Origin of the sequence: Hyphobacterium marinum (assembly GCF_036330325.1) — a bacterium.
Classification (GTDB): domain Bacteria; phylum Pseudomonadota; class Alphaproteobacteria; order Caulobacterales; family Maricaulaceae; genus Hyphobacterium; species Hyphobacterium marinum.
The window spans coordinates 109,914-333,210 of record NZ_JAZDRO010000004.1 but is presented as its reverse complement, the minus strand read 5'-3'; the positions used below and the strand labels follow the sequence as shown (position 1 = coordinate 333,210).

Here is a 223,297-nt window from a genome sequence, read left to right as displayed (position 1 = left end):
CCCTCCGCCGGCTACGCCGGCACCTCCCCCGCAAGCAGGGGAGGAAAATGGGCTTACGTCCGTCATCCCCCGGCCCCGCACAGCGGGAGTTCGGGGGATCTCATTAAGTCCGGGATGCCCCGGACAAGCCGGGGCATGACGCATGCTCTGTAAGGCTTTCACCCCACCCTGAGGGCTTGCGCCCTCCTCCCTCCCCTCAAGGGGAGGGTTGGGGTGGGGTGCTAATGTTTGCGCGACAGCGTTCATCACAAACATCCGGACTCTCCTTTCCAACCGTCCGCACGAACCAGACGATTCTCATCGTCAAATTCGGCAACGACCAGAAATGTGATCCCGCACACGCCATCGGAAACCAGTGGCCCTTGAAACGCCTGTTCTGTGGCATCCAGCGGTTCAGGGAACCATTGCGTGATACGCAAGGTGTTTGAGCCTTCCGGGATCGGATCAAAATCCCACCCTTCCATCAGGGCGATCACATCAGTTCGCGTTGTTCCGGCCGGTAGAAGCGATTGAGATATCTCGACCGGAACTGCCCAAGCCTCACTGCGCGCGTCGATATCAGCCATCAAGGGATTGGTTTGGACGGTCGTTTGATAATTGGCCGATCCGCTTACGACCGCAGTCGACAGCACAGCGTCTTCGCAGGCGGCGATCAAACCCGCAGCACCCACCAGGATGAGGAGTCTAACCAGCGGCCCCATCACCCCACACTCCCTTCCAGAGAGACTTTGAGGAGGGTCTGGGCCTCGACGGCGAATTCCATCGGCAGTTTCTGGATAACGTCGCGCACAAAGCCATTGACGAGGAGTGCGGTCGCCGCTTCCTCGTCGAGGCCACGCTGGCGCGCATAGAAGAGCTGGTCTTCTGAGAGTTTTGTCGTCGTCGCCTCGTGTTCCAGAACGGCTTTCGGCGTCTTGCACTCGACGTAGGGCACGGTGTGCGCGCCGCACTGATCGCCGATCAGCAGGCTGTCACACTGGGTGAAGTTGCGCGCGCCTTCCGCCTTGGCGTGGATCGAGACGAGACCGCGATAGGTGTTGTCGGACCTGCCCGCCGAAATGCCCTTGGAAATGATGCGCGAGCGCGTGTTCTTGCCCAGATGGATCATCTTGGTGCCGGTGTCGGCCTGCTGCGCGCCATTGGTCACGGCGATGGAGTAGAATTCGCCGACCGAATTGTCGCCGCGCAGGATGCAGGACGGGTATTTCCAGGTGATCGCCGAACCGGTCTCGACCTGGGTCCATGAAATTTTCGAATTCCGGCCCCGGCAGTCGCCGCGCTTGGTGACGAAGTTGTAGACCCCGCCCACGCCATTCTCGTCGCCCGGCCACCAGTTCTGGACGGTGGAATACTTGATCTCGGCATCGTCAAGCGCGACCAGTTCCACGACGGCCGCGTGCAGCTGGTTCTCGTCGCGCATAGGCGCTGTGCAGCCTTCGAGATATGAGACGTAGGAGCCTTCTTCCGCGATGATCAGCGTGCGCTCGAACTGGCCGGTGCCTTCGGCATTCATGCGGAAATAGGTCGACAACTCCATCGGGCAGCGCACGCCCTTGGGGACATAGACGAACGTCCCGTCGGAGAAGACCGCGCAGTTGAGCGTGGCGAAGAAATTGTCGCTCGGCGGCACGACGCTGCCGAGATATTTCTTCACCAGTTCCGGGTGCTCGCGGATGGCTTCGGAGATCGACATGAAGATCACGCCGGCCCTGGCGAGCTCGGCCTTGAAGGTCGTCGCCACCGAGACGCTGTCAAACACCGCATCGACCGCGACGCGCGGCGTCTCGCGCGCTTCGGCAGCGGTTTCGGCCGCACCCTTCACCCCGAGCAGGACTTCCTGCTCTTTGAGCGGAATGCCCAGGCGCTCGAAATCGGCGAGGATTTCAGGCGGAACGTCGTCGATGGATTCGTATTTCGCACCGGATTTCGGCTCGGCGTAATAATAGGCGTCCTGATAATCGATCTTGGGGTAGTTCACCTTCGCCCAGACCGGTTCTTTCATCTCCTGCCAGCGGCGGAAGGCAGCAAGACGCCAGTCGAGCATCCACTCCGGCTCGTTCTTCTTCGCCGAAATGTAGCGCACCGTGTCCTCGGAGAGGCCCTTGGGCGCGCGCTCCTGCTCGATATCGGTGGTGAAGCCGTATTTGTACTTGTCGGACCGCAGCGCCTCGACGCCCGCGACGGTGTCGCGGTCGATGCTGTCCTTGGCGACGGATGTTTTCACGTCATCCATCAGGCAAGCTCCTTCAAGCGCGGCGCGACACGGGCGTATTCGTCCGTCCAGGTCTTGATGAAGGCGTCGACCTCGGCCTCGGTCGTCGTCCAGCCGAGCGACACGCGGATGGCGCAGCGGGCGAGATCCTCACCCACGATGGCGCTCCAGGCGCGGCTGACGCCCGCCTTGCCCGACGTGCAGGCCGACCCGGCACTGACGCAGACGCCGGAGAGATCGAGCGCGATGACCTGCATGCCGCCATCCCAGCCCGGCGTGGCGATCGCCGTCGTGTTGGCGGTACGCGGGGCCTCAGAACCGATGACGCAGGCGCACGGCACGGCGGCGAGGACTTCGGCCTCGATCCGATCACGCAGCGCGGCAAGGCGCTCACAGCCATCGCCGGAGTCTGTCATCGCTTTCAGCGCCGCAGCGAAGCCATAGGCCCCGGCGACATTTTCGGTGCCGGAGCGCCGGCCCTTTTCCTGGCCGCCGCCCTTACGCGGCACGTCGAAGGGCGCATCGCAGGCGAGGATCAGTGCGCCGCATCCTTGCGGTCCGCCGATCTTGTGCGCGCTGATCGCGGCGTAGTGGGCACCCGACGCGGCAAAGTCGAACCCGGTCTTGCCGAGCGCCTGGACCGCGTCGATGTGATAAATCCCGCCCGCCTCGCGGATCATCGCTCCGGCCTCACTGACCGGCTGGATGACGCCGGTTTCGCTGGTTACCGCCTGCAGGCAGACGAAGGGCCGCCCGTCGGTCGCCGTATTCCAGTTCGCAAGCCGGTCTTTCAGCCAATCCAGATCAGCCAACCCTTGCGGCGTGACCGGGATCAGGTCGACCGGCAGGCCGGTGCTTTCCGCGCAGCGCGAGACCGCGTCATGCTCGGTCGCGGAAGTGACGATGCGCCTGATTTCACCAGTCGAGACCGCGCCCTCAATGGCAAGATTGTTGGCCTCGGTCCCGCCGGAGGTGAAGACCACGTCCTGCGCGCGGGCCTTTACGCCGCGCGCAATGTCGGCGCGGGCGTTTTCCAGCATGGTGCGCGCGGCGCGGCCCGAACAATGGACCGCGGACGGATTGCCACCGACCGCCATGGCTTTCAGCATCGCGTCGCGCGCTTCGGGCCGGATCGGCGTAGTGGCGTTATGGTCGAGATAGATCGGCATAGGACTATTCGGCCGGGACGGCTTCACGGGCAGACCGGACAGGCTCGACGCGCGGAGCCAGAGCGCCGCCGCAAGCCGCACCCATCACGCGCCCCTCGACGACGTCGGCGAGCGAAATCGAATTGAAGAAGAGATAGACGTGGCGGCCGAGCTCGTCCCAGAGGTCGTGCGTGGCGCAGCGCTTGCCGGTTTTCAGACACCCCATCGTCCCGCCGCCGCAGCGCGTTGCGCCAAGCGGCTCGTCGACCGCCATGATCACATCGGATACCCGGATCTCGGCCGCGGCCTTTGAAAGGCGGTAGCCGCCGCCCGGCCCGCGCGTCGACTTGACGACACCGCCGCGGCGCAGCTTGGCGAAGAGTTGTTCGAGATAAGAGAGGGAAATCGACTGACGCGAGGCAATGTCGGCGAGCGTCACCGGCGCGCCGTCTTCGCGCGCGGCGAGATCGGCGACGGCCATCACCGCGTAGCGGCCTTTGGTGCTTAACTTCATCGCTCGCCTCCGTTAAACGCTCGCATCGCGAGCCGGGCCTGTGCTATAGCGCGCGCTTCTGGATAGGCGGCCACCCGCCTGCGCCCGGTCAGGACGTAAATATCTGAGCGTGGCAGTCAAGTTTAAAGGCGACCAAATAGCACAGGTTCTGCAGGATTTCTCAGCAATACCCGAGCAATTTGGTCGGAATACGACAAAGAGGCCCACCCCAACATGCCCGACGTAATCATCCCCGGCCCGGAAGGCCGCCTGGAAGGCAAGTACACCCCCGGCAAGGAAGAGTTCGCGCCGATCGCGCTGATTCTCCATGCCCACCCGCTGGGCGGGGGGAATATGGAAAACCTCTCCTCGGTGATGATGTATGACGTCTTCCGCCGGCGCGGCTTTGCCACGCTGCGCTTCAACTTCCGCGGCGTCGGCCGCAGCCAGGGCAGCTATGACCAGGGCCTTGGCGAGCTGTCCGATGCCGCCACGGCGCTCGACTGGATCCAGGCCTATAACGGCAATGCGCCGTTTTCCTGGGTCGCCGGACATTCCTTCGGGGCCTGGGTCGGCATGCAGCTCCTGATGCGCCGCCCGGAAGTGGCCGGCTTCATCTCGGTCGCGCCGCCGACCAACATGTACGACTTCACCTTCCTCGCGCCCTGCCCCGCCTCGGGCATCATCATCCAGGGGTCGGAAGACAAGATCGTGCCGACCGATGATGTCGACCGGGTGATGAGCAAGATCCGCGTCCAGAAGGGGATCGAGATCACACGCGAGATCGAGCCGGGTGCGGGCCACATGTTCGCCAATCACATGCCCCAGCTCGAACAGCGTATCGAGGACTATCTCGACCGCCGTCTGCCCATCGTCTTCAACGAGCGCAAGCCGAAGGATTAGGCACGGGCCTTTCCCATATAGGGGAAGGAGAATGCTCCATGCTGCGTCATGCCCCGATTTATTCGGGGCATCTCGAATGCAAGATCTCCCGGACAAGCCGGGAGATGACGCGCTTGATCCGTTTTCTCGGCAGACGCCGGGACCTCTTTCGCCACCAAATCTGAGGCCCCGGTTCGGCTACGCCGCCCGGGGTTTCAACTCATCGCAGGCAACAACTCTGAATTCCCGGACGGCGAAGCCGATCCGGGACCTCCCGCGACTACGCCCGCGCCAGCTCTCCGCCCGTCATGGGTTCGGGTACGCCGGTCGTTGTCGGCAGTGACAGCGGCACGGCGCGGACCGAACGCGCGGCGAGCCAGGCGAAGGCTTCCGCCTCCATCAGATCGCCATTCCAGCCGGCGGCTTCCACAGGCTCGACCGGGCAGTCGAGCAGCGCGGCTATACGCGCCATCATCGCCGGGTTCTTGCGCCCCCCGCCGGTGACGAGGACGCGCAGTGGTTCGCCCATGGCCGTAATGGCGCCTGCGACCGTGCGGGCCGTGAACTCGGTTAGAGTCGCGGCCCCGTCCTCGGGTGCCAGATCGGCAACCGCATCCAGCGAGAAATCCCACCGGTCGAGGGATTTGGGCGGCTCCAGCGCAAAAAAGCTGTGGCTCATCAGCTCTTTCAGTGCGGCGGCGTCGACCTTGCCCCGCCCCGCCAACAGGCCGTCCGTATCGTATGGAATGCCGGCGACGCGCTGACACCAGGCGTCGATCAGCCCGCTGGCCGGGCCGGTATCGAAGGCGACCGGATCGTCACCTCCGAGCCAGGTGACATTCGCCACGCCGCCGAGATTGAGGACGACGAGCGGGGTTTCGAGCCCGTCGCGCGCCGCCAACGCAGCGTGATAGAGCGGTGCCAATGGCGCGCCCTGCCCGCCCGCCTCCACATCGGCGGAGCGGAAATCATAGACCACATCGATCCCCAGCCGCTTGGCCAATGCCTCGCCGTCGCCGAGTTGGCGCGTGGCGCCGGGCTTACCGTTTGCCGGTGCACGATGAAGAACCGTCTGGCCGTGAAACCCGATCAGATCGATGTCGTCACTGTGCAGGTCAGCCTTGGTTAGCAGGCGCTGGACGGCATGGGCGTGGGCGTCTGTCAGGACATGTTCGGCCTGTTCGAACGCCTCGGGGTCGGCCCCGCCGAATTGCCATAGGAGTGCCGCGTCCACGGCCGCTTGCAGGGCGGCACGTTCGCGTGGCGCGTAGGCGAGTTCGAACCCGGCGATAGGACGGATCTCGGTCTCGCCATCGGTCTCGATCAGCGCCGCATCGACGCCATCGAGCGAGGTTCCGCTCATCAATCCGATTATGCGATACATACGGCCTCTTCCCGTTTCCCGCTTCCCGCCGTTAAAAGGCGGAGACAGAAACACAACAGGCCGAACCTATGAGCCAGCATCAATCCGACCTCGTGCGCATTCTCGTCGAGCGCGGCTATCATTATCAGGCTACCGATATCGGGGCGATAGATGAAGCCGCCGCCAAAGGCGGAATGGTTGGCTATATTGGCTTTGATGCCACAGCGACCAGCCTCCATGTCGGCTCGCTGGTGCAGATCATGATGCTGCGCCGGATGCAGCAGGCCGGGGCCAAGCCGATCATCCTGATGGGTGGTGGCACGTCGAAAATCGGCGACCCGTCCGGCAAGGACAAGTCGCGCTCCATGATGGACGAGGCGCGGATCGCCGAAAACAAGGCCGGCATCCTGACCGCCTTCGACAAGCTGTTGACCATTGGCGACGGACCGACCGATGCCCTTGTCGTGGACAATGACGAGTGGCTGTCGGAATTCGGCTACCTCGAATTCCTGCGCAAATACGGCCCGCATTTCACCATCAACCGGATGCTGACATTCGACAGCGTAAAGCTGCGGCTCGACCGGGAGCAGCCGCTCACCTTCCTGGAATTCAATTACATGCTGCTCCAGGCCGTCGATTTCCTGGAACTGAACCGGCGCTATGGCTGCACGCTCCAGCTTGGTGGTGCCGACCAGTGGGGCAATATCATCAATGGCGTGGAGCTGTGCCGGCGTGTCGACCAGAAAGAAGTCTACGGCTTTACCACCGAACTCATCCAGACGGCCTCGGGCGTTAAGATGGGCAAGACAGCCGAAGGCGCAGTCTGGCTCAATGCCGACATGCTCAGCCCCTATGGCTACTGGCAATTCTGGCGCAATACCGAAGACGCCGATGTCGGCCGTTTCCTGAAGCTGTTCACCGACCTCCCGCTCGACGAAATCGCGCGGCTGGAAGCCCTGGAAGGTGCCGAAATCAACGCGGCCAAGATCACGCTGGCCAATGAAGCCACCACGATGCTGCACGGGTCCGAGGCAGCGCGCGAGGCCGAAGCCACAGCAAAGGCGACCTTTGCTGCCGGTGGTGCGGGCGAAAGCCTGCCCAGCTTCACCGTTGACGCGGCCCGGCTCGCTACCGGCGATGTGGGCGTTCTGGAACTGCTCACCGGTTCGGGCTTTGCCGAGTCGAATGGCGAGGCCAAGCGGCTGATCAAGGGCGGCGGCGTGAAGGTGAACGGCCAGACCGTCACCGACCCCCAGGCCACGGTATCGACGGCCCATGTCGAGGACGGGGCAATCAAGATATCCGCCGGCAAGAAGCGGCACGCGCTCGCGCGCCCGGAGTAGGATCAGTCGATAGGATCCGGCGTTTCGTCCTCAGTCGCCGCGGTCTCGCCGCCCTCATCCTGAAGCTCCGGCTCAAGATCGGGATCGACGGTTTCAACCGGCGTATTGGCGATGTCTTGTGCCCGGTCGCGCGCCGCGCGCTCCGCGGCCGTGCCCTCGAAGATGCGGCGCAGCACGCCCGGCGCAAGCGCGGACAGCGGGTTGGCAAAGACAGTCGGGCCTTCAAACGGTCCTTCGACCGAGAAGGTGACCCCGATGACGCCTTCGCCGGGACGCGACACAAGCATTTCCCCGATCACCGGTAGCCCGCCGAACAACGAGTTGAGCCCGTAGGACGGCGCGAGCACACCGTCGAGCGCAATCGTGTCTCCCTCAAGGTCAACCGAGCCTTCGGTTGTCACCCCCAGGGAGGGACCGGCCGCGCGGGCTTCGTCAATGATCAGGAGGCCGTCCTCGAAGGCTATGTCAGCGCGAAGTGATTCGAAGCCGATCCCCTCTCCGTTCAGGAGTGCACCCAGCCCCTCAAACGAGCCCGCGGCGAGAATGCGCGCGAGGACCGGCATGCGGTTCAAGGTGAAATCATCGCTTTCGATGCGCAGGACGGTGCGTCCCGCCTCACCTGACGGCGGCAGCGTGCCATTGATGCGCAATTCGCCTCCCGTGACATTCTCGTACAGGCCAAACAGGCGAAGGGCGTGGCCGAAATCCGGGGACCGGATCGAGAGCTCACGTGGCGCGCCAGTTTCCGCCCCCGTCATGCGCAACGCCAGCGCGCCGCCCGGCCCGGTGCCGGTGACGTCAAGATACTCCGACCCGCCCGCACTCGACCGCCAATCAATCACGACGTCGGTGTATTCGCTGTCATCCGTGGCCCGGACCCGGTCGAGATCGACCCCGAGCAGCAAGGGCGGCGGCGGAGCCCCGGTTCCCCCGAGGTCACCCAACCCGGGCAGGAAGCCCCGCGCATCCAGATAATCCCCTGACACGGCGATGGCGAGGCGGCCATCGGGTCCGCCTTCCCGCGCCACCCCCATCGAACCGCTGACGAAATTTCCAATATGGATCCGGTCGAAATTTGCCTCGAGCAGGCGGCCGTCCTCGGCCAGTGCGGCGCTTCCGGTGATTTCCAGCCCGTCGGCCCGCGCCTCTATCGACTCAAACCGGCGCTCACCGTCCGCGCCGCCCGCATAGGCCATGCTGGCCGTCGCAGGTTCACCGAGGGGTTTCTCCCAGACCCCGCCCGGGGCCTCGATTATCGCCTCGCTCAGGTCCGCTGAAACCGTGACACTTTCAAAATCGAGCGCTTCGCCGAGCGTCTCGGCAATAACCCGGACATCGCCGTCGACATAGCGCCGGAGTGGCACGCCAAATTCGTCAAGGGCGGCGGAATCGAGCAGGGCCTCAAGGCGGAAGCGGGTCGAGGAAATCCCCTCCTCCAGCGTGAAATCCTCTTCCCACCGGAGATTGGCCGGAGCTGGCCCGAACCGGACCGGGCCTGACGCGGTCAACAGGTTTTCATCCGCCGTGAGGGTCACCTCGCCTTCGGAAATCCGGATGTCGCCAAATCCGGTCGGCGCGCTGACGTCAGCGAAATTCGCCTCGATACTGAAACGGATATCCTCGACCGGAACATCGCTGAGCATGGGTCTGAAAATTTCGACCTGTATTTCGCCCGTCCCGGTGATACTTGCGGGGTCGAGGCCATAGTCACTGGGGATGGTCAGCGGCTCCTGGTCGATGAGCTGAAGCACGTCCTCGGCACGCGCCCGGGCCACGGCACCAAACCGGGCAACCGCGCCTTTCGGATTGAGTCGGGGAATATCGACAAATCCACTGACAATCTCGATATCGCCGACCTGACCGCTCGTCAGGGCAATCTCCATCGAATTGCCATTGAGGATGGCCCGACCGCGTCCGTTCACAACCGGCGTCATGGTCGTCAGATAGTTGAAATCCGCGTTGTCGAAATTCCAGCTGAGCCGCATGGCGTCATCGGGCAACACGCCCGCGACGATGGCTTCGGCCGGCATATCGATTTCGAACACGGCCCCATAGCCGCGGCCACCATTGACGTGTTCATCGACCCAGACACGCGCGCCATCGGCCAGTTCCACGGGCCAGTAGGCCAGCACATCGCGTACGCCGATATCACCCGAGATCGGTCCCGCGAGACGGAGATCGGGCAGCCAGCGCCCCGCTTCGACCTCGCGCAGGGCGAGATCCCCGACAAGGCGTGCCTCCAGCGCTCCGATATCGGCGTCGAGTTGATCGAAATCGATGGAGAAGACGGCCAGGTCCATCTGACCGGCCGCATGAAAGCGCGACCAGTCTATCGGCGCTTCGAAAACACCGGGCGGCGCGAAAATGCCGTCCGTCAAAGTCAGTTCGTATCGCAAGCGGCGCGGATAGGCGCTCGCAAAGTCGCGCATCTCGAAAATGCGGCCGCCGAATTCGAATGAAACCAGGTCGGACCGGATCATGCCGTCCCGCATCACGATTTCGCCGGTCTCGGGCAGGTATTCAACTGTCAGCCGGGCGGCCTGAAAGTCCTGTCCGTCCTCGCCGAGACGGAGCATCCCCTCGCCGACCTCAAGCGCAATGTCGGCCGCCCTGATGCCGTCTTCGCGGTCGGCACTGAGCGTCAGGTCGAGGCTGACCGGGGCATCAAGCGCGCCAAGACCGGCAAACGGTCCGCTGACCGGTGCCAGGGCAGGCAGGCGGACGTTCGACGCATCGGCCTCAAGCAGGAAGGAGCCCAGGTCCGCGCCGGCTTCCAGGCGCATGTCGAGCGGCGACAGGCCGGAAGTCGTCACGAAATCCCCGGTCAGGTCGATGATGAAACGATTGGCCGTCCGTTCGATCTCCAGTCCGGCATCATCGATCAACCAGGCCAGGCCATAGAGATCGTCCTGAACGCGAACCCTTGTGTTCTCCACCCGTACACGCCGCAGGCGGCCGAGCGCATCCGACCGCGCCGGATCCCGCAGCAGTTCCAGAAGTGCATCGGTATCGCGTTGCCCGCCGGGCTGACGGGCGGTTCGGGCGACGCGCTCGGGGACACCCAGCCCCGCGCCGACGGCACCGTCTGCCCGCCGGACCAACGACACCGAGCCGCCGATAATGGTGACTTCCACCGGGGTGGCCCGCGCCAGCAGCAGAGCATCGAGCGCCAAGCCAGCCTCGATCAGCGGCGCGCGGGTCACCACCGCGCCGCCGACTTCTGCGACGGACACATCGCGGGCTGTCACGAAGATCAGGGCACTGTCAGGATCGAACCGCATGGTCAGATCGCCAAGCGAGACCAGGTCCCCGTCAAACGCCTGGGCCAGACGCTCCTGGGCATAACCGCGGGCGAAATCGAGGGACATCGGCCCCTCGGCCAGCCGCCACAGCAAGAGCGCACCGGCGAAAATGGCCAGCGTGAAAACAACCGCCACGGCCTCGAGCGCGTAGATCAGGGTCAGGCGGATCGTGCGCTTCACCATGACCGCGCCCCCGTCACGGATTCGGGACTGGACGGGCGGGGCGGGAATCGCGAGGGTTCGCGCACATCGGACCTGACGGCCAGCACAGAGAGGCATGCCCCCATGACGACGCTTACCGAAGAGATGAAAGCTCCGGACTTCACCGCCCAAACCGATGGCGGAGGACAGGTCTCACTGGGCGATCTCAAAGGCAAAATCGTCGTTCTCTATTTCTATCCGAAGGACGATACGCCCGGGTGCACCACGGAAGCGATCGCATTCAGCCAGCTCGGGGAAAAATTTGCCGCCGCTGGCGCGACTGTCATCGGCGTTTCGAAAGATAGCGTGAAAAAGCACGACAATTTCAAGGCGAAGCACGACCTGACGGTGACATTGGCCGCCGACCCCGACGGTGACCTCGTCGAATCCTACGGTGTCTGGGTCGAAAAGAACATGTACGGGCGCACCTATATGGGTATCGAGCGCGCCACATTCGTCATCAACAGGCAAGGTCAGATTGCCCGCATCTGGCGTAAGGTGAAGGTCAAGGGACACGCTGAAGAGGTACTGGAATTCGTGCAGACCCTCGGCGACTGAGATCGCCTTCGCCGGCGCGGCCGCACAACGGCCCGCCGATTGCATAACGGATTGTTGATAACTTTCTTCTTTTCGTGTCACATGTATCGAACGGGGCGAGAAGAGACAGACGGCGGACGCAACGCATGATCTCTGGTGTGTTTCAATCGGCGTGGGGAGCCGCGCAGCGATGGTTTCCGAACAGGCAAATCTACCATCGCAGTGATGGTCAGGTTCGCTATTTCGAAATCACCACTGAATTACAGCTCGGCGCGATTCTCAGCGCCGCCATTCTGACCGGCTGGCTTTGTTTTGCGACGGTCTCCGTGGCCTTCCACGGCCAGCAGATCGCGGCCCGGACCGCGGAAATGAACCGGATCAGCCAGGATTCCCGGCGCATGATCGCCGAGGCCCGTGCTGCTGAAGCGGCCGCCAACGCCGCCAACGAGTTCCGCATGCAGGAGTTTGATCGCACGGCGACCGAGTTCCAGGCGCGTCATGACATGCTGCGCCGGCTCGTGGCACTGGCCGAACAGATCGGCGGCGAAGATCTCACCTCCTCCCCCAGCCTCGACGACGGCCAGATCCTGATGGCAGCAATTCCTGCCGACCCGACGCCCCGCAATGCGCGCGATCTGCTGCAATCGGCCGTTTACGACATGGAAACGCCGGAAGGCCGCGTGGCCGCCCTCGTTGACCAGCAAGACCTGGTGCTTGCCCAGACCGAGGATGCCGCCGAAGCCCGGCTGGAAAACCTCCGCGCCGTGTTGCGCCTCACCGGCCTGCGGCCGGATGACGTGCTCGAGGAAGGCCGCGGCGGGGAAACCGGCGGCCCGTTCCTGGGCATCGCGGAAGGCAATGCCTTCGGCACCGAATTTGACGCCACTGATCCTTTTTCTGCGCGGATTGCGCGGATCGCGGCCCGCATGGTCGAAGCCCAGGAAGTCGAAATGGCGGCGCTGTCACTGCCGCTCGGCGAGCCCCTGCAGGTTCCCTATCGCGAGACCAGCGATTTCGGTTTCCGGATCGACCCGTTCACGGGCCGGCCGGCCTTCCATTCCGGTCAGGACTTTGTGGCCTATCGCCGTGCGCCGATCGTGGCGACCGGACCGGGACGGGTCATTTACGCCGGTTGGCGCTCCGGCTATGGTCGGACCGTCGAAATTGACCACGGCTATGGTTTCGTAACCCGCTATGCCCACCTCAACTCAATCGAGGTCCGGCGGGGCGACGAGGTGACGGCTGGTCAGCAGATTGCCACAATGGGTTCAACCGGCCGCAGTACCGCCACACATCTGCACTACGAAATCATGTTCCGCCGTGAACACCATGATCCCGATCGCTTCCTGAGAGCAGGCCGATATGTTCAGCAAGGCTAAAGACAATTCCGTTCCCGACATTCCCGCAAACGCCAGTTCGGCTCCGCCCAAAAGGTCTCACATGAAATCGAAAGCCCCCTCAATCCTCAGCGGCGATCTGGTCATGACCGGATCGATTTCTTCCGAAGGCGAAGTCCAGCTGGATGGATCCGTCGATGGTGATGTGCGCGCCGGCTCGCTGACGATAGGCGAAGAAGCGTCCGTCAAGGGCGAGATCGTTGCCGAAACCATCGTCGTGCGCGGCAAGGTGACCGGCAGCATCCGCGCCCGCCAGGTGCAGCTGGCGTCGACCGCCCGCATCGAAGGCGACATTGTCCATTCGGCGCTGTCTGTCGAGAGCGGCGCCTTTTTTGACGGGAATTGCCGCCATTCGTCCGATCCGCTGGCTGACAAGTCCGGCAGCACCGCGAAATCGTCCTCCTCGTCTTCGGCGTCTGCCAGCAGTGCGCCGTCCGCGCGGTCGACGACTTCGACGAGCGGGTCGTCATCGTCCTCGTCGAGCAGCAGCGCGTCTGGACTGGAAATGCCGAGCAAGAGCTCGGCCTGACCTGACCGACAACCGGAATATCGGACTATGAAAGCGCCGGCGGTTATCCGCCGGCGTTTTTCGTTTGGCGGTCAGTCCTGATCGTCTGACGCGTTCTCGTTGTCGATGCGGGCCGCGAGAGCCGCAGCCATGAAGTCGTCGAGGTCGCCATCGAGCACCCCTTGGGTGTCCGATGTCTCCACGTTGGTCCGCAGATCCTTGACCATCTGGTAAGGCTGAAGGACGTAGGAGCGGATCTGACGGCCCCAGCCAATTTCGGTCTTCGAGTCCGCTTCGGCCTGGGCCGCTGCTTCCCGCTTCTGGAGCTCCAGTTCGTAGACGCGGGCCCGCAACATATTCCACGCCGTTGCCCGGTTCTTGTGCTGTGAGCGATCTGCCTGACAGGCCACCACGATCGGCTTTTCCTCGCCCGGCGGCGTATAGGTCAGCCGCACCGCGCTGTCGGTCTTGTTGATGTGCTGACCGCCCGCGCCAGACGCCCGATAGGTATCGGTGCGAACCTCGCTGGCCGGGATTTCAACCTCGATCGTGTCGTCGATCAGCGGATAGGCCCAGACGCTGGCGAAACTGGTGTGCCGCCTCGCGCTGGAATCGTACGGCGAAATGCGGACCAGACGATGCACACCGGCTTCGGTTTTCAGCCAGCCATAGGCATTCTCGCCCTTGACCAGCAGGGTCGCAGATTTCAGGCCCGCCTCGTCACCGGCCTGTTCCTCGATCACCTCGACCTTGTAGCCATGGTCCCCGGCCCACCGCGAATACATCCGGGTCAGCATCGCGGCCCAGTCCTGAGCCTCGGTGCCGCCAGCGCCGGGGTGGATTTCGACATAGCTGTCATTGCTGTCCGCTTCGCCGGACAAGAGGGCTTCCAGCTCGGCACGGGACGCGCGGGCATGCAGCTTTTTCAGTGTGGCGACTGCATCGTCGAACAGCTCCTCGTCGCCATCAGCATCGGCAAGCTCGGCCAGTTCGACCGTATCGGACAATTCGGTCTCGATCTCGCGAATGGCGGTCATTGCGCTATCGAGCCGGTTGCGTTCGCGCATCAGGCCTTGCGCCTTCTGGGGGTCATCCCAGAAGTCAGGCGCTTCACTGCGTGCATTCAGTTCGTCGAGGCGTTTTTCGGCTGTACGCCAGTCAAAGACGCCTCCTCAGCAGTCCTACGGACTGCTGGATTTCGTCAGACAGGGACTGAATGTCGGCACGCATGAAGGAATTCTCGTTGGACTGTCAGCGGGTAAGGTTTGACTATCTGCGGGGATAGCGAGGCGGGGTCCGCTTCGCAAGGACCTTCCGTCAGTAGAGACCGCCGAGGTCCTCTTCCTCCTCGTCTTCACCCTCGCCCTCGCCGTCCTCGTCGGGTTCGGAACCGCTGACCGACGTGTTGCCGAAGGACAGGCTGCTTTCCGAACCGCCCGCCGTACGGCTTGGCTCGGTCCCCGGATGGAAAGCCTCCAGGATCACGCCCGGACGGCCCAGGACTGACGGCTCGCCCGTGCGCGAATCGACGGGAACGAGGCGCACGCCCTCGGGTACGCGGAACGGCGCGACGGGATAATTTTCGAGCGCCACTTCCAGGAAATCACGGACGATCGGCGCAGCGACGCGGCCACCGGCCTCTCCGGCCCCCATGGGCTGGGGCGAGTCAAAGCCGACATAGGCTCCGACGACGATGTCCGGACCGAACCCGACGAACCAGGCGTCGTGGAAGTCATTCGTCGTTCCGGTCTTGCCGGCCAGCGGACGTCCGAGCGGACGCAGTGCCGTTCCTGTACCGCTCTGCACGGCCTCTTCCAGGATATGAACGATCTGGTAGGCCGTCACCGGGCTGACCACTTCCTCGCCGAGCTCGGGAAGCTCCGGCTCGTTCATCCCCGGGGTCCATTCCGGAACGTCACACACGGCACACAGGCGCTGATCGTGGACGTAGATGGTAGCACCGTTGCGGTCCTGGACCCGGTCGAGAATGGTCGGATCGACCCGGACGCCACCATTGACCAGCGCGCCATAGGCCGCCACCAGCCGCCAGAGCGTTGTCTCGCCCGCACCGAGCGCCATGGCGAGAACGGGATCAAGATCGTCGTAGATGCCGAAGCGTTCGCCGTATTCCACGATCGGGTCCATGCCCATTTCCTGGGCAAGCCGCACCGTCATGACATTCCGCGACAGCACGAGACCGAGCCGCAGGGTCGACATGCCGTAAAAGCGTTCTGAATAGTTTTGCGGACGGTAGAAACCGTCCTCCTCATTGCCGGAATCGGCCACGAAGGGCGCATCCAGCACCATGGAAACCGGCGTATAACCATTATCCATCGCAGCCGCATACACAAACGGCTTGAACGACGAGCCGGGCTGGCGGCGGGCCTGGGTGGCTCGGTTGAACTGGCTTTGCTGGAAGGAATAGCCGCCCACCATGGCAAGAACCCGCCCGGTATGCGGATCCATCGCCAGGATACCGCCGTTTACCGCCGGAACCTGCCGAAGGCCGAATGTGTTGGGGGAAGCATCCTCGCCCGCGAGCGCTTCGACGAGAATGACATCGCCGGCAGAGAGAACCTGTGATGCGCGGTCAATGCGCGGCCCCATCTCGCCTTCGCGCAAGGCTTCACGCGCCCAGGCCAGCTCGCTGAGCGGGATAATGCCCTCACCGGGCACCATCTCGGCTTCGATCACTTCGCCGCTTTCGGCGTCGATCTCGTCTTCGAGGACTTCCGGCGCGAGATACCCGATCCGCGCATTCTCGGCACCCGCGGCCAAGACAACAGCCACCAGCCAGCCCTCGTCGAGATCCCGGGGCGGCTCAAAGGCGTCCAGCCGTTCCTGCCAGCCGTCCCCCGTCTCGATCTGGCCAAGCGGTCCGCGATAGCCGTGACGCCGGTCATACTCTTCCAGGCCGCTGCGCAGGGCTGAACGGGCCGCCAGCTGCAGGCGCGTGTCCAGCGTCGTACGGATGGACAGCCCGCCCTCGTAAAGCTGGTCCTCGCCATAGACGTCAAAGACCTGGCGGCGGACTTCCTCGACGAAATACTCGGCTGCGAGATATTGCTCGCCGGACAGGCGTTCATTGACTTCCAGCGGCTCTTCCATCGCCGCACGGCCGTCTTCTTCAGAGACAAATCCGTTCGCGATCATGCGCCCGAGCACCCAGTTGCGCCGGTTCACCGCCGCTTCGGGATGACGTTCGGGATGGAACAGCGCCGGTCCATTGACCACGGCGGCGAGGTAGGCCGTTTCGGCGAGGGTCAGCTCGTCGACCGATTTGCCGAAATAGTTCAGCGCCGCGGCGGCAATGCCGTAGGACCGGCGGCCGAAATAGATCTCGTTGAGATAAAGCTCGAGAATCTCGTCCTTGGTGAAGGCACGCTCGATCCGGCGGGCCAGCACCATTTCCTGGACCTTGCGGTCAAACCGTTGTTCCGACGTCAGCAGGAAATTCTTGGCGACCTGCTGGGTAATGGTCGACGCGCCCTCGAGATTCTCGTCGCGCAACACATGTCCGATATTGGCAAAGGCGGCCCGCACGATGCCACGGAAATCGAGACCGCCATGCTCGTAGAAATCCTTGTCCTCGGCGGCAAGGAAGGCGTTGATCACGGTCGGGGGAATGTTCTCGATAGCAACAAACACACGGTGTTCGCGCGCGTACTCCGCAATCAACCGGCCGTCGCCAGCATGAACCCGGCTCATGATCGAGGGTTCGTAATTGGCAAGTTGCTCATAGTCAGGCAGGTCTTCGGTGACCCGCACGACATAAACGGCTGCGGCGATCAGAACGCCGATGCCAAGAACGATGGCTACCGCGCCGCCCCACAGGACGACACGGAAAAAATTGCGCCAACTCAGTAACTTCATGACGTCCTCACGGCGGGGGCTGCCCCCTCGTGCCCGCCGCTTCAGGCAGCATTATGGCGGCAAACGGTCAGCGGTGAAAGGCGCGAACCCCGCCTTAAGGTGCCGGTGACAGCGAGGCGTGACGCTCCGGACCCGAGGAGGGTTCTTCCATCCGGGCGAAATAGGCGTCCACGGTCGCGGCGACCTGGCTCATCAGGCGGTTGCGGAAGCTCGCCGAGTTCAGATTGCGCTCATCATCGCCATTGGTCAGGAAGCCCATCTCGACCAGGACCGCCGGTGTCTGCGAGTCGAGCAGCACGTAAAAGCCGCGCTGGCGATGCGGGTTGGAGACCACCGGCCCGACCTGTTCCAGCGCCGGCAACAGCATTTCGGCGAAGACGGCAGACTGGTTGCGCTTTTCGCGCAGAGCGAGCGAGACAAGGATATTGTTCACTTCGGCCCGGCGCGGCGGCGCATTTTCCAGAATCCAGTCGGTCGACTGCAGCGCACGCTGGCGGGCGCGGCCCGCCCCGTGATCGGAGAGGGTGTAGACCGATGCGCCGCGCGCGGTGGAATTCGGCCCGGCCGAGTCCGCGTGCAGCGAGATGAACAGGTCTGCACGGGCCGCAGAGGCAATGCGAACGCGTTGTTCCAGTGTCAGATAGGTGTCGTCCGAGCGTGTCAGGATGACCTCGTAGCGCCCGGTTGCTTCGAGTTGGCGGCGCAGTTCCAGCGCGGCCTCCAGATTGACCGTGGCTTCGCGCGTGCCTGACCGGCCCGATGCGCCCGGATCATGACCGCCATGGCCGGCATCCAGCACCACGACGCGGCGCTCGCGTTCCGGCTCGGCATAGGTCGCGTCGGCACGCGTGGAAATCAGCGCCGTCAGCCCCTGCGGCTCGGGAAACCCGGCCTGGTCGCTGATCTCGCTTCGGTCGGCCCGGCGCACGTCGACCACGAAACGGTGATTGCCGCCGTCGGTTTCGGGCGGCAGTGGAAATTGTTCGACGACCCGCGCCGTGTCAGACAGTTCAAACACCATGCGGGACGCGTCAGCCGAACTGTCGAAAAAGCGAAACGTCTCAACGAGGCCATGCCCCCTTCCCTCACCGGTCGCGAGCGCCGCAACGGCCCAGACCGATTGCGGCAATTCCAGCACGAGGCGGGCAGACGGATCGGCGAGTGTGAAAGCGTTGAATTCGGTCGCGGTGGCCGTCTCGATCACAATACGGGTGGTATCGCCATCGACCCCAAACCGCACATTGCGAACCTCGGGAGCCGATTGCGCCCCCGCCGTTCCGGCAAGAGCAGCCAAGGCCAGCACCGTTGTCAGAATACGTCCACCCATCACATCGCCACCATCGCAGACACCGCGATTCGTTTCACGGCTTTTCGTCACTTATAGACCCATCGTGTTGACGTTCGGTTGACGCGAATTGAGCCGGGCTGAGAGTGCCAGCTGGCCCCATGGCAATGGGATCCCTTATGGCACTGTATTCGCGTTCCGGCGAAATATCTCCTGCCCGCCGCCATTGAGGGGAAATCCGGGTCCACCTCCCGCGCACTGACCCGGATTTTTTCAGTGCTGAACTAGGACTTCCCAACGCACCATTCATCGGGCATGTTGCAAATGTTCCGTATTGGCGAAGCGCTTGCGCCGCCGCAGTTTTACGGAACGCGATGGAGGCCGGAGCGTCCGGCCGAAACGCCATATGCCCCGCCGCTGGTGCCCAGCTTCCAGATGGCGGCCCGATCGCCGCGCCGTCCTGATTCCCAGGCCGGGCGCTCAAGGAAACACCATGCGCGACGCGCCGCTGACAATCGAGACCCGTCTCACGACGCAGCGTTTGCGCACCACGCCGCCGCTCCCGACCGGGATGCGCGCAGGAGCCCTATTACATGTCAAAGACAATGTTGATCGACGCCGGTCATCCCGAGGAGACCCGTGTCGTCGTCGTCGAAGGTTCAAAAGTCGAGGAATTTGATTTCGAGGCCGCGGCCAAGAAACCCATCCGCGGCAATATCTATCTGGCCAAGGTGACGCGGGTTGAACCCTCGCTTCAGGCCGCCTTTGTCGAATACGGCGGAAACCGTCACGGTTTCCTCGCCTTCAACGAAATCCATCCCGACTACTACCAGATCCCGCACGAGGATCGCGTCGCCCTGCAGGAAGAAGAGGCCAAGGCCGCCGAAAAGGCGAGCGAGGAAGCCGAATCCGATGGCGAGTCCGACGATGACGAGGACGAGGCCTTCACCGCCGCGGCCCGCCGCCAGCGTCAGCAATTCCGCCGCTACAAGATCCAGGAAGTCATCAAGCGCCGCCAGATCCTTCTCGTCCAGGTGGCCAAGGAAGAGCGCGGCTCCAAGGGCGCGGCGCTGACGACCTATCTCTCGCTGGCCGGGCGCTATTGCGTGCTGATGCCCAACACGCCGCGCGGCGGCGGCATCTCCCGCAAGATTTCCAGCGCCAAGGACCGCAATCGCCTCAAAGACATTGTCGCCGATCTCGATACGCCGCGGGGCATGGGCCTGATCATCCGGACAGCCGGCGCGGCCCGCACCAAGGCGGAAATCCGCCGCGATTACGATTATCTGCGCCGGGTCTGGGATCTGATCCGCGAAACGACGATGGCCTCGGTCGCCCCCTCGCTGATCTATGAGGAAGGCGACCTGGTCAAACGGGCCATCCGCGATCTCTACGACAAGGATGTCGAACAGGTCCTGGTCCAGGGTGAAGCCGCCTACAAGGACGCAAAATCCTTCATCAAGATGCTGATGCCGAGCCATGCGGCCAAGGTCCAGCCCTACAAGGAGGATGTCCCTCTCTTTCAGCGCTACAAGGTCGAAGGCCAGCTTGAGGCGATCTATGACGCCCAGGTCCAGCTGAAGTCGGGCGGTTATCTGGTCATCAACCCGACCGAGGCGCTTGTCGCTATCGACGTGAACTCGGGCCGGGCCACGCGCGAGCGGAATATCGAGGCAACCGCGCTGAAAACCAATCTGGAAGCCGCTGATGAAGCGGCCCGCCAGATGCGCCTGCGCGATCTTGCCGGCCTTGTCGTGATCGATTTCATCGACATGGAAGAGAACAAGAATGTCCGCGCCGTCGAAAAGCGGATGAAGGACGCGCTGCGCAAGGACCGTGCCCGCCTGCAGATGGGACGGATCTCGCAATTCGGCCTCATGGAGATTTCCCGCCAGCGCAAGCGGACGTCGATCCTGGAAGGCTCCACCATCATCTGCCCGCACTGCAACGGGCTGGGCTATGTGCGCTCGGTGGAATCTTCGGCTCTTGTCGCGCTCCGCGCGCTGGAAGAGGAAGGTGCCCGCCGCCGCGCGGGCCGCGTCCGCCTGTCGGTGCCGACCGAAGTCGCGCTCTACCTCCTCAATGAGAAACGCGACCATGTCCTGAATATCGAGAGCGGTTTCGGCATGCGGATCCTGATCTCGGCTGATCCGGATCTGACCCCGCCTGACTGCAAGATCGACATTCTCGACAAGCGCGGCGAAGGCGAGGAACCGGACACGGATCCGGTTGTCACAACCGACGCGGTCGCCGACCTGGTCGAGGCCGCCGACGAGGAAGCCGCCAGCGAAGATAGCGAAGAGTCCGGCGGTCAGCGCGAAGGCCGGGGACGCGGACGCCGCCGCCGCGGTCGTGGCCGTGGCCGTCGTGGCGACAATAGCGAACGCGACTCCCGTCAGGACGAGGCGTCCGCTGCAGACGGTGAAAACGACGCTGACGACGCCGATGGCGAGGCGTCCGGTGACAAGCCGGCACAGGCCGACAAGTCCGATGATGACGGCCAGCCGCGCAAGCGCCGCCGGCGCGGGCGCCGGGGTGGACGCGGTCGCCGCCGCCGGTCGGGTGAGGACGGAAACGCCGCTGCCGACAATGAGAATACGCAGGGCAATGACGACAACCCGGAAGGCGCAGACGATGCGCCCGATGCCCTCGCCGTAATCCAGCCCGACGGCGGCGACCTGCCGACCGCCGAGACACCGCCGAAACGCGAACGTCCGGCGCGGAAAGCCAAGACAGACAATGCGGAAGATGCTCCGGCCGAAGCTGTGGCTGAGGACGCACAAGCTGAGGACACGGCTGAGGAAAAACCCAAACCGCGCCGCCGCCGCAAGAAGGCGGATGCCGACGCGCCTGCCGAAGACGCAGCTGTAGACGCAACTGCTGACGAGGCGGCGGCCGAAGAAAAGCCCAAGCTGAAATCGCGGACGCGCCGTAAAAAAGCCGAACCGAAAGCCGAGGACGCAAAGGCCGACACGGATGAGGCCGAGGCCAAGGACGCCGGGGAGGCCCCGAAGCCGAAGCGCAGGCGCGCGCCAGCCAAGGCGAAAGCCGAGGCGAAGCCTGAATCCGAAACCCCGGCCAAGACCGGTCCGGCGAACGAGGCCGACGCCAAGGCAGACCCGGTCGAAACCGGTGACGGGGACAGCCCCAAATCGGACGCGCCGAAGAAGAAGGGCTGGTGGCAGCGCGGGGCAAAACTGCTCGGCGGGTGACGCTGGACGCACGCGAATGAATTGATATGGTTGCGTCAAGCGGGGGCTGACTGGACGGAGACTTCATGCGCGCCCTCATTGCCGCCATCACCGGTTTTGTACTGGCCAGCGCCCTACCCGCGCTGGCCAGTGCGCAAACCGTCATTCGCGACACCGAAATCGAACAGATGCTGCGGGACTACACCGACCCGCTGCTGGTCGCAGCCAATCTGCAGCCGGGTGATGTCGATCTCTATCTGATCGCCGATCCGGAAATAAACGCCTTCGTGACCGGCGGGCAGAACATCTTCATGCATACCGGGACGATCCTGGAATCCGAATCCCCGAACATGCTCAAGGGCGTGATCGCGCACGAAATCGGGCATATCTCCGGTGCCCATCTGGCGCGGATGGGCGACAGTCAGCGTTCGGCGATGGTCCCGGCCTATGTCTCGATTGGTCTGGGTGTTTTGGCGGCGCTCGCCGGGGAAGGCGGCGCGGCGGGCGCGCTGATTGCCTCCAGCCAGCAATTCGCGATGCTGAGCTTCCTCAGCTACAACCGCACGCAGGAATCCGCCGCCGACCAGGCCGGGCTGCAATTCCTGGAAGCGACGGGACAGTCGGGCATGGGGCTCGTCGAATTCTTCGAACGCTTCGCCTACCAGGAGGCCTTTTCGCCGGCGGGCCGCTTCCCCTATTTCCGCTCTCACCCGCTCTCGGGTGAGCGCGTCGCCGCCCTGCGCCGCCGTGTCGAAGCCTCGCCCTATGTCGATATCACCGATCCGCCCGAGGAGGTCGAGCGCCTGCGCCGCATGCAGGGCAAGATCTATGGCTTCCTGGCCCGGCCCCAGGCGGTCTTCCTGCGCTATCCGGAAAGCGATACCAGCCTTGAAGCGCGCTATGCCCGCTCTGTCGCCTATTACCAGAACGCGCAACTGGCCCAGGCGCGGATCGAGCTGGAAACGCTGATCGACGAAGAGCCGGACAATCCCTTCTTCCACGAACTCTACGGGCAGATGCTGTTTGAAAGCGGGCATGCGGACGAAGCGGTGCCCTATCACCAGCAATCAGTGGACCTTCTGCCGACCGCGCCGCTCTTACGGATCAACCTTGCCATGGCGATGATCGCGACCGAGGAGGACCAGTACCTCAATGTCGCGCGCGATCACTTGCAGGTCGCCCTTGATATCGAGCCGGACAATGCGTTTGCCTGGTACCAGCTCTCCATCGTGCACGAACGCAAGGGCGAAACCGCGCTGGCCCAGCTCGCCGTCGCCGAACAGGCCTATGCCATCGGAAACCGGCCGCGCGCCTTCCAGTTCGCACAGCGGGCCCAGCCGCAATTGCAGGCCGGCACACCATCCTGGTATCGCGCGTCGGAACTGATCGCCGTCTCCCAGCCCACCGAGGCGGAAATGCGCGAGATGCGCCGCCAGCGTCGCCAGCAGGACCGCTAAGCCGACATCCCGGCTCGCCATTCCCGGCCAGATGGCCTAAATCCGTCAGACAGAGATTATTGCCGGGTTCCGACAAGGGGTTGTCCATGAAACGCATGTTTGCCGCGCTCGCCAGCGCGCTCGTCCTGATTGGCTGCAATGGCAGCGACGCCACCGCGCAGGACGACACGCGGCCGATTTCGGATTCCGAGCGCGCGCGCGTCGAACAGATCGTCCGCGATTACATCCTCGAACATCCCGAACTGATCGAGGAAGCCCTGATCGAGCTTCAGCGCCGGGCGCAACAGCGTGAAATCCAGGCCTATATCGCCGCCATCGAAGCCAATGCCGAAGCGGTCTATGCCGACCCGCGAGACCCCAGCATCGGTGACCCCGATGCGCCGATCGTGATCGTGGAATTCATGGACTACAAATGCGGCTATTGCCGTGTCGCCTCGCGCTGGCTGGAAACCGTGATGGCCGAGAATGGCGACCAGGTCCGCCTGATCTTCAAGGAATACCCGATCTTGGGCGAGGAGTCGCGTGAGTCCGCCCGCGCGGCGCTCGCCGCCCTGCGCCAGGGCACGGACGAATATTTCGCCTTCCACAACGCCATGATCCAGTCGAGCGGCCCCCTGCCTTCCGGCCGGATCGACAATTTCGCCTCGCTCGCCGGTCTCGATGTCGACCAGATGCGCGCCGACATGGAAGACCCGGCCATCGACGCGCAGCTTGAGGATATCTACCGCCTCGGGCGCATGCTCGGCGCGGACGGCACGCCCTTCTTCATCATCGACGGCATGCCGGTTCCCGGCGCGAATACACAGGCGCTGGAAGCGGCGCTGGCGGCCGCGCTGCGGCGGGTTGAGGGGTAGACCCAAGCGCGTCATCATCTGGCACTCGCGCGTCATCACCCGGCTTGTCCGGGTGATCCCTTCCTGCCGCCGAGATGCCCCGGACACGCCAGGGCATGACGCAGAGGGGTCTTGTTCTTGAAGTCAGACGCGCCCCGGTTTTGCGAGAGCAAAGACCGGGGTCCAGGCTCGTGAATCTGGATCCCGGACACCGGCAGACGCCGGTTCCGGGAGGCGTCCTAATTACATCCTGAACACGCCGAACTTCGTGTCCGGGAAGGGTGCGTTGAGTGAGGCGGAAAGCGCCAGTGCCAGGACCTTGCGCGTATCGGCGGGGGCGATGACGCCGTCGTCCCAGAGCCGGGCCGTCGAGTAATAGGGTGAACCTTCACGCTCATACATCTCGCGGATCGGTGTCTTGAACTTGTCCTCGTCTTCCTTGGGCCAGTCTTCGCCTCGCGCTTCCATGCCGTCGCGTTTCACCGTGGCGAGCACGCTCGCGGCCTGTTCCCCGCCCATCACAGAGATGCGGGCATTGGGCCACATGAAGAGGAAGCGGGGCGAATAGGCGCGCCCGCACATGCCGTAATTGCCCGCCCCGTAGGAGCCGCCGATGATGATCGTCACTTTCGGCCCGGCAAAGCAGGACACGGCTGTGACGAGCTTGGCCCCGTCCTTGGCGATGCCGCCCGCCTCATACTTTGAGCCGACCATGAAGCCGGTGATGTTCTGCAGGAAGACGAGCGGAATCTTGCGCTGCGCGCACAGCTCGATGAAATGCGCGCCTTTCTGGGCGCTTTCGGAGAAAAGAATGCCATTGTTGGCAATGATGCCGACCGGCATGCCGTGGAGGCGCGCAAAGCCCGTCACGAGTGTTTCGCCATAGAGTTTCTTGAACTCGTCGAATTCCGAGCCGTCGACGATCCGCGCGATCACCTCGCGCACGTCGTAAGGCGTTCTGAGGTCTGCCGGGACGACGCCATGCAGCTCGGCCGGATCGTGCAGAGGCTCGCGCAGTTCGGCGATCTCGATGCCGGGGTCTTTCACTGTGTTGAGATTGCCGACAATGCGCCGGGCGATGAAGAGCGCGTGCTCGTCATTGGTCGCGTAATGGTCCGCAACGCCGGACTGGCGGGCGTGCACATCCGCGCCGCCGAGGTCTTCAGCCGAGATAACTTCGCCCGTCGCGGCCTTCACCAGCGGCGGACCGCCAAGGAAAATCGTGCCCTGCTTGCGGACGATGATGGTCTCGTCGGACATGGCCGGGACATAGGCCCCGCCCGCGGTACAGCTGCCCAGTACGGCGGCGATCTGCGGGATGCCTTGCGCAGACAGATTGGCCTGATTGTAGAAAATGCGGCCAAAATGTTCGCGGTCGGGGAAGACTTCGGCCTGGTGGGGCAGGTTCGCGCCACCGGAGTCCACCAGGTAGACGCACGGCAGGCGGTTCTCCCGCGCAATCTCCTGGGCCCGCAAATGCTTCTTGACCGTCATCGGGTAGTAGGTGCCGCCCTTCACCGTGGCGTCATTGCAGACGATCATAACCTCGCGGCCTGACACCCGGCCAATACCGGCGATCATGCCCGCGCCGTGAATGTCGTCGTCATACATGCCGTTGGCAGCCAGCGCGCCAATTTCCAGGAAGGGCGAGCCGGGATCGAGCAGACGCTCCACCCGGTCACGGGGTAGCAGCTTGCCCCGGGAAACATGTTTCTCCCGTGCCCGGTCCGATCCGCCCTTTGCGGCGACGGCGGTGCGCTCGCGCAATTCGGCGACCAGCGCCTCCATAGCCTCGCGATTGGCCTTGAAGCCATCAGAAGCGGTGTCGAGCGCGCTGGAAAGCTGGGTCATGCGTGAGAGGTCCCGTTTCAGGAAAGGAGCAAGCGTTTTCTTACCCGTAGAGGACCGGCGCGCGCAATGGAACCGCGCGGCTCAACGATCGTACGCCTTCGCCATGCGCGGCATTTTGCATCCGGAAAGGGCCTCCTTCGCATCCTTTCGGAGGACACACAGGCGAAGGAGGCTTTTTCACATGCGCGCAATTTTGGCATCACTACTCGGGTCATTCCTGCTGACCGCAGAGGCCGTGGCACAGGATGACCGCCCGGACGTGATGGTGCTCGGCACTTTCCACTTCACTGGTGGTGGTCAGGATTACATAAACCCGGCGGTCGATGATTATCTCGCACCGGCGCGCCAGATCGAGATCGAAGCTCTCGTCGAGCGGCTTGCGGCTTTCAATCCAACCAAGATCGTCGTGGAACTCAACCCCGACGCCGAGGACCGGTTCAACGAACTCTACGACGCCTATCGCCAAGGCGAACACGACCTGACGGTCAATGAACGCCAGCAGATCGGCATGCGCCTGGCCGCACGGCTCGGGCATGACCGTCTTTACGCTGCCGACTACAGTTCCGGGATGGATTTCGACACGATGATGGGTGCCGCGGAGGACCACGGGCAAACACACCTTCTGGGCCGTCTGCCGGGATTGCGCGAAGAGATCGAAGCGCTGGACGCCCGGCTTAACCAGCCGCATATCATCGTGAGCGAGCGCCTGCGCGCCTATAACACGCCCGAATTCCTGGCCAGTCACAATGTCTATCTGACGCTGGCGCAGATGGGTTCGGTCGATAATCCGTCCGGCGCGAACGAGATGACCAACTGGTGGGGCCGCAATCTGCACATCTTCGCGCAGGTCGCACAGATCGCCGAACCCGGTGATCGGATCCTCGTCATCTACGGCTCGGGCCACAAATTCCTGCTCGACCAGTTCTTCAGCGATGCGGTGGAATTCAACTGGGTGGATTCACTGGATTATCTGGGGGATTAAACGCTTGCTCCTCACCCCGCCCGCTCCGTGGCGAGCGCCAGATGCCAGTCGCGGACCCGTTCCACGATTTCCGGGTTGGGCAGGTTCTCCGCGCCGGTCATCCAGAGCGTGAAATTGTCCGCCAGTGTTTCTTCGGGGTGGATAACGTATTGGGTGTTGCGCCCAATGAGATCGAGGAAACCCGGAGCCGTGCCCGGATTAAGCATCACCGGTGCGCCGTCCTCGCCCGTCACCGGGGTGCAGACGCCGTCATCAACCGAGACTGCGACCAGTGCGAAGCCGAAATAGTTCGGAAAACTGCCGCCGCGCTCGGCGGAATAGCCGCCTTCCGGGACGTTGAGATAGGGCACGACGCCGTCAGCGTTCTCCAGCTCAAGCGGCGCATAATGGTCATTGCCGGGCGCGTCAGGGTTGGTGAGCCGGCGGGCGTGCAGCTCCTCGCCGGGCTGGAAGTCGCAAGGACGGTAGCCGAGCAGCGCATACATCTCATCGCGTTCGTCCGCGATATGGCGTGACAGGACGTGGTAGAGCTCGTGCCAGAAAAGCGCCGTCAGCGCGGCGTCATCGAGATGGGCGACGCCGCCGGGAAAGACTATGGCATTGGCCCGCGTATGCGGGAAACCGCCATCGATCCGCCGGTCCGTCGCGATGAACAGGATCTCTTCCGGCAGGAGCGCGGCAATCGAGGCAATGCGCTCCGCCTGCGCCACCACAACAGCATCGAGTTGCGCGCGTTCGGCGTCGGTGAACTCCGTCACCACGTCGGCATAAAGCGCCTGCAGGGACTGAAGGGATTGGTCCGTCTCGCTTTCCAGACGTACCCCGATTTCCAGCGGCTGGAACCGCGACAGCACCTCGTCCTCGGCGGTGAGGATGGCGACAGCCTCCTGTTGTGTTGCAATCCGGAAATCGGCCGCCATGGCGGGTGCCGTGGCCAGGCTTGCGGCAATCAGCATTGCGACAGGGAAGTGTCGGAACATGTGGGGCACTCCTTCGGTTATTGCCGCGAGCACACTGACCATTATCGACCCGGACGCAAGACTGCCTTGATTGAAGGGGCGGGCGGGCGTTTTATCAATCCGCCCCGATGCCGAAGGCTGAGTCCCGACCCGCCCATGCGCCTGAACCTGTCTTTCCTGAATTTCTTCGATCATGTCGGCAAGGCCGCGCTTGCCGCCGTCGAGGACGAGGTCGAATGGTTCTGCCTGCCGGCAGGATCGCTGCTCTTTGCCGAGAATGATCCGGCTGACGCCTTCTACCTCGTGCGGTCCGGCGCACTGGCGGCTTTTCGTGATGGCGCAATGGGGCGGCCCAATCTGATCGGCTATATCCGCGCCGGAGAGCCGGTTGGCGAGATGTCACTGCTCGAAGAACGACCCCACTCGGCCAGTGTCTATGCCATGCGCGATTCGGAAATCGTGCGCCTGCCCAAGGCGTCGTTCGAGCGCCTGACCGACAAACACCCGTCCCTGATGCGCGAGCTCTCGAAGATGATGCTGCGCCGTCTGCGCACCGGACCGTTGCGCGGCGGATCGGAACCGCGCGTCTTCGCGCTGGTCTCGACCTCGCCGACCGTCGATCTCGACTATCGCGCCCACGCGCTGAAAGACGCGATGGCGGAGCTGGGCGTGACCTGCGCCGTCGCGGGTGATGAATGCGCCGACTGGCCGGGAACAAAACTCGACGAGTTCGAGGCTTCACACGACCTGGTCTTTCTGACCGCGCGGCTGGGCGATCCGCAATGGGCGCGCCGAGCGATGGGGCGGGCCGACCGGGTCTGGCTGCTGGCCCGGGCCGATGCGCGGCCCTCCCTGCCCCTCCTGCCCGACGATCCGACACCCGCGGCCAAGCTGAAACTGCTCGATGTGGTCCTCATTCACCACCAGGGTGTGGCGCGGGCCGTCCAGCCGCGCGAGTGGGCCGACGCCGCCGGCGCAACCCGGCTCTTCCACTGGCGTCAGGGGTCGACGGCTGATATCAGCCGGCTGGCCCGGACGCTGGCCGGGCGGTCGGTGGGGCTGGTTCTCTCCGGTGGCGGCGCGCGCGCCTATGCCCATATCGGCGCGGTGCGGGCCTTTGCCGAGGCCGGCATCCCGTTTGATTTCATCGGCGGCGCGTCCATGGGCGCGATCATCGGTGCGGGCGTCGGGCTGGAGTGGAGCCAGGAGGAGCTGGTCGACCGGGTCCACGAAGCGTTTGTTGCGTCCAATCCGCTCTCGGACTGGCGCTTGCCCGTTGTCTCCCTGGCTGCCGGAAACAAGGTCGATGCGCGGCTCGAACGCCATTTCGGCGATGTCGATATCGCCGACATGTCCCGGCCCTTCTTCTGTGTCTCGTCCAACCTGTCGAATGGTCTGCCGAGGGTACACCGGTCCGGCCTGTTACGCGCGGCGCTGCGCGCGTCGATCGCCCTGCCCGGCATCCTGCCGCCCGTCGTCGATGGCGACGATTTGCTTGTCGATGGGGCGGTGTTCACCAACTTCCCGTCCGAGCAGATGCGGGCCTTTCACCGCGGCGCGAATATCGGCTCGGACGTGACACGGGCGCGCGGCGTCGATCCGGCCGACTTCGTGGACCCTCCCAGCTTCTTCGGCTGGGTCCGCCGTCACGGCTTTGGTGATCCGCCGCCCATCGCCTCCCTGCTGATGCGTGCCGCGACCGCCGGGACGATGGTGTCCAAACACGCCGAGTTTCTCGATGCGGCCGACCTCGTCGCCCTGCCGGAAACCGATACCGATTTGCGGGAGTGGAAACGTTTCCACGACACCATTGAGTCCGGCTACGACGCGGCCATGCGGGCGGTCGAAGCGATGGACGATGAATTGCGGGCCCGGCTGGGGCTCTAGGCGTTAGCGATACTCCGGATTGGGGTGGCCAAACCGGTGGCCCTTGTCCCAGGCCTCGCGTGAATTGCCTTCGGCAGGAATGCCACCGGCCTGTTTCATCATCGCCGCCAGGTGCATCAGATTCCAGGCCATGAAGGCGGTGTTGCGCCGGGTGAATTCATTGTCAAAGCCGACGCGGGCCTTTCCGTCATCGGTCTCGTCACCATAGCTGGGACCGGGGCCGGCCTCGCCGATCCATCCGCAATCGGCCTGTGGCGGAATGGTGTAGCCGATGTGCTGGAGCGCGTAGAGCACACTCATCGAGACGTGCTTGATCCCGTCCTCATTGCCGGTGACCACACAGCCCCCCGCCTTGCCGTAATAGATGTACTGGCCCTTGTCATTGGTATCGCCGGACTGGGCATAGAGCCGTTCGATCAGCATCCGGCAGAGGGATGACTCCTCGCCCAGCCAGATCGGTGTGCCGACAACCAGGATGTCAGCGGCCTTCACCTGTTCCCAGATGTCCGGCCAGGCATCGCTGTCCCAGCCGTGCTCGGTCATGTCGGGATAGACGCCGAAGGCGATGTCGTGATCGACGAGGCGGATCATCTCGGTCGAAACGCCTGCGCCCTCCATGATCGCGCGCGCATTCGCCATCAGGGTCTCGGTATGGGAGACCTCGGGCGATTTCTTCAGGCTGCAACCGATGAAGAGGGCTTTCAGACCGGAATAATCCGCCATGCCGGGTCAGCCTTCACAGCGGACGTATTCTTCCATCCGGCCGTTATTGTTCCAGATCAGCGTGCCGTCGCCGGTCGTCCTGAATTCGTAGGCGGCGGTGAAGCTGTCACCCTCGCCGCCCTCGCAGTCAGCCGTGAAACGGGTGAAGCCGTCCGCAGTCTGGTCAGCTCCCGTTATAGAGCATTGATCAAGCCCCACCATGATATCGTAGCGCGAGATCAGAATGACGCCGTCGCGCATGTCGTTGTCTTCCGAACAGGCCATCTGGGTGATGCCCCAGGTCCCGTCGACATCGCGGACGGTCATGGCGTCGCCCATCTCGTCCATCGCCTCTCCGGCGTTGTCCATGGCGTCATCAACCATGTCGCCAGTGGCGTCGGCCACCTCATTGGCCGTCTCGGCCATTTCGCTGCCGGCATTGTCCATTGCCTCTTCGGCATCGGACATTGTGTCTTCGGAACAGGCAACGAGCGCCAGTCCTGCTATCGACGTCATGAAAATGGTACGCATGGAAAGCTCCCCGGTTCCGTTTAGCTGGCAGGTTAACAGATAAATCGCCTGGGTCGTTCCCTGGAGCGCAAAATTTGAGGTGATCAGGACGCGGGCGGTGGGTCGACCTGCTGCCAGAGTTCGATCTTCACCCCGTCGGGATCCATGATCCAGGCGAACTTGCCATAGCCCTCGTCGTCATGGCCAAGGATTTCGATCCCCTTCCCCTTGAGAACCTCGACAAAGGCATCGAGATCATCAACGCGCAGATTGATCATGAAGTCCTTGCCGCTCGGCTTGAAATAGTCGGTCGAGGAGAATGGTCCCAGGAGGCTGTAGGGCTGGTCGCCGGTCTCTACCGACCACCGGAGCATCGGGCCGTACTCGCCATCAAGTCCCAGCACATCGCGATACCAAGCCCGTGTCGCGGCCGGGTCCTTCACCGCATAGAATATCCCGCCGAGTCCGGTGATTTTGGGCATGGCTGTTCCTCCGCTGTGTTCAAGCGCCCCACCACTTCACCACCCTTGATTGCAAACAGCAGGTCGCAGTAGGCTATCTGCCGGGAGGGTCTATCATGAATTTGAATGCAATGCTGGCCACAGGTCTGCTCGCCGCGCAAACGGCAGGCGGTCCGGTCCTTGACGGCGACAATGAGCTGACAGCCGGACAAACAGACATTGATGCCATGATCGAATTGATTGAAAGCATCCGCGGAAGTTCGAGACAGAGCCGGTCAGCAGACTTCGACCGGGATTTCCTCAATCGTTTTTGCCGGATTATCCGGCAAGAGGCAGGAGGCCGGTCGCATGGCCGCAGTAGCCTTGAATACGGCTATTGGTGTGTCAGCGGAACGGGAGGAATGCCGACCCACCAAGTCTATGAAATGATGGGTGATCTCGCGCCATCGATTAACTACGGAGCAATCCGCTTCTGCTTCGCTGCGACATTCGACAGCAATATGGTCAACATCGGAGACGGATGGGGCAACTACCCGATCTCGTTCAACTCGGGCCCAAATTCTTCGATCCTCAATGGCGTCGCGGAAGGATGCCATGACCTCGACTTCGTCAGTGGCGAAAGCCCCTACGTTCGGTTTGAAAACACCAATGCAAATCTGTGGTCGATTGGGACCTGGGAAGTCATCCGGAACGACTGACAGGTTCTCAACCGATCACGCGCTTTCGTTGAACAGCTCGCGGCCAATCAGCCAGCGGCGGATCTCGCTCGTGCCCGCGCCGATCTCGTAGAGCTTGGCATCGCGCAGGAGGCGCCCGGTCGGATACTCATTGATATAGCCGTTGCCACCGAGGAGCTGGATCGCATCGAGCGCAACCTGGGTCGCGGTTTCGGCAGCAAAGAGGATCGCCCCAGCGGCGTCCTTGCGGGCCGTCTCGCCCCGGTCACAGGCCTTGGCGACCGAATAGACATAGGCGCGCGCGGCATTCATGCGTACATACATGTCGGCGAGCTTGCCCTGCACCAGCTGGAAGGAGCCGATCGGCTGATCGAACTGCTTGCGCTCGTGCACATAGGGCAGGACTACATCCATGCAGGTCTGCATGATGCCGATGGGACCGGCCGACAGCACGGCGCGCTCATAGTCGAGCCCGGACATCAGGATTTTCACCCCGCCGCCGACCTCGCCCATGACGTTCTCTTCGGGCACTTCGCAGTCTTCGAAGACGAGTTCACCGGTTTCCGAACCGCGCATCCCCAGCTTGGACAGCTTCTGCGCGATGGAGAAGCCGGGCATGCCTTTCTCGATCAGGAAGGCCGTGATGCCTTTGGAACCGCCTTTCGGGTCGGTCTTGGCATAGACGACGATCACGTCGGCGGACGGGCCGTTGGTGATCCACATCTTCGAGCCGTTGAGGATGTAGCGGTCGCCCTTCTTTTCCGCCTTCAGGCGCATCGAGACGACATCGGACCCTGCGCCGGGTTCGGACATGGCGAGCGCGCCGACATGCTCGCCGGTGACGAGTTTTTCGAGATAGCGCTTTTTCTGGTCGTCGGTCGCCCAACGGCGGATCTGGTTGACGCAGAGATTGGAGTGCGCGCCGTAGGACAGGCCCACAGAAGCCGACCCGCGCGAAATCTCTTCCATGGCGATGACGTGTTCGAGATACCCCAGGCCCGTGCCGCCCCACTCCTCCTCGACCGTGATGCCGAGCAGGCCAAGATCGCCCATCTTGCGCCAGAGATCGGCCGGGAACTCGTCGCTCTCGTCAATCTGCGCGGCGCGCGGCGCGAGCTCGTCGGACGCAAAGCTGCGCACGGTGTCGCGGATCATCTCGGCGGTGTCGCCGAGGTCGAAATTCATGGAGGGGTACTGGTTCGGGATCATGACGCGGGACATGGCGCAAAGCCATCACCCGGTCAAGGCAGCGGACCGGATTTCCGCTCGACTTCCTTGGGCGCAAACACCCGGCCCAGCAGCGTGATGGCTGCACCGGAGAACAGGATAAAGCCCGCGACAGCGGCCGCCGGTCCGAACAACAGCGTGCGGGTTTCGAGATAGTGATCCAGGCGTGTGATCGTCTCGACCACACCGGCCACCATGGTCAGAAGCCCCACGGCAAAGACCGCAATCGTGCCCCACCGGCCTGAAGACGGTGCAGGAGCCGCGCTGGAATCGCCATTGCGCCATCCGCCCGCCGCCGGCGCGGCCGGCTCGTCCTCGGGCACGAGGCTCGGATCGATCTCCGCCGGTTCGGGCAGGTCATCGGCCAGTGTGGCGTGTTCGTCCTCGGCATCACGCAGCTCTTCGGCCAGGTCATTGGCCGCGTCCAGCCCGCCAGCTTCGCCGGTCGCGCCCCGGGCGCGGGCCGGAGTATCACCGGTCAGCATGGGTGGCGCGTCGACGTCATTGGCCGCAGCATCAAGGCTGTCGCTGGCCTCAACCTCTTCGGCCGCCACTTCCCCGGTGTCATCAACATTGTCTTCGGGCGCCTCGTCGTCGCCAAGGTCGGGCTCGACAGGCATTGCGGTGTCTTCCGCGCTTTCGGAATCCCGTCCCGAGAACACAAACCCCAGTGCCGGTGCCGCGGGCGTCTCGTCGCTTCCGCCCTGATCGTCTTCAACTTCGGCCGCGTTGGCGGCAGGGAGTTCCACGTCCGACTCGGCCACGGCCTCGTCGTCGACCGTCTCCGCTGCGTCCTCGTCCGCATCCTCTGGGGCGGCGTCTGCGAGCGCGGTTTCCAGCGGGCGGCGCGGGGCGATCTGCTCGCGCATCCGGGCAATAACCCGCGCCGTAATCTCGTCGCGGCCCGCCATCGCTGCGACCGGCGCAGCCAAGACGGTTTCGGGTTCGGAGTCGGGCTCGGTTTCCGGTTCGGTTTGCGCTTCCGGGGCTGTGTCAGTCTCGGTACCGGGCTCGGACTCGATTTCAGGTTCGTCTGCCGTTTCCTCGTCCGACGCCGCCAAGTCTGCCCCGCTTTCGTCCGCAGTATCGTTTTCAACGGCCTCGCCGGCGTCCGGCGCAACCGGCGGGACAAGGACAGCATCATCGTCGCGGTCGGGATGTTCGAATTCGATCACCAGCTCGACCGGGCGCTCGTCTGCGTCCTCGGGCAGATTAGTGAGGAAGAGTTCCTTCTCCGCAGCCCGGCGTGGTGACATGCCCCCGCCCCAGGCGGCAATGGCCTCGGCGGCATCGCGCCAGCGATTGCGGTTGATCAGGCGTGCCGTCGCGCTCTGACGGAAAGCCCCCAGACCGACACCGAGCGCAAAGCTGACCAGCGCGTCGCGTTGCGGGGCCCCCAGGGGTTCGGTGATGGTCTCGTCGATGGCCTTCTCGGCCTGCAGCACGTCATAGATCAGGAGGAGGTCCGCGCTCTCTTCATTGACACTGACATCCTCGCGCGCGCTGGCCCGGTGGCCATAACCCACGACGAAGCGACCGTCCGCGCCGCGTTCCGCCACGGCGAGGAAAGGTTCAAAGCGCTTGATCAGATCACGCGCGGCGCTTGTCGATTTCAGACGCGGCTTCATCTTTGTCCCAATCCGGCACGGCCCCTTGTATAGCGGGACCGGCATTGCAAGCGGGACGCCGTTCAGTGACCGTCGGGCACGAAGATGTCGGTGACGTCGATCGCCGTGAAGGGCGCGAAGAAGCCGCCTCCGGCCCCGCCACCGACGAGATAGACCATCCCATTGAGGGTTGCGGCAGCCGCATCGGTCCGCGGCGAGCGCAGTTCGCTTTCCGCTCTCCAGCTGTCCGTTACCGGGTCATAGGAGATGTGATCAGACAGCGTCCGGCTGAGGTCTTCACCGCGTCCGCCGAACACGTGAATGCGTCCCCCGGAGAGGACGGCGGCGTGACCCGCGCGCGGTGTCGGCATGTCGGCGGCCTGCGACCAGGTTCCGCTGGCGATGTCGTAAACGTCCACGCGCTCGGTCGCGATGCCGCTGTGGGCGCCGCCGATAAACAGGATGCGCCCGTCGACCACGACGGCCGCCCCGCCACGGCGGGATACATCGTCCGGTGTATCGTCGCGTGCCGTCCATTCCCGCGCTTCAATGTCGAAGACGAACATGCCGGACGTGCCGGTCTCGCCGCCAAGGGCGTAGAGATGCCCGTCATGACCCACCAGCTGGAACGAGGCCATCGGCCCCGGCATCGCCGTCTCGCGCTGCCACACGCCGGTCTCGGGCGCGTAGGACCACATGTCAGCGATGGGGCGCACGCCTTCGCGCGCCGCATAGCCGCCTGCGGCATAGAGACGGCCATTCGCCGCCGTCATGCCGAAACGTTCCAGGCCGGAGGGCAATGCCGTCACGTCGCGCCATTCACCGAGGTCGGGATCGAAGACCTCGACCTCGTTGCGCGGCTGGGTCAGGCCCGCCCCGCCGGCTGCGTAGATTTTACCCTCCAGCTCTGCCGCCGCCAGTCCGGATCGCGGAGACAGCAAGGCCGGACCATCGCGCCATTCGCCCTGGGCAGATGCGAGCGCTGGCCAGAGGCAGACAAGGGCAAGAGCAGTGAGAAATTTGCGCAACACGAGATCGAACTCCGAATTACCGATACCGGCACACTATAGCAGGACCAGCGCCGCCAGGCCGAGAAAGGCGAAGAAGCCCACGACATCCGTCACCGTGGTGACAAAGACCGAGGACGCCACCGCCGGGTCGGCCCCGAACCGCTTCAGTCCGAGTGGCACCACAATACCTGCCAGGCCGGCACAGGCCAGATTGATGATCATCGCGATGGCGATCACACCGGCCAGGGCGAGGTTCTGGAACCACACCCCCGCCACGATCCCCATCACTACGGCAAATATGAGACCGTTGAACGTGCCGGTCATGACCTCGCGCCAGATGACGCGGCGGGCGTTTGCCGAGGTGAGGTCGCGCGAGGCAATCGCGCGCACCGCAACGGCCAGCGACTGCGTGCCCGCATTGCCGCCCATCGAGGCCACGATGGGCATCAAAACGGCGAGCGCGACGAGCTGGCTGATCGCGCCTTCAAAGAGCGCAATGACGCCTGATGCCAGTATGGCCGTTGCCAGATTGACCAGCAGCCAGGGCGCGCGCGAGCGGACCGACTGCATCACCGTATCGGCGAGGCCCGCATCGTTCACGCCGGCCAGCGCGAGCAGGTCTTCCTTGTTCTCTTCCTGGATGACGTCGACCATGTCGTCGACCGTCAGCATGCCGGTGAGCCGCCCGCCTTCGTCGACCACGGGCGCGGAGATGAGGTGGTATTTCTCGAAGAAGTAGGCGACCTCTTCCTGGTCGGTCTCGGGCGTCACCTTGACCTTCGGTGCCAGCATGATATCGGCGAGCTGTACGTCGCGATGCGCGCGCATCAGATGGCTGACCGGAACCTCGCCGATGGGCCGGAAAGCAGTATCAACGACATAGACTTCGAAAAAGAGCTCGGGCAGGTCGTCTCCATGGGCCCGCATGTGGTCGATGGTATGCCCGACCGTCCAGAATTCGGGGGCCGCAACGAATTCGCGCTGCATCAACCGGCCGGCGGTTTCCTCGTCGAAGGCGAGACCGGATTCCAGCGCCGCGCGATCCTCGTTCGAGACTTCAGACAGCACTTGCTGACGCACATCGTCGTCGAGTTCCTCGACCACCTCGATGGCGTCATCGGTGTCGAGGTCCTGGATGGCGGCAGCGAGCTGGGACGGATGCAACTCGTCAGTGACGACTTCGCGCGTGTCGGCGTCGAGCTCGGCGAGCACGTCACCCGTCAGGACTTCCGGGGCCAGTTCGACCAGCGTGCGCAGCTGTTCACCGGACAGCTGTTCAAGCAGGTCGGCGATGTCCGCAGGGTGCAGCGGTGCCAGTATCCGCGCCACTGAAGCCGCATCGCCATCGTCGACCGCGCCGGCGAGCGCGGCGATCAGGGTCAGATCGACATCAGCGGACGGGCCGGTGTCTTCAGGGGGCATTTCGGACGCGGGATCGGCCATGGCGGCACCCTCTCGGCGGGAGTCGGCCCAATGCTAGGGCGTTCGGATGACGCGCGTAAGATGGCGCGCCCGCTTATCGCTGGATTTTCTTGCGCGATACGGGGAGTGTGGTGGGATGGAGTTTGCTTCGATCATACCCTGGTACTGGATCGGCTTCGCCTTGGCGGCCTTCATCATTCTGGTCTTCAACGCCAAGTATCCGTGGAAGGCCGACGGGAAGACCGTCCACACAGGTCATCTGATCGCCGGGTCGCTACGCCATTTCGCCGATCACTGGAGAGCCGGCCTAATTCTCGTCCTATTTCTCGCTGCGCTCGATTTCGGACTCGGTCGGTCAATTGCGCTCTGGAGCGTACACTTCGCGTCTCGTGACGGCTTGCTGGGCAATGCCGGCTTTCTCTACGGTATGTCGTTTGTCATATCGATGTGGCTGCTCGCCGCGTCCGTGTTTGCCGTTGGCGTTTGGGCCGGAAAACCGCGATCAACATCACCCAATTCCGAGCCTCGTTGGATCGTGCTGGGCCTCTGGTATCTGGCGCTGAAACTATCCGTTTTTGTTCCATTCGTCTTGTTTGACGTGTTGCGTGCTAACCACGTACCGTTTGTCTACCAACTCGGTGCCGCTGGCTGGATCAGTGATTCCGGATTGCGGTGGGATTTATCTCGTATCGCCCTCGGCATTTATCATGTCACGCTTGCCCTGATCCTCGCCCCTTTCCTTTTGAAACTGGTATCATCGGCCCGAAACGACCGACGCGTCCCCTTGAGATATTTCAGCCGTCGCACGCTCACATTGGCTCTGACGGTCTGCCTCAGCCTCGCGGTGGTCAGTTCAGGAAACACTCTGATTCTTTGGCTCGGCAGGTTGGCTGCAACCCCGTTTCTGGACATTCAGGGGAGTGGCTATTTTCTCGGCGGCGCATCGACGAGTTGGCCAAGCCTCCTATTCATTTCATTGCCGCAAAATCTCTGGATCGCCTTCATGTTCCTGATCGGCATCGGGATGCTGGTCGCGGCGTATGAGGCTAGCTCTGCAGAGAAAACAAAAACGCCGCCCGGCTGAGCGGACGGCGTTTTCAAAAATGGTGCGGCCGAGAAGACTCGAACTTCCACGGGTTTTACCCCACAGCGACCTCAACGCTGCGCGTCTACCAGTTCCGCCACGGCCGCGTATCTGGAAGGAGGCGGGAGATAGCAGGCGATGCCCGGCTTGTGAAGCCTTCACATGCCGTCTTTGTCAGGCCGCCGCGTTGAACGCGTTGACGTCTGCCGGCCCGAGGATTTCCACCGTCACCCGGTCGCCCTGGATGACGATCTCGCCGCGCGCAATCGGGTGGTTGTTGGCAAGAATCCAGATCGGCGCGTCTTCCTCGGTGTCGAGCGGGATGACCGCACCGCGGCCCATGCGCAGAAACTGCTGAATCGGCATGGATGACCGGCCCAGAACGACCGACAATTCCACCTTCACCGCACCCAACTGACTCACTGGCCAAACCCCTTCGCACTTGCGTCCTTGCCCTCGGACGCCAATGTTGACCGGCCCGTGTTTCCGACAGGTTAAGACTCTCAAAGGCCGATGGACGATCTACACACCGAATGGGCGGTTTCGACCGGCCTCGTGCCCTACCCCGAAGCCGTCGCCTTCATGGAGGCGCGCGCGGCCGCCATTGCCGACGGAACAGCGCCGGAACTGGTCTGGCTTCTGGAACACCCCCCGCTCTATTCGGCAGGCACGAGCGCAAAGATTACCGATCTGCGCGACCCGGACCGGTTTCCGGTCTATCCGACCGGACGAGGCGGCGAATACACCTATCACGGGCCGGGCCAGCGGGTTGGCTATGTCATGCTGGACCTGACGAAGCGCGGCCGTGATGCGCGCAAATTCGTGCGCAACCTGGAGCGCTGGCTGACCGCCAGCGTCGCGCCGTTCGGTATCACGGCAGACCGTCGCGAGGGCCGCGTCGGTGTGTGGGTGGATCGTCCGGACAAAGGCGAAGGCTTTGAAGACAAGATCGCCGCTATTGGCGTACGTCTTCGGCGCTGGGTGTCGTTTCACGGTGTGGCGCTGAATGTCGCGCCGGACCTGTCGCACTTCACCGGGATAACGCCGTGCGGCATTTCAGAATACCGCTATGGCGTGACCAGTCTGTCGGACCTCGCCAAGACATCCGACATGGGTTCGGTGGATACGGCCATGAAAGCGGCCTTCGAGGACATTTTCGGGCCGGTCACGACGACGGAGCCGCCGAAATTCGATTAGGAAAGCCCGTGCTATTTGGCCTTGTCGCGCAATTGGCCAAGGCGGTCATTGATACTGAAAATGACGAGATATAGCTCGGTGAGGAACCGCCAGATAAGCTGGGCGATAATGAAATAGAGAATTCCTATGATAAATCCGGATCCAAGCGTAAACGGCATTAACCGATAAATTTCGTACGACCAACTTCCCAAAAATGGGCCGAATATCATTACCAGAGATACTAGAGTGATTAGCGTAAACCCAATCCAGTAAAAAACCTGTATGATTACCGGCGCGATAAAAGTTTCGAATGATATAAGCCTCTCAAACATGATCGTCACCCTCTGCCAATGGTTCATGGTATGATTTTGCAATAGCTCATTTCAATCTGCAATAAGTACTGGAGCATTCTTGTTAACAACTGAGATTTATCTGCTTTAACAAATATATAATGCTAACTGAAACGGCCGATCATAGTCCAGGTGCCATTTTTGCTGGAGCCTTGCTCAGCCCGCCAACAATTGCTTCAAGGTCACGCCACGACGAAAAACCCCGGCGGATCGCTCCGCCGGGGCCTTCATTCATTCAGGCGTGACGCCCTCGCCCGTCAGGACGAGATCGTCGGATTGTTGTCGTCCTGCGGCGGAGCCGGCTGGGACGGTTGTGCCGGAGCGGCCGGAGCCGGCTCGGCAGCGCCCGGTGGCGGACCAAAGCGGTTTGCGCCCGCCTCACCGACCGAAACACCCAGCCAGATCGTGTAGACAATCCAGATCAGGAATCCGAGCCCGCCGATGAGGAAGAGGCTGCCAGACGCGGCGATCGCCGCGGCCACACCGGCTTCCTCGGTCCCGCCGGCTGACAGGGCAGCCATAACTGCGCCACCGGCCATCACGAAGGCGACAATGCCGAGGCCGAACTGAATCAACCAGACAATGCCGTGGATCCAGGCCGTCTTGCCGATGTCGTGCAGGCGTTTGCCGTACACGCAAACCCCGACATAGATCAGGCCCAGCGTGATGATCAGCCCAAGGAAGGGGATCATCCCGCCCACGATATTGCCGACGATGATGATCAGGATGCCGACCCAATAGTCCTGCTGGCCGATGCGTCCGTTCGGGCTGAACAGGACATTTCCGATATTCATGTAGCTCTCCCTCCAGAGATCAGAATGGCTGTCCGGTCAGGACAGCGGGTTGGGTGAAGCGGCATCCGCGGGCGGCTCGCCATAGGCGTTGGCAGCCGGATCGCCCTTGACGAACTGGTTGACAATGAAGGCGACCCCCAAGTGGGTCACGACCGTGCCGATCGCCGCAATGATGAAGCTCTTGAGTCGGAACTCCATTCCAAGCGCGGCTGCCGAGTCCCCGCGCATGGCCGCTGCTACCATGTCGCCGGCGATCAACGGCGTCAGGATCACCGACAAAACCATTCCAACAACGATATAGGCACCGAGCACAGCGAGCGTCCACACGGCGGGCTTGCCGCCATCGTGCAGGCGCTTCGCATAGATGCAGAACATCGGGTAGAGCAGCGCCCAGCCCAGAATGCCAATAAAGGGTATGATGATGGTGAGGGCATTCAGGATCAGCCCGATCACCATGATGACAATTGCACCCTGCATCAGCGAGTTCGGGCCGATTCGGCCTTCGAACTTCAGCAGGAGTTCCTGAAACTTGGCGGTATCCATGGTGGCGACCTCCCCTGTTCGAACCACGTGACGCTAGCGTGTGGCGCGAACAGGGGTTGAGTCAATCGCCCACCAAGGGATTTGCGATTATTCGGTTTCCGGCTTCATGCCGCCGAACCACAGGCCGAACAGAAAGGCCGGGACCCAGAAGGCCACGAAGGAGATGATGGCCGAGGTGGTGTCGATACCGCCCGCATTCTCCGGATTGGCTTCGAGCCAGGCTTCAAACTGGTCCTGGAAAGCCGGATCCTGGGCGGCCGTCATCCAGTCCTGGCCCTGGCTGGACGCAAAGTCCTGCATCAGACCCATCCCGGCGACCGTCACGAAGATGCCGCCGGCAATGATCCGAATCAGCAGGCTGAGGCCGACCGGAAGGAAGGCCAGGCCCGGGCCGCGCTGGGCATCGGCCCGGCGGTTCATGAACAGAAAGAGCACGAAAAGCATCATCACGATCAGCGAGCCGATCGGAAGGATCACCGCCACCGGGCCGGTGTCCGGCAACATGCCGGCCTGGAGCACGTAGAGCCGCGCCGCATCAAGCACGGCGAGAACGACAAGACCTATGAAGAAGGTGGAAGACGAGGCGCGCTGCCCCGGCAAAAAGAATGCAAGCGGATTCATGGTGTGGATTCCCCAATCTCGATTGTCCTGACCGCTTGATAGCCCGGCTTGCCCCGGCTTGCACAGGGAATGTCGGGCAGCCAGTCCCCTACTCGAATTCCGCCAGGACCTCATCGGCGGCGACGGACTGGCCCGGCTTGGCCGAGACGGTCTTGATGGTTCCGTCGATCTCGGCGCGGATGACATTCTCCATCTTCATCGCCTCGACCACCATCAGGGCTTCACCCGCCTTGACCTCCTGGCCTTCTTCGACATCGACCGAGACGACCAGACCCGGCATCGGGCTGGCGACGATCTTCGCCGAAGCTCCGGCCTCTTTCTCGGGCAGGCGGGCGTGCATTTCCGCTGCGCGGTGTGTGCAGACAATGGCCGTGCAGTCAAAGCCGCGATGGCGCAGCACATAGCCTTCCGTCCGGTAGGCGAACTGGATGGCGAAGCTCTCGCCGTCCAGCGTGCCTTCAAACAGGTGAGTGCCGGGCGTCCAGGATGTTTTCAGCTCCATCGGGTCACCGGCGAGGTCGGGCGTCCAGACGGTGGCCGTGCCCTCGCCGCTCTTCGGAACGTCCGGCAGCGTGATCTCGACCGGGAACCAGCGCCCGTCGAGCTTCACATCCCATTCTTCCGGGTGCCAGGCCGGGGCCGGCGTCAGGCGGCCGCTCGTCTGCTCAGCGCGGCGGGTCAGCAGGGTGTGGATATAGGCCGCTGCCGCCGTCATGATTTTCAGCTGGAATTCGGTCGGGACCGTGCCGTGGAACCCGTCCGGGAAATGCTCCGGGATATAGCCGGTGTGGATCGCGCCCTTGCGGAAATCGCTCTCGCCCAGACAGGCGGCGAGGAAGGGCGCGTTCGATTGCAGGCCTTCAACGAGATAGCGGTCGAGCCCTTCGAGGAGCGTATCAATCGCCGCTTCCCGGGTTTTGGCGTAACCGATCACCTTGGCAATCATCGGATCGTAGAAGAGCGAGATTTCGTCGCCTTCGCGCACACCGGAATCGATGCGCAGCGTACCGTCCCCCAGCGAGCCTTCCGCCGGTTCATGATAGCGCTTCAGACGCCCGATCGACGGCAGGAAACCGCGATAGGGATCTTCGGCGTAGAGCCGAGCCTCGACCGCCCAGCCATTCAGCTTCACGTCCTTCTGCCGGAGCTTGATTTCCTCGCCCGCGGCGATGCGGATCATCTGCTCGACCAGGTCCAGCCCGGTGACGAGTTCGGTGACCGGGTGCTCGACCTGCAGGCGGGTATTCATTTCCAGGAAGTAGAAATTCTGGTCCTTGTCGACGATGAATTCGACCGTGCCGGCGCTGTCGTAATTGACCGCCCTGGCCAATGCGACCGCCTCATTGCCCATCGCCTCGCGCGTCGCCTTGTCGATGAAGGGGGACGGGGCTTCTTCCAGGACTTTCTGGTTGCGGCGCTGGACCGAGCATTCGCGTTCACCGAGATAGATGATGTTGCCGTGCTTGTCGCCGAGCACCTGGATCTCGATATGGCGCGGCGTCTCGATGAATTTCTCGATGAAGATGCGTTCGTCGCCGAAGCTGGTCTTGGCTTCGCCGCGCGCGGACTTGAAGCCTTCCTTCGCCTCGGTGTCGTTCCAGGCGATGCGCATGCCCTTGCCGCCACCGCCAGCGGACGCCTTGATCATCACCGGATAGCCGATCTCGGTGGCGATCTTCACCGCCTCGTCGGCATCCTCGATGAGGCCCATATGGCCCGGTACCGTGCTGACGCCCGCTTCAACCGCGAATTTCTTCGAGGTGATCTTGTCGCCCATGGCCTCGATGGCTTCGGGATTGGGCCCGATCCACGTGATACCGGCCTCTTCAAGCGCCTTGGGAAATTTCGGGTTCTCGGACAGAAAACCAAAGCCGGGATGGATCGCTTCCGCCCCGGTTTCCTTCGCCGCGGCGATGATCTTGTCCATGACGAGATAGCTCTCGCCCGGGGGCGAACCGCCAATGAAGACAGCCTCGTCGGCCATGTCGACGGCCTTCGAATCCGCATCGGCCTCGGAATAGACGGCCACGGTCGCGATACCCAGGCGGCGGCACGTCTTGATGACGCGCACGGCGATCTCGCCCCGGTTGGCAATCAGGATTTTCTTGAACATGCAGCCCTTTATCAGCGAAGCCAGCCCCAGTGGAATGGCTGGTTTAGCGCGCCGACTCCGTGCGGGGCAAGCGAGGGACTCAATCGGGCTTCTGACGCAGGGCATCGAGCCATTCGGTCTCCATCGACCGCAAGCGTCCGATGACCGAGACAAGGAAGGCCGTTGACCAACCGATCAGCAAGAAGCCGTTGAAGCTTTCCATCGCGCCAACCAGCCGCCAGTGGCTGTCCTGGACGATGTCGCCAAAGCCTGCCGTGGTGAAGGTCGAGATCGAATAATAGAGCGCCAGTTCCAGCGTCGGAAACTCGCCAAGCGCCAGATAAACCAGTGCATAGAGCCAGATCTCGACCGAGTGGATCACGACCAGACCCAGAACGATCAGGATGATGAACAGGCCCTGGCGCGGAATGGACAGGAAGGGCCGGATCTGTCGTGAACGCTTCTGCAACAGGCCCATCAGGACGATCAGGCCGAGCATGTGGATGACGACGGTCGCCACGATCAGCCCTGCAGACAACAACAGGGGCACGATCACGTCATACTGTGCTGTCTCAGTCATGGTGTCCCTGTCGCTAGCGCCCTAGCCGAGGCCCTGTCAGGCCGTCAGCCTCTCAAGACTGTATAAACCGCCAGCCCGGCCGCCAGAACCAGAAGCAGGGAGATGACCTCGCCATGGCGCTGGATCCACCCGCCGAACCGCCAGACCATCCGCCGCCAGCCAGACTCCGGTTCAGGATAATCTTCGTTCGGCTTCATAATTCCCAGATTATCGCGGCAATTCGCCAAGGACCACGCTATATCAAGTCCCATCGTCCCAGTCCGCCGCGAAGAGACCCCGCAAATGGCCCATCCGATCTATCAATACTCCTCCATCGCCCGGCCACTGGAAGCGAAATTCCGGACCAATCTGGCGGTGCTGATCCTGCTGCCCTTGATCGCGATAGGGCTGGCGGGGTTTGAACGCTTTTACCGTGCCGCAGAATTCGGGGACGCCGTCGCAACGGGCGTGATCGGGGCGCTGGCGGCCTTTCTGGCCTGGGCCCTGACTCGTGAGCTTGATCCGGACCGCAACCCCGGTGCCTTCGTCGCCATGGCCCTTTGTGTCGCGGCCAGTGCTCTTGGCTTCGGGCCGGGCCTGTTCGCTGCGGCCGTGATCCTGATGAGTGTGCGGGTCGTGGTGCGTACGGTCGGCCTGCCTGCCCGGACGACCGATCTGGCTCTGGTACTGGTCCTTGCCGCAGCCGCCGCCGGGTTCACCGGCGACTGGTGGCTCTGCCTCGTACCTGGGGCGGCCTTTGTCATCGATTACCTGTTTGACCGTCGCCAGCGGCTGGCCCCGGTCTTTGCCGCTGGCGCACTGGCGCTTGCCGCGCTGGTATTCGTCACATCGGGCTGGAGCTGGGCCGAGACCGATACGCTGGTCCGCGGCTGGATCGTGGCGGTCGTGACCGTGGGCGGCCTCTTTGCCCTGATGACGGTGACCTGCCCGCCCGTGACCAGCCGCTGCGATGCCAGCAATGACCTGCTCGACAAGCGCCGAATTCAGGCGGGGATGGCGCTGACATTGGGGGCCGCCGCGCTCACCCTCTTGGGCGGGCTCGACAGCCTGACGGCCAGCCTACCGGTCTGGGCAGCGATGGGCGGCGTTATTGAAGGCCGGGCCATGCCAAAACGGAAGATCTGAATGCCCCCACCCCGGCCCTCCCCCAAGGGGGAGGGGGAATGCGCTGTGAATCCCTCCCCTTGAGGGGAGGGTAAGGGTGGGGTGGAAATCCCTGGGTGAAGAACTAGCGCACCGCCCAGGCCATGCCGTCGGGTTCGTCGCCGGTCTCGACCCGGCCCGTCACTTCACGCGTCGCGGTGTCGATGACGGTGACGAAATCGTCCGCGGTGTTGGCGATAAAGGCGCGCGCGCCGTCCGCGCTCATGACGATACCGATGGGAACCGCGCCAACGTCGATCGTCGCCAGCAGTTCACGCGAGGCCGCATCGAAAACGGCGACATCGCCGGAATTGGCGTTCGAGACATAGACTTCGCTTCCGTCCGGTGTGAAGCGGGCGCGGATCGGGAAGGCTCCGCCCGAATTGAAGTCAGCGATGACGGTATCTGTGGCGGTGTCGATGATCGACACCGTGTCGGCGGAGCGGTTCGTGACCCAGATTTCCCGGCCATCGGGTGAGGCATCAATGCCTTCCGCACCCGCCCCGGTCGGGACCGACACGACCGTGTTCGCGGCGCGGTCGATCACCGTCACCGAGCCGGAGCCGATATTGGCGACATAGAGCTTCGACCCGTCCGGCGTCGGCACAAGCTGGTGGCTGACGCTCTGGCCGGTTTCCCAGACCTCTGCCACCTCACCGGTCGCGGTCTCGATCTCGATCACCGTGCCGCTGGTCTCGGTCGTCACCCAGAGGAGGCTGCCGTCCGCACTCGCCCAGATGCCATGCGGGCCGGTGTTCGGCGCGACGTCCCAGACCGCGGTGCGCTCGCCGGTCGCGAGATCGACGACGCTGACCGTATTGCCCTGCGCCCCGCCATAATCACTGACATAGGCGATACCGCCCGACACGGCGACTTCATGCGGATTGTCCTCGGTTCCGGTCAGGCTGACCGTTTCCAGCGTCTCGGCGTCGATGACCGCAAGCGTGTCGTCGCCCTTGTTGACGACGAGCAGATAGTCCTGCGCCCCGGCGCAGGCGGCGATAAGGACGGACAGGGCGGCGGCAGTGGTGAGGGTTTTCATGGGGCGGCACTCCGGGCTGGTTCCGCGCCGAAGACTAGCAAGACCGGTGTGAAAATTCACGCCGTTTCCATCGCCGGGTAGATCACCCACCCTGACCCTCCCCTCAAGGGGAGGGAAATTGGCGCATGTACTCCCTCCCCTTGAGGGGGAGGGTTGGGGTGGGGCTACCCGCACACCCGTTTCTTCGCTGCCGCATATTCCTCGGCGAGGCGGTCGATATAGGAAGCGGCGGGCTGGACCGACTTGATCGCGCCAATCCCCTGGCCTGACCCCCAGATATCCTTCCAGGCCTTGGCCGCGCCGCCGCCGAAATTCATCGCCGACGGGTCGCTTTCGGGCAGATTGTCCGGGTCGAGACCGGCATTGCGGATCGAGTTTTTGAGGTAGTTGCCATGCACGCCGGTAAAGAGGCTCGAATAGACGATGTCGTCTGACGCGCCGTCGACAATCCCCTGCTTGTAGGCATCGCTGGCGCGGGCTTCCTCGGTCGCGATGAAGGGCGAGCCGATATAGGCGTAGTCCGCGCCCATCGCCTGTGCAGCCAGCACCGCGCCGCCATTGGCGATGGCCCCGGAAAGCGCCAGCGGACCATCAAAGAATTCGCGGATTTCCTGGACCAGCGCGAAGGGCGATTTCACGCCGGCATGGCCGCCCGCCCCGTTGCACACGGCGATAAGGCCGTCCGCGCCCTTCTCCAGCGCCTTGCGCGCGAAGGTGACGTTGATGATGTCGTGCAGCGTGATCCCGCCCCAGGAATGGACCGCCTCATTGAGTTCCACCCGCGCGCCAAGCGAGGTGATGACAATCGGCACCTTGTATTTGGCGCAGGTTTCAAGGTCGGCCTCCAGCCGGTCGTTGGAGCGGTGGACGATCTGGTTGACGGCATAGGGAGCGGCGGGCCGGTCCGGGTTGGCGGCGTTGTAACTGTCGAGTTCGGACGTGATCTGGTCGAGCCACTCATCAAGCTGGCTTTGCGGGCGGGCATTCAATGCGGGGAAACTGCCGACAATCCCGGCCTTGCACTGGGCGATCACCAGGTCCGGATTGGAGATGATGAAAAGCGGCGCGCCGATGACCGGCAGGCGCAATTTCCCTTTCAGCAATGCAGCGTCCGTCACGTCGTCTCTCCCCTCGCCTGTCGCGGAAATTCACCCGGTGTGAACAGTGTTCACTTCAGCCACGACGCTAGCGGCGGGGACGCGGGGTGTCGAGAGCAGAAACACCTTCGGCCCCGGACCCCGTTCCGGGGCCTACCGATTGTGAAGGACATGGTGCCTTGTCCGGCACTTTCGGTAGGTCCCGGAATAAATCCGGGACCGCCCGCCGGATTCAGCTAGGCCCTCCGATCAAGTCGGAGGGACTGTGAGATATTGGCGTAATGCCCCGATTTATTCGGGGCATCTCAGAATCTAATAGATCACCCGGATAAACCGGGTGATGACGCGAATTGATTTCAGGGGAATGACGCAGCTTTGAAAGCATACGCGCCGTTTCCCTCTCCCCTTCCGAAGGGGAGAGGGTCAGGGTGAGGGGTTGGTGAAAGGTCAAGCGCTTGCTTGCCTGACCCCCTCACCTCAATCCTCTCCCCCAGAGGGGAGAGGAAGCAGTCCCTAAATCAAACCACTCAAAGGGCTGGACGGGTCGGCATAGCGCTTTTTCGGCATGCGGCCGGCGAGATAGGCGTCGCGGCCGGCGATGACGGCGTGCTTCATCGCGCGCGCCATCCGCACCGGGTCCTTCGCTTCGGCGATGGCCGTGTTCATCAACACGCCGTCGCACCCCAGTTCCATCGCGATGGCGGCATCGGACGCCGTGCCCACTCCTGCATCGACGATGACCGGGACCGAGGACTGTTCGACGATGAGGCGGATATTGACCTTGTTCTGAAGGCCCAGCCCGGACCCGATGGGCGCACCAAGCGGCATGATCGCGCAGCAGCCGGCATCTTCCAGCTTTTTCGCGTAGACCGGGTCATCCGAGCAGTAGACCATCACGTCAAAGCCATCGTCGGTCAGCATCTTGGCCGCGCGCAGCGTCTCTTCCATGTCGGGATAAAGGTGTTTGGGATCAGAGAGGACTTCGAGCTTGACGAGGCTCCAACCCCCCGCTTCACGCGCCAGGCGGAGCGTACGCACGGCATCCTCGCCGGTGAAACAGCCCGCCGTATTGGGCAGGAAGACGTATTTGTCCGGGTCGATATGGTCGACGAGGCGCGGCTGGGACGGGTCGGAGAGATTCACCCGGCGCAATGCGACCGTGATCATCTCCGCGCCGGAAGCTTCGAGCGCCCGGGCGTTCTGCTCATAGCTCTCATACTTGCCCGTACCGATGATGAGGCGGGATTTCAGCTCCCGGCCGGCAACGACGAGCGGCGTGTCTTCAATCTGGCTCATCTGGCCCTAGCCTCCACCCACGAACTGGACAATCTCGATGCGGTCGCCCTCGGCGAGCGCGGTTTCGGCATAGAGCGATTTCGGCACGATCTCCAGATTGCGCTCCACGGCCACTTTCCGCGCATCAAGGCCGAGCTGGTCGACCAGCTCGGCAACGCTGGCCCCGTCTTCGACGGTTTTCGTTTCGCCATTGACCTCGATCTGCATGCCCGTCTTCCAATCGGTTTGCGCGTCTGCCCTGTCACGTCGTAGAGACAGGCTCCGGCGTCAAGGGGCGGACATGGCAAAGACCATCCTCATTCTCAACGGACCCAATCTCAACCTGCTCGGGCGGCGCGAGCCGGACATCTATGGCCACGATACGCTCGATGACATCAAGGCGCTGTGTGACCGCGAAGCGGAACGCCTTGGCCTGACCGCCGATTTCCGCCAATCCAACCATGAGGGCGAACTGATCGACTGGATCCAGGAGGCGATGGACGGGTTTGGCGCGGTGATCCTCAATGCGGGCGGATACACCCATACCTCGATTGCCATTCACGATGCGTTGAAAGCCCTGCCCTGCCCGGTATTCGAGGTGCATCTCTCTGATCCGGAACAGCGCGAGCCCTTCCGCCATTTCTCCTTTGTGGGGCTGGTTGCCCGGCAAAGCTTCACGGGCATGGGTGCCAAAGGCTATGTTCAGGCTCTGGAAGCGGCGGCCCGCCTCCTCTAAGACTACCCACCGGAATCATTTTCGAAGGCGGTTTTCATGGCGGCTTCTCCCAAGTCCAGCACCACGATCAACACCAAGCTGGTGCGCGAACTGGCGGACATTCTGTCCGATACCGATCTGACCGAAATCGAGGTCGAGAAGGGCGAGTTGCGCGTTCGCGTTGCCCGCAAGATGGAAGCGGCACCGGTCTACCAGGCCGCGGCACCCGCGCCGATGGCGGCCCCGGCGGCAGCGCCTGCAGCAGCGGCTCCGGCGGCGGCAGCACCGGCCCCATCAGGCCGCGGCGATGCCACGCCGGACGGCGCGACACCTTCGCCCATGGTCGGAACGGTTTATCTGCGCGCCAATCCGGACGCGGACATTTTCGTCAATGTCGGCGACGAGGTGAAGGAAGGCGATACCATTCTCCTCATCGAGGCGATGAAGACCTTCAATCCCATTACCGCGCCGCGCTCGGGCAAGCTCACCCACATGCTCGTGGAAGAGGCCCAGCCGGTGGAATATGGCGAACCGCTCTTCGTGATCGCCTGATTGGCGGAAGGGAAGCCTTACTGATGTTCGAGAAAATCCTGATCGCCAATCGCGGAGAGATCGCGCTGCGTGTTCACCGCGCCTGCCGCGAAATGGGTATCCGCACGGTAGCGATCCATTCCGAAGCCGACGCCGACGCCATGCATGTGCGCCTCGCCGACGAGAGCGTGTGCGTGGGACCGCCCCCGGCCGGCAAGAGCTATCTCAATATCCCGCAGATCATCGCCGCGTGTGAGATCACCGGCGCGCAGGCTGTTCACCCGGGTTATGGCTTCCTGTCTGAAAACGCCCGCTTCGCCGAGATCGTCGAAGCCCACGGCATCGCCTTTATCGGTCCGACAGCAGAGCATATCCGCCTGATGGGCGACAAGATCGCGGCCAAGAAGGCGGTCAAGGACGCCGGCATTCCGGTCGTGCCCGGCTCTGATGGCGGCATTACCGACATCGACGAAGCGAAAAAGCTCGCCGACGAGATCGGCTATCCGGTTCTTGTTAAAGCCGCTTCAGGCGGTGGCGGGCGCGGGATGAAGGTCGCCAAGGACGCGGCCTCCTTCCGTGAAGCCGTTGAAACCGCGTCTGCCGAAGCGCTCGCGGCCTTTGGCGACGGTGCGGTCTATTTGGAGAAATATCTCGGTCAGCCGCGCCATATCGAGATCCAGATCCTCGCCGACCAGCACGGCAATGTGGTCCATCTGGGCGAACGCGACTGCTCGTTGCAGCGCCGCCACCAGAAAATCCTCGAGGAAGCGCCCTCGCCGGCCCTGACGCCGGAAGCCCGCGCGAAAATCGGCGCGATCACGCGCGACGCGGTCGCGGCCATCGGCTATCGCGGCGTCGGCACAATCGAATATCTCTACGAGAACGGCGAATTCTACTTCATCGAAATGAATACCCGCCTGCAGGTGGAACACCCCGTTACCGAAGCGATTACCCGCATCGACCTGGTGCGCGAGCAGATCCGCGTCGCCAATGGCGAGGAGCTTGGCTTCACCCAGGACGACATCAAGTTCAACGGCTGGGCCATTGAGTGCCGGATCAATGCCGAGGACCCGGCGACGTTTGCGCCGTCACCGGGCAAGGTCACGGACTTCCACGCGCCAGGGGGTCTCGGCGTACGGCTCGATTCCGCGCTTTATGCCGGCTACGCCATCCCGCCCTACTATGACAGCCTCATCGGCAAGCTGATCGTGCATGGGCGCACGCGCGAAGAGACGCTTCTGCGTCTGCGCCGCGCGCTCGAAGAGATGGTCGTGGGCGGTATCAAGACAACGACGCCGCTCTTCCTCGAATTGCTGGAAGAACCGGCCTTCGTTTCGGGTGACTACCACATCCGCTGGCTGGAAAGCTGGCTCGCGGAGCGCAACACCGCCAACTAGGCGCGGGAGGCTCGCCCATGCGCGGCTTCGGTCCCGACGATCTCCTGGAATGCTATGCGCGCGGCGTCTTTCCCATGGGCGACGGGCGCGACGATCCGCGTATCTTCCTGCTTGAGCCCGACGAGCGCGGCATCCTGCCGCTCGACGGCTTTCACGTGCCGCGCCGCCTCGCCCGCACTGTCCGCCAGGACGTGTTCGAGGTCCGCATCGATACCGCCTTTGCCCACGTCCTGGACGCCTGTGCCGAAACCGGTGCGGGACGCGAGGAAACCTGGATCAATGCCCCGATCAGGCGGCTCTATGTGGAACTGTTCCGTCGCGGCTCGGCCCACAGTGTTGAATGCTGGCAGGACGGTGCGCTCGTCGGCGGACTGTATGGCGTCTCGCTGGGCGGGGCGTTCTTCGGCGAGAGCATGTTCTCGAAGGCAAGGGACGCGTCAAAGGTCGCGCTTGTCCACCTCGTCGCGCGGCTGATCGCGGGCGGGTACACGCTGCTCGATACGCAATTCCTGACTGATCATCTGGCGCAATTCGGAGCCGAACTGATCACACGAGACGCCTATCGCAAGCGGCTGGACAACGCGATCACGCGCGACGCGGATTTCTACCGGTTAGTGGAAGGCGCGAGCGGGCTTCAGTCCCTGCAGTCGATCACCCAGACGTCATAGACGGGGTGTTCGAGCGGGTTGAGCGCCGGGTTTGAGCCGAACATCCAGCCTGAAAACACCGGCTCGACCTCGCCCTCGGCATCCACGCCCGTGCCGTCGGAGCGGCGGTCGACGATCTGCAAAAAGGCAAAGATTTCCGGCGTTTCTTCTGGCGGGCGCTTGCGGCAATAGGTCGGCGTAATGGTCAGCGGACCATAGCGATATTCCTCGCCGATCGGGATTTCGAAATCGAGGGTTTCTGCCGTAATCTTGTCGAGACCGCGCATCACCAGAACCGTGCCGGGACGGCTTGTCAGCTCTTCGCTGCCAGACCGCTCCTGCGCGACGGCACTGCCACCCAGCACGGAGGCGGCAAGAAGGACTGACAATGCGGTTTTCATGGCAGTCACCATCCTAAGGGCGGACTGTGGCAGGGCCAAGGCCACGCCATCGGCCGGTCAGGGCGTCCAGGCTTCGTAATCACCCGATGCAGACTGGCGCTCGCGCGACCGGGCCAGGCTGCCCGACGGGCGATAGGCATGGACCGTGCCGGTCAGATTGGGCTGGTGGTCCTTCTCCCACGGCTGACGTGGCAGGGGCGCATCGGTGGGCGCGGACTGATAGGTGTGGTGCAGCCAGCCATGCCAGGCCGCCGGTACGCGGCTGGCGTCGGCATAGCCGTTATAGACGACCCAGCGGCGGGTCATGCCGTTCGGGCCGGACGCCTTGCGTTCCTCGTAATAGCGGTTGCCGTACTCGTCCTCGCCGACCTTGTTGCCCCGCTTCATCAGCGTGAAGAAGGTGCCCGGCGTGGCGTCGTTCCACCACACGAAGAGTTTTCCGATAAGTCCCAGCATGATCGTCCGTTCGAGCTGACCAGTTTCCGGCGCGAATATGCCCCGCGCCGCGCCCGCCTGTCCACCGCGCGAGGCGGTCGATTTTGCGTTAACCGGATTGCTTCTATCCTCATCGGGCGATTCGACAAGCGGGGGCGCTGGCATGGCCGGAAAGAAGGGCGGAAAAACCACGTCAGGGAAGCCGCGCGCAAAGGCATCCGCGCCGCAGCCGCCAACGCCTGAAACCGTCGAACGCATCGTCGAGAAAATCGTCGAGCGCGCCGCCGAACGCCGCAAGCTGCCGGACCGGCGCAAGGGCTATATCCAGAAGGCGACCGTCGGCGGCCACAAGGTCTACCTCCACACCGGCGAGTTCGAGGATGGCGAGCTCGGCGAGATTTTCATCGACATGCACAAGGAAGGCGCGGCCTTCCGCTCGCTGATGAACAATTTCGCCATCGCGATCTCGATCGGCCTGCAATACGGGGTGCCGCTGGAAGAATTCGTCGACGCCTTCGTGTTCACACGCTTCGAACCGGCCGGACCCGTCGAAGGCAATGATTCCATTACCCACGCGACATCGATCCTCGACTACCTCTTTCGCGAACTCGCCGTGTCCTATCTGGACCGGGACGACCTCGCCGAAGTGTCACCGGACGAAACCGGCGGCATCGGCCGCGGGGTGAAGAACGAGAAGGCCTTTACCGAGGATGCCGCCAAGCTGATCTCGAAAGGCTTCTCGCGCGGACAATTGCCCGACAATGTCGTCATGTTCGCCGGCAAGCCTGCGGGCGCGAAACCCGACGCCGCTGTGCCGTCAGCACCTGCGGCCGACACCAAGGAACCGGTGAGCTATACCGGCGATCCCTGCCCGGACTGTGGGCATTTCACCCTCCGCGAGACGGCGAACGGCAACCTGGCCTGTGATGCCTGCGGGGGGACCGGCATGGCCAAGCCTGACGCCGGCCGTTCCTGAACCAACCCGCCTGAAACTGCCACTCACAGGGAACCGCCTGCGGCGCGCGGGAGTTGCTCCGGTGTCAAATGCACGTTCGTGGCCGTGACGGCGCGAACGTCCCATTCACCCCGGAGACGAGGCCCTCCCCATGGCAAATAATCTGATTTCCTCCAGCACGATCGACGGCGACAGCGTCGTCAATCCCCAGGGCGAAGACCTTGGCCATATCAAGGATTTGATGCTCGACCCGGCCGACGGCAAGATCGAATACGCCGTGCTCGACTTCGGCGGCTTCCTGGGTATCGGCGACAAGTATTTCGCCATCCCCTTTTCCAATCTCGCCGTGGACCGCGAGAACAAGCGCATGGTCCTGAATGTCGACAAGGAGCGCCTGAAAGACGCGCCGGGGTTCGACAAGGACACCTGGCCGGACTTTGCCGATCCCAATTTCCGGTCCAGCGTCGACCGCTATTATCTCGGCTGATCGATCCCCTGCATCCAGACGCATTTAACGGTCGTCCCTTCGCCGGGGACGGCCGTTCTCTTTTCTGCGTTGCCGTCCGGAACCGGGACGAGGCATGGCGCGTATTGCACCCGCCCCGGACGGCTGCGGGTCGACGAACGGGCCTGTTACAGGGTGATCTCAACCGTCGGCTAATCGGCCATCAGCGGAAAGCCCAGATCGCCGGCTGGTGGCCACGGAAACCCGGCCTCGGACAGGCGCGCGGCGAAATTCGGTGTAGCGCTGAGGTCAAACGGAGCCCCGCAACGGCAGGCCATCACGACTTCCATCAGCGTCATCACGCCCAAGGGCCGCGCGTCCAGCTGTGCCGCAATCGCGTTGGCCGCTTCGCGTTCGCCGAGCAGTGCATGCAGCATGAGATCAAACCAGGTGTCCTCGCCCTTGTAGGGATCAAGCACCGCTGACGCTTCCGGTCCGCCGCGTCGGGCGGCCAGACGAATCTGCTCCCAGTCCCAGCCCTCCCCCAGCATGGCTTCGGCCTCGTCGAAACGACCCAACCCCAATAGGGCATCAAAGCGGATCACCTCCGCATCATAGCTCATCCCGCGTTCGTCGAGCCGGGCGGCATGGTCCAGCGCGTCCTGGTAATCGCCGCGCGCCAGATAGGTATCGCCAAGCAGAAGCTGGGACTGGCCGTTGAGTGGGTCGCACCGGACCTGCCGCTGCGCATAAGCCAGACGCCCATCCAGATCCCCGGACAATCCGATCAGGAATTGCAGCCAGTTGTCGTTGGCACATTCATCGGTCGCGAAGGCCTCGGCGACGATCTGCCGGCCATTGGCCCAACTGTCCGCAAACAGGATTTCATTGGCTTCGGCCATCGCCTGTCGCGCCGGTGAGTCCGCAGTGCGGACAGCGTCGGCCACCAGTTCCGCGCGGCGAGCATTCAATTGGTCAAAGTCGGCCCGGTCGAATTCGCCTTCCGGCAAGCGCGCCATGTCGGTCAGCCGGTGGGCGTAGTAATCGCTTTGCAGGAGATAGGCTTCAGAGAAATCCGGCGCGAGCTGGGTGGCCCGCTCGAAATGCACGCTGGACTGCTCGATCAGGTCGATATCCTCCCCATTCTCATGGCCTTGCGCCCAGAGTTCGGCCCCCTGCTGATAGGCAATGAAGGCGTCGATATTCCGTGTGCCCGAATTGGTCATCCGGGCGCGCTGGCGGTCATCAAGGACGACCTGCAGCACGGCCGCGACGTTCTCGGCGATGTCTTCCTGGATGGCGAAGACATCATCCATCGTCCGGTCGTAGGTCTGCGACCAGAGATGCCGGTCATCGGACGCCCGGATTAGCTGGGCCGTGACGCGAATGCGGTCTCCGGCCCGGCGCACCGATCCTTCCAGAATATGGGCGACACCTAGGCTGCGGGCGATCTCGGGCACGGACGGCACATTGTCGCCGCGAAACTGGAAGGCCGAGGTGCGCGACGTGACCAGCAATTCGGGAATGCCGGCCAGCGAATTGAGAATCTCCTCGGTTAGGCCGTCGGCGAAATAGCCGTCCTCGGCGTCGGCACTGAAGGCCGTGAATGGCAAGACGGCGACCGACAGTTCTGTCGCGGTGGATACGCCCGGGTCAGTTCGCGGATCGGTGTCCGGTGCCCCCTGGGCGTTGCCGCCCGCAGGCGTCACCACGCTGACCAGCTCGCCGTCTTCACCTTCGCCAGATTCGGACTCGGCGACCTGATTGACCGGGGTTTCACCGGCGGACGGTGCGCCGCCCGAAAACTGTTGCCAGCCGATGAGGCCGGCCACGACAATCAGGACGCCAAGAATGGCGTAGTCGAGCACATGGCTGGCACCGGCGTCGTTCGCGCGGTTTTCGGCGGTCACGGTCCGTTTCACGCCTTCCGGCGTCACCTCGAACGCCCAGGCGAGAATGAGCGCAACCGGCAGTCCGCAAAGAAGCAGGACTATGACCAGTGTGTCAGTCCAGGGCGGCAGGTGCAGCGGCCCCTCGATCGTGGCTACGGCCTGGGTGATCAACCAGCCGACGACCAGATAAGCGGCCGCGACCCGGAAGACGCTGCGGCGCTGGAGTTCCTGAAGAAAATTGCCCATTGGTCCGCGCTTACTCCTGCATCAGGGCAAAGCCGTAATCCGGTTCCGGCGGCCAGGGAAATCCGGCCTCCGTGATCCGGGCGGCAAAGTTCGGTGCCGCTTCGAGGTCGAAAGGCGCGCCGCAGCTGCAGATATTGATGATCTGACGCAGCTGGATCGGCGAAAGAGGCCGTTCGTCCACCTGCGCCACAAGAGCATTGGCTTCGTCACGATTGCCAACGAGGGCGTGGATGAGCACCTGGAAACGCAGCGGCAGATCCGGAATGGACAGCAAGGTGTCAGCGGCTGTGGCAGCTGCCTCGGAATCGCCTCGCATGGATGCAAACCGCAACTCCAGATAGGCGCGGTTCGGACCGGGGACCTGCATTTCGTTGAAAAGTGTTTCGGCGGCATCGGTGTCACCGGCGGCGATAAGCCGCTCGATTTCGAAAAATGTCAGCGACTGGTTGTCGTCCCCTCGCAGGTCTTCTCGTCTTAGCAGGGCAGATTCAGCTTCATCGAAGTAACCCATTTGTGCCGCCGCACTGTAAAGTGCACCCCATGCCGTAGCATTCAAGGGATCGCAGCGGACCTGCGACCGGTAATACTCGACGATCTGATCCGATGGCTGCAGAAATTCCGCCAATGTGTTCAAATAATTGTCAGCGGCACAACTTTGCGGATCCATGGCCGTCGCGAGATCCTGGGCAGCACCGGTCCAGTTTTCCGAAAACAACAACCGGTTCACCCGAGCTGTCGCGCGCCGTACCGGATCCCGGCTCGCCCGTTCCGCCAGATCGAGGAGACGGCGGTGTTCGGCATGAGCCGCCTCAAACGCCACCTCGTCGAAGTCAGGAGCCTCGACCAGATCGGTCATCACATGGGCGAACGTGTCACTCTGCAGGAGGAAGGCATCGGAATAGCCGGGGTCAAGACGCGTGGCCTCGGCGAAATGGACACTGGCTTCATCCAGCCGGTGTTGTTCGTCAATCTCATGCAGTTCCGTCCAGATATTCCAGCCACGCTGGAAGGCGACATAGGCCTCGACATTTCGCGTACCGGTGTCGGCCATGCGCTCGCGCGCGGTATCGTCGAGGACGACTTCAAGGACGCGGGCAACGTTCTCGGCAATGTCTTCCTGGATGGCGAAGACGTTGTCGAGCGAGCGATCATAGGTCTGCGACCACAGATGGGCGTCGTCGCTCGCGCGGATCAGCTGAACCGTGACCCGGACCTGGTCGTTTGAGCGCCTTACCGAGCCCTCAAGGATATGAGCGACCCCCAGCTGGGCCGCGATCTCCGGTACGGAGGGCAGGTCTTCGCCACGAAACTGGAAAGCCGATGTCCGCGAGGTCACCAGCAGATCCGGGAGATAAGCCAACGAGTTAAGGATTTCCTCGGTTAGCCCGTCGGCGAAATAGCCGTCTTCCTCATCATTGCTGAAGGCGAGGAAGGGCAGAACGGCAATGGATTTCGCGTCCGGCTCAACCCCCGCCATCGTGGCGTTGGCGGGCGCGGCAGAGGCCGCAGCCGGCTGGACCATAGAGGAGTCCAGCGCACTGTCCGTCCCGGCGATTTGTGGCATATCAGGCGTGCCTGTTTTCGAGGCAAGTAACTGCCAGCCGATCAAACCGGCCACCACGACCAGCGCCGCGACGATCACAAAGTCAAACAGGCGTCCGGTCTTGTGCGAAATGCTGTCTTCGGGCGCGACGTCAACGGTTCGCTTCAATCCCTCCGGCGTCAGCTCAAACGCCCAGGCGATAAACAGGATGACCGGGAAGGCCGTAAGCAGGACAACCAAGGCGAAACTGTCGGTCCAGTCCGGCAAGCGGGCCGCATCGCCGACGACCGAAACCACCTGCAGCACGATCCAGCCGACAACGAGATAGGCAGCGGCCACGCGGAATACGTTCCGCCTGCGCAATTCGCTCAGGATGGTCCCCATATTCACTCCCCTGTCGGACTGGGGAATGCCATGTTTTGCGGGCCGTTACAATGAATCTCTATCCTATCTACCTAGATTCGCAGCGCCATTTGCGAACGTTCGCAAGGAGAGCTCAATAAAAATATCATTGCATGGATTTACCCATAAGGCTATTTTTTGAAATCTAGCTCAGCCCCCACTTGACTGCCAAAATGACACAGGAGCCTAATCTATGATACGCCTCTTTATCATTATTGTAATTACTTTATTCTTTATACCATCACCTGTTCAAGCTCAAAATTTTAGCAGGTGGGTATTTTCAGATAATACCGATCCTTTCACGGATGAAATGCAGCTTAGCTTGGGCTCTGAAGCAATTGGCTCAATCCGGGGTGAAGTTGTCGCTATTGTCTGCACAGATGAATACGTAGCGTTGGCGTTTAACGACGGCGGCTTCAACGTGGATAGAACAAATGAAGTTCAAATAAGAATTGATGACAATCCATCCTGGTCTTTTGTAGGCGAACACATGCGCGGAGGATCATACACAACATTTGATCAAGTCACAGTCCAAAGATTGGTCCATGGATTGAGGGATGGACAAAGAGTGCTACTCTATCGAGCCGGTTCCAACACGGTTCGGGTTCCGCTGAATGGCTCTACAACTGCCGCTCAAGATTTCATAGCTCGCTGCCCCCATTTGGAATAACAGGTACGCGAAAACCGGCACCCGGCTTGCACCTGAGAGGGGAAATTCATGCGGGAGCGCGCCGATATGAAACGTTTTTTGATCCTTCTGACCGCCCTGGCTGCCCTGTCAGGGCCCGCCCTGGCGCAGAATGCCGGCGAGATTGCCCGTGTCCAGAACGGAGGCTCCTGCCCGGGCTGCAACCTGTTTCAGGCTGACCTGGCCTATCTCGATCTGCCGAACGTCAATCTTTCCGGCGCGCGCCTGCGTCAGGCTGACTTAAGCCTTGCAACGATGAATGGATCGAACTTTTCCGGCGCGGACCTGTCGGTCGCCAACCTGTTCGGCGGGCGGTTTACCGGGGCCAACTTCGTCAATGCCAATCTGCGCGATGCCAACCTGGTCGGGGCCCATTTCGGCAGTGCCAATCTCAGCGGTGCCGACCTTGCCGGTGCGGTGCTGTCGGGTGCGGAATTGGCTGAAGCACACGGGCTGAGCCAGCGTCAGCTGGACGCCGCCTGTGGCGATCCGTCGACGGAATTGCCCCGCGGACTGCGCATTCCCGCCTGCCGCCCGGTACGCTAGGCTGTCTTGCGGCTAACGGACCGCTTACCGCAATTTAAGTCGCGGTCAGGCCGGTGTTGGCCTATGTCAGTCATCAGAATGAAGATTTCCGTCTCCATACTGGCGCTGGTCGCCGCCACAGCGACGTTGGCCGCTCCGGCCTTCGCGGGCGCTGGCGACCAGCATCCGCACCGGCGGCTGTCAATTTCAGGCGAGTGCAATGAATGCGACTTTTCCGGACAGAACCTGTCCGGTGCGGTGATCGTCGGCGCACATTTCAGCGATACTGATTTTTCCCACGCCGAGATGCCGGGCGTGCAATTGCACGAATGCAATTTTTCGGCGTCGAACTTTACCGGCGTGGAGATGCCGAACAGCCGGTATTCGGGCATCAACTTCGCCGACACGGCCTTTGACAATGCGATCCTCGTCGAAGGCCATGGCGAGCGTGTCTCCTTCCGCAGCGCTCGCCTGCGGGATGCCGATCTGTCGAATATCCGGATTGTCGTTGCCGATTTTTCCGATGCCGACCTGGCCCGCGCCGTTTTTGCAAATGCCCAGATCTACCAGGCCCGCTTCGTCAGCACGGAGCTGGACCGGACGGTATTCCGGGGCGCGCGCCTGCAACGGGCGGATTTTTCCGACGCAACCGGACGCAATACCCAGTTCGCTGGCGCGGACCTTCGCGGTGCGATCTTCCGCGATGCGGAACTGCGGCGCGCCGACTTCACCGGGGCCCGGCTCGACCACGCCGATTTTTCGGGAGCGGACCTGAAAGGCGCGCGCGGCCTGAACGCGGACCAGATCGCCAATGCCTGCGGCGATGACGAAACCGAATTGCCGGGCGGGCTTGAACTGGCCAGTTGTGAATCGATGCGCGCCCCGCGCGGGTCCGCCTGGATCGCCGAAGCGCCGCATCCGGTGCGCGTGCCGCGCGTGGTCTCCGCCGAGCATTTCCGGGCAACCAATGAGGAAGCGCTGGCCGAACTGGAACGTTCGCTGGCCAACATCGAGGACGCCAGTGTGCGCCAGGCCCTCGAAGCCGCCGTCGCGCGTGCCGAGGCCATGGGTATCGATGTCGAGATCACGGCCGAAGAATTCACCGGCACGATGCGTGAAGCGCTCGAAGCCCGTCGTGAAGCCCTGGCCGAGGCCCGCGAAGCGATGCGCGAGGCGGCGCGCGAAGCAGAGCGCTCGGAACGCGACATCGAGCGGGAAATTGCCCGCGACATGGCCCGTGAGGAACGGGAGATTGTGCGGCGGGAACAGCGCGAAATGGAACGCCGGGAGCGGTCCATTCGCGGCGAGAATTATGTGTTCCAGGAACAGAATGGCGACGTTGAGGTCTTCCGCGCGAACGGCCCGGGCGGCTTCAACTGGCGCGTGGAAGTCCTGCGGAACGAGACTCTGGACCGGGGCGACGGGCTGGATGGCCCGCCCGAACCGCCGGCGGAGCCCCGCCTCCCCTTGTCCGACGAGACCGAGCGCAAGGGACCGGCCCCGGACTTCGAGCCCCGGACCCGTCCCGAACGCGACGACTGACGTCTAGTCGGTCTTCTTTTCGTCCACGACCACGCAGCGCAGGCTGAGATCGCGCAGCTGACGCGCGTCGGCCGGGGCCGGTGCGTTCATCAACAGGTCAGCAGCCTGCTGGTTCATCGGGAAGAGCGAGACTTCGCGCAGGTTTTTCGCGCCAACCAGCAACATCACGATCCGATCAACGCCAGCGGCCATACCGCCGTGCGGCGGTGCGCCATACTGGAAGGCCCGGTAAAGTGCACCAAAGCGTTCCTTCACCACGTCGGGGCCCAGGCCGGTGATGCCGAAGGCCTTGATCATGGTTTCCGGGACGTGGTTCCGGATCGAGCCAGACGCGATTTCAAAACCGTTGCAGACCAGGTCGTACTGTTGGGCTTTCAGCGCCAGCAGCGCGGCATTGCCTTCGGCCTCTGCGGCTTCAAGCGCCTTCAGACCGCCCTTCGGCATGGAGAACGGGTTGTGGGAGAAGTCGATCTTCTTCTCTTCCTCGTCCCACTCATACATCGGGAAATCGACGATCCAGGCGAGCGCGAACTGGTCCTGCTTCACGAGGTCCAGCTCGTTGCCGACACGGTCACGCGCCTTGCCGGCGAATGCGGCAAAGTCTGACGGCACACCAGCGACAAAGAAGACCGCGTCGCCATCACCCAGACCCAACTGGTCGCGGATCGCGGCGGTGCGTTCTTCGCCGATATTCTTGGCAACGGGGCCGGCCCCCTCGCCTTCGCGGAAGAAAATGTATCCGAGGCCCGGCTGGCCTTCCTTCTGCGCCCACGCATTCATGCGGTCGCAGAAGGCCCGGCTGCCGCCCGTCGGGGCCGGAATCGCCCAGATTTCGACCTTCGGGTTCTTCTCGATCATGCCGGCAAAGACCTTGAAGCCGGACCCCGCGAAATGGTCCGTCACGGCCTGCATCTCGATCGGGTTGCGCAGGTCGGGCTTGTCGGTGCCGTATTTCGCCATCGCCTCGTCATAGGGGATGCGCGGGAAGACGTCCGTGACGGCCTTGCCCTCGGCGAACTCCGCGAAGACTTCACGGATGACCGGCTCCATCGTGGTGAAGACGTCTTCTTCCTCGACGAAGCTCATTTCTACATCGAGCTGGTAGAATTCGCCCGGCAGGCGGTCAGCGCGCGGGTCTTCGTCGCGGAAGCAGGGTGCGATCTGGAAATAGCGGTCGAAGCCGGAAACCATCAGCAATTGCTTGTATTGCTGCGGGGCCTGCGGCAGCGCGTAGAACTGGCCCGGATGGATGCGGCTGGGGACGAGGAAGTCACGCGCGCCTTCGGGCGAGGACGCCGTCAGGATCGGGGTCGCGAATTCAAAGAAACCCGCAGCGGCCATCTTGTCGCGCATGGCGCGGATGATGGCGACGCGGCTCATGATGTTGGCGTGCAGGGTTTCCCGCCGCAGGTCCAGGAAGCGGTATTTCAGGCGGACTTCCTCCGACCAGTCCGGTTCGCCAAAGACCGGCATGGGCAGCTCTTCGGCTTCGGACTGAACGGCCAGCTCGGCGACCCGTAATTCGACTTCGCCGGTCGGCAGGTTCGGATTGATCACGTCCGCGTCACGTTTCACGACTTCGCCGGTGATCGTCACGACGCTCTCAACGCGCAGCTTTTCCAGCTTCGCGAAATGCGGGTTGGACGGTTCCAGTACGCACTGGGTCAGGCCGTAATGGTCGCGCAAATCGATGAAGAGCAGACCGCCATGGTCGCGCTTGCGGTGGATCCAGCCCGACAGGCGGACGGTCTGGCCGACATCGGAGGCGCGCAGCTGGGCGCAAGTGTGGGAGCGGTAGGCGTGCATGGCGGCGGTCCGTGAAAAAGCAGTGCAACGAATTTCGCCGCGACATGGCGGAGGACCGGCCCCGATGTCAAGGAAGCGCGGCGGTTCTTAGCCCCGGTTTCACGATCCGGCCAGTTTCAGGAGGGTTCGCGTCAGCGCTTCCGCCTTCGAGAAATAGGCCGAATGGCTCGCCGCAATGTCTTCAACTCGATCAACCGGCGTGGCATTCAGCACCCGGTCCTGCAGGGCCGGCGTCACCGCCCGGTCCTCGGTCAGGCGGATATAGGCGCGCGGCACCGCGCCATAACGCGCCTCGCTTAGCTTCAGCCGCGTCAGCGCGGGCCGCAGCGGTTCCCGGCACAGCATCAACCGGCCCAGCATCCAGTCCTCGACCGGACAGTCATGGTAGAGCGCCTCGCGATAGACGGACGGGTCGAGCCAATCCCAAAGGCCGGTCCGGCAGAACGAGACAGCGGGACGCAAAAAGCTCGCCATGTCGGCGCGGAAATGATCAGCGGCCCGTTCGCCGGCGCGCAGCATGTAGGACGCGAGGTAGATCGTCCGCTCGACCCGTTCCGGCATCGTCTCGGCCAAGAGCGAAGCGAGAATGCCATAGCGGCTGTGCGCGACGGTCGTGAAGCTAACGCCGGGCGGCAGCTGACGCGTCATCGCCTTCACCATGTCACGCAGACCGACGAAGGCCGGACGGACCGGATGGCGTCCCCGCCCCGGCAGTTCCGCGACGGTCACCGAATGACCCTCGGCTTCAAGCAGTGGCGCGACCTTGTACCAGCACAAGGCCCCGTGCCAGCTGCCGTGGATCAACAGGAAATGTGTCATGAGTGGCCCCTTCACGGTGTTCGAAGGGACGATGCCCGGCCTGGTCTGCTGACGCATTCCGGTCCGGGCCGCAAGAAACGGAATTCTCGCCCTACGCGTCATGCCCCGGCCCCGCCCGGCGGGGATCCGGGGCATCTCGGTGCTGAGTAGAAATCACCCGGATAAACCGGGTGATGACGCGAATTATCTTTGACGCTCCCCGGTTTGGCGAACGCCGGGAACCAGTTGGTAGGCTGCTGGACCCCGATTTCCATCGGGGAAACGAGTGTGAGAGAGAATGTCATCCCGGACGCAAAGCGATCCGGGACCCGAACCGGGCGCTCAATGTTCAAGATCCCGGCGCTCATGCCGCTGTCGCGGTCTGGCCGGGATGACACTCATTGATCATCAGAAAACCATTCGGTCCTAGACTGGATCCAAGGGCCCACAGTCCAGACTGGAGTCCACGAAATCGGGGTTCCTGCGCACGCACGAATCCAGCGCCTGGGCTGGGTCCCAGCTTTCGCTGGGACCGCTAAGAGTCTGACGCAGTGATTTATCTTTGGGCCCGTGAAACAAGTCCAAGGGCCGTATGTCAGCTGTCATCCCCTACCCGCAGCCGTCTGCGCAGATTAGCCCCTCTAACCCGCCACATAGCCTGTAAGTGATTATTCACTTGCATTCTGACCCCAACTACCCTAGAGGTCGTGTAAGTGATCATTCACTTCTGCCATGGAGGGCGGGATGCAAACCTATTTGCGCGCCGACATCTTTGACCGGGACGACGACGCCACCGGCGTCGCGGCCAGGGACGGAACCACGCGGGCACGGATCGAGCGGGCCGCACTGAAACTGTTCGCGCAGGGCGGCATTGATGGCGTGTCCATCAAGGATATCGCCGGAGCCTGCGGGCTTTCCGATGGTGCCATGTATCGCCATTTCGAAAGCAAGGAAGCGCTGGCACGGACCCTGTTCGAGGCCATCCATGCCCGCCTGCTGGGCCTTCTGAAAGCCAGCATCACGCCCAATGCGAGCCTGAAAGAGACCGTGCAAGCCGTTGTGACGGCTTATTGCGAACTCGCCGAGGATGACCCGGCGCAATTCGCCTATCACCTCACCCAGCGCAACACCTTCCTGGCGCGATCGGGAGATGGCGGGTCTGACCCCTCTGCCCTCCTCGCCCGGCGGGTCCGGCTCGCCATGGAAAGCGGTGACATCCCCAAGGGCGACCCTGAACTGAAAACCGCAATGGCGCTCGGCGTGGTGATGCAGGCCGGCGAGTACCGGCTCTATGGCCGGATTGTCTCGCCCCTGACCGATCACGCCGCGACCTTTACCCGCGCCATTCTCGCCGTGCTGGCGCAGGCCTGACCGGTCCGAAGCGGAGACACACCCATGCGTTCCTTCATCTTCAACGTGCTCTACTGGTCGATGTCCGGCGTCTACGCGATCCTGTGCACACTGCTCGCGCTGATCCCCGGCAAGACCGCGCTGATGCACGGCATCCGTTCCTATTGCCGTTTCACTGTCATCCTGATGCACGTGGTGTGCGCGATAAAGGTCGAGGTTCGCGGCACGCCGCCCAAGAACCAGCCGGTCGTGATCGCGGCGAAGCACCAGTCCTGGGGCGACGGAATCGTGTTGATCGCCAAGACCGGGAACGTCAATTTCGTCGTGGGCGATCACATGCTGAAATTCCCGCTTATTGGCTGGGTGCTGAAGCGTTCGGGAGCCATCGTGGTCAATAATGGCGGCGGACGCGCGGCGATTGAATCGCTGCGTGCTGGCATTGACCGCTCGCATGGCGAAAGCCGGCCTATCCTGATCTATCCCGAAGGTCACCTCACCGCGGTGGGGGAGACCAAACCCTACCGCAAGGGTGTTTATCGCATCTATTCCGCACTCAATCGCCCCATCGTCCCCGTGGCGACGAATCTGGGGTTATGCTGGCCGCAACAGGAGTGGACCAAGCGTCCCGGAACGGCGGTGATCGAGTTTCTCGACCCGATTCCGCCCGGGGGAAGCAAGGAGGACGTCATGGCCGATCTGCAGCAGCGTGTCGAAGCGCGCACCCGCGCACTCGAGGTGGAGGGCCGGTCATGAGCGCGAAGGTCGCCGTCTCACTCCTGGGGCAGAGACGCTATCTGCCCCTCCTCATCGCCCAGGCCCTTGGAGCCTTCAACGACAACTTCTTCCGCTATGCGCTGATCACGCTGGTGACCTATCGCAGCATGACCGTGCTCGACCTTCCCAGTACGGTCCTCGTTCCGATTGCCGCTTCGCTCTTTACCGCCCCCATCTTCCTGTTCTCGGCAATGGCGGGGCGGGTCGCCGACGTGTTCGACCGGACGCGCGTGTTGCGGTTCACCAAATTCGCCGAGATCTGGCTGATGCTGCTGGCCGGGACCGGATTTGTTCTCGGCAATCCATGGATCCTCATGGGGACGCTCTTCCTCATGGGTATCCAGTCGGCTTTTTTCGCCCCAGCCAAGAATGCCGCCCTGCCGACCCTGCTCGCGCCGCATGAACTGGTGCCGGGCAATGCCCTGATCTCGGGCAGCCTCAACCTGGCGGTTCTGGTCGGTGTCGGCTTCGGCACCGTTCTGGTTGTTCAGCACAATGGCCCGGCCACTGTCGCGGCCATCCTCGTGGTGATCGCGGTGATCGGCTGGCTGTCCGCCCGCATGCTTCCCGCCGCACCGGCCGCAACGCCCGGACTGCAAGTGTCGTTCAACTTCATTGGCGAGCTCGTCTCGGTCCTGTGGCGTGCCACGCGTCACCCGGATGTGCTGCGCCCGCTGATCGGCGCGGCGTGGTTCTGGATGCTCGCGGCCTCCATCGTAACCCTGATGCCGAATTTCTCACGGGACGTGCTGGGGGCGGATCAGTCTGTCGTCCTGCTGTTCAGCGCCCTCTTTTCAGTGGGGGCGACGATCGGAGCGGTGCTCTGCGGCACGCTGTCCGGCAAGGGCGATGCCCTGCCCTTCTCTGTCGCCGGAGCCATCGGCCTGGTCATCTTTCCGCTCGATGTCGCCTGGCAGACCATGGGCAATCCTCCGGTCGCCGAAGATGCCGTTCTGGCGAGTTCGACCGAATTCCTCGCTGACTCCTCGAACTGGCGGATCATTGCCGATCTCGGTCTGGCCGCCGTTTCCGCAGGCCTTTTCGTGGTGCCCCTGCAGGCGATGGCGCAGCGGCGCGCTCCGGCGCAATTGCGGGGCCGCCTGCTGGCCGCCGGCGGTATTCTCAACGCCGCCACAGCAACCCTGGGACAGGCGACGCTCGCCATTCTGGCGATGATGAGCCTGCCCATCCCGACCGCCTTCATCCTGATCGCGGTTGTCAGTGCCGGCTTCGGTGCCGTGACCTTCTGGCGCTGGTGGATCGGCCACCGGGGCCGGACGCTGGAAGCCTGACTCATCCCCTCGCCAAAGGCGGCCCAGACCGCTAAAGGCGAGGGCATGAACATCATTACCCAGACCAAAGACCTTGAAGCGGCCTGCAAGGCGCTGCGCGCTTGCGACTTCGTCGCCGTCGATACCGAATTCATGCGCGAGAGCACCTACTGGCCGATCCTCTGCCTCATCCAGGCAGCGGGTGGCGACACCGAGGTGATCATCGATCCGCTGGCCGACGGGATTGATCTCAAACCCTTCCACGACCTCCTCCTCGACGAGAGCGTGGTGAAAGTGTTTCATGCCGCGCGGCAGGATCTCGAAATCTTCTTCCACCAGATGGACGGGAAAGTCCCCCACCCGATCTTCGACACGCAGGTCGCCGCGATGGCGGCGGGTCTCGGCGACTCGATCTCGTACGACAATCTGGTTCGCGCCCTGTTGAAGCGGCAGATCGACAAGGGGTCGCGCTTCACCGACTGGTCGCGCCGTCCGCTCTCGGACAACCAGCTTGGCTACGCAATGGGTGATGTGACCCATCTGCGCGATCTTTACCCCGGCCTGCGCGCACGGCTGGAGAAGGCCGGACGCCTGTCCTGGGTCGACGAGGAAATGGACGTTCTCACCTCACCCGAGACCTACCGGATGGACCCCGAGGAATCCTGGAAGCGGTTGAAACTGCGCAAGCTGACGCCGAAATGGCTCGCCGCGCTGAGGGCCGCTGCCGCCTGGCGCGAACGCGAGGCCCAAACCCGCGACATTCCCCGCCAGCGCATCATCAAGGATGAAGGTCTCTACGAGATCGCTCATGCCGCACCGCAAACCACCGACGCGCTCGGCAATCTGCGCGCCGTGCCGCGCGGCTTCGAGCGCTCCAGCGCCGCGGCGCGCCTGATCGAGGCACTCCAGGCCGCGATGGCCGATCCGAAGGCCTATGCACCCAAGACCGAGGCCCCGCCTCCGCGCCCGCAAAACGGCGATGCGACGACCGAACTCCTCAAGGTTCTCCTGAAAATGGTGGCCGAGGACCGCGGCGTCGCCCCGCGCCTGATCGCCACCGTGCCGGACCTTGAACAGATCGCGGTCTCTGATGACGCCGACGTCCCGGCGCTGAAGGGCTGGCGGCGCGACGTCTTCGGCGAGGACGCGCTGAAGCTGAAACAGGGCAAGCTCGCGCTCAGCCTGGAAAACGGCCGGGTCGTCATCGAGGACTTCGACTAAACGATGCGGGTTTCCGCTTTCAGGTCCAGTGCCTGCGCCAGCGACTCAAAGCGCGATTGCGCCCGCTCGACCATCAGTTCGCGTTCGCCTTCGGGGACATCGAGAACCAGCGATCCGTTCTCCCGCGCCAGCGCAAACCGGTCCAGCACCGGCTCGGACCGCCCCGACAGCGCAGCCCCCAGACGCAACGCCAGCCCGATGGCGAAGGCGCGTTCGCGCTGCTTTTCGTTCAGCAGGCGGTCGAAAACCGACATGTCCGGCGGGGTCCGGCGGCCGGCGTAGCGATGGTGGATAGCAAGCGCCAGGAAGGCGCGCTCGGGATGTGTCAGGCCGGCAAAGGGCGCATAGAGGACCAGCTGGCTGGCCAGTTCCGCCTTGTGATCGGGATGGAGGCGCGAACCGAGATCAGCGAGGCGGCAGGCCGCCGCGCGCAGCCAGGGGCCCCGCCCGCCGAACACCTCGCCGCTCGCTGCGAACACTGGCTCGACCCAGCGCGCCAGCGCCCGCCCGAAACTCGGTGACGGCGAGGCCGGACGCGCCAAGGCCTCGGCTCCGGCCAACAGCGGATCGACAGCCTGAAGGTCCGGCGGCATTTGTTCGAAGATGACGCCCTCGCGCAGGCCATAGGCCGAGAACACGACCCGCTCGCAGCCGCTCAGCTCCATGATCCGGTGCAACAGAAGGCCCGCATAGGGCAGATGTTCGGCGCGGCGCGAGGCGATACCGTCAATCCCGCTCAGGGAGGCGGTTGAACTCCGCGCCGCGAGGTCGGCGACGGTTTCCGCTTCCGCCCGGCTCAGCTCGTACTGGTGCAGCACCCGCAGCGGATGATGGCTTGCGACGATGGAGAGCTGGGCCAGCGCCCGCCACGCCCCGCCGACCGCGTAGAAGGTCGAGCCGGGCGCATGGATCGCCTTCGACGCGTTCAGGGTCTCGTTGATATGGCGTTTCAGGCCCTCAGGGTTCCCAAACAGTGCGTCCGGGATGGAGAGAGGCCCCAGCGCGTGGGTCTCCCCCTCACCGGCACCGCCATCGGCCAGTGGTGTCAGCTCCAGGCTCGACCCTCCGAGATCGCCTGCCAGGCCTTCGGCGCGCGGCACACCGGCCACGACACCGAACGCAGAGATTGCCGCTTCCTCGCCACCAGAGAGGATTCGGACGTCGAACCCGGCCTCGGCTTTCACCCGCGCACAGAATTCGCGGCCATTGGTGGCGTTGCGCACCGCCGCCGTCGCCACCGCATAGCGTTCCCGGACATGCTTGGCATCGAGCAGGCTGGCATAGCGCTTCAGCGCCCGCATGGCCGTCTCGACGCCTTCAGGGTGGAGCAGACCCGTCTCACCCGTCCCGCGGCCCAGGCCTGCCGTGACCTTCTCATTGAAGATGGGCCACATGGCCCGGCCCTCGAGCCGGAAATGGACGAGGCGGACGGTATTGGACCCGATGTCGATGACCGCGAGGTCGCGATCAATCGCGTTCTCGGGGCAGAGCTCTTCGGGTGACGGGCCGCTCAAAGGCGCGGGCCTCCGTATGGCAGGGTCAGCGGCTGGTCGTCCTTCAAGGCCTGACCGCGCCCCGACAGGCTGGGATTGGTCATGAAATAGGCATGGGCGCTGAACGGGGTCTCGATCTCGCTGGTATCGACCCGCTCGTATTCGCCATTGGGCTGCATGTACCAGCTCTGCGCCTCGTCATTGAGGTTGGCGACCATGATCTGGTCGAGCACCTGGCGGTGCACGGTCGGGTTCTGGATCGGGCACAGCGCCTCGACCCGGCGGTCGAGATTGCGCGGCATCCAGTCTGCCGACGAGATATAGATCTGTGCCGCCGCACTCGGCATGGGCGCGCCATTGGCAAAGCAGACGATGCGCGAGTGCTCAAGGAAGCGCCCGATAATGCTTTTCACCCGGATATTGTCCGACAGGCCCGGCACGCCCGGACGCAGACAGCAGATACCGCGTACGACCAGTTCGACCCGTACTCCGGCCTGACTGGCCCGGTAGAGCGCATCGATCACGTCGGGGTGGACCAGTGAGTTGAGCTTGGCCCAGACCGCGGCCGGCTTGCCAGCCTCGGCATTGGCGATTTCGCGTTCGATCTGGCGGATCAGGAAGTCACGCATGTCGTTGGGCGATATCGACAGTCGTTCCATGTCCGTCGGACGGGCATAGCCGGTCACGAAGTTGAAGATGCGCCCGGCATCGCGCCCGAAGGCCGGGTCAGCGGTAAAGAGAGACAGATCGGTGTAAATCCGCGCCGTGATCGGGTGGTAGTTGCCAGTCCCGAAATGGGCGTAGGTGGTCAGGTCATTGCCTTCGCGGCGGACGACAAGACTGACCTTGGCGTGGGTCTTGTACTCGATGAAACCATAGACGACCTGAACGCCGGCGCGTTCGAGATCGCGGGCCCATTTGAGGTTGGCTTCCTCGTCGAAACGGGCCTTCAACTCGACCAGCGCCGTCACGTTCTTGCCCGCCTCGGCGGCCTCGATCAGCGCCGCGACGATGGGTGAATTCTTCGATGTCCGGTAAAGCGTCTGCTTGATCGCCACCACGTCAGGGTCGGCTGCGGCCTGACGTAAGAACTGCACCACAACGTCGAAGGATTCGTACGGGTGGTGAACGATGATGTCCTTCGCCCGGATCGCCGCAAAACAATCCCCGCCATGGTCGCGAATGCGCTCGGGAAAACGCGGCTCGTAAGAGGTGAAGGTCAGGTCGGGCCGGTCGTCGGGGATGAGCTGGGAGAGCTGGGCCATGCCCAGAATCCCGTCGACGAGCATGACGTCGTTCATGTCAGCCTTGAGATGGCTGACGATGAAGCGCCGGAGGTCGTCGGGCATGCCCGCATCCATCTTCAGGCGGACGAGCACGCCCCGGCGGCGCTGTTTCAGGAGTTGTTCGAACTCGCTGACGAGGTCTTCGGCCTCTTCCTCGATCTCGATATCGCTGTCGCGCAGGATCCGGAACGCACCCTTCCCCGTCAGCGTGTAGCCAGGGAAAAGCGTGTCGAGGAAAAGGATGAGGATCGTCTCCAGCGCCACGAAGCGCTTGATCGGCCGTCCGGCTTTGGTGAAGCGGCGGGTGGGCAATTCAATGAAGCGCCGCACCCCGTTCGGCAGAGGGATCAGGGCCGTCATCGACTTGCCATCACTATCGCGGCGCAACTTCAGTGCCAGAGCGAACCCCAGATTGGGGATGAAGGGGAACGGGTGTGCCGGATCGATGGCCAGCGGCGTGATCACCGGCAGGATATGTTCCAGGAAGTCCTTGCGCAGCCAGACGACATCGGTTTTGGGGATATTATTTTCGTCGAGCAGTTTGACGCCCAGCCGGTCGAGCCGCCCCTTGAGGTCACGCCAGCATTTGAGCTGTTCTTCCATCAGCTCGCCGGCGAACCCGTTGATGCGGGCGAGCTGGTCAGCCGGCGTCAACCCGTCGATGGAGGGCTGGGTCACGCCATTGCGGACCTGCGCGCGCAGTCCAGCCACCCGGACCATGTAGAATTCATCGAGATTGCTCGCCGAGATCGACAGGAAGCGGAGCCGTTCCAGCATGGGATGGTTCGGATTGGCGGCCTCCTCGAGCACGCGCATATTGAACTGCAGCCAGGACAATTCCCGGTTCAGGAAACGCTCGGGCGACGTCATCAGGGGATTGGGGCCCTTGGCGTCAGACCGCGCGTCCGGTGCATCGGTCTGGCTCATCGAAATATCGTTCGCGTCCACGGCTCTACTCAGTCCTCATCGAGGGCATCTTCGTCCCACTCGCCTAGCACACGCCGCGCCACGCCGCGATTCACCGGCGTGCGCCGCGCCATCGCCACGCGGTCAAGTTCGGCGACCAGGCGGCGGGCGGCATCGACCGAACGTTCCATGCGCGGCAGGAGGTAGTCGATCAGTCCCTCAGCGACCGGTGACTGGTGGTCGCGGAAGAGTTTTTCCAGCACCCGCCGCAACAGTCCGTCGTCCGGTTCGAGGAGCTCGGTCACCGGCAGGGCCGCGAAACGCGACACCAGGTCAGGGATCGTGACCCGCCAGCGCGCCGGCGGTGTTCTCGCCGTCAGCAGCACTCCGGCAATCTTGCCCTGGCTGGCCCGGTTCAGGAGGTGGAAAAGCCCGTCCTCATCGTAACCCCGGTCCGCGTCCTCGATCAGGACCGGACGGTCCGTTTCGAGCCCCGATATGGCACCTCCGATGGACCGCGCCGGAAGTTGGCGGGCCCCGGTTTCCTCGCGCCACATGGCCGCAAGGTGCGACTTCCCCGAAGCGGCAGGCCCGACCAGCGCCATCGCCCCGCCCGGCCAGTCGCGCCAGCGCGCCAACGCTGCGCGCGCGGCCGCATTCGCTGCGCCATTGACGAAGCGGGCCGCGCTGAAATCGTCGCGCGGCGGCAGGCCGAGGGCCAGTTGTTCACTCATGCTTTCTGTCCGTGACGCCGGAAAGTCCCTGAAGCCCCTAGCGCGCGCGGATCACGGCGCCCAGTTGCGGATCGTCCACGAGGACAGCGCCACGCGCATCCAGCACCCGTTCCAGCTGCCCCCGCGCACCGCGATAGCTGAGCGTCATCAGCGCACCGTCACGCGACAGGGCATCCAGCCGGGCGTCCGAGACCAGCGAGGCCCCCGCCACGGCGCTCTGCAGGCGTCGCCATTCCCCGAGATTGCGGTAGAGGACCGTCACGCGCATTTCCTGGGTTCCGCTGCCCCGCACAACCGCATCGCGCTTCCAGTTGGCTTCCATGCTTTCCAGGAAGCGGTTGATCGCCGTGTAATAGCCGCCGGACACCGCAATCGTGCTGATCGGATCGCGCGCCTGCAGCCCGTCAGGGCCGAATGTGTAGATCGCGCCGTCAAACCGCGTGCCGCCTTCACCGCCCCGTGCAATGGCCACCGCGACGCGGGACACCTGGAAGGCTTCGGCAAGGCCTTGCAGGGCTGCCAGATCGAAATTCGCCGCGCCGGACGCATCAATGAGGTAACGGGACGCTTCGGCATCCGGAACACGGAATGGCGTCAGGGAATGCGGCGCATTGGACCGCTGCCAGGCCTCCAGCCAGGGATTGTCGTCCCAGAGCAGCGCGCCACTCCCCGTGGTCAGAACCGGAAGCACCAGCGTGTCATGCGCCTGGGCTTCGACGAAGGGGACACCGGAATTGCGCAGGAAGCGGCGTACAGACGGCGGATCGAACTGGACGCTGAGCTCTCCCAGGTAACGGGTTGCGCTGCGCTGTTCGTTTTCCACCTGCAATCCCGCGATCATGCCGGCTGCATCATCTGCGCCGATTGCACCGAGTGCGGCCCGGTCTTCGGGAAGCGTCAGGCGGGCGATGAGGCGGTAGGCGGCTTCGACCTGCCCTTCGCGCATGGCCTGGGTCTGGGCTTCGAGCGCGTTCGACGCGCGCGCATCGATCTCCACCCCGCGGACCACAAAGGGGCTGTCGGCGACAGCCGCGGCGAACGGCATGGCCAGGATGGCGGCGACGGCAAGAAGGGTGCGCACGGTGAAAAGCTCCTGTTCGAGACGGCGGCAATCAGACTATACCCCGCGCGCGGCCCGGGTGAAGCCCGCGCCTTGCACCTTTGCGCGCTTTGGGTGTCAATTCCCGCTCGCGCCCGAAATGATGGACGACGTGAAGCAATGACCGAAAAGCGACCCAATGCCCTGACCTATGCCGATGCCGGCGTCGATATCGATGCGGGCGATGCGCTGGTCGACCAGATCAAGCCGCTGGCGAAAGCGACCAGCCGCCCCGGCGCGGACGTCGCGCTTGGCGGTTTTGGCGGGGCGTTCGACCTGAAGGCCGCCGGATTTGACGACCCGGTCCTGGTGTCCGGTACGGACGGCGTGGGCACCAAGCTGCGCATTGCCATCGAGACCGGCCTGCTCGACACGATCGGCATCGACCTCGTCGCGATGTGCGTCAATGACGTGCTGGCGCAAGGGGCCGAACCACTCTTCTTCCTCGACTACATGGCGACCGGAAAGCTCGACCCGGAGCGCGGCGCCCGCATTATCGCCGGAATCGCCGACGGCTGCCGCCAGTCCGGATGTGCCCTTATCGGCGGGGAGACCGCGGAAATGCCGGGCATGTATTCCGGTGAGGATTTCGACCTCGCCGGCTTCGTTGTCGGGGCCGCCGAACGCGGAGCGCTGCTGCCCGACCATGACCGGATGCAGGCCGGTGACGCGCTGATCGCCCTTGCCTCGTCAGGGCCGCACTCCAACGGCTATTCGCTGATCCGCAAGATCGTGGATATGTCCGGCCTGGCCTGGGACGCGCCCGCCCCCTTCGATACCGGCCGCTCGCTTGGCGAAGCCCTGCTCGCCCCGACCCGCCTCTATGTGGCGTCACTGATGCCGCTGATCCGCGCCGGCCGGATCAAGGGACTCGCCCACATCACAGGTGGCGGCCTCATCGAGAATCCGCCCCGCATGACGCCGGACCACCTTCACCCCGAGATCGATTTTGGAACCTGGACACGCCCGGCCGTGTTTGACTGGCTGGCGAAGACCGGCGGGGTGGAGGACCGGGAGATGGCACGTGCCTTCAATTGCGGCATTGGCATGATTGCGGCGGTCGCAACCGAAGACGCCGAGGCCATCGTCGCGGACCTCACCGAAGCGGGCGAAACCGCCTTTATCTGCGGCACGCTGAAAGCGGTCTAGAGCCATGGCGAAAACCAAGATCGCCATCCTGATTTCCGGGCGCGGCAGCAACATGCAGGCGCTGATCGACGCCTGTGCAGCCGAGGATTACCCGGCCGAGATCGTGCTCGTCGTTTCGAACAATCCCGGTGCGAAGGGGCTGGAGCGGGCCGCGCTCGCCGACATTCCCACCGCCGTGGTTGACCATCGTGGCTATGACAGCCGGGAAGCGTTCGAGGAGACCGTCCACAATCTCGTCAAGGCGTCCGGGGCCCAGTACGTCTTCCTCGCCGGGTTCATGCGCATCCTGACGCCCTGGTTCGTGGGCCAGTGGCGCGACCGGCTGGTCAATATCCACCCGTCTCTCCTGCCCTGCTTTACCGGCGTTCATACCCATGAGCGCGCCATCGAAGCCGGCGTGAAGCTGCATGGCTGCACGGTCCACTATGTGCGCCCGGAGATGGATGACGGGCCGATCATCGGCCAGGCCGCGGTTCCGGTCCTGCCCGGCGATACGCCCGACACGCTGGCCGAACGTGTCCTGGCGGCCGAGCACCGGCTTTACCCGGCCTGTGTGAAACTGGTCTGCGAAGGCAAGGCCCGCGTCGTTGGCGAGGTCGTCCGCCTGTCGTCCACCACGTCCGGGATGCTGCTCAATCCGGGCGCGTGACATGCGCGTCACCGACACCATTTTCATCGACGAAAGCGAGCTGGAGGAACGTTTCGTGCGGGCTTCCGGCCCGGGCGGTCAGCACGTCAACAAGACCTCCTCAGCGGTGCAATTGCGCTTTGATGCGGCGAACAGCCCCAATCTGTCTGACGAGGTGAAATTCCGCCTCAAGCGTGTCGCTGGGCGGCGCATGACCAAGGACGGCATACTGATCATCGAGGCGGATGGCTCACGCTCGCAGGAGCGCAACCGCGCGGCGGCCCGTGAACGCCTGGCTGCGCTGATCGAGAAGGCGACGCATCGCCCGAAACCGCGCAAGAAATCCCGGCCGTCGCTCGCGTCGATCCGCAAGACGAAAGAAGCCAAGGCCCAGCGCGCACAGAAGAAATCCCTGCGCCAGAAGCCCTCACTGAACGACTAGGCCTTCACCACCGCGTCTATGTCGGCCAGGTGCCGGTCGATCTCGGCCTGCGGCAGAAAGCTGCCCAGGAAGCTGTTCTTCGCCAGTGTGATGACATCGGTCTCGGTCAGGCCAACCGCGTCGGCGGTGCGGATGAAATTGTCGTTCACATAGCCGCCGAAATAAGCCGGATCGTCGGCATTGACGGTCGCACGCAGTCCCAGATCGAGCATGCGCTTGAGCGGATGGTCTTTCAGATCGTTCACCACGCACAGGCGCAGATTGGAGAGCGGACAGACGGTCAGCGTCATCTCCTCGGCCACCAGCCGGTCAACGAGTGCAGCGTCTTCCAGTGACCGGTTGCCGTGGTCGAGCCGGTCGATGTGCAACAGGTCCAGCGCCTCGTGGACATATTCGGGCGGACCTTCCTCGCCGGCATGGGCGACTCGTTTCAGGCCCAGCTTGGCCGCCGCGCCGAAGACGCGCTGGAAATTCGACGGCGGATGACCCAGCTCGCTGGAATCAAGGCCCACGCCGTCAATCTTCGACAGGAAGGGCGTCGCCTCGGCGAGCGTGTCGAATGCGGCCTCTTCGCTCAAATGGCGCAGGAAGCACAGGATCAGGCGCGACGTGATCCCGAACTTGGCCTCACCATGCTCCAGCGCGCGCGTAATGCCGTTGATGACCGTGGCGAATGCGATGCCGCGTTCGGTATGGCCCTGTGGGTCGAAGAAGACCTCGACATGGCGGACAGTGTCGGCGTGCGACCGCTCCAGATAGGCCATGGTGAGGTCGTAGAAATCGGCCTCGGTCTGCAGAACGTTCATTCCGACATAGTAGAGGTCGAGAAAGTCCTGCAGATTGGAGAAATCATAGGCCGCGCGGATCGCCTCGACACTGACATAGGGGATGTCGATGTTATTTCGCTGTGCCAGCGCGAACATCATTTCCGGCTCCAGAGAGCCTTCCAGATGCAGGTGAAGTTCGGCCTTGGGCAGGCGTCTGATTAGGTCGTGAAGCTCGGTCATGGCGCGACTTTGCCCCTGTCGCCCCTGACGCGCAAATGGGGATTTGGTTCACTCAAGCCGGATGTTTCCAAACCTCTGACGCTCCCCGGTTTCGCGACAGCGAAGACCGGGGTCCAGCTTTTTTGAAGTTTTCTGGATCCCGGACCGGCTACGCCGTCCGGGAAGCGTCAGCTCCCGAGGCCATTTCCCCAGGCTGCCCGCCTCTCACATCCTCACCATCCCAGCGCGCCGTGATGGCGGCGAGCGCAGCGGTGATCATCGCGGCGTCATCGACGAAGCCGGCGACGGGGACGATGTCGGCGACCGCATCAGTGGGAAGGACCAGATAGCCCAGCGCGGTCAGGCACATCGCCTTCACCCAGCGCGGCGTCTCCGGGCTCTTCAGGATGCGATAGAGACGGGATGCCGACTGGAACAGGCCATCGAGCCCGCTGATCCGGGTCAGTTTCGCGGCAAAGGCCTCGTCGCTGTAATGACGGGCATGATCGGTCATCGTCGGGAGCTCCGTTTGGCGTAGCTCGACTTATCGCGGCAGAATATGGCGAAAACGCGCGCCTGATAGCCAGACAAGAAAGGCCCGGCGCAATGGCCGGGCCTTTTGGAGTGCCTTGGACGTATTTCTTCCTTCCCCTTGATGGGGAAAATGGCGGTGGCGCAAAAATTCAATCAAGTGACATCCCGGCTGGCCCGCAGGGACAAGCCGGGACCTGAACGTGAAGCGCCCCGTTTTCAGGTCCCGAATCGCTGCGCGTCCGGGATGACGCCTTTTTTTTCGCGTCATCACCCGGTTTATCCGGGTGATCTCGTTCGGAATGAGATGCCCCGGACCGGCCGGGGCATGACGCCATAGATTGTAATGGGCAATCAGCCCACGATTTCGTCGTCGTTGAAGAAGTATTTGATCTCTTCGGCGGCGGTTTCCGGGGCATCGGAACCGTGGACCGAATTCGCCTCGATGGATTCGGCGAAGGTCTTGCGGATCGTGCCTTCGTCGGCTTGTTCCGGGTTCGTCGCGCCCATGACTTCGCGGTATTTCGCGATGGCGTTCTCGCCTTCGAGGACCTGGACCACAACCGGGCCGGAAATCATGAAGGAGACGAGGTCATTGAAGAAGGGGCGTTCCTTGTGAACCGCGTAGAAGCCCTCAGCCTTTTCGCGGGTCAGCTGAACGCGCTTTTGCGCGACGATGCGCAGGCCAGCGGCTTCGATCATCGCATTGATCTTGCCGGTGATGTTGCGCGCGGTCGCGTCAGGTTTGATGATCGAGAAGGTGCGTTGCAGCGCCATGGGAAATGCTCCGATTGGTTGGGGAGGAGGTCGGTGATTTGCGCGGGCTTATAGACGCGCTTCCCCGGCCTGTGAAGCCGTGATAGGCGCTAGCGCGCCATGCTGCACGTCAACGACCTCACCTTCCGCATGGAAGGCCGCCTTCTGATCGACCAGGCGACCTTTCACCTGCCGGCGAAATCCAAGATGGGCCTTGTCGGGCGTAATGGCTCGGGCAAGTCGACCCTGTTCCGCATCATCAAGGGCGAGTTGTCGGGTGAAACCGGCTCGGCGCGGATCCGCAAGGGCGCGCGCGTCGGCACGGTCGACCAGGAAGCACCCGGCGGACCGGAAAGCCTGATGGCAGTGGTCCTCGCCGGTGATTCCGAACGCCACGCCCTGATGGCAGAAGCTGAAACCGCGACCGACCCGGCACGCATCGCCGAGATCCAGACACGGCTGGCCGATATCGAAGCACATTCGGCTGAAGCGCGCGCAGGCGCGATCCTCTCCGGCCTTGGTTTCACAGCGGAAGAACAGCGCCGCCCGTGCAGCGAGTTCTCCGGCGGCTGGCGCATGCGTGTGGCACTGGCCGCGACGCTGTTCGCCCGGCCCGACCTCTTGCTCCTCGACGAACCGACCAACTATCTCGACCTGGAAGGCGCGGTCTGGCTGGAAGGCTATCTCAAATCCTTCCCCGGTGCCGCGCTGGTCATTTCTCACGACCGCGACCTCCTCAATGGAGCGATGGACCGGATCGCGCATCTCAAACAGGGCAAGATCGCCGTCTTTGAGGGCGGCTACGACAGTTTCGAAAAACAGCTTTCGGAAAAGCAGCGCCTGCAGATGAAGCTGAAGGCCAAGCAGGACGAGGAACGCCGCCATTTGCAGGCTTTCGTCGACCGCTTCAAGGCCAAGGCGTCCAAGGCTCGCCAGGCCCAGAGCCGGGTCAAACGGCTGGAAAAAATGCAGCCCGTGGCGACGATTATTGACGATCCGGTTGCGCCCTTCACCTTCCCCGATCCGCAGAAGCGCATGGCCCCGCCGATCATCCGGATGGAGGGGACCGAGGCCGGCTACGAGCCCGGCAAGCCGGTCCTGCGAGACCTCGACCTTCGGATCGACCCGGACGACCGGATCGGCATTCTGGGGCGCAATGGCGAAGGCAAGTCGACGCTCGCCAAGCTGATCTCTGGACGTCTTGATCCGATGGACGGGCATTTGCGCAAGCACAAGAAGCTCGACATCGCCTATTTCGCCCAGCACCAGATGGACGCCCTGCCCCCGGAGGTCTCGGCCTATCAGCACGTGGTGGATCGCATGCCGGACGCGACCGAGGCGCAGCGGCGCTCGCGCCTGGCGACATTCGGCCTGCCGCATCATTTGCAGGAAAGCCCGGCCAAACAGCTCTCGGGCGGCGAGAAGGCGCGCCTCCTGATGCACCTTATCGCCTTCGATGGGCCGCATCTCATTCTGCTCGACGAGCCGACCAACCACCTCGACATGGACAGCCGCGCCGCGCTCATCGACGCGATCAACGCCTATGAAGGCGCGGTCATCGTCATCAGCCACGACCGGCACCTCATCGAGAGCTGCGTTGACCGGCTCTGGCTGTGCGCCGGTGGTACGGTCGCGCCCTATGACGGCGACATGGAGGAGTACCGCGCCCAGTTCACCGGCCGCCCCTCCCGCGACAAGCCGAAAACCGCCGGTCAGGACGCCCGTGCCGAGGTGCGCAAGGACAAGGCCGAACGCCGCAAGGCGCGCCAGCCGTTGCTGGATGCGGTGCGCAAGTGGGAAGCCGAGGCCGAGCGTTTGCGCGGCGTGCTCGCCGTCATCGACAAGGGCCTCGCCGCGCCCGGCCTCTACGAGAAAGACCCCAAAACCGCGACCGAACTCCAGATCAAGCGCGCCAAAGCCGTCGAACTCATCGACGCGGCAGAAACAAAATGGCTCGAAGCCGAGGAAGCGCTGGAGGAGGCCAGAAGGGGCTAGGATTTTAAGCTATTATTATCGCTTCCCATCCTTTTAAGGCCCGCTTTGCGGGCACCTCAGGATGAGGGTAATAGACCTGCACTAACCTTCCTCATGCTGAGGTGCTGCGAAGCAGCCTCGAAGCACGCACTACCGCACCTCAACGACATTCAGGGCAGGACGGCCGTAGGTCCCGGCACGGTGGCCGGGACGGACTCTCTAATTCTGAGTCTGTTCGTTACCCGCAATAGACGTTCGTTACGCGGCCGTCGGCACTGAACTCGACATTGGTCTGAAAACCGCCTTCGCTGGTTTCCAGCGGAGCGATACCGGTTTCGTGCACCTCGAACGGGCGCGGCATGGAATTCAAATCAACCTCGCCGATGGGCTGACCGACGAGATGCTGGAGCGCTTCGGCCGGGCAGGTCGGCGCAAAGCCGTCCTCACTGAGGCCGTTTGCCGGCAGGACAGGCGTCTGCATTGACATGGCGGCGAGGAAGACGACACCCGCTACCGCGGCGGGAATCGCAAGAATGCGCTTGAACTGACTCATGTCCGTCACCCTTCATGGCGGTCCGTCCGTGGGATTCGGCCACAGAACGGAGACGCTCATGAAACGGGCCAACCCGGCAAAAAGTTCCCAGCACTTCAGCGGTTAGGGTTCAATTCCCGGAATTGGCCGGGTCGGTAAAGGTGGCCAGGATCAGCGCGGTCAGAAGCGCGATTTCGCGGTCGGGGTCGCCTTCATGGGGCAGGTAGAACATCGGGCGCATGACGCGGTAATCCATGCCCGCGATATCCGTGCCGTTGAGGCTGCGGATCACATAGCCCGGCACCCGGCCCGTCGGCAGGGCCGCACCGGAGAGGCGCTGTGTTTCGAAGCGCACTTCCCGTCCCTCATGACGCACGCCGCCTGCGCGTTCCGCCCGGGTCAGGCTGGAGAAGAATCCGCTCGACGACAGGGCGAGTTCGAACCCGCTGTCCATCGGCTGGCCACCCCGCTCGAACGTGCAGACATAGGACAGGTCTTCATGGTCGAAGGTGATGAAGCCGATCGTGAAATCGAGCTGCCCGCCATCACAGGCGATCGTCACCTCGCCGTCCTCGAAGCCCGGCCCGTTCACGGTCAGGGTCGCGCGGGCGATGTCCGACGAGCGCACGCCGAACAGCCGTGTTGAGCGGCCGCCGACGCGGAACGTCCCGTTCCACTCGCCCGCCGTCCAGACATTGGTGCCGTTCTCGCGCGACAGGCGCAGCTCGACCGGGTCGGTGCGCTCGATCATCGGCGTATCGGCTTGCGCAGCGGTACCGGCCGCAAGGGCCAGGGCGAGTTCGAGTATCATGGTTGTCCTCCCGGTTCAGACCGGCGGATCATACCATCCGCGCAGGGCTCACGCGCGGACAATCTCAAATCGGTGCTGACGCGGAAATGAACGGCGTCAGCCGCACTGCACGCGTTCGATATGGTCCCGGCGGTCGAGCCAGACCGTCATCCGGTCGGCGCGGTATTCCATCGTCACGGCGACACCATGCGGCACGACGCGGGTCGGGTGCGGCAGGGTTTCGGTATCGACTTCGCCAATGGGCTGGCCGACGAGGTGCTGATAGCTGTCCGCCGCGCAGGCCGGGGCATCGGGATCAACCGGATCGACCGGGTCTTCCGGCATGGTGGCGCAGGCTGCGAGGGCCAAAAACGACGCTAACGCTATCAATCGCATGTCAGTCTCCCGGTCATATCTTGGAAGGCCATAATCGATCCCCCTCTCCCTCCCCGCAAGCGGGTCCCCTCCCTCTCCCTCGAGGGAGAGGGTGGCGCGAAGCGCCGGGTGAGGGGGAATTCTAGGCCTTCTTCTCCCATTTTCCGTCTTCAGACTGTTTCCAGTAGGCGATGGACCGGCCCGCATCCTTGGCCTTGCGCCAGGCGTCCCGTGCCGCACCGACAGCGGTATCATCCCCGCCATCGAACAGGATGGCGCAACGCTCGAACGCGTCGGGGCGTTCCGGCATCAACCCGTCGATGGTGAACAGGACTTCGGCCGAATTGGCGTTATCTTCGGTTGTCGTCAGCAGGATGGGCTGGCGGTCCGGCGCGGGACCGGTCGCGAGGCCATGGGCGAGAAAACTCTCCTCTCGGAAGGTCCAGAGCTGGGCATCGAGCACGCCGAGGCGGTCCTCGGCGGGAGCACGCACCAGCGCCTTCCAGCCCTTGGCGAGCGTCTTTTCCAGCAGTTCGGGCAGCGCGTCGGCGAGCGTGGTCCGCTCGAGATGATAGAACCACAGCTCGCCGCTCATCACTGATTACTTCTCGTAATTGTCCCGCACGAAGCGGTCGAGCAGGCGCACGCCGAACCCGGTGCCGAATGTCGGCAGGCGTGCATCTTTCGAGCCCGGCCACATGCCGGTGCCGGCGATGTCGATATGGCACCAGGGCTTGCCATTCACGTGGCGCTGCAGGAACTGCGCGGCGGTGATCGAACCGGCGAGACGCCCTTCCCCGATATTCTTCATGTCGGCGACCGGGCTGTCGATCTGGCGGTCATATTCCGGACCGACCGGCAGGCGCCACACCTTCTCGTCGGACGCGAGACCGGCCTTGGTCAGGCCATCGGCGATCTTGTCGTCATTGGAGAAGATACCGGCGTGCTCGTGACCCAGCGCGATCAGGATCGCGCCGGTGAGCGTCGCCAGGTTGATCATGAATTGCGGGTCGAATTCCTTCTGCGCGTACCAGAGCGCATCGCCCAGGACGAGACGGCCTTCCGCATCGGTGTTGAGGATTTCGATGGTCTGACCCGACATCGAGGTGACGATGTCACCCGGACGCTGCGCATTGCCGTCCGGCATGTTCTCGACCAGGCCGATAATCCCGACCGCATTGACCTTGGCCTTACGGCCCGCCAGCGCGCGCATCAGGCCGACCACGGCGGCTGAACCGCCCATGTCGCCCTTCATCTCGTCCATGTTCGCGCCGGGTTTCAGCGAAATGCCGCCGGTGTCGAAGGTGACGCCCTTGCCGACAAAGCAGAGCGGCTTGTCGCCCTTCTTGCCGCCATTCCACTTCATGATCACGAGCTGGGATTCCTTGACCGAACCCTGGCCGACACCCAGCAGCGCATTCATGCCGAGCTTCTTCATTTCCTTCTCGCCCAGGATCTCGATCTCGAGACCGGTATCGGCGAGCTTGGCGACCCGCTTTGCGTATTGCGGCGGGTCGATGACGTTCGGCGGCTCGTTGACCAGGTCACGGGCCATGTCGACGCCATCGGCGACGGCTTCCCAGGACTTCCAGCTCGCCTTGGCGGCCTTCTCGTCGTCGGTGATCAGCGTGATGGTCTTCAGCGTCGGCTTCTTGGACTCTTCCAGCGTCGTCCGGTAGCCGTCAAAGCGGTAAGCGGCCATGCGGCAGCCCAGCGCGAAGCGCGACGCGCCCTCGCTGTCGGCCACGCCTTCCAGCGACACGGTCAGCGCGGTCTCGCCGCCGGTCAGCAGTTTCTTGACCAGTCCGGCCCCGGCGCGCTCAAGACCATTGCCATCGACTTTCGACTTGGTGCCGACGCCGAAAACGACGATCCGATCCGCGTCGACACCTGAAGGCGCAACGAGTTCGACGATCTCACCGGCCTTGCCGGTGAAGCGCGAGGCTTTCATCGCGCGGGTGATGGCTCCGCCCGCATCGCTGTCCAGCGCCTTGCCAACGACAGTCAGCGTCGCCTTGTCATAGGCGGCCACGGCAATGGAACCCGATGCAGAACCCGATGCGGCGAATTTGATCTTCATGGTCTATCCCTGAACGGCCTGCCGGCCCGTCGGGCCGGTTTGGGTGGTGAAAAACTTCGTGACGGCGGAAGTGGTATCCGATCGCCGGGTGATATAGAAGGCCGCAACCGCAAAAGTAATCCGACGCCGATGATTCTCGTACAGCGCTACATGTTCCGGCAATTGCTCGGCCCGTTCCTGACGGCGGCCGGCGCATTCGCAGGTCTGGCGTTGCTGACGCAGAGCCTGACCAATATCGAGCTGATCTCGGACTACCGCGAGACGGCGCTGACCTTTCTGAAGGTGACGCTGCTCGCCTTGCCCCAGCTGGTTGGTCTGCTCTCGCCGTTTGCGATCTTCATTGCCGCGCTGGTCGGCATCAACCGGATGATGAGCGACAGCGAGATCACCGTCGCCTCGGCTTCGGGCCTATCGCGCTGGGGCGTCCTGTCGCCCATCGTACGGCTCGGCGTGCTGGCCCTTGTCGCCAATCTCGCGGTCAATCTCTTCATCCAGCCCCTCTCCTACCGGGAGATGCGGGAAAGCCTCTACGAGTTGCGTACCGACGTCGCCGCGAGCCTTGTTCGCCCCGGTTCCTTCTCCCGGCTTGGCGCGGGCGTGACGCTTTATGCCCGCGAAACCGATGCCGGCGGGCGCATGCAGGAAGTCTTCATCAACGATGCGCGCGACCCGGACGGCACGTCGACCTATGTCGCGCGTGAAGGGGTGATCGTGCGCGCCGCGGACCGGCCGGTGATGGTGCTGCTCGACGGCAATGTGCAGCAGGTCGAGGACGACAACTCATTGAGTTTCCTGACCTTCGAGCGCTACGAGTTTGACCTCTCCGAATTCGTCGATGCGGCCCAGGTCCTGTTCTTCAAGGATTCCGACAAATTCCTCGATGAGCTCTTCTTCCCCGATGCCGCCTCGGTCGCCCGGGCACGCGGTGTAGAGCGGCTCTATGCCGAGGCGCATTACCGGCTGTCGGCTCCGATCTACAATGTCACCATGGTGCTGATCGCCGCGGCGGCCTTTTTCGGAGGCCAGCATTCCCGGCTCGGGTATGGCCGGCGCGTCCTGATCGCAATCGGGATTGCGCTGACCGTGCGGATGCTCGGCTTTGCCGCACAATCGGCAGCCGCAGACGATGCCGCGCTGAATATCGTCCAGTACGTGATCCCGGTCGCGGCAGGACTGGCGGCGCTGGTCATCATTTTCCGGCCAGCCCGGAAAGTCAGACCCCGACCGGCAGCGGAGGCCTGACGGCATGTTGCACCTGCCGCGCCGCCTTAGCCGCTATATCGCGCTTGAAACCCTGATCGGGCTTGCCGGAGCCGTCATGGTCATTGGCGCGGTCATCCTGCTCGTCGATTTCGTCGAGCAATCGCGCGCCATCGGGACGCGGGTCGAATCGATCTCTGCGCTCGACCTCCTGATGCTGACCTTCCTGAAAGCGCCCCTGTTGCTGGAAGAGACGCTGCCCTTCGTCTTCCTCTTTGGCGTATTGGCGACCCTGTTCCGCCTGAACCGCCGCAGCGAGCTGATCGTGATGCGGGCCTCGGGCTATTCGGCCTGGCGCATATTGAGCGCGCCCATCGTCATTGCCTTGCTCACCGGCATACTCGGAGCCACGGCGCTCAACCCGATCGGCGCGGCGATGAATGCCGAATTCGAGCGCCGGCAGGAAGCGCTGACCAGCATCCGAACCGATGTCGAAGCGGAAGACCCGGTCTGGCTGCGCGAAACGACACCTGAAGGCTTCACGGTGATCGCGGCGCGCGCACTCGACGAGAATGCACGGCGCATCCGCAATCCCTCCTTCTTCTTCTACACGCTGACCGAAGGCGGAGCCCCGGCCTTTGAACGCCGGATCGATTCGTCCCATGCCGATCTGAATGCCGGCTTCTGGGTTCTGGAGGACGCGGTCGAGCGTGCGCCGGGTCAGGACGCGACCGATCTCGGCGCGATCTCGATCCAGACCTTCATTGACCGCCAGGCCCTGTTCGAACGCTCCCGCTCACCGCGCGGCGTGGCGTTCTGGGATCTGCCCGGCCTGATCCGCTCGGCTCGTGCCGCCGGGCTCGACGCCAATCGCTACGAGCTGCGCCTGCATTCCCTGCTCGCCCTGCCGCTGACGCTGATTGCCGCAACGCTCATTGCTGCGGCAGCCACGCTGCGCCTCTATCGTCTGGGCGGCGCAGGAGCCTTCGCGCTCGCCGGCGGCATCTCGGGATTCGTGGTCTATTTCTTCCAGGAATTGCTGCGCTCCTTCGGAGCAACCGGAACCCTGCCGCCGATCACCGCAGCCTGGGCGGCCCCGGCCATCACTGCGCTGGTTGCGGCCATCTATATCGCCTCGACGGAAGACGGCTGACGCGAAGACGTGGACGCGCGCGCGGGCTTCCAGTAACCATGGTTTTGTAACGAACGCTTTCTTGACCCGCGTGGAGGAGTCGCCGATGGGGCTGAAAGCCCGCCTCGCCGGATTTGCGGCCTGCCTGGCAGTCGCCGGCACACCTGCCTTGGCGCAGTCGGACGAGGCGTCCGACGAGCCGGTCTATATCGAGGCCGATACGCTGATCCAGGACCAGGAAGCGGGCGTGTACTATGCCCGCGGCGAAGTCCGGGCCCGCCAGAATGACCGCACCCTTTATGCCGACGAGCTGGAATACCGGCCGCTGACCGGCCGTGTCATCGCGCGCGGCAGTGTCGCCATTTTCGGACAGGGCGCGCACCCGCAATATGCCGATGAAGTCGAACTCGACGACGAGCTCGGCGAGGGAATCGCGGTCGGCTTCGCGACCATGCTGGAAAACAATGGCCGGACGGCCGCCGCCTTCGCGGTACGACGCGACAACGGCTCGGTCGAACTGACCGAGGCCTATTACACGGCCTGCCGCCTGTGCGAGGAGTCCGGCCGGGAGCCAACCTGGCGCCTGCGGGCCGCCCAGGTCATCCAGGATGCCGACGACGAGATGATCTATTATCGCGACGTCCGGCTCGAAGTGCTGGGTGTCCCGGTGCTCTACTCGCCGGCCTTCGCCCACCCCGACCCCTCGATCGAGCGCCGGTCGGGCTTTCTGTTTCCCGGCTTTGGCGTGTCGTCCCGCCTGGGGGCCTTTTACCAGCAGCCCTATCACTGGGTGATTTCGCCGTCACAGGACCTGACAATCTCGCCGCGGCTGATGACGAATGTGCGCCCGCTTCTGGAGGCGGACTATCGCAAACGGTTCTGGTCGGGGCGAGTCGATTTCGAAGGCAGCCTGACCTATGAGCGCGAAATCGACAGCGATGGCGACCGCTTCGGCAACGAGGACTGGCGCTGGCATCTGTTCGGGGCCGGCCAGTTCGACCTGTCGGAAGACTGGCTGTGGGGCTTTGGCGTGCAGGCCGCGTCCGACGATCTGCACATGCGCCGCTATGACATCACCGAGGTCTATGCCAACGACACCGGCCTGCTGATGCCTGATGGCCGCCGCCTGCTGAGCCAGCTCTACGTCCAGGGCCGCGGCGACGATTATTACGCCGAACTGTCCGCCGCCTCGATCCAGAGCCTGCGTGAATTCGAGGACGACAATACGCTGCCCACGATCGCGCCGCTCGGTGAATTCCGTCAGACGCTGGAACTCGGCGACGGCTTTGGCCGTCTGCGCAACATCGCCTCGACCGTTGCGCTGACCCGCGACAATGGCGTCGATTACCGCCGTGCCAGCGCGGGAACGGACTGGCGGGCGCAATGGATTGGCGGGCCCGGCATGGTGCTTGAGCCGTTCGCCCGCGTCCGGGCCGATTATTACAGCTTCAACGACCTTCCCGGCGCATTGCCCGGTACAGCGGCTGCCGAGGATTCCTTCGGACGTGTTCTGGGTCTTGCCGGGGCCGAGGTGCGCTGGCCCTTCTTCCGGCCCGGTGAAACCACCGACTGGATCGTGGAACCGGTCATCCAGGGTGTCGTCGCATCCGATGCGGTCGAGGCCGGACGCATCGTCAACGAAGACAGCCAAAGCGTTGATCTCGATGAAACCCTGCTGTTCTCGGCCAATCGCGCGCCGGGCATGGATATCTGGGAAGAAGGCTCCCGCATCGCGTATGGCGTTCGGGCGACAGCGTTCTGGGGCGAATCCGGCGGACGCTTCCGCGGTTTCCTGGGGCAGAGCCGGCGGCTTGAGGGCACACCGGTCTTTGGCCCGAATACCGGCCTGTTCGATGACGAGTCCGACATCATTGCTGCAACCGAAGTCAATCTCGCTGGCTTCACCGGTGCCGCCCGCACCCGCATCGATTCGCAGGACGGCGACCTCAACCGGCTTGATCTCGTCGCCTCATACACCAGCGATCTGTTCACCGGAGCGATCCGCTACACCGGTTTCAACGAGGATCTGGCGCGGTTCGGACCGCAGCAGGAAGTCATCCTGTCGACCCGGACCCGCATCTCGGATAGCTGGAGCCTCGTCTACAATTTGCGCCGCGATCTGGAGATGGGCCTGTCCCGGACGCAGGAAATCGGCCTGCTGTACCGCGATTTCTGCACCGAGTTCGAAATTCTCTATCAACGCGAGAATCTCAATATCGGACCGCTTGGACCGTCGGAATCGATTCAGGTACGTATCAATCTGTTCACGCTCGGAGCCCTCGGTTCGGACGATTGACACAGCCCCAGCCGCACCGTGCGATTGCGTCGCGCGTCCCTTTGGTTATGTTCTGCTTCCGCTTAGACAAGCCTGATCAATCATGATGTTTCGCGACTGCTCCATTCTGACCTCACTGGCTGCGGCCGTGTCGCTCGCCCTGACCGCTCCGGTCGCGGCGCAATCCGGCGATAGCCGGTCTGTTGAAGGCATTGCCGCGCTGGTCAATGACGCCCCGATCACCACGGTCGATGTGCGCAACCGCATGCGCTTCATCATCGCCACGATTGGGGTCCAGCCGACGCCCGAAGCGCTTGAACGCATCCAGGCCCAGGCGATCCGGACGCTGATTGACGAGACGCTGCAGATCCAGGAAGCGGCCGAATACGAAGTCACGGTCGAACCGGCGGAGATCGACGAAGCGATCTGCGACCTCGCGGCGCGCAACAACGTGCCCTGCAACCAGATTACCGAACAGCTGACGCAGGCCGGTGTGGACCTGTCCACGCTGCGCCACCAGCTCGAAGCCGATATCGCCTGGCAGATCCTGGTGGGTGGCCGTTATGGCCAGCGCATCCGGATCTCGAACCAGCAGATCGAGACACAGCTGGAGCGCATCGCGGAGAGCGCGTCTCAGGCTCAGTACAATCTCGCGGAAATCCTGATCGAAATCCCGACCACCGCGGATGAAGGCGAGGCCCAGCGCCGCGCCAACGAAGTGATCAACGCCCTACGTCAGGGTGCCCCGTTCCAGCAAGTCGCGCAGCAATACTCCAATGCCACTTCGGCAGCGGCCGGCGGCGAAATCGGCTGGGTGACCGGCAGTCAGCTGCGCCCGGAAGTCGCGCAGGTCGCCGACATTCTCCAGCCGGGTCAACTGTCCCGGCCGATCCGTGTGCCGGGCGGCTTCATGATCATCGCCCTCATCGACAAGCGCGACGGGACGACGACGCTCCAGTTTGACCTGACGCAGGTCACCCTGCCCTCACGCGTCGTCACGGACGAAAGCGTGCGCCAGCTTGAGCGCGCGCTCGACCGCATCAACAGCTGCGAGGATGTGGACGCGGAAATCGCCGGTATTGATGGCGCGTTCTCGACCGCACTTGGCGAAATCAACGCCGATGCCCTGCTTCCCAATATCCGCCAGGCCCTCGACCCGCTCGGCAATGGCGAACACAGCGCCCTCCTCGAGACGTCTGTCGGACGGCAGGCCTTCATCGTCTGCTCCCGCTCCATCGGCGGGCCGGGCGTGCCGTCGCGCGAGGATATCGAGCAGCAACTGCGCGGACAGCAATTGTCCAATCTGTCGCGGCGCTGGCTGCGCGATCTCCGCCGCGATTCCACCGTCGAAGTCCGGTGACCGGCGGCCACCCGCCGATCGCCCTGACGATGGGCGATCCGGCCGGTGTCGGCCCGGACATCACCGTGAAAGCCTGGCAAGCCCTGCGCGCCAGCGGACCCGGCTTTTTCGTTATCGGTGACCCTGCTCTCTATGGCGATCCGGCGCGCACAATCGCCGCGCCCGCTGACGCTGCGGCTGTCTTTGCCGACGCCCTGCCTGTCCTGCCGCTGACGCTGGCTGGTCCAGTGACCCCAGGACAGCCGGACCGAGGGAACGCGCCGGCAACCATCACCTCAATCGAACAGGCCGTCTCTTGCGTGACGGACGGACAGGCCGCGGCGGTCGTGACCAACCCGATTTCCAAAGCCGTGCTGAAAGGCGCGGGCTTCACCCACCCCGGCCACACCGAATTCGTCGCTGATCTCGTTTCATCACTCCCGGCGCAGCGACCGCGAGGACCGGTCATGATGCTCGCCGGTGACGGTTTGCGGGTCGTGCTGGCGACCATCCACATGCCGCTGAAGGACGCCATCGCCTCACTGACCGGCGAGCGGATTTGTGATGTGGCGCGCGTGACCCTCTCCGCCCTCTCACGGGATTTCGGAATCACCAGCCCCCGCCTCGCCATTGCCGGTCTCAATCCGCATGCCGGCGAGGACGGACATATCGGCCGCGAGGAGATCGATATCATTGGGCCTGCCGCCGACATCCTGCGGGCCGAAGGTCATGATGTTGCCGGTCCCCTGCCGCCCGACGCCATGTTCCACGCCGAGGCCCGGGCGCGCTACGACGCCGCGCTCTGCCTTTATCATGACCAGGGGCTGATCCCCTTAAAAACGCTCGATTTCTGGGGCGGGGTCAATGTCACGTTGGGCCTGCCCATCGTGCGCACGTCGCCCGATCACGGCACCGCGTTCGATCTCGCCGGGACGGGCAAGGCCCGCGCCGACAGCCTGATCAACGCGATCGGACTGGCCGCAAAGATGGCGCAACGCCGGACCGCCGCATGAGCATCGATCTGCCCCCCTTGCGCGCGTTGATCGCCGAGCACGGCCTGGGTGCGGACAAGAGTTTCGGCCAGCACTTTCTGCTCGACCTCAACCTAACCGCCAAGATCGCAAGCCTTGCCGGAGACCTGTCCGGCAAGACGGTGATCGAGATCGGCCCCGGCCCGGGCGGGCTGACCCGCGCCCTGCTGGCCGCCGGTCCGGAAAAAATGATCGCGGTGGAAATGGACCGGCGTTTCATTCCGGCCCTGGAAGTGACGGGTGAGGCCTTCCCCGCGCCGCTCGACATCGTCGAGGGTGATGCGCTGACAGTCGACGACGCGGCCCTCGCCGGCCCCGGCGCAGTGATCGCGTCGAACCTGCCCTACAATGTCGGCACAGCCCTACTCATCAAGTGGCTGCGCGCCGAACCGGTCTGGTGGGACACCGCCGTCCTGATGTTCCAGCGCGAGGTCGCCGACCGCGTGGTCGCAAGGCCGGGCGAGAAAGCCTATGGCCGGCTCGCCGTCATCACCGCCGCGCGCGCCACGGCCCTGCTGGCGCTGAAAGTCCCGGCCCGCGCCTTCACCCCGCCGCCGAAGGTGGAGTCCGCTGTCGTGGTCCTGCACCCGCTGCCCGTGGACCGGCGCTTTACCGATATCACGGCGCTCGAAACCATCACCGAGTCTGCCTTTGGCCAGCGCCGGAAAATGCTGCGCTCCAGCCTGAAGACCGCGGCGGCGAAAGCGGGAACTTCGGCAGAAGCTCTGCTGTCTGAGGCCGGTATCGAGCCAACCGCCCGTGCTGAAACGATTGCGCCCGAGGGCTTCATGGAACTGGCGAGGGCATGGCGCGCGGCGCGAGGGTAATCCCGTGCTTGCTTTGAAGCCTGTTTGTCCTCCCCCCCTCACCCGGCCCTTGCGGGCCACCCTCTCCCTCGAGGGAGAGGGAGGGGACCCGGCCTGAAGCGATAGCGAAGGCTGGGGAGGGTGAGGGGGAAATCCCCCGAAAGAAGCCTAGTCCCGCTCGTTCATCAGCTGGTCGACGAAGCGCGACAGCCACGGCCGGCGGGTGCGGCGCAGGCGCTCGGCATGCAGGATACGATCAAGCTCCTCGAGCGCGCCGGCAAAATCCTCGTTGACGATGACGTAGTCATATTCCTCCCAGTGGGAGATTTCCGCCTCGGCGCGGGCCATGCGCCCGTCGATCACGTCTTTGGAATCCTGTCCGCGCTTTTTCAGCCGGTCTTCGAGCAGCTTCATCGACGGCGGCAGAACAAAGACCCGCACCACGTCATCGGGAGCCTGTTCGGCGAGTTTGCGCGCACCCTGCCAGTCAATGTCGAAAATGACATCACGGCCTTCCGACAGCGCTTCCTCGACCGGGGCTTTCGGGCTGCCGTAGTAATGTTCGAACACCCGTGCCCACTCGTAGAAGCCCTCGCCCGCGATCAGCGCTTCAAAGGCCGCGTCGTCGACAAAGACATAATCCTGGCCATCGACCTCGCCGGGCCGCATCGGCCGTGTCGTGGTCGAGACCGACAGGACCACATCCGGATTCTGGGCGATAAGACGTTTGGACAGCGTCGTCTTGCCCGCCCCGGACGGGCTGGACAGGACCAGCATCATGCCGCGGCGCCCGCCCCTGTGCCGGGGTGCCCCGCCCGCGCTATTCGACATTTTGTACCTGCTCCCGGAATTGTTCGACGGCGGCCTTGAGCGCCAGTCCGATAGTGGTGAGTTCGGAATCACCGGACTTGGAGCATAGCGTGTTGGCTTCGCGGTTGAACTCCTGGGACAGGAAATCGAGCTTGCGCCCGACTGGCGACCCGGCGGCGAGCAGGTCGCGCGCGCTGGCAATATGCGCCTTCAGCCGGTCGATCTCCTCGCGCACATCAGCCTTGCTGGCGAGCATGGCGATCTCCTGGGCGAGGCGCTCTTCGGGAAATTCGCCGCCCAGGAGTTCGTCGAGGCGGGCTTTCAACCGGTCACGGATGGCCTCCGGCCGTGTTGCCGCACTTGAGGCCGCCTTCGCGGTCAGGGTTTCGATCTCCGCAAGGATGTCCGCGAGAATGGCGGCGAGCGCCGCCCCTTCCTCACGCCGCGCCGCGACGAGCGTGTCGGCCGCCGTGCTGAAACTCGTGCCCATCGCGGTATGCAATGCGGTGCGTTCGTCCTCTCTGAGATCATCGTCGTCGGATTTGAGCACGCCCTTGATCGCGAGCAGGCCATCAAGCGTGGGCGGCGCGACCGTGCCGGCCTCCACCAGCGGGCGGCCAGCCTCGACGATGGCGGCCAGCTTGTCGGTGTCGATCTGAACCGATTGTGCGTTTTCATCGCGCTTCAGCGTCAGGGAAAACTGGATATTGCCGCGCGAGAAGACCGATTTCGCCGCGTCACGCAGCGCCGGCTCCAGCGCTTCGTGACCGGGCGGCAGGCGAAACCGGGCTTCCAGCCCCCGTCCATTGACGCTGCGGCCTTCCCAGACCCAGTGCCAGGCCCCCAGCGCACCTTCGGCGCGGGCAAAGCCCGTCATGCCTGACAGCGGGGCGGTCATTGTCCGCCCTGCCCGCGCTGGCGCTCGATCCGGCGCCAGTTGGCGACATTGCGCTGGTGCTCGCGATAGGTCGCGGCAAAGGCATGTCCGCCCGTCCCGTCCGCGACGAAGAACAGGTCGTTGGTGTCCAGCGGATTGAGCACGGCGGCAATGGAATCGCGCCCCGGATTGGCAATGGGACCGGGCGGCAGGCCGTCATTGTGATAGGTGTTGTAGGGGTTGGCCGCGTTGTCCAGTTCGGACCGGCGAATACCCCGGCCCAGCGGCTCGCCCTGCGTGATGCCGTAGATAATGGTCGGGTCGCTTTCCAGGCGCATGCCGCGACGCAGCCGGTTGACGAAAACCGCCGCGACGCGCGGACGCTCCTCGGCGACGCCGGTTTCTTTTTCGACGATGGAGGCGAGGATGATCGCCTCTTCGCGCGTATCAAAGGGAAGGTTTTCCGCGCGTCCTTCCCACAACGCGTCGAGCAGGGCCTGCTGGTCGGCGCGCATGCGGTCGATCAGTTCCTGACGGGCCATGCCGCGATCAACCAGGTAGGTCTCGGGCAACAGCGTGCCTTCCGCCGGAATCGCCTCGATCTCGCCGGTCAGGACCTCGGCGGCCTCGACCACGCGCACGATCATCGCCGAGGTCAGCCCTTCGGCGAAGGTCACGGGATAGCGAACCGTCTCGCCAGAGCGCAGCAGATCGTAGATCTCCTGCATGGAGGCTCCGGCGGGAACCGCATACTCCCCGGCGCGTAGGTCGCGGTCGCCGCCGTCGATGGTGACCATGGCCCGGAAGATGCGGGCATCAGTGATGACACCGTCGTCCTCCAGCTGGTTGGCGATGCGGATCAGACCCGAGCCGCGCGGCAGCATGACAACGGTCTCTTCAGCCGCCGGACCGGCCTCGGCGAATTCCTTGTTGAGCCACCACCAGCCACCGGCCGCGACACCCGCCGTAGCCATTGCCAGAACGCCCAGGATGCCGAACAGGACACCGAAAAGGCGCAGGACGGAAAAGCCGCGTTTCTTGCCGGACTCGGCCATGCGTGACGCCTTCTGGCTGGGAACAATCAGGTTGCTTGCGTGAATACCACGGAGGCATTGGTCCCGCCGAATCCGAAGGAGTTCGACAGGGCGGCCCGCACCGGGCGTTCCACGGCCGTGTGCGGCGCGAGATTGATCACGGTTTCACAGGACGGATTGTCCAGGTTGAGCGTCGGGGGACAGACGCCATTGCGAATGGCGAGGATCGAGAAGATCGCCTCGACCGCGCCTGCAGCGCCCAGCAAATGCCCGATCGCCGACTTGGTCGAGGACATGACCAGGTCCTTGGCCGCGTCCCCGAAGAGGCGCTCCACGGCGCGGAGCTCGATCTCGTCACCCTTGGGCGTCGAGGTGCCATGGGCGTTGACATAGTCGATGTCCGCCGCCGTCAGTCCGGCGCTGGCGAGCGCAGCTTTCATGGCGCGGAACCCGCCATCGCCATCCTCGGCCGGGGCCGTAATGTGGAACGCATCGCCCGACAGGCCGTAGCCGGCCACCTCGGCGTAGATTTTCGCGCCGCGGGCCCTGGCGTGTTCGTATTCTTCCAACACGACGACGCCCGCCCCCTCGCCCATGACGAAACCGTCACGGTCACGGTCATAGGGGCGCGAGGCCTTTTCCGGCGTGTCGTTGAACTTGGTCGACATCGCCCGCGCGGCCACGAAGCTCGCCACGCCGAGGCGGCAGATCGCGGCTTCGGCACCGCCCGCGACCATGACATCGGCGTCGCCATACTTGATCAGCCGCGCGGCATCGCCGATCGCGTGCGCACCGGTCGAACAGGCCGTGACGACGGCATGGTTCGGGCCTTTCAGCCCGTGCTTGATCGAGACCTGGCCCGAGATCATGTTGATGATCATGCCGGGAATGACGAAGGGCGAGAGCTTGCGCGGACCCTGTTCATGGAGCAGGACCGAGGCTTGGTAGGTGGTTTCCAGCCCGCCCGTCCCCGATCCGATCAGCACACCGGTCCGGGTCTGGTCTTCTTCGCTTTGCGGCGACCAGCCGGCATCGGCCAGCGCATCGTCGGCGGCCGCAATTCCGTAGAGAATAAATTCGTCGAAGCGCTTGCGTTCGCGGGCGCTCATCACCGCGTCAGGGTCGAACGCGCCCTCATAGTCCGGGCTGCCGCCACCGCGTCCGTCCACCCGGGGCACAATGCCCGCAATGCGGGCGGCCAGGTCGGACGTCTCGAAATGTTCGATGGGCCTGATGCCCGATTCGCCGCCGATCAGCCGGTTCCAGACTGGAGCCACCCCGCATCCGAGCGGGGTGACCAGTCCGAGGCCTGTAACAACAACACGGCGCATGGGTCGCTGGATTAGCCGACCTTCTCTTCGATGAATTTCACCGCATCACCAACCTTGTTGATGTGCTCGGCCGCATCATCCGGAATCTCGATGTCGAATTCCTCTTCGAACGCCATGACCAGCTCGACATTGTCGAGCGAGTCCGCGCCGAGATCGTCGATGAAGCTGGCGTCAGCCGTCACTTTTTCTTCCTCGACGTCGAGGTGCTCGACGACGATTTTCTTTACCCGGTTCATAACGTCAGACATGTCGAAACCCTTCAGTTTATGCCGCTGAACACTCTAGGCGGCGATGTCCCGGGCGGGAAGTGCCAATCACACGGCACGCCGCCCAATTCGATGATGTGCGGCGGCTGGTATCATGTAAATCCGCCAGTGACCAGTGATTGAGTGCCGGACCGCAGGACGGTCCGAATCGTCCGTCAGATCATGGCCATACCGCCGTTGACGTGCAATGTCTGGCCGGTGACATAACCCGCTTCGGCACTTGCGAGATACACAACGGCGGCGGCGATATCGTCCCCGCTGCCCAGATCGCCGGCCGGGATTTTCGCGAGGATCGCCTCGCGCTGCTGCTCATTGAGAACATCGGTCATCGGCGAGGCGATGAAGCCCGGCGCAACGCAGTTCACGGTGACACCGCGAGCCGCGACTTCCTGGGCCAGCGACTTGGAAAAGCCGATCATGCCGGCCTTGGATGCGCAGTAATTCGCCTGTCCGGGATTACCCATAACGCCAACAACCGAGGTGATGCCGATGATCCGGCCCCAGCGATTTTTCATCATGCCGCGCATGGCCGCGCGCGACAGGCGGAAATAGCTTTCGAGGTTCACTTTCAGGACCTGGTCCCAGTCCTCGTCCTTCATCCGCATCAGAAGGCCGTCCTTGGTGATACCGGCATTGGCAACCAGGATATCGAGCCCGTCCATCGCGTCGGACGCTTCTTTCGGCAGGGCGTCAACCGCCGCACCATCAGACAAGTTGCACGGCGTGACATGGACCCGGTCGCCGAGTTCGGCGGCCAGCTCGTCGAGCTTTTCCTTGCGGGTGCCCGAGATGGCGACCGTCGCGCCCTGCGCATGCAGTGCCCTGGCGATGGCTCCGCCAAGGCCGCCCGTTGCGCCAGTGACCAGCGCCTTCTTTCCATCGAGTGAGAACATGGAATTCAGTCCTTCTATGTCAGGGAGGCGGCAAACGCCTCGAGATCTTCCGGCTTGATCAGTGCAACGCCACTCGCATCCGGCGCAGTGCGTTTCAGCATTCCGGTCAACACCTTACCGCCGGCTTCCACGAAGGTGTCCACACCACCCTCGCCGGCCATCCATTCCACGCTTTCGCGCCAGCGCACACGGCCCGTCACCTGCTCGACGAGTAGCTTGCGGATCACGCCCGGATCGCTTACCGGGCGCGCCTGCACGTTGACCACGACCGGAACCGACGGGGCCGCGATGTCGGCTGCGGCGAGCGCCTCGGCCATGGCGTCGGCGGCGGGCTGCATCAGGGTGCAATGGAAGGGGGCCGAGACCGGCAGCGTCATCGCGCGCTTCACGCCCATCTCCTGGGCCTTGGCGATAGCGGCATCCACCGCGCCGGTCGAACCGGAAATGACGATCTGTCCCGGCGCATTGTCATTGGCGACCTGGCACACGCCATGTTGCGCTCCGGCTTTCGCGGCGGCTTCGGCGGTTTCCATGTCAGCCCCGATCAGGGCGGCCATCGCCCCCTCTCCGACCGGGACGGCCTTCTGCATGGCCTGACCGCGCAACTTCAAGAGCTTCGCGGCATCAGCAATCGACAGCGAGCCGGCCGCGGCGAGCGCGGAATATTCGCCGAGGCTGTGCCCGGCGACGAAGGCCGCCTTAGACAGGTCGACACCAAACTGACCCGTCAGCGTACGAATGACAGCAAGACTCGCGGCCATGATCGCGGGCTGGGCATTCTCGGTAAGGGTCAGGTCCTCGATCGGCCCATCCCACATCAGGTGGGAAAGTTTCTGGTCCAGCGCTTCGTCGACTTCCTCGAAGACGCGCCGTGCATCTTCGAACGCGGCCGATAGGGGATGGCCCATGCCGACGGCCTGGCTGCCCTGTCCGGGGAAGACGAATGCGTGGGTCATGTGTGGCCCTCATCAATGCAAAACAGTGGAGTCGGTTCCCCGCGTCGATAGACCGGCGCGCAGGGCGGTGGCAAGCTGGCCGCGGATATTCTGACCTCCAACGGAGCCCCCATGCGCACGCCTCTGCACCGCCGGCTTCTCTATGCAGGTATCTTTTTCGCTACCGGCGTGCTGGTCCTGACAATTGTGGCGGAAATCGCCGATCCGAGGGAACGCTGCGAAGAACGCGGCGGGACGTGGGTTGTTGATGGGCGCTATTGCCAGGAAGCAGGCGAGCCCTCGCGCACGCGGGCCGATTAATCTCGCCCGGATAAGGGCGACCGCTTGCCGGCATCTCCGTGCGTAGCTATTTTAGCTAAAATAGCCATACTGGGTGTTAGTCATGAAGACCTATTCCGCGACCGAGGCGAAGAACAAGTTTGGCCAGCTGCTCGATGACGCCCAGCGCGGGCCAGTGAGGATCGAGAAGCACGGGCGCGCCTCGTCCTACCTGGTTTCCCAGGCGGACTACGATGCACTCGAAGCGCAAAAGGTCCGCGAACTGCGCGAGATGCTCGCCGAAAGCCAGCGCGACTACGAGGCGGGCCGGACGGTTCCTATGGAACAGGTCCATGCCGAGGTCCGCGCGATGCTGGAACAAGCCAAGCGCGATGCCGAAGGTTGATTATTCGCAGCGTGCCCGCACGGCGATAAAGGACATCGGCCTTTATACGATTCAGACTTGGGGTGCAGCGCAGGCTGACGCCTATGTCAGCGACCTCCTGAATCGTATCGAAGCCGCGATGCAATGGCCCCAGGCTGCGCCGAAAGCGATGTTCGAAGGGCGGCCCGTTCGCAATCTCATCGTTCGTCACCATGTCGCCTACTACACGATCGAGCCGGACCGGATTCTGATCCGCGCCATCATCCACGAGAACCGGATGCCCGGCACACTGCGCGACCCGGCCTGACTGGCTTGCCCCGGCACGCGCTTTGGCCTATACGCGCGCCTTCGATTGGCTGCGGTCCTCGATCCACCGGAAATGTGTGCGCTGTGCACACCGGATCAGGAGCCACCGCTGGCGGTGCTCGACCCTTCGGCCCGCACCAGCGCCGCAGCCTGAAAGAGAGGGAGCCAATGGCTTTATACGAACACGTGTTTATTGCGCGTCCGGACATTTCGCCCGCGCAAGCCGAGAGCCTCGTCGAGGAACTCAAGACCCTCATCGAGGAAAAGGGCGGCAAGACCGGCAAGACCGAATACTGGGGTCTGCGCAATCTCGCCTACCGCATCGCGAAGAACCGCAAGGGCCATTACGGCCTCATCGATATCGACGCCGAACCGGCCGTCATCGATGAGCTCGACCGCCTGCAGCGCCTGTCCGAAGACGTGATCCGTCACATGACGATCCGCGTCGAAGAGCACACCGACGAGCCGTCGGCCGTGCTGTCCAAAAAGGACGACCGCCGCCGCCGCGAACAGCGCCGCTAAGCGATCAGGAGAGAGAAACAGATGTCTGACGTCAGCATTTCCAACATTCCTGCGCGCCGGCCCTTCATGCGCCGCCGCAAGGTCTGCCCGTTCTCCGGCGAACATGCGCCGGCGATCGACTACAAGGATCCGAAACTCCTGCTTCGCTACATGTCCGAGCGCGGCAAGATCGTTCCGGCCCGCATCACCGCCGTTTCCGCGAAGAAGCAACGCGAACTGGCCCGCGCCATCAAGCGCGCCCGCCAGCTGGCCCTGCTTCCCTACGCGCTCGACTAGGAGGCAACCATGCAAGTCATTCTGCTGGAACGCGTGGAAAACCTCGGCGCCATGGGCGACGTGGTCACCGTGAAGAACGGGTTTGCCCGCAATTATCTCCTGCCGCAGGACAAGGCCCTGCGCGCGACCGACGCCAACAAGGCCCGGTTCGAGCGCGAGCGCGAAATCCTCGAAAAGCGCAATGCCGAGCGCCGCGACGAAGCCGCCAAGAGCGGTGAAGGCGTGGACGGCGAGAGCTATGTCCTGATCCGTCAGGCGGGCGAAAACGGCCACCTCTACGGTTCGGTTACCTCGCGTGACGTCGCCGAAGCGGTGTCCACCGACGCGCTGAAAGTCGGCCGCAGCCAGGTCGTGCTCGACATGCCGATCAAGACGCTCGGCCTGCACGAGGTCCGCATCCGCCTGCACCCGGAAGTCACCGTGACCGTCACCATCAACGTGGCGCGGACCGAGGACGAAGCCGAACGCCAGGCCGCCGGCGAGGACGTCATCGCGACGGCCGCCGACGAGGATCGTGCGATCGCCGAAGCCCAGGCTGCCGAGCTGTTCGAAGCCGGTGCCGAGCCCGACGAGCTGGGCGAAGGCTCCGACGATACGGCCGAAGCCGAAGCGGCCGACGCCGCTGGCGAGGACGAGGAAGATTAGTTTTTTCTTCCTTGTACGGATTAAAGGCGGGCCGCATTGCGGTCCGCCTTTTTCGTTTCCGGTCGACTTTTCCACAGAGTGGCGAGAAAACTGTGCACGAACCGATATCACGCCTTGAGGCGGCCACATGACGGGCCTAGACAAGGCCCATGAACCTGCCCGCCCTCGCCCCCGCCGATGAACCGGAATTTGACGCGGCCCCGCATAACCTGGAGGCCGAACAGGCGTTTCTGGGCGCGCTTCTCTACGATAACGAGATGTATCACCGGGTCGCGGACTGGCTCAAAGCCGCCCATTTCTATGACCCGGTGCATGGCCGCATCTATCAGGCGACAGCCGACCGGATCAGCCGCGGCGCGCTGGCTGATGCCATTGTCCTGAAGACCGATTTCGAGCGCGATGGCGGCCTGCAGGAAATCGGGGGCGCGGCCTATCTTGCCGTGCTGCTGGAAAGCGCGGCCGACAGTGTCGCGGCGGTCGAGTACGCCACCCTCGTCTATGACCTGGCGCTGCGCCGCGAACTGATCCGCGTCAGCGCGGAACTGTCCAAGGATGCGGTCGACAGCCCGCCGGAAACCCATGCCCGCATGCTGATCGAGCAGGCCGAACGCCGCCTGTTCGAACTCGCCGAAAGCGGCGGCGGGTCGCGCGGTTTCGTCAGCTTCAAGGATGCGCTCGCCGAGTCTGTCGAGATGGCCGCCGCGGCGTTCGAGCGCGAAGGCGGTCTCTCAGGCATTTCCAGCGGCATGAAGGCCATGGACCACAAGCTGGGCGGTCTGCACAGCTCCGACCTCATCATCATTGCGGGCCGTCCGTCGATGGGCAAAACCGCGCTCGCAACCAACATCGCCTTCGATGTCGCGCGGAACTATCAGTACGAAGTCCAGCCCGACGGCACGAAGAAGACCGTCAGCGGCGGCGTCGTCGGTTTCTTCTCGCTGGAAATGAGCGCCGAACAGCTCGCGACGCGTCTTATCGCCGACTACACCGGCATTCCCGGTTTCATGATACGGCGCGGCGAGATTGACGCCGCCCAGTACGAGGAAATCCGCGACGCGGTGCTCGAGATCCAGGGCCTGCCGCTCTATATCGACGATACCGGGGGCCTGCCCATCGGTGCGCTGACGGCGCGGGCGCGGCGGCTGAAACGCCTGCACGGGCTCGACCTGATCGTGGTCGACTACCTCCAGCTTTGCGGCGCGTCCGCCGGCAAGCAGAGCCAGGGCCGGGTGCAGGAGATTACCGAGATCACGCAGGCACTCAAAGCGCTGGCCAAGGAACTCAGCGTCCCGGTCATCGCCCTTTCGCAGCTCTCCCGCCAGGTCGAGCAGCGCGAGGACAAGAAGCCCCAACTCTCCGACCTGCGTGAATCCGGCTCGATCGAGCAGGACGCGGACGTAGTGATGTTCGTCTATCGCGAGGCCTACTACAAGGAACGCGAGAAGCCGAAGGAAGACACGCCCGAATACCTCGCCTGGGAAGAGGAATTCCGCCTCATCGAGCGTCAGGCCGAAGTGATCATCGGCAAGCAGCGTCACGGCCCGATCGGCACGGTGAAGCTGGCCTTCGACGGTGCGCGCACCAAGTTCTCCGATCTCGACCCCGTGGGCCGGTATGAAGACAGCGCCCGCTGAGCGCGGACCGCATCCCCGCCTGATCGTCGATCTCGGTGCGATCCGGGCCAATTACGCTCAACTTCAGTCCATCGCGCCCGGCACGTCCGTCGGGGCGGTGGTCAAGGCCGATGCCTATGGTCTCGGCGTCGATCGCGTCGGCCCGGCGCTGGTCGAGGCCGGGTGCCGGCATTTCTTCGTCGCCTCGACCCGCGAAGGAGCCGAGCTGCGCGACGTCCTCGGCGACGGCCCGGACATCATCGTCTTCAACGGGTTCTGGACGCCGGATATCGACACGCTGAGGGGCTGGTCGCTGATTCCGGCCGTGAATGATCCCGGCCAGTTCGCGGCGCTAGAGGCGCACGCGCCCGACCTCCCCTTCTCTCTCCATGTCGATACCGGCATGAACCGGCTCGGTCTTGAACCGGACGACGCCATCACCATCGCAGACCGGGCGCGCGCGCTCGATCTGCGCCTGGTGATGAGCCATCTCGCTTGCGCCGACGAGCCGGGCCACCCGTTGAACGCGGCCCAGCGAAGCGAATTCGACCGGGTTCTCGCCGCCTATCCCGGCGTGAGGGCGAGCCTTTCCAACTCTGCCGGCACGCTGCTGGGCGCGCTTTACCAGTATGATGTCGTCCGGCCGGGCATAGCGCTCTATGGCGGCGCACCGAGCCTTGAGGGCACTAATCCCTTCACGTCCGCTGCGGCGATCGACGCGCCCATCCTGCAGGTGCGCGACATTCATCCCGGCGATGCGGTCGGCTATGGCGCGACCTTCACCTCCGGCGAGGACCGCAAGGCCGCCATCGTCGCCTGCGGCTATGCCGACGGTCTGTTCCGCGCGGCGCAGGATGGCGGCTATGCGATGCTGGGTGACCAGCACCTTCCCGTGATGGGCCGGATCTCGATGGACCTGACGACGCTCGACGTCACCGGTGCAGGCGATGCGGCCAAGCCTGGGGCCTATGTCCGCTTCATGGGCTCCGAACTCGAAGCCCTCGCCAGCGCGTCCGGCACAATTTCCTACGAGCTTCTCGTCCGCCTCGGCCGGCGGTTTGAACGGGTCTATGAGGGGTAGTGGCTGCACCCCTCTCCCCTTTTAGAAGGGGAGAGGGTCAGGGTGAGGGGTTGGTTCAAGGTCGAGCACGAACCGGCCCGGCCCCCTCACCTCAATCTTCTCCCCCAAGGGGGAGAGGAGGAATAGCGTCGCAGAACATTAGTAGAACATCAAGACGCGGTCTGATACAGAGACGACAGCCAGTCTGGTCCAACCGAATCGCGTGCGAGTGCCCATGGCCCGAACCGAGAATGTCTTTGTCTGCCAGTCCTGCGGCAGTGTGCAGCCGAAATGGTCGGGGCGCTGTGACGCCTGCGGCTCGTGGAACACGCTGGTGGAAGAAGCCGGGTCAGCTCCGCTTGGCACGGCGGCCAGCGCGCCCAAGCGCTCCGGGCGGCGCGGCAAGCTGGACCTCGTTGAGCTTGGCGGCGATGCGCCCGACCCGCCCCGCCTTTCCACCGGGATCGACGAGTTCGATCGGGTCTGCGGCGGCGGGCTGGTACCGGCCTCGGCGGTTCTCGTCGGCGGGGACCCGGGTATCGGCAAGTCGACGCTCTTGTTGCAGGCGATCGCCCGCCTCGCCTCGGGCGGGGCGAAGGCGGTCTATGTCTCGGGCGAGGAATCGGTGGGCCAGGTCCGCCGCCGCGCCCGGCGGCTGGGGCTGGCTGACGCGCCGGTCGCGCTGGCGGCAGAAACCGCGCTGGTCTCGGTCCTCGACGGGCTGAAGGCGGAAAAGCCGGACATCGTCGTCATCGATTCGATCCAGACCATGTGGACCGACCAGCTCGCCGCAGCACCCGGCACGGTGGCGCAGGTGCGCGCCTGTGCCCAGGAGCTCACACGCTTCGCCAAGAAGACCGGCGCGGCGGTGATTCTCGTGGGCCATGTGACCAAAGACGGGCAGATCGCCGGACCGCGCGTGGTGGAACATATGGTCGATGCGGTCCTCTATTTCGAAGGCGAGCGCAGCCACCAGTTCCGCATATTGCGCGCGGTGAAGAACCGCTTCGGCCCGGCTGACGAAATCGGCGTGTTCGAAATGGCCGATGCGGGCCTGCGCGAAGTCGCCAACCCGTCCGCCCTCTTCCTCGACGGACGCGGCGACCCGGCCTCGGGCGCGGCGGTGTTCGCCGGAATGGAGGGCACACGCCCGGTCCTGACGGAAATCCAGGCGCTCGTTGCCGCCTCCCCGCTCGGCACACCGCGGCGGACGGTGGTGGGCTGGGATTCAGGACGGCTGTCCATGGTGCTGGCCGTGCTCGAAGCGCGTTGCGGGCTGGGGTTTGGCGGCAAGGATGTCTATCTCAATGTCGCCGGGGGTTTGCGGATCGGGGAACCGGCGGCCGACCTGGCCGTCGCGGCGGCCATCATCTCCTCGGCGCTCGATGCCCCCCTGCCCGCCGACATGGTGGTCTTTGGCGAGATCAGTCTCTCTGGCGATATCCGGCCGGTGGGCCGCAGCGAGGCGCGAATGAAGGAAGCGGCCAAGCTGGGCTTTTCAAAAGCCATCGCCCCGCCGCCGGTCGGAGAAGGTGAACCACCCATTCGCATCGACTCAGTGAAAAGTGTTATGGAGCTTGTCGGGCGCATTGAAGCGCTCAGCGCGTCATAACACAGGAGTATCCGGGGATGGACGGTCTGAGCCCCTTTGACGGCATTGCGCTGCTCATCCTCATTGGCTCCGGCCTGATGGCGCTGGTGCGCGGTTTCGTGCGCGAAGCCCTCTCCATCACCGCCTTTGTGGCCGCAGCCCTGGCGTCCTTGTGGGCCAGGCCCGTCTTCATCGGGCTGGGGCGCGAATTCATTCCCAACGATCTCATCGCCAATATCGCCGTGCTGGGCGTTGTCTTCGTCCTGGTCTTTCTCGCGGTCAGTTTCGTGACCGGATCGCTGACCAAGAAGACCAAGGAGGGCGAAGATGTCGGCGTGGTCGACCGGGCGCTGGGTTTCATCTTCGGGCTCATCCGGGGGCTCGTTTTCCTTGGCCTGCTCCTCATTGTCTTCGCCTCGGCGACGCCGGGCGGTACGCCGCCGGGCTGGATGGCCGAGGCGCGCATCTACCCGCTGGTCAATGCCTCGGCCCGGGCGCTGCAATCGCTCGCACCGGAGGACTCGCGTATTGCGCGGACTTCGCCCATATCACCGGCCAATGAAGAGGGCGACCGCGACGACGGCACCGCCTATGACCGCAACGAGCGCGACCGGTTGGATGATCTCATCAACCGCGCCGGCGAGGATGACGACGGATGACACTGCCCAGTCTCACCTATGACGCCGCCACTGACCGTCCGCGCGAGGAATGCGGCGTGTTTGGCGTGCGCGGCGCGCGCGATGCGGTCCTGCTGACCGCGCTCGGCCTGCACGCCCTTCAGCATCGCGGGCAGGAAAGCTGCGGCGTCGCCACGCACGATGGCGCGCGCTTCTACACCGAACGCCATATGGGCCTCGTGGGCGAGAATTTCGCCGGGGCCGATACCGCCGCCCGCCTGCCCGGTACGGCCTCGATCGGCCATGTGCGCTATTCGACGCAGGGCGCGACCGTGTTGCGCAATGTCCAGCCGCTCTATGCCGATGTGCGTGGTGGCGGCATGGCGGTCGCCCATAACGGCAACCTCACCAATTCGCGGTCATTGCGCGACGAGCTTGTCGCCAATGGTGCAATCTTCCAGTCGACCAGCGATACCGAGGTCATTCTTCAGCTTGCCGCGCAATCCAAGCGCGCCAAGTCCGCGCAGCGTTTCCTTGACTCGCTCAAACAGATTGAAGGGGCGTTCGCCCTCGTCGCGCTTGTCAATGACAAGCTGATCGGCGCGCGCGATCCGCACGGCATCCGCCCGCTGATTATCGGCGATCTCGACGGTGCGAACGTGCTGGCGTCGGAAACCTGCGCGCTCGACATGATCGGTGCCAGCTTCGTGCGTGAGGTCGAGCCCGGCGAGGCCGTGATCTTCAGCGAGGACGGGATCGAAAGCAAACGCTTCGCTCCGGAACACCGCGCCCGCCCCTGCGCCTTTGAATACATCTATTTCGCACGGCCCGATTCCGTCATTGGCGGGATCAGCGTCTACGAGACCCGCAAGGCGATGGGCCGCCGGCTCTATAAGGACGCGCCCGCCGAGGTCGACGTCATCGTCCCGGTCCCGGACTCTGGCGTTCCGGCCGCCCTTGGCTATGCCGAAGCGGCCGGCGTGCCGTTCGACCTCGGGATCATCCGGGGCCACTTCGCGGGCCGGACCTTCATCCAGCCGACCCAGGCCAAGCGCGATCTCGGTGTGCGCCGCAAGCACTCGGCCAATGCCGCCGCCCTGCGCGGGAAACGCGTCCTCTTGGTCGATGACTCCATCGTGCGCGGTACGACGTCGCGCAAGATCGTGCAGATGGTCCGCGATGCCGGAGCCAAGGAAGTCCATTTCCGTTCCGCCTGCCCGCCGATCACGCACCCGGATTTCTACGGTATCGACATGCCGATGCGTCAGGAGCTGATCTCGTCGAGCATGAATACCGAAGAGATCGCCAGGACGCTTGGCGCAGACAGTCTGGGGTTCCTCTCGCTCGACGGCCTTTATGAAGCGATCCTGGGCGAAGCGCGCGACGAGGAACGCCCGCAACTCTCCGACCATTATTTCACCGGCACCTACCCGACCCGCCTGCGCGATCATGACAGCGCGCTGTCGGACAAGGACCGGCAACTCTCATTTCTGGTGGAAGCATGACAAAGAAACCGCTCGAAGGCCGCGTCGCACTCGTCACGGGAGCCTCGCGGGGGATCGGCTATGCGCTCAGCCTGTCGCTGGCCGAAGCTGGCGCTCACGTCATCGCGACGGCGCGCACGCAAGGCGGGCTGGAAGAGCTGGACGACGCCATTCGCGAAGCGGGCGGGTCGTGCACGCTCGTTCCACTGGATCTCGCCAGCCCGGACGGGATCGAGAAACTCGCCGCGATCGTGACGGAGCGCTGGAGCAAGCTCGACATCCTCATCGCCAATGCCGGCGTGCTGGGCAAGCTGACGCCTGCGTCTCAGCTGTCCGCACAGACCTGGAACGAAGTCTTCGCGATCAATGTCATCGCGCCCGCGCGCCTGATCCGCGCGTTTGAACCCCTGCTGCTGAAGTCCGATGCCGGACGTGCCGTCTTCATGACGTCAGGCGCGGCGCGCGGCCGCAAGGCGTTCTGGGCGGCCTATGCCTCGTCCAAAGCGGCGCTTGATGCGCTGGTGGAAAGCTGGGCGAACGAGCATCTCGGCTCGCGGCTCAACATCAATCTCGTCAATCCGGGACCGATGCGGACCGCGATGCGGGCGAAAGCCTTCCCCGGTGAGGATCCCGAAACCCTGCCGGCACCAGAAGACCTCGCCCCGCTCGTGCTGGAACTGGTCACGCCGGAGTCCACAATGCACGGCAAGACCGTCGATTTTCCAGATTGGAAGAAGAGCTAGGGGCTAACCCCCGCTCCCGCCGCGATCGCCGTCGGCATAGGGGTTCTTGCCTGATTTCACGATCAGACGGATCGGCACGCCGGGCATGTCGAATTCCTCACGCAACCCATTGATAAGATAGCGCTTGTACGCGTCGGGCATGGCCGCGGCGCGCGAGCACATCAGGACGAAGGTCGGCGGGCGCGATTTGGTCTGCGACATGTATTTCGGTTTGACCCGGCGGCCATTGACGGCGGGCGGAGGATGCCGGGCCGTCATGTCGCGCAGCCAGTCATTCAGATCGCGTGTCTTGATCTTGGCCGACCAGTTGCGATGCACATCGGCGACCGCCGGCATGATGTCCTCCAGGCCCTTCTTTTTCAGGGCCGAGACAGGAATGAGCGGCGTGCCCTTGGCCTGCGGCAACAGGCGTTCGAACTCGTAGCGCAGATCCTTCAGTGCGGCGGTGCGGTTCGGGACCGTGTCCCATTTCGACAAGATGACGACGAGACCCCGTCCTTCGCGCACGACGAGATCGGCGATGTGAAGGTCCTGCTTTTCCAGCGGACGTTCCACGTCGATCAGGACCAGCACGACTTCGGCGAATTTGACCGCGCGCAGCGTGTCAGCCGCGCTCATCCGTTCAAGACGATCGGCGACCTTGCCGCGCTTCCTCAGGCCCGCCGTGTCGTGAAAGCGGACCCGCTTGCCGTCCCACAGCCAGTCGACGGCGATGGCGTCGCGCGTGATCCCGGCTTCGGGGCCGGTAATCAGCCGGTCCTCGCCGAGCAGGGCGTTGATCAGCGTTGATTTGCCGGCATTGGGACGCCCGGCCACCGCGATACGTAGCGGCGGGGTGTCGCCATCATCTTCGTCCGGCCCAACATCACGGTCGTCGAACCCGTCCAGCTTGCCCGCGACGGCGGCGTAGAGTTCGCCCAGGCCTTCGCCATGGGCCGCTGACATCGCGACCGGATCACCGAGCCCCAGCGCCCAGGCCTCGTTGCGTCCGCCCTCACCGGCCCGGCCCTCGGCCTTGTTGGCGATCAGCACGACCGGCTTGCCCGAGCGGCGGATCAGATCGGCGAAGGTCTCGTCGAGTGCGGTCACACCCGAGCGCGCATCCACAACGAACAGGCAAAGATCACACGCCGCGACGGCCGCTTCGGTCTGGGCGCGCATTTCGCGTTCCATGCCGGCCGCGGCCAGGTCATCGAACCCGGCAGTGTCGATCAGGCGCAGTTTCAGATCGCCCAGCCGCCCGTCCGCCTCGCGGCGGTCGCGGGTGACGCCGGGCTGGTCGTCAACAATGGCCAGCGGCTTGCCGGCCAGACGGTTGAACAGCGTCGACTTGCCGACATTGGGCCGGCCGATAATGGCAATCTTGGGCGCAGCCATGAAAGGCTCTGCTTTTCTGCTCTGGCGCGCGTTATCGCAGGGCGATCAGGCGCGCGTCGTCGGTCACCACGTAAATGGTCTCGTTGACGATGATCGGCGCGACATAGACGTCATCGCCGAGGCGGATGGTGTTCTGGATCGCACCGTTCGTGGCCGAGAGTATGACGGCCTCGCCGTGCGAACCCGCCAGGAACAGGCGGCCGCCGGCCAGGATCGGACCGCTCCAGGCGATCCGGTCATTGCGGTCTTCGGCATCTTCGAAAGTCGCCAGCTCGGTGATCCAGCTGATCCGGCCGCTGGCCCGTTCCATCGCCACGACTTCGCCTTCTGTGGTCACGACGAAGAGATAATCACCCGCGACCCAGGGGGCATTGAGGCCGCCCGCAGGCGCGTTCCAGATCCGCTCGCCGGAGCGCAGGTCAATCGCGGCCATCAGGCCGGAATGGTTCATCACATAGACGGTCTCACCGGCGATGATCGGGCTGCCCGCCACGTCATTGATTTCCGAGATCGGGGTCAGGCCGCCGGTCCGCGTCAGGGCATCGGACCAGAGCGGATTGCCGTTCTCGACCCGCAGGGCAACGATCTCACCCGAGGCGTAAGGCACGACCAGCGTATCGCCCAGTACGGCCGGGCTGGGTGCGGTGATCAGGCGCGCCGGCTCGACGATGCCCTGGTGGGTCCACAGCACGTCCCCGGTGTTGGCATCGAGTGCATACAGCTCGTTGTCATCTGTCGCGGCAAAGACCCGCCCGCCGGTCGCCGTCGGCGCGGCGTGGAACGGCGTCAGGCTTTCGGCGCGCCAGATCTCCTCACCCGTGGTGGCATCCAGCGCGACCATGAAGCGGTATCCGGCATGGGCGTAGATGCGCCCGCCATCGTAGGCGATGCCGCCCCCGAACGACATGCGGTCGCGGCGGCTGCCCGAACGCAGGCGGCTTTCCCACAAACGGTCGCCGGTCTCGGCATTGAGCGCGCTGACCACGCCCTCGGCATCCATGACAAAGATATTGCCCTCGGCCGCGATCGGACGGGCATTCAGACGGCGATTGCGGCCCGAACCCTCACCGATGTCGCGCCGCCACACGACCGCCAGCGGGCCGGTCGCCTGGGTATGTTCCAGCGCATGGGTGGGATAGCCGTCGGGCTGCGGCCAGACCGTGTTCACGTAGGCCGTCGGCAGCTGGACCGGGCGGTTGGCCAGCTCGGGATCAGTCTGGAGCGACTGTTCGAACGCCAGAATGGAAATGCGGCCATCGGTCGGCGCGGCCGGGCCCTCATCATTGCGCTGGAAGACGTTCAGCCGGTCGGCGGTGTTTTCAATCGTCGAACAGGCCGAAACGGCCAGGCCCAGGATCGCGGTCAGCGCGATAAACGAATGACGGGTCTTGATCATGGATTGGGGTCCTCTTGCGCGCCGTCATTGACCGGCTCTTCGCGGGGCATATTCAGCTCGGGCATCGTGTCGTCGAAGGGGCTGTCGTCACCGGCGTCGCCTTCACCGTCCTGGCTGAGGCCAAGACTGAATTCGCTCTCGGTGGCCGCTTCGTCCTCGACAGCGCCAGCGGGGTCGGCCGCTTCAGCGGCGTCCTCGGCCCCTTCGGGGTCCATCTGGTTGGTCACGGCCAGCGCGGCGTTGGCCCGGGCAGCGGCCCCTTGCGGCGCATCCACCGAGTAGATGATCGCTTCAAATGCCTGGCGCGCCGCATCATGATCCCCGGCCTGCATCGCGCTGATGCCGATGGCTTCCTGGGCGAGAAAACGATAAGGCCGGTCCTGACCTGTCAGCGGCGCGAGCCGGTTGGCCAGGTCGTCCGGCGAATAGGCTTCGAACTGGGCCCAGACGGCCTTCAGCGTCGCAAGATCAGCGATGATCGGGTCAGACGTGCGCGCGGCGGCATCCTCGAAGAAACCGGCGGCGGCTTCACGGTCGCCCTCTTCCAGTGCGATGGCACCACGGCGCATCAGCGCGAGCGCGGCATAACCATCGGGACCGTTCGCTGCGATATCCTCAAGCTCGGCAGCGGCCGCGGACATGTCGTTGGCTTCGTAGAAATCGACGGCTTCGGAATACTCTTCGGACGCGGCCTGTTCCTGCGATGTGGACCAGGCTTTCCAGCCTTCATAGCCCGCAACAGCGAGAATCAGCGCAGCGGCAGCGCCGCCAACCCAGGGACCATAGGTCCTGAGCCATTCCTGATACTTGTCCTTGCGAAGTTCTTCTTCGACTTCGTTAAAAATATCGGCCACTTGGGGGTATCCATACGCTGATTGCCACGCCGGGCGCGGACCCTAGACGCAGCAGGCTTTCCGGGCAACAGAGCTTAACCGTCTGAAGCGGGAACTCCATGCATTCGATTGCACCATCCTGTCACCATTCCATGGGCTTTCGAACCAGATGTCCGCTTTTTCCCATCAGAGTGTCCGGAAATTGTGCTGCAGCGAGCCGAGCTGACGTGGCGTGTCGGACGAAAGACGCGGCATTCCTCATGCGGCGTCCGGGATTGGAATCGTCCAGCCAGATCAGGCCAACCGGTTTGCCCAGATCGTTCTTGACCATTCTCATCGGCTCGCACAGGTCGGAATCCTGAGACAATACAAGCGCAACATCATACTGGTCCTGCCATCCGTCGTGGAGCAGAAAGGAAGCGAGGTTGACGTCCGATCCCTTTTCCTCCGTGTCATGTATTTCGACGTACTCACCATCACGGCCGACAGTCGGACGAAACTTGGTCTTGGTAAGGAACCGGCCGTAGTGAATTTTCAGTTCAGGCAGGGTGGATAACGCATTCAGGTACATCTGTTGTCGTCGCGGAGCACCAGGGTTACCCGCCCGCGAACTGACACGCGCCGTGAAATACCGGGCGCGGACGATCCTGTCGTCCTCATGGAGAAGCTTGCGAGCCAGAGCGATGGGATCGAGCCATTTATGCGTCGTTCCCTTGAGTGCGCGATAATAGAGGTTGAAACCATCTATGTAGATGCTGACGCGCATGAAACCGCCGTAGAAACAGCAAAGGCCGCGCAAGTGGGAACCTGCAACGGCCTTTGAACCGGCGGCACGCCGCCAGCGGGTATGGGGAACATATACGCCCCCTATAGTACAACGTCAATATGCAATCCTAGATAGACTTAACCGTCAGACGGCTTGAATTCATAGGTCTGCGCAGCTTCGGGGAAGCGGCGCGCGCGCACGTCGTCGGCATACTGGCCGACGGCGGCATCGACCTCGTCACGCAGGCTGGCATAGCGTTTGACGAATTTCGGGGCCCAGTCGAAGAGGCCCAGCATGTCCGGTGTGACGAGGATCTGCCCGTCACAGGCGGCCGACGCCCCAATGCCGATGGTCGGGGCTTTTACCGCTGTCGTGATTTCGCGCGCGAGGTCCTCTGCGACACCCTCGATGACAATGGCGAAAGCCCCGGCCTCGTCGGCGGCTTTGGCTTCTGCAATAGCGCGGTCGCGCTCGGCCTGAGACCGGCCCTTGGCGCGGAAGCCGCCATCATTGAGCGCGGCCTGGGGGCGCAGGCCGACATGGCCCATCACCGGAATGCCGCGCTCGGTCAGGAAGCGGACCGTCTCCCCCGCATAGGTGCCGCTCTCGATTTTCACCGCCTGTGCACCGGTTTCGGCGAGCGCGCGAGATGCGCTGGCAAAGGCCTGCTCGGGCGAGGCTTCATAGCTGCCAAAGGGCAGGTCGATGACGACAAGCGCCTGTTTCGCGGCACGCATCACGGCCTTGCCGTGCAGGATCATCATGTCGAGCGTGACACCGATCGTGGTGTCCATGCCGTGCACAGCCATCCCCAGCGAATCCCCGACCAGCAGTACGTCACAGTGCGGATCGAGCAGCGCGGCCATCGGCGCGTCATAGGCCGTGAGACAGACCAGCGGCTCACCCCCCTTGCGGGCGCGAATGTCGGGCACGCCGATACGCTTCTTTCGGGTCTGGGCAGACATGAAAACGCCGCTCCTTGGTCGCGTGGCGGTCAGGAGCGGCGGAGACTAGTCCAGATGCTGCGCCTGCGAAAGCGCGGCTTGTGCAGGCTGGCTAGATGCGCTTGGGCAGGATGAAAGCGAACCCGCCGATCATCAGCGCGAGGACCGTGGTGGCCATCACTTCCGGCGAGGCGATGGCGGCGAGCTGGGCGGTCCAGCCTTCGGCCGGGATCTGAAAGGTGTTGAACAGGCCTTCGAGCTGCGTGCCAGCGATGGCCGAACCGGTTGATCCGGCCCCGCCGAGAATGATTGCCCGACGGCGGACAGGGTGGGACATGCGCGCCTTGACCTTCTTCACGAAGGCATCGGCCTCGTCCTCGCCCGGCTGGGCTGCGGCAAAGGCCGCGCGAAGTCTTTCGTCGAATGCATCATTCATGGTCATCACGCTACCGCCTCCGCGGTCTCGAAAAAGGCTTTCAGCTTCTCCCGTCCCCTGTTCACGTGGGATTTGACCGTCCCGAGCGGCATTCCCGTGGTTTCCGCCGCCTCAGAGTGCGACATTCCGCAGGAAAAACATAGCACAATGACAGTGCGCTCGTCCTCCTTGAGCGTAGCCAGTGCGCGGTCGAGATCGACGACGGAGCCCATGTCACGCGGGGCTTCGGTGTCATCGACATCGCCCTTGAACTTTTCCATCGCCCGTTCCGTCGCCTTGCGTTTGCGCGCGGCCATCAGGAATTCGTTGTAGGCGATGCGGCAGAGCCAGGACTTGAACGACCCTGCGCCGGTAAAACTGCCGATTTTCTCGAACGCTCTTATGAAGGCGTCTTGAGCGAGATCCTCGGCAAGGGCGCGGTTCCGACTCATCCGGGCCATCATGCCCCGGATCAGGCCCTGATGGCGGCGGACGAGTTCGCCGAAGGCGTCGTTGTCGCGTGTCGCAACAACGAGAGCCACCAGTTCTTCGTCCGACGCCTTCATGGAACCGACCTGACCTGACCTTAGCCTTTACGCGTCGTCGTCGTTGGACTTGTCGCGCATGAATACGCCCATGATGATGAGCGCGACGCCGACAAAGCCCGGGAAGGCTGCGACACCGGTCATGATGACAAAGGCTTCTTCCGCGTCGCCGCCATCAACGGAACCGATCGTGTAGCCCAACGACACGAAGGCCAGTGCGATCGAGACCAGGATGATACCCCAGCGGATGTCGCCGCCCTTCTTCTTGCGTTCGACGCCGAGCGCGCGAATGGTTTCCGGCGTCATCTGCTGACCGGACTGGATCGCGCTGCGCACGGTTTCCAGAACTTCGCGGTTTCGCCGCGTGCGGTTGGACACGATGACCCACACGATCAGGACCACAGACCCGAATATTGTGGCGGGGACGAGAATATCAGGACCCATAATTCTTCTCCTTCGGTTTCTTGCCGGCGGCACGACCAGGGGCCGCCATTGCCCCCTAGATGCGCCGGGGTCACGAATTGGATGCGTCAGCCGATGATATCGACGCCAAAGAGGATCGGGTGCAGGCGGGCGAAGATCGCCGACACCAGTGCGCCGGCCACAATCGCCGTGACATCACCGCCCCAGCCCTTGGGTGCCGGCTTGCCACCACCGCGTATGTAGGCCGCAATGAGAGACAGGCCCGACCAGGCAAAAAAGCTGGCGAACAGCACCACGGATGCCTGCTCGCCATTGGCCATCAGGTGCGTTCCCGACCAGATGAAAACGGCGAGCAGCATCGGGTGACGCAGGACTTTGCGGATATGGCTGGGCGTATAGGCCGCGGCCAGCAGGATCAGCGACAGCGGTATGGCGAACAGGGCGAGCGTCCGCGTCCATTCCTCGGGGTAGTAGAGATTGGGCGTCGGGTGCGCCTGGATCTTGCCGAAAATGATCAGGGCCAGCCCGACGACGGACAGAACGGTATAGATCAGTTTGTAACCGCCCTCGCCTATGGCCCGGGCGAAGAGCGCACGCAGCCCCGGTATCAGGCTGACCGAATGCATTCCCAGAAACAGGGCGAGCCCTGTTATCAGCATGACCATCGCGAATCCCCCCTCGCGCCCACTCTGGTGTTGATTATGCCCGAGTCGGCCCGAACACCGGAATCAGCCTCAACAGGCGGGGGGCCAAGACCCCCGCCCCGGCGACCACGGCCGCCAGAATGACCAGCGGCAGGACCGGCGTTCCGCCCAGGTCCGGAACAAGCGGCGCCAGTGTCCAGGCAATGGCTCCCACGGCGATGGCGAGCGCGCCGCGCCGGACAATGTCCCGCCGGAAGTCCTGCGCGGCGATGGCTTCGGCCACCCCGAGCACAAATGCCGGGTCGCGGGCTGGCGGTTCGTCCTGTGCGAAGAAGGCGGCAAGCGTGTCATCTGTCGTCATCTCTCGTCTCCCAGCGCTTCGGCCAGCCGCGCCCGGCCCCGCGCGATATGTGATTTCACGGTTCCGACCGGCATGGACAGCGCCTCTGCGGCGTCATTATGTGACCAGCCGCCCGCGAGGCAAAGCGCGACGCAGGCGCGCTGGTCCGGCGTCAGGGAGTCCATGGCGTCATTCAGCGCCATTGAGTCCTCCCGGCTGATGCCTTCGGGCCGGGTCTGGTCTTCTGTCCGGTCCCACTCGGCTTCGCGCGCCTTGCGCCGTCCGGCGGCGCGGGCCGTCTGTGCCGCCTGATGCCAGGCCATGGCGAACAGCCAGGACCGGAAGGCGTCGGTGTCCCGCAGCTGGCCCAGCCGCGTCCACGCCGCGACAAACACCTCCTGGGCCAGATCATCGGCGAGCGCGGGGTCGCGGCAGACGCGGCGCAGAAAACCACGCAGCGCCTGCTGATGCCGGTTCACAAGAACGCCGAAGGCCGCGTCCGAACCGCCGCGTGCGGCACGGACGAGCGCGGCGTCGGCCGCGCCCGTCTCCATCAGCCCTTCCGCCGGCCGCCGAACATCCCGCTGACCAGAAAGGCCAGCGCCAGCACGCCCAGAACAGCGGCCACGAAGTAGAGTTCTTCCTCGACACCGCCCAGAATTCCGAGATATCCCGCCACGGCGAAGACACCCGCCAGACCGGTGAACAGGACAACCAGGAAGGCATTGCTGCCGCGCGAATGGCCCGAACTGTCGTCACCGCTGCCGGTCCAGTCGTGGCCGTCGTGATTGCTGCCGTCTTCCAGGCTGGCGACGAGGCTGGCCGGCGGTTCCTTGCCGGCCGCGGCATAGGTCTTCAGGAGTTCGATCTTCGATTTTTGTTGCTTGTAGTGCAGGAAGCTCGACCAGCCTTGTGCCACGAAGAACGCCAGCGGGAAGAGCAGCCACCAGAAAGAGCGGAAAATATCGCCAAGCTGGTCCATCGATCAGGTCCTTTCATCACCTCGCGCTCCCCCATGGGCGCGCTGTCATGACGTTGTTGCCGCCACGGTTACGATTGGATGCAGCCCGGCTGAATTTTATTCGTCCGTGTCCGGTGACCGCAGCCGGCAGCACCCCTCATAGAGCGCGTGGCCGGTCTGGTCATGGCGAATCAGGAGGATGGACCAGGCGTAGGGCAGATCACTCATCCCGTCCGAGCAGAGTTCGGGTGTGAGCAAGGCAAGGCCGCTGCCGCGCAGACCGAACATCCACGGCCAGGGGCGGCTGCGCGCGGATTCGGACTCGCTGATCTCATAGGTTTCGCGCTCGATTTCGAAATCGCTGTAGATGCCCGCTTCGCCGGTCAATTCGAGTGACCAGAACGGTTCGGTCCCCGCGCAGATAGTTCCTGCGGGTATCGGGCTGTCGCCAATCATCGTCACCTCGGCGGGGGACGCATAGGCGAGATTGATCCAGCCGCTGCCCTCTTGTATCGCGACGAGGCCCCAGCGCGCCTCACCGATCTGCCGGGTCGCGGCAATTTCAATCGGTCCGGCACCAGGGGCCAGCGTCCCGACGATTTCTGACCCCGCATCCGCGTCGGCGCGGATATTGAGCACATCGTCGCTCGCGACATTGTCGACCGCCACCCAGGCCGGGGCCTCGATCGGCCGGTCCTGAGCGTCAGACGTTTCTGGCGCACCACAGGCGGCAAGGACAATGACAAGGCTGACGAGGGCGAATGGGCGCATGACATCTCTCCCGGTGAGTCCGGGAGGGAGACTAGCATCGAATGGCGGCCACGTCAGACAGCTGCGGCTTCATGGTCAGGGCAGTCAATCCGCAGGCCCGAATCCCCGAATGGCGCATCGACGAAACCGCAATGGTGAGGCCGGGCGGATCCGGCGTATCGGTTCGGCTGGAAATACCGGCAGGTCAGGCATTGCCGCTGCGGGTCGATACCGCCCTGCTCCTGCAAGGTCCGGATGACCTGCGACACGCCCCGCAGAAGGGCGGTCCTGTCGTCCGCGGGTAGTGCGGCAACAGCGTCTTCAAGAAAGCCGGGCCAGCCCTCCACCCCGTTTGCGACCGTTTCACCCTCGTCCGTCAGCGTCAGGATGGTCGCGCGGCGATCCGTGCCCCGGACCTTGGCGACAAGGTTGCGGGCGACAAGCGCCTTGACCGTTTCGCTGGCCGAGGGGGCGCTGACGCCCAGGCCACGCGCCAGCGCCGTCAGACCAACGCCATCCGGTGAGGCCCCGATCAGGGCAAGCGCGCGCGCCTGTGTCGGTGTCAGGCCCAGCTCTGCGCCCTGCTGCCAGGCCTGGCTGCGCAACGCGTCGCCGATCCGGGCCAGGCCGGTGCCGATCTGGCGGGTCTCGGAAGTGGATTTGCGCGAAGGCATATAGTTCGGACTCCTAATCGTCTTGACTCGTCACCGGCATTTAATTAGCACTCCTAATTGTTAGAGTCGATGCCAGCGGGCGGCTCGGCTCCTCTCCCCCAACGCGCCCCGCCAGGACAGTGACATGAAAGACAAAGCCATTTTCTACCACGCCGGTTGCCCGGTCTGTGTCGACGCCGAACGCCAGCTTGCCGATGCGCTGGACCGCAACCGGTTTGACGTCGAAAGCGTGCATCTGGGCCAGGAGGCGGGCCGGATCGCCGATGCCGAGGCCGCCGGGGTGAAGTCGGTGCCCGCCGTTGTGCTGGCCGGACAGCCCTTCCATATCAATTTCGGCGCTGCGCTCAGCGATCTGAAATAGTCCGGTCCATCGACAATCCGGAGCGGCGGGTCCCGGCCACGCTGCTCCGGACGGAGGCTTTAGACATGGCACATCCATTCCGCCCCGCACCCGACTGGACCGTCTCGCAGTGGTTCAATGCGGACGCCACCCCACCCACGCTGGCGACGCTGCGCGGGCGCGTCATCGTCCTTAGCGCGTTCCAGATGCTGTGCCCGGCGTGCGTCGAGCACTCCATTCCGCAGATCCGCCGCATACGCGAGCTGTTTTCGCCCGACACGGTGGCCGTCATCGGACTACACACCGTTTTTGAACACCATGACGCCATGACACCAACAGCCTTGCAGGCCTTTCTTCACGAATACCGGATCAGCATTCCGGTCGGCGTCGATGCGCCCGACCCGGACGGGCGTTTCATGCCCCAGACTATGCGCCGATATGATCTGCAAGGCACACCATCGACCCTTCTGATCGACCGGGCCGGCCGCTTGCGGCGCAAATCCCTGGGCCATGTCCCCGACCTGCGGCTGGGCGCGGAAATCATGTCCCTCGTGGCCGAGCGTGAGGACGCGGATCCTGCTGATCCTGCCGCCGATAGCGAGGCCACCGGACCGCATTGCACGCCGCCAAGCTGACCTGGACCATGAAGCGTTGCCCCCCTCCTTCCTCTTGATGGGGAAGGCCTGCCCTCGACTGGATCGGGGGTGGCTGACGCGGAGCGTCAGACGAAAGGGGTGGGAGACTGTCGCTCCCTTGCGTTTCCCACCCTCTCCGTCCGCTTCGCGGCACCCTCCCCCACAAGGGGAGGGAGAAAAAGCAGGATTGTCTCACTTTTTCCCTCTCCCCTTTCCAAGGGGAGAGGGTCAGGGTGAGGGGTTGTTGAAAGGTCGAGCGCTTGCTTGCCCGACCCCCTCACCTCAATCCTCTCCCCCTAGGGGGAGAGGAAGTACCCTACCAGTGCGGCGGCTTCTCGCTCGCCGGGGGCGGTGCCTGGGCTTCCAGCGCGCCGATGCGGTCGGCGGAGGCTTCCAGCCGCGCAGTGAGCCGGTCGATCTCGCGCTGCTGGCGCGCGATCACGTCGCTCAACTCCTCAAGCATGCGCGCCTGCTCGGCGACATGGGATTCCAGATTGGTCAGGCGGGTCTCGGGTGTCATGGCAGGTCCACAGGGCTATTTTGACCAGGCAGGTGCGCCGTCTTCCGGCCCGGGTCAAGACCGGCCCAGGGCATAAAAAAAGGCCGGACGATCGTCCGGCCTTTCTTCATAGAGGCAGGTGGCGCAGCGTGTCTGCGCAGCGCCTAAGCCAATCAGGCCGCGCGCAGATTGTCCGCGGCGGACTTGCCGGTGCGCTTGTCGGCGACGACGTCGAAGCTGACCTTCTGGCCTTCTTCGAGGGTCGGCATGCCGGCGCGTTCAACGGCGGTGGCGTGAACGAACACGTCGGTCGAGCCATCTTCCGGCTGGATGAAGCCGAAGCCTTTGGTAGTATTGAAGAATTTAACGGTACCTACAGCCATGACGATTTCCTTTCAATCGGTCACGAAAACAACAGGCCACGCCAGCCGAGTGCCGGCGGGTCCTGACAGACGATTTTGGAAGGAAGTCAGTCGATGGCGTGCACCGCACACCGGAATCATTCGGCAAACAAGATCGTGGGGCAGTGTCTAAGACCGGACTGTGGCCGAAACAAGGGCGGACAGAAAACGGTCCGGTTCAGGCGGGGATTTCCCTCGCCCCTTTTAGATGGGGAGAGGGCCGCCGGTGAGGGGTTGGCTCAAGGCCAAGCTCAATTCTGCCGCCCCCCTCACTTCAATCCTCTCCCCCCGGGTGGGGAGAGGAGGAAAGCGGGCCGTTCTGGAGGGCGAGTAGCACTGCCAGTGCAACACGACGCGCCCCGGTTTTGCGTCAGCAAAGACCGGGGCCCAGAGCGACACTGACTGGATCCCGGACATCGGCTGACGCCGATTCCGGGAGGCGTCGGTGGCAGGCGTGCCCTGCCCCTACTCCCACTCGATCGTGCCGGGCGGTTTGGACGTCACGTCATAGACGACGCGGTTGACGCCGCGGACCTCGTTGATGATGCGCGTGGCAACGCGGCCGAGGAAGTCGTGATCGAAGGGGAAATAGTCCGCCGTCATGCCGTCGACCGAGGTCACGGCACGTAGCGCGAGGACATGGTCATAAGTGCGCTCATCGCCCATCACACCGACGGTGCGCACGGGCAGCAGCACCGCGAAGGCCTGCCAGATCGTGTCATAGAGCCCGGCCTTGCGGATTTCCTCGATATAGATGGCGTCGGCTTTGCGCAGGATGTCCGCGCGCTCCTTCGAGACCGCGCCGGGAATGCGGATAGCAAGGCCCGGCCCCGGGAAGGGGTGGCGGCCGACGAAGCTCTCCGGCAGGCCGAGCTCGCGCCCGAGCGCCCGCACCTCGTCCTTGAAAAGCTCACGAAGCGGCTCGACCAGCTTCATCTTCATGCGCGCGGGCAGGCCGCCGACATTGTGGTGCGACTTGATCGTCACCGACGGGCCGCCGTCGAAGGAGACGCTCTCGATCACGTCCGGGTAGAGCGTGCCCTGGGCCAGGAAATCAGCCCCGCCGGCCTCTTTCGCCCGCGCCTCGAACACGTCGATGAAGAGCTTGCCAATGGTCTTGCGTTTCGCTTCCGGGTCGTCGATGCCGTCGAGCGCGGAGAGGAAGCGCTCGCCCTCGTCGGCATGGACCAGCGGGATGTTGTAGTGGTCACGGAACAGCGTGACGACTTCCTCGGCTTCATTCAGGCGCATCAGCCCGGTATCGACGAAGACGCAGGTCAGCCGGTCACCGATCGCTTCGTGTAAGAGGACCGCCGCGACCGAGGAATCCACCCCGCCGGAGAGGCCGCAGATCACCCGGCCTTCGCCGACCTGCTCGCGGATTTTGGCAATCGCCTCGTCCTTGAAGGCGGCCATCGTCCAGTCGCCGCGCATGCCCGCTATTTCGTGTGTGAAGTTTTTGAGCAGCAGCGCGCCGCGCGGCGTGTGAACCACTTCGGGGTGGAATTGCACGCCATAGAAACGCCGCGCCTCGTCGGCGATGGCGGCAAAGGGCGCGCCGCGCGAGGCCGCGACGACATGAAAGCCTTCGGGGATGGAGACGACGCGGTCGCCATGGCTCATCCACACGCGTTCCTCATGGCCGACCGGGCCGAAGCCGGCGAAGAGCGGGCTGTCGGCAGTGATCTGGATATCGGCGCGGCCGAATTCGCGCTCGTCATGGGGTTCGACCCGTCCGCCGAGCTGGGCGCACATCGTCTGCTCGCCATAGCAGATGCCCAGCACCGGCACGCCGCGTTCAAAGACGCTCGGGTCCGCCTTGGGGGAATTCTCCCAGTGGGTGGAGTGCGGCGACCCGGAGAGGATGATCGCCTTCGGCGCGTAATCCGCGATGAAGGCTGCGCCCGCCCGGTTATACGGGTGGACCTCGCAATAGATGCCGGCCTCGCGCAGACGGCGCGCAATGAGCTGCGTCACCTGACTGCCGAAGTCGATGATGAGCGCTTTTTCGTGATTGTCGGAGGGAGTGATCTCGGTCATGGCGAGCCGATAGCGTGAGTCACCACGAAAGGCGAGTCTTCAGCGGTGTTGCTGCGTGCTGTGAAGGTGGCAATCTCCCTCTCCCCTTTCACAAGGGGAGAGGGCCGGGGTGAGGGGTTGGTTCAAGGTGGAGCACAATCCGGCATGACCCCCTCACCTCAATCCTTCGTGTCCTTCCGGGCTCCACTGGAGCCCGTCGGGGACACTCAGTCCCCAAGGGGGAGAGGAAGCAGCGCAGGTCGACGACAACTCATTCAATTCCCCGTGACGACACCGCGCCGGAGCCTTCCCGCTCATAATTCCGTAATGCCCTTGTAATATCTGACTTTTCCGTAACTAGATAAATAGTAGGCACCGCCCTACCCCTTCCTCCCTGGCAGCCAGCCACGAGGGAGGCAGCCGGCACATGACGCGTTCAGCACCGATTTTCATCGGCGGCGCGCCCCGGTCGGGCACGACGCTGCTGCGCGCCATCGTCAACGCCTCCGGCACCATCGCCTGCGGACCCGAAGCGCGTATCGTTCCGGCGCTGGCCGCTCTTTCGGCCCAGGTCGAGGCGATGCACATGCCGGTCCTTCAGGCCCAGTACGGGCTCGCGCCCGCCGCCCTGCACGACCGGTTTGCCACCGCGATCAATGCCTTCTTCGAACCCATGGCCGAGGCGACCGGCCGCCGCGTTGCGGAGAAGACCCCGGCCAACATCCTGCATTTCGCCCAGTTGCGCCGTCTGTTCCCGCATAGCCCGCTGGTCGCCATCGTTCGCGACGGGCGGGATGTCGTCGCCTCGCTCCTGTCGATGGACTGGACCGATGCGCGCACCGGCGCGCCGATGGACATTGTGCGCGATGCCGGGGCCGCCGCCCGCCTGTGGGTGGCCAGCATCGAGGCGGGTGAGGCCATGCGTGGCGATCCGAACTATTTCGAACTGCGCTACGAATCCCTTGTCACCCATCCGCGTGACACGATTTCGGGCCTGTTTGCCTTCCTGGGGCAAGACCAGGAAGCCATCGAGGCCGCACTGGATCACGCCAGCGGCTTCGAAGCCGGCGCGGGCGAAAACGAGTCCAGCGCCGAGCGCGTCTCGCGCCCGATCGACACCGCCGCCATCGGCCGCTGGGAAAGCGATCTCGACCAGTTGCAACGCAATCTTGTCCTGTCCATTGCCGGACCGGCGCTGTCGCGCCTCGGCTATGTCTGAAGACGGGTCGGGCTACGTCTTCCTCGGGGGGGTGCCGCGGTCGGGACTGACCCTCTTACGCCGACTGCTCATGGGCCACCCTGCCATCCATTGCGGGCCGGATACCGGATTGCCCACCTCAATCGCCATGCAATGGCAGAATTTTGCACGATCACTGGGTGACCTGCACCGGCGCGATTTCACGCTGGAGGACAACCAGGTCCGGAATGCGATGGCCGGGCTTCTGACCGGGCTGATCGGCGAGAAGTTGAAAGTGGCTCCGAAAACCGTGCTGGTCGAGAAGACGTCGCTGAACATTCTCGCCTTTGGTCCCCTGGCTGAAATGTTTCCGGCTGCGCGTTTCGTCCATGTCGTCCGCGACGGGCGCGATGTCGCAGCCTCCCTGCTCCGGCGCAGCTGGACCGGGCCGGACGGACGCGCCTTCGCCCATGTCAGCCGTCCCGACGCCGCGCTGCAATACTGGACCGACCTTTCCGCCATCGGCCTTGGCGCGGAAGAGGCGCTCGGCGACCGATGCCTGCGTGTGACCTATGAAGATCTGGTGCGCGCGCCGAAACGCACCTTAACGGCGCTGTTGCGTTTTGCCGGGCTGGATTTCGACAAGGCCGTGTTTGGTGAGGTGGCGGAGGGTGATTTCACCGCGCTGGAACGCGACAGCCTGCCTCTCCTTCTCGGCCCGGTGGTCAGGACGCAGATCGGAGCGGGCAAGGCGCTCGACCGCCACCTGACCCCGCAGGTCCGCGCGCGCCTGACCGAGCTGGGCTATCGGGTTTGAATGTGGGCTGAACGACCCTCGCCCCTTTTTCCAAGGGGAGAGGGTGGCGCGAAGCGCCGGGTGAGGGGTTGGTGCAAGGTCGAACTCAATCCGGCCCGACCCCCTCACCTCAATCCTCTCCCCCAGAGGGGAGAGGAGGATCAAGTCTGCGCTTCCCCCGCGCCCGCCAGTCGCTCCAGACCGAAGCAGCAAGGCCGAACGCAGCACCAATGCCCCACGGCCAGGGCGAGGCGTAGTGTCCGCCCAGCCACCAGGCGAGCGGCAGGCCGATCACCACCGCCCAGAACGCCGCAACGAGCGCATAGCCGATGGCTTTGACGAGGAGGGTCTGGGGGGTCATGGGAGCAATCTATCCGGCCAAGGTCCAGTCCGTCATGTCAGGCGGCAATGGCCGGTGAATACGCCTATGCATCCCAACTTTGAAATCCCGGAACCGCGAAAGCGGTATCCGGGACCTCGTCATCGCCGGGAGGCCCCGGCTCAAGGCCGGGGTTTCACGGAAAATATAATCACCCCACCCGCTCCAGCACGGCGATGTAAAATCCGTCCGTGGCGGACCTGTGCGGCGAGAGTTGCAGCGCGCCGGACTCATCAACGCATTTCGCCAGCACGTTTTCAGCTCCGTCAGCGAGGCCGCCGGACGCCAAGACGGCGTCGAGCGTGGAACGCTGCACGAAATCGGGCTCGCGGGCGAGGAAGCCCTCCACCCGGTCGGCATTTTCCTCCGGGAAGACCGAGCAGGTCACATAGACCAGACGCCCGCCGGGCTTGACGTATTTCGCGGCATTGTCGAGCGCTTCGTCCTGCTGCTCGATACGCTGCTCCAGCTGCTTCTCACTCAAGCGCCATTTCGCATCCGGCCGCCGCCGCCAGGTCCCGGATCCGGTGCACGGCGCGTCGACAAAGACCACGTCCATGCGGCCTTCGAGGTCGGACAGCGTCGTCTCGTCGCCGTCACGGACCTGCACATTCCTTGCGCCCGCACGCTGCAGGCGCGGGAAGATGGCACGCAGGCGCCGCCAGTCGACATCCCAGGCATAGACCTGGCCGGCATTACCGGTCATCGCCGACAGTTCCAGCGTCTTGCCGCCCGCCCCGGCGCAGAAGTCGAGCACCTGATCGCCGGCTTGCGCGCCCGCGGCGAGACCGGCGATTTGGCTGCCCTCGTCCTGTACCTCGACCCAGCCCTTGCCATAGGCGGGAATGCTCTCCGCAGGCGCATTCTTGCCTGTCGGATCGGTCTGGGGGATGCGGATACAGCTCGCCGAGAGTGCACCGGTATGCGCGCTCGGGATCTTGCTGGTAACGGCATTGATCGCCTTGTCGCCCTGCACTTTCAGGCCATTGAAGCGCAGATCGACCGGCGCGCGCGCCGCGAAGGCCTGCATTTCCGTGATCAGGTCCTTGCCGAAGACGCGCTTGAGTGAGGGTTCCGCCCAGGCCGGGAAGTCGCCCTGCACGTTCGCCGGGGCACCGGAAATATCGCGGGTGAATCCCGCGGCTTCTTCTTCGGTAACCGGATCTGGCGCGTGTTCGTCACCGGCGAATTTCGAGGCGAGGTCGTCCGCCGTCCAGCCCCAGGCACGCGTGACCGTGCCCAGCACCAGGGCGCGTGGGGCTTCGCTGCCCATGGCGAATGCAACCGACGCCTTGTGGCGCAGCGTGTCGAGCACCAGCCCGCCAATCCAGGCGCGGTCGCCCGATCCGGCAAAGCGGTGGTCCCGCCCCCACTCCTTGACCGCATTGCGTGCGGGCCGGTGGCGGGTTTCGATCGCGTCGATGATCTCGATGGCGGCGGCGATGCGCCCGGCGTCACGCATATCGGGTCAGGCTCCCAGAATGCGCATCGCCAGCATCACCCACATCGCCAGCACGGCGAGCGCGCTGACCACGAACACCGCGAAGCGCGAGAGGATGTGATTGACCGTCACGAAGATCGCCGCATGCAGATAGCGGAAGACCACGAAGACCCAGGCGAATATCGCGAAGAGGTCACTCGCGGCATTGAGATGCATCGCCAGCAGGGCGGCGGTGAAGAAGAGCAGCGGCACCTGGAACTGGTTGTTCACGCAGTCCGACAGCCAGACGAGTTTTTTCGGGAAGGTCTGGGACCCGTCCGGATTGAAGCGCACCTTGCGCGCCATGACGGCGGAGAACCGCCCGATCCCCAGCGCGAACAACAGGACGGTCATCAACCCGGCCTGCGCCAGCATGGCCAGCAACAGCATGTAGGTGCCTTCGGGGTATGGCATGGACGTGTCTCCGTTCAGGTTTCTCCCCCCGTTCACGGGGGGAGTGGCCCAAAGGGGGCCGAGGGGGGGGTATTAATCTCCCCCCACCGTCCCGGCGCAAGGCCGGGACACCTCCCCCGCAGGCGGGGGAGGAAAACTAAGTGGCCCCTTAAGTCGGCGTGGGATAGTTCGGCGCTTCGCGGGTGATCGTCACGTCGTGGGCATGGCTTTCACGCAGGCCCGCACCCGTGATGCGGATGAAATTCGCCTTCTCGCGGAATTCGGCGAGCGTCTTCGCGCCGGTATAGCCCATCGCGGCGCGAAGCCCGCCGACCATCTGGTGCAGGATCGGCCCGACGGGCCCCTTGAACGGCACCTGGCCCTCAATGCCTTCAGGCACCAGCTTCATCTGGTCGCCGACATCCTTCTGGAAATAGCGGTCGGCCGAGCCGCGCGCCATCGCCGCGACGCTGCCCATGCCGCGATATGCCTTGTAGGACCGGCCCTGGTAGAGAAACACCTCGCCCGGCGCTTCCTCGGTTCCGGCGAGCAGCGAGCCCATCATCACCGCGTCCGCCCCGGCGGCGAGCGCCTTGGCGAAATCGCCCGAATACTTCACGCCGCCATCGGCGATGATCGTCGCGTCCGATCCGTCCGCGGCGCGGCGCGCTTCCATGACCGCCGTCAGTTGCGGCACGCCGACACCGGCGACGATGCGCGTGGTGCAGATCGAGCCCGGCCCGATCCCCACCTTCACACAGTCCGCCCCGGCATCGATGAGCGCGCGGGTCGCGTCATAGGTGGCGACGTTTCCGGCGACGACCTGGACCGCGTTCGACAGGCGCTTGACCCGTCCCACCTGGTCGATCACGGCCTGGCTGTGGCCATGGGCGGTGTCGATGACAACGGCATCGACGCCAGCCTCGACCAGCGCCTCGGCACGCTCCATCCCGCTGTCGCCGACCGTGGTCGCGGCCGCGACGCGCAGGCGCGCCTGGGCGTCCTTGGCGGCGAGCGGGTGGGTGCGCGCCTTGTCCATGTCCTTGACTGTGATCAGGCCGACGCAGCGCCCGTCCCCGTCAACGACCAGCAAGCGCTCGATCCGGTGCTTGTGCAGCAGGCGGCGCGCCTCGTCCGGATCGGCCCCTTCGCGCACGGTAACGACGTCGCGCGTCATCAGGCTCGCGACCTTCTCGTTCGGGTCGTCGGCAAAGCGCACATCGCGGTTGGTGATGATGCCAACGAGCTTGCCCGGACCGCCCTTGCCGCCCTCGACAACCGGAATGCCCGACACCTTGTGATGGGCCATCAGGTCTTTCAGCTCGGCCAGCGTCGCGGTCGGCGCGATGGTGATCGGGTTGACCACCATGCCGCTTTCAAACCGTTTCACGCGCCGGACTTCCTCGGCCTGCTGCGCGATGGTCAGGTTGCGGTGGATGACGCCCAGCCCGCCGGCCTGCGCCAGCGCGATGGCCAGCGGAGCCTCGGTCACCGTGTCCATCGCGGCGGACAGGATCGGAATATTCAGGTGAATATCGCGCGCGACGCGCGTGGTCAGCTCCGCGTCGGCGGGCAAAACACTTGAGGCTCCGGGTTGCAAGAGCACGTCATCGAAGGTGAGCCCTTCGCCAATCTCCCTCATCGGAAGACCTCCTCGCTGCTTGCGGGTGCGGCTTAGTGCGGAATCGAAGGTCTGTCAAAGGGGGGAGTCTCCCTCTCCCCTTTCAAAAGGGGAGAGGGCCGGGGTGAGGGGTTGGTCAAAGCCTGCGTGCGCACCTGCATGACCCCCTCACCTCAATCCTCCCCCCTTGGAGGGGAGAGGAAGCATGCCTGGCATCCCGGCTGACCCGAAGGGACAGAGCCGGGACTTTGAAGAAACCAACACTCCGTCCCGGATTTATTCCGGGCCCAACAGACGTGCCCGAATGCGGCGCCTGACCCGCCGCAATCGGTGGGCCCCGGAACGATGTCCGGGGCGGAGGTCACATATACCCATGCGGTTCCGGCGAAAGCCGGAATCCAGCGAACCAAAGACTGGGTCCCAGCCGCCGGCCCCTGCGAAAGCAGGGGGCGCTGGGACCGTGATTTATATCGTTCGCGGAGTGTCAGGTCTCAATGACGAATTCATCCGGTTCGGAAGGTGGCTCCCAGTTTTCGGCATCGAGAGAACGTATCCTGTCGGAAAACACCTTGTGGAAACGCTCCAGCATGTCGATCAACCACGCATGTTGCTGTGGCCAATCTGTCTCCTTGCGGAAATCTACATCCGCCTTCCATACGTCAATTTTGGAATGCTTGCCGTCGGAAAGACGCTTCCAGTTCAGCTGGGTTCCAAGTTCGGACTCGATTTCGGTTTTTTCCTGCTCAAGCAGATCGAAATGGGGCTTGGCGTTTTCGTCAGCCATGACGAGCTCGACGCCAATCAGGTTGTCCCGGCTGTTTACCAGCGCCGAAACATAAAAGCCGGACCGCCCGATACTCATGGACGTCCAGTGCTGAGGCCGTGGTTTTTGCGGGCGCAGTATCTTACTGCGTGCCGTCGCAGTTTCGGCGAAAGCCGTCCAGTACTCAAACTGGGTTGCCTTGACGCCCGTTAGATCGGCGGCGTCAATTTCGCGTTTGCCCTTGCTAACCGACTTCGACCACTCATTGGGTTTCGAAACGATGTTGAACTTCGGGGCCGCTGCGCTGTCATCGATCCGCCAAAGTTCGACTTCCAGCCCGAAGAACCGGAAATCGTCTTCAGTTATTGAATTCAGCCAGTCGAGCGCCGCGCGATGCTCGTCGGTGAAGGCGGCAGCGATCCAGATAATCGTGACCGCTTTCAGCCCGGAGGCATAGGTCAACAACTGGCCCAGATGCGGATGGTCGGTGCGACCGAGCTGGTTTTCGATCAGTACCCAGCTTCCGTCAGCTAGATCCTTGCACAATATATCGGCGCGGAATGGCCCGACATTTTTCTCGGTCGCCTCGTGTTCAAGCTCCAGCTCCAGCGCTCCGCCTAACAAGGCCAAATTTTCCTCCCGAGCCAGCCAAGGCGTGAAATGCTGAGCTTCTGTTGTCCAGATGTCTGTCAAGGCGACGCGTTGGAGCCTGCTGAGGGCGCTCATGCAATGTCCTTTCCGCGGTCGAGCCCAATTGTAGGTTTGGTCAAATACTAGTGCGTATCACTTTCATTCAATACCTAATGGTACGGCCAGTACGAACACGCATGCCAGTAGCACAATTTTTCCAAATGGCGTTTTGAACCAAAAAACACGCACCCGAACAAACTTTTATCACTTTTAGGCGAACCAGAACAACCTGTGCTTGCCAAATGAAAGCGGCTATGCAAACTCGAACATAGTCATCCGTAATAGGGAACTCGAAAGTATGACCGCTGAAGCAATTATTGTGACTTTGGTAATCACTATTGTCGGTGCCTTTGTCGTTCGTGGGCTAATTTGGTGCGCGCGCTACTTGCGTCGGCGCAAGCGTGTTTTCTTGTCGGCACCAATGTCGGAAGATCCCAAGACATATGAGGTTTTTCGCTCAAAAATCATGGAAATTTTTCACGCCCTGAAAGCTGCAGGGTACGATTGCCATTCAGCGATATCATCACTTCCCAACCCAAATAACTTTGAACAAAGCGCATCGAATACGCGTGATTTGTTTAAGAAGATCCGATCCAGCAAGCATTTCATTTTGATTTATATCGACCCAACACCAACAGGCAGTCTGGTGGAAGCCGGCTACGCGCTAGCTAAAAAGAGGAATTGCATCTTCATTACGACCCCGGGAAGCGGCATATCCAATCAGACGTCCCTGCCCTGGATACTCGATGGTCTCGATCACGTCCCCCAATCGAGGAACCATGTGCGCAGACTGAAATTCGATACAATCGACGCAGCCATTGCCGAATTTCAGCGCAATGCGAAAGGCGTTATGGAACGCTGAAACATCTCTCGACTCAATGATGGCAAGTGATTAGCATTATCAGCCTCTTTTATTGCTCGTTTGTATCGTGACGCGACGCAAGAATCGGAATCTATTGCGCTTCGTCAGTCTAGGTGGAGCGGAATGCAACAGGCCGTAGGTAATCTGACTGCAAAATCCCGAGCCGCAGGGCTTGAGATTTTTATTGCCACGCCAATGTCCGCTTTCGATAGCCGAAAATATTCGGAAAACAGAGAAAAAGTCATTGCATTGGTGGACGCCATACGTCGCAAGGCACCCGGTGCGAAAATTTTCTGCCCGGCCCTGGAAATTGCCGACAGTAAAAAATGGGATCTTTCTGACGAAGCGCTTGAGCAAGATATTGCCGCTTTGGAACGCGCTGATTTGTTCATTTTGTTGTATTTATCGCCACTTCCCCCCAAACCATCCAGCGTCCTTGTGGAGGCGGGTATTGCCTTGGGAAAGAACATCCCCTCGATCTATCTCATTAATGACCGCGCCGACCTGCCTTACATGCTTAATAATGCCGAGAGTTTTTCACATTCCGGTCAGCAAATTACAATTGTCCAAGACCAATCGATGGACGGATTGATCGCGTCCGCGCTTACACATTTGGCGGAAGCTCAGAACGTACTGCTCTAGAGCGATTTCGGCATCGTTCTAGGCTTTCCTCACCCACCCTGCACCGTGCCGCACCGGGCGGGGATAAGTTCATGCTGAAATAGCCCGAAAACCCGCAAAAGCGGCAACACAGCCAGAAGAGTGCGAATAGACGCCAGAAGACGACGAACAGACGACCGATTTTCGCCGCGAAAACCACCAGGATTTAGGGGAATAAATTTCCGGCTATCCCCGGGGTGGGGATAAGCCGGGTCTGGCAACTCACCCGGAGGATAGCCGGGGCGCTATCCCCGCCTTTATCGGGCCACCCCCGTCTCACCCCTTGAACCCCGTCGCGACGAGATAGGTCTCTGCGCTTTCGGCACGGCTCGAGGGCGGTTTGGCGTGGCGGATCTTGGCGAAGCGGCCCTTGAGCTGGTTCAGCAGCTCGTCCTCGGTGCCGCCCTGGAAGACCTTGGCGACAAAGGCTCCGCCGGGTTTGAGGGTCTCGAGCGCGAAGGCGGCGGCGAGTTCAACCAGCGCGATGATGCGCAAATGGTCGGTCGATTTGTGGCCGGTCGTCCAGGGCGCGAGATCGGAGAGGACGGCGTCGGCCGGACCGCCCAGCGCGGCCTTCACCTTCGCCGGGGCGTCGGGTTCTGAGAAGTCGAGCACCATCAGCTCGGCCCCGGCGATATGGTCCATCTCGAGCAGGTCGACCCCGACGACATGGCTCGCCCCGCGCTTGAGCGCCACCTGGACCCAGCCGCCGGGTGCCGCGCCGAGATCCACCACGCGCCCGCCCTTGGGGATGACATGGAACCGGTCGTCGAGCTCGATCAGCTTGTAGGCCGCGCGGGAGCGATAGCCTTCGGCTTGGGCGCGCTGGACATACGGGTCGTTGAGCTGGCGCTGCAGCCAGCGCGTGGAGGAAAGTTTGCGGCCCCGCGCCGTTTTCACCTTCTCGTGGAACTGTTTCGAGGCGCGCGCATCGCTCGGCTTGACCTCCCGGTCGGCCTTCTTCTTGCGGCGGCGTTTCGGCTCCTCGCCGGATTCGGTGTCGTCGCTCATTCGGCAGCCTTTCTCTGGGCTGTGGACCGGGCCCGGCGGCCACCCCGGCGGCGGCGCGGCTTGCGCATCAGATTCATCAACAGGCCCTCGCGCAGGCCCCGGTCGCCCACACGCAGGCGCTCGGCCGGCCAGGCCGCCATCACGGCCTCGAGGATGGCACAGCCGGCGAGCACCAGATCGGCGCGCTCGGTGCCGATGACGGGCTCGGCGGAGCGGCCCTTGAAGTCCTGCGCCGACAGGCGGTTGCAGGCCGCCAGTGTCTCGTCCGCGCTCATCCACAGCCCGTCCACCTTGGCGCGTTCGTACCGGGGCAATTCGAGATGGACCCCGGCGACCGAGGTGATCGTGCCGGACGTGCCGACGAGATGCGCGCGCCCGTCGCGGAAATGCTTGCGCAGCTTCTTTGCGCCCTTCGGCGTTTTGAGCTGGGCGGCGGCGAAATCGCGCATGGCGGCATACCAGTCCGCGGTCTCGGCGGTTTCCGGGAAGCGCTCGGCGAGCGTGACGACGCCGACCGGCGCACTGGCCCAGGTGCGCACTGGCGGACGGCCGCCCGAGGCATATCCGCCGCGCTCGCGCCAGACGGCGAGATCGACCCAGGACAGCTCCGTCGAGCCGCCGCCGATATCGACGACCAGCGCGGTTTCGAAGCTCTCGTCCATCAGGTCGAGGCATCCCAGGACCGACAGGCGCGCCTCCTCCTCGGCGGTGATGATGTCGAAATCGAGCCCGGTCTCGGCCTTGATCCGCGTCATCAGTTCCGGGCCGTTGCTGGCGATGCGGCAGGCCTGCGTCGCGACACAGCGGGAGGCCTTCACGCTGCGCCGGTCCATCTTGTCGGCGCAGACCGACAGCGCGGCAATCACCCGGTCCATCGCTGCGGACGACAGCGCTCCTGATTCGTTCAGCCCCTCGCCCAGGCGGACGATACGGGAGAAGGAATCGATAATGCGGAATCCGTCCGGGGACCGCCGTGCGATCAGCATCCGGCAGTTATTCGTGCCCAAATCAATGGCTGCATAAGCCGGCCCCGGGGGCCGGCGGTCACGCCGCGGACGCCTCCCGCCGGATTTGCGGGACGGCGGCTCCTCGGCGCGGACTGGCTCGCGCGCCATAACAAGTTACCTTCGTTGCCGGGACGGGCGCGCGAGGCCCGGTGGTCATGGGGCGCGCCGCGGGTCCGGCCTGATTATTGCCTCAACCGGGGAGGATAATCCCCTTGCGGCGATCATCAAGCCGTCATGAACCGATTTGTGACAGAGACGCGATAAGCAGACCCGGACCGATGATACAGAGACAGGCCAAATTCACGCTCGGCGACGTCGTCCGCCACCGGCTCTTTCCCTTCCGGGGCGTGATATTCGATGTCGACCCCCAGTTCGCCAATACCGAAGAATGGTGGCTGGCGATCCCCGAGGCGATCCGTCCGAAGAAGGACCAGCCCTTCTATCACGTGCTGGCCGAGAACGACGACAGCTTCTACACCGCCTATGTCTCGGAACAGAATCTCCTGCCCGATTCTGACAACGGCCCGGTCGGCCATCCGCAGGCCGGGGAAATGTTCGAGTTATTCGACGGACAGCGCTACCAACTACGCACCGATCTGCCCAAACCGAATTAGGCCTCGTATTTCACCACCGTGTTCTCGATTGCACCGAAAATGGAATACCCTTCTGAATCAAGCATTTCGATCCGGATCGTGTCGCCGTAGCGCATGAAGCTCGTCTTCGGCTTGCCGCTCTCGATCGTTTCGATCATGCGGATCTCCGCGATGCAGGAATAGCCCACTCCGCCTTCGGAAACGGGCTTGCCCGGTCCGCCATCCATCTTGTTGGAGATCGTTCCCGAGCCGATGATCGAGCCGGCCGTGATGGGGCGGGTCTTGGCGACGTGTTCGATGAGGCGCGGAAAGTCGAACGTCATGTCGACCGAACAATCCGGCTCGCCGAATTTCTCGCCATTCAAATGGGAGACAAGCGGCAGATGCACCTTGCCGCCGTCCCAGGCATCGCCCAGCTCATCGGGCGTGATCGCGACCGGCGAGAAGGCGGTGGGCGGTTTGGACTGGAAGAAGCCAAATCCTTTGGCCAGCTCGCCGGGAATCAGACCGCGCAAGGACACGTCATTGACGATCATGATCAGGCGGATCGCGTCTTTCGCCTCGGCGGCTTTCACGCCCATTGGGGCGTCACCGGTGACGATGGCGACCTCGCCCTCGAAATCACAGCCCCAGGCCTCGTCGCCGAGCGGAATGTCACCGCGGGGGGCAAGGAAGGCATCAGACCCACCCTGATAGATCAGCGGGTCGGTCCAGAAGCTTTCCGGCATTTCCGCGCCGCGCGCCTTGCGGACCAGTTCGACGTGATTGACGTAAGCCGAGCCGTCCGCCCACTGAAACGCCCGCGGCAGGGGCGAGAGCGCCTCGCGCTCGTGGAAGCGCTCTTTCGGGACGGCACCGCGTTCGAGCTGGTCAGACAGGTCGCGCAGCGCGCCTTCGCACCGGTCCCAGTCGTCGAGCGCGGCCTGAAGGGTCGGCGCGACGGTCGAGGCGTCAGCGCACCAGGCGAGGTCCTTCGAGACAACGACCAGGCGGCCGTCGCGGGAGTCCGATTTGAGCGTGGCGAGTTTCATGGATGCGTTTCCGTTCAAAGCGATTGAGGAGTATGCGCCCTGTTTAGCGCCGCGGGGACAGCCCGGCCATGGCGCTAGATGCGGACCGGTGAGAACGTCCCGTCATCACCGAGCCATTCCAGCTCGCCATCGGCGACGCCAAAGCGTGCGCCGTGCAACGCCAGACGGCCCTCGGCCAGTGCCTTTTCGACGAAGGGATAGGTTTTCAGCCGTTCGATGGAATGGCGGATCGCCCGCAATTCCAGATCGGCGGACAATTCACCTAGCGGCGCATCGGCCCCGACATCGGCCCGGCTTTCTTCGAGCGCCGGGTGCAGCGCGCTGATCCAGTGGCCGACGAAGAGGCTGTCTTCGGGCGAATGCCCGCTGGCACAGGCCTCGACCCCGCCGCATTGGCGGTGGCCCATGACGAGGATGTTGGAGACTTTCAGGCTGCCGACCGCGAACTCGACGGCCGCGGATACGCCGTGAAACCCGCCATCGGTCTCGAAGGGCGGGACGAGGTTGGCGACGTTGCGCACCACGAACAGCTCACCCGGACCGGCATCAAAGATCGCCGCGGGATCAACCCGGCTGTCACTGCACCCGATCACCAGCGTGTGCGGTGTCTGTCCCTTGTCGGCCAGACGCTCATAGGTGCGCTTGTGGCGCGGATAGAGTTCGTCGCGGAAACGGCGAAAGCCGGCTTCGAGCTTTTCGGGGATCACGGGGCGAGACCTCGCTAGCGGTTGATCTTAAAGAGCCAGATACGGCCTCGGCGCACGGGTTTCAATGCGGGAGACAGTCGGGATATTCAATACGCTCCCCTTTTACTCAACCACCGACGCTCCCCGGTTTCGCCGCAGGCGAAGACCGGGGCCCAGTGTACTCCGAGTTGGCTGGATCCCGGACACCGGCTGCGCCGGTTCCGGGAAGCGTCGGCGACTTATTCCGCCGCTTTCGGCTTCCACGAATTGACGTAGTCGCGATTCTCGACCGAGGCGGCGTCCTCGCCGACATCGAGCGGATCGCGCGTGTCGATCATCACCGCGTATTCGTCGGTGGCCGTTTTGGACTGTTTGAGCATGTTCTTCAGCGCCTTGGGGTGCGGACCGTGGGTGAAGCCCGACGGGTGAAACGTCATCATCCCGGCATCAATATTGTCGCGGCTGAAGAAGTCGCCCGCGTGGTAGAAGAGAACTTCGTCGAAATCGTCATTGTTGTGGAAGAAGGGCACTTTCAGCGCGCCGGGATCGGTCTCGAAGGGGCGCGGCGCGAAGGTGCACACGACGAAGCGGTCCGACAGGAAGGTCGTGTGCGCGCTCGGCGGCAGGTGATAGCGGTGGCTCATCAGCGGCCGGATATGGCGCACATTCAGGCGCACCGGCGCGAGTTCGCCATGCCAGCCTACCGCGTCTAGCGGGTTGAACGGATAGGTGATGCGGCTGACCTCGCCGCGCTTTTTCACCTCGATCGTCCAGTCGCGGTTCTCGCCGGCCTGCTGGGCGCGGAAGGCCTCGTCCATTTCCGGCGCGTCGAGCATGGCCGGGTCAAATATGGCGTGCGGACCGACCAGCCCCTTGTCAGGAAGCGTGTAGTGGGTGTTGGTCGCTTCGATCATCAGGACTGACAGCGGCCGCGACGGATCAAGCCGCCACATCGTGCCGCGCGGCAAATAGACATAATCGCCCGGCTCGACGGCCAGATGGCCGAAATCGCAAAAGAGATCCGCCTGCCCCGCATGGATGAAGAGCAGCTGGTCGCCGTCGCCATTGCGCGCCAGCGCGGGCATCGCCTCGGCCAGCTTCCAGAAGCGGATCTCGGTCGCCTTGTTGTGCAACACTATGCGCGACGCCCACGGGCTGAGGTCGGCGGCATTCAGCTTCGTCAGGTCAAAGGCGCGCGGCTGTAGCGGGCCTTCGAAATGCGTCCAGCCGGTCGGCGGGTTCTTGTGATGGAGGAAGGCGGCAGGACCGAAGAACCCTTCCTTCGACATTTCGCGCTCATAGGTGCCCTCAGGGAAATCGGCATGTGCCTGGCGCGAGGCATTGCCCTCGACATGAGAGGCGGAAATCCATTTGCGATTGCCCATGACGCGACTCCATCTGACTGGCTCGCCCCGGAAACTAGTTACATTTGAAACTAAATGGAAGTCCGCCGCTCTTGCAGAAGCGGAAAAACCGCGAACAGGACCTGTCCGGCAAGACCGACCGCGCCGGCCAGAGACATGCCCCAGCTTGCCAGGAATTCGGACGCCTCCAGGCCGGAAATCAACCAGACAAGGCTGTACTCGGCGAGAATCAACAGCACGAACGCACTGGCCCCCATGACCAGCCGGGAGGTCAGCTCACCGGGCAGGCGGAACTGGCGGATGATCTGGCCGCAGACCCACCAGGCGATGGCGAGGATGGCCGGCAATTCGATCAGGACGGCAGCGAGATCGCCGACGCGGGGCGCGAGGATGAGCGTGCGGATCGCCCCCAGAACAAAGCCGGCGGCAAAGACCATCGCGAAATAGGCCGTTCCTGCGAGCAGCGCCCTCATGCCACCTGCCGCACCGGGAGGTTCATCGCGATGGAGATACGCTCGCCCGGCCCGTTGTGGGGCCGCACCGAATGCATCAGCCAGGACGGGAAGATGACCAGCTTGCCCGGTTCGGGCTTCAAATGAACCTGCGACAGCGGCGCGCCGTCCGCCGGGCGTTCGCCCAGCGCGACATCGCTCGCCGTCATGCGGTTCATGGGAAAGCGCGGATCAAGGAGAACGAGTTCGCCCGAATCCGGGTCACCGCCATCGTCGACATAGAAGACCGCCGACCATAGCGAGCTGGGGTGGGCGTGCATCTGGTTCGAGGCTCCGGCCGGGGAGATGTTCGCCCACATGTCCATGCCGAATTCGAAGCGCGGCTCGCCGCCGGAACGCCTTCCCATGTCGTGAGTGAACCCGGCGCAGGTCTCGACCACGGTGCGTGCCAGCAGACCCGCGGGTTCGCCGGCCCAGTCGAGCATCATGGTGTCGGAATGCCAGCCGAGAATGTTCGACCGGGCGATGCCGGGATGGCTGTCGCGGCGAGCCAGGATCGCGGCCTTCAAGGGCGCGATCAGGCCTTGCGCGGCATCGGGTTTGGCCTCGATCAGCGGTGTTGCGAAAATACCGGTCAGTGCTGCGCCATGCGGTCCGGTCACGGGCCTAGTCCTCGTCGCCATAGATCGCGACGCGCGGCGCGCCGCCAGCGGTCAGCGACGCGCGGTACATGCCGGGCGTGTTGAAGCTCCAGGCGATCTCGCCGTCTGGTGTCAGAGCGACAATGCCACCATCCCCGCCAAGTGCAGTCAGACGGTTCTGGATGACCTCGTCGGCGGCGGCCTGGAGGCTCATGTCCTGGTACTCAACCAGAGCACAGATCTCCCGCGCAATGGTCAGGCGGATGAAGTATTCGCCCGTTCCTGTCCCCGAGACGCCACAGGAATTGTTCGACGCATAGGTGCCCGCGCCGATGATCGGGGAATCCCCTACCCGGCCCCAGCGCTTGGCGGTCAGCCCGCCGGTCGAGGTGCCCGCCGCGATATTGCCGTCGCTGTCGAGGGCGACGACGCCGACCGTGCCAAAGCGGTGCTCGCGATCGAGCCGTTCCAGCAGCGTGTGATCGACCGGCTCGGGCTCCGGCGCGCCTTCGGGACGTTCCGGGATGGGCAATCCTTGCGCCGTCAGGGCACGTTCCAGCGCCTGCCAGCGGCGCTCGGTGAAGAACCAGGCCGGATCGACCAGCTCCATGCCCTGCTCCGCGGCAAAGGTCTCCGCGCCCGCGCCGGTGAACATCAGGTGGCGGGAATTTTCCATCACCGACCGCGCCAGTGTGATCGGGTGGCGCACCTGCGTGACACCGGCGACCGCCCCGGCATTCAGCGTTGCCCCGTCCATGATCGAGGCATCAAGCTCGTTCTGGCCCGCGGCTGTAAACACTGCGCCGCGCCCCGCATTGAAGAGGATGTCATCCTCCATTTCGCGGATCACCGCTTCGATGGCGTCGAGTGCCGTACCGCCCTCGGAGAGGATCGCCGAACCGGTTTCGAGCGCCCGGTTCATGGCCGCGCGATAGGCCGCATCGGTTTCGGCATCCATCGAGTCGCGTTCGATGACACCGGCCCCGCCATGAACGACGATCGCCCATTCCGGGCGGTCCTGGGCGTGGGCGGTCGCGGACAGCGCCATTGCGGCGAGAAGGCTGAGCGATCGGATCATCGGGACGGTCCTTTTCCTGTCATGGTTTGGCGGCACCATCGCGCTGTGGGGCTGGCCCGGCAAGCCCCGTCCCGGCGGTAGGCAGGACTCCTATGACGGGAATCCCGATTACAATGCCGGGCAAATGACGCCATGATGCGACATAGGGTTAATGGAGGCGTTTCGCGTTGAAGAAAGCAATGGGCATGCTGAAGCGTTCAGGCGCGGCCTCGGCGGGATCGCGCGCCGGGCGCGCAGCCGCTGTCGCTGCGGCAGCCGGTCATGGCGAGACTGCGGAAACCGGCGGTGAAACCGAGAACGGTTCGGCGGCGGCCAACGCGCATGCCGAAGTGCAATCCGGCAACCTGCGTGATGTCGAAAAGTCGGTCTTCTTCAAGAGTTTTCCGCGCCCTGCCATCATTGCGCTGCGCTCTTCAGAAGTGGATATGGAGGCGGCCCGGGTCTATGCGCTGAAAGCCCGGCGCTTTTTCGCACATCCGATTAATTTATTTAATCAACATAGTGTATTTTATGAGGAATCGGAAGGCGACTATATCGAGGAAATCTACGGGAATGCGCAACAGGAATCGGTTCTGGCCAGTGACGGCTCGGAAGCCAGCGGCAAGTTGCGCAGCATTGACGAGGAAGACCGGTATTATGTCGGGACGCTGACGCGCATGCGGCATACGACCAATGCCAACACGTCGACCTATTTCGCGAAAATCCTGCCGCTGGCGCTCGGGATCGGCTTTGCACCCCTGTTCGCGGTTTACATTCAACATGCCCTGCAATCAGATGCTTTTGCAGGAGTTTCTGCTTTTCAGGATCCGGCAGTTCTGCTGGCTGCCCTGGGCATGGCGGTGGGCCTGATCTTCGCGGTCTTTTCCTATTACGTCTCGTACAAGAACCAGCAGATCCGCAACACGGCCAACTTCAACGGCTATGTCGAAACCCGCCTGAACCGCATCAACACCATCCGGACCGACGCGCTGAAAGAAGCGGCGAATGCGGAGAAGGAAAAGACCAATGAGGGCGAGGTCCTGAACTCGGCGGTCGACTGGATGCTGTGTTATCACTGGATGATCTGGCGCTCATTCCTCAACGAGCTGGGGATTCGCAACATTCTCTTCCAGATCCGCCGAAATACCGACCTCTACAAATGGGGCGGCTTCCTGATTCTGTTCGTGCTCAATGCGGCCTTTGTCGCGGCGAGCTTTTTGCTCGGGCTGGAGATCGACGAATCCCTGACCTTGAGCGCGGCCTCGACCGCCTGGCTCGTCGTGCTGCCGTATTTCTACATCTTCCATATCTGTGCGGACCCGGCCGGTCTGGTCGAGGGCAAGCTCTACGCCAATGACTGGGCACGCTTTCACACGTCGGGAATCGACCGCGGGCTGGAGGACCAGATCCGGCGCGACAAGGGCGAAATCCTGCACTACCGCAATCGCCTGAAGAACGAGGCGCTCTAGCCTCGGGCTAGAGGGTCAGGACGGCCTTGCCGGTCACCTTGCGCGCCATCAGGTCGTCGAACGCCTTCGTAACGTCTTCAAGCGGATAGGTCGCCGAGACCATGGGCTTGATCTTGCCGGCTTCGTAAAGCCGGAACAGCTCGGCCATGTTCGCCGCATTGCCTTTGGGATCATGCGCGGCCCAGGCTCCCCAGAAGACGCCGCGAATGTCGCGGCTGTTCAATAGCGCAAGATTGAGCGGAATTTTCGGGATATCCCCGGCGGCAAAACCAACGACGAGGAAGCGCGCGCCCCAGCGGGTGGCGCGCAGTGCGGCTTCGGAATAATGCGAGCCGACCGCGTCATAGACGACATCGGCCCCCTCCCCGCCCGTCAGCTCCTTGATTCGCGCCTTCAGGTCTTCGGCGTCGTAGTCGATCGTCTCGTCGGCCCCGGCCTTGCGGGCGGCCGCCAGCTTGTCCGCGCCACGGGCCGCAGCGATGACTTTCGCGCCCAAAGCCTTGCCCAGCTGAACCGCAGCGGTACCAACCCCGCCCCCGGCCCCGAGCACGACAAGGCTTTCGCCCGCTTTCAGTTCCGCGCGCTGTTTCAAGGCATGGATTGTCGTCGCATAGGTGGTGATCAGGGCCGCGCCTTCCTCGAACGGCATGGAGTCGGGCATGGGAGCGGCCTGGGTGGCGTAAACGGCGACTTTATCGGCAAAGGCCGATAGCAGGGTTGCCGCGATGACCCGGTCACCGGCCTTGAACCCCTGCACCTTGTCGCCGACGGCAGAGACGACGCCCGCGCACTCTCCGCCCGGAATGAAGGGCGTAGGCGGTTTCATCTGGTACTTACCCTCGACGAGCAGGATGTCCGGGAAATTGACGCCAGCGGCCTTGATGTCGATGACGATTTGGCCGTCGACGGGGACAGGATCGTCCATTTCGCCGATCTGCAATGTCTTGTAGGGGGCGAATTCATTGCAGATTACGGCGCGCATCAACGGGTCTCCTGTTGAGGGTTTGAGCGGGATGATGCCCCAGCCTCACCCGTCCCGCAAACTCCTGAAAAATGGGCCGGAAGCGCGGATGCGCCCCCGGCCCGCCAGTTAGGCTCCGGACCTGCCTAACCGGCAGAGGCCAGAGACCGGGAGTCGAGAATTTCGGCGGCGCGGATAACGGCGTCTTCAGACGGGGCAAGACGCCGGGCTTCGGCCAGCGCAGCGCGCGCCTCGTCGGCCTGTCCGGCACGATGGAGGGCACCGGCATGGTTGAGATGCGCACGCCAATTGGCGGGCTGCAGCGAAACGGCCTCTTCACAGGCCGCGATGGCTTCGGCGTGCTGGTCTGTCATCGACAGGGCGGCGCACCAGTTGGCGTAGGCGATCGAGCGGCGCGGGGCACTCAGCCGGGCAGGATTGCGCAGCGAGGCGCGACCGAGGCGCTCGGCGCGCTCGTAATCGCCGGCGTTGAACGCCCAGGCCGCAGCGCTGACCTGGGATGACGAACTGCGCTGGACGGAGAAGACCGGCTCACCCGGCGCATCCTGCGCCTGTGCTGCGGAGACGATCGACAGGCCGGAAACCGCGGCAAGGCACACACCGGCGAGAGACAGAATGCGGTTCATGGGGGAGGTCCTTTTCGGGATCGGAACGGATGACCGCACTCATTTCAGACCGAACACGTATGAATGTAATTGACCATTACAGCACAATCGCCATACATGAATGCATGATTGACTGGTCCGATATCCCCGTCTTCCTCGCCGTTTCCGATTCCGGCAGCCACACCGCGGCCGCGCGCCAGCTGGGCGTCAGCCAACCCACGATCGGTCGGCGGTTGACCGCCATGGAAGACAAGCTGGGCGCGCCGCTCTTCTTTCGCGAGAACGGACATCTGGAACTGACGGCGTTCGGACAGACCGTGCTCGATCACGCCCGTCGCATGGAGGATGAGGCCGGGGCCATTGCCCGCGCCGCCATCAGCCGCGACACCTCGCTGGCCGGCCCGGTCGTGTTTACTGCCTCGGAAGGCATTGGCGGGGACTGGCTGCCGCGCGCCCTGGTTGGCTTCAAACAGGCCAATCCCGACATCATCCTGGAACTCAATATCGACAACCATGCCGCCAACCTGGCCCAGCGCCAGGCTGATATCGCCCTGCGCTGGAACGGGCCGGGCAAGCAGCAAAGCCTGATCGGCCGCCGCGGCACGACAGTGGGTGCGGGCCTGTATGCATCGAAGGCCTATCTCGATGCACACGGACGGCCCCGGACACCGGCAGACCTGGCCGACCATGACGCGGTCAGCTGGTCGGTCGCGGCGAAATTCACCTGGCCGTCCATCATCAATGGCGAACAGACCCTGCCCGCGCGCGTGGCGTTTCAGGCCAACAGTCCGAACGCACTCCTGTCCGGTCTCGCCGCCGGCTTCGGGATCGGTGTTTACACACACCGGCTGGCGCTACGGCATCCGGTGCTGGAACGGGTCCTGCCCGATTTCGAGACCTCGCTGGATCTCTGGATTGTCACCCATGAGGACGTGCGGCGCAGTGCGCGGATCCGTGCAGCATTCGATTACACGGTCGCGGCGCTCGAAGCCGATTCGGCGCATTTCGCCCATGGGGCCCCGTCGATCTACGGCCCGGCCTGACGTTCGGCCCGGGCGACATCGCGTTCGAGCTGGCGGAAATCGTCGCGATTGAGATAGTGCCGCGCCTCGCGCTCAGGCGCTGGCGGGTCGGCGTCGAGCGCGTCAAAGCGGTCCGTGACATAGTGCGCCCACTCATCATCGACGAGCCAGGCCTGGCGGCGCTCTTCGGCCTCTGCCATCAGTGTATCGACCGCATCGGCAGTCAGGTGGCGGCCGAAGGAGGCAGTATCAAAGGGTGGTTCCTGCTCCTGCCCGCGCATGCGCGTGAGGATCGCCTCGCCCAGCACCGGGCGGTAGTGTGCGGGCACGTAGTAATAGGGATTTTCGGGATCGCCGGACGGGTCGGGCGGCGCGCTCAGCGACACGTCCTGATAGCCGCCGAAATCCCAGGCTTGCAGCGCCGGCCCGTCGAAACAGGGCTCACGGGCTTCAGAGGGGACGCGCGCGGCGATTTCAGCCGTGATGTCGCGCCGCAGAGCGTCTTCATACGGCTCCATGCCGACGCGGCGCGCGGCTTCCTCCTGCCAGGCATGGACCGGGTGGACGAAGACCGTGACCTGGACGCCTTGCGCCAGAAGGGCATCGATGCCCCGGAACAGGAATCGGACCCGTGCCGGGTCATAGACGTAGTCGCTATAGCCGCGATAGCGCTTCTCGATCTCCTCCTCAAAGCGCCCGGGAAGGAGCTCGGGCGCATAGGCATTCTCCCATTTCTCGTCCGAACCACCGGTCGCGTTGTCGATCACGGTCTGGGCGGCGCGGGCAAAGGCGTTCGGCGAGAGCGAGGTCTGAACATGGGAGAAGAGCGGCGGCATGCCGGTCAGCGGCGTAATCCAGTAGGTCGCATGTGCCCGCGGATAGGTGCCGAATTCGCGCAGATCCATACCGATGATGACGCAGCGCAGGTTTTCGTTGCGCGATCCGATGACGCTGGCGCGGGCCAGTTCAAATGCGCTGGTCCCCGCCATGCCGAGATTTTCATACCCGCCCGGCCAGTCCGGCATTTCGCGCGGAAAACCGTCCGCGACCCGCGAACTGCCCAGCACAATCGTGCCGGCTTCAGTGTCGAGCAGGCGGTGGCCGACGCGGACCCGGTAGCCATCTTCATGGGCGCGCGTCTTGCGTTCATTGACACCGTCAATAGTGACCCAGCCGGTCACGTCATAGGGATCGACCAGGAAGGTGAAGCTCCCGAACAGCAACAGGAAACCCGCCGCAGCCCCGGCGAGTGTCAGCGCATAGCGCCGCATGGACTTGCCCGTCCCGGAGGCGTCAGAAGTTGTAATAGATGAACTCCGCCGTGGTCCACGCGTTGACGATGGCGAGGAAGAGCAGGAAGGCGAGCCCTGTCGCGGTCCATGGTCCCGGGCTCCACCGCCAGCCCTTCTGGAACTCGACCCGCGCCGTTTCCAGCGTCATGCGGTCCAGCACATTGCGGAAAATCGAGACGGTGTCCGGCAGGCCCCAGACTATGGCCAGGCCAATGACGATGGCGATGAAAGGCTCGTCGCCGACGCTGTTGCCGACCCCGTTCAGCCCCGCCATCCCGGCAAGGACACGCCAAGCCGCATCGAAAGACTCGGCGCGGAAGAAGACCCAGGCAATCGTCACAAAGAGGAAGGTGATCCCGATGGAGAGCCACCTGGCCTTCGAAAACAGCCCGTTGGGGAAAAAGCGGTTGAGCATGTGACACCAGGCCAGCCCCAACCCGTGTAGCCCGCCCCAGACCACGAAAGTCCAGGCCGCGCCATGCCAGAGCCCGCCCAGCAGCATGACGATGGCGACATTGATCATCCGCCGGACCAGGCCGTTCCGGCCGCCGCCCAGCGGGATGTAAAGATAGTCGCGCAGAAAGCGGGACAGCGTGATGTGCCAGCGCCGCCAGAAATCGATCACCGACACCGCCCGGTAGGGCGCATTGAAGTTTATCGGCAGGCGGTAGCCGAACATGCGTCCGAGTCCGATCGCCATGTCCGAATAGCCCGAGAAGTCGAAAAAGATCTGGAAGGAGTAGGCAAGCGCGCCGGTCCAGGCTTCCAGCAGGCCCAGCTCGTCTCCCCGTGCCGCTGCACCGAAAGCGCTGGCGGCGAAGGGTTCCATATTGTCCGCGAGCAGGACTTTCTTGGCGAGGCCGATGGCGAAGATCGACAAGCCGACACCGATATTTTCTGCCAGATCGTCCTTGCGCTTGGCGTCGTCATATTGCGGCGCGATCTGGTCATGCCGGACAATTGGACCAGCGATAAGCTGCGGGAAGAAGGAGACGAAGAGCGCATGTCCGGTCAGCGAGCCGGGCTTCGCATGCTTGCGCGCGACATCCACGAGGAAACTGATCTGCTGGAACGTAAAGAATGAGATCGCCAGAGGCAGGGTGAAATGCGGTTCGGGAATCGCGGTTCCCGCCACGGAATTGACGTTGCCGACGAAAAAGTCGGCGTATTTGAACAGGCCAATGCTGGCGAGATTGGCAATGATGCCGATGGCGAGCCAAGGCTGGGTTCGGTGATTGGCTATGACCAAGCCCAAAAGGTGGTTGATCACGATCGAGCCGAGCAATAGCGGCAGATAGCGGATGTCCCACCAGGAATAGAAGATGAGCGAGGCAATCGTCAGCGCGACCAACGCGGCATGATGCGCGACCCAGTGGCGCAGCAGGTAGTAGACCAGCAGCGTTGCTGGCAGAAAGACGAACAGAAATTCGAAAGAATTGAATAGCATGTCCGCCCCGCCCCCGCGGCCACCCTCCCGGCAATCCCGCGTTTGAAAGCCGCATAGCAGGCGCGCCGCCGTCGCGCAATTTGGCGCGATGCGCCCGGCCATGAATGCGATCTGAATTTCAGGCTCAGGAACGGGTCAGGCGAGATTTGCCAGTTTCGCCTCCGTTATCGCCCGTACGGGTCACTCCAGTGCGGACACCAGCAAGGAGGAAAGACCATGTCCCTGTCGAAGAAACTTCGTTCTGCCGTTGCCGCCGCCGGACTGACTTTCGCGGCCGCCGGACTGGCCGGCGCGCCGGCACAGGCCCAATACTACAACAACCTGCCTTATGAGCCCTGCCAGTTGCTTGTCGTCCAGGGCGGCAGCCAGGTCACGGTGATCGCCCAGGTCGCTCCCGGCATTTCGGGGAGCTATCGCCTGACTGCCGACTCAGCGACGCCCGGCAATGCCGCCTTCATTGACCAGAGCGGCGACTTCCGCGGTGTGCCGGGCCGGTTCACGCTTCTGTCCCGGGCGCTTCTGAGCACCGCCTACATCCAGGAGGCGGGCCAGCCGATCAACGGCAATCCCTACGCCCCGCGCCGGACGATGGATGAATTGCGGGAAGGCACGCTCGGTGTCGATGCCCTGCTTGATGTGACACTTGAGGTCGTTGATGACCGCGGTCGGACCGTCTGCCGCAAATCGGACTATCAGTTCGCGCAAATGCCGGCACAGGCCCGCATGGGCGGGGCTGCCCGCCGCCCAGGAGGCTGGTAAGCCGTACAGTCATTCGCCGAGCCTTGCGAAGCGCCCGGACCTCATGGTCCGGGCGTTTTGCTGTCTGACGATACGGATTCCCCAGCATGAACGCGCCAGTCAGCTTCGCTTCACCTAGCTGATTTTCATATGAATTTCGTACTCACGCGGCGCTCAGATCGGCCTCGCTAGAAGAGGGTCATGGTCGCAGATGCAGGAACGCATCCGGCTTCAGACAAGGAGAGAAGACATGAAATTCCGTAACCTCATCGCTGTCCTGGCCGTTTCGGCTTCGGTGTTCAGCATCGTCGGTGCCGCCGACGCCCAGTCCCGCAACCGCGTGTCGGTCAATCAGGCCGGCTATGCCAACGAAGTCGGCGGTCGTCAGGCCGGCTACCGCAACCAGATGATCATCGACCAGTACGGTCAGCGTCAGTGGGTGACGGTGCTTCAGGACGGGACCGGCAACGGCACGACCGTCTATCAGGAAGGCGTCCGCAACGGGGCCCTGGTCGACCAATATGGCAATGCCAACAGCGCCGTGATCGGCCAGAATGGCCGCAACCTCGACGCGGCGAGCGTCCAGACCGGTTACCGCAATGAAGCCGGCATCGCCCAGATCGGCCGTAATCACACCGCCACGACGATCCAGTCGGGCAGCTACAATACCGCCGGCGTGATCCAGGTCGGCAATGGCCAGAACGCCACTGTCCGCCAGTCGGGCCGCGGCAATGTCACCCTGGTCATCCAGGGCGAACACTAAACGCGCCGGCCCTTACCGCCTGTCGACAAAGCGGGCGATCAGGGACCAGTAATGCGACGGAAACAGCCGCTCCAGCAGGGCGGCTGTTTTCGCGTCCTGGCCCACGAGAATCCGGGCCTTGTTGCGGGCGACACCGGAGAGGATGATGGACGCGGCGCGGTCCGGATCCATCCTAAGCAAACGCCGTGACCGCTCCAGTCCGGCCTGTCTGTCGGTGTCACTGACCGACTCGGGCATTCGCGCCCGCTCGGCGATCTTCGTGGCCACGCCGCCCGGATGCACGGTGGTGACGGCAATCCCGCTTCCCGCAAGCTCATGGCGGAGCGAATCGGAAAACCCCCTCACGGCATACTTGCTGGTGCAGTAGGCCGTTTGACCGGCCGGAGCGATCAGGCCGAACAGGCTGGAAATATTGACGATATGCGCGGTTCCGGCGCGGCGAAGCTGGGGCAGGAAAGCGCGCGTCGTGTTCACGACACCGCCCAGATTGATGGCGAGCAGCCAGTCGAAATCCTCGGCCGGAACCTGATGGAAGTCACCGCCGAGTGCGACGCCCGCATTGTTGAACAGGAGGTTCGCGCCGCCATGGGCACGGTCGACCAGGCCGGCAAACTCCTGGATCGCCTCCCGGTCAGCGACATCAAGCCGGGTGGTGATCACGCGAACGCCGCTTTCCGGCAATTCGTCCGCCAGCGCGGCAAGCCCCTCCCCGTCAATATCGCCCAGGGCCAGATGGCATCCTGCCGCCGCCAGAGTCCGGGCCAGCGCCGCGCCGATTCCGCTGGCCGCACCAGTGATGACGGCCGTTCGGCCCGAAAAAACAGACAGTCCGCTCACGTTCGCTCTTGCCGCCTAGGATGCACCAATGGCCCGGAGCCATAATTCGTAGCGCCGGTCGACCTTGTTGGCGGTGGCCAAATCCCTGTCCTTCCCTGACCCCGGTGAAAGCGCATGCCGGGCATCTTTCGGCGACAGTCCGAACTCCGCCTTGAAGACGCGGCTGAAATGCGGATCGGATTCAAAACCGTTGCGAAGTGCAATTTCACCTATGGGAGTCTTGCGTCCGGCGCGGCAGTCATGGGCCATGTCACGCAGCGCGGCACGCAGACGCTCCTTGCGAATGAAGGACGCCACACCGCCCAGCGGCGCAAAATGCCGATAGAGGGTCGCACGGGAGCAGCCCAGAAAGTCGCGGACCCGGTTCTGGTCGACGCGCCGTCCTTCGCGCACCTGCCGGCGGATAAAATGTTTGGCTTGCAGGAGTTGGGCAGCTCGTGCCGCCGTGCCACCGGCTGTCTTTCGTGCCTTGCCGCGATAGCATTCGGTCACAAGGTCGAGCGCGGCACGGACACCGGCCCTGGCTTCCTCCACGTCCATTTCGGGCAGCGACCGCTGCAGCCCCAGCATGAAATCGGCGGTCAGGCGAGCCAGCGGCGTGTCATCCCCAACCGTGTTGAGATGGACGCCTTCCATTGCCGTGCCGAGCCTGTCCTCTATCTCGTGCCGGGGCACGATAAAGGACACCAGGTCGAACTGGTCGTTGACCGTCCGGGACTCCCGGGTCAGGTCGAACCCTGTAACCATGCCGGTTCCGGCCAGTCGGCGGGTGTCATCCTGCTGGCGAATACCGCCGCGCGCGAAGACCTGGAACATCACGCTTTCGATGCCATCCATGACCGGCCGCATGGCTGACCGGCGGAAGGATTGCCGTCCCGCCTGCACGCGCGAAATCATCGTTCCGTCGACAAGTGCGCTGTCCAGCCGCGCGCGATAGGCATGACGCACACAGTCGGGGTCTGCTGTCACGTCGAACAGGACGCCGATACTGTCTTCCCAGAGCGCGAATTGCTCATGACCGGGCAGACCGGCGGTATCAAAAACGGAAATTTCGACCGGCTGCACCCTGCCATCCCCGGAATGCGCCGGAGGCGGCGTGCTCTGCTGCTTGTCCATACTCCCCCCGGGCACGCTCTGTGTGCGTTGCAACCCCCACGCTCATTTGACCGGCTTTGAGACGCTCATGCAAGTCCACCGGCCAATTTGAGACGGACCGGCTAACACCTGCCTGGCCCCGCAAATTACGGTGTCCATTGAGATTAAGGAAATCCGCAGCGTGAGAGTCCGGGCTCCCGGACTCCGCGTTGTCCCCTATCGGAGACTGGACGATGAAAACCGCTCTGCTCGCTGTAGTTGCTTGTGTAATGTCGTTTTGCCTGTCAGCTGGCGCGCTCGCTCAAGCCCCGGCCGACCTGACCGAGACCGACCGGCAGATCCTTGGCGAGGGCGGCCGCATTCCGGTACTGGTCATGCTGGATGTGCCCGATTTGGCCAGCGATCTGGGACTGGATTCCGGCCCGGCCAGCGATGCCCACAGCACTGCGATTGCCAGCGTCCAAGACCACGTCCTTCAGTCCGTATTTGGAGCCGGCCGGACGGCCCTGCTTGATGCACGTGACCGCTTTGACGCCCGGCTACGCAACGGCGTCGCCGAGGATGGCAATGTCCCCGCGACCCCGGTTCTGCGGCACGCCTACCACTATACGCCGGCGCTCGCGCTGACCGTCGACGGTGCGGAACTGACCGCGTTGCGTTCCGTGCCCGGTGTCGACCGGGTTGTTACCGACGGCCGGAATGACGCCTTCATGGACGAATCCCTGCCACTGATCGGCGCGACGACACTTCACAATGCCGGCCTGACCGGTCAGGGCGTCGCCGTTGCCATCGTCGATACGGGTACGGACATCGACCACCCGATGTTCGCCGGCAAGGAAATCGCATCGGCATGCTTCTCCAGCTACACGCCGGAGACCACGTCGCGCTGTCCCGGTGCCGGATCGGTGGAGATCGGACCGGGGGCTGGTGATTCCTGTGAACGGTGCGACCTGGAGGCGATTCACGGCACACATGTCGCCGGCACGGCTGTGGGGGCCCCATTCACCACGACGGTTGACGAGGCCGAGCGGACGATATCCGGCGTCGCCCCGGGAGCCTATCTGGTGCCGGTCAACGTCTTCACCACCATTGAAAACGATACGACGGCCCTCGACAGTGACCTGATTGCCAGCCTCGAATGGCTCTACCAGAATCGCATGTTGCCCAACCCGGAAGGCGGAGACCCGATACCGCTGGTCGCCATCAATATGAGCCTCGGCGGCGGCCGCTACTTCGACTATTGCTACACTGATCCCCGTGCGCCGATCATTTCGTTGTTGCGCAGCGCCGGTGTGGCAACCGTGATCGCCTCGGGCAACGAATACTACAACGACTCGGTCGGTGGGCCGGCCTGTGTCCCCGACGCCGTGACCGTTGGTGCGACTGATCGCAACGATGCCGTCGTTGCCTTTTCCAACAGCTTCTTTCCGGTCGATTTGCTGGCCCCGGGTGTCGGCATCCGCTCGGCAACCGATGTGGTTGATGGCGAAGCACCCGGCGCAGTGGCGCTGAACGGCACATCGATGGCGACGCCGCATGTCGCCGGTGCTTTCGCTCTGCTGGCTGCGGCCTATCCCGACGCCTCGGTCACCGATATCGAACAGGCGCTCCGGGTCACGGGCCGTCCTGTCACCGACCCCGACAACAACCTCACGCGCCCGCGGATCAACATTGCCGCGGCCCGCGACTATCTGGCCTCGCTGGCCTCCATCGAGGGCCCGATCGCGATGACGCCGCAACTGCGCTATTTTGCGTCGATCAATATCAATCGCCCCGAAGAACCGGACCCCGCGATCTATGAAATCCGCAACACTGGGGACGCCGCTGTCACGGTTACGGTGGCTTCGGTCGGCAATGACGCCATCATGTTCGGTGAAGGCATTCGCGAGTTCAGTGTCGAACTGCTCGGCGGCGAAGCGTTTGATATCGGCGTTCAGGTCGACCTTGCCGAAGTGATCGATGGCACGCTGAACGGCACTGTCCGCGTCACGGCACCCTGGCAGGGCGGCACACAAGTCGTTCAGATTCCGGCCACGGTGACCGGCTACGCGGGACCGACGACTGTCCAGCGGCCCGCGAACGACAATTTTTCCAGCGCGACCCGGATCACGGACAGCTCGATCCTGCTGAACGCCAGCACCTATGGTGCAACGATCCAGGCCGGCGAGCCCGATCATGACGGTGAGGATACGTACGGTTCGATCTGGTACGCGATCGAGGCCATCCGCGATGGCTATGTCCGTCTCGCCATGGAAGGCCGACTGGGGCGCAACACGATAGCGGTGTATCGCGGCAACTCCATTGCCGCGCTGCAGCAGATCGCGGCCGGATCACAGACCAATGACGACGTTATTCTGACCTTTGAGGCCGAGGAGGACGCAACCTATTACGTGGCCCTCGATTATGCCCCGCCGCCCAACTCGCTGGGGGGTGAGTCACAGCAACCGATCCGGTTCGTCGTTGACCCGCTTGTGGGAGACTATGACTCGTTCGCGAATGCGCTGGAATTGACGTCCCCGGGAGGCGTGAGCCTTGTCAGCTTTGCCGGTTCCACGACCGAAGACGGCGAAGATGATGCACTCAGCCCGGACTTTTCCGGCACCATCTGGATGCACGCCACCGGTCAGCCCGGTGACCGGCTCCGCCTGGCGATCACCCAGGTCACGAATACGACTTTCCTGACCTACTATTCAGGCAGCGAGCTCGGCAATCTGACGGAATTGGGCCTGGCGAGCGCCTCGACCTTCCGCCCGTTCGACACCACGCTCGAAATCCCGGAAGGCGGCCTTTACATCGCGCTCCAGCAATACGGCACTCCGTCGCCGTCCGAACGGGCCGGTGAAATGCTGTTCCGCTGGCAGATCGCGCCTGATCCGGCGTTCGCCCAGGTCGCTGCCGCGATTGCGCCCATGGCCCGCGCTGTTCGCCGGGGCGGTTTCACCACGGCTCTGGCTGCAGCTTCGGTTGGCGGCACGCTGAATGCCACCGATTGCGGTGTCTTTCCTGAACGCGGCGCACCTTACGCGTCGCGCTTCATGCCGGTAACGCCAGTGTCCGGCGAGAATGGTGACGGTGCGGACATTCCCGCTGGCGGATCCCAGATTTTCGCCTTCGGCGGGGAGTTCAGCACCAATCCAGGTCTCGGCCCCATGGCCGGTCTTGAACTGATCGATTTGCAGGTCGTCTGTGACAATGGCGCGTCGCCGGGCGACCGCTTCCTGTCACGGATGCATGTCACGATCAGCGATACACCAGTCGTCGACCTGGTCGCCAGCCCGGCCACGACGGACCCGCTGGCGGCCACGCTGGCACCCAACGGGGCGACCCGGTTTGCCGTGGCTGCCGTCAATCTGGGCGACGCGACGGAAGGCAATGTCTTCGCGGTGCCCCTGGCTATCGCCGACGAGCGAGCCCTGAGCCTGTTGCCGGATCTCGTCTTCAACCTGGTCGAGATGGTCAATGGCAATCCGCCCTTCCATCCGTTGCCGCTGGATATCGGGATCTGCCAGACGGACGATACCGGTGCCTGTTTCAGCAGTGAAGGCTTCCAGCCCGTCGCGCGACTGGGCAGCATCCGGCCCAATGAAACCCGGACGATGACTGTGCGACTTACCGGTCAGGGAGAGGCGGTGGACTTTGCGCCGGCGGCCAACCGCATCGTCGTTGCCTTTGTCCAGGTGGACGAGTTCGACGTTGAAAACTGGGGCCAGCCGCGCCTGGTTGGCATGACCAGCGTGGCGGTGCGCACCATCGAGCCCTGATTCCAGCGAACCTTCAGGGCCCGTGAAGCGGGGCGGTTCCTTCCTGGAGCCGCCCTGTTTCTCTTTGCGGGCTATTCAGCCGCTTCAGCAAAGGAGTCCGTGCGGACGTCTCCGGCACGGCGGAAGGCCAGTGCGCCATCCTCCAGCCTGCCGTAGCGGATGGCGAGCATGTCCTGGAAATAGTTCTGATAGGCGCGCCAGGGCGGTTTCGTTCCCTGCCGGGGCATGCGGTCGATGGCGCGCTGGATATAGCCTGAAGAAAAATCGAGCAGCGGCGCGGGTTCAATGTCCTTGGGCGGTTCAGGCACGCAATAGTCACAGCCCTCGCGCGCCATGTGATTGAGCAATCGGCAGACCCGTTCGCAGGTCAGATCGATCTTCAGCGTCCAGGACGCGTTCGTATAACCGAAGCAGATGGCAAGGTTGGGCAGACCGCTCAACATCATGCCGCGATAGGCGAAATGCTCCGCTGCGTTCCAGACCTGCCCGTCGACCGTTAATTCGATCCCGCCCATCAGGAGGATATCCAGCCCCGTGGCCGGGATGATGATATCGGCTTCGACCGTCTCGCCTGATGACAGGCGCACGCCTTCGGGCACAAACCGCTCGATTGTGTCGGTGCGGATATCGGCCTTGCCGCCTTTAAGCGCCGCGAAGAAATCGCCGTCGGGCGCGAGGCAGAAACGCTGGTTCCACGGGTCGTAGTCGGGGGTGAAATGCCGATCGACGTCAAAATCCTCGCCCAGCTCGCCCCGGATGTATGTCTTGATCTGCTTTCTGATATAGCCCGGCCAGCGTTGCGCCATCTCATAGAAGAGGATGGAGAGCGCAATATTCTTCGTTCGCGAAATAGCGTAAGCGCTCTTCTCGGGGAGAATCTTGCGCAGCGTGTCGGCGATGACGTCGCGCGAGGGCCGCCCGGCGATATAGGTCGGCGAACGCTGGATCATGGTGACATGAGCCGCCTCTTCCGCCATCGCCGGGACCAGCGTCACCGCCGTCGCGCCACTGCCGATCACGGCGACGCGCTTGCCAGCATAGGCCTGATCCTCGCGCCATTTCTGCGGGTGGATGATTTCACCGGCGAAGTCTGAAGCGCCTTCGAACTCCGGCTCATGGCCGCGATCATACCGGTAATAGCCCGAGCACATGACGAGGAATTTCGCGGTAAGCGTCACTGGCCCGGAGGCGGTCTCCGCCCGCACAGTCCAGTGCGCGGCCCCCGTGTTCCAGGCCGCCGAAACGACGCGATGGCCAAAACGTATCTTCTCCATGATGTCGTGGCGTTCGGCCGTGTCGCGCACATAGTGGCGGATACTCGGCCCGTCGGCGAAAACCTTGCCATCCGTCCAGGGCCGGAAGGCAAAGCCGAACGTGTACATGTCGCTGTCCGACCGGATGCCGGGATAACGGAAGAGATCCCACGTGCCACCGACCGCTTCACGTGCTTCGAGGATGGCATAGCGCTGGTCCGGTGCTCGCTTTTGCAGGTGGTAGCCTGCGGCTATGCCGGAAATCCCGGCCCCGACAACCAGGACATCCAGATCGGTTTCGGTCATGCGTTCTCTCAAGGTTTCAACAGCGTTATAGAAAAATTTAGCCAATATGGAATGTCCACAGAAGTGGATGGCGCATTTGCCAATCTAGTTGTATTTGAACCTTTCGCATATAATTCTGATTAAAAGGCACGGGAATGGATAGCGAACAATTTGAATCTGAATGGCAAAAATTAAAACGCGAACGCCGTGACTTGGCTATCGAATTCTCCGATGCTCACAGAATTGCTGCGTTAGGTCGAGCTGAAAGTGCTCGCCGCGAAGTCGGACGGTATCGAGTCGCGGGAGCAGCTGGCGCAATAGCATTACTTGCGAGTCAAATTCCGAATGCAGAAGGCGCATTTATTTTATTAACGATACCGATATTTTTCTTTTCTTGGTCTTTATATTGCAGCATAATTTCTCTGAACAAGTCGGTTTCTGAACAGATAGATTTCCCGTCCAAATGGACCAATTGGTCGATGAAGGTAATTCACGTAATTGGGATGCAACGATTCGAAGATGGCATTCCTGATCTACCTGAGGAGCCAAAGTACGAAGTTCGTCCATCTGACAATTGGGCGGCCCGTGCCCATGGGGCGCTCATCGGCGGCGGAATAGGGGCAGCCTTCTACCTAATCGAGAGAGCTGGCGCATTCAGTCGGCTAGAGCAGTTTATTGATCATTTTACAAGCTAGTTCGTAATTTTCGGATCAGTAGATTGCACCTGAGATATATCTGGATCTTGCTAGCAGGTTGGAGAATCGTCCTCACCCCCAGCCTTCCTTTCATTGGCCTTTTCCAAGATCGCCTCGATTTCAGACAACTTGGCCTTCTCCGACGCAATCGCCAAATTGATTGGGTGGTCAGGAGATACATGCAATAACCTGATCTGCCGTAAACTATCGCGCGCCTTCCTGTCGGCATCTTCAAGCCGCTGAAGTTCAGGGCCACCAATTCCTTTGCGGCGGATTCGAAATAGCCGTTTTGCCACGGATTGACGCTTTTGAAGCGCGCGAGACAATTCTTCACTTTTGTTTTTGCGAAGCCGTAGCACCCGCTTTCGAGCGCGGTCACGCCTTTCTCGGAGAAGCCGCAACTCGGATTTGGGCCGTTTTGGATCGTCTATCGCCCATTCACGGTCATCAAGCCTGACTTTGAGCGGATCAGGGTCGCGCGGAGGATCGTTCCACCTGAGTTTCCTCACCTGCCAACTCCTTCAAAGCAAGTCCAACTTTGATAGGGATGGCCATCAATGACAAGAAAATGGTGCCCGGGGGCGGATTCGAACCACCGACACGCGGATTTTCAATCCGCTGCTCTACCAACTGAGCTACCCGGGCACCGGGCGGCAGGAGACAGTCGACTCCCGCGCGTTGGAGGGCGGTTTATAGGGCGCGTCCGCGCGCCTGTCCACGCCCGAAAATCAGCGCCGTCAATCAGTCCTCGTCCGGCTCGCCAGAGCCCGGCGGAAGCGCTTCGGGGTCGACCGGTTCGCCGGGCACGACATAGGCCCCGGAAAACCATTTCCCGAGATCGATATCGGCGCATTTGACCGAGCAGAAGGGTTTGATTTTGGCGTTCGACGGCTCGCCACAGATCGGGCAGGCCGGGCGTTTCTTCGGTTTGCTCATGCCGTGCTCACTTCAGCGGTTTCGCGCGGTGCGCCGTCCCGGGCCACGACATCGAAACGCGGGCCGATCCGGTCGGTCAGTGCGCCGTGCCAGAGATCGGCATGACTGTTCAACCAGTCCGAGACCTCCAAGGCAAGTGTGAGGCGGAGGCGGCTGCGGCGATTGGCGCGGCCCTCGGCTTCGAGGCGATGAAGGGCGCGCAGGGCGCAAGTCTCAACCGTGGGCGCGCCGGAGTCATCAAGCAGGATTTCAGACAGCGAGCGGCCGGTGCGCTGGCGGGCGAGCTCGACAATGCCGAAGGGCGACATGGGCGCAACATCGACGCGGGCCGGGTCGCGCTTGAAGGTGCGGCGCAGCGCCTGTTCGACCTCGGTGCGGGCCTTGCGGTCGCGCATGTGAACAAAATCAATGGCGACGATACCGCCCAGCCCCCGCAGGCGGATCTGGCGTGCGGCTTCCTTGGCCGCCGAGCGATTGAGGTCAGCGGCGAGCTTCTGCGCCCCGCCCTGCGCGGTACGCCCGGCCGCATCGACATCGATGGCGGTCAGGGCTGCGGTTTTCTCGATGATCAGGCGTCCGCCGCCGGGGATGTCAGCCGTTACCGAGAGCGCGGCCTCGATCTCGGCATCGAGATCAATGTCGCTTTCATCGGCCCAGAGCCCCTTGGCGTCGGGATAGCGCGCTGCCAGGCGGTCGGCGAGCGGCAGGGCTGGGGTCAGCAGCCGCGGCGCGTCGCCGCTTGCCTCGGCTTCGACGCTCGCCAGCGTCGGCCCCTTCTCGGCATGCGCTTCGCGCGTGACTTCGACCGGCCAGGCCGCGCCCTCGTGAAACCCGGCCGGCCGTCCGGCCTTGCCGAAGGGCAGAAAGCCGTCGGGACCCACGCCGAGATCGACGAAGGCGGCATTGAGACTGCCATCCACGCGGCGCACACGGCCCAGATAGACCGCACCGGCGGCGGCGCAGCTCTCCCGCGCGCTCCAGCGGTCGATGTGAAGCTCAGCGACACGGCCATCCTCGATCAGGGCGGCACGGGTTTCGCCGATGGCATCTTCCACGACGATTGTGCGGTTCATGTCCGGCCCCCGAAGACCGGATAGCCCATCCCGGTCAGCATCTGCGCGGTTTCGTGCAGTGGCAGGCCCATGACACCGGAATAGGAGCCCTGGAGGCTGGTCACAAAGGCTTCGGCCAGCCCCTGCACGCCATAACCGCCGGCCTTGCCCTGCCATTCGCCGGAATCGAGATAGGCCGCGATTTCGGTTTCTGACAGGCGTTTGAATTTGATCCGCGTTTCGACCACGCGCGATGCCATCGTGCCATCCGGGCTTTTCAGCGCCACGCCGGTCCAGACGCGGTGCGACGCCCCGGAGAGCAGGCGCAGGCAGGCGTCAGCCTCGGCCTCGGTTTCGGCCTTGGGCAGCGTACGGCGGCCGCGCGCGACAACCGTGTCAGAGCCCAGAACCAGCGCGTCGCCATGGTCGACAGCGTCGGCCTTGGAACAAGCAAGACGCAGCGCTATCTGGCGCGGCAATTCGCCGGGGATCTCGCTTTCGTCAATATCGGTGGGATGGACAGCATCGGGTTCAACGCCAATCCGCCGCAGCAATTCGAGACGCCGCGGCGAGGCGCTGGCCAGAACGAGGCGCGGACGGGTCGCTGTCATTGTCGCGCTCCGCGCCTCACGGCCTTACTTGAAGCGATAGGTGATACGTCCCTTGGTCAGGTCGTAGGGTGTCATTTCGACCAGCACCTTGTCGCCCGCCAGAACGCGGATGCGGTTCTTGCGCATCTTGCCAGCGGTGTGCGCAATGATCTCGTGATCATTTTCCAGCTTCACGCGGAAGGTGGCGTTCGGAAGCAATTCCGTCACCTCTCCGGGAAATTCGAGTAACTCTTCCTTCGCCATACGGCTCCTCTTGGTACAGGCACGTTGAATGAGGCCGGCATCCCTGCCCGCCCGAACTGGCGCGTATATAGGCCCTTATGCCCGCCCGCGTCGAGGCTTGATTGTGCAGGCCGTCACGCGCCGCCGGCGCGCCGGTGCAGCGATCCGATTAGGGTGAAGAGGCGCCGGGCGGTCTCGAAGTCCACCGCGATCTTGCCTTCGAGGCGCTCGCGCAGCAGTTCGGACCCCTCATTGTGGATGCCGCGGCGGCCCATATCGATCGCCTCGATCTGCGCCAGCGAGGCATCCCGGACCGCGTCGTTATAGCTGTCGCAAATCATGAAATAGTCTTTATACACGCCCCTGAACGGCCCCATCGAAAAGATGTGCGAGCGCAGGACATCACCGTCCTCGCCTTTCACCTCGATGTGCAGGCGACCCTCCTCGATGGCGAGGCGGACGGCATAGGGACCGGCATTCAGGCCGTCGGGCGCGAAGCGGTTGGAATCGAGCAGGTCATTGATCGCGATCCGCCGGTCATGGTCGGCCTGGGTTTCGGACAAGGCCCCGAAGCCGCTCAGTTCAAGGGCGGATATGCGCTCGTCTTCGCTCATGCCGTGTCCGGGTGATTCGGTCGCCGTGCCGCCGGCCAGGGCTGGGCAAGATCGGCCAGCAAGGCGTCCACGCATTCGACCTCCAGGCGTACCGCACCGCCACCAGAGAAGGTCAGTGTGATCCAGCCGCCGGGTGCTTCGCCGGGCTCGAAATTGACCGAGAGTAGCGACAGGACGGCGTCGGGTGCATCGCGGCGCAGCCGTGTGAATTTCGCGTCCAGCACGCCGCCGATATCGAGCGCGCTGCGCGTGCGCCAGCCCTTCCCCTTCCGGCCCGCTTCCCAGAGATAGCGGTTGACCGCGAGCGTGAATCGCCGCGCACCGGGCTTGAAAGACAGGTCCGCGACCTTGCACACGGCATCCTGCAGTGCCGCAGACAGCACCGGCAGATCGTCAGCGTCCTCGGCCGCGAGCCGCAAGGGTTTGAAATCCGGTCCCAAAGCGTCGTCCGTCCCTAGTCTGATCGCCGTTCGACATCCGCGCCGCAGGCGGCGAGCTTGCGTTCGAGATGCTCGAATCCGCGATCGAGATGATAGACCCGGTTGACCACGGTTTCACCGCGCGCGGCAAGCCCCGCGATAATGAGACAGACCGACGCACGCAAGTCCGTCGCCATCACCTGCGCGCCGGTCAGCTTGTCGACGCCGTTCACCAGCGCCGTGCTGCCGCGTACCGTGATATCCGCGCCCATCCGCGCCAGTTCCGGCGCGTGCATGAAGCGGTTCTCGAAAATCGTCTCGCGGATCGTGCATTCGCCTTTCGCCAACGCCATCAGCGCCATGAATTGCGCCTGCAGGTCGGTGGCAAAGCCCGGATAGGGTTCGGTGACGATGTCGACCGGCTTGATCGGCGTGCCATTGCGGCGAATGCGCATACCGCCTTCGACCGCCGTCACCTCGACACCCGCCGAGGCCATCGCCGACCACAGCGCTTCGTTGTGGCCCTGTTCGGCCCCCTCCAGCGTGACATCACCGCCCGCCGACGCGGCGGCCAGCGCATACGTCCCGGCCTCGATCCGGTCGGCGACGACCGGATGTTCGCAACCGGCCAGGCGATCGACGCCATTGATGACGATGGTCGAGGTGCCCGCACCGCTGACCCGCGCGCCCATCTTGTTGAGGCAATCGGCGAGATCGGCAATTTCCGGCTCGCAGGCCGTGTTCTTCAGCACCGTCTCACCCTTGGCCAGCGTCGCGGCGAGCATGGCGTGTTCGGTCGCACCAACCGAGACGAAGGGGAAATCGACGATGCCGCCCTTCAGGCCATTCGGGGCTGAGGCCACGACATAGCCGTCCTCGACCTCGATGGCCGCCCCCAGCGCTTTCAACGCCTTCAGGTGCAGGTCGACCGGCCGCGCTCCAATGGCACAGCCACCGGGCAGGGAAACGCGGGCCTTGCCTGCGCGCGCCAGGATCGGCCCCAGCACGTTGAAACTTGCGCGCATCTTCCGCACGAGATCATAGGGGGCTTCGGTACCGGCAAGGTCGCCGACATGAATCCGGAGCGTGCCCTCGCCGCGCTCAACGTCGGCACCGAGATGCTGCAGCAATTGCGACAGGAATCGCGTGTCAGCGAGGTCAGGCATGCGCGACAGCGTGACCGGCTCGTCGGTCAAAAGCGCGGCGGCCATCAGTTTTAGGGCGGAATTCTTCGCCCCGGAAATCGGAATGTGTCCGTTGAGCGGGTTGCCCCCGCGAACGTGAATGCGATCCATTAACTGGCTTTCCCAAGTGTGTCGAAGACCCCAGCATAGACCGGGGAAACAGGTGTCATTGTGGCGGCTTCTTGGTTTTTGATGCCGCTTTTCGCCGCCGCAGATTGGCGCGCAGCGCTTCGGCAAGCCGCGCCTCGCGTTCGGCACCAGGAGCCTTCGACCCCCGGCCAGGCGGGTTTGAGGATTTGTCTGTCATGGACTTGGTGATGGGGTTGTCTGCAACGAACGTCAAGGAGCACTTGGCGCGAGGGAAGGCTTGCGTTATACGCCGCATCCTCGAGAGTGGGCCGCAGTAGCTCAGTGGTAGAGCGCGTCATTGGTAATGACGAGGTCGGCAGTTCAATCCTGCCTTGCGGCACCATCCCCCTCATGACCCTTTTTCCAGACATACATCCCCAGATGGCCGGACTGACCCCCGTCAGCGGCGGGCATTCGATCTATTGGGAACGCAGCGGCAAGGCGGGTGGTGTACCCGCAGTGTTCCTTCATGGCGGGCCGGGATCGGGATGCACACCGACCCACAGGCGCTATTTTGACCCGGACATCTTCGACCTCACCCTGTTTGATCAGCGCGGCAGCGGGCGCTCGACACCGAAGGCGGGACTCGATGCCAACACGACCTCAGACCTGATCGCCGATATCGAATCCCTGCGGGAAATGGCGGGGCATGAGCGGTGGATTGTCGCCGGTCCGTCCTGGGGCTCAACACTCGCCATCGCCTACGCTGAAGCGCATCCTGAACGCGTCTCGGGCCTGCTGGTTGAAGGCGTCTATCTGGCCACGCGATCAGAAACCGATTGGTGGCATAGTGAAGACGGCGCTCCACGATTCCATCCCGACGCCTGGGCTGACTTCATCGCTCCGGTGCCGGAGGGATTCAGGGCGACAGCCAAGCAGGTTCGCGACTGGTATCTCGACGCGATGCGCCGCGAGGCCGAGGGTGGCGCACCGATCCTCGACCGGCTGGGCGATGCCAGTGCCGATATCGACGACCTGCGGCGTTCGGCGCTCTACCGCTGGACGGAATATGAGGAGCGCCTGTCCTGGCTGGCGTGTTCAGCGGACACCGCCCGCACGAGCATGGCCGCACGGGGCAAGGACTATGTCGTCTCGCACTCGCTTATCGAGGCGCACTATTTCGCGAACGACTGCTTTCTCGCCGAGGGCCAGCTTCTGGCGAATGCAGACCGGCTGGCGTCCATTCCGATGGAGATCATCCAAAGCCGGCAGGACATGGTCTGTCCGCCGCGCGCCGCCTGGCACCTGGCCCAGGCCTGTCCGCAGGCCCGCCTGACCATGATTGCCGGAAATGGCCACGCCATGACGGAAGCCGTCTATCCGGCGCTGATTGCGGCGCTGTCCCGCCTCGCCTAACGGCGTCCGTCGCGCGGCGGCAGGGCCCGGTCCCCGAACCACCACAGTGTCGCCGCCGACGCGGCAAAAGCGATATTGGCGATGAAATAGCCGATGAATTCGTCCTGCGCGTCCGCCGAGAGGAAGTTGCGGGCATTGCCCTCAATGATAGCGAAAAAGACGACCAGATAGACGGCCCAGAGGATGGGCGTGAGGATCGGGCGAACCAAAGCCCGAATGGCATTGACCCAGCGATAGGCCTCGCCAAGAGATGCCTCGGCCCGCAGGCTTTCACTCAGGCCTTCATAAGATGCCATCTGGCGGTCGTGCGCGTGCTCGACATCGCTGCGCCGGGCTGCGTGTTCGGCCTCCCCGGCCTGTAGCGTCCGTTCGTGCTGCCAGCGTTCGCGTTCATGGGCATTGGCCTGCCGGGCTTCGAAGTAGCCCGCGACGCGGCCCATCGCGGTGCCGACCATGCCCAGGAGACCGCCGGTCGCGGCCGAGCTGCCAAGTTCAAACAAGTCCATATCGGTCACCTTGCGGTCAGGAGGAATGCGGAGGCTGGATGTCGAGTGGCGCGATGGCCGGCTGGCCGGGCGATTCCGGATCGCCATGGATCAGCGAGCGGTAGTCCCGGTTCTGCAGATCGGCCGGGATGAAAACGGTCTGGCCATCGGTGCGGACGGCTTCGACCAGCGTTTGCCCGTCATCGGTCCAGCGTGCGGCCTGGAATTGCCTCATGATCAGATCTCCGCGTCGGCTTCGATTGTGATGGCGGTGGCGCTCGTGTGACTGAGCTCAAACCCGTCTGCGGTTGCGGCGCTCGCTGATCCGGCGGACAGCGAAAGAGTCGGCGCGGCCCGCAATCCGGCAAGCGCGACATGGCGGCTGCCGTTTTCCGACTGCGCCGTCAGGGTCTGGAAATACCGGCGGCAGAGCGCGGTTTCGAGCGCCAGCGGACGGGATTCGAACGGGGTCATGCGGGCTCCACGTTCCAGCTGGATTCCCGCAATGTCGATGGACCCACTAGCCGCGGCGACCGGGAAGAGGTTGAAAAAGAGCTGGAGGTTGTTGCCTGCGCCGGTCGTCTTGCCGGCGATGGACGGCAGTTCCAGGGTTCGGGAAATCCGTTGCCAGTCCGTCGTCAGTGCGATTGATGTGTCGAACGTGTTGAAGACTTTCGCCGATCCGCCGCTGCCGAAGTCCTGATAGAGGCCGATATCATTGATTGCCGAACCGTTCGCAGAACGCGCCCAGAAGGACAGCGTCACGTCGGTGTTCTCCAGCGCGCAAACGGACTCGATGCGCTGCTGGAAATAGGCGAACGAGCCCGCGTTCGGCTTGTCTATCCGGACAAAGCTCGACAGCGGTGCGTTGATCTCCCCGGGATCCAGAGCCTCGCGCGAGACCGCGAACCCGGCATCGTCGGAGACAAAACTGAACCGGTCGGCGGAACCGAAACCGCTCGCGGACTGGCTGTCGCCACGCGCCCAGACGTCGAATCCGCCATTGATGACCGTGTTGCGCAGCCCGCCCAGCGGCCCGCCATTCAGCGCGGCGGTGTCCAGACCAAGGCCGGCGCTGACCCGGCCCGTGCTCCGGTCGATGGCGAGGGCCTGCAGCCAGGCCGATCCGTCGGCGCTGACCTTCACACCGAGATTGTCATCCCCGACAAGGCCGACCTCGGCGCGGCCCGACCAGCCCGACTGGAACAGGAGCGAGAGGACGTTCTCAGCCGTCTCCTTGTTCAGGACGTAGCGCAGGTCGCCGGTCCCGCCCTCGCCGGACGACTGGGCGGTCCACAGCGCCGCGTTCAGCTTTGCGGAAAAGGGATTGGCCGCGTCCGCGCCTGTGCCGATACCGAGCCTCGCGAGGTTATGGAATTCGGTGGCGAGGCTCGCCGTCTCGATCCAGGTGTTACCATCAAAGACGAGCATCCGGTTTTCATCGGCGACATAGGCCCGCCAGCCTGGGCCCGGTTCCAGCATCTCCCATTCGCCATCGCGGAAATAGGCGAGCGTGCCGTCGGGGTGACTATCCCAGGCCGAGCCCGTCGCGCTGTCCGGCAGGATGTAGACGGCACCGTCCTCCGGTGTCGCGGGCTGGGCAGTGGTCGAGCGGCTGGCCGCACTCATCTGGACCAGCGCATCGAGCCGGCGGAGGCTCTCATTGACCGTCACATGCTTCTGGGCCTGCGCCGGCATGAGGTAATCCAGTGAAAGATTGGCCGTCGTCTCGATAGGCATGGCATTGTCCTGGTCCGCTATCCCCGGAACGCTAGCCTTGCCGGGGCCGACCGGGGATGCTTTGCGGACTATCCCCGCGCATTGCCGTGTAGGGTCGGGTGGTGCTAACCGCAGCCGCAAGCCGATTGTGCAATGATGAGGACGAAGCGATGAGCGGACCAATCCGCGACCTTGCCGGGGATTTCGAGACTTTCACCCCGGCGGAATGGCAGGCGCTGGCCCAAAGAGCTATCGGCGACCGGGATTTTCAGCGCACGCTCATCCGCCAGACACAGGGCGGACTGGCGCGCGGGCCGGTCTTCTTCGAGACCAAGGCCCCTCGCCCCCTTACCGCCCTGCCCGCGGCGGTCGATCCGTATCGGCCCTGGGGCATCGCGCAAGGCTTTTCTGACGCCGATCCGGAAACCGCGAATTCGGCCATTCTGGAGGACCTTGCCGGTGGCGTCAGTGATCTTGTCCTGAAGATTGATCCGTCCGGCAAGCACGGCATCGCCGTCAAGTCGGTGTCGGATGCAGCCCGTCTGCTGGACGGGGTCGATATCGTGCTCGCCCCGGTCTTTCTCGACGCAGGAACGACGCCGGACATCGCCGAACACATCTTGCCGCTGCTCGAAGCAGCCCGCAAAACCTCCGGCGAATTGAGAGGCGGACTGGGCCTCACGCCGACTGATGCCGATGGCTACGCGCTGGCCGCGCGGCTTGGCGACGCCTTGCCGGGTATCGAAACCCACCTGGTTGATGCCCGCGCCATACATGATGCGGGCGGGACGGAAGTCCAGGAACTTGCCTTTGCCGCGGCCGGGCTGAACCGGGCAATGCGCGGCCTGATGGAATCGGGTCTTTCCGCAGACCTGGCCGCCCAGCGGATCGGTGTCACACTCGCCGTCGATGCCGACATTCACGGCGGCATCGCCAAAATCCGGGCCGCCCGGCGCATCTTCGCCGCCATTCTCGAACAATTCGGTGTCTCCTCCGAGCATCGCCGCCCCCGCATCCGGGCGGTCACCTCCTTCCGCACGCTCTCTGCCAGCGACCCGTGGACCAATCTCATTCGCACCGCGACGGCCGGTTTCGCCGCCGGGTGCGCCAGCGTGGATGCGCTGACCGTTCGTCCGCTAACCGATGCAATAGGCCGTCCGAGTGCCTTTGGCCGCCGTCTGGCGCGCAATCTCCACATTATGCTGCAGGAAGAATCCGGCATTGGCCGCGTCGCCGATCCGGCCGGTGGCAGCTTCCTCCACGAGACGCTCACCGAGTCACTCGCCAAGGCAGCGTGGGAGCAGTTCCGCATACTGGAAGGCGATGGCGGCTACGACGCAGCGGTGTCAGGAGGCCCGTTTGCCGGGGAGATTGCTGCGGCCCATGCGGCCCTGATCGAACGGCATGCGACGGGCCGGGACACGCTGGTCGGTGTCAGCCAATTCGTTCCGGCCGATGTGAAACCGATCCTGGCCGCCGATACGGACTGGCAGGCCAACCTGCCGCCCTCACCCTTCGCACCGGTCCGAATCGCCGAACCCTTCGAAGCGCGGCACGCACGGAGCAGCACAGCGGCGAAGGACAAGCGGACCGTCTTCCTTGCCACGCTTGGCACGCTCGCTGATTTCAACGCCCGCGCGACCTTTGCGGCCGGGCGGCTCGCCGTGGCCGGGCTCGCCGTGAGCGAAGCCGCGCCCTACGAAACCCGTGACGCGCTGATCGCGACTTTCAAGAAATCCGGTTCACCGCTCGCCGTCCTGTGCGGCACGGATGCAGCCTATGGCGAGGCGGCCAACGAAACGGCCGCGGCCCTCAAGGAAGCCGGCGCGACAGCCGTCTGGCTGGCGGGCGCGCCCGATCCGGACTTCACAGAGGTGGATCATTTCATCCACATGAAGAGCCATTCGCTCGACGACGCCGACGCCGCCCACGCCGTGCTGGAGATTGCGTGATGAGCCGCTTCCCTGACTTCGCCAATATTGCCCTTCCCGACACACTGGACACCGCCGCTCTGCCGGAGGGCCGCGAGTCCATGACTGCCGAAGGCATCGCCATAGCGCCCGCCTACGGTCCCGACAGTACCGAAGGGCTGGATTTCATCGGCGGCGTACCTGGCAAGGCACCATTCCTGCGCGGGCCCTACCCGACGATGTATCTCCAGCGGCCCTGGACGATCCGTCAGTATGCCGGTTTCTCCACCGCAAAGGATTCCAACGCCTTCTACCGGCGCAATCTCGCCGCTGGACAGAAAGGCCTTTCGGTCGCGTTCGATCTCGCCACGCACCGTGGCTATGACAGTGACCACGAACGCGTCACCGGCGATGTCGGCATGGCGGGCGTGGCCATCGATTCCATTCTCGACATGCGCGAGCTGTTCGACGGGATTCCGCTCGACCGGATGAGCGTGTCGATGACGATGAATGGCGCGGTCCTGCCGATCCTGGCGCTCTTCATTGTCGCGGGCGAGGAACAGGGCGTCAGCCCGGAGAAGCTGTCGGGCACCATCCAGAACGACATCCTCAAAGAATTCATGGTGCGCAACACCTATATCTATCCCCCTGCGCACTCGATGCGGATCGTCTCGGACATTTTCGCCTACACGGCTGAAAATATGCCGAAATTCAATTCGATCTCGATCTCCGGCTATCACATGCAGGAAGCGGGCGCGCCCGCCGATCTGGAGCTCGCCTACACGATTGCCGACGGCCTCGAATACATCAAAGCCGGGGTCGAGGCGGGGCTCGATGTCGACGCCTTCGCGCCGCGGCTCTCCTTCTTCTTCGGCATCGGCATGAACGTCTTCATGGAGATCGCCAAGCTGCGCGCCGCGCGGCTTCTGTGGGCGCGGCTGGTGAAGGACCGTTTTGCACCGAAGAGCGACAAGTCGCTCTCTTTGCGCACCCACTGCCAGACCTCCGGCTGGTCGCTGACCGCCCAGGACGTCTTTAACAATGTCGGGCGGACGGCGCTCGAAGCCATCGCCGCCGTCGATGGTCATACCCAGTCGCTGCACACCAATTCGCTCGACGAAGCGCTGGCCCTGCCGACGGATTTTTCCGCGCGTATCGCCCGGAATACGCAGCTCCTGCTGGCGACCGAGGCCAAGCTCTGCGACGCGATCGATCCGTGGGGTGGCAGCCATTATGTCGAGCGCCTGACGCATGACCTCGCCGCGCGCGCGCTGGCGCATATCGAGGAAACCGACCGTCTGGGCGGCATGGCGCGCGCGATTGACGAAGGTACGCCGAAACTGCGCATCGAGGAGGCTGCGGCCCGCACCCAGGCGCGCATCGATTCCGGCAAGCAGACCATCGTCGGCGTGAACAAGTTCCGCCTCGACGAAGAGGAGGATGTCCCGGTCCTGAAAGTCGACAATGCCCGTGTGCGTCGCGAGCAGATCGAAAAGCTTCGCGCGCTCCGGGCCAACCGGAAGGATGACGCGGTTGAGAGCGCGCTCGAGGCCCTCACCGAGGCGGCGCGCAGCGGCAAGGGCAATCTTCTCGCGCTGGCTGTCGAGGCTGCTCGCGCCCATGCCACCGTCGGGGAAATTTCGACCGCACTGGAGACCGCGTGGGGCCGCCATGTCGCCGAGCCGGACGGGGTGAAGGGCGTTTATCTCGAAGCCGCAGGGCAGGACGAGTGGATCGAGGCCGCCCGTCAGCGCGCAACGACATTCTCCGGCAAGCATGGCCGCAAGCCGCGGATCTATATCGCGAAAATGGGCCAGGACGGTCACGACCGCGGCCAGAAGGTCGTCGCCTCCGCGCTCGGCGATCTGGGGTGGGAGGTTCATATCGGCCCGCTCTTCCAGACGCCCTCCGAAGCCGCCGACGATGCGGCGAAAGCCGATGTCGACATCGTCGCCGCGTCCTCGCTCGCGGCCGGTCACCTCACGCTGGTTCCCGAGTTGCGCAACGCGCTGGTCGACCGGGGACGCAGTGACACGCTGATCGTCGTCGGCGGTGTCGTGCCGCCCGAAGACGTACCTGTCCTGCGCCAGATGGGCGCGCGGGCGGTCTTCCCGCCCGGGGCCATCATCGCCCGTACGGCCCTGGAAATGCTGGAGAAACTCGGCATCGAGGACGACGGCTAGATCGTCCGGGATCGTGCCGCAGCGCGTCCCTCTGTGATCATTCTGTGGGCCGGTTAGGCTTCTTTGTCCCAGCGGCAGAAAGGACCAGAAGCCATGATCGTCACGACCACGCCCAACATCGAGGGCCAGAGCATTCGCGAATACAAGGGCGTCGTCACGGGCGAGGCCATTCTCGGCGCGCACCTGTTCCGCGATCTCTTTGCCGGCATCCGAGACATCGTTGGCGGGCGCTCGGGCAGCTATGAGAAATCCCTGCGCGAAGCACGCGAAATCGCCCTCCGGGAACTCCAGGAGGAAGCCCAGAAACGCGGCGCAAACGCCGTCGTCGGTGTCGATCTCGACTATGAGGTCATCGGTGAGCAGGGCTCGATGCTGATGGTCTCGGCCAGCGGCACAGCGGTGGTCGCGGGATAAGAGCGGAACATCGCGCGGCAAAATCGCGTATACTCCTGTCACCCGCCTATCGCGGGACCGTCCAGGAGGCCTCGCCATGTGCCGCTATCTGATCGCCCTGCCTGCTCTCCTGCTGGCCGCCTGTGCCAGCACGCCAACGGCCTATGCGCCCTCTGCGCGCGGCGAACCGGGCTATCACGACAGCCAGATCGAGAATGACCGTTTCCGGGTCGGCTTTACCGGCGGGCCGGATGTCAGCGTTGGACGGGTGGAGGACCTGGCCCTGCGCCGCGCGGCGGAGGTCACGCTGCAAGCGGGCGACGACTGGTTCGAGGTGATCGGTCGCGACCGGCATTCACGCGGCGACCGCGACAGCCCGGTCAGTGTCGGCGGATCTGTGGGCCAGAGCTTTGGCGGGCGCGGCTATCGCGGGTCCAGCGTGGGACTGGGCGTCAGCTTCAATTCCGGCCGGGTGCGGCGCACCACTGTATCGCTGGATATTCTGACGGGCGATGGCCCGCGTCCCGATGGTCCCGACTTCTACGACGCGCACGACGTGATCGCGAATGTCCCGCCGCTCTGACGGCCTCAGCCTTCGTCGATCAGCGCCTTGGCCTGCCCCACCCAGTCATCACGGGTGATGCGGCCACGCGCATTCAGTTTTTCGTCCCATTCCGCCACGTCGTCCCCGGTCCAGGCCGCGATCTGTTCGAAAGACGTCACGCCGCCTTCTCGCAGCGCCGCAGCCGCTTTCGGCCCAAGCCCGCGAATAACCAGGAGGTCGTTGTGGGGCACCGGCGTTTCGGTTTCAGGCTCGGGCTCGACAGTCTCGTCATCGTCCTTGCGGGCAGCGGCGAGTGAGCGGCTGAGGTCATCGTTCTGACGGCGCAGACGTGAGACTTCTTCCTGCGCCGAGACCAGCGCCCGGCGGTCGCCGCCTGTACCGCCCGACCAGATGCGCCATCCGGCCGCGATCCCGATACCAAAGGCCAGGAACAGCAATAGCCACATTTGCCAGATCAGCCAGAGCATCTATTCGCCTTCCAATTGTGTCGTTTCAAACCGGACAATCGCACCGCCCGGCTCGGCCACTTCCGTCCCGATCCGGCTGCCATCTGCACCGCCGGAGACCAGCGCCTCGCGGACCGCCTCGGCCCGGGCCTCGGCCAGGCGCTGCGGATCGAGCGGGATACCACCTTCGCGGGCTACGGTCACAGTCAACCGCGTATCCGGGCAGGTTTCCAGCATGGCCCCCAGGCTGGTGAGAAGACCGCGTGACCGGTCCACGAGAGTTTCGAGCGCCGGGTCAAACTGAACATCGCCCTCGCGCAGCGCGGCATGAAAGAGCACGCCGCAGGCCTGGGCGTCCGGGATGACCGACAGGGCCGCACCCCCACCATTTTCGATATAGGCTGCCCCAATGACGGGATCAGGCAAATCGGTCGCTCCGCGGACGGTTGAACTGGCCGTCTGACCATTGCTGGCGACACCATGCAGGACGCCGCGATTGGACCGGACCGCGATCGAACCCCGGTCGAGACGTGCCAGTTCGGCCAGAAGGCGGCGGGCCGCTTCCTCGGACGCCGGGTCGGCGCTGGTGTCCGCCTCGATTTGCAGCGAAACGTCCGCGCCCGCCGGGAACAGGCGTTCGGCATACCGCGTCAGCGCGTCCCGCGTGGTGTCGGTCGCGACCTCGCCGGTCATCACCAGACGGCCATTCAGCGCACGGGCCCGCAAGCCGAAATCGCTGTCGATCGCTGTTGGGGTGGTGTCATCGATAACGCGCGTCACGCCGCCGGCAAAGCTGCCGCCCGCCCATTCGGCCGCCTCAACGGCCGCCAGAGCATCGAGACGCGCCGCATCGCTCGGGGCCTGGCCGGTGACCGTTGCGGTCTGACCGTTCAGGCTGACGGCGGCCCAGCCGTGCTCACGCCCGGCCAGCGCGGCCTCGGCGGCCTGCTGTAGACGGGCTTCAAGGCGGCCAGCGGAAACTCCGCCAGCGTGGACGCCCCACAGCCCCAGCAGAAGTAAAGCGCCGCCCGCCACCGCCAGTATGCGCCAGATGCGCGGTGTCATGTCCTAGGTCCCGATCTGCGAATCAACGTCGCCCACCTGTGAGTGTAGCCCGGAAGTGGGCGTTTTTCCGGCAGGTTTCCAGACCCCAGCCAAGAAAAAGGGCCGGGACCATGCCGGTCCCGGCCCGATTTCACAGCGCACTCCCGGCCTAGCGGCGCGCGCGCAGCGTCACGCCAACCACGCGGGGCTGACCGAGGAAGGCGTTGAACGAACCCGGCTGGAAGGGACCGTCGAAGCCGACCTGGATGTAGTCTTCGTCCAGAAGGTTGCGGGCGAAGAATTCCAGCCCCCAGGATTCGTCTTCCGCCCCGATTCCGAAGCGGGCATTCAAGAGGAAGTAGGCGTCCTGGATTTTCTCCGGATCAAGGTCCGAACCGGTGTTTTGCTCGGACATGTAACGGCCATCGAGGTGCGCCAGCCATTCCATGTTGTCGCCGAAGCCGCGGCGATAGGTCACCGCACCCGAGGCATACCATTCCGGTGCCAGCGAGAAGTTCTGGCCCGACAGACGGTCCACATCAGCGGTGCCGGTCGGCGCGAAGGAGTTGTAGGTGGCGTCGGCATAGGTCAGGCCACCTTGCAGGGTCAGACCCGGCGCATTTTCCGGGAACCACAGCAGTTCCAGTTCGGCACCCCGGGTCGAGGCCCCTTCCGTCAGCGAGGTCACGAAGAAGGCGATCCCGTTGAAGGTGTTGAGCTGGAAGGTCTCGAAGTCCGAATAGAACAGGTAGAGGTTGGCCAACAGCGTGTCGTTGAAGCCTTCGGTCTTAAAGCCCAGCTCGAAGGAGTCGACGATTTCCGGCTCGAATTGCGCCGGATACTGCTCGGTGCCGTTCAGGACATTGGTGAAGTTGACCTGTTGCGCCCCGGCCTGGGTGAAGCGGTCAAGGTTGAAACCGCCCGCCTTGTAGCCCCGCGAATAGGTACCGTAGACAAGGAAGTCGTCGGTGAAGCGGTGCGACAGCGAGATCAGGCCGGTGATTTCATCTTCTTCCCGGGTCTGGTCGAAATTGATGTTGCTGTAGACGTCACGCGCGCCCGGCAGGCAGGTGAATGTCCCGAACTGGATCAGGCTTGGCACCGGCACACCTGAGGCCTGCGAGAAGCCGGCGAGAATGGCCTGTGCCTGCGGCGTGGAGAAGTCCAGCGCCTCGCCGAAGACCGTTTCCCACACATCACACGCCGGGACGTTGGACGGCGAAAAGCGCGCGTCGGCGTTCTTCTCGGTCTGGGTATAACGCAGGCCGAAAGTCAGGTCGGTGTTTTCGCCGATCGCCCAGGTATTGTGGGTGAAGAGCGCGAACGTGTTGCCGTCCTGATTATAGGTATCGCCCTGGTTGTTGCCGCCACCGGCCGGAGCGCCTTGGCCCGGGGCCAGCGGCGTGTAGCCAGGAATGAAGGCACCACCGAGACCGTTCGCCAGCGTCGTCACCAGCGCCGGATTGCCGCCGCCGATCAAGCCGAGATAGGGCTCGAAATGCGCCCCATAAACGATGGCATCGCGGCGGGTCAGGTCTTCCTGCGAGTAGAAGAAGCCGACCAGCCAGTCGAGATTGTCGGTCTGTCCGTTGGCGCGCAATTCAAAGGTGGAGTTGGAGAACTCAAACGAGTTCAGCGACGGGTCCCGGTAAACGATATCGGCACCGGTAAAGTCGGTGTCCTGACCGGTGACCAGCTCGTAATCCCGGATCGAGCCGATGGCCGTGAGGTCAAACCCATCGAACTCGTAGTTGAACTCTGCCTGGAAGCCGGAATCATCGATGTCCTGCGTGGTGTCCCGGTTGGCCTGGATAACACGGCTGAACGGGTCTTCCTGGCCCGGCAGCGGACGTCCGCCCGGCACCAGCGCATTGATCGCCGCCGCGGTCGGGCCGGACACGATGCTGGGCGCGCCGCAGCAATTCTCGTCCCGGGTGGTGAAGTCACCGGACAGTTCGAGCGAACCGCGGTCGTCGAAATTGACAAGCAGCTGGCCCCGGATGGTGAAGAAGTCCTGGTCATTGTCTTCGGTGATGGTCCGCGGACCGCCGAAATTCTGGACCGTGAGATAGCCTTCGCGGTCGCCGCGCGCGCCGTAGAGGCGGAAGGCGATCGCGTCTTCGGCAATCGGTCCGGTGACGCTGCCCGACACCCGGTAACCGTCCGCCCCGTCTGTCTGGTAGGTCAGTTCCGCATTGGCCGAGAATTCGAATTCCGGATCCTGCGTGACGACATTGATCAGACCGGCCGACGTGTTGGCACCGAAGAGCGTGCCTTGCGGGCCGCGCAACACCTCGATCCGTTCCAGCTCGCCCAGATCGCCGAAGCTGACACCGTTCCGGGCACGCGGCACACCATCGATGACGATACCGACGGAGGATTCCAGTCCCGGGTTGTCACCCACTGTGCCCACGCCGCGGATCCGCGCCGTGGTCGAGTATTCGTTGGAGGTCGAGGTAACGTTCAGGCCCGGCGCGATCACGGCCAGGTCCTTGATGTCGCGGACACCCGAGTTCTGCAGCAGTTCGGCGTTGAACGCTGTCACGGCAATCGGCACATCCTGGATGCCCTGTTCCCGCTTCTGGGCGGTGACCGTGATCACATCCACGGTCTGCTGGGCCAGTGCCGGCGTCGCCAGCACGCCTGCGGAGACAGCCGCCAGCAAAGCGGCCTTCGTAAACTTATGCGTCATGTTTTCCTCCCGGTACCCGGTCCACTGCCGAGCCTTTTTGCGGCCCTTGTCCGGACCTTGGTCACGAGAATGTCGCATTCCCGGAAAATTCAGAAGCGTGATCGGATCGGCTTGGCCCGTCGAAGGTCCAAAATAGGCGTTTCGGCGAGGCTTTTTGACGGCCTGTATCATTTCCGCAACGCATGACGTAAGCGTCAACTTGGCGATTTGCACCCTGATCGCCGCCGACTGGCACTGCCGATCAGTCAGGCTGACGCGCTCGGCCGGATACGAATCGCACCGCGCCATTCGTCCATCGCGGGAAAATCGCCTTCCGGTTCAACGCCTGCGCGAGCGGCAAACTCGACAAAGACAAAGGCAGTGATGTCCGCAATCGAGAACTGATCGCCGCCCAGATAGGGCGAGTCCGCCAGCCTCCTTTCAAGCACCGGATAGAAGGCCGCGACCCGCGCCCGGCCCCGCTCGGCCAGTGCCGGGATCTGGTCATAGTTGTCCGGCCCGGTCAGCGCCCGGCCCTTGAAGCCCGGCGCGCTGTTGCGGAAGGCTTCGGCGACACCCATCAGGCCTTCGAACTCGGTCCGGTTTATCCATTCCGCGATCAGGGCCTTTTCGACCGGTGTAACTCCCAACAAGGGCGGATCGGGGCGGATGGCTTCGAGATAAGCGGCGATAGAGGCATTGTCAGTCAGAACGACGCCCTCGCCCGTATCGAGCGCCGGCACGGTGCAGCGCGGATTGATCGCCCGGAAGGCGTCGAAGAAATGCTCCCCGCTGCGCAGATCGACCTGGCGGGCTTCGACCGTGAGTCCCTTCTCGGCGATGACCATTCGCGCCCGGCGCGGGCTGGGCGCAGTGGCACAGTCATAGAAAACCAGGCCGTCCATCAGGCGAAGCCCTCCGGCCGGTCGTCCACGACACCCAGCCGGTCCTCGATGGCCCGTCCCAGCGCCAGGATATTGCCTTCCTCGAATAAAGGTGCCCACAGGCTGGTGACGTGAGGCACCTGAAAGGTTGTTTCGCTGTCGTCCGCTGCGCCGCCGAAAATCGTCCGTGTCGGCTGCTGCGCGTAGCCCGACCGTACGGCAAGACAGGGATGGCCGGTGTAGTTGGTAATGACCAGCATCGCGCCGGCAAAATTCGGACCGATCATGGCGTCGACCCCGTCGAACATCTCGCCGGCGGCATTCATCACCTGGCGGCGCAGCCGGTCGACATTGATCATGTCCACAGCCGAGATGAAGCGTGCGCGTCGCCAGGTGTTCGGCCAGGCAGGCGGGTCCTGCCAGACCAGTTCGTCATCGCGCCCGGTCAGCGTCAGTTCCTCGAAGGCGGCAGCCGCCTCGGCCTCGACGACCGCGAAGAGCGCGTCATAGGGAAGGTCCGGCATGGACCGCTCGACCAGTTCGACACCGGCATCGCGCGCGGCATTCAGGGCCGCCATGTCGGCCTCGGCTGCGCCTTCGAACCAGGCCGGGTTGTAGCCAACGCGCATGCCCCGAACATCGCGGGACAGGTCCGCTTCGAAGCCTGCCGATAGGGACGACACGTCCATCGGGTCATGCCCATTGATCGCAGCGAGGACGTAAGCCGTATCCTCGACCGAGCGGGCGATCGCGCCGATCTTGTCGAGCGACCAGCACAGCGCCATTGCGCCGGTGCGAGACACGCGGCCAAAGGTCGGACGCAGGCCATTGGTGCCGCAGCGCTGCGACGGCGAGACGATCGAGCCCAGCGTCTCGGTGCCGATGGCAAAGCCAACCAGACCTGCCGAGGTCGCGGACGCGGATCCCGCACTTGAGCCTGACGAGCCCTCATTCGGATTCCACGGATTGCGGGTGATGCCGTCAAACCAGCGGTCGCCATAGGCAATCGCGCCTGACGTGGTCTTGCCGAGCAGGACCGCTCCGGCCTCACGCAGGCGCTGAGTGACATGGGCATCAGCCTCGGCGATGCGGTCGCGATAGGGCGTGGCACCCCAGGTCGCGCGCACGCCCGCCACGTCGATAATGTCCTTCAGCCCGTAAGGGATACCGTGCAGCGCCCCGCGATAATGACCTTCGGCACGTTCCCGGTCGGCCTGGTCGGCTTCGCGCAAGGCGATCTCCGGCGTCACTGTGACGAAGCATTCCAGCCGGTCAGCGTGGCGCGCGATGCGGTCCAAGTAGATTTCGGTCAGGCGGCGGCTGGTGATGTCGTCCTGGCGCAGCCAGATCGCCTGCTTCCAGATCGGGGCAAAGGCGATGTCAGCTTCGCCCGATGGCACCGGTCCGGGGTCGCGGCCCGAGCTGCGCACGGCGTTTTCCTGCTCGCGATAGGAAACACCGGGCAGGCGCGGATCAAAGACACAGGCCGGGGCGAGCCCGTTCGGCTTGTTCACGGCGCGCAGCCGCGCGGAACGTTCCACCCAGTCATCGATGCCGATCAGTATCTGTTCGCGCTCGGCATCGGAATAGCGGACGTCGAAGAGTTTCTCGGCTTCGGCGAGCGTCTCGGCGGTAATGCCGCGGCCCGCGTCATTGGCCGGAGCCTCGACCCCGACCGCAGAGGCTATCGACTCATCCTGCTGCTGCGCTCCGGCGCGTCCGGCGGCCAGTCCCGCTGTGCCGACCGCCAGTCCCTGAAGCAAGCGACGACGTGTGGTGTTCGAACGCGCCATTTTCGTCTCTCCCCGAAGGCCCAAATGTGGCCGCCAGCCTGACCCGCCAGCCGCCCAGCCGCAAGCGGGTTGAGTGCCGCGGTCACAATTCATCCAAAAATGGCCGGAACCTCCGCCCCAATTCGCCACAATTCGCCGTTAACCAAAACGGTGCGTCCCTCCGGACGTGGGCTGAATGAACAGATGAAGAAGGGGCAGTCATGGCACTCAATGTCATCGACACCGGATCGCGCCAGTTTCGTGATCCGCAATCGGCGGAAAACACGGGCCGGTCTGAAGCGCGCACCACGTCGCGCGGCCGCGATGCGGACCTGCGCGATCACGATCTGCAATTCGCCATATCGAGGGCGCGCCGTGCCTTTGCCAACCTGAAGCGCTTCCGCCGGACGTCCGGCTGGGCGTTTGACGACCATGCCGGTGACGAGTCGAAAAAGCTCGCCGGACGCCCCATCGAGCGCGCCGCGATCTATCCGGACTCGCACATATTGCACTTCTCCATCCTCGCTGGCCTCGTCCTCGTGGAAGGCCTGGCGAACGCCTACTTCTTCTCCACCGGCTCCGATCTTGGCCTTCTGGGCGGCTGGCTGCAGGCGATCACGGTGTCTTTCACCAACGTCATCGCCAGCTTCTTCATCATCGGCTTCCTGTGCATGCGGCATCTGATGAACCCGCAGAAGACCTGGTTCTTCATTCCCGCGGCCATCGGCCTGCCTATCGGCATTGCCTTCATCGTGGTTCTCAACCTCGCCGCCGCGCAGTATCGCGACCTGCTGGAACTCAATGCGGCGTCGCTCGCCCTAGGGGGCAGCGGTGTGACGGGCGAAATCCTCGCCCCGGTCTCGGCCGTGTTCGCCAACCCGTTCAACCTGCAGACTCTGGAAGCCTATCTCCTGCTGACACTCGGCCTGACCTTCGCCGCCATCGCCGCCTTCAAGGGGCGCACGTTCGACGATGCGATCCCGGGCTATGGCGTGGTGCAGCGCAAGGCGGAAAAGGCCGCGCGCGAACTGAACCGGTCGCTGAAACGCGCCGCCGGTTCGCGCCAGTCCTCGGCCGACCAGATCGAGGAAGGCCAGGCCCTGCTCATGGACATGGCCAGCGACTTTGCCGAGGATATGCCCGGGCGCGGCTAGAACGCGGAACCGGGAGCGGATTTCATGACAGGACGCGACGCCATCGGCGTATTCAACCTGATCATCATCGCGGGGATTCTCGCCGGGATCAGCTATCTCGCCTTTGTCGTCCGGCCCGCCGAATACGATCCCGACACGCTGTGCCTGGCCGATACCGTCCCGCCGCACCGGGTCGTGGTGGTCGACAAGACCGACCTCTACTCGCCCTCACAGGCCGGGGCGATTGCCGGTGCGATCCTCGCCCAGCGCGATGCACTGGCGGTCGGCGAGCGGCTCTCGCTCTTCGAGCTCAACGAGCGCGGCAATCTTTCCGACACCAATTCCTTCTCGCTGTGCAATCCGGGCAGCGGCGATCAGGTCAATCCGCTCTACCGCAATCCGGCGCGCATCCAGGCGCGCTACGAGGCCGCCTTTGCCGAACCGTTGAGCGACGCGCTCGACGATCTGATGACGCCCAAGGACGCGCCGCAAAGCCCGATCCTGGAAGCCCTCGCCCGCCTCTCGGCTGAACGCGGCTTTACTCCGGACGTGCCGGGCCGCCGTGTCGTGCTGGTGTCCGACATGCTGCAGAATTCTGATCTCTTCACGGTCTATGGCCGCGGGCGCGGTTCGCTCGAAGACCGCCTGCCTGATGCTGCCGACGTGGCGGACGCGCTCGAAGCCGAATTTGGCGACGGCCTCAGAGGCGTCGAGATCGAAATTCTGCTGGTCGAACGCGAGGGCTGGCAGGACGACCAGGCCGGCCCGCTGCGCCGTTACTGGGCGGACGTGTTCCGCAATCTCGGTGTCCGCGCAAGGTGGGGCGAGTTGCCGGGAAGCACAGCAACCGCTTCCTAAAAATTCCAGATCACCCTTGCGATGGCGGCGTCCTCGTCGTCATCGCCGAGGCCGAAACGGTATTCCAGCTCGAAATCAATGCGCTGGCGGTAGGCCCGGTAGCGGTCCTGATCGAGCCAGCGCGAGACAGCGACACCGGCCCCGGCTTCGAAGCGGTCGCGATTGGCAAACCCGTCTTCTGAATACTGTGCCACGCCGACGACATAGGGCGTCACCGCCCAGCCGTCACCGGTGCGGAAACGGCGGCCCTGACGCACCGAGGCGTAGGCCGAGAAATATTCAGGGTCGTCCGGAATGTAGGCGAGATCGCCATAGAGCGCGGTGTAGTTCCAGCTGTCTTCCGCCGGGTTCCAGTCGAGCCCGTCTGACCAGCCCGCGCTGGCGCGCAGAAGCCAGGCATCCCGGGCAAGGTCGCCGCCCGCGATGAGGCGTTCCACGCTCAAGTTTATGTCCTGCTGCGCGAAGGGTTTCCAGCGTGCGCCAACACCGAGCTGCAGCGAGTCTTCATCGAGGCTGAAATCGCGCCCGCCCAGCGAGGCATAGCCGCGCCCGTAGAGCGTCACGCCCGTCCCCTGCCCGTTCAGCGCATCGGGACGCCAGCCGAATTCGCCGCCAATCTGGCTTTCGACCGGCCCCAGCTCGGGCAGGTTCGGGCCATTGCCCGCGCCCGTGTCGCGATAGCTGAGGAAGGCATAGGCGTAGCGATTGTCTTCCAGCTCCTCGATCTCGCGGCGCAGCCGGTAGGTCTGGCCGGGATCAGCACTTGGATCGTCAAGCAGGCGATCGACGGCGAGGCGGAAGGCACTCGCCGCACCGGCCTCGTCGTCCGCGTCCTTCAGGGCATAGCCGAGATCTTCGGCCAGCCCTTCCCGGTCCGGGTCGAGCGCCATCGCCCGCTCGAAATAGCGCGCGGCGTCCTCGTTGCGGCCATTACGGCGCGCCGAATAGCCCGCCGAGAGGAGGATATCGACATTGTCCGGTTCACGGGCGAGCGCCGTCTCGAAGGCGCGCGCGGCGTCCGCCCCGCGTCCCGCCCGGTCGAGCAGGAGGGCGAGTTCAAACTGGCGGTAGGCGGCGTCCTCGACCGCGATGGCGCGCTCGAAATACATCGCCGCCGCACTTGGCTGCTGCTCGGCCAGCGAACGGGCCATTTCCTCGTAATAGGTCGCCAGAGCGGCCCCTGAGAGGTCGGCTGCATTGACGCGGTTGAGCTGGGCCCCAGCGGCTCCGCCCCGCCCGTCGAGACGGGCGGCGCGCGCGGCCATCACGCGGTCGCCGGACTCGCCGCTACGGTTCGCGACGCGGTCCCAGGCCATGCGCGAGCGCGGCAACTGGCCCGCCGCCTCGGCCTGATAAGCCAGGCTGCGCAGCACGTAGAGCGCCTGCGCGTCGTCCAGCTGATCGATCCGCTCAGCGGCATTCCAGAAGGCGTGGGCCGCGTCAGCGGGACGCCCGAGCCGCACCGCGCATTCCCCGGCGGCGACGAAATCAAGTGCCCGTCCTCCCTGCACGGCGACACGGGCGTAAATCTCATAGGCTTCGACGCAATCGCCTGACTGTACCGCGCTTTGGGCCGTCATGCGCGCCGAGGCGATCTCGCCATCCTGGGGCGAAGCGCCCGCCGATACGGCCAGAATCGTCAGGCTCGCGAAGGTGACCGAAGCGAGCAGATTGCGCCGTGTCCGAATGAGGGATTTCGGGGCGGTCATGGGTTTGGAATGTAACATGGCGGGCCTCATGCGTCTTCAAGGAGTTCGGCGTGGCGCTCGGCGAGGACCTCGATGTCGTGGTCCTTCAGATAGCCGAGACGGCGGGCCGTGCGGATATATCCGGCGGGCGGGCGCGAGGCGGCGAGCATCGCCGCGTCATGGTCGGCCTGGTCGATCAGACCGGCTTCGATGAGGTCGTGGCCAAGCTGTTCGTCACTCGCCGCGCCGAGCCGGTCCTGAGCCGTGCGCAAATTGTCGTGGCTGATGGCACCGCGCCGGACCAGCAGGTCGGCAAAGCGGACTGACGGACGGCGGATCGCCTTCCAGATCTCGGTGTCTTCTTCCGGCGCAATCAGATTGAGCCGCGCGAGGATGCGCGCGGTGCGCGCCTCCTTCTCGACCTGCGACCGATCATAGGCGTGGGCAAGCCCGAACGTGATGTCGCTCATCGGCGCGAAGGCGAGTTTGACCGGCTTGCCGATAGCGCGTTCCAGCGCGGCGGCGTCTTCAGGCTTAAGCGGCTCGCCAATGGCGACATGGACCGCGCCGTTTTCCCGGCCATAGGCCATGGCTTGATAGCGCCGCGCCAGGTCACGCGGCAGGCGTTCGAGTGTCTCGGCGGGGGTTTTCAGCGGATCGAGCGCGATGGCCGGCAGGCCGGTATGCTCGGAAAACCCGTTAGCCAAGTGCTCGTCGGTGATATCGCCCCGGTCGAGCAACAGGAGGCCCAGCGGCCGGTAGCGTTGCGCCTGCGCGTCGAGCGCGGCGTCCAGCGTGTCCTGATTGAGCGCGCCCCAGAAGATGAGGGCCTCGCCCAGCCGTGTCTTTTGCTCGGCCGTGCCATTGATCTCGGCGAGCGATGGATAGGCGTGGGCGGTCTTGTCCCAGGTCAGCTTCACCCCGCTGATCATGTGCCAGAGATAACGCCGCGTCGCCCGCCAGGCGGCCATGAAGCCGATATAGTTGGCAACGATCATCCGGACCGGGGCGAGGACGGCGTATTTCAGCCCGTGCTGGGCCCCGGTGAAGATCAGGCGGTGAACCACCCGGTTCACCAGGAATACGAAATTGATGAGGACGATACCCCAGAGCCAACTCTCCGGGTCGATCAGCGGCGGCAGCCCACCCAGCGAGGGCACGGCGGTCGCGATGCCCCAGTAGAGCGCGGACTGGAACACGATGGCGTAGGCGAGCATGCCCGTTGGCGCGGTCCAGATCGCCTTGCGGTCGCGGTAGAGGAAATAGCGGTGCGCGGCTGGTCCGATCCAGCCAAGCTGTTTCCAGCCCATGAAGGAAATGCCCAGCATCCAGCGCGATTTCTGACGGATCGAGATCGATGCCTTGTCGGGGAAGAATTCCCGCGTCGCAACCAGCTCGCGCCGGTATTTCGTCACCGTGTGATTGCCGAACACGGCTTCGCGCTCGCTGACCGGCATTTTCGCCCAATAGCGAACAAAGGCGGACTTCAGGCCCGCCTCGTAGAAGCGGTGGCCGATATCGTAATCCTCGGTCAGGGAGTCGGTGTTGAAGGGCAGGTTGTCGCGTTCTTCGCACAGCATGGCGATGGACCGCCGGCTGAACGCCGTCGCCACGCCTGCGGACGGGACAAGGTCGGTCATGTGTGAGCGCGCGATCAGGTCCTTGCCGTGCCATTCGGCGAACTCGTCCATGTAGTGACAGGCAACAAGCGCATTCCACTTGCGCGGCATTGACAGCACCGGCAGCTGGATCATGTCGGCGCGGTCGAGCCAGGCATTGACCACCTTGAACGACATCGGGTGGATCACGTCCTCGGAATCCTGCATCAGGATGGCGTCATACTCCTCGCCCGAGGCGATCTCCTGACGGCCGATCTCGGCGATGATCCAGTTCAGGCAATCGGCCTTCGAGGTCGGGCCGTCATGGCCCACGGTCGCCTTGAAGACGCGCGGTTCGCGCTTCACGACCGCGTCCACTTCGGCAATGGTCGCGGGGTCGTTGGGATAGACGCCGACATAGATGTCGAAGCGCGCGTAATCCATCGTCGACAGCGTGTTCATCAACATGCGCACGATGACGTCGGATTCCTGCCAGGCCGGGACCATGACCGCGAATTTCTTCTGCGGCATTTCGTGCAGCTTCTTCGTGGACGGGACATAGCGGAACGGCTGGGTCAGCACGCGCTGGCCGGTCAGCACCCAGTAATAGAGGTCCAGGAAGGCGTCATCGGTCGAGGAGATGAAGATCGCCACCGCCGCATAGGCCGTCAGCCAGCTCAGCCCGGTCCAGTAGGCACGGGTCGAGGTTTCGATCGTTTCCTTGAACGCGTCCGACGCGAAATAGGCCCCCATCTCACCCAGCTGGGCAGTGATGGGCATGGCCATGGCTGCGAGTTCGAGCGACATGACTATTCCGCCATCGCAATCGAGGTCGTGCCGAGCCCGAGCCGCGAGAGCAGTCCGCCTTTCGGGGCAGCCGGCCCGCTTGACTGCAGGAAATCACGGCAGGCGGCGACAATACGAATACCGGCATTGCCGTCACCGAAGGGATTGCCGCGCTTGGTCATTTTCAGGCGCGCTCGCGGGTCAGCGAGCAAACGGCTGGCTTCTGTGACGATCCGCGCGCGATCGGTCCCGACCAGAAGCGCGGTGCCAGCCTTCACAGCCTCCATCCGTTCGGTGCGCTCGCGCAGCACCAGAACAGGGACGCCGAAGCTTGGAGCCTCTTCCTGCACGCCGCCGGAGTCCGAAAGAACCAGGGAGGAGCGTTTCAGGACGCCGATGAATTCGGGGTAGGAGAGCGGGTCGACGACCGAGATTTGCGGTTCGCCGGCCAGAAGCTGGTTCACCGCATCCCGGACGCGCGGATTGGCGTGGGCGGGCAGGATGAAATGGGTGTTGGAAAAGCGTCCGCGCAGGTCGAGCACCGCCTCGCAGATGGAGTCGATCCCCTCGCCCCAGTTTTCACGCCGGTGCGCGGTCACCAGGACGATGTTCGCCCCTGGTGCGACATCATCGAGCGCAGCAGGCCGGACGTCATTGTCACCCAGCGCCTCGACGGCATCGACGACCGTATTGCCCGTGACCAGGATCTTGTCGTCATCGATATTCTCGGCACGCAGGTTGTCCCGCGCGGCCCGTGTCGGGGCGAAGTGTAAATCCGTGATCGGCGCGATCATCCGCCGGAAACCCTCTTCGGGGAACGGGTTGGCCAGATCGCCGCTGCGTAGGCCGGCTTCGACATGGGCGACCGGAATGCGCAGCATGTGCGCGGCGGTCGCTCCGGCATAGGCGCTGGCGGTATCGCCCTGCACGATGACCATGTCCGGACCGCTGCGTTCATATTCCTCGGCCAAGCCCTCGATCAGACGAGCGAACAGGCTCGGCAGGGACGACTTGGTCCAGTTCAGCGATAGCTGCCGGTCGGGCACAATGTCGAATACGCCCATTGCCTGCTCAGCAAGGCTTCCATGCTGGCCGGTCGCAAGCCACCAGGATTGCAGGTCTGGCAACGCATTCATGGCATCCCGTACGGGAGCCAGCTTGACGATCTCGGGACGCGTCCCGGCTATGAGTGCGATCTTCATCGCTACCCCCCTTGTGCGGCCTGCCCATGGAGGGCGGACCGAGCGTCCCTCGCGATCCCCAGTTCTCGCGACGATCCGGGCGCACAGACCTGACGGGCGTCAGGTCGACCGGACCGAGTGCTCACGGTGGAAATTCGTCAAGGAGTAGGGAGAAAAGACCGCCGCAAAGCGGCCCTTTAGCGAAAAAGAAAGGCGGCCGTGCCGCATTCGGGGCACGACCGCCTTAAAGCGGGGCAAATGCGGCTAGGCCGCAGCGGTTCTATTCATCCTGCGTTCTAAAATCGGTGTCGGCCTGCGCCGCAAGGTAAACGGTCGCTGCCCACGCCGCGACATTCTGCGCGAGCGCGTCGGGATCAACCTTGTCGAGCGTGTCATCGGGTGTGTGGTGCAGGTCGAAATAGTCCGTTCCAACCTGCTCGAGCCGGAAAACCGGTACGCCGGCCATCGCCAGCGGGATGATGTCCGGACCGCCGCCACGGGCATTGCGGTCGCCGCGGATGATTCCCAGCTCGGTGATGTTCCGCCCGATGGCATCAAAAACCGGCGTGGCTTCGTCAGACACACCCGAAGAGAAGCGCCAGACAGGACCGGCACCGAAATCGGATTCGGACGCCAAAACGATGTTGCCGATCTCGCCGGCATTCTCGCGCGCATAGGCGAAGGCACCGAGAAGGCCGACTTCCTCGGCCCCGAACAGGACCACGCGAATGGTGCGGCGCGGCGCATCTCCGGCGTCTGCGATCAGGCGCGCGGCGGCGGTGACGATGGCGACGCCGGCCCCGTCATCGACCGCGCCCGTCCCTTCGTCCCAGGAGTCCAGGTGCGCCCCGATCAGGATAATCTCGTCGGCGAGATCGGTTCCGGGAATTTCTCCGACGACATTGCCGGACTGGGCCGTCTCCTGCCATCCGGAGTTGGCTTCGATGCGCACGCGCATGGCCTCACCCATCTCGTGAATGCGTTCGACCTGGTCGGCATCGGGGCCGGACAAAGCGATTGCGGGAATGCGCGAACGTGCCGGATTTTCCAGATAGTCGGGATACTCAGCGTCCAGATAATCACGTGCCGCCTGCGACAACTCACTGGTCGCATTCGGCGTGCTGATCGTTCCGGTGTGCGGCATGCGGTGAGAATCGGTCCCGACCGAGCGGATCAACAGCGCCGTGGCACCACGCGCCTGGGCTTCCAGCCAGCCGAAGCGCCGCTTGTCGTTGGCCGGGCCATAGCCCGCACCGGTCTGCGCCGCGACCATACGGTCATCGATATAGACCACCATACCGTCCAGCGAATTGCCGCCGGGTGATTGCTGGAGATCGTCAAAACTGTCGAAAAAGGCAATCCCGGCGTCGATCCCCCCCTCGGGGCCAGACGCGGACCCGCCCAGATCGGTCGCATAGAGTCTCTGCGGGAAGGGTGCGGTGAGCTCGACATGCAGCGGGCCGCGCTCCCAATAGGGCATGTCGAACGGCTCGATGCGGACATTGGAAAACCCGTTGGCTTCCAGCATGCGGACGGCCCATTCGCGCGCGACGGCCTCTTGCGGGCTGCCGCCCAGGCGGGGCCCGACTTCGGTGGTCAGCGATTCCAGGATGTCCCAGGCCAGATCACTGTCGAGCGCGGTTTCGGCCAGCGCTTCGGCATGCGCTTCCTGCTGATCGGTGAAGTCAAAACGTGCCGTGTCCTGGACGGCGTGCGCCGCCGTGGCGAGGCCGAAGGCCAAGGCCAGCCCCGGAAGTCCGCAATTCATTCGCATCGTGACAATCTCTCCCAGCAATAATTCAGGCGCACGCTACAGAAGCCCTCGCCGACACTCAATTGGCGACAGAACGGAAACACGCCTCTGCCGCACAGCGGGGTGAAGTCTGGACCATCCAGGCCTATCTTCCAGCCAACCAACAGGAGCCCCGACCATGATCGACCTATTGATCCGCGCCAAGGAGAAGGATCTCGGCGGATTCGCCGTGCGCCGTGTCCTGCCGCACCCCAAGCGCCGTCTCGTCGGCCCCTTTATCTTCTTCGATCATATCGGCCCGGCGAAATTCCCGCCCGGCAAGGGCGTGGACGTGCGCCCTCACCCGCATATCGGGCTGGCGACCGTGACCTATCTCTTTGAAGGCGAGATGGACCACCGCGACAGCCTGGGTGTCCACCAGACCATCTATCCCGGCGATGTGAACTGGATGACCGCCGGCAAGGGGATCGTTCATTCCGAGCGCACCGGCGATGACGCCCGCAAGAACGGCTTCACCATGCACGGTATCCAGACCTGGGTCGCCCTGCCCGAAGCGCACGAAGAGACCGACCCGGAATTTCACCATTACGGCAAGGCCGACCTGCCTGTGGTGAAGACCGGCGGCGCGACGCTCCGGGTCATTCTTGGCACCGGCTATGGAATGGAAGCCCCGGCCAAGGTGTTTTCGCCGACCTTCTACGTGCATGCCGACATGCCCGAGGGCTCGACCGTTCCGGTCAGCAATGAACACGAGGAACGCGCCGTCTATATCGCCCGCGGCCAGGTCACTCTGGACGGAGAAACGCTGGAGGAAGGCGACATGGCGGTGCTGTCACCGGGCAGCGAGCCCGAGATGAAAGCCATGGCGGACAGCGTGGTGATGCTCTGCGGCGGTGCCCCTCTGCCTGGCAAGCGGCATATTTTCTGGAATTTCGTCTCCAGTGACCGCGACCGGCTCGAACGGGCCAAGGCCGACTGGACGGGATCGGCCGAAGGCGGCTTTGAGGGCACGCGGTTTCGCCTGCCCGACGGCGAGACCGAGCATATCCCCTTGCCGGAATGAGGCTTATTGCATTCCGCGTCTGGCCGGACACTTGCTCTTGGACTATACCAGCGCCGCCTCCTGTCCCGGATCGAACCGAAAAAGGATGATTCAGCGGCGGGAGACCGTTATTATCCGCGCCGGGAACCTTTAAAGGGATCCGGCCGCCAGCCGGGGGATATCATGACCGCAGAAACGCTGAACGGCCAAGCCGCCGGGCCTGTCGCCATTGATCTCGCATCAGTCGGAACGGCCCATCACAACTGGCCCGAAGCGGCCCTCTACGAGGAAGCCGTACGCCGGGGCGAAGGCCGGGTTTCTGAAGGTGGCGCGCTGGTCGTCGAAACCGGTCAGCACACCGGGCGTTCTGCGAAAGACAAGTTCACCGTTCGCGACGCGGAATCCGAAGACAAGGTGTGGTGGGAAGCCAACGCCTCCATCACGTCTGAGCAATTCGCCACCCTGCTCGATGACTTCCGCGCTCACATGGCCAGCCGGGAACTCTTCGTCCAGGACCTGTTTGGCGGGGCCGATCTCGACCACCGTCTGCCCGTGCGTGTGTTCACCGAATTTGCCTGGCACAGCCTTTTCATCCGTCACCTGCTGCGCCGCCCTGAAGCCGCCGAGCTCGATGGTTTCGCGCCCGAATTCACCATCGTGAACCTGCCGAGCTTCCGCGCCGACCCGGCGCGCCATGGCTGCCGCTCCGAAACCGTGATCGCGGTCGACTTCGCCCGCCGCCTCGTCCTGATTGGCGGCACGTCCTATGCCGGCGAGACCAAGAAGTCGGTCTTCACCATCCTGAATTATCTGCTGCCCGAAAAGGGCGTCATGCCGATGCACTGCTCGGTCAATTGCCACGAGGAAGACGGCGCGGCCATCTTCTTCGGCCTCTCCGGCACTGGCAAGACGACGCTCTCGGCCGATGCCAGCCGCACCCTCGTCGGTGATGACGAGCATGGCTGGTCGGAAAACGGCCTCTTCAATTTCGAAGGTGGCTGCTACGCGAAAATGATCCGCCTGTCGGAAGAAGCCGAGCCGGAAATCCACGCCACCACGAAGATGTGGGGCACGGTGCTGGAAAACGTCGTGATGGATCCGGTCAGCCGGACGCTCGATCTCGACGACGCGTCGCTCGCGGAGAACAGCCGCGGGGCCTATCCGATCCACGCCATCCCGAACGCCAGCGACACGGGCCGCTGCGGTCAGCCGAAAAACCTGATCATGCTGACCTGCGACGCGTTCGGCGTGATGCCGCCGATCGCCAAGCTGACACCGGCCCAGGCCATGTATCACTTCCTGTCGGGCTATACCGCCAAGGTCGCCGGTACCGAAAAGGGCGTCACCGAACCGACCGCGACCTTCTCGGCCTGCTTTGGTGCGCCCTTCATGCCGCGCCACCCGGCCGAGTACGGCGCGCTCCTGCGTGAGCTGATCGCCGAGCACGATGTCGATTGCTGGCTCGTCAACACGGGCTGGACCGGCGGGGCCTATGGCACCGGCGAGCGCATGCCGATCCGCGAGACGCGCGCGCTCCTCAATGCCGTTCTGGACGGCACGCTGAAGTCGACCGAGTTCCGCGCTGACCCGACCTTCCGCTTCATGGTGCCGGTCACGGTGCATGGGGTACCGTCAGGCATTCTCGACCCGCGCTCGACCTGGAAGGACCGCGACGCCTATGACGCGCAGGCCGCCAAGCTCGCCGCGATGTTCAACGCCAACTTCGTCAAATACGAGGACCATGTCGCGGCCTATGTCCGCGCCGCGGCCCCGGTGATGAAGGACAATGCGGCCGCGACCGTCGCCGCCGAATAGTCCGTCACACCCTCTGAAGGCATAAAAAAGCCCCCGCCGGAAACCGGCGGGGGCTTTGTCGTTGGGTGCGGGGGTAGGATTTGAACCTACGACCTTCAGGTTATGAGCCTGACGAGCTACCGGGCTGCTCCACCCCGCGTCAGAGTGAGCGTCAGATCGGATCAGGCCGCAGCCCTCTCTTTTCAACTTTGTCCGTCCTCGGGATAAACCCTGCGGGCGGACGGGGCTGCTCGCGCCCCTACGTCAGTGGTACGCCCGTTGCCGAGCGAGGGGCGTATCTAGGCCATAAGCGGCAGTGATTCAAGGCCGTATTCCGCACCGCTTGCAGCTTGGCGGGAGGCGTGGGCTCGCGTAAGCCTCATGCCATGACGGACGCGACGATATCCGATGAGGCACCGGCCTGGGGCGCGCTGGCCCCGAGCGGCCTATTTGCTGCCCTGCTGGGTCCGGCCCGGTCGAGCAGGAGCGGCGCGCTGGCCCGCCTGGCCATGGCGTTTGCGCCCGATGCCGCCGACATCGAGACGCTGGGCTTCCGTGCCCGTCTGCACCCGAAGGACAATCTCAGCGAAAAGCGGGCGCTGGTCAGCCCGCAGCGCTTCGACCCGGCCGAACTCGCCTGGCTGTCCGACCACCTCACCGGTGATTTCAGCTTTATCGATCTCGGCGCGAATTGCGGCATCTACACGCTGCACCTCGCGGTGAAGGCCGGGCCCGGAGCGCGTTTCGTCGCGGTCGATCCGCAGCCTGAAATGCTGCGCCGCCTGCGCTTCAATCTCGCCGCCAATGACCTGACCGAGCGCGTGCGCGTGATGGATGTCGCCGTCAGCGATGAAGCCGGCGAGCTGACCTTCCACGTGAACACCAACAATCGCGGGGAAAGCGGGCTCATCACCGAGGGCGAGACCATCACGGTCAAAGCCCTGACACTGCTCGATCTTCTGGATGAGACCGGTCTGGAGCGCCCCGGTGCGATCAAGATCGATGTCGAGGGTATGGAAATGCGCATCCTGGCCCGCTTTTTCGACGAGGCCCCCGAAGGCCGCTGGCCAGGCGCGCTGGTTCTCGAAAGCCTTTATTCCAACGAGACGCGCGATCCTGTCGCGCTGGCGCGGACCAAGGGTTATGCGGTCGCGCTCGATACCGGGCGCAATGTCATCCTGACGCGCTAGTCCCGCGCAAAGCGATAGGTGATGTAGGGTTGCCAGTTGCCGTCCTGGCCCCGGTACTCGACCCGCCAGACCAGCTCAGCCTCGTTCAACGTCTCCCAGACCGTGCGGGCCCGGGCGGTGTCCTCACCGGCGCGCGCATTGGTGATGAAAGGCGTCCTCTCGTCCGCGATCACGGCGGGAAGCTGGAAGAAGGACGCGCCCTCGCCTGCGGTCTCCGAGGCGAAATAGAGGTGCGGCGAACGCGGCGTGTTGTTGAGATAGAAGGCGATCCAGCGCTGCAGGATCGGCGTGTAGCTCCACGCCAGAAGACCGCGATAACCGCTCTCCGGGCGCTCGATCACGCCAGCGATGGCACAGCCGTCCAGCATATGCCCGGCGGTAAAGCGCGCAGGTTCGACGTCGCCATTGGCGCTGACCGCTTCCCCGGACCATTCGCCGACGAGGCCGTCGAGCGCGCCATGGGGTTCGGTCTGGCAGAGAAGACCTTCCGAATAGCCGGGCAGCGGTTCACCTGCTGCCGGCAGGGACGGCATATCGCCGAGGCGCTGGAAGTCGACCACCATCCAGGTGCGCCAGGTCTCGCCGCCATCGGCCGTATTGGCGCCGTCCCACCGGAATCCGTCGGCACGGATGTCGGAAAACTGGTAGCGGCGGATCTGCGGCTCACCCTCGGGCGTCTGCGCGCGCATGTCGGCGCTATAGACCGCAATGCGTCCGTGATGTTCCTCGCCGGTCAGCTGGTCGAGGAAAACGATGCCGTCGAATTGCGGGTTCGGCCAGTGCTGAGCCATCACCCACCGGCCCGCGGCCTCATTGTAATAGCGGATGGAGAAGCCGCGCCCCTGCGCCTCGCCCGGTGTCAGGTCGCGCGGTTCAGCGATCTCGATGATCGCCTTGCCGTCGAGAGCCGGAAACACATAGTGGCGCTGACGCTGGCCGTCTTCGACATGACCCAGCCCGGCTTCCTCTCGCGGTCGCCAATTGCCCTCGCCCCGCCCGGTCCAGAAATCGTACTGGCGGTGTTCGGCAGACTGCCAGTCCTCGGTGACCTCGGTGCCGAGAACCTCGTCCCAGGTGCGATCCGTGCCAACCTGCGTGGTCATCAACCAAGCAGCTTCGATCAAGTCCAGCATGACAATCCCCTCCGCCATTCAATCATATCCGCGAGCAGCGTTGCGCGGACCAATGGCACGGGAAACCCACAATCGTGTGATGACAGACCGACAAGTTAAGCCCAAACGCAAAAAAGCCCCGCCGTTTCCGGCAGGGCTTTTTCAATAACATCGTCAAAGAGGGTCAGATCGATCGTGCGGACCGGGCGGCGACCTACTCTCCCAAGTCTTGAGACTTAGTACCATCGGCGCTGGGGGTCTTAACGGCCGTGTTCGGGATGGGAACGGGTGGGGTCCCCCCGCCATAACCACCCGGTCGGCGCGATCGATCTGAAGATTGAAGAGACGTATGTGCCTGACTTTCTGGCTCATATCAGGCGAACGCAACGTTCGCCGTACATGAACTTCGTGAAATCAAGCCAATCGAGCAATTAGTACCAGTCAGCTTCACGCCTCGCAGCGCTTCCACATCTGGCCTATCAACGTGGTGGTCTTCCACGGCTCTCAAGGGAAACCTGGTTTTGAGGGGGGCTTCCCGCTTAGATGCATTCAGCGGTTATCCTTTCCGTACTTAGCTACCCTGCTATGCGGCTGGCGCCACAACAGGTCCACCAGAGGTACGTCCATCCCGGTCCTCTCGTACTAGGGACAGCTCCTCTCAAGTTTCCGACACCCACGGCAGATAGGGACCGAACTGTCTCACGACGTTCTAAACCCAGCTCACGTACCGCTTTAATTGGCGAACAGCCAAACCCTTGGGACCTGCTCCAGCCCCAGGATGCGATGAGCCGACATCGAGGTGCCAAACAATGCCGTCGATATGGACTCTTGGGCATCATCAGCCTGTTATCCCCGGCGTACCTTTTATCCGTTGAGCGATGGCCCTTCCACTCGGGACCACCGGATCACTATGGCCGTCTTTCGACTCTGCTCGACCTGTCAGTCTTGCAGTCAGGCGGGCTTATGCCATTGCACTCGACGAACGATTTCCGACCGTTCTGAGCCCACCATCGCGCGCCTCCGTTACACTTTGGGAGGCGACCGCCCCAGTCAAACTACCCACCATGCAGGGTCCCGGGCCCGGGTTCACGGGCCGCGGTTAGACGTCAACAAGGATCAGGGCGGTATTTCAAGGATGACTCCACCAAGACTGGCGCCCTGGCTTCAAAGTCTCCCGCCTATCCTACACAAATCGTCGCTAACGCCACTGCAAAGCTGTAGTAAAGGTGCACGGGGTCTTTCCGTCTGACCGCGGGAACTCCGCATCTTCACGGAGAATTCAATTTCGCTGAGTCTATGCTGGAGACAGCGGGGAAGTCGTTACGCCATTCGTGCAGGTCGGAACTTACCCGACAAGGAATTTCGCTACCTTAGGACCGTTATAGTTACGGCCGCCGTTTACCGGGGCTTCAATTCGGAGCTTGCACTCCTCCTTTTAACCTTCCGGCACCGGGCAGGCGTCAGACCCTATACGTCGTCTTGCGACTTCGCAGAGCCCTGTGTTTTTAGTAAACAGTCGCCACCCCCTGGTCTGTGCCCCTCCATACTGGTTGCCCAATACAGAGGCTCCCTTCTCGCGAACTTACGGGAGTAATTTGCCGAGTTCCTTCAGCATAGTTCTCTCAAGCGCCTTGGTATACTCTACCTGTCCACCTGTGTCGGTTTAGGGTACGGTCTAATGCAGGAGTTATTTCCAGGGACTGTTTCGCAGCCCCTCCAATCCAATAAGGAGGAACCACTTACACAATCCGTCACTCTCTGCTGGCCCAGGAATATTGACCTGGTTCCCATCGACTACGCCTTTCGGCCTCGCCTTAGGGGCCGGCTAACCCTGCGCTGATTAGCATTGCGCAGGAACCCTTGGACTTTCGGCGAGCGTGTCTCTCACACGCTTTGTCGCTACTCATGTCAGCATTCTCGCTTCCGATATCTCCACCGGCCCTCGCGGGTCCGGCTTCATCGACTTACGGAACGCTCCGCTACCGCTCTTTCGAGCCCGCAGCTTCGGTGTATCACTTAAGCCCCGTTACATTTTCCGCGCAGGAGCGCTTGACCAGTGAGCTGTTACGCTTTCTTTAAAGGATGGCTGCTTCTAAGCCAACCTCCTGGTTGTCTAAGCACTCCCACATCGTTTCCCACTTAGTGATAACTTAGGGACCTTAGCTGGCGGTCAGGGCTGTTTCCCTCTCCACTACGGACCTTAGCACCCGCAGTGTGTCTGCCGTACATTACTCTTCGGTATTCGGAGTTTGGTTAGGTTTGGTAAGCCGGTGAGGCCCCCTAGCCCATCCAGTGCTCTACCCCCGAAGGTATAGATACGACGCTCTACCTAAATAGATTTCGCGGAGAACCAGCTATCTGCAGGTTTGATTGGCCTTTCACCCCTAGCCACACCTCATCCCGTTCTTTTTCAACAGAAGTGGGTTCGGCCCTCCAGTGAGTGTTACCTCACCTTCAGCCTGGACATGGCTAGATCACCTGCTTTCGGGTCTTATCCCACGAACTCATTCGCCCTATTCAGACTCGCTTTCGCTGCGCCTACACCTATCGGCTTAAGCTTGCTCGTGAGACAAAGTCGCTGACCCATTATACAAAAGGTACGCCGTCACGCTTGCGCGCTCCGACTGCTTGTAGGCGCCCGGTTTCAGGGTCTGTTTCACTCCCCTCGTCGGGGTGCTTTTCACCTTTCCCTCACGGTACTGGTTCACTATCGGTCGATAAGGAGTACTTAGGCTTGGAGGGTGGTCCCCCCATGTTCAGACAGGATTTCACGTGTCCCGCCCTACTCGAGTCTCTCTCGTCTTCGCGCCGTACGGGGCTGTCACCCGCTATGGCCCAACTTTCCAGATGGTTCCGGTAAATTCAGAGAGAGCACTGGCCTAGTCCGCGTTCGCTCGCCACTACTAACGGAGTCTCGTTTGATGTCCTTTCCTCCAGGTACTGAGATGTTTCAGTTCCCCGGGTTTGCCTCCTGCACCTATGTATTCAGTACAGGATACCCCCAAAGGGGTGGGTTTCCCCATTCGGAAATCTGCGGATCAAAGGTTGCTCGCACCTCCCCACAGCTTATCGCAGCGTGCCACGTCCTTCATCGCCTCTTATCGCCAAGGCATTCACCAGGCGCCCTTTTGACGCTTGATTTCAACGAAGCCCATGCGCGGTGAACGTTCCGTCCAATTCCCGTTCGTGCAAACGAGAACCGTGATGTGGAACGACCTCACATGAGCCCATCGGTCAGGATGTCTCTTCAATCCACCCTGAAAGCGGGTGAATCCTCTTTTTACGATGTCATACATCCATCCGGCCGGCACTTCCGTGCCAGTGGATGAAACTTTTGCAACCGCGTTCTGGTGGAGCTGGACGGGATCGAACCGACGACCTGAAGCTTGCAAAGCTACCGCTCTCCCAACTGAGCTACAGCCCCGTTCAGAAACGCAAGAAGTCGGCCGGATCCTCAAAGGCTGAAAGCGCATGGTGGGCCTGGGTAGATTCGAACTACCGACCTCACCCTTATCAGGGGTGCGCTCTAACCAACTGAGCTACAGGCCCGATTGGAATCGATCCAAACGCACACAGCCCCCTAACGAGGAACGCGGCCGCCGCAACCGCGATCGGTTGCAGCGTGGAAAGAGAAACGGAGACGGCGACGCCCGCTGTGTTTTGGTCGTCACCCTGGGCGGGTGCGACCTGATGTCCAAGAAGCCAAAGGAAGCTTGCCAGACCGCAAGGGTCCGGGTCGCTGGTCGATCGGCAATCCTTAGAAAGGAGGTGATCCAGCCGCAGGTTCCCCTACGGCTACCTTGTTACGACTTCACCCCAGTCGCTGACCCTACCGTGGCTGGCTGCCTGATTGGCGCACCATCTTCGGGTAGAACCAACTCCCATGGTGTGACGGGCGGTGTGTACAAGGCCCGGGAACGTATTCACCGTGGCATGCTGATCCACGATTACTAGCGATTCCAACTTCATGCTCTCGAGTTGCAGAGAACAATCCGAACTGAGACGGTTTTTGGAGATTAACTCACTGTCACCGCCATTGTAGCACGTGTGTAGCCCTACCCGTAAGGGCCATGAGGACTTGACGTCATCCCCACCTTCCTCCGGCTTGACACCGGCGGTCCCGTTAGAGTGCCCAGCCAAACCTGCTGGCAACTAACGGCGAGGGTTGCGCTCGTTGCGGGACTTAACCCAACATCTCACGACACGAGCTGACGACAGCCATGCAGCACCTGTACATCGTCCAGCCTAACTGAAGGAATCCATCTCTGGAAACCGCGACGAGTATGTCAAGGGTAGGTAAGGTTCTGCGCGTTGCTTCGAATTAAACCACATGCTCCACCGCTTGTGCGGGCCCCCGTCAATTTCTTTGAGTTTTAATCTTGCGACCGTACTCCCCAGGCGGGATGCTTAATGCGTTAGCTGCGTCACCAAACAGCATGCTGCCTGACAACTAGCATCCATCGTTTACGGCGTGGACTACCAGGGTATCTAATCCTGTTTGCTCCCCACGCTTTCGCACCTCAGCGTCAGTATCGGTCCAGTGAGTCGCCTTCGCCTCTGGTGTTCCTCCGAATATCTACGAATTTCACCTCTACACTCGGAATTCCACTCACCTCTCCCGAACTCTAGCTAGATAGTTTCAAAGGCAATTCCAGGGTTGAGCCCTGGGCTTTCACCTCTGACTTTCCTAGCCGCCTACGTGCGCTTTACGCCCAGTAATTCCGAACAACGCTAGCCCCCTCCGTATTACCGCGGCTGCTGGCACGGAGTTAGCCGGGGCTTCTTCTGCAGGTACCGTCATTATCTTCCCTGCTGAAAGAATTTTACAACCCTAAGGCCTTCATCATTCACGCGGCATGGCTGGATCAGGGTTTCCCCCATTGTCCAAGATTCCCCACTGCTGCCTCCCGTAGGAGTCTGGGCCGTGTCTCAGTCCCAGTGTGGCTGATCATCCTCTCAGACCAGCTATAGATCGTCGCCTTGGTGAGCTTTTACCTCACCAACTAGCTAATCTAACGCGGGCCAATCCATCAGCGATAAATCTTTCTCCCGAAGGACGTATACGGTATTAATTCCAGTTTCCCGGAGCTATTCCGTACTGATGGGCATGTTCCCACGCGTTACTCACCCGTCTGCCACTCACTCCGAAGAGTGCGTTCGACTTGCATGTGTTAAGCCTGCCGCCAGCGTTCGTTCTGAGCCAGAATCAAACTCTCAGGTTGAGTTGGATCCCGACGTCGCTTGGCATTTCAAGAAATCGACAAGAACCATTCATCACCGGCGAACCGGCGACGATTGGCAATTTGTCATTTTCAGAAAAACGCTACAGCGTCATCGGTATCTGATTGATGGCCTGAGCCATCCGCCAGACGCCGCCGCCTGCGTTTCTCTTTCCATATCCACGATGTCAAACAGCCGGTCCAGGACAGCTTCCGCTGCCAGTCCCGTTTGCCCGAGCGAGGTCGCTACCGCGTCCCGCCCGAACGAGGAGGGCGCTATCTATTCGCCCGCCCTACCTCTGTCAACCGCCTTGTCGAAGAGTTTTCGCAGTCGTGTTTCCAACACCGGACACAGAGACCAAAAGGCTCCGGCCGGCGCGATCGGTTACACGCCGTTGATGAACTCCCGTCAGAGCGGAGAGGCTCGGCAACATAAGGAGTTTCCCCCTTCAGCGCAAGCGGTAAAGCGTGTGCCCGCCGCCGAGGAGCCGGGGTATAGGCGGAGGCGATTTTGGACGCAAGCGCTAATGTCGCGAAAACTGCACAAAGCGCTGAATTTGGTCCGATTGCCCCGCTTTTACAGGCGCATCGGGAGTCAGCCGGCCGAGATATAGCGCTTCATGGCATCCGCTTCGGCCTCCGCGGATTCGATTTTCCGCTTCACTACGTCGCCGATCGAGACCATTCCGGCGAGCTGGCCGCCGTCGATGACCGGCAAATGGCGAATCCGCCGGTCGGTCATCTCGATCATCAGGTCATCGAGCGAGTCACCCGGGCTGGCGGTATGGACGTCGCGGGTCATGGCGACCGAGACCGGTGAGGTCAGCGCTGCGCTGCCATTGCGTGCGGCAATCCGCACGATGTCGCGCTCGGATATGACGCCGGCCAGCGATCCGTCGGCGTCAAGCACCACAAGCGCGCCGATTCGATTCGTATCCAGGCTTTGCGCTGCTTCGATCAGCGTGGCACCGGCGTCTATGGTCAGGACCTCGCGGCCCTTGTCTGTAAGAATGTCGGACACTTTCATGCGGGTCACCTCCTCTGGAGACGAACCGGCAGTCTAGCACAATCCGGCGCTGTCCGCGTTGAGAATCGCTAGAATCGGCGCGTTCTCGCGAAGACCGCCAGAAACACTGGATACAGCACGGCCCCTGTTACCAGCCCGCCGACATGGCCGGCCCAGGCGATGGTCATCGCGGTCTGCGTACCCAACACGGCGAGGACCAGGTTGAACAAGAGCCACGGCACGGCCAGCCGCAGCATGCCGTTGCGTCCGCCCCGCGCCCAACCGGCGGCGGCAATGCATCCAGACAGCGCCGTGGAGGCCCCGACCATCGGGGCCATCTCGCCCCAGTTCGCGATTATATGGCCGAGCGCGCCGCCGGCTGCGCATGTAAAGAAGAAGAGCAAAAAGCCCAGCTGTCCCCTGCCCCCATGTCCAAAGGGCCGTGCCGCGGCCGTCCCGAAAGCCAGCATGGCCCCCATGTTGAAAGCGAAGTGCAGCCAGCCGCTGTGCAGGAAGACATGGAGAAGAAACGGCGACCAGGGACCGAGCGGGCTGGGATGTTCACCGATATCGGCCGTGATGACGACGCCGAGATAGCGGGACCATAACTCGAATTCGGGCAGCATGGTGCCGATCAGGAAGACCGCCGCAATGACGGCGGAAAGCGCCAGTACGACCAACGGCATGTCATTGAAAACGGGACTGTCTCGCCTTGGGACGCTCATGGGCCCTCCTTCCCGTTCATACCGTTCCGATTCGGCCCGATCTGCTTAACAAAACCTTTTCGCCCAACAGGGGAAAGCCTCCCCGGGACTTCCCCCGGTGGCATGCCGGTTGCAGCAGATGACCTGAATTCGCATCGAGAAAGAGGATTCGGGACAATGACGCTGCGCAAGACAACCCTGCTGATCACGGTCGCCACCGCGGCCGTTTCGGCATCTCCGGCCTTCGCCCAGAGCGCCAGCGACTTCCAGCGGCCCTGGGGCACGAATGGCCAGTCGCAGACGACGGAGCCGTACCGCGCCGGTACGCGCGACGCCAACAACAATCGCGTCGTGACCAATGGCGTGATGCAGACCGGCGTCGGGGTCCAGGCCCAGATGCAAGGCACGGGTGGCGTCGGTGCCAGTACCAGCACCGGATACAACAGTACGTCGAGCGCGACCGCGATCGGCAACCAGCTCAATGTCGTCGTCAACGGCAGCTGGAACACGGTGATCGTAAATTCCACCCAGACCAATAACGGCAACGTCACTGCCGTCGCCAATTCCGGCGGCCCGCAGGAACCGGAGGTCGCCGAACATGACTAAGCGCATTCTCGCAGCCGCCCTTGGCGCGATTGCCCTGGCGGGCTGCGCCGTGACACCGAACTCGGGAAGTGACGGCCGCTATGCCACGCCGATTGGTAACGCACCGGTGACGCCCAACCCGACGCCGTATTCGGAAGCCCTGACCTGCCTGGCCGGCTATGCCGCACGCCAGGGCGCGCGCTCGCCGCGCATCGCGGTAGGCCGCCTCTCCGACTATACCGGCGCGGTTGGTCCCGAAGGCGGCCCGGCGATCACCCAGGGCGCGTCCCTGATGGCGATCTCGGCCTTCTCGAAAGCCGGAATCAATTTGGTTGAGCGCTTCGATACCTCCGTGTCGGAACTGGAAATGCGCTATGCCAACAACCGCCTGATCGGTGACGAGGCCGACCGCGGCGGCGAAGGCTATCGCCAGATCTATGCCGGCTCCATCCCGGGGTCGGATTATCACCTGATCGGCGGCATTACCGAGCTGAACTACAATATTCGCTCACAGGGCGTGGATGTGCTGGGCGGCAACCGCCTCACCTCCGACCCCACCGGCGTGTTCAACGCGCGCATGTATGTGATGAATGTCGGCATCGACCTGCGCCTGATCAACACGCGCACCATGGAAGTGGTCGATGTCATTTCCTACCAGAAGCAGATTATCGGCCGCGAAATCAGCGCCGGGGTCTTCAGCTTCTGGGGCGATGCCGTCGTCGACATTTCCACCGGCGGACGCTCCATGGAGCCGATCCAGCTGGCCGTGCGTTCGCTGATCGAGCGCGCCGTTCTGGAATTCTCGTCCACGCTTTACGGCGTGTCGCCAGGCTCGGCCTGCCTGCACAGCGACCCCCTGGGTCCGACCAACACCACCGGCGGCGTCAACACCCACACCGCCTACGCAATTTCATCGGAGACTTCGAATGTCCAAGCGCGTGAAAGCGTTGGCCGCGGGCACGAGCGCCGCGATCGCGATGTCCGTGTCGGCCTTCGCGGACGATACGACTGAAATCCTCAACGGGCAGATCAACCTGCAGGCCGAGGTCGCCGCGCTCCTGCGCGTGGACGCTGGCGAGACAGGTGAAGCCACGCTGGCCTCGACGGCCATGGCCAATGTGCTCGATGTCGAGACCATTGCGCCGCACGATGTCGAGAACACGCAATCCTTTGGCGGGTTCGTGACGGCCGATGCCGAAACGTCCGTGACATCGGTCGACGGCACGGCGCTGACCGTATCCACGGCGATGGGCAATGGCGCGACCCTGGACATGACCGGGGATTCCGACATCAGCTCGACCCAGGCAGCGGCCGATGGTTCGAGCGTGTTCGCCGGGGCCACCCTGCGCGTGGGCAGCTATGCCAATTCCTCGGTCACGGCCGCGAATGCGGCGGCCAACGCCGTCGAGATCGAGGCCGATTACGGCTCGATCAACGGGCTTCTGCGTCAGGACAGCGGTGCGGACGTCCGTGCGGATGCCACGATTGATGCCCGCAACGGCGGGATGGGCTGGACCGCTGTGCTCGGCGCGACCGCCTCGGGCAATAATGTCCAGACATCGGGCTATGTCTCTGACCAGATTCTCGATGTGGAACAGGCCAATCGCGGCGAAGTTCGCGCCACGGCCCGGATGGAAGCGGGCGGCGGATCGCGCTTCACCACGGTCGCATCCCAGGCCCAGGGCAATGGTCTGTCGGTGGAGAACCAGTGGGGCTACGCCCACGCCCAAGGCAGCCAGACCAATTCCGGTGACGCCGACGCGTTGACCGATATCAATCTGGGGAATTTTGACCAGGATTCGATCATTGCGTCCGCCGATAGCCTCGGGAATTCGGCCGTTGTCTCGAATATCGGCGCGGATGTGTTCGTCGGCCTCGACCAGAACAATATCGGCAATGTGAATGCGACGATGCGCTTCTCCGGTGATGATGGCGGCGAGGTGATCGGATCAGCGAGCGCCTTCGGCAATGCGCTCTCGGCCTATTCCTGCAATGAATGCCCGAACGTCCAGGCGACCGGCGAGGTCAACCAGACCAATTCGGGGCGCGTCACCTCGACTTTCCAGGCCACGCAGCAGACCGGCTGGGGTATTACCGGCGCGGCCAATGCGGTGGGCAATTCGGCCAGCTTCGTGACCACCAGCCCCTACACTCAGGACTGATCAGCCAGCCAGTCCAGGCGTGACCTGTGAAGCCTGGCTTCGAGGTCCGCCTGCGGGCGGCCGGCGAATTCGCCTGTTTCCAGCGCGTTGCGCCCCCGCTCGATCTCGCTTTTCAGGCGGCCCTTCAAGGCCGCTTTCTCTTCGTCATCGAGCGTTTGCCAGGCCAGGGTTCGGGCTCGGACCGGATCAAATCCGGCTCGGGTGGCGGCCGGCGCATCCTATGCCCATTGCCGCAATGCGGCCTTCCACGCAGGCCCGGCTTCGCCGTTCGAGGGCGAACAAAGACCCCCGCCCCTCCCTGCTCGTCACGATGACTTGCTAAGTACGCCTGTGCCATGTCGACACGGGTGCGCCGGGCGCACTGACGCTCCCGTATCAGGACCGGGCCGACTTCACCTTCGTGGCAGAGTCGGCCGAGGCCGGCATGGCCCGCCTCGTCAATGAAGAACGGCCGAACTACGCGGCTGATCTGTCGGCACGGTCGTGGAAGTGCCAATCACGCTGGATAACCCCTCCGTTCGCCTGCTGGAGGAGATCCGGGGCTGCAATATCGGCGTGGAGATTTTCGCGCCCGATTATCGTGATGCTCGACTTTGAAAATGGCCTCCCGGCCAAGGCACAAGCAAAAGCCCCGGCCCGGCGGTCCGGACCGGGGCTTTTCGCCCACCCCCATCAACGCATGGATCTAGCGGTAGCCGCCGACCCCGCCGTCGAGCATCAGTGTCATATTGGTCGCCGTGGCCACTTCGCGGCGGCGCTCGACTGTTTCGGTATAGGTCTCTTCCCGGCGGATATAGACCAGTTTCAGGCCCGGGCCGTAGAGCCGCAGAAGCGACCGCTCGTTGCAGTTCCGGCGCGGCTCCTGGATCGCGCAGAAGACGCGGCCCGTCGCGTCGTGGCGCAGCGCTTCATTGCGTTCACAGACCATCGTGTAGGCATCGTCCCACACATCCGCACCATCAACGCGCCAGCCGATCGTGACCTGCATGAACGTTCCCGACATGCAGCGGAACAGTTCGCCATCAAAACCGGATTCAACCCGCTCGTCCGGGCTCGGACGGGAGGCCGGATGCGGCGTGCCGCGATCATCGACGCAGACCGCGCGGATCACGCGCCATTCTTCGAGAACGCGGGTGCGCTCTTCCTCGATCAGCTCGGTCTCGTAGATCCCGGCCAGCGCCAGTCCCGTAATGGCCGTTGCGGGCGGCGGCGCGCCAAAGGACCCGCCACCGCCACCGGCGATGGCAATGGCCGTTGCCCCGCCGGACGCGCCTGCGCCGGCTCCGGCATTTGCCCCTGCATTGGCGTTGGCGTTGACGTTGGTCGTCACATTCACATTGGTGTTCACATTGACGCCGACATTGATGCGCGGACCGTGAATGGTGATGTTCGGCGGACGCACGCGATGGCCGCCGCCATGGCCGCAGCCATGGGTACAGCCCCCCTCCTCGCCACCGGCAAAGGCCGGTGCAGGCAGGGACACCGCCGCCAGGGGCGCGGCGAAAAGCGCGATTGCCGCCAGAAAAGCGTACCGGAGTGATACGGGCATGATGCTGCTCCCTTGATTCTGCCCCCTGCCGTGCAAGGGGCGGGCCGGATTCGCCACTGGCGTGTCCGCGGCTCGCCTTTTTGGGGTATGGCCCCGAACTTGAAGCCTGCTGGTCAATTCGGGACGGCGCTGGGTTAACGCAGCCGTTCAGCCATTTGCAGGAGCCAGGCCGTGCTGCACGCCCATTCCAAGGCGCTTCATTCATATTGGGAGTCCCGCCGTTTCGGTGCGGCGATCCCGCGCCGCATGGACATTGCGCCCCGCGAGATCGGCAATCTGCTGAGCCGCCTCTTCATCCTTTACCGTGCCGATCCGGATCACCACCTGTTCCGCCTGGCCGGAACGGGACTGTGCGATCTCTACCGGCGCGAGTTCCGCGAGCAGAACTTCCTCAGCCTGTGGCAGGGCTATGACCGCGACCACATGCGGGCCCTCCTCGAGGCCGCGATCTGCGGTCCGGCCCCCGCTTCGGCACTGGTCGAAGCCGGCACGCTGGACGGTGCGACCATCACCGCCGAGATCACGCTGCTGCCGCTGAAAGGCGGAGACGGACAGACTGACCGTATCCTGGGACTGTTCCAGCCGATGGATCCGGTCGACGCGCTCAAACGGCGGCCCATTGTCCGCCAGAGCCTGATCGAAGCCCGCCTGCCGAAGCGCAAATGGCCCAGCGGCCTTTCGGGGCTGTCTTATGGCAGCGCACGCGTGCCGCCGCGCCCTGCAAATGACGGCTGATCCGGCAAGCCCTTCTTAACTCGATTGGCCGACACTGCGCGCTCACTGGAGCAAGCAGATGCTGGACAAGCCCGGCCGCCTGGATCGGAGAAAGATCAAGATTGCTGCCCGCGGCGCGCAAGAGCGGCGGCGGCATCGCCGTGTCGAATTGGCCATGCGCGGCCGGTTTCTGGCCGAGCGCGCCGGTGAACAGCCTTGCCGCCTGATCGATGTTTCGCCCGGCGGCGCGAAAATCCTTGCCAAGGCACCCCCGGCCCCCGGAACACGCGTCGTCCTGATGATTGACGGGCTCGGCCGGATCGAGGGCGAAGTTCTGCGCCAGGGCGCAAACTGGTTCAGCCTGCGTTTTCAGGCCAGCCAGCCCAAGCGCGACCGGCTGGCCGACGCCATTACCTGGCGGTTCAATATGGAACGCCTCGGCCTCGACGAAGACCGGGTGGCCTCGCGCCGTCCCGGCAAGGGACGGGCAACGGTCAAGCTGCGCGATGGCGTGATGATCCAGGCCGACGTCATTGACGTGTCGATCAGCGGGGCGGCCTTTGCCTGCCTGGAACGCCCCCGCGTCGGCGAACGCGTTCAGGTCGGCGAAATGCATGGGAACGTAGCCCGCATACTGGAAAACGGCTTTGCCGTGGCGTTCGATCCGCCCGAATCGCAGCGATCCACTGCACAAGACACCAATTCCGTCGCACAAGCCGGTTAAGCTCGTTACCGCCGGTTCAGGACGGAGCGTGCAGGCTCTGGCCCGATTTTTGCCAAACCCGTGTGGTTATGTTCCAGCGAAGCCAAAATAGAGCGTCCAGCATGTCCCGCGATGGCGGAACCACGAAAACGTGGTTCGTCAAGGTCGATGGCCGCGTCTACGGGCCGTACACGCAGGCCCAGATGCGCGGCTTCATCCAGGAAGGCCGCGTCGCGGCCCATTCGCTCGTCTCCATCGAGCGCGATGGCGGCTGGAAACCCGCGCTGGAAGTCGAGATCCTGCGCGGCTGGCTGGACCAGGCTCGTGGTGCTGCCAATGACCGCTCTGGCGGCGAAGGCCAGGCCTCGAATTTTATCATTGTCGCCGACATCCGTTCCGAAACGGGAAGCGCGTTCCAGAGCGCCCTGTCCCATTTTGGTGACGAGACCAAAATCGTCGACGGAGTGTGGCTCTTGCGGACCGCATCCAGCGCGGCACGCCTGCGCAACGAGCTGAGCCATCTGCTCGACCGCGATGACAGCCTCTTCATCGTCGATGCGTCACGCAACAAGACGGCCTGGTTCAATCTCGGCGACACCATCGACCAGCGCATCCGCGAGGTCTGGAACCCGGGCGGCACCCGTTCAAGTGATGACACGTAACCCGTCGCGGTGACGTTTCCAGTTGGCGACATAATGATCCGCCGACGCCTTCAGGATTTCTCCCATCTCCGGCCCCAGCGTCTTGGCGACCCGGCCCGGCGCGCCGACGACCAGTGAATTGTCGGGTATGACCTTGCCTTCGGTAATGAGGGCATGCGCGCCGATCACGCAATTCGAGCCGATCTTCGCGCCGTTGAGGATCGTCGCGCCAATGCCGATGAGGCTGTAATCGCCAATCGTACAGCCATGCAACATGGCTTGGTGGCCGATGGTCACGCCTCTCCCCACCGTCAGCGGCACGCCCTCGTCGGTATGCAGGACCGAGCCATCCTGGACGTTGGAGTCCTCCCCGATTTCAATCGGATCATTGTCGCCGCGCAGCACCGCGCCATACCAGACGCTGGCATTCTCCTTCAGGATCACATGCCCCATCACTTCCGCGCTGGGGGCCACCCAATAGTTGCCGCTGGCTGGCAGGACGGGTTCGCGGTCGCCGAGCGCAAAGATCGTCATGGGGTGAGTTCCTTCTCGTTCATCCGAATTGTGAAATTCCTGCGAAAAGAATGCTTAGGAATTGTTCACCGAATTACACTGATACTGCCTATGCGATTCGACGGGTTGGGTCGGGTCGCAAACGGTCCGGAGGGGAGGCTACAGAGCCATCGTGCACATGCAATGCACACCACCGCCAGAGCCCGGCATGCCGGGAGACCATCTGGACGCCCGTTCCGGAATCCAAGCCTTGAGCCGCGTTTGTCGCCCCCCTGCTTCCCGCCGGGGGGTTTTTTGTATCTGGAGACCCTCGACATGGCCAAACGGTCCGCAAAGCGTCGCAGCACTGCCGGTGAATTCAATTCCGATCACTATAAAGACGAGCAGACCAAAGTCCGCGCCCTTTTCCCGGGCACAAGCTGGAGCCCCGATGATCGCGAGCCGATGCGCGACCAGAGCTATGTGAAAACCGTCAAACCGCGTTCCGAAGGCCAGAAACGGCTCATGAAGGCCATCGATACGCACAATCTCGTCCTCGCGCTCGGGCCTGCGGGCACGGGCAAGACCTATCTCGCCGTCGCCAAGGCGGTCGAGGCGCTGGAAAAAGGCGAGGTCTCGCGCATCGTCCTGTCGCGCCCGGCCGTGGAGGCCGGCGAGAGTATCGGCTTCCTGCCCGGCGCAATGGAGGAGAAACTCGCCCCCTATCTGCGCCCGCTCTATGACGCGCTGACCGACCGGCTAAGCCCGAAAAAGCTGAAAGCCTTCATGGCCGAAGGTCTGATCGAGATCGCGCCCATCGGATACATGCGCGGGCGCACGCTCAACAATGCCTTCGTCGTCGTCGACGAGGCCCAGAACTGCACCTACGGCCAGCTGAAAATGCTGCTGACGCGGCTGGGGTGGCACTCGACCATGACCGTGACCGGCGACCCGGCCCAGACCGACCTTCTGCCGGAACTCTCCGGCCTGTCGGCGATCTCGGAAAAGCTCGAACAGGTCGACGACATCGCCGTGGTCCGGCTCGACCAGGGCGACATCGTTCGCCATCCGCTCGTCGCCTCCATGCTCGACGTGCTCTAACTCACCGTCAGTCAGGTCTGAAACACCGCCGGCGGGGCCTCATGGCTCCGCCGGTTCTGTTTGGGGGGTGTTTCAACTCCGTCGGTCGAGGAGACCGGACGGTTCTCCTGGTCATAGACCAGCGTGTTGAGCGTATCGTTGGTGATATTGCCCGCCGTGTCGTGCGTCAGGCTGCTCGAGCCGATCTCAAGTCAACTGGTTGAGGCCGTTATGCTGGTCGGTGACGTCCTCGTTGGCAAAGCCACCGAAGACGTAATTGTCGTTCGAGATCGTGCGCGAGATGATCTGACCGGCCGGATTATAGGCATAGGTGAAGGTCACGTCGTTCGTGGCGCCCGAGAGATCATGCGACAGCGTCAACAGACGGTGCGTACTGTCATAGGCGTAGCTCGTCACTCTAGACGCAATGGGGGTGGGTCCGCATAACTCCTCCTTCTAGCTAAGTCGTATTGATTTTTTTCAATTTCATCAATATGAAAATTTTCTAGATTTGAAAACCTTGCGTATATTTCTTCACAATTTCCATAAAAGAAAATCACATTATCCTCTATAATTGGCGTTTCATTTAAAATTCCACTGTTATATAAAGATATTATATCATCATATAAATTAGAAATTTGGTGGTTATTTATGTATGATTCTCGACTTTCTGTTAGAGAAACATAACAACTGCTGTCGGCAACAAAGTGGCAGCCACACAAAAATACAAAAGGTATAAATACAGCCTTTTTCATGCTCAATCACCACACAAATAGAATTGCGGATAATATGTATATCCAATTGCCCGTACGCTTACATTCGTAAGTGTAAGGCCACGAATTGTGGCCGATACTGGCTCACCAGGTCTGACTTCTAGCCACTGGGTTGTTCTAGCGCCGTTAGCCGCTAGCGAATACGTTCTATCCCAAGTGCCACCGTTAGCACGGTACGTAACCCATGCTGAATTATTTAAGGAACTGGCTAAACCACCAACACTAAGTGCTCGCATACCTTGGCCCCACGAACCAGTTGGGACTGGCCTAGACAAATTATAGCCGCTGCGAGCCGCAGACAGTGGAGGAGCAGGACCATAGCTCGCGAATTGCAACTCGATAAGACGATATCGGTGCCCAGCACTTAAGTTAAAAACTACAGGGTTTATCAAAGAATTGGTTACTCTGCCTCCGAAATTGTCGGAATCTTCAAGGAAGGTGCGTCCTAGCCCAAGTGACTCCATCATTGCGGCCTCACTGGCCCTCCCCCCTGTACCCAATGCACACCTGTTTTCTCTTGGTCGGGGCGCGGTCACTGTAATTACATCCCTGACACTAAAAGCATCTTCATACGTGACTGTTATCAAACCTGCCGGCCAATGGTTAGGGTCATTTAACCAATCACGGAGTGGGTCACCGCTTACCGAACCGCATCGGGCATAGGCACCTCGACAGTCTCCATCGACAGGGACACAGTCTTCGACTTCGGAGTCGTCGCACGCTGCCAACCCCCACGGGTCGGTGAAGTTCACCGGATCCCCGCCGGTATAGCCATAGAGGTTCAGCCCGCCGTTCTGCCCGATCGGGTCGGTCTGGAGGAAGCGGCCGGGGCCGGCCCCGTAGACCCGGTTGCGGTTCAAGGTCATGTGATCCATCGGCAGGCGGAACTGGCCGGCATAGCCGAACGCGCCGGCATTGCCCGAGGCCTCGATGCCTTACTCGCCTGCCCTCGCGAAAGCGGGGGTCATAGCTGTTGATCGCGCCCACCAGAGCGCCCGACGAGTCCGTCTGCGCCATCATACTGCGCCACCGGCGCGCCGAGGCCCCCGGCGTGGACGTAGCGCTCCGTCACCGCGTTCGAGCTGTTGTCTGGCAGGGTTGGCAAGGCTGTCCCGCCCCCCGGTCCAAGGGCAAACGCGACGCCCTCGAAAGCTGGTTCCTTGGATTGAACGGCCCTGCAATCGACGGCGGGGCCGTTTTTTCTTGTGCTGGCGCACCCGATATGCTTGCCCCTTTTATAGGTAAGCAACGGAACGGGTTGGGAAATGCGGGGGTCACAAGCCGCCATCTTGATGCTGATATCGGTCGCGGCCTACGCATCGTATCCGGTGGTCGCCGTCTTTGCTCAGGGCGAGATCAACCCGTTGATGTTTGTCGGCATCGCCCATGTCACCGCGCTGATCGCGTCTGCGGCGGTCCTGTTCATCTGGGGCAAGCGCGATTCCCGGCCCTATCTCGCGGCCACGCTGGACGGCTTCAAGAACCGCTATGCCTTTGCGTCAATTGCATTTGGCGGCATCACGAATGCGATAAGCCACGCGAGCCTTTTCGCGGCGGTCTATTTCGCGCCCGCCGCTGTGGTCACGCTGCTCTACGAGACGTGGCCGATTGCTGCCATGTACCTGTTCTATGTCTGGATGCGGCATCACTACCGGCCGTTTCTGGCTTCGGATTACGTGTTTTCGGGCGTTGCTTTTATCGGCCTGGCCATCGTCGTTTACAGCGGCCCGCAAACCAGCGAAGTCGCCGTTCCGAGCGGCGAAATGCTCGCCTTGGGTATTGGCCTTGCCTTGCTCTCCAGCCTCACCATGGCGACCAGCTCAGGGGCCGGGATATGGACCACTCGCTTCTACGAAAAACACCACCCCTCGCTTCCCGCCTCCTTCATGGTTCAGCTCGGCACGAAAATATTCTCCGGGCTCGGTCCGATCATCGTCGCGCTTTTCCTGCCCCGGGGCACTGAGTTTAGCGGGCTGGGGTTGGGGCTCGCCGTGGGCTCGGGACTGTTCATCGTGACAATCGGTGCCAGCTTCTATCTCGTCGCCAACACGATGGCCCGGTCCACGTCGATCAACATTCTTTATTACCTGACGCCGGTCCTGTCCCTGGCCCTGCTGGCGGCCTTCGGTCTTGATCAGATCGGCCCGGCCATCGCGCTCGGTGCCATCCTGATCATCGCCAGCAACCTTCTTATCTATGGCCGGGCTGATCCGAGCTATGCCTATACGGCCAGCCTGCTGATGCTGATGCTATCGGCAACCTACGTTTTCTACGTTCCGGGTCTCGAGATGGACTCGTTCTATGATGCACTGGCCGTACCCGCAGCCATATTCGCGATCCTGATCGCATTCATGCTCGACCGTGTATTCCAGAGGGCCAATTCACAAGAACAGCTCGTGATTGACCTGCTGCAAAAATTTGAAGCGGACTCCAAAGGTGCCCAGAAGCAGGGCTATTGGGTCATCCGGATTTGGGCGGCAAATTCCGACGCCGAAGTGAAGCAGACCCTGGACGAGGCCAAGAGCGCCCTGCCCAAGTCACTCGTGCTGGATCTGTACGCCCTTGGCCTGAAAAAGATGTCGATATTCTCGTTTGGGGAACGCTTTATCGTCATCGTCGTTGCAACGATGGTCGTGGCGATTGCGAACATCTTCCGGCCCAACAGCATGGTGGCCGAGTTGATGGCCCCGGCGCTCAGCAGTGCTGTCGTATTCCTGACGTCCACAATTTTTGACCGGCTTGAAGTCCGCACCAATCGCCAGCTGCAGAACGGACTGCTCTCGCTCGTCGATCCGAGCGCTCAAAAATCCGATGACGGAATGACCGAACGCCCGTTTTTCTCGAGCGTCCTGATCTTCCTGATCTTCGTCAGCTACGTCTATGTCGTGCTGTCGAGCTGACCGCGATCAAAGCTCTTCGAGGTCCAGGTCGAGGATGACCAGTTCGAAGGAGTATGAGGTTTCGCCTTCGTCGATATTCTTCGACACCACGCCGAGGCATTCCTGACCGATATAGATTTCGGCGCACTCGTCGGGGCGCTGGCGGCGCTGGACGACCAGTTCGGGATTGAGCTTCCGGCTGAGGAAGGTCTGCAGCTTGGTGGCCTCTTCCGCGGTGAGGATGGGAGCCATGTCGGTCAGTCCTTTGTTCGATTCGGTGTCAGTCTATCGCGTGTCGGGCGCGGGTTGAAAACCGCCGCACCCGTATCAGTCGCCGGAGAGTTGCTGGTCCATGCGCTTGGCCGGTTCGGCGCAGCGCCCTCCGACCGGTTTTGCCGGAACGCCCGCCACGGTGCAATGCGCGGGCACAGGTTCGAGCACGACCGAGCCAGCCGCGATGCGGGCTTCCTCGCCGACCGTGATATTGCCGAGCACTTTCGCGCCGGCCCCGATCAGAACGCCGTCGCCGATCTTGGGGTGGCGGTCGATGCCGGCCTTACCCGTTCCGCCGAGCGTCACGCCGTGCAGAAGGGAGACATCATTGCCGATAACGGCGGTTTCGCCGATGACGACGCCGGTCGCGTGGTCAATCATCACGCCCTGCCCGATCCGCGCGGCCGGGTGAATATCAACCCCGAAGCGCTCCGACATGCGGCTTTGCAGGTGGAAGGCGAGCGTCTCGCGCCCCTCCCCCCAGAGCCAGTGGGCAACGCGGTGCGACTGCAGCGCCAGGAAGCCTTTGAAATAGAGGAAGGGCTGGAGAAGCGAACGGCAGGCCGGATCGCGCTCATCGACGGCGAGCATGTCGGCCGCTGCCTTGTCGGCGATCGTCCGGTCAGCGGCGAGCGCGTTGGCGATGACATCACGCGCCAGCATGGCGTCGAGCTGGGCATCGGCGAGCTTGGCCGCGAGATGGTGCGCCAGAGCGCCGTCAAACCGGTCATGGCGCAGGATGGAAGCATTCAGGAAACTGGCAAGGATGGGCTCTTCGGCAGCCGCAGACGCGGCTTCGACGCGCAGGCGCGACCAGACGGCGGCGGTACCGGTGCGGGCATTGACGGGTTCGGCGGCGCTCATCGTGATCCTCTCCCCTGCCCCAGCAACAGCCCGGTCAGGTCCTCTTCCAGCTGTCCCGATACCGCCATGTAGTGTGTCAGCATCAGCATCGCCACCGTCGGCATGTCCCGATATTCGCCTTTCGCGGCCCGGGCGACGGCCTCCAGGAAGGCGAGGCGCTGTGTGGCGAGGATCTCGGTCCCGTCCGGATCCGGCTCACCCTCGGTCAGCCCCCAGGCGATGAAGCCGAAACCGGTCTCGTCGGTGATGGAGTTCGACAGATCCGCCCGGAATGTCTCTTTCCAGTGCGTGGCCGTCAGCCCGGTCTCCTCGCGCAGTTCACGCTGCGCGCTGTCGAGCGGCGTATCGGTCTTCGGGCCGCCGCCTTCGGGCAATTCCCACTCATACCGGTCGGTCGCGAAGCGGTGCTGGCCCACCAGCGTGATCGTGCCGTCATCATGCACAGGCAGAACGATGATCGCGTAATTCGCCGGCACCATGACGCCATAGCGCCCCGGCTTGCCATCGGGCCGGATGACATCGTGGTCGACGACGCGCATCCACGGGTTTTCATAGGCGAGACGTGTCTCGAGGACCTGCCAGGGGCCACGCTTGTCCATGTTGATCACTTCTGCTGGCTTCAGCCACGATTGAACGCGCGAAGGCTGCCGCGGGCAACCCGGGCCATCAGGCCGGATTTGAATTCGGCCTTGTGGCGCGACAGGCGCACCAGCAGCACGAAGGCGGCCGGGGTAAAGAACAGGGCCAGCAGGGCCGAGCCCGCAACACCGCCTGCAACCGCTGAGGCAAACGGCATCCAGAAGGCGTCACCCTCGATCAGCAGCGGCGTGAACCCGCCGATTGTCGTCAGCGTGGTTGAAACGATGTGGCGCGTCGCGTCGACGACGGTGGACTGCACCGCACCCGGTTTCAGAGCGAGCGCGTCCGGGTTCGATTTGAGTGCTGACAAGACAACGATGGAGCCATTGATCGACAGGCCCACCAGCCCCATCGAGCCGACGATGGCGTTAAATCCGAGCGGGGTTCCGAACAGCCAGACGCCAAAGATCGCCAGCAGGACCGACAGGAAGCCCGTGACCAGGATGATGCCGGCATAGCGGAAGGAATTGAACGCCAGCACCACCGACCCGATCATCAGGATCAGCAGCGGTATGGCCGTGCTGAGCAGGTCCGCCATGGCATCGCCGCGCGATTCGGCTTCGCCGCCAATGCGCATCGAATAGCCCGGCGGCAAGGTAATACCCGCCGCGTCCAGCCGCTCCAGGAAGGCATTCAGCGCCGGGTCGGGCAGGACGAAGGGTTCCAGATAGCCATAGATGGAATTGATCCGCTGGCCGTCCTCGCGCGGAATGGTCGCCACTTCCGGGCGCAGGCTGATCCCGCCCAGGGCTCCGACCGGTACGCTGGTCAGCCCGCCGGTATTCGTCGGCAGGGGCGTGCCTGAAATGTCGGATACCGATGAGCGGCGGGAATCCCGGGTCACGACCCGGACTGGCAATTCCTCGACACCTTCCAGAATGCTGCCGCCCTCGACGCCGTCAAAATCGGTCCGCAAACGGTTGGCGAGCTGGTCGAGGCGCAGTCCTGCCAGTCCGGCTGCAGACTCGTCGATGTCGAGCCTCGCCACCGGAGCGCCCATTTCGAGCGTGGCCACGGTACTGACGACGCCAGGCGTTTCAGCCAGAACCGCACGGACCTCGTCGCCGATCTGGTTGAGCACCTGCAGGTCAGGCCCGGACAGGATCAGCTCGATCGGCGCGGTGATGGGCGGACCCTGCTCAAACGGCTGGGTCAGGAATCGTGCGTGAGGAAACTCCTCGGCGACCTGTTGTTGCACGATGGGCAGCAGCTCGGCTGTCGCAGTAGCGGACTCCGTCCTGACAAAACCGGCGGCAAAGTACGGGGCCGAGGACTGGGCCCCCATGATGTTGTAATAGGTGCGCGGCGCGCTGCGGCCCAGTACCCAGGTCACTTCCTCAACGCCCTCATGGGCCAGGAAAAGCTCGGTCGCGCGCTCGGCCTGGCGGCGCGTCTCCTCGATGGACGTGTTGGCCGGCAGGGTCATCGAGACCGGGAACATGTCGCGGTCTGTCGCCGGGAAGAACTGCATCGGCAGGGTGAAGGCGGCGGCCAGTCCGGCGGCGGGCAGGATCAGCGCGCCGGCGATGCCCGTCCAGGGCCGCTTGACGATGGTGTCGAGCACGCCGCGATAGACTTCGCCCAGCGAGCGGCTGGACAGGCCATTGCGCCAGAAGGGACCGTTCTTGTCCTCGGTCCGGCCATCGTCAAACCAGCCGGCGAAGGCCGGGATGACGGTCATGGCCAGAATGAAGGATGCCACGACGGCGAAAATCACCGAAATCCCGATCATGGAAATGAATTCGCCGGCCGCGCCGGGCATCAGGGCAATCGGCGCGAAGGCGAACACCGTCGTCAGGGTCGATGCCGTCAGCGGCGCAAACAGGTGACGAAGCGCCCTGTTGATGGCGTCCAGCGGCGGCAGGCTGCGCGCCCGCATCAACTTGTATTCGTCGACGACGACAATCGCATTGTCGATCAGCAGGCCAAGTGCCACGACGAGGCCCGTTACCGACATCTGGTGCAGCGGCTCGCCATAGAGATTGATCAGGAAGAGGACGAAGAGGACCGTCAGGGGTAGCGCTGACCCGACAATCAGCGCCGCGCGCCAGCCCATCATCAGGAACAGCACCGCAAAGACGATCGCCGCCGAATAGAGGAAGTTCTCGGCAAGGCCATTGAGGCGGCTCTCGACATAGTCCGACTGCGCGAAGAGCACGTCGACCGACACGCCATGTGTTTCCGCCGCGAACTCCTCGACCAGCGCCCGCGCCCGGCTGGTCCACTGGTCCACCCGCAATTCGGGCTGGAGATAGGCCCCGACCAGAACCGTGCGGGTTCCATTGACCATGGCGAGCGAGGGATCCGGCGTCCGCGCACCCTTCTCGATCTCGGCGATATCGGAGAGACGGACAAATCCGCCATCCGCGGTCTCGGCAATGATGACGGACCGGATCCGGTCAAGGGAATCAAACTCACCCGCGACCTCGATCCCGAGATTGACGTCCTCGCCCCGCAACTCACCTGCCGGCGACTTGGCATCGGAACTCGCGACGAGGCGGGCGACATCATTAACTGTCAGGCCCAGCGGGGCGAGCGCATCGGGGTCGACGATGACCCGGACTTCCTCCTCGATCTCGCCGAAGAGTTGGGTTTCATCGGTACCGGGCACATTGCGCAAACGGTCTTCCAGATCCTGCGCCAGGCGGGACAGGATCGCCATGTTCGGCTCGCTGGAATCGTCCCACTGCAACGCGACGATCAGGGTCGCGGCACCGGTGTAGAAGCGGTCGATATCCGGCGCGATGGTGCCGTCCGGGAAGGTAGGCGTCACGCCATTGACCTGCTCCCGAATACGGTTCCAGGCCTGATCGACTTCGGCGCCGGTCAGGTCCTCGCGTATATCGAGCGTGATGATGGAGACACCGGACCGCGAAACCGAATTGAGTTCCTCGACCTCGGATAACTCCATCAGCGCCCGCTCAATCGGGTCCGTGATCAGCGCTTCGACGCGCTCGGCCGAGGCTCCGGCGAAGACGGTCGTGATCGCGCCATAGCGTTCGGTCAGACTGGGGTCTTCCTGACGGCCCAGCGTCAGGAAGGCCGCCGCACCCGCTGCGATCAGCAGAAGGACGGCCAGAATGGACAGCCGGGAATAACGATAGAAGAGCGTCGTCATTGGCCTTGCCCGGAAAGCGGGCGAACCCGCTGCCCCGGCGTCACCCGCTGCAGGCCGCTGGCAAGGATGAGAGCACCGTGATCGACGGCTCCGCGGACAAAGACGCGGTCCGCTTCCACGCGCAGGGCTTCAACGCTGTGCGGCTCAATGCGGTACGCCCCGCCCTCGGCTTCAGCCAGCGCATAAACCGACCAGAGCCCCCGGCGTCCTTCGGCAAGGGCACTGGTGGGAACCCAGAAGCCCTCGGCATCGATCGGCGCATCCAACACCAGGCGCGCGACCTGACCGGCCTGGGCCGACTGTCCCGCCGCAACATCGAAGACGGCGGTAACAGACCGGCTTTGCACGTCCACGACACCCGTCGACGCACGGAACATCGCTTCGATTTCTCCGGAATCGATATGGAAATCATAGGGTTGTCCGGCGACGAGCCGGGCGGCTGTCACTGGCGGCAAGCCGACACGGATTTCAAGAGCACCATCTTCGACGATATTGAGAATGGCCTGCCCGGGGGCGGCTATGGCCCCTTCATCGACCATGCGCGCGGTCACGACTCCGTCATAAGGTGCGGCGATCACAGACAGGGCGAGCTGGGCCCGCAGGGCATCAGCCGAGGCTGCAGCGGCGGCGCGGCGCGCATCCGCAGCCTGGGTCGCAGTCGTCGCCTCATCAAGGCGCTGGGGCGAGATATGCCCGCGTTCCATCAGGGTTCGCTGGCGTTCCTCGGTGGCGCGCGCCAGCGAGACCTGGACCCGTGCTTCGGCCGTTTGGGCGTCGGCGGCGGCGATCTGGGCGGCCAGCGCGCTGGTATCGAGTTCGGCAAGGACATCGCCCGCGGCGACCCGGTCACCGACATCGACACGCATGGCCTCGATCCGTCCCCCGCGTTCAAACCCCAGCGCGCTTTCGCGCCGTGCCGTCACCAGGCCGGGAAAGGCCTCGCCAATGCGGGCATCGGCCGTATAGGTCACGACAAGGGTTTCGACAGGGAGAATGCCGGACCGGCTGCTGGCCTCCTGCGCATCGGCTCCGCGAAGCGTCGTGACCAGCACAATAATTCCCGCCATCGCGACAGCCGCAAGGGCAACCATCGCACCGGCTCCGAGCCGTCTCAGATCAAACGGGGTGGCCATGACTGCCCTGCACTTTCACACCTGCTCATACGCCGGAGCAGGCATGTAGACCATCCACCATCGTTTGAAAAGTGAACGGTGTTCACTTTATTATGTGACGCTGTCAGGGACGCAGGCCGCGAATGATCAGATCGGTATGAAAATCGATGACGGCGTCACGGGTTACGTGTTCCGAACCGGGCATGCCGTGGGGGAAGTCTTCCATCGACGCCAGCAGGGTGGCGAGACCGTGGACACAAGCCCACACGCTCTTGGAGGCAACCGCCGGGTCCATGTCGCGAAACACGCCGGTGGAAATGCCCGCCGTGACCATTTCCTTCAGCTGTTTCTCCGCCACAAAAGCATAGCTGCTCTCGTCCGGCGTCTTGTGATTGTCCCAGTTGGAGAAAGCCATCAGGTAGTGTTTGGGCTCTTCCAGGGCGGTGTCGATATAGGCCCGTCCGCACCGGGCGCACAGGATGTGCATCTCGCCACCGGACTCCGCAGCTTCGTCCATCCGCGAGATCAGACGCTCGAAGAACAGCTCCCGCATCTCCTCGAACAGGGCTTCCTTGGAGTCGAAATACTTGTAGATCGCGGCCGGAGAGTAATCGATCGCCTCGGCCAGGCGCCGCATCGAGATCCCGGCTTCGCCATCGGTTGCGAATATCGTCTCGGCAGCGTCAATGATGGCATCACGGACACGGCGGCGGCGGCGTTCGGCAGGGGTAATGTCTTCAACGGCGATGTCGGTCATTCCGGCATATTCCCAAGCGTTTGGTCGAATGGCGGTTTCGCCAGACTTGTCCCTCATATAAGAACGCCTTCAACAAACCGTCAAAGTCGCCGCTCACCGGAATCGCTTACATGACCGACGAAAACACCGACCAGCCCAATATTTCCGCACCCGAGCCAGGAGAGCGACTGACCGCAGCGCAAGCCAGCCTTGACCGGCTATCCCTGCTGGCGCGCCGCCGTTCGACCGCGGCGGTCGCCCTGTCGGAACCGGGACCCTCCCCGGACGAAATCGAGACCCTGATCCGTATTGCCCAGCGGGTACCCGATCACGGCAAGCTGGCCCCCTGGCGCTTCATGATATTCCAGGGGCCGGCGCGGGAAAGCTTCGGCCATGTGCTGGCGAAGATCGCCTCAGTCGGCAATGACGCCATGACCGACGAGCAGCTCGAACTGGAACGCGGCCGCCTGACCCGCGCGCCACTGGTCATTGCGGTGATCTCGACCGTGATCGAGAACCACAAGATTCCCGAATGGGAGCAGATCCTGTCGGCCGGAGCCGTTTGCCAGACCATGCTGCTGGCCGCGAATGCGATGGGTTATGGCGGGCAATGGCTGACCGAGTGGTACGCCTATCACCCGGCGGTTCGGGACTCGATGGGCCTCAGGTCAGGCGAGCGGGTCGCCGGATTCATGTACTTCGGTACAGCGTCCGATGACCCGGTTGAACGTCTGCGCCCGAAATCGGCCGTGGAATTCTGGGAAGCCTAGCCCCGTCCGCGATAGGGCGCGACGCCCTGTTCGGGTATCCACACGCCTTGTGGCGCATCGCCGGTCTGGAAGAAGACATCGATAGGGATGCCGCCGCGCGGATACCAGTAGCCACCAATCCGCAGCCAGGCCGGCTCGATCTCGCGCACCAGCCGCTGGGCGATGCCGGTCGTGCAGGCTTCGTGAAAATCGCCGTGATTGCGGAAAGAGGTCAGGAAGAGCTTCAGCGACTTTGATTCCACGATCCATTTATTCGGTATGTAGTCGATGACGAGATGGGCGAAATCGGGTTGGCCGGTCACCGGGCAAAGCGAGGTGAATTCCGGACAGGTAAAGCGGATCAGGTACGGCGCGTCGCATGGATTGGCGACGCGTTCGAGTACCGCTTCATCGGGCGATTTCGCGGTGGCCGCGCTGTCGCCCAGCTGCCGCAGCTCTTGATAATTCGGGTCGGTCATGACCGCTCCCCTAGCGGCTCGCGGCGGCGCGCGCAATTGCCCGCGCCGTCCGTCGCGGATATCACCAGAATTTGTGACAGCGGCAATAGCCTCACCCGCCAACGCGGTGTATGAGGGCGCCGCTTTCAACCCGAGACGGAACGGCCTTGCCACACGGGGCCGCACAAACGCCTGGAGATCGAGACATGCACATTGGCGTCCCCAAGGAAATCAAGGTTCGCGAGTATCGCGTCGGTCTGACCCCGGACGGGGCGTCCGAGCTGGTCCGTGCCGGGCACGACGTGATCGTCCAGACGAGCGCCGGCGATGGCGTGGGTTATTCCGACGACGCCTACAGGGCGGCCGGTGCGAAAATCGCCCCCGACGCCGCCTCGGTCTTTGGTGACAGTGAGCTGATCGTGAAGGTGAAGGAGCCCCAGCCGGTCGAGACCGCGATGCTTACCGAGAAGCACACGCTCTTCACCTATCTCCACCTGGCACCGGATCCGGTTCAGTCCGAGGGCCTGCGCAAATCGGGCTGCATTGCCATCGCCTATGAAACCGTCACCGATGCCGACGGCCGCTTGCCGCTCCTGAAACCGATGTCGGAAGTCGCCGGCCGGATGTCGATCCAGGTTGGCGCGCACTGCCTTGAGAAGACGCAAGGCGGACGCGGCATGCTGCTCGGCGGCGTGCCGGGCGTGCTGCCGGCCAAGGTCGTCATCCTCGGCGGCGGTGTCGCCGGGACCCATGCGGCCGAAATGGCGCTGGGTGCCCGCGCCGACGTCACGGTCTTCGACCGCTCCAACAAGCGCTTGGCCGAGCTCGACACCCAGTTTGGCGGCATGGTCAAAACGGCCTTCTCGACCCCGGCTGCGGTGGAAAAGGCCGTCCACGAAGCCGACCTGATCATTGGCGCAGTCCTGATCCCGGGTGCCGCTGCGCCGAAACTGGTCACGCGCGCCATGCTGAAGGACATGAAGGACGGAGCGGTTCTCGTCGACATCGCCATCGACCAGGGCGGCTGTTTCGAAACGTCCAAGGCGACGACCCACGACGATCCGACCTACATCATCGACGGCATTGTCCACTATTGCGTGGCGAACATGCCGGGCGCGGTGGCCCGCACCTCGACGCAGGCCCTGACCAACGCCACCCTGCCCTTTACCGCGGCGCTGGCGCGGCACGGCGCGATTGGTGCGCTCAATGCCGATCCGCATCTGGCGCGGGGTCTCAATGTCGCAGAAGGCGAGATCACCTACGAGCCGGTCGCGCACGACCTCGGCGTGCCCTACCACAAGCCGGAATGGCTCACTTCAATCTAGCATCCAGGGCCGTCAGCGCGGCCTAGATCGGCATTTTCAGGATGTCGTTATAGGCCCGCACGACCTCGTCGCGGATCGCCATCACGGTTTCCAGCTGAACCTCGGCAGCGGCCACCGCAGTGACCACGTCGACAAGTTCGGCCTGGCCGGTCGCGGCCTGTGCCGTCATGGTTTCAGCGGTGCGCAGCGCATCGCCAGTGCTCGCTACGGCGTTGTTGACCATGGCGGCGAACTCGGTGGCGGCGGTCTCGTCGGGTTGAGCAATACCTGGCGTTTGCCCCGCGGACTGGGCGGCGGCGAGATAGGCGCGCAGGGCGGCGGGATCCATGGCCATTGGCTACTCCAGCGGCAACGGGCGCGTTTTGCGCCCGCTAGGGGTTATCGTCTCAACAGGTCGAGCGCGCGTTCCATCATGCGGCGGCTCGATTCGACCATGTTGAGATTGGCTTCGTAACTGCGTTGCGCTTCGCGCATGTCCATCAGCTCGATCAGCGTCTGGACGTTCGGGTATTTGACATAGCCGTCATCATTGGCGGCCGGGTGACCGGGCTCGTATCGCAGATCAAAGTCGGACCGGTCGGCATCGACACCGGTCATGCGCACGACTTCCAGGCCAGTCATCCGGTCCATTTCGGCCTCGAAAATCGGCACCTGGCGGCGGTACGGGTCGCCGCCCGGGTCGCTCGATGTCGATCCGGCATTGGCGATGTTTTCTGCAATGATGCGCATGCGCGCGGACTGGGCGCGCAAGCCTGCCGCGGCAATCGAGAGAGCATCAGAAGCGTCTGTCATCGCGTGTCTCCTTCAGTCCCTAGCGGCCCGCCGGGCGCGCAGCCATGCGCATCAGGGCGAGGCTCTTCTGGTAGAGGCTCATCGCCGTCTCGTAGCGCAGTCGGTTTTCCTGGGCACGGACCATCTGTTCTTCCAGATTGACCGAATTGCCGTTGACCGTCGTTTCGGAGTCAGGGCGCGAGGCAACCGAATAAGTGCGTCCGCCCGCCCCGCCCTGCGGGACGATATGGCCGGGCTGACTGGCGGTCATGGCTACGGCAGACGATGATGCGCTGTTGCGCATCTGGCTCGTCAGGGCGCGGTGAAACTCGGCTTCGGACAGGTCGTTGGGCGTGTAGCCGGGCGTGTCGGCATTGGCGACATTCTGGGCGAGCACGCGCTGACGCTCGGACAGGAATCCCATGGATTCCCGCAGCAGCGAAAGGACGTTCGTGTCTCCAATGGCCATGGCTATACCGGTGTATCTGGACTGGGTCTGAACCTGAACCGCGCCGTTTAACGCGCCGTTAACGACGTCCGTCCCGAATGGGCGTTAACCAAGGTTGATGAGTCGTGAACCTGCGCCCATGGACGTCGTTGATTTCGCCCGTTATTTCGCCGCCCTCGCCGTCGTGCTGGGCCTGCTGGGCCTGCTCGCGCTCGGGGCACGGCAAGGCTGGCTGTCCCGCCTGATGACCAAGGTCGCCCATTCGCGCCTTCCGGGCATTCAGAATGACCGCCGGATGCGGGTACGCGAAACGCTGATCCTCGATCCACGCCGGCGGCTGGTCATCGTCAATTGCGACGGTGAAGACCATCTCCTTCTGCTCGGCCCGAATGCAGAAACGGTGATCGACCGGAAACCGGAAAAGACCGGACCCGGAGCGGTGTCATGATGCGCTTCATCGCTCTTCTTGCCGCTGCTGCCGGTCTGGCACTGACGGCAACAGGCGCAGCCGACGCGTCCGTCTCGCTCAGCCTCGGCGATGAAGGCATGCTGACCGAGCGTGTGCTGCAGCTGGTCGCCCTGCTGACCATCCTGTCGCTGGCCCCGTCCATCGTCATCATGACGACGTCCTTTGTGCGGATCGTGGTTGTCCTGTCGCTGCTTCGCACCGCCATCGGCCTGCAGCAGAGCCCGCCCAATGCGGTGCTGACCAGTCTCGCCATCTTCCTGACCGTCTTCATCATGGCCCCGGTCTTCACCCAGGCCTATGAGCGCGGCATTGAGCCGCTGATGAACCAGGAAATGGAAATGGACGAGGCTTTCGCCGAAGCCTCCGCACCGGTGAAGACGTTCATGCTCGCCCACACACGCGAGGACGACCTGGCGCTGTTTATCGGCTTCATGGACGGGGAACCGCCTGAAAGTGCAGAGGAAACGCCCTTCTTTGTTGTTGCGCCGTCCTTCATGATTTCGGAATTGCGGCGCGCTTTCGAGATCGGCTTCCTGCTCTTCATTCCCTTCCTGATCATCGACCTCGTCGTCGCATCGATCCTGATGTCGATGGGTATGATGATGCTGCCACCGATCGTGATCTCGCTGCCGTTCAAGCTGATTTTCTTCGTGCTGGTCGATGGCTGGCGGCTGGTCACGGGCAGCCTGGTAGAAAGCTTTGGGACGGTGAATCTGCCACCCGGTTGATCGGCTTTAAGCCCCGCCGGCAAATCGCTCGCGGAAGCGGTCCATGAAGGCATCGAGCGTATCGATGTCGGCGACCTGACGAGCAAGATCACCCACTCGCGCATCACCCGACACCGTGGCATCGCTGGTCAGGACCGAGAAGGCCGCAGCCTGATCGGTCGCCGCCATGGCCGCGCCATAGCGCTCGCGCAACCGGACGATATTGCTGCGCTCTCCCGCGAGATTGTAGGCGATGGCCGCGCGCAGGATATCGGTCTGTTCGGATGGCTGGAGCGGGCTGTCCTCGGACCAGCGATTGCCGAGCGCGGCTTCGAGACGCCGTCCGGCATCGGGCCAGTCGCGGCGGTCCCAGGCGACATCGGCGCGCAGGCGCACGGCGGTCTCGCTGGAGTCATTCTCGACCAGTTCCAGCGCGTGGTCGTAACGTTCCAGTTCGGCATGGGCGCGGGCTTCCAGCAGCCGGCGCTGGGCGACCATTTCAGCAGGCAGGCCAGCGACACGCGTGGCGCGAAGCAGGTTGAGCGCCTCGCCCGGACGCCGGTCCATCAGGTAGATCACGGCGAGATCCGTGGCGACACTGGCGCGGGCTGACGGCTCGTGCAGACGGCTGTCGACCTGGTGACGCAGGAGCTGGGCCGCAGGATCCAGCAGGTCGAATGCGACCAGCCGGTCGGCCAGGCGCCGGATCATGCGATCGCCGTCCGCCCCGATGGGCGTCAGGTGGGAGTATTCGTAGAAGAGCGCGACCGCCTCGATCGGGTCCATACGATCAGCTTCCCCGTTGAGGAAAAGCCGCCGGAAGACGCGGCTCATCTCCACGCCGATACGGCGCGATGCCGGGCTGTCGGGGAAGCGGGCGCGGGCATTGCTCATCGCTTCAAGCCCTTGCGCAAAGGCCCCTTCGCGGATGTAGAGCGAACCCAGAAGGCGGATCGAATCGAGTTCGACGTCATCGCCGCGCCAGCGGTAGCGCAGCATTTCGAGCGCCTCGGCCCCTTCGTGAGCGGTGATGTCGCCGGCATCGAGCTGGAGCCGGTAAAGCTCGAACAGGGCGCGAGCTTCCACATCCGGGAAACCGGACTCTCCTAACGCAGTCAGCCGGCGCATGGCGCGGTCAACATCGCCATTAGCCGCATCAATGCGGGCACCAATCCATTCGGCGCGGGCGGCCGTGTGTTCGTCGGGAGCGTCACTGCCCAGCCGGCGCAGGTGTTCGGTGGCCGACGTGAAGTCGTTGAGTTCCAGCGCGGTCAGGGCATTGGCCACACGAAAGCGTGCGCGCCAGGCCGGGGTGTAGTCATAGATCGACTCCCGGCCCTGCTCGAAGCGGCGGCTGGCCTCTTCCCACTCCTCACGTTCCACGGCGATCAGGGCGCGCCAGGGGGCCGCGGCAGTATCGGCCATCAGAACGGGCTGGGAGAAAGCGGCGCGCGCGTCCTCGACGCGGCCCATCATCAAACTGGCCACACCGATCAGCGCATTGACATGCGGGTCACTGCCGACCGCCGGGCTGGCGTCAATGGCCGTGGCGAGCACACCCAGCGCTTCGGGGGCGAGCTCATTGGCGATCAGGAAGCGCGCAAAGGCGACCCGGGCGGGCGCATCCTCGGGCGCAGCCAGGCGTTCCAGCCGCGCATAATTGGCCCAGAAATCCCCGGCGCCGCGCCAGGCGTCGACATCAACAAAGGCCGGAGAAGCCCCGGCACTGGCGCGGACCAGGCTGGTGCGGCCCGAATTGGTGGGTGACAGGGCCAGACCGTCGGGACGGGCGAAGACCGCCTCCTGCCCATCGAGCGTGACGGTCAGATCATCTGCCGCCGTCTCGGCAGCCGCGCCGTGCGCGGACGGCAGGATTGCGGCCCCCATGAAATCACGGCGCGCGGAAATACCCTCGATCGGCGCGAGCGCCGTAATCACGGCCAATCGATCACCCACGACCGGATCATCAATCCACAGGCTGTGCTGCGCACCTTCCAGTGTCACCGTGATACGCGCGGGCGATCCGGGGCGGGCTTCCCGCTGCACTGTGGCCGGGCGCGGCGGTGTGTCGATGGCCTCGGAGAACACCACCGTCCAGGCATTTCCGGACTGGCGAACCTCGGCATTCGTCGAGCGCGGGGTAACCACGCGCGCGGCAGAATAGCCATCGCCGCGATAGGTCTCGAAACCGGTGACATGCCCCCGGCTGCCGTGGGCAATCTCGGAAAGGTCGAGACTCGCTTCGGCATCGAAGACGATCCAGATCGCCTCACCGCGCCGGAATACGGCCGCGCCCACAGGTCCCGCCCAGTCAAACCGGGCGACCAGGTCTCCGGCCGCCTCCGTCGCAGCAACGCGAACCTCACCATCGGCCGGAACGGGGTCCGCCCGGACTTCCGGCGGGGACAATGTCAACCCCGTTTCGCTATCCCCGGCCTGCGGCACGTCCAGTTCCGCATAGTCCACAGGGTCGCCGACCGGGTCGTCGACCGGCAGCGCCTCGGTTGCGACCGCTGTCACGTCAGCCGGGTCCTCCAACGGGGCATCGGTGGCCAACGGTGTAGTGCTGTCCGCACTCTCGACATCATTATCCGGAGACTGGCTTTGAGCCCCGGATGTCTCGGCGGTTTCTGCCGCTTCATTCAACGTCGCCAACGCGCTCAGCAATTGCGCGGCATCGGCGGCGGACGGGTCGAGCAGGTCAACGACGATCCGGTTGTCCTCACGCCAGGCGCGCGCACTGACTTCGGGATCCAGCGTCAGGACGAGCGTATAATCGTTATCTCCGCGCGCGCCCTGCAGCGTTTCCAGCAATCGCGGTGGCGAGGCACGCAGGGGCGCGAGATCCATTTCGGCGGGGCGTGAGAACACAATCGTCGCCGTCTCGCCATTCTGGGAAAGCGTGTAGTCGACATCTTCCGGCCAGACGAATTCGATCCGGGTGTACTCGCTCGCCTGACCGTATTCGATCGCGACCGCCAGCGCTTCGGGCGGTGGTGGGGGTGGTGCGGCGGCGGCTGCAGCAGCAGCATCAATCTCGCGCTGTTCGCGCAGGGAAATCACCCGCGGCGGCGCGCTCGCTCCCGCCGGTACAAGGTCAATTGCAACAATATTGTAGGACGACGAGACCTGCGGCTGGAGCGCGGCCCCGGTCATGGCAAAGCGCAGCGCCCGGCCGTCCGGATCAATCCTTGCCATAGCGGCCCGGCCACCCAGCTCGTCAAGCAGAGCCTGTACATTGCCTTCAATGGGTTCGGAAAACCGCGCAATCAGCACCTGGCCGCCCGCAGCCGCTTCGATCTCCGCGCTCGGGCGGTCGTCGGCGGAGGCTTCGGGATAGACCACGCGGATACGTGACACATCACCGATCTGTTCGACTTCGAACGTCACCGGCTCCTGCGCGAAAGCCCCGCCCGCGAGGGACAGGGCCAGCGCCAGCGCCGTCAGGGAGACCGTATGCCTAGCCTTCCTGGCCAAGCCGCGCCTCCAGGTCGGACGCCGTTTCGGGCAGTGTGTACCGGTTCGCGATCAGCGCGGTCAGGCGTGCGGCCGCGGTCACATCCATCTCGGCCATGATGGCCGAAAAGACCTGGGCCGACATGTTCTCGTG

General features: G+C 63.6%; 216 protein-coding genes, 6 tRNA genes, 3 rRNA genes and 1 pseudogene (1 of these 226 running past the window's edge). 85 read left to right on the top strand and 141 right to left on the bottom strand.

Annotated features, from left to right (window positions below):
- Positions 1-245: 245 nt before the first annotated feature.
- Genes V0U35_RS11340 through V0U35_RS11325 form a run of 4 tightly spaced genes read right to left on the bottom strand, consistent with a single transcriptional unit; the run spans position 246 to position 3,874 of the window.
- Positions 246-701 carry a hypothetical protein gene (locus V0U35_RS11340; RefSeq protein WP_330196829.1) on the bottom strand — a complete coding sequence of 152 codons (456 nt, stop codon included), beginning with the start codon at positions 699-701 and terminating at the stop codon, positions 246-248.
- The gene (gene sufB, locus V0U35_RS11335; RefSeq protein WP_330196828.1) at positions 701-2,233 is read right to left on the bottom strand and encodes a Fe-S cluster assembly protein SufB; all 1,533 of its coding nucleotides are present in this window, start codon (positions 2,231-2,233) and stop codon (positions 701-703) included. Before sufB ends, V0U35_RS11340 begins: the two co-directional genes overlap by 1 nt.
- The gene (locus tag V0U35_RS11330) at positions 2,233-3,381 is read right to left on the bottom strand and encodes a cysteine desulfurase family protein (RefSeq protein WP_330196827.1); all 1,149 of its coding nucleotides are present in this window, start codon (positions 3,379-3,381) and stop codon (positions 2,233-2,235) included. Before V0U35_RS11330 ends, sufB begins: the two co-directional genes overlap by 1 nt.
- A gap of 4 nt (positions 3,382-3,385) precedes the next feature.
- Positions 3,386-3,874 carry an Rrf2 family transcriptional regulator gene (locus tag V0U35_RS11325; RefSeq protein ID WP_330196826.1) on the bottom strand — a complete coding sequence of 163 codons (489 nt, stop codon included), beginning with the start codon at positions 3,872-3,874 and terminating at the stop codon, positions 3,386-3,388.
- A gap of 213 nt (positions 3,875-4,087) precedes the next feature.
- On the opposite strand from V0U35_RS11325, the gene V0U35_RS11320 reads away from it, so the two are divergent.
- A complete protein-coding gene (locus V0U35_RS11320) occupies positions 4,088-4,756 on the top strand; it encodes an alpha/beta hydrolase (protein ID WP_330196825.1) in 669 nt (222 codons plus the stop codon).
- A gap of 259 nt (positions 4,757-5,015) precedes the next feature.
- On the opposite strand, the gene V0U35_RS11315 is transcribed toward V0U35_RS11320, so the two are convergent.
- Positions 5,016-6,119 carry an anhydro-N-acetylmuramic acid kinase gene (locus V0U35_RS11315; protein WP_330196824.1) on the bottom strand — a complete coding sequence of 368 codons (1,104 nt, stop codon included), beginning with the start codon at positions 6,117-6,119 and terminating at the stop codon, positions 5,016-5,018.
- Between the two features lie 68 nt (positions 6,120-6,187).
- Here V0U35_RS11315 and tyrS point away from each other — a divergent pair, with 68 nt between their 5' ends.
- Positions 6,188-7,441: a tyrosine--tRNA ligase gene (tyrS, locus tag V0U35_RS11310; protein WP_330196823.1), complete on the top strand. Its 1,254-nt coding sequence runs from the start codon at positions 6,188-6,190 to the stop codon at positions 7,439-7,441.
- A 2-nt stretch (positions 7,442-7,443) separates the two neighbouring features.
- Here the strand turns inward: tyrS and V0U35_RS11305 are convergent, their stop codons facing one another.
- Positions 7,444-10,926, bottom strand: coding sequence for a YhdP family protein (locus tag V0U35_RS11305; protein ID WP_330196822.1), 3,483 nt, complete (start codon positions 10,924-10,926; stop codon positions 7,444-7,446).
- Between the two features lie 102 nt (positions 10,927-11,028).
- Between V0U35_RS11305 and V0U35_RS11300 the strand changes: the two genes are divergently transcribed.
- From V0U35_RS11300 to V0U35_RS11290, 3 genes are all read left to right on the top strand, one after another.
- Positions 11,029-11,502 carry a peroxiredoxin gene (locus V0U35_RS11300; RefSeq protein WP_330196821.1) on the top strand — a complete coding sequence of 158 codons (474 nt, stop codon included), beginning with the start codon at positions 11,029-11,031 and terminating at the stop codon, positions 11,500-11,502.
- A 125-nt stretch (positions 11,503-11,627) separates the two neighbouring features.
- Positions 11,628-12,860, top strand: coding sequence for a M23 family metallopeptidase (locus tag V0U35_RS11295; protein WP_330196820.1), 1,233 nt, complete (start codon positions 11,628-11,630; stop codon positions 12,858-12,860).
- Positions 12,861-12,921: 61 nt separating this feature from the next.
- Positions 12,922-13,407: a bactofilin family protein gene (locus V0U35_RS11290; RefSeq protein ID WP_330196819.1), complete on the top strand. Its 486-nt coding sequence runs from the start codon at positions 12,922-12,924 to the stop codon at positions 13,405-13,407.
- Between the two features lie 71 nt (positions 13,408-13,478).
- Here V0U35_RS11290 and prfB read toward each other — a convergent pair.
- The 3 genes from prfB to V0U35_RS11275 all read right to left on the bottom strand — a co-directional run bounded on the left by prfB (position 13,479) and on the right by V0U35_RS11275 (position 18,586).
- Positions 13,479-14,616, bottom strand: a protein-coding gene (gene prfB, locus V0U35_RS11285) for a peptide chain release factor 2 (protein ID WP_330196818.1) whose coding sequence is annotated in 2 segments (ribosomal slippage) — positions 13,479-14,546 and positions 14,548-14,616 — 1,137 coding nt in all. Because the reading frame shifts where the segments join, the coding sequence is not laid out codon by codon here.
- 87 nt (positions 14,617-14,703) lie between these two features.
- Entirely contained in the window at positions 14,704-17,259 is a 2,556-nt protein-coding gene (locus V0U35_RS11280; RefSeq protein ID WP_330196817.1) for a penicillin-binding protein 1A, read from the bottom strand.
- Positions 17,260-17,353: 94 nt separating this feature from the next.
- A complete protein-coding gene (locus V0U35_RS11275) occupies positions 17,354-18,586 on the bottom strand; it encodes an N-acetylmuramoyl-L-alanine amidase (protein WP_330196816.1) in 1,233 nt (410 codons plus the stop codon).
- Between the two features lie 551 nt (positions 18,587-19,137).
- Between V0U35_RS11275 and V0U35_RS11270 the strand changes: the two genes are divergently transcribed.
- The 3 genes from V0U35_RS11270 (at position 19,138) to V0U35_RS11260 (ending at position 24,046) form a co-directional block, all read left to right on the top strand.
- Positions 19,138-21,756 (top strand): Rne/Rng family ribonuclease, encoded by a 2,619-nt coding sequence (locus tag V0U35_RS11270; protein WP_330196815.1) that lies wholly within the window; start codon positions 19,138-19,140, stop codon positions 21,754-21,756.
- A 65-nt stretch (positions 21,757-21,821) separates the two neighbouring features.
- Positions 21,822-23,192 carry a M48 family metalloprotease gene (locus tag V0U35_RS11265; protein WP_330196814.1) on the top strand — a complete coding sequence of 457 codons (1,371 nt, stop codon included), beginning with the start codon at positions 21,822-21,824 and terminating at the stop codon, positions 23,190-23,192.
- 86 nt (positions 23,193-23,278) lie between these two features.
- Entirely contained in the window at positions 23,279-24,046 is a 768-nt protein-coding gene (locus V0U35_RS11260) for a DsbA family protein (protein WP_330196813.1), read from the top strand.
- A gap of 222 nt (positions 24,047-24,268) precedes the next feature.
- Here the strand turns inward: V0U35_RS11260 and V0U35_RS11255 are convergent, their stop codons facing one another.
- The gene (locus tag V0U35_RS11255; RefSeq protein WP_330196812.1) at positions 24,269-25,876 is read right to left on the bottom strand and encodes a carboxyl transferase domain-containing protein; all 1,608 of its coding nucleotides are present in this window, start codon (positions 25,874-25,876) and stop codon (positions 24,269-24,271) included.
- Positions 25,877-26,057: 181 nt separating this feature from the next.
- Between V0U35_RS11255 and V0U35_RS11250 the strand changes: the two genes are divergently transcribed.
- Positions 26,058-26,858: a DUF5694 domain-containing protein gene (locus V0U35_RS11250; RefSeq protein ID WP_330196811.1), complete on the top strand. Its 801-nt coding sequence runs from the start codon at positions 26,058-26,060 to the stop codon at positions 26,856-26,858.
- A gap of 11 nt (positions 26,859-26,869) precedes the next feature.
- Here the strand turns inward: V0U35_RS11250 and V0U35_RS11245 are convergent, their stop codons facing one another.
- On the bottom strand, positions 26,870-27,838 hold the full coding sequence (locus V0U35_RS11245) for a hypothetical protein (RefSeq protein ID WP_330196810.1): 969 nt from the start codon (positions 27,836-27,838) through the stop codon (positions 26,870-26,872).
- A 135-nt stretch (positions 27,839-27,973) separates the two neighbouring features.
- On the opposite strand from V0U35_RS11245, the gene V0U35_RS11240 reads away from it, so the two are divergent.
- Positions 27,974-29,704 (top strand): patatin-like phospholipase family protein, encoded by a 1,731-nt coding sequence (locus tag V0U35_RS11240; RefSeq protein ID WP_330196809.1) that lies wholly within the window; start codon positions 27,974-27,976, stop codon positions 29,702-29,704.
- 3 nt (positions 29,705-29,707) lie between these two features.
- Here the strand turns inward: V0U35_RS11240 and V0U35_RS11235 are convergent, their stop codons facing one another.
- From V0U35_RS11235 to V0U35_RS11225, 3 genes are all read right to left on the bottom strand, one after another.
- Positions 29,708-30,427, bottom strand: coding sequence for a flavodoxin family protein (locus V0U35_RS11235; protein ID WP_330196808.1), 720 nt, complete (start codon positions 30,425-30,427; stop codon positions 29,708-29,710).
- A gap of 6 nt (positions 30,428-30,433) precedes the next feature.
- Positions 30,434-30,937, bottom strand: a complete 504-nt coding sequence (locus V0U35_RS11230; RefSeq protein WP_330196807.1) for a hypothetical protein — start codon at positions 30,935-30,937, stop codon at positions 30,434-30,436.
- Between the two features lie 83 nt (positions 30,938-31,020).
- The gene (locus tag V0U35_RS11225) at positions 31,021-31,398 is read right to left on the bottom strand and encodes a VOC family protein (protein WP_330196806.1); all 378 of its coding nucleotides are present in this window, start codon (positions 31,396-31,398) and stop codon (positions 31,021-31,023) included.
- Positions 31,399-31,493: 95 nt separating this feature from the next.
- On the opposite strand from V0U35_RS11225, the gene V0U35_RS11220 reads away from it, so the two are divergent.
- A complete protein-coding gene (locus V0U35_RS11220) occupies positions 31,494-32,075 on the top strand; it encodes a hypothetical protein (protein WP_330196805.1) in 582 nt (193 codons plus the stop codon).
- A gap of 15 nt (positions 32,076-32,090) precedes the next feature.
- On the opposite strand, the gene V0U35_RS11215 is transcribed toward V0U35_RS11220, so the two are convergent.
- From V0U35_RS11215 to mgtE, 4 genes are all read right to left on the bottom strand, one after another.
- Positions 32,091-33,263, bottom strand: a complete 1,173-nt coding sequence (locus V0U35_RS11215; RefSeq protein ID WP_330196831.1) for an isovaleryl-CoA dehydrogenase — start codon at positions 33,261-33,263, stop codon at positions 32,091-32,093.
- Between the two features lie 32 nt (positions 33,264-33,295).
- Entirely contained in the window at positions 33,296-34,909 is a 1,614-nt protein-coding gene (locus V0U35_RS11210; RefSeq protein ID WP_330196804.1) for a glycoside hydrolase family protein, read from the bottom strand.
- A gap of 62 nt (positions 34,910-34,971) precedes the next feature.
- Positions 34,972-35,916 (bottom strand): Kelch repeat-containing protein, encoded by a 945-nt coding sequence (locus V0U35_RS11205; RefSeq protein WP_330196803.1) that lies wholly within the window; start codon positions 35,914-35,916, stop codon positions 34,972-34,974.
- 36 nt (positions 35,917-35,952) lie between these two features.
- Positions 35,953-37,341 carry a magnesium transporter gene (mgtE, locus tag V0U35_RS11200; RefSeq protein WP_330196802.1) on the bottom strand — a complete coding sequence of 463 codons (1,389 nt, stop codon included), beginning with the start codon at positions 37,339-37,341 and terminating at the stop codon, positions 35,953-35,955.
- A gap of 115 nt (positions 37,342-37,456) precedes the next feature.
- On the opposite strand from mgtE, the gene V0U35_RS11195 reads away from it, so the two are divergent.
- The gene (locus tag V0U35_RS11195; RefSeq protein WP_330196801.1) at positions 37,457-38,404 is read left to right on the top strand and encodes a hypothetical protein; all 948 of its coding nucleotides are present in this window, start codon (positions 37,457-37,459) and stop codon (positions 38,402-38,404) included.
- A 20-nt stretch (positions 38,405-38,424) separates the two neighbouring features.
- On the opposite strand, the gene V0U35_RS11190 is transcribed toward V0U35_RS11195, so the two are convergent.
- Positions 38,425-38,511 (bottom strand) — tRNA-Leu (locus tag V0U35_RS11190).
- 67 nt (positions 38,512-38,578) lie between these two features.
- Entirely contained in the window at positions 38,579-38,827 is a 249-nt protein-coding gene (locus tag V0U35_RS11185; RefSeq protein WP_330196800.1) for a FliM/FliN family flagellar motor switch protein, read from the bottom strand.
- A 90-nt stretch (positions 38,828-38,917) separates the two neighbouring features.
- On the opposite strand from V0U35_RS11185, the gene lipB reads away from it, so the two are divergent.
- Positions 38,918-39,601 (top strand): lipoyl(octanoyl) transferase LipB, encoded by a 684-nt coding sequence (lipB, locus tag V0U35_RS11180; RefSeq protein ID WP_330196799.1) that lies wholly within the window; start codon positions 38,918-38,920, stop codon positions 39,599-39,601.
- An 11-nt stretch (positions 39,602-39,612) separates the two neighbouring features.
- Here the strand turns inward: lipB and V0U35_RS14020 are convergent, their stop codons facing one another.
- From V0U35_RS14020 to V0U35_RS11150, 7 genes are all read right to left on the bottom strand, one after another.
- Entirely contained in the window at positions 39,613-39,912 is a 300-nt protein-coding gene (locus tag V0U35_RS14020) for a DUF4282 domain-containing protein (protein ID WP_373696402.1), read from the bottom strand.
- Between the two features lie 275 nt (positions 39,913-40,187).
- Positions 40,188-40,724: a DUF805 domain-containing protein gene (locus tag V0U35_RS11175; RefSeq protein ID WP_330196798.1), complete on the bottom strand. Its 537-nt coding sequence runs from the start codon at positions 40,722-40,724 to the stop codon at positions 40,188-40,190.
- A 36-nt stretch (positions 40,725-40,760) separates the two neighbouring features.
- A complete protein-coding gene (locus V0U35_RS11170) occupies positions 40,761-41,267 on the bottom strand; it encodes a DUF805 domain-containing protein (RefSeq protein ID WP_330196797.1) in 507 nt (168 codons plus the stop codon).
- Between the two features lie 87 nt (positions 41,268-41,354).
- Positions 41,355-41,888 (bottom strand): hypothetical protein, encoded by a 534-nt coding sequence (locus V0U35_RS11165; protein ID WP_330196796.1) that lies wholly within the window; start codon positions 41,886-41,888, stop codon positions 41,355-41,357.
- 88 nt (positions 41,889-41,976) lie between these two features.
- Entirely contained in the window at positions 41,977-44,001 is a 2,025-nt protein-coding gene (locus V0U35_RS11160) for an acetyl-CoA carboxylase biotin carboxylase subunit (RefSeq protein WP_330196795.1), read from the bottom strand.
- A gap of 79 nt (positions 44,002-44,080) precedes the next feature.
- Positions 44,081-44,560 carry an ion channel gene (locus V0U35_RS11155; protein WP_330196794.1) on the bottom strand — a complete coding sequence of 160 codons (480 nt, stop codon included), beginning with the start codon at positions 44,558-44,560 and terminating at the stop codon, positions 44,081-44,083.
- A 44-nt stretch (positions 44,561-44,604) separates the two neighbouring features.
- Entirely contained in the window at positions 44,605-44,757 is a 153-nt protein-coding gene (locus V0U35_RS11150) for a hypothetical protein (protein WP_330196793.1), read from the bottom strand.
- Between the two features lie 85 nt (positions 44,758-44,842).
- Here V0U35_RS11150 and V0U35_RS11145 point away from each other — a divergent pair, with 85 nt between their 5' ends.
- On the top strand, positions 44,843-45,685 hold the full coding sequence (locus V0U35_RS11145; RefSeq protein WP_330196792.1) for a hypothetical protein: 843 nt from the start codon (positions 44,843-44,845) through the stop codon (positions 45,683-45,685).
- A gap of 103 nt (positions 45,686-45,788) precedes the next feature.
- On the opposite strand, the gene V0U35_RS11140 is transcribed toward V0U35_RS11145, so the two are convergent.
- From V0U35_RS11140 to thiS, 4 genes are all read right to left on the bottom strand, one after another.
- Positions 45,789-46,745, bottom strand: coding sequence for a YVTN family beta-propeller repeat protein (locus V0U35_RS11140; protein WP_330196791.1), 957 nt, complete (start codon positions 46,743-46,745; stop codon positions 45,789-45,791).
- A 164-nt stretch (positions 46,746-46,909) separates the two neighbouring features.
- Complete coding sequence (locus V0U35_RS11135) at positions 46,910-47,863, bottom strand: NAD(P)H-dependent flavin oxidoreductase (protein ID WP_330196790.1); 954 nt, start codon at positions 47,861-47,863, stop codon at positions 46,910-46,912.
- 492 nt (positions 47,864-48,355) lie between these two features.
- The gene (locus V0U35_RS11130; protein WP_373696401.1) at positions 48,356-49,138 is read right to left on the bottom strand and encodes a thiazole synthase; all 783 of its coding nucleotides are present in this window, start codon (positions 49,136-49,138) and stop codon (positions 48,356-48,358) included.
- Positions 49,139-49,144: 6 nt separating this feature from the next.
- A complete protein-coding gene (gene thiS, locus V0U35_RS11125) occupies positions 49,145-49,345 on the bottom strand; it encodes a sulfur carrier protein ThiS (RefSeq protein ID WP_330196789.1) in 201 nt (66 codons plus the stop codon).
- A gap of 73 nt (positions 49,346-49,418) precedes the next feature.
- Between thiS and V0U35_RS11120 the strand changes: the two genes are divergently transcribed.
- From V0U35_RS11120 to aat, 4 genes are read left to right on the top strand one after another with little or no spacing between them, the layout of a single operon-like run.
- Entirely contained in the window at positions 49,419-49,853 is a 435-nt protein-coding gene (locus tag V0U35_RS11120) for a type II 3-dehydroquinate dehydratase (RefSeq protein ID WP_330196788.1), read from the top strand.
- A gap of 36 nt (positions 49,854-49,889) precedes the next feature.
- Positions 49,890-50,384 carry an acetyl-CoA carboxylase biotin carboxyl carrier protein gene (gene accB, locus V0U35_RS11115; RefSeq protein ID WP_330196787.1) on the top strand — a complete coding sequence of 165 codons (495 nt, stop codon included), beginning with the start codon at positions 49,890-49,892 and terminating at the stop codon, positions 50,382-50,384.
- 23 nt (positions 50,385-50,407) lie between these two features.
- A complete protein-coding gene (accC, locus tag V0U35_RS11110) occupies positions 50,408-51,760 on the top strand; it encodes an acetyl-CoA carboxylase biotin carboxylase subunit (protein ID WP_330196786.1) in 1,353 nt (450 codons plus the stop codon).
- A gap of 17 nt (positions 51,761-51,777) precedes the next feature.
- Complete coding sequence (gene aat, locus V0U35_RS11105) at positions 51,778-52,428, top strand: leucyl/phenylalanyl-tRNA--protein transferase (RefSeq protein WP_330196785.1); 651 nt, start codon at positions 51,778-51,780, stop codon at positions 52,426-52,428.
- Here aat and V0U35_RS11100 read toward each other — a convergent pair.
- Complete coding sequence (locus V0U35_RS11100) at positions 52,395-52,808, bottom strand: DUF2155 domain-containing protein (RefSeq protein ID WP_330196784.1); 414 nt, start codon at positions 52,806-52,808, stop codon at positions 52,395-52,397. The two genes, aat and V0U35_RS11100, sit on opposite strands and share 34 nt — an antisense overlap.
- A 57-nt stretch (positions 52,809-52,865) precedes the next feature.
- Positions 52,866-53,264, bottom strand: coding sequence for an NADH:ubiquinone oxidoreductase subunit NDUFA12 (locus tag V0U35_RS11095; RefSeq protein ID WP_330196783.1), 399 nt, complete (start codon positions 53,262-53,264; stop codon positions 52,866-52,868).
- A 178-nt stretch (positions 53,265-53,442) separates the two neighbouring features.
- Here V0U35_RS11095 and V0U35_RS11090 point away from each other — a divergent pair.
- Positions 53,443-54,219, top strand: a pseudogene (locus V0U35_RS11090) (TSCPD domain-containing protein); the annotation flags it as partial.
- 130 nt (positions 54,220-54,349) lie between these two features.
- The gene (locus V0U35_RS11085) at positions 54,350-54,685 is read left to right on the top strand and encodes a PRC-barrel domain-containing protein (RefSeq protein WP_330196781.1); all 336 of its coding nucleotides are present in this window, start codon (positions 54,350-54,352) and stop codon (positions 54,683-54,685) included.
- 170 nt (positions 54,686-54,855) lie between these two features.
- Here the strand turns inward: V0U35_RS11085 and V0U35_RS11080 are convergent, their stop codons facing one another.
- Positions 54,856-56,781: a hypothetical protein gene (locus V0U35_RS11080; RefSeq protein WP_330196780.1), complete on the bottom strand. Its 1,926-nt coding sequence runs from the start codon at positions 56,779-56,781 to the stop codon at positions 54,856-54,858.
- 10 nt (positions 56,782-56,791) lie between these two features.
- The gene (locus tag V0U35_RS11075) at positions 56,792-58,708 is read right to left on the bottom strand and encodes a hypothetical protein (RefSeq protein WP_330196779.1); all 1,917 of its coding nucleotides are present in this window, start codon (positions 58,706-58,708) and stop codon (positions 56,792-56,794) included.
- A gap of 211 nt (positions 58,709-58,919) precedes the next feature.
- Here V0U35_RS11075 and V0U35_RS11070 point away from each other — a divergent pair, with 211 nt between their 5' ends.
- From V0U35_RS11070 to V0U35_RS11060, 3 genes are all read left to right on the top strand, one after another.
- Positions 58,920-59,396 carry a hypothetical protein gene (locus V0U35_RS11070; RefSeq protein WP_330196778.1) on the top strand — a complete coding sequence of 159 codons (477 nt, stop codon included), beginning with the start codon at positions 58,920-58,922 and terminating at the stop codon, positions 59,394-59,396.
- Positions 59,397-59,462: 66 nt separating this feature from the next.
- A complete protein-coding gene (locus tag V0U35_RS11065; protein WP_330196777.1) occupies positions 59,463-59,960 on the top strand; it encodes a pentapeptide repeat-containing protein in 498 nt (165 codons plus the stop codon).
- A 63-nt stretch (positions 59,961-60,023) separates the two neighbouring features.
- A complete protein-coding gene (locus V0U35_RS11060; RefSeq protein WP_330196776.1) occupies positions 60,024-61,481 on the top strand; it encodes a pentapeptide repeat-containing protein in 1,458 nt (485 codons plus the stop codon).
- Between the two features lie 3 nt (positions 61,482-61,484).
- Here the strand turns inward: V0U35_RS11060 and aspS are convergent, their stop codons facing one another.
- The gene (aspS, locus tag V0U35_RS11055; protein WP_330196775.1) at positions 61,485-63,287 is read right to left on the bottom strand and encodes an aspartate--tRNA ligase; all 1,803 of its coding nucleotides are present in this window, start codon (positions 63,285-63,287) and stop codon (positions 61,485-61,487) included.
- 99 nt (positions 63,288-63,386) lie between these two features.
- Positions 63,387-64,106 (bottom strand): alpha/beta fold hydrolase, encoded by a 720-nt coding sequence (locus V0U35_RS11050; protein ID WP_330196774.1) that lies wholly within the window; start codon positions 64,104-64,106, stop codon positions 63,387-63,389.
- Between the two features lie 723 nt (positions 64,107-64,829).
- Between V0U35_RS11050 and V0U35_RS11045 the strand changes: the two genes are divergently transcribed.
- From V0U35_RS11045 to rnd, 4 genes are read left to right on the top strand one after another with little or no spacing between them, the layout of a single operon-like run.
- The gene (locus V0U35_RS11045; RefSeq protein ID WP_330196773.1) at positions 64,830-65,456 is read left to right on the top strand and encodes a TetR/AcrR family transcriptional regulator; all 627 of its coding nucleotides are present in this window, start codon (positions 64,830-64,832) and stop codon (positions 65,454-65,456) included.
- 24 nt (positions 65,457-65,480) lie between these two features.
- Entirely contained in the window at positions 65,481-66,188 is a 708-nt protein-coding gene (locus tag V0U35_RS11040; protein WP_330196772.1) for a lysophospholipid acyltransferase family protein, read from the top strand.
- Positions 66,185-67,501 carry an MFS transporter gene (locus V0U35_RS11035; protein WP_330196771.1) on the top strand — a complete coding sequence of 439 codons (1,317 nt, stop codon included), beginning with the start codon at positions 66,185-66,187 and terminating at the stop codon, positions 67,499-67,501. Before V0U35_RS11040 ends, V0U35_RS11035 begins: the two co-directional genes overlap by 4 nt.
- A 45-nt stretch (positions 67,502-67,546) precedes the next feature.
- Positions 67,547-68,701 carry a ribonuclease D gene (gene rnd / locus V0U35_RS11030; RefSeq protein ID WP_330196770.1) on the top strand — a complete coding sequence of 385 codons (1,155 nt, stop codon included), beginning with the start codon at positions 67,547-67,549 and terminating at the stop codon, positions 68,699-68,701.
- Here the strand turns inward: rnd and V0U35_RS11025 are convergent.
- The 4 genes from V0U35_RS11025 to V0U35_RS11010 are packed head-to-tail and all read right to left on the bottom strand — an operon-like array spanning position 68,698 to position 74,201.
- Complete coding sequence (locus V0U35_RS11025; RefSeq protein ID WP_330196769.1) at positions 68,698-70,215, bottom strand: Ppx/GppA phosphatase family protein; 1,518 nt, start codon at positions 70,213-70,215, stop codon at positions 68,698-68,700. The two genes, rnd and V0U35_RS11025, sit on opposite strands and share 4 nt — an antisense overlap.
- Positions 70,212-72,407, bottom strand: coding sequence for an RNA degradosome polyphosphate kinase (locus tag V0U35_RS11020; RefSeq protein WP_373696407.1), 2,196 nt, complete (start codon positions 72,405-72,407; stop codon positions 70,212-70,214). Before V0U35_RS11020 ends, V0U35_RS11025 begins: the two co-directional genes overlap by 4 nt.
- A 29-nt stretch (positions 72,408-72,436) precedes the next feature.
- Positions 72,437-73,120, bottom strand: coding sequence for a P-loop NTPase family protein (locus V0U35_RS11015; RefSeq protein ID WP_330196767.1), 684 nt, complete (start codon positions 73,118-73,120; stop codon positions 72,437-72,439).
- Positions 73,121-73,157: 37 nt separating this feature from the next.
- Positions 73,158-74,201 (bottom strand): DUF2066 domain-containing protein, encoded by a 1,044-nt coding sequence (locus V0U35_RS11010; RefSeq protein WP_330196766.1) that lies wholly within the window; start codon positions 74,199-74,201, stop codon positions 73,158-73,160.
- A 138-nt stretch (positions 74,202-74,339) separates the two neighbouring features.
- On the opposite strand from V0U35_RS11010, the gene purM reads away from it, so the two are divergent.
- The 3 genes from purM to arfB are packed head-to-tail and all read left to right on the top strand — an operon-like array spanning position 74,340 to position 76,438.
- A complete protein-coding gene (gene purM, locus V0U35_RS11005) occupies positions 74,340-75,368 on the top strand; it encodes a phosphoribosylformylglycinamidine cyclo-ligase (protein ID WP_330196765.1) in 1,029 nt (342 codons plus the stop codon).
- Positions 75,369-75,372: 4 nt separating this feature from the next.
- Positions 75,373-76,017 (top strand): phosphoribosylglycinamide formyltransferase, encoded by a 645-nt coding sequence (purN, locus tag V0U35_RS11000; protein ID WP_330196764.1) that lies wholly within the window; start codon positions 75,373-75,375, stop codon positions 76,015-76,017.
- 1 nt (position 76,018) lies between these two features.
- Positions 76,019-76,438, top strand: a complete 420-nt coding sequence (arfB, locus tag V0U35_RS10995) for an alternative ribosome rescue aminoacyl-tRNA hydrolase ArfB (RefSeq protein WP_330196763.1) — start codon at positions 76,019-76,021, stop codon at positions 76,436-76,438.
- Here arfB and V0U35_RS10990 read toward each other — a convergent pair.
- The 3 genes from V0U35_RS10990 to ndk form a co-directional block, all read right to left on the bottom strand.
- Positions 76,435-77,445 carry an adenosine deaminase gene (locus V0U35_RS10990; RefSeq protein ID WP_330196762.1) on the bottom strand — a complete coding sequence of 337 codons (1,011 nt, stop codon included), beginning with the start codon at positions 77,443-77,445 and terminating at the stop codon, positions 76,435-76,437. The two genes, arfB and V0U35_RS10990, sit on opposite strands and share 4 nt — an antisense overlap.
- 148 nt (positions 77,446-77,593) lie before the next feature.
- The gene (locus tag V0U35_RS10985; protein ID WP_330196761.1) at positions 77,594-77,938 is read right to left on the bottom strand and encodes a YkvA family protein; all 345 of its coding nucleotides are present in this window, start codon (positions 77,936-77,938) and stop codon (positions 77,594-77,596) included.
- Between the two features lie 371 nt (positions 77,939-78,309).
- On the bottom strand, positions 78,310-78,732 hold the full coding sequence (gene ndk / locus V0U35_RS10980) for a nucleoside-diphosphate kinase (protein WP_330196760.1): 423 nt from the start codon (positions 78,730-78,732) through the stop codon (positions 78,310-78,312).
- Positions 78,733-78,831: 99 nt separating this feature from the next.
- On the opposite strand from ndk, the gene V0U35_RS10975 reads away from it, so the two are divergent.
- Positions 78,832-80,706 (top strand): ABC-F family ATP-binding cassette domain-containing protein, encoded by a 1,875-nt coding sequence (locus V0U35_RS10975; RefSeq protein WP_330196759.1) that lies wholly within the window; start codon positions 78,832-78,834, stop codon positions 80,704-80,706.
- A 217-nt stretch (positions 80,707-80,923) separates the two neighbouring features.
- Here V0U35_RS10975 and V0U35_RS10970 read toward each other — a convergent pair whose 3' ends face one another.
- From V0U35_RS10970 to V0U35_RS10950, 5 genes are all read right to left on the bottom strand, one after another.
- Positions 80,924-81,238, bottom strand: coding sequence for a hypothetical protein (locus tag V0U35_RS10970; protein ID WP_330196758.1), 315 nt, complete (start codon positions 81,236-81,238; stop codon positions 80,924-80,926).
- 109 nt (positions 81,239-81,347) lie between these two features.
- Entirely contained in the window at positions 81,348-82,028 is a 681-nt protein-coding gene (locus V0U35_RS10965) for a hypothetical protein (RefSeq protein WP_330196757.1), read from the bottom strand.
- Positions 82,029-82,124: 96 nt separating this feature from the next.
- A complete protein-coding gene (locus V0U35_RS10960; RefSeq protein WP_330196756.1) occupies positions 82,125-82,403 on the bottom strand; it encodes an I78 family peptidase inhibitor in 279 nt (92 codons plus the stop codon).
- A 121-nt stretch (positions 82,404-82,524) separates the two neighbouring features.
- A complete protein-coding gene (locus V0U35_RS10955; RefSeq protein ID WP_330196755.1) occupies positions 82,525-82,977 on the bottom strand; it encodes a DNA polymerase III subunit chi in 453 nt (150 codons plus the stop codon).
- Positions 82,978-82,983: 6 nt separating this feature from the next.
- Positions 82,984-84,462, bottom strand: a complete 1,479-nt coding sequence (locus V0U35_RS10950; protein WP_330196754.1) for a leucyl aminopeptidase — start codon at positions 84,460-84,462, stop codon at positions 82,984-82,986.
- 129 nt (positions 84,463-84,591) lie between these two features.
- Here V0U35_RS10950 and V0U35_RS10945 point away from each other — a divergent pair, with 129 nt between their 5' ends.
- The 6 genes from V0U35_RS10945 (at position 84,592) to rsmA (ending at position 92,266) form a co-directional block, all read left to right on the top strand.
- The gene (locus tag V0U35_RS10945) at positions 84,592-85,704 is read left to right on the top strand and encodes an LptF/LptG family permease (RefSeq protein WP_330196753.1); all 1,113 of its coding nucleotides are present in this window, start codon (positions 84,592-84,594) and stop codon (positions 85,702-85,704) included.
- Between the two features lie 4 nt (positions 85,705-85,708).
- The gene (locus V0U35_RS10940; RefSeq protein ID WP_330196752.1) at positions 85,709-86,815 is read left to right on the top strand and encodes an LptF/LptG family permease; all 1,107 of its coding nucleotides are present in this window, start codon (positions 85,709-85,711) and stop codon (positions 86,813-86,815) included.
- A gap of 85 nt (positions 86,816-86,900) precedes the next feature.
- Positions 86,901-89,090 (top strand): LPS-assembly protein LptD, encoded by a 2,190-nt coding sequence (locus V0U35_RS10935; protein ID WP_330196751.1) that lies wholly within the window; start codon positions 86,901-86,903, stop codon positions 89,088-89,090.
- An 82-nt stretch (positions 89,091-89,172) separates the two neighbouring features.
- Positions 89,173-90,429 carry a peptidylprolyl isomerase gene (locus V0U35_RS10930; RefSeq protein WP_330196750.1) on the top strand — a complete coding sequence of 419 codons (1,257 nt, stop codon included), beginning with the start codon at positions 89,173-89,175 and terminating at the stop codon, positions 90,427-90,429.
- On the top strand, positions 90,426-91,421 hold the full coding sequence (gene pdxA / locus V0U35_RS10925) for a 4-hydroxythreonine-4-phosphate dehydrogenase PdxA (RefSeq protein WP_330196749.1): 996 nt from the start codon (positions 90,426-90,428) through the stop codon (positions 91,419-91,421). Before V0U35_RS10930 ends, pdxA begins: the two co-directional genes overlap by 4 nt.
- Entirely contained in the window at positions 91,418-92,266 is an 849-nt protein-coding gene (gene rsmA, locus V0U35_RS10920; RefSeq protein WP_330196748.1) for a 16S rRNA (adenine(1518)-N(6)/adenine(1519)-N(6))-dimethyltransferase RsmA, read from the top strand. The genes pdxA and rsmA overlap by 4 nt, the downstream gene beginning before the upstream one ends.
- A gap of 147 nt (positions 92,267-92,413) precedes the next feature.
- On the opposite strand, the gene gmk is transcribed toward rsmA, so the two are convergent.
- The 7 genes from gmk to fabD form a co-directional block, all read right to left on the bottom strand.
- The gene (gene gmk, locus V0U35_RS10915; RefSeq protein ID WP_330196747.1) at positions 92,414-93,076 is read right to left on the bottom strand and encodes a guanylate kinase; all 663 of its coding nucleotides are present in this window, start codon (positions 93,074-93,076) and stop codon (positions 92,414-92,416) included.
- A complete protein-coding gene (locus tag V0U35_RS10910) occupies positions 93,066-93,953 on the bottom strand; it encodes a YicC/YloC family endoribonuclease (RefSeq protein ID WP_330196746.1) in 888 nt (295 codons plus the stop codon). The genes gmk and V0U35_RS10910 overlap by 11 nt, the downstream gene beginning before the upstream one ends.
- Positions 93,950-94,987 carry an endolytic transglycosylase MltG gene (gene mltG / locus V0U35_RS10905; RefSeq protein WP_330196745.1) on the bottom strand — a complete coding sequence of 346 codons (1,038 nt, stop codon included), beginning with the start codon at positions 94,985-94,987 and terminating at the stop codon, positions 93,950-93,952. Before mltG ends, V0U35_RS10910 begins: the two co-directional genes overlap by 4 nt.
- 26 nt (positions 94,988-95,013) lie before the next feature.
- Positions 95,014-96,297, bottom strand: a complete 1,284-nt coding sequence (gene fabF / locus V0U35_RS10900) for a beta-ketoacyl-ACP synthase II (protein WP_330196744.1) — start codon at positions 96,295-96,297, stop codon at positions 95,014-95,016.
- A gap of 11 nt (positions 96,298-96,308) precedes the next feature.
- Complete coding sequence (locus V0U35_RS10895) at positions 96,309-96,545, bottom strand: acyl carrier protein (protein ID WP_330196743.1); 237 nt, start codon at positions 96,543-96,545, stop codon at positions 96,309-96,311.
- A 173-nt stretch (positions 96,546-96,718) separates the two neighbouring features.
- Entirely contained in the window at positions 96,719-97,456 is a 738-nt protein-coding gene (gene fabG / locus V0U35_RS10890) for a 3-oxoacyl-[acyl-carrier-protein] reductase (protein ID WP_330196742.1), read from the bottom strand.
- A 14-nt stretch (positions 97,457-97,470) separates the two neighbouring features.
- Complete coding sequence (gene fabD, locus V0U35_RS10885; RefSeq protein WP_330196741.1) at positions 97,471-98,412, bottom strand: ACP S-malonyltransferase; 942 nt, start codon at positions 98,410-98,412, stop codon at positions 97,471-97,473.
- Positions 98,413-98,523: 111 nt separating this feature from the next.
- Here fabD and V0U35_RS10880 point away from each other — a divergent pair, with 111 nt between their 5' ends.
- The 12 genes from V0U35_RS10880 (at position 98,524) to V0U35_RS10825 (ending at position 107,912) form a co-directional block, all read left to right on the top strand.
- A complete protein-coding gene (locus V0U35_RS10880; protein WP_330196740.1) occupies positions 98,524-98,712 on the top strand; it encodes a hypothetical protein in 189 nt (62 codons plus the stop codon).
- Between the two features lie 82 nt (positions 98,713-98,794).
- The gene (locus V0U35_RS10875) at positions 98,795-99,076 is read left to right on the top strand and encodes a type II toxin-antitoxin system Phd/YefM family antitoxin (protein WP_330196739.1); all 282 of its coding nucleotides are present in this window, start codon (positions 98,795-98,797) and stop codon (positions 99,074-99,076) included.
- Positions 99,063-99,362 (top strand): type II toxin-antitoxin system RelE/ParE family toxin, encoded by a 300-nt coding sequence (locus tag V0U35_RS10870; protein WP_330196738.1) that lies wholly within the window; start codon positions 99,063-99,065, stop codon positions 99,360-99,362. Before V0U35_RS10875 ends, V0U35_RS10870 begins: the two co-directional genes overlap by 14 nt.
- Before the next feature lie 167 nt (positions 99,363-99,529).
- Positions 99,530-99,883: a 30S ribosomal protein S6 gene (rpsF, locus tag V0U35_RS10865; protein WP_330196737.1), complete on the top strand. Its 354-nt coding sequence runs from the start codon at positions 99,530-99,532 to the stop codon at positions 99,881-99,883.
- A 21-nt stretch (positions 99,884-99,904) separates the two neighbouring features.
- The gene (gene rpsR / locus V0U35_RS10860; RefSeq protein ID WP_330196736.1) at positions 99,905-100,159 is read left to right on the top strand and encodes a 30S ribosomal protein S18; all 255 of its coding nucleotides are present in this window, start codon (positions 99,905-99,907) and stop codon (positions 100,157-100,159) included.
- Positions 100,160-100,168: 9 nt separating this feature from the next.
- On the top strand, positions 100,169-100,804 hold the full coding sequence (gene rplI, locus V0U35_RS10855; protein ID WP_330196735.1) for a 50S ribosomal protein L9: 636 nt from the start codon (positions 100,169-100,171) through the stop codon (positions 100,802-100,804).
- Between the two features lie 149 nt (positions 100,805-100,953).
- Positions 100,954-102,438 carry a replicative DNA helicase gene (locus V0U35_RS10850; protein ID WP_330196734.1) on the top strand — a complete coding sequence of 495 codons (1,485 nt, stop codon included), beginning with the start codon at positions 100,954-100,956 and terminating at the stop codon, positions 102,436-102,438.
- Positions 102,419-103,498, top strand: a complete 1,080-nt coding sequence (gene alr / locus V0U35_RS10845; RefSeq protein WP_330196733.1) for an alanine racemase — start codon at positions 102,419-102,421, stop codon at positions 103,496-103,498. Before V0U35_RS10850 ends, alr begins: the two co-directional genes overlap by 20 nt.
- A 214-nt stretch (positions 103,499-103,712) precedes the next feature.
- Positions 103,713-105,089 carry a DNA repair protein RadA gene (gene radA, locus V0U35_RS10840; RefSeq protein ID WP_330196732.1) on the top strand — a complete coding sequence of 459 codons (1,377 nt, stop codon included), beginning with the start codon at positions 103,713-103,715 and terminating at the stop codon, positions 105,087-105,089.
- A gap of 17 nt (positions 105,090-105,106) precedes the next feature.
- Positions 105,107-105,727 carry a CvpA family protein gene (locus V0U35_RS10835; RefSeq protein ID WP_330196731.1) on the top strand — a complete coding sequence of 207 codons (621 nt, stop codon included), beginning with the start codon at positions 105,107-105,109 and terminating at the stop codon, positions 105,725-105,727.
- Complete coding sequence (gene purF, locus V0U35_RS10830; protein WP_330196730.1) at positions 105,724-107,190, top strand: amidophosphoribosyltransferase; 1,467 nt, start codon at positions 105,724-105,726, stop codon at positions 107,188-107,190. Before V0U35_RS10835 ends, purF begins: the two co-directional genes overlap by 4 nt.
- Positions 107,187-107,912, top strand: a complete 726-nt coding sequence (locus V0U35_RS10825) for an SDR family NAD(P)-dependent oxidoreductase (protein ID WP_330196729.1) — start codon at positions 107,187-107,189, stop codon at positions 107,910-107,912. Before purF ends, V0U35_RS10825 begins: the two co-directional genes overlap by 4 nt.
- A 3-nt stretch (positions 107,913-107,915) precedes the next feature.
- On the opposite strand, the gene der is transcribed toward V0U35_RS10825, so the two are convergent.
- The 14 genes from der to V0U35_RS10755 form a co-directional block, all read right to left on the bottom strand.
- Entirely contained in the window at positions 107,916-109,289 is a 1,374-nt protein-coding gene (gene der / locus V0U35_RS10820; RefSeq protein ID WP_330196728.1) for a ribosome biogenesis GTPase Der, read from the bottom strand.
- A gap of 31 nt (positions 109,290-109,320) precedes the next feature.
- The gene (locus V0U35_RS10815; protein ID WP_330196727.1) at positions 109,321-110,685 is read right to left on the bottom strand and encodes an outer membrane protein assembly factor BamB family protein; all 1,365 of its coding nucleotides are present in this window, start codon (positions 110,683-110,685) and stop codon (positions 109,321-109,323) included.
- A complete protein-coding gene (locus V0U35_RS10810; RefSeq protein WP_330196726.1) occupies positions 110,682-111,539 on the bottom strand; it encodes a tetratricopeptide repeat protein in 858 nt (285 codons plus the stop codon). Before V0U35_RS10810 ends, V0U35_RS10815 begins: the two co-directional genes overlap by 4 nt.
- 121 nt (positions 111,540-111,660) lie before the next feature.
- Positions 111,661-112,284, bottom strand: a complete 624-nt coding sequence (locus V0U35_RS10805; RefSeq protein WP_330196725.1) for an NYN domain-containing protein — start codon at positions 112,282-112,284, stop codon at positions 111,661-111,663.
- Between the two features lie 137 nt (positions 112,285-112,421).
- On the bottom strand, positions 112,422-113,249 hold the full coding sequence (gene panB, locus V0U35_RS10800; protein ID WP_330196724.1) for a 3-methyl-2-oxobutanoate hydroxymethyltransferase: 828 nt from the start codon (positions 113,247-113,249) through the stop codon (positions 112,422-112,424).
- 91 nt (positions 113,250-113,340) lie between these two features.
- Positions 113,341-113,670, bottom strand: coding sequence for a hypothetical protein (locus V0U35_RS10795; RefSeq protein ID WP_330196723.1), 330 nt, complete (start codon positions 113,668-113,670; stop codon positions 113,341-113,343).
- A complete protein-coding gene (locus V0U35_RS10790) occupies positions 113,670-114,209 on the bottom strand; it encodes an RNA polymerase sigma factor (protein WP_330196722.1) in 540 nt (179 codons plus the stop codon). Before V0U35_RS10790 ends, V0U35_RS10795 begins: the two co-directional genes overlap by 1 nt.
- A gap of 27 nt (positions 114,210-114,236) precedes the next feature.
- Complete coding sequence (locus V0U35_RS10785) at positions 114,237-114,632, bottom strand: DUF6249 domain-containing protein (protein WP_330196721.1); 396 nt, start codon at positions 114,630-114,632, stop codon at positions 114,237-114,239.
- A gap of 86 nt (positions 114,633-114,718) precedes the next feature.
- Positions 114,719-115,276, bottom strand: a complete 558-nt coding sequence (locus V0U35_RS10780; protein WP_330196720.1) for an NnrU family protein — start codon at positions 115,274-115,276, stop codon at positions 114,719-114,721.
- A gap of 34 nt (positions 115,277-115,310) precedes the next feature.
- Positions 115,311-115,616, bottom strand: coding sequence for a hypothetical protein (locus V0U35_RS10775; protein ID WP_330196719.1), 306 nt, complete (start codon positions 115,614-115,616; stop codon positions 115,311-115,313).
- Positions 115,613-116,149 carry an RNA polymerase sigma factor gene (locus tag V0U35_RS10770; RefSeq protein WP_330196718.1) on the bottom strand — a complete coding sequence of 179 codons (537 nt, stop codon included), beginning with the start codon at positions 116,147-116,149 and terminating at the stop codon, positions 115,613-115,615. The genes V0U35_RS10775 and V0U35_RS10770 overlap by 4 nt, the downstream gene beginning before the upstream one ends.
- The gene (locus tag V0U35_RS10765; RefSeq protein ID WP_330196717.1) at positions 116,149-116,577 is read right to left on the bottom strand and encodes a hypothetical protein; all 429 of its coding nucleotides are present in this window, start codon (positions 116,575-116,577) and stop codon (positions 116,149-116,151) included. The genes V0U35_RS10770 and V0U35_RS10765 overlap by 1 nt, the downstream gene beginning before the upstream one ends.
- Positions 116,578-116,673: 96 nt before the next feature.
- Positions 116,674-117,327 carry a COG3650 family protein gene (locus V0U35_RS10760; protein WP_330196716.1) on the bottom strand — a complete coding sequence of 218 codons (654 nt, stop codon included), beginning with the start codon at positions 117,325-117,327 and terminating at the stop codon, positions 116,674-116,676.
- Between the two features lie 53 nt (positions 117,328-117,380).
- A complete protein-coding gene (locus tag V0U35_RS10755) occupies positions 117,381-117,980 on the bottom strand; it encodes a MarR family winged helix-turn-helix transcriptional regulator (RefSeq protein ID WP_330196715.1) in 600 nt (199 codons plus the stop codon).
- 124 nt (positions 117,981-118,104) lie between these two features.
- Here V0U35_RS10755 and V0U35_RS10750 point away from each other — a divergent pair, with 124 nt between their 5' ends.
- Positions 118,105-118,341 carry a hypothetical protein gene (locus V0U35_RS10750; protein ID WP_330196714.1) on the top strand — a complete coding sequence of 79 codons (237 nt, stop codon included), beginning with the start codon at positions 118,105-118,107 and terminating at the stop codon, positions 118,339-118,341.
- A 65-nt stretch (positions 118,342-118,406) separates the two neighbouring features.
- Positions 118,407-118,955 carry a TlpA disulfide reductase family protein gene (locus tag V0U35_RS10745; protein WP_330196713.1) on the top strand — a complete coding sequence of 183 codons (549 nt, stop codon included), beginning with the start codon at positions 118,407-118,409 and terminating at the stop codon, positions 118,953-118,955.
- A 316-nt stretch (positions 118,956-119,271) separates the two neighbouring features.
- Here V0U35_RS10745 and V0U35_RS10740 read toward each other — a convergent pair whose 3' ends face one another.
- The 3 genes from V0U35_RS10740 to guaA all read right to left on the bottom strand — a co-directional run bounded on the left by V0U35_RS10740 (position 119,272) and on the right by guaA (position 121,895).
- Positions 119,272-119,475 carry a SlyX family protein gene (locus V0U35_RS10740; protein WP_330196712.1) on the bottom strand — a complete coding sequence of 68 codons (204 nt, stop codon included), beginning with the start codon at positions 119,473-119,475 and terminating at the stop codon, positions 119,272-119,274.
- A gap of 152 nt (positions 119,476-119,627) precedes the next feature.
- Entirely contained in the window at positions 119,628-119,837 is a 210-nt protein-coding gene (locus V0U35_RS10735; protein ID WP_330196711.1) for a cold-shock protein, read from the bottom strand.
- 483 nt (positions 119,838-120,320) lie between these two features.
- On the bottom strand, positions 120,321-121,895 hold the full coding sequence (guaA, locus tag V0U35_RS10730) for a glutamine-hydrolyzing GMP synthase (protein ID WP_330196710.1): 1,575 nt from the start codon (positions 121,893-121,895) through the stop codon (positions 120,321-120,323).
- A gap of 406 nt (positions 121,896-122,301) precedes the next feature.
- Between guaA and V0U35_RS10725 the strand changes: the two genes are divergently transcribed.
- Together V0U35_RS10725 and V0U35_RS10720 are read left to right on the top strand one after the other, a co-directional pair.
- Positions 122,302-123,093 carry a sulfotransferase family protein gene (locus V0U35_RS10725; protein ID WP_330196709.1) on the top strand — a complete coding sequence of 264 codons (792 nt, stop codon included), beginning with the start codon at positions 122,302-122,304 and terminating at the stop codon, positions 123,091-123,093.
- Positions 123,086-123,868, top strand: a complete 783-nt coding sequence (locus V0U35_RS10720; RefSeq protein WP_330196708.1) for a sulfotransferase family protein — start codon at positions 123,086-123,088, stop codon at positions 123,866-123,868. The genes V0U35_RS10725 and V0U35_RS10720 overlap by 8 nt, the downstream gene beginning before the upstream one ends.
- A 109-nt stretch (positions 123,869-123,977) precedes the next feature.
- Here V0U35_RS10720 and V0U35_RS10715 read toward each other — a convergent pair whose 3' ends face one another.
- From V0U35_RS10715 to V0U35_RS10695, 5 genes are all read right to left on the bottom strand, one after another.
- On the bottom strand, positions 123,978-124,208 hold the full coding sequence (locus tag V0U35_RS10715; RefSeq protein ID WP_330196707.1) for a hypothetical protein: 231 nt from the start codon (positions 124,206-124,208) through the stop codon (positions 123,978-123,980).
- A gap of 169 nt (positions 124,209-124,377) precedes the next feature.
- The gene (locus tag V0U35_RS10710) at positions 124,378-125,688 is read right to left on the bottom strand and encodes an RsmB/NOP family class I SAM-dependent RNA methyltransferase (protein WP_330196706.1); all 1,311 of its coding nucleotides are present in this window, start codon (positions 125,686-125,688) and stop codon (positions 124,378-124,380) included.
- Between the two features lie 6 nt (positions 125,689-125,694).
- Positions 125,695-126,120 carry an MAPEG family protein gene (locus tag V0U35_RS10705; RefSeq protein ID WP_330196705.1) on the bottom strand — a complete coding sequence of 142 codons (426 nt, stop codon included), beginning with the start codon at positions 126,118-126,120 and terminating at the stop codon, positions 125,695-125,697.
- 148 nt (positions 126,121-126,268) lie between these two features.
- Positions 126,269-127,741 (bottom strand): IMP dehydrogenase, encoded by a 1,473-nt coding sequence (gene guaB / locus V0U35_RS10700; protein WP_330196704.1) that lies wholly within the window; start codon positions 127,739-127,741, stop codon positions 126,269-126,271.
- Between the two features lie 463 nt (positions 127,742-128,204).
- A complete protein-coding gene (locus V0U35_RS10695; protein WP_330196703.1) occupies positions 128,205-129,209 on the bottom strand; it encodes a DUF4268 domain-containing protein in 1,005 nt (334 codons plus the stop codon).
- Positions 129,210-129,471: 262 nt separating this feature from the next.
- Between V0U35_RS10695 and V0U35_RS10690 the strand changes: the two genes are divergently transcribed.
- Both V0U35_RS10690 and V0U35_RS10685 read left to right on the top strand, forming a co-directional pair.
- Positions 129,472-130,035, top strand: a complete 564-nt coding sequence (locus tag V0U35_RS10690) for a hypothetical protein (protein ID WP_330196702.1) — start codon at positions 129,472-129,474, stop codon at positions 130,033-130,035.
- A 123-nt stretch (positions 130,036-130,158) separates the two neighbouring features.
- The gene (locus V0U35_RS10685) at positions 130,159-130,677 is read left to right on the top strand and encodes a hypothetical protein (RefSeq protein WP_330196701.1); all 519 of its coding nucleotides are present in this window, start codon (positions 130,159-130,161) and stop codon (positions 130,675-130,677) included.
- Between the two features lie 294 nt (positions 130,678-130,971).
- Here the strand turns inward: V0U35_RS10685 and V0U35_RS10680 are convergent, their stop codons facing one another.
- Positions 130,972-131,706, bottom strand: a complete 735-nt coding sequence (locus V0U35_RS10680) for an RlmE family RNA methyltransferase (RefSeq protein WP_330196700.1) — start codon at positions 131,704-131,706, stop codon at positions 130,972-130,974.
- Positions 131,703-132,821 carry a Ppx/GppA phosphatase family protein gene (locus V0U35_RS10675; RefSeq protein ID WP_444881641.1) on the bottom strand — a complete coding sequence of 373 codons (1,119 nt, stop codon included), beginning with the start codon at positions 132,819-132,821 and terminating at the stop codon, positions 131,703-131,705. Before V0U35_RS10675 ends, V0U35_RS10680 begins: the two co-directional genes overlap by 4 nt.
- Before the next feature lie 170 nt (positions 132,822-132,991).
- On the opposite strand from V0U35_RS10675, the gene hspQ reads away from it, so the two are divergent.
- Positions 132,992-133,327 carry a heat shock protein HspQ gene (gene hspQ, locus V0U35_RS10670; protein ID WP_330196698.1) on the top strand — a complete coding sequence of 112 codons (336 nt, stop codon included), beginning with the start codon at positions 132,992-132,994 and terminating at the stop codon, positions 133,325-133,327.
- Here hspQ and V0U35_RS10665 read toward each other — a convergent pair.
- From V0U35_RS10665 to V0U35_RS10640, 6 genes are all read right to left on the bottom strand, one after another.
- Positions 133,324-134,337 (bottom strand): fumarylacetoacetate hydrolase family protein, encoded by a 1,014-nt coding sequence (locus V0U35_RS10665; protein WP_330196697.1) that lies wholly within the window; start codon positions 134,335-134,337, stop codon positions 133,324-133,326. The two genes, hspQ and V0U35_RS10665, sit on opposite strands and share 4 nt — an antisense overlap.
- 74 nt (positions 134,338-134,411) lie before the next feature.
- Positions 134,412-135,044 carry a carbonic anhydrase gene (locus V0U35_RS10660; RefSeq protein WP_330196696.1) on the bottom strand — a complete coding sequence of 211 codons (633 nt, stop codon included), beginning with the start codon at positions 135,042-135,044 and terminating at the stop codon, positions 134,412-134,414.
- A gap of 218 nt (positions 135,045-135,262) precedes the next feature.
- Positions 135,263-136,408: a homogentisate 1,2-dioxygenase gene (locus tag V0U35_RS10655; RefSeq protein ID WP_330196695.1), complete on the bottom strand. Its 1,146-nt coding sequence runs from the start codon at positions 136,406-136,408 to the stop codon at positions 135,263-135,265.
- 50 nt (positions 136,409-136,458) lie between these two features.
- Positions 136,459-136,860 carry a hypothetical protein gene (locus V0U35_RS10650; RefSeq protein WP_330196694.1) on the bottom strand — a complete coding sequence of 134 codons (402 nt, stop codon included), beginning with the start codon at positions 136,858-136,860 and terminating at the stop codon, positions 136,459-136,461.
- Complete coding sequence (locus V0U35_RS10645) at positions 136,857-137,501, bottom strand: TIGR02466 family protein (protein ID WP_330196693.1); 645 nt, start codon at positions 137,499-137,501, stop codon at positions 136,857-136,859. The genes V0U35_RS10650 and V0U35_RS10645 overlap by 4 nt, the downstream gene beginning before the upstream one ends.
- Positions 137,502-137,505: 4 nt before the next feature.
- The gene (locus V0U35_RS10640; RefSeq protein ID WP_330196692.1) at positions 137,506-138,558 is read right to left on the bottom strand and encodes an isoaspartyl peptidase/L-asparaginase family protein; all 1,053 of its coding nucleotides are present in this window, start codon (positions 138,556-138,558) and stop codon (positions 137,506-137,508) included.
- Between the two features lie 185 nt (positions 138,559-138,743).
- On the opposite strand from V0U35_RS10640, the gene V0U35_RS10635 reads away from it, so the two are divergent.
- Positions 138,744-140,006 (top strand): hypothetical protein, encoded by a 1,263-nt coding sequence (locus V0U35_RS10635; RefSeq protein WP_330196691.1) that lies wholly within the window; start codon positions 138,744-138,746, stop codon positions 140,004-140,006.
- Positions 140,007-140,013: 7 nt separating this feature from the next.
- On the opposite strand, the gene V0U35_RS10630 is transcribed toward V0U35_RS10635, so the two are convergent.
- Entirely contained in the window at positions 140,014-140,988 is a 975-nt protein-coding gene (locus tag V0U35_RS10630; protein ID WP_330196690.1) for an NADPH:quinone oxidoreductase family protein, read from the bottom strand.
- Between the two features lie 125 nt (positions 140,989-141,113).
- The gene (locus V0U35_RS10625; RefSeq protein ID WP_330196689.1) at positions 141,114-141,614 is read right to left on the bottom strand and encodes a tetratricopeptide repeat protein; all 501 of its coding nucleotides are present in this window, start codon (positions 141,612-141,614) and stop codon (positions 141,114-141,116) included.
- A 104-nt stretch (positions 141,615-141,718) separates the two neighbouring features.
- On the opposite strand from V0U35_RS10625, the gene V0U35_RS10620 reads away from it, so the two are divergent.
- Positions 141,719-142,636, top strand: a complete 918-nt coding sequence (locus V0U35_RS10620) for a LysR family transcriptional regulator (protein WP_330196687.1) — start codon at positions 141,719-141,721, stop codon at positions 142,634-142,636.
- On the opposite strand, the gene V0U35_RS10615 is transcribed toward V0U35_RS10620, so the two are convergent.
- Together V0U35_RS10615 and V0U35_RS10610 are read right to left on the bottom strand one after the other, a co-directional pair.
- Positions 142,621-143,886 carry a hypothetical protein gene (locus V0U35_RS10615; protein ID WP_330196686.1) on the bottom strand — a complete coding sequence of 422 codons (1,266 nt, stop codon included), beginning with the start codon at positions 143,884-143,886 and terminating at the stop codon, positions 142,621-142,623. The two genes, V0U35_RS10620 and V0U35_RS10615, sit on opposite strands and share 16 nt — an antisense overlap.
- A gap of 22 nt (positions 143,887-143,908) precedes the next feature.
- Positions 143,909-145,354, bottom strand: a complete 1,446-nt coding sequence (locus V0U35_RS10610; RefSeq protein ID WP_330196685.1) for an MBOAT family O-acyltransferase — start codon at positions 145,352-145,354, stop codon at positions 143,909-143,911.
- A gap of 216 nt (positions 145,355-145,570) precedes the next feature.
- On the opposite strand from V0U35_RS10610, the gene V0U35_RS10605 reads away from it, so the two are divergent.
- The gene (locus V0U35_RS10605) at positions 145,571-146,113 is read left to right on the top strand and encodes a hypothetical protein (protein ID WP_330196684.1); all 543 of its coding nucleotides are present in this window, start codon (positions 145,571-145,573) and stop codon (positions 146,111-146,113) included.
- Between the two features lie 229 nt (positions 146,114-146,342).
- The gene (locus tag V0U35_RS10600; protein ID WP_330196683.1) at positions 146,343-146,855 is read left to right on the top strand and encodes a curlin-associated protein; all 513 of its coding nucleotides are present in this window, start codon (positions 146,343-146,345) and stop codon (positions 146,853-146,855) included.
- 12 nt (positions 146,856-146,867) lie between these two features.
- Here V0U35_RS10600 and V0U35_RS10595 read toward each other — a convergent pair whose 3' ends face one another.
- Both V0U35_RS10595 and V0U35_RS10590 read right to left on the bottom strand, forming a co-directional pair.
- Positions 146,868-147,692 carry an SDR family NAD(P)-dependent oxidoreductase gene (locus V0U35_RS10595; protein WP_330196682.1) on the bottom strand — a complete coding sequence of 275 codons (825 nt, stop codon included), beginning with the start codon at positions 147,690-147,692 and terminating at the stop codon, positions 146,868-146,870.
- A 15-nt stretch (positions 147,693-147,707) separates the two neighbouring features.
- Positions 147,708-148,808 carry a helix-turn-helix transcriptional regulator gene (locus V0U35_RS10590; protein WP_330196681.1) on the bottom strand — a complete coding sequence of 367 codons (1,101 nt, stop codon included), beginning with the start codon at positions 148,806-148,808 and terminating at the stop codon, positions 147,708-147,710.
- Between the two features lie 212 nt (positions 148,809-149,020).
- Between V0U35_RS10590 and V0U35_RS10585 the strand changes: the two genes are divergently transcribed.
- Positions 149,021-152,548, top strand: coding sequence for a S8 family peptidase (locus tag V0U35_RS10585; RefSeq protein WP_330196680.1), 3,528 nt, complete (start codon positions 149,021-149,023; stop codon positions 152,546-152,548).
- 71 nt (positions 152,549-152,619) lie between these two features.
- On the opposite strand, the gene V0U35_RS10580 is transcribed toward V0U35_RS10585, so the two are convergent.
- Positions 152,620-154,107 carry a flavin-containing monooxygenase gene (locus V0U35_RS10580; protein ID WP_330196679.1) on the bottom strand — a complete coding sequence of 496 codons (1,488 nt, stop codon included), beginning with the start codon at positions 154,105-154,107 and terminating at the stop codon, positions 152,620-152,622.
- 134 nt (positions 154,108-154,241) lie between these two features.
- Here V0U35_RS10580 and V0U35_RS10575 point away from each other — a divergent pair, with 134 nt between their 5' ends.
- A complete protein-coding gene (locus V0U35_RS10575; RefSeq protein WP_330196678.1) occupies positions 154,242-154,781 on the top strand; it encodes a hypothetical protein in 540 nt (179 codons plus the stop codon).
- A 50-nt stretch (positions 154,782-154,831) separates the two neighbouring features.
- Here V0U35_RS10575 and V0U35_RS10570 read toward each other — a convergent pair whose 3' ends face one another.
- The 9 genes from V0U35_RS10570 to murA all read right to left on the bottom strand — a co-directional run bounded on the left by V0U35_RS10570 (position 154,832) and on the right by murA (position 159,930).
- Positions 154,832-155,290 carry a hypothetical protein gene (locus V0U35_RS10570; RefSeq protein WP_330196677.1) on the bottom strand — a complete coding sequence of 153 codons (459 nt, stop codon included), beginning with the start codon at positions 155,288-155,290 and terminating at the stop codon, positions 154,832-154,834.
- A 60-nt stretch (positions 155,291-155,350) separates the two neighbouring features.
- A tRNA-Phe gene (locus V0U35_RS10565) sits at positions 155,351-155,426 on the bottom strand.
- A 96-nt stretch (positions 155,427-155,522) separates the two neighbouring features.
- Positions 155,523-155,717 carry a DNA gyrase inhibitor YacG gene (locus V0U35_RS10560; RefSeq protein ID WP_330196676.1) on the bottom strand — a complete coding sequence of 65 codons (195 nt, stop codon included), beginning with the start codon at positions 155,715-155,717 and terminating at the stop codon, positions 155,523-155,525.
- Positions 155,714-156,790 (bottom strand): ribonuclease E/G, encoded by a 1,077-nt coding sequence (locus V0U35_RS10555; protein ID WP_330196675.1) that lies wholly within the window; start codon positions 156,788-156,790, stop codon positions 155,714-155,716. The genes V0U35_RS10560 and V0U35_RS10555 overlap by 4 nt, the downstream gene beginning before the upstream one ends.
- On the bottom strand, positions 156,787-157,380 hold the full coding sequence (locus V0U35_RS10550; RefSeq protein WP_330196674.1) for a Maf family protein: 594 nt from the start codon (positions 157,378-157,380) through the stop codon (positions 156,787-156,789). The genes V0U35_RS10555 and V0U35_RS10550 overlap by 4 nt, the downstream gene beginning before the upstream one ends.
- 24 nt (positions 157,381-157,404) lie before the next feature.
- Positions 157,405-157,623, bottom strand: coding sequence for a translation initiation factor IF-1 (gene infA / locus V0U35_RS10545; RefSeq protein WP_019961978.1), 219 nt, complete (start codon positions 157,621-157,623; stop codon positions 157,405-157,407).
- A 113-nt stretch (positions 157,624-157,736) separates the two neighbouring features.
- Entirely contained in the window at positions 157,737-158,216 is a 480-nt protein-coding gene (locus V0U35_RS10540; protein WP_330196673.1) for a UPF0262 family protein, read from the bottom strand.
- Positions 158,213-158,635 (bottom strand): DUF2948 family protein, encoded by a 423-nt coding sequence (locus V0U35_RS10535; protein WP_330196672.1) that lies wholly within the window; start codon positions 158,633-158,635, stop codon positions 158,213-158,215. The genes V0U35_RS10540 and V0U35_RS10535 overlap by 4 nt, the downstream gene beginning before the upstream one ends.
- 35 nt (positions 158,636-158,670) lie before the next feature.
- The gene (gene murA / locus V0U35_RS10530) at positions 158,671-159,930 is read right to left on the bottom strand and encodes a UDP-N-acetylglucosamine 1-carboxyvinyltransferase (protein WP_330196671.1); all 1,260 of its coding nucleotides are present in this window, start codon (positions 159,928-159,930) and stop codon (positions 158,671-158,673) included.
- A gap of 286 nt (positions 159,931-160,216) precedes the next feature.
- On the opposite strand from murA, the gene V0U35_RS10525 reads away from it, so the two are divergent.
- Positions 160,217-160,291: transfer RNA gene (locus tag V0U35_RS10525), tRNA-Thr, on the top strand.
- A 38-nt stretch (positions 160,292-160,329) separates the two neighbouring features.
- Positions 160,330-161,304, top strand: coding sequence for a prolyl aminopeptidase (gene pip, locus V0U35_RS10520; protein WP_330196670.1), 975 nt, complete (start codon positions 160,330-160,332; stop codon positions 161,302-161,304).
- Here pip and V0U35_RS10515 read toward each other — a convergent pair.
- From V0U35_RS10515 to V0U35_RS10505, 3 genes are read right to left on the bottom strand one after another with little or no spacing between them, the layout of a single operon-like run.
- Positions 161,301-161,810 (bottom strand): hypothetical protein, encoded by a 510-nt coding sequence (locus tag V0U35_RS10515; RefSeq protein WP_330196669.1) that lies wholly within the window; start codon positions 161,808-161,810, stop codon positions 161,301-161,303. The two genes, pip and V0U35_RS10515, sit on opposite strands and share 4 nt — an antisense overlap.
- 16 nt (positions 161,811-161,826) lie before the next feature.
- The gene (locus V0U35_RS10510; protein WP_330196668.1) at positions 161,827-162,024 is read right to left on the bottom strand and encodes a hypothetical protein; all 198 of its coding nucleotides are present in this window, start codon (positions 162,022-162,024) and stop codon (positions 161,827-161,829) included.
- A gap of 2 nt (positions 162,025-162,026) precedes the next feature.
- Positions 162,027-163,529 (bottom strand): DUF2793 domain-containing protein, encoded by a 1,503-nt coding sequence (locus V0U35_RS10505; protein ID WP_330196667.1) that lies wholly within the window; start codon positions 163,527-163,529, stop codon positions 162,027-162,029.
- Positions 163,530-163,678: 149 nt separating this feature from the next.
- Between V0U35_RS10505 and V0U35_RS10500 the strand changes: the two genes are divergently transcribed.
- The 4 genes from V0U35_RS10500 (at position 163,679) to V0U35_RS10485 (ending at position 168,577) form a co-directional block, all read left to right on the top strand.
- Positions 163,679-165,460, top strand: a complete 1,782-nt coding sequence (locus tag V0U35_RS10500) for a methylmalonyl-CoA mutase family protein (protein ID WP_330196666.1) — start codon at positions 163,679-163,681, stop codon at positions 165,458-165,460.
- Entirely contained in the window at positions 165,460-167,601 is a 2,142-nt protein-coding gene (gene scpA / locus V0U35_RS10495) for a methylmalonyl-CoA mutase (RefSeq protein WP_330196665.1), read from the top strand. Before V0U35_RS10500 ends, scpA begins: the two co-directional genes overlap by 1 nt.
- Positions 167,602-167,694: 93 nt before the next feature.
- On the top strand, positions 167,695-168,015 hold the full coding sequence (locus V0U35_RS10490) for a heavy metal-binding domain-containing protein (protein WP_330196664.1): 321 nt from the start codon (positions 167,695-167,697) through the stop codon (positions 168,013-168,015).
- Between the two features lie 76 nt (positions 168,016-168,091).
- Positions 168,092-168,577 (top strand): CC0125/CC1285 family lipoprotein, encoded by a 486-nt coding sequence (locus tag V0U35_RS10485; RefSeq protein WP_330196663.1) that lies wholly within the window; start codon positions 168,092-168,094, stop codon positions 168,575-168,577.
- A 5-nt stretch (positions 168,578-168,582) separates the two neighbouring features.
- Here the strand turns inward: V0U35_RS10485 and V0U35_RS10480 are convergent, their stop codons facing one another.
- The 5 genes from V0U35_RS10480 to V0U35_RS10460 form a co-directional block, all read right to left on the bottom strand.
- Complete coding sequence (locus V0U35_RS10480; RefSeq protein WP_330196662.1) at positions 168,583-169,026, bottom strand: helix-hairpin-helix domain-containing protein; 444 nt, start codon at positions 169,024-169,026, stop codon at positions 168,583-168,585.
- Complete coding sequence (locus V0U35_RS10475) at positions 169,027-170,070, bottom strand: OmpA family protein (protein ID WP_330196661.1); 1,044 nt, start codon at positions 170,068-170,070, stop codon at positions 169,027-169,029.
- A gap of 148 nt (positions 170,071-170,218) precedes the next feature.
- A complete protein-coding gene (locus V0U35_RS10470; protein WP_330196660.1) occupies positions 170,219-172,741 on the bottom strand; it encodes a TonB-dependent receptor in 2,523 nt (840 codons plus the stop codon).
- A gap of 245 nt (positions 172,742-172,986) precedes the next feature.
- Complete coding sequence (locus V0U35_RS10465) at positions 172,987-173,625, bottom strand: glutathione S-transferase family protein (RefSeq protein ID WP_330196659.1); 639 nt, start codon at positions 173,623-173,625, stop codon at positions 172,987-172,989.
- Positions 173,625-175,397, bottom strand: a complete 1,773-nt coding sequence (locus V0U35_RS10460; RefSeq protein WP_330196658.1) for an amidase — start codon at positions 175,395-175,397, stop codon at positions 173,625-173,627. Before V0U35_RS10460 ends, V0U35_RS10465 begins: the two co-directional genes overlap by 1 nt.
- 200 nt (positions 175,398-175,597) lie before the next feature.
- On the opposite strand from V0U35_RS10460, the gene V0U35_RS10455 reads away from it, so the two are divergent.
- Both V0U35_RS10455 and V0U35_RS10450 read left to right on the top strand, forming a co-directional pair.
- The gene (locus tag V0U35_RS10455) at positions 175,598-176,530 is read left to right on the top strand and encodes a hypothetical protein (protein ID WP_330196657.1); all 933 of its coding nucleotides are present in this window, start codon (positions 175,598-175,600) and stop codon (positions 176,528-176,530) included.
- A gap of 24 nt (positions 176,531-176,554) precedes the next feature.
- Positions 176,555-177,367, top strand: a complete 813-nt coding sequence (locus V0U35_RS10450) for a hypothetical protein (RefSeq protein WP_330196656.1) — start codon at positions 176,555-176,557, stop codon at positions 177,365-177,367.
- Here the strand turns inward: V0U35_RS10450 and V0U35_RS10445 are convergent.
- From V0U35_RS10445 to V0U35_RS10430, 4 genes are all read right to left on the bottom strand, one after another.
- The gene (locus V0U35_RS10445) at positions 177,364-179,094 is read right to left on the bottom strand and encodes an NfrA family protein (RefSeq protein WP_330196655.1); all 1,731 of its coding nucleotides are present in this window, start codon (positions 179,092-179,094) and stop codon (positions 177,364-177,366) included. The genes V0U35_RS10450 and V0U35_RS10445 overlap by 4 nt on opposite strands.
- 8 nt (positions 179,095-179,102) lie before the next feature.
- Complete coding sequence (locus V0U35_RS10440) at positions 179,103-181,460, bottom strand: glycosyl transferase family protein (RefSeq protein WP_330196653.1); 2,358 nt, start codon at positions 181,458-181,460, stop codon at positions 179,103-179,105.
- Positions 181,461-181,462: 2 nt separating this feature from the next.
- A complete protein-coding gene (gene wecB / locus V0U35_RS10435) occupies positions 181,463-182,641 on the bottom strand; it encodes a non-hydrolyzing UDP-N-acetylglucosamine 2-epimerase (protein ID WP_330196652.1) in 1,179 nt (392 codons plus the stop codon).
- Positions 182,642-182,900: 259 nt separating this feature from the next.
- Positions 182,901-184,388 (bottom strand): M20/M25/M40 family metallo-hydrolase, encoded by a 1,488-nt coding sequence (locus V0U35_RS10430; RefSeq protein ID WP_330196651.1) that lies wholly within the window; start codon positions 184,386-184,388, stop codon positions 182,901-182,903.
- A 163-nt stretch (positions 184,389-184,551) separates the two neighbouring features.
- Between V0U35_RS10430 and V0U35_RS10425 the strand changes: the two genes are divergently transcribed.
- Together V0U35_RS10425 and V0U35_RS10420 are read left to right on the top strand one after the other, a co-directional pair.
- The gene (locus V0U35_RS10425; protein ID WP_330196650.1) at positions 184,552-185,436 is read left to right on the top strand and encodes a pirin family protein; all 885 of its coding nucleotides are present in this window, start codon (positions 184,552-184,554) and stop codon (positions 185,434-185,436) included.
- 162 nt (positions 185,437-185,598) lie between these two features.
- A complete protein-coding gene (locus tag V0U35_RS10420) occupies positions 185,599-187,230 on the top strand; it encodes a phosphoenolpyruvate carboxykinase (RefSeq protein WP_330196649.1) in 1,632 nt (543 codons plus the stop codon).
- Positions 187,231-187,292: 62 nt separating this feature from the next.
- Here V0U35_RS10420 and V0U35_RS10415 read toward each other — a convergent pair.
- Positions 187,293-187,369, bottom strand: a tRNA-Met gene (locus tag V0U35_RS10415).
- A gap of 226 nt (positions 187,370-187,595) precedes the next feature.
- On the opposite strand from V0U35_RS10415, the gene V0U35_RS10410 reads away from it, so the two are divergent.
- Positions 187,596-188,399 (top strand): FkbM family methyltransferase, encoded by an 804-nt coding sequence (locus V0U35_RS10410; RefSeq protein WP_330196648.1) that lies wholly within the window; start codon positions 187,596-187,598, stop codon positions 188,397-188,399.
- Here V0U35_RS10410 and V0U35_RS10405 read toward each other — a convergent pair.
- The 8 genes from V0U35_RS10405 to V0U35_RS10370 all read right to left on the bottom strand — a co-directional run bounded on the left by V0U35_RS10405 (position 188,396) and on the right by V0U35_RS10370 (position 196,461).
- Positions 188,396-189,532: a hypothetical protein gene (locus V0U35_RS10405; RefSeq protein ID WP_330196647.1), complete on the bottom strand. Its 1,137-nt coding sequence runs from the start codon at positions 189,530-189,532 to the stop codon at positions 188,396-188,398. The two genes, V0U35_RS10410 and V0U35_RS10405, sit on opposite strands and share 4 nt — an antisense overlap.
- A 180-nt stretch (positions 189,533-189,712) precedes the next feature.
- A 5S ribosomal RNA gene (rrf, locus tag V0U35_RS10400) occupies positions 189,713-189,827 on the bottom strand.
- Positions 189,828-189,921: 94 nt separating this feature from the next.
- A 23S ribosomal RNA gene (locus V0U35_RS10395) occupies positions 189,922-192,652 on the bottom strand.
- 207 nt (positions 192,653-192,859) lie between these two features.
- Positions 192,860-192,935, bottom strand: a tRNA-Ala gene (locus V0U35_RS10390).
- A gap of 48 nt (positions 192,936-192,983) precedes the next feature.
- A tRNA-Ile gene (locus tag V0U35_RS10385) sits at positions 192,984-193,060 on the bottom strand.
- A 212-nt stretch (positions 193,061-193,272) separates the two neighbouring features.
- Positions 193,273-194,733, bottom strand: a 16S ribosomal RNA gene (locus V0U35_RS10380).
- The 16S, 23S and 5S rRNA genes sit together here with 2 tRNA genes alongside, the layout of an rRNA operon.
- Before the next feature lie 592 nt (positions 194,734-195,325).
- Positions 195,326-195,757, bottom strand: a complete 432-nt coding sequence (locus V0U35_RS10375) for a CBS domain-containing protein (RefSeq protein WP_330196646.1) — start codon at positions 195,755-195,757, stop codon at positions 195,326-195,328.
- Between the two features lie 68 nt (positions 195,758-195,825).
- Positions 195,826-196,461, bottom strand: coding sequence for a rhomboid family intramembrane serine protease (locus tag V0U35_RS10370; RefSeq protein WP_330196645.1), 636 nt, complete (start codon positions 196,459-196,461; stop codon positions 195,826-195,828).
- A 156-nt stretch (positions 196,462-196,617) separates the two neighbouring features.
- On the opposite strand from V0U35_RS10370, the gene hfaA reads away from it, so the two are divergent.
- Genes hfaA through hfaD form a run of 3 tightly spaced genes read left to right on the top strand, consistent with a single transcriptional unit; the run spans position 196,618 to position 199,187 of the window.
- The gene (gene hfaA / locus V0U35_RS10365) at positions 196,618-197,046 is read left to right on the top strand and encodes a holdfast anchoring protein HfaA (RefSeq protein ID WP_330196644.1); all 429 of its coding nucleotides are present in this window, start codon (positions 196,618-196,620) and stop codon (positions 197,044-197,046) included.
- Positions 197,039-198,037, top strand: a complete 999-nt coding sequence (gene hfaB / locus V0U35_RS10360) for a holdfast anchoring protein HfaB (protein ID WP_330196643.1) — start codon at positions 197,039-197,041, stop codon at positions 198,035-198,037. Before hfaA ends, hfaB begins: the two co-directional genes overlap by 8 nt.
- Positions 197,952-199,187, top strand: a complete 1,236-nt coding sequence (gene hfaD, locus V0U35_RS10355; RefSeq protein ID WP_330196642.1) for a holdfast anchor protein HfaD — start codon at positions 197,952-197,954, stop codon at positions 199,185-199,187. The genes hfaB and hfaD overlap by 86 nt, the downstream gene beginning before the upstream one ends.
- On the opposite strand, the gene V0U35_RS10350 is transcribed toward hfaD, so the two are convergent.
- On the bottom strand, positions 199,178-199,315 hold the full coding sequence (locus V0U35_RS10350) for a hypothetical protein (protein ID WP_330196641.1): 138 nt from the start codon (positions 199,313-199,315) through the stop codon (positions 199,178-199,180). The genes hfaD and V0U35_RS10350 overlap by 10 nt on opposite strands.
- Before the next feature lie 557 nt (positions 199,316-199,872).
- Positions 199,873-200,736 (bottom strand): hypothetical protein, encoded by an 864-nt coding sequence (locus tag V0U35_RS10345; RefSeq protein ID WP_330196640.1) that lies wholly within the window; start codon positions 200,734-200,736, stop codon positions 199,873-199,875.
- Between the two features lie 171 nt (positions 200,737-200,907).
- Between V0U35_RS10345 and V0U35_RS10340 the strand changes: the two genes are divergently transcribed.
- The 3 genes from V0U35_RS10340 (at position 200,908) to V0U35_RS10330 (ending at position 202,815) form a co-directional block, all read left to right on the top strand.
- Positions 200,908-201,471: a PAS domain-containing protein gene (locus V0U35_RS10340; RefSeq protein ID WP_330196639.1), complete on the top strand. Its 564-nt coding sequence runs from the start codon at positions 200,908-200,910 to the stop codon at positions 201,469-201,471.
- 58 nt (positions 201,472-201,529) lie between these two features.
- Complete coding sequence (locus tag V0U35_RS10335) at positions 201,530-202,174, top strand: PilZ domain-containing protein (RefSeq protein WP_330196638.1); 645 nt, start codon at positions 201,530-201,532, stop codon at positions 202,172-202,174.
- 101 nt (positions 202,175-202,275) lie between these two features.
- Complete coding sequence (locus tag V0U35_RS10330; protein ID WP_330196637.1) at positions 202,276-202,815, top strand: DUF4339 domain-containing protein; 540 nt, start codon at positions 202,276-202,278, stop codon at positions 202,813-202,815.
- Here the strand turns inward: V0U35_RS10330 and V0U35_RS10325 are convergent.
- Entirely contained in the window at positions 202,798-203,328 is a 531-nt protein-coding gene (locus tag V0U35_RS10325) for a gamma carbonic anhydrase family protein (RefSeq protein WP_330196636.1), read from the bottom strand. The two genes, V0U35_RS10330 and V0U35_RS10325, sit on opposite strands and share 18 nt — an antisense overlap.
- Positions 203,329-203,622: 294 nt before the next feature.
- Here V0U35_RS10325 and V0U35_RS10320 point away from each other — a divergent pair, with 294 nt between their 5' ends.
- Positions 203,623-204,387 (top strand): PhoH family protein, encoded by a 765-nt coding sequence (locus tag V0U35_RS10320; protein ID WP_330196635.1) that lies wholly within the window; start codon positions 203,623-203,625, stop codon positions 204,385-204,387.
- 186 nt (positions 204,388-204,573) lie between these two features.
- Here the strand turns inward: V0U35_RS10320 and V0U35_RS10315 are convergent, their stop codons facing one another.
- Genes V0U35_RS10315 through V0U35_RS14015 form a run of 3 tightly spaced genes read right to left on the bottom strand, consistent with a single transcriptional unit; the run spans position 204,574 to position 206,071 of the window.
- Entirely contained in the window at positions 204,574-204,783 is a 210-nt protein-coding gene (locus tag V0U35_RS10315; RefSeq protein WP_330196634.1) for a hypothetical protein, read from the bottom strand.
- Positions 204,780-205,121 carry a hypothetical protein gene (locus V0U35_RS10310; protein WP_330196633.1) on the bottom strand — a complete coding sequence of 114 codons (342 nt, stop codon included), beginning with the start codon at positions 205,119-205,121 and terminating at the stop codon, positions 204,780-204,782. Before V0U35_RS10310 ends, V0U35_RS10315 begins: the two co-directional genes overlap by 4 nt.
- Before the next feature lie 2 nt (positions 205,122-205,123).
- Positions 205,124-206,071 (bottom strand): RHS repeat-associated core domain-containing protein, encoded by a 948-nt coding sequence (locus tag V0U35_RS14015; RefSeq protein WP_373696406.1) that lies wholly within the window; start codon positions 206,069-206,071, stop codon positions 205,124-205,126.
- Between the two features lie 360 nt (positions 206,072-206,431).
- Between V0U35_RS14015 and V0U35_RS10305 the strand changes: the two genes are divergently transcribed.
- A complete protein-coding gene (locus V0U35_RS10305) occupies positions 206,432-208,039 on the top strand; it encodes a DMT family transporter (RefSeq protein WP_330196632.1) in 1,608 nt (535 codons plus the stop codon).
- A gap of 6 nt (positions 208,040-208,045) precedes the next feature.
- Here V0U35_RS10305 and V0U35_RS10300 read toward each other — a convergent pair whose 3' ends face one another.
- The 6 genes from V0U35_RS10300 to V0U35_RS10275 form a co-directional block, all read right to left on the bottom strand.
- On the bottom strand, positions 208,046-208,270 hold the full coding sequence (locus V0U35_RS10300; protein WP_330196631.1) for a DUF3126 family protein: 225 nt from the start codon (positions 208,268-208,270) through the stop codon (positions 208,046-208,048).
- 75 nt (positions 208,271-208,345) lie between these two features.
- Complete coding sequence (cysE, locus tag V0U35_RS10295) at positions 208,346-209,155, bottom strand: serine O-acetyltransferase (RefSeq protein ID WP_330196630.1); 810 nt, start codon at positions 209,153-209,155, stop codon at positions 208,346-208,348.
- On the bottom strand, positions 209,152-209,754 hold the full coding sequence (locus V0U35_RS10290) for an NUDIX domain-containing protein (RefSeq protein ID WP_330196629.1): 603 nt from the start codon (positions 209,752-209,754) through the stop codon (positions 209,152-209,154). Before V0U35_RS10290 ends, cysE begins: the two co-directional genes overlap by 4 nt.
- A 20-nt stretch (positions 209,755-209,774) precedes the next feature.
- Positions 209,775-212,912 (bottom strand): efflux RND transporter permease subunit, encoded by a 3,138-nt coding sequence (locus V0U35_RS10285; RefSeq protein WP_330196628.1) that lies wholly within the window; start codon positions 212,910-212,912, stop codon positions 209,775-209,777.
- On the bottom strand, positions 212,909-214,045 hold the full coding sequence (locus V0U35_RS10280; RefSeq protein ID WP_330196627.1) for an efflux RND transporter periplasmic adaptor subunit: 1,137 nt from the start codon (positions 214,043-214,045) through the stop codon (positions 212,909-212,911). The genes V0U35_RS10285 and V0U35_RS10280 overlap by 4 nt, the downstream gene beginning before the upstream one ends.
- A gap of 103 nt (positions 214,046-214,148) precedes the next feature.
- Positions 214,149-214,781: a TetR/AcrR family transcriptional regulator gene (locus V0U35_RS10275; protein ID WP_330196626.1), complete on the bottom strand. Its 633-nt coding sequence runs from the start codon at positions 214,779-214,781 to the stop codon at positions 214,149-214,151.
- A gap of 110 nt (positions 214,782-214,891) precedes the next feature.
- On the opposite strand from V0U35_RS10275, the gene V0U35_RS10270 reads away from it, so the two are divergent.
- Entirely contained in the window at positions 214,892-215,530 is a 639-nt protein-coding gene (locus V0U35_RS10270; RefSeq protein ID WP_330196625.1) for a nitroreductase family protein, read from the top strand.
- Here V0U35_RS10270 and queF read toward each other — a convergent pair.
- A complete protein-coding gene (gene queF, locus V0U35_RS10265; RefSeq protein ID WP_330196624.1) occupies positions 215,527-215,988 on the bottom strand; it encodes a preQ(1) synthase in 462 nt (153 codons plus the stop codon). The two genes, V0U35_RS10270 and queF, sit on opposite strands and share 4 nt — an antisense overlap.
- Before the next feature lie 185 nt (positions 215,989-216,173).
- On the opposite strand from queF, the gene ald reads away from it, so the two are divergent.
- Positions 216,174-217,292 (top strand): alanine dehydrogenase, encoded by a 1,119-nt coding sequence (ald, locus tag V0U35_RS10260; protein WP_330196623.1) that lies wholly within the window; start codon positions 216,174-216,176, stop codon positions 217,290-217,292.
- A 22-nt stretch (positions 217,293-217,314) separates the two neighbouring features.
- On the opposite strand, the gene fliE is transcribed toward ald, so the two are convergent.
- The 3 genes from fliE to flgB are packed head-to-tail and all read right to left on the bottom strand — an operon-like array spanning position 217,315 to position 218,532.
- Positions 217,315-217,626 (bottom strand): flagellar hook-basal body complex protein FliE, encoded by a 312-nt coding sequence (fliE, locus tag V0U35_RS10255; protein ID WP_330196622.1) that lies wholly within the window; start codon positions 217,624-217,626, stop codon positions 217,315-217,317.
- A gap of 44 nt (positions 217,627-217,670) precedes the next feature.
- Positions 217,671-218,084, bottom strand: a complete 414-nt coding sequence (flgC, locus tag V0U35_RS10250) for a flagellar basal body rod protein FlgC (protein ID WP_330196621.1) — start codon at positions 218,082-218,084, stop codon at positions 217,671-217,673.
- Positions 218,085-218,103: 19 nt separating this feature from the next.
- The gene (gene flgB, locus V0U35_RS10245; RefSeq protein ID WP_330196620.1) at positions 218,104-218,532 is read right to left on the bottom strand and encodes a flagellar basal body rod protein FlgB; all 429 of its coding nucleotides are present in this window, start codon (positions 218,530-218,532) and stop codon (positions 218,104-218,106) included.
- A 97-nt stretch (positions 218,533-218,629) separates the two neighbouring features.
- Between flgB and V0U35_RS10240 the strand changes: the two genes are divergently transcribed.
- Together V0U35_RS10240 and fliP are read left to right on the top strand one after the other, a co-directional pair.
- A complete protein-coding gene (locus V0U35_RS10240; protein ID WP_330196619.1) occupies positions 218,630-218,959 on the top strand; it encodes a flagellar biosynthetic protein FliO in 330 nt (109 codons plus the stop codon).
- Entirely contained in the window at positions 218,959-219,708 is a 750-nt protein-coding gene (gene fliP, locus V0U35_RS10235) for a flagellar type III secretion system pore protein FliP (RefSeq protein WP_373696405.1), read from the top strand. Before V0U35_RS10240 ends, fliP begins: the two co-directional genes overlap by 1 nt.
- A 6-nt stretch (positions 219,709-219,714) precedes the next feature.
- Here the strand turns inward: fliP and V0U35_RS10230 are convergent, their stop codons facing one another.
- A complete protein-coding gene (locus V0U35_RS10230; RefSeq protein WP_330196617.1) occupies positions 219,715-223,164 on the bottom strand; it encodes a hypothetical protein in 3,450 nt (1,149 codons plus the stop codon).
- On the bottom strand, positions 223,148-223,297 hold the 3' end of the coding sequence (locus V0U35_RS10225; RefSeq protein WP_330196616.1) for a MotE family protein. The gene runs 561 nt beyond the window's last position; only the last 150 of its 711 coding nucleotides appear in the window; its start codon lies off the right edge, out of view — the gene reads right to left on this strand; the stop codon is at positions 223,148-223,150. The genes V0U35_RS10230 and V0U35_RS10225 overlap by 17 nt, the downstream gene beginning before the upstream one ends.

Coding starts and splice junctions, on each gene's coding strand:
- V0U35_RS11340 (WP_330196829.1), bottom strand. CDS start 701: ATGGGGCCGCTGGTTAGACTCCTCATCCTGGTGGGTGCTGCGGGTTTG.
- sufB (WP_330196828.1), bottom strand. CDS start 2,233: ATGGATGACGTGAAAACATCCGTCGCCAAGGACAGCATCGACCGCGAC.
- V0U35_RS11330 (WP_330196827.1), bottom strand. CDS start 3,381: ATGCCGATCTATCTCGACCATAACGCCACTACGCCGATCCGGCCCGAA.
- V0U35_RS11325 (WP_330196826.1), bottom strand. CDS start 3,874: ATGAAGTTAAGCACCAAAGGCCGCTACGCGGTGATGGCCGTCGCCGAT.
- V0U35_RS11320 (WP_330196825.1), top strand. CDS start 4,088: ATGCCCGACGTAATCATCCCCGGCCCGGAAGGCCGCCTGGAAGGCAAG.
- V0U35_RS11315 (WP_330196824.1), bottom strand. CDS start 6,119: ATGTATCGCATAATCGGATTGATGAGCGGAACCTCGCTCGATGGCGTC.
- tyrS (WP_330196823.1), top strand. CDS start 6,188: ATGAGCCAGCATCAATCCGACCTCGTGCGCATTCTCGTCGAGCGCGGC.
- V0U35_RS11305 (WP_330196822.1), bottom strand. CDS start 10,926: ATGGTGAAGCGCACGATCCGCCTGACCCTGATCTACGCGCTCGAGGCC.
- V0U35_RS11300 (WP_330196821.1), top strand. CDS start 11,029: ATGACGACGCTTACCGAAGAGATGAAAGCTCCGGACTTCACCGCCCAA.
- V0U35_RS11295 (WP_330196820.1), top strand. CDS start 11,628: ATGATCTCTGGTGTGTTTCAATCGGCGTGGGGAGCCGCGCAGCGATGG.
- V0U35_RS11290 (WP_330196819.1), top strand. CDS start 12,922: ATGAAATCGAAAGCCCCCTCAATCCTCAGCGGCGATCTGGTCATGACC.
- V0U35_RS11280 (WP_330196817.1), bottom strand. CDS start 17,259: ATGAAGTTACTGAGTTGGCGCAATTTTTTCCGTGTCGTCCTGTGGGGC.
- V0U35_RS11275 (WP_330196816.1), bottom strand. CDS start 18,586: ATGGGTGGACGTATTCTGACAACGGTGCTGGCCTTGGCTGCTCTTGCC.
- V0U35_RS11270 (WP_330196815.1), top strand. CDS start 19,138: ATGTCAAAGACAATGTTGATCGACGCCGGTCATCCCGAGGAGACCCGT.
- V0U35_RS11265 (WP_330196814.1), top strand. CDS start 21,822: ATGCGCGCCCTCATTGCCGCCATCACCGGTTTTGTACTGGCCAGCGCC.
- V0U35_RS11260 (WP_330196813.1), top strand. CDS start 23,279: ATGAAACGCATGTTTGCCGCGCTCGCCAGCGCGCTCGTCCTGATTGGC.
- V0U35_RS11255 (WP_330196812.1), bottom strand. CDS start 25,876: ATGACCCAGCTTTCCAGCGCGCTCGACACCGCTTCTGATGGCTTCAAG.
- V0U35_RS11250 (WP_330196811.1), top strand. CDS start 26,058: ATGCGCGCAATTTTGGCATCACTACTCGGGTCATTCCTGCTGACCGCA.
- V0U35_RS11245 (WP_330196810.1), bottom strand. CDS start 27,838: ATGTTCCGACACTTCCCTGTCGCAATGCTGATTGCCGCAAGCCTGGCC.
- V0U35_RS11240 (WP_330196809.1), top strand. CDS start 27,974: ATGCGCCTGAACCTGTCTTTCCTGAATTTCTTCGATCATGTCGGCAAG.
- V0U35_RS11235 (WP_330196808.1), bottom strand. CDS start 30,427: ATGGCGGATTATTCCGGTCTGAAAGCCCTCTTCATCGGTTGCAGCCTG.
- V0U35_RS11230 (WP_330196807.1), bottom strand. CDS start 30,937: ATGCGTACCATTTTCATGACGTCGATAGCAGGACTGGCGCTCGTTGCC.
- V0U35_RS11225 (WP_330196806.1), bottom strand. CDS start 31,398: ATGCCCAAAATCACCGGACTCGGCGGGATATTCTATGCGGTGAAGGAC.
- V0U35_RS11220 (WP_330196805.1), top strand. CDS start 31,494: ATGAATTTGAATGCAATGCTGGCCACAGGTCTGCTCGCCGCGCAAACG.
- V0U35_RS11215 (WP_330196831.1), bottom strand. CDS start 33,263: ATGATCCCGAACCAGTACCCCTCCATGAATTTCGACCTCGGCGACACC.
- V0U35_RS11210 (WP_330196804.1), bottom strand. CDS start 34,909: ATGAAGCCGCGTCTGAAATCGACAAGCGCCGCGCGTGATCTGATCAAG.
- mgtE (WP_330196802.1), bottom strand. CDS start 37,341: ATGGCCGATCCCGCGTCCGAAATGCCCCCTGAAGACACCGGCCCGTCC.
- V0U35_RS11195 (WP_330196801.1), top strand. CDS start 37,457: ATGGAGTTTGCTTCGATCATACCCTGGTACTGGATCGGCTTCGCCTTG.
- lipB (WP_330196799.1), top strand. CDS start 38,918: ATGGACGATCTACACACCGAATGGGCGGTTTCGACCGGCCTCGTGCCC.
- V0U35_RS14020 (WP_373696402.1), bottom strand. CDS start 39,912: ATGTTTGAGAGGCTTATATCATTCGAAACTTTTATCGCGCCGGTAATC.
- V0U35_RS11175 (WP_330196798.1), bottom strand. CDS start 40,724: ATGAATATCGGAAATGTCCTGTTCAGCCCGAACGGACGCATCGGCCAG.
- V0U35_RS11170 (WP_330196797.1), bottom strand. CDS start 41,267: ATGGATACCGCCAAGTTTCAGGAACTCCTGCTGAAGTTCGAAGGCCGA.
- V0U35_RS11165 (WP_330196796.1), bottom strand. CDS start 41,888: ATGAATCCGCTTGCATTCTTTTTGCCGGGGCAGCGCGCCTCGTCTTCC.
- V0U35_RS11160 (WP_330196795.1), bottom strand. CDS start 44,001: ATGTTCAAGAAAATCCTGATTGCCAACCGGGGCGAGATCGCCGTGCGC.
- V0U35_RS11155 (WP_330196794.1), bottom strand. CDS start 44,560: ATGACTGAGACAGCACAGTATGACGTGATCGTGCCCCTGTTGTTGTCT.
- V0U35_RS11150 (WP_330196793.1), bottom strand. CDS start 44,757: ATGAAGCCGAACGAAGATTATCCTGAACCGGAGTCTGGCTGGCGGCGG.
- V0U35_RS11145 (WP_330196792.1), top strand. CDS start 44,843: ATGGCCCATCCGATCTATCAATACTCCTCCATCGCCCGGCCACTGGAA.
- V0U35_RS11140 (WP_330196791.1), bottom strand. CDS start 46,745: ATGAAAACCCTCACCACTGCCGCCGCCCTGTCCGTCCTTATCGCCGCC.
- V0U35_RS11130 (WP_373696401.1), bottom strand. CDS start 49,138: ATGAGCCAGATTGAAGACACGCCGCTCGTCGTTGCCGGCCGGGAGCTG.
- thiS (WP_330196789.1), bottom strand. CDS start 49,345: ATGCAGATCGAGGTCAATGGCGAAACGAAAACCGTCGAAGACGGGGCC.
- V0U35_RS11120 (WP_330196788.1), top strand. CDS start 49,419: ATGGCAAAGACCATCCTCATTCTCAACGGACCCAATCTCAACCTGCTC.
- accB (WP_330196787.1), top strand. CDS start 49,890: ATGGCGGCTTCTCCCAAGTCCAGCACCACGATCAACACCAAGCTGGTG.
- accC (WP_330196786.1), top strand. CDS start 50,408: ATGTTCGAGAAAATCCTGATCGCCAATCGCGGAGAGATCGCGCTGCGT.
- aat (WP_330196785.1), top strand. CDS start 51,778: ATGCGCGGCTTCGGTCCCGACGATCTCCTGGAATGCTATGCGCGCGGC.
- V0U35_RS11100 (WP_330196784.1), bottom strand. CDS start 52,808: ATGAAAACCGCATTGTCAGTCCTTCTTGCCGCCTCCGTGCTGGGTGGC.
- V0U35_RS11095 (WP_330196783.1), bottom strand. CDS start 53,264: ATGCTGGGACTTATCGGAAAACTCTTCGTGTGGTGGAACGACGCCACG.
- V0U35_RS11085 (WP_330196781.1), top strand. CDS start 54,350: ATGGCAAATAATCTGATTTCCTCCAGCACGATCGACGGCGACAGCGTC.
- V0U35_RS11080 (WP_330196780.1), bottom strand. CDS start 56,781: ATGGGCAATTTTCTTCAGGAACTCCAGCGCCGCAGCGTCTTCCGGGTC.
- V0U35_RS11075 (WP_330196779.1), bottom strand. CDS start 58,708: ATGGGGACCATCCTGAGCGAATTGCGCAGGCGGAACGTATTCCGCGTG.
- V0U35_RS11070 (WP_330196778.1), top strand. CDS start 58,920: ATGATACGCCTCTTTATCATTATTGTAATTACTTTATTCTTTATACCA.
- V0U35_RS11065 (WP_330196777.1), top strand. CDS start 59,463: ATGAAACGTTTTTTGATCCTTCTGACCGCCCTGGCTGCCCTGTCAGGG.
- V0U35_RS11060 (WP_330196776.1), top strand. CDS start 60,024: ATGTCAGTCATCAGAATGAAGATTTCCGTCTCCATACTGGCGCTGGTC.
- aspS (WP_330196775.1), bottom strand. CDS start 63,287: ATGCACGCCTACCGCTCCCACACTTGCGCCCAGCTGCGCGCCTCCGAT.
- V0U35_RS11050 (WP_330196774.1), bottom strand. CDS start 64,106: ATGACACATTTCCTGTTGATCCACGGCAGCTGGCACGGGGCCTTGTGC.
- V0U35_RS11045 (WP_330196773.1), top strand. CDS start 64,830: ATGCAAACCTATTTGCGCGCCGACATCTTTGACCGGGACGACGACGCC.
- V0U35_RS11040 (WP_330196772.1), top strand. CDS start 65,481: ATGCGTTCCTTCATCTTCAACGTGCTCTACTGGTCGATGTCCGGCGTC.
- V0U35_RS11035 (WP_330196771.1), top strand. CDS start 66,185: ATGAGCGCGAAGGTCGCCGTCTCACTCCTGGGGCAGAGACGCTATCTG.
- rnd (WP_330196770.1), top strand. CDS start 67,547: ATGAACATCATTACCCAGACCAAAGACCTTGAAGCGGCCTGCAAGGCG.
- V0U35_RS11020 (WP_373696407.1), bottom strand. CDS start 72,407: ATGAGCCAGACCGATGCACCGGACGCGCGGTCTGACGCCAAGGGCCCC.
- V0U35_RS11015 (WP_330196767.1), bottom strand. CDS start 73,120: ATGAGTGAACAACTGGCCCTCGGCCTGCCGCCGCGCGACGATTTCAGC.
- purM (WP_330196765.1), top strand. CDS start 74,340: ATGACCGAAAAGCGACCCAATGCCCTGACCTATGCCGATGCCGGCGTC.
- purN (WP_330196764.1), top strand. CDS start 75,373: ATGGCGAAAACCAAGATCGCCATCCTGATTTCCGGGCGCGGCAGCAAC.
- arfB (WP_330196763.1), top strand. CDS start 76,019: ATGCGCGTCACCGACACCATTTTCATCGACGAAAGCGAGCTGGAGGAA.
- V0U35_RS10990 (WP_330196762.1), bottom strand. CDS start 77,445: ATGACCGAGCTTCACGACCTAATCAGACGCCTGCCCAAGGCCGAACTT.
- V0U35_RS10985 (WP_330196761.1), bottom strand. CDS start 77,938: ATGACCGATCATGCCCGTCATTACAGCGACGAGGCCTTTGCCGCGAAA.
- ndk (WP_330196760.1), bottom strand. CDS start 78,732: ATGGCGCTGCAACGCACCTTCTCGATCATCAAACCTGACGCGACCGCG.
- V0U35_RS10975 (WP_330196759.1), top strand. CDS start 78,832: ATGCTGCACGTCAACGACCTCACCTTCCGCATGGAAGGCCGCCTTCTG.
- V0U35_RS10970 (WP_330196758.1), bottom strand. CDS start 81,238: ATGAGTCAGTTCAAGCGCATTCTTGCGATTCCCGCCGCGGTAGCGGGT.
- V0U35_RS10965 (WP_330196757.1), bottom strand. CDS start 82,028: ATGATACTCGAACTCGCCCTGGCCCTTGCGGCCGGTACCGCTGCGCAA.
- V0U35_RS10960 (WP_330196756.1), bottom strand. CDS start 82,403: ATGCGATTGATAGCGTTAGCGTCGTTTTTGGCCCTCGCAGCCTGCGCC.
- V0U35_RS10955 (WP_330196755.1), bottom strand. CDS start 82,977: ATGAGCGGCGAGCTGTGGTTCTATCATCTCGAGCGGACCACGCTCGCC.
- V0U35_RS10950 (WP_330196754.1), bottom strand. CDS start 84,462: ATGAAGATCAAATTCGCCGCATCGGGTTCTGCATCGGGTTCCATTGCC.
- V0U35_RS10945 (WP_330196753.1), top strand. CDS start 84,592: ATGATTCTCGTACAGCGCTACATGTTCCGGCAATTGCTCGGCCCGTTC.
- V0U35_RS10940 (WP_330196752.1), top strand. CDS start 85,709: ATGTTGCACCTGCCGCGCCGCCTTAGCCGCTATATCGCGCTTGAAACC.
- V0U35_RS10935 (WP_330196751.1), top strand. CDS start 86,901: ATGGGGCTGAAAGCCCGCCTCGCCGGATTTGCGGCCTGCCTGGCAGTC.
- V0U35_RS10930 (WP_330196750.1), top strand. CDS start 89,173: ATGATGTTTCGCGACTGCTCCATTCTGACCTCACTGGCTGCGGCCGTG.
- rsmA (WP_330196748.1), top strand. CDS start 91,418: ATGAGCATCGATCTGCCCCCCTTGCGCGCGTTGATCGCCGAGCACGGC.
- gmk (WP_330196747.1), bottom strand. CDS start 93,076: ATGTCGAATAGCGCGGGCGGGGCACCCCGGCACAGGGGCGGGCGCCGC.
- V0U35_RS10910 (WP_330196746.1), bottom strand. CDS start 93,953: ATGACCGCCCCGCTGTCAGGCATGACGGGCTTTGCCCGCGCCGAAGGT.
- mltG (WP_330196745.1), bottom strand. CDS start 94,987: ATGGCCGAGTCCGGCAAGAAACGCGGCTTTTCCGTCCTGCGCCTTTTC.
- fabF (WP_330196744.1), bottom strand. CDS start 96,297: ATGCGCCGTGTTGTTGTTACAGGCCTCGGACTGGTCACCCCGCTCGGA.
- V0U35_RS10895 (WP_330196743.1), bottom strand. CDS start 96,545: ATGTCTGACGTTATGAACCGGGTAAAGAAAATCGTCGTCGAGCACCTC.
- fabG (WP_330196742.1), bottom strand. CDS start 97,456: ATGTTCTCACTCGATGGAAAGAAGGCGCTGGTCACTGGCGCAACGGGC.
- fabD (WP_330196741.1), bottom strand. CDS start 98,412: ATGACCCACGCATTCGTCTTCCCCGGACAGGGCAGCCAGGCCGTCGGC.
- V0U35_RS10880 (WP_330196740.1), top strand. CDS start 98,524: ATGCGCACGCCTCTGCACCGCCGGCTTCTCTATGCAGGTATCTTTTTC.
- V0U35_RS10875 (WP_330196739.1), top strand. CDS start 98,795: ATGAAGACCTATTCCGCGACCGAGGCGAAGAACAAGTTTGGCCAGCTG.
- V0U35_RS10870 (WP_330196738.1), top strand. CDS start 99,063: ATGCCGAAGGTTGATTATTCGCAGCGTGCCCGCACGGCGATAAAGGAC.
- rpsF (WP_330196737.1), top strand. CDS start 99,530: ATGGCTTTATACGAACACGTGTTTATTGCGCGTCCGGACATTTCGCCC.
- rpsR (WP_330196736.1), top strand. CDS start 99,905: ATGTCTGACGTCAGCATTTCCAACATTCCTGCGCGCCGGCCCTTCATG.
- rplI (WP_330196735.1), top strand. CDS start 100,169: ATGCAAGTCATTCTGCTGGAACGCGTGGAAAACCTCGGCGCCATGGGC.
- V0U35_RS10850 (WP_330196734.1), top strand. CDS start 100,954: ATGAACCTGCCCGCCCTCGCCCCCGCCGATGAACCGGAATTTGACGCG.
- alr (WP_330196733.1), top strand. CDS start 102,419: ATGAAGACAGCGCCCGCTGAGCGCGGACCGCATCCCCGCCTGATCGTC.
- radA (WP_330196732.1), top strand. CDS start 103,713: ATGGCCCGAACCGAGAATGTCTTTGTCTGCCAGTCCTGCGGCAGTGTG.
- V0U35_RS10835 (WP_330196731.1), top strand. CDS start 105,107: ATGGACGGTCTGAGCCCCTTTGACGGCATTGCGCTGCTCATCCTCATT.
- purF (WP_330196730.1), top strand. CDS start 105,724: ATGACACTGCCCAGTCTCACCTATGACGCCGCCACTGACCGTCCGCGC.
- V0U35_RS10825 (WP_330196729.1), top strand. CDS start 107,187: ATGACAAAGAAACCGCTCGAAGGCCGCGTCGCACTCGTCACGGGAGCC.
- der (WP_330196728.1), bottom strand. CDS start 109,289: ATGGCTGCGCCCAAGATTGCCATTATCGGCCGGCCCAATGTCGGCAAG.
- V0U35_RS10815 (WP_330196727.1), bottom strand. CDS start 110,685: ATGATCAAGACCCGTCATTCGTTTATCGCGCTGACCGCGATCCTGGGC.
- V0U35_RS10805 (WP_330196725.1), bottom strand. CDS start 112,284: ATGCGCGTCAGCATCTACATAGATGGTTTCAACCTCTATTATCGCGCA.
- panB (WP_330196724.1), bottom strand. CDS start 113,249: ATGTCTGCCCAGACCCGAAAGAAGCGTATCGGCGTGCCCGACATTCGC.
- V0U35_RS10795 (WP_330196723.1), bottom strand. CDS start 113,670: ATGACCATGAATGATGCATTCGACGAAAGACTTCGCGCGGCCTTTGCC.
- V0U35_RS10790 (WP_330196722.1), bottom strand. CDS start 114,209: ATGAAGGCGTCGGACGAAGAACTGGTGGCTCTCGTTGTTGCGACACGC.
- V0U35_RS10785 (WP_330196721.1), bottom strand. CDS start 114,632: ATGGGTCCTGATATTCTCGTCCCCGCCACAATATTCGGGTCTGTGGTC.
- V0U35_RS10780 (WP_330196720.1), bottom strand. CDS start 115,276: ATGGTCATGCTGATAACAGGGCTCGCCCTGTTTCTGGGAATGCATTCG.
- V0U35_RS10775 (WP_330196719.1), bottom strand. CDS start 115,616: ATGACGACAGATGACACGCTTGCCGCCTTCTTCGCACAGGACGAACCG.
- V0U35_RS10770 (WP_330196718.1), bottom strand. CDS start 116,149: ATGGAGACGGGCGCGGCCGACGCCGCGCTCGTCCGTGCCGCACGCGGC.
- V0U35_RS10765 (WP_330196717.1), bottom strand. CDS start 116,577: ATGGACCAGCTTGGCGATATTTTCCGCTCTTTCTGGTGGCTGCTCTTC.
- V0U35_RS10760 (WP_330196716.1), bottom strand. CDS start 117,327: ATGCGCCCATTCGCCCTCGTCAGCCTTGTCATTGTCCTTGCCGCCTGT.
- V0U35_RS10755 (WP_330196715.1), bottom strand. CDS start 117,980: ATGCCTTCGCGCAAATCCACTTCCGAGACCCGCCAGATCGGCACCGGC.
- V0U35_RS10750 (WP_330196714.1), top strand. CDS start 118,105: ATGAAAGACAAAGCCATTTTCTACCACGCCGGTTGCCCGGTCTGTGTC.
- V0U35_RS10745 (WP_330196713.1), top strand. CDS start 118,407: ATGGCACATCCATTCCGCCCCGCACCCGACTGGACCGTCTCGCAGTGG.
- V0U35_RS10740 (WP_330196712.1), bottom strand. CDS start 119,475: ATGACACCCGAGACCCGCCTGACCAATCTGGAATCCCATGTCGCCGAG.
- V0U35_RS10735 (WP_330196711.1), bottom strand. CDS start 119,837: ATGGCTGTAGGTACCGTTAAATTCTTCAATACTACCAAAGGCTTCGGC.
- guaA (WP_330196710.1), bottom strand. CDS start 121,895: ATGACCGAGATCACTCCCTCCGACAATCACGAAAAAGCGCTCATCATC.
- V0U35_RS10725 (WP_330196709.1), top strand. CDS start 122,302: ATGACGCGTTCAGCACCGATTTTCATCGGCGGCGCGCCCCGGTCGGGC.
- V0U35_RS10720 (WP_330196708.1), top strand. CDS start 123,086: ATGTCTGAAGACGGGTCGGGCTACGTCTTCCTCGGGGGGGTGCCGCGG.
- V0U35_RS10715 (WP_330196707.1), bottom strand. CDS start 124,208: ATGACCCCCCAGACCCTCCTCGTCAAAGCCATCGGCTATGCGCTCGTT.
- V0U35_RS10710 (WP_330196706.1), bottom strand. CDS start 125,688: ATGCGTGACGCCGGGCGCATCGCCGCCGCCATCGAGATCATCGACGCG.
- V0U35_RS10705 (WP_330196705.1), bottom strand. CDS start 126,120: ATGCCATACCCCGAAGGCACCTACATGCTGTTGCTGGCCATGCTGGCG.
- guaB (WP_330196704.1), bottom strand. CDS start 127,741: ATGAGGGAGATTGGCGAAGGGCTCACCTTCGATGACGTGCTCTTGCAA.
- V0U35_RS10695 (WP_330196703.1), bottom strand. CDS start 129,209: ATGAGCGCCCTCAGCAGGCTCCAACGCGTCGCCTTGACAGACATCTGG.
- V0U35_RS10690 (WP_330196702.1), top strand. CDS start 129,472: ATGACCGCTGAAGCAATTATTGTGACTTTGGTAATCACTATTGTCGGT.
- V0U35_RS10685 (WP_330196701.1), top strand. CDS start 130,159: ATGCAACAGGCCGTAGGTAATCTGACTGCAAAATCCCGAGCCGCAGGG.
- V0U35_RS10680 (WP_330196700.1), bottom strand. CDS start 131,706: ATGAGCGACGACACCGAATCCGGCGAGGAGCCGAAACGCCGCCGCAAG.
- V0U35_RS10675 (WP_444881641.1), bottom strand. CDS start 132,821: ATGGCGCGCGAGCCAGTCCGCGCCGAGGAGCCGCCGTCCCGCAAATCC.
- hspQ (WP_330196698.1), top strand. CDS start 132,992: ATGATACAGAGACAGGCCAAATTCACGCTCGGCGACGTCGTCCGCCAC.
- V0U35_RS10665 (WP_330196697.1), bottom strand. CDS start 134,337: ATGAAACTCGCCACGCTCAAATCGGACTCCCGCGACGGCCGCCTGGTC.
- V0U35_RS10655 (WP_330196695.1), bottom strand. CDS start 136,408: ATGGGCAATCGCAAATGGATTTCCGCCTCTCATGTCGAGGGCAATGCC.
- V0U35_RS10650 (WP_330196694.1), bottom strand. CDS start 136,860: ATGAGGGCGCTGCTCGCAGGAACGGCCTATTTCGCGATGGTCTTTGCC.
- V0U35_RS10640 (WP_330196692.1), bottom strand. CDS start 138,558: ATGATCCGATCGCTCAGCCTTCTCGCCGCAATGGCGCTGTCCGCGACC.
- V0U35_RS10635 (WP_330196691.1), top strand. CDS start 138,744: ATGCTGAAGCGTTCAGGCGCGGCCTCGGCGGGATCGCGCGCCGGGCGC.
- V0U35_RS10630 (WP_330196690.1), bottom strand. CDS start 140,988: ATGCGCGCCGTAATCTGCAATGAATTCGCCCCCTACAAGACATTGCAG.
- V0U35_RS10625 (WP_330196689.1), bottom strand. CDS start 141,614: ATGAACCGCATTCTGTCTCTCGCCGGTGTGTGCCTTGCCGCGGTTTCC.
- V0U35_RS10620 (WP_330196687.1), top strand. CDS start 141,719: ATGATTGACTGGTCCGATATCCCCGTCTTCCTCGCCGTTTCCGATTCC.
- V0U35_RS10615 (WP_330196686.1), bottom strand. CDS start 143,886: ATGCGGCGCTATGCGCTGACACTCGCCGGGGCTGCGGCGGGTTTCCTG.
- V0U35_RS10610 (WP_330196685.1), bottom strand. CDS start 145,354: ATGCTATTCAATTCTTTCGAATTTCTGTTCGTCTTTCTGCCAGCAACG.
- V0U35_RS10605 (WP_330196684.1), top strand. CDS start 145,571: ATGTCCCTGTCGAAGAAACTTCGTTCTGCCGTTGCCGCCGCCGGACTG.
- V0U35_RS10600 (WP_330196683.1), top strand. CDS start 146,343: ATGAAATTCCGTAACCTCATCGCTGTCCTGGCCGTTTCGGCTTCGGTG.
- V0U35_RS10590 (WP_330196681.1), bottom strand. CDS start 148,808: ATGGACAAGCAGCAGAGCACGCCGCCTCCGGCGCATTCCGGGGATGGC.
- V0U35_RS10585 (WP_330196680.1), top strand. CDS start 149,021: ATGAAAACCGCTCTGCTCGCTGTAGTTGCTTGTGTAATGTCGTTTTGC.
- V0U35_RS10580 (WP_330196679.1), bottom strand. CDS start 154,107: ATGACCGAAACCGATCTGGATGTCCTGGTTGTCGGGGCCGGGATTTCC.
- V0U35_RS10575 (WP_330196678.1), top strand. CDS start 154,242: ATGGATAGCGAACAATTTGAATCTGAATGGCAAAAATTAAAACGCGAA.
- V0U35_RS10560 (WP_330196676.1), bottom strand. CDS start 155,717: ATGAGCAAACCGAAGAAACGCCCGGCCTGCCCGATCTGTGGCGAGCCG.
- V0U35_RS10555 (WP_330196675.1), bottom strand. CDS start 156,790: ATGAACCGCACAATCGTCGTGGAAGATGCCATCGGCGAAACCCGTGCC.
- V0U35_RS10550 (WP_330196674.1), bottom strand. CDS start 157,380: ATGACAGCGACCCGTCCGCGCCTCGTTCTGGCCAGCGCCTCGCCGCGG.
- infA (WP_019961978.1), bottom strand. CDS start 157,623: ATGGCGAAGGAAGAGTTACTCGAATTTCCCGGAGAGGTGACGGAATTG.
- V0U35_RS10540 (WP_330196673.1), bottom strand. CDS start 158,216: ATGAGCGAAGACGAGCGCATATCCGCCCTTGAACTGAGCGGCTTCGGG.
- murA (WP_330196671.1), bottom strand. CDS start 159,930: ATGGATCGCATTCACGTTCGCGGGGGCAACCCGCTCAACGGACACATT.
- pip (WP_330196670.1), top strand. CDS start 160,330: ATGGCCGGACTGACCCCCGTCAGCGGCGGGCATTCGATCTATTGGGAA.
- V0U35_RS10515 (WP_330196669.1), bottom strand. CDS start 161,810: ATGGACTTGTTTGAACTTGGCAGCTCGGCCGCGACCGGCGGTCTCCTG.
- V0U35_RS10510 (WP_330196668.1), bottom strand. CDS start 162,024: ATGAGGCAATTCCAGGCCGCACGCTGGACCGATGACGGGCAAACGCTG.
- V0U35_RS10505 (WP_330196667.1), bottom strand. CDS start 163,529: ATGCCTATCGAGACGACGGCCAATCTTTCACTGGATTACCTCATGCCG.
- V0U35_RS10500 (WP_330196666.1), top strand. CDS start 163,679: ATGAGCGGACCAATCCGCGACCTTGCCGGGGATTTCGAGACTTTCACC.
- scpA (WP_330196665.1), top strand. CDS start 165,460: ATGAGCCGCTTCCCTGACTTCGCCAATATTGCCCTTCCCGACACACTG.
- V0U35_RS10490 (WP_330196664.1), top strand. CDS start 167,695: ATGATCGTCACGACCACGCCCAACATCGAGGGCCAGAGCATTCGCGAA.
- V0U35_RS10485 (WP_330196663.1), top strand. CDS start 168,092: ATGTGCCGCTATCTGATCGCCCTGCCTGCTCTCCTGCTGGCCGCCTGT.
- V0U35_RS10480 (WP_330196662.1), bottom strand. CDS start 169,026: ATGCTCTGGCTGATCTGGCAAATGTGGCTATTGCTGTTCCTGGCCTTT.
- V0U35_RS10475 (WP_330196661.1), bottom strand. CDS start 170,070: ATGACACCGCGCATCTGGCGCATACTGGCGGTGGCGGGCGGCGCTTTA.
- V0U35_RS10470 (WP_330196660.1), bottom strand. CDS start 172,741: ATGACGCATAAGTTTACGAAGGCCGCTTTGCTGGCGGCTGTCTCCGCA.
- V0U35_RS10465 (WP_330196659.1), bottom strand. CDS start 173,625: ATGGACGGCCTGGTTTTCTATGACTGTGCCACTGCGCCCAGCCCGCGC.
- V0U35_RS10460 (WP_330196658.1), bottom strand. CDS start 175,397: ATGGCGCGTTCGAACACCACACGTCGTCGCTTGCTTCAGGGACTGGCG.
- V0U35_RS10455 (WP_330196657.1), top strand. CDS start 175,598: ATGGCACTCAATGTCATCGACACCGGATCGCGCCAGTTTCGTGATCCG.
- V0U35_RS10450 (WP_330196656.1), top strand. CDS start 176,555: ATGACAGGACGCGACGCCATCGGCGTATTCAACCTGATCATCATCGCG.
- V0U35_RS10445 (WP_330196655.1), bottom strand. CDS start 179,094: ATGTTACATTCCAAACCCATGACCGCCCCGAAATCCCTCATTCGGACA.
- V0U35_RS10440 (WP_330196653.1), bottom strand. CDS start 181,460: ATGTCGCTCGAACTCGCAGCCATGGCCATGCCCATCACTGCCCAGCTG.
- wecB (WP_330196652.1), bottom strand. CDS start 182,641: ATGAAGATCGCACTCATAGCCGGGACGCGTCCCGAGATCGTCAAGCTG.
- V0U35_RS10430 (WP_330196651.1), bottom strand. CDS start 184,388: ATGAATTGCGGACTTCCGGGGCTGGCCTTGGCCTTCGGCCTCGCCACG.
- V0U35_RS10425 (WP_330196650.1), top strand. CDS start 184,552: ATGATCGACCTATTGATCCGCGCCAAGGAGAAGGATCTCGGCGGATTC.
- V0U35_RS10420 (WP_330196649.1), top strand. CDS start 185,599: ATGACCGCAGAAACGCTGAACGGCCAAGCCGCCGGGCCTGTCGCCATT.
- V0U35_RS10410 (WP_330196648.1), top strand. CDS start 187,596: ATGACGGACGCGACGATATCCGATGAGGCACCGGCCTGGGGCGCGCTG.
- V0U35_RS10405 (WP_330196647.1), bottom strand. CDS start 189,532: ATGCTGGACTTGATCGAAGCTGCTTGGTTGATGACCACGCAGGTTGGC.
- V0U35_RS10375 (WP_330196646.1), bottom strand. CDS start 195,757: ATGAAAGTGTCCGACATTCTTACAGACAAGGGCCGCGAGGTCCTGACC.
- V0U35_RS10370 (WP_330196645.1), bottom strand. CDS start 196,461: ATGAGCGTCCCAAGGCGAGACAGTCCCGTTTTCAATGACATGCCGTTG.
- hfaA (WP_330196644.1), top strand. CDS start 196,618: ATGACGCTGCGCAAGACAACCCTGCTGATCACGGTCGCCACCGCGGCC.
- hfaB (WP_330196643.1), top strand. CDS start 197,039: ATGACTAAGCGCATTCTCGCAGCCGCCCTTGGCGCGATTGCCCTGGCG.
- hfaD (WP_330196642.1), top strand. CDS start 197,952: ATGTCCAAGCGCGTGAAAGCGTTGGCCGCGGGCACGAGCGCCGCGATC.
- V0U35_RS10345 (WP_330196640.1), bottom strand. CDS start 200,736: ATGCCCGTATCACTCCGGTACGCTTTTCTGGCGGCAATCGCGCTTTTC.
- V0U35_RS10335 (WP_330196638.1), top strand. CDS start 201,530: ATGCTGGACAAGCCCGGCCGCCTGGATCGGAGAAAGATCAAGATTGCT.
- V0U35_RS10330 (WP_330196637.1), top strand. CDS start 202,276: ATGTCCCGCGATGGCGGAACCACGAAAACGTGGTTCGTCAAGGTCGAT.
- V0U35_RS10325 (WP_330196636.1), bottom strand. CDS start 203,328: ATGACGATCTTTGCGCTCGGCGACCGCGAACCCGTCCTGCCAGCCAGC.
- V0U35_RS10320 (WP_330196635.1), top strand. CDS start 203,623: ATGGCCAAACGGTCCGCAAAGCGTCGCAGCACTGCCGGTGAATTCAAT.
- V0U35_RS10310 (WP_330196633.1), bottom strand. CDS start 205,121: ATGAAAAAGGCTGTATTTATACCTTTTGTATTTTTGTGTGGCTGCCAC.
- V0U35_RS10305 (WP_330196632.1), top strand. CDS start 206,432: ATGCTGATATCGGTCGCGGCCTACGCATCGTATCCGGTGGTCGCCGTC.
- V0U35_RS10300 (WP_330196631.1), bottom strand. CDS start 208,270: ATGGCTCCCATCCTCACCGCGGAAGAGGCCACCAAGCTGCAGACCTTC.
- cysE (WP_330196630.1), bottom strand. CDS start 209,155: ATGAGCGCCGCCGAACCCGTCAATGCCCGCACCGGTACCGCCGCCGTC.
- V0U35_RS10290 (WP_330196629.1), bottom strand. CDS start 209,754: ATGGACAAGCGTGGCCCCTGGCAGGTCCTCGAGACACGTCTCGCCTAT.
- V0U35_RS10285 (WP_330196628.1), bottom strand. CDS start 212,912: ATGACGACGCTCTTCTATCGTTATTCCCGGCTGTCCATTCTGGCCGTC.
- V0U35_RS10280 (WP_330196627.1), bottom strand. CDS start 214,045: ATGGCCACCCCGTTTGATCTGAGACGGCTCGGAGCCGGTGCGATGGTT.
- V0U35_RS10275 (WP_330196626.1), bottom strand. CDS start 214,781: ATGACCGACATCGCCGTTGAAGACATTACCCCTGCCGAACGCCGCCGC.
- V0U35_RS10270 (WP_330196625.1), top strand. CDS start 214,892: ATGACCGACGAAAACACCGACCAGCCCAATATTTCCGCACCCGAGCCA.
- queF (WP_330196624.1), bottom strand. CDS start 215,988: ATGACCGACCCGAATTATCAAGAGCTGCGGCAGCTGGGCGACAGCGCG.
- ald (WP_330196623.1), top strand. CDS start 216,174: ATGCACATTGGCGTCCCCAAGGAAATCAAGGTTCGCGAGTATCGCGTC.
- fliE (WP_330196622.1), bottom strand. CDS start 217,626: ATGGCCATGGATCCCGCCGCCCTGCGCGCCTATCTCGCCGCCGCCCAG.
- flgC (WP_330196621.1), bottom strand. CDS start 218,084: ATGACAGACGCTTCTGATGCTCTCTCGATTGCCGCGGCAGGCTTGCGC.
- flgB (WP_330196620.1), bottom strand. CDS start 218,532: ATGGCCATTGGAGACACGAACGTCCTTTCGCTGCTGCGGGAATCCATG.
- V0U35_RS10240 (WP_330196619.1), top strand. CDS start 218,630: ATGAGTCGTGAACCTGCGCCCATGGACGTCGTTGATTTCGCCCGTTAT.
- fliP (WP_373696405.1), top strand. CDS start 218,959: ATGCGCTTCATCGCTCTTCTTGCCGCTGCTGCCGGTCTGGCACTGACG.